General features: G+C 68.8%; 224 protein-coding genes, 1 tRNA gene and 3 pseudogenes. 115 read left to right on the top strand and 113 right to left on the bottom strand.

What is annotated here, in order from left to right:
* Positions 1–254: 254 nt before the first annotated feature.
* The gene (locus CPCC7001_RS04070; RefSeq protein ID WP_006911213.1) at positions 255–833 is read left to right on the top strand and encodes a non-canonical purine NTP pyrophosphatase; all 579 of its coding nucleotides are present in this window, start codon (positions 255–257) and stop codon (positions 831–833) included.
* A gap of 34 nt (positions 834–867) precedes the next feature.
* Here the strand turns inward: CPCC7001_RS04070 and CPCC7001_RS04065 are convergent, their stop codons facing one another.
* Complete coding sequence (locus CPCC7001_RS04065) at positions 868–1,671, bottom strand: microcompartment protein (protein ID WP_050757061.1); 804 nt, start codon at positions 1,669–1,671, stop codon at positions 868–870.
* A gap of 275 nt (positions 1,672–1,946) precedes the next feature.
* Between CPCC7001_RS04065 and CPCC7001_RS04060 the strand changes: the two genes are divergently transcribed.
* The gene (locus CPCC7001_RS04060; RefSeq protein WP_006911615.1) at positions 1,947–2,402 is read left to right on the top strand and encodes a hypothetical protein; all 456 of its coding nucleotides are present in this window, start codon (positions 1,947–1,949) and stop codon (positions 2,400–2,402) included.
* Between the two features lie 5 nt (positions 2,403–2,407).
* Here the strand turns inward: CPCC7001_RS04060 and CPCC7001_RS04055 are convergent, their stop codons facing one another.
* The 3 genes from CPCC7001_RS04055 to psaM form a co-directional block, all read right to left on the bottom strand.
* On the bottom strand, positions 2,408–3,397 hold the full coding sequence (locus tag CPCC7001_RS04055) for a protochlorophyllide reductase (protein WP_006909966.1): 990 nt from the start codon (positions 3,395–3,397) through the stop codon (positions 2,408–2,410).
* A 42-nt stretch (positions 3,398–3,439) separates the two neighbouring features.
* The gene (locus CPCC7001_RS04050) at positions 3,440–3,844 is read right to left on the bottom strand and encodes a hypothetical protein (RefSeq protein ID WP_006910441.1); all 405 of its coding nucleotides are present in this window, start codon (positions 3,842–3,844) and stop codon (positions 3,440–3,442) included.
* Positions 3,845–4,196: 352 nt separating this feature from the next.
* On the bottom strand, positions 4,197–4,301 hold the full coding sequence (psaM, locus tag CPCC7001_RS04045) for a photosystem I reaction center subunit XII (RefSeq protein WP_043368591.1): 105 nt from the start codon (positions 4,299–4,301) through the stop codon (positions 4,197–4,199).
* A 130-nt stretch (positions 4,302–4,431) separates the two neighbouring features.
* Between psaM and CPCC7001_RS04040 the strand changes: the two genes are divergently transcribed.
* Together CPCC7001_RS04040 and CPCC7001_RS13950 are read left to right on the top strand one after the other, a co-directional pair.
* Positions 4,432–4,899, top strand: a complete 468-nt coding sequence (locus CPCC7001_RS04040) for a CRR6 family NdhI maturation factor (RefSeq protein WP_006910187.1) — start codon at positions 4,432–4,434, stop codon at positions 4,897–4,899.
* Positions 4,886–5,773, top strand: coding sequence for a hypothetical protein (locus CPCC7001_RS13950; protein WP_083782571.1), 888 nt, complete (start codon positions 4,886–4,888; stop codon positions 5,771–5,773). The genes CPCC7001_RS04040 and CPCC7001_RS13950 overlap by 14 nt, the downstream gene beginning before the upstream one ends.
* Here the strand turns inward: CPCC7001_RS13950 and CPCC7001_RS04030 are convergent.
* A complete protein-coding gene (locus CPCC7001_RS04030) occupies positions 5,686–6,945 on the bottom strand; it encodes a site-2 protease family protein (RefSeq protein ID WP_006910412.1) in 1,260 nt (419 codons plus the stop codon). The genes CPCC7001_RS13950 and CPCC7001_RS04030 overlap by 88 nt on opposite strands.
* Before the next feature lie 78 nt (positions 6,946–7,023).
* On the opposite strand from CPCC7001_RS04030, the gene CPCC7001_RS04025 reads away from it, so the two are divergent.
* Positions 7,024–7,698, top strand: a complete 675-nt coding sequence (locus CPCC7001_RS04025) for a phosphoribosylanthranilate isomerase (RefSeq protein ID WP_050757059.1) — start codon at positions 7,024–7,026, stop codon at positions 7,696–7,698.
* 48 nt (positions 7,699–7,746) lie between these two features.
* Entirely contained in the window at positions 7,747–8,304 is a 558-nt protein-coding gene (locus tag CPCC7001_RS04020; RefSeq protein ID WP_006911076.1) for a hypothetical protein, read from the top strand.
* Between the two features lie 9 nt (positions 8,305–8,313).
* Here CPCC7001_RS04020 and folE read toward each other — a convergent pair whose 3' ends face one another.
* From folE to CPCC7001_RS03990, 6 genes are all read right to left on the bottom strand, one after another.
* Positions 8,314–9,057 carry a GTP cyclohydrolase I gene (folE, locus tag CPCC7001_RS04015; protein ID WP_006909464.1) on the bottom strand — a complete coding sequence of 248 codons (744 nt, stop codon included), beginning with the start codon at positions 9,055–9,057 and terminating at the stop codon, positions 8,314–8,316.
* Between the two features lie 8 nt (positions 9,058–9,065).
* Positions 9,066–9,776, bottom strand: coding sequence for an SDR family oxidoreductase (locus CPCC7001_RS04010; protein WP_006911539.1), 711 nt, complete (start codon positions 9,774–9,776; stop codon positions 9,066–9,068).
* 84 nt (positions 9,777–9,860) lie between these two features.
* Positions 9,861–10,850, bottom strand: a complete 990-nt coding sequence (locus CPCC7001_RS04005; protein WP_006911177.1) for an acetyl-CoA carboxylase carboxyltransferase subunit alpha — start codon at positions 10,848–10,850, stop codon at positions 9,861–9,863.
* Positions 10,851–10,902: 52 nt separating this feature from the next.
* Positions 10,903–11,952: a long-chain acyl-[acyl-carrier-protein] reductase gene (locus CPCC7001_RS04000; RefSeq protein ID WP_006910260.1), complete on the bottom strand. Its 1,050-nt coding sequence runs from the start codon at positions 11,950–11,952 to the stop codon at positions 10,903–10,905.
* 60 nt (positions 11,953–12,012) lie between these two features.
* Positions 12,013–12,762: an aldehyde oxygenase (deformylating) gene (locus CPCC7001_RS03995; RefSeq protein WP_006911732.1), complete on the bottom strand. Its 750-nt coding sequence runs from the start codon at positions 12,760–12,762 to the stop codon at positions 12,013–12,015.
* A 62-nt stretch (positions 12,763–12,824) separates the two neighbouring features.
* Positions 12,825–13,712, bottom strand: coding sequence for a creatininase family protein (locus CPCC7001_RS03990; RefSeq protein WP_006909546.1), 888 nt, complete (start codon positions 13,710–13,712; stop codon positions 12,825–12,827).
* A gap of 93 nt (positions 13,713–13,805) precedes the next feature.
* Between CPCC7001_RS03990 and CPCC7001_RS03985 the strand changes: the two genes are divergently transcribed.
* From CPCC7001_RS03985 to pgeF, 3 genes are read left to right on the top strand one after another with little or no spacing between them, the layout of a single operon-like run.
* On the top strand, positions 13,806–15,050 hold the full coding sequence (locus CPCC7001_RS03985) for a S1 RNA-binding domain-containing protein (RefSeq protein WP_043369496.1): 1,245 nt from the start codon (positions 13,806–13,808) through the stop codon (positions 15,048–15,050).
* Positions 15,047–15,976 (top strand): Tab2/Atab2 family RNA-binding protein, encoded by a 930-nt coding sequence (locus CPCC7001_RS03980; RefSeq protein ID WP_083782570.1) that lies wholly within the window; start codon positions 15,047–15,049, stop codon positions 15,974–15,976. Before CPCC7001_RS03985 ends, CPCC7001_RS03980 begins: the two co-directional genes overlap by 4 nt.
* Positions 15,969–16,778, top strand: coding sequence for a peptidoglycan editing factor PgeF (gene pgeF, locus CPCC7001_RS03975; protein WP_006910771.1), 810 nt, complete (start codon positions 15,969–15,971; stop codon positions 16,776–16,778). The genes CPCC7001_RS03980 and pgeF overlap by 8 nt, the downstream gene beginning before the upstream one ends.
* Positions 16,779–16,797: 19 nt before the next feature.
* Here pgeF and CPCC7001_RS03970 read toward each other — a convergent pair whose 3' ends face one another.
* On the bottom strand, positions 16,798–18,462 hold the full coding sequence (locus CPCC7001_RS03970; RefSeq protein ID WP_006910762.1) for an FAD-binding domain-containing protein: 1,665 nt from the start codon (positions 18,460–18,462) through the stop codon (positions 16,798–16,800).
* Between the two features lie 69 nt (positions 18,463–18,531).
* On the opposite strand from CPCC7001_RS03970, the gene CPCC7001_RS03965 reads away from it, so the two are divergent.
* Positions 18,532–18,894, top strand: a complete 363-nt coding sequence (locus CPCC7001_RS03965) for an AbrB family transcriptional regulator (RefSeq protein ID WP_043369494.1) — start codon at positions 18,532–18,534, stop codon at positions 18,892–18,894.
* On the opposite strand, the gene CPCC7001_RS03960 is transcribed toward CPCC7001_RS03965, so the two are convergent.
* Positions 18,833–20,569: an NAD(P)/FAD-dependent oxidoreductase gene (locus CPCC7001_RS03960; protein WP_006911330.1), complete on the bottom strand. Its 1,737-nt coding sequence runs from the start codon at positions 20,567–20,569 to the stop codon at positions 18,833–18,835. The two genes, CPCC7001_RS03965 and CPCC7001_RS03960, sit on opposite strands and share 62 nt — an antisense overlap.
* Positions 20,570–20,705: 136 nt before the next feature.
* On the opposite strand from CPCC7001_RS03960, the gene CPCC7001_RS15475 reads away from it, so the two are divergent.
* The 3 genes from CPCC7001_RS15475 to CPCC7001_RS03950 are packed head-to-tail and all read left to right on the top strand — an operon-like array spanning position 20,706 to position 22,602.
* Positions 20,706–20,846 (top strand): hypothetical protein, encoded by a 141-nt coding sequence (locus tag CPCC7001_RS15475; protein ID WP_006909737.1) that lies wholly within the window; start codon positions 20,706–20,708, stop codon positions 20,844–20,846.
* A 60-nt stretch (positions 20,847–20,906) separates the two neighbouring features.
* Entirely contained in the window at positions 20,907–21,662 is a 756-nt protein-coding gene (locus CPCC7001_RS03955) for an MBL fold metallo-hydrolase (protein ID WP_006909164.1), read from the top strand.
* Between the two features lie 19 nt (positions 21,663–21,681).
* Entirely contained in the window at positions 21,682–22,602 is a 921-nt protein-coding gene (locus CPCC7001_RS03950; RefSeq protein WP_006909693.1) for a mechanosensitive ion channel family protein, read from the top strand.
* 21 nt (positions 22,603–22,623) lie between these two features.
* Here CPCC7001_RS03950 and ppsA read toward each other — a convergent pair whose 3' ends face one another.
* Entirely contained in the window at positions 22,624–25,110 is a 2,487-nt protein-coding gene (gene ppsA / locus CPCC7001_RS03945) for a phosphoenolpyruvate synthase (protein WP_006909150.1), read from the bottom strand.
* A 134-nt stretch (positions 25,111–25,244) separates the two neighbouring features.
* On the opposite strand from ppsA, the gene CPCC7001_RS03940 reads away from it, so the two are divergent.
* Positions 25,245–25,727 carry a hypothetical protein gene (locus CPCC7001_RS03940; RefSeq protein ID WP_006910849.1) on the top strand — a complete coding sequence of 161 codons (483 nt, stop codon included), beginning with the start codon at positions 25,245–25,247 and terminating at the stop codon, positions 25,725–25,727.
* Positions 25,728–25,758: 31 nt separating this feature from the next.
* Here CPCC7001_RS03940 and CPCC7001_RS03935 read toward each other — a convergent pair whose 3' ends face one another.
* The 5 genes from CPCC7001_RS03935 to hemH form a co-directional block, all read right to left on the bottom strand.
* Entirely contained in the window at positions 25,759–25,995 is a 237-nt protein-coding gene (locus CPCC7001_RS03935) for a GIVxVP protein (RefSeq protein WP_006909653.1), read from the bottom strand.
* Positions 25,992–26,378, bottom strand: coding sequence for a hypothetical protein (locus tag CPCC7001_RS03930; RefSeq protein ID WP_006909575.1), 387 nt, complete (start codon positions 26,376–26,378; stop codon positions 25,992–25,994). Before CPCC7001_RS03930 ends, CPCC7001_RS03935 begins: the two co-directional genes overlap by 4 nt.
* Positions 26,379–26,404: 26 nt before the next feature.
* Positions 26,405–28,198, bottom strand: a complete 1,794-nt coding sequence (ilvB, locus tag CPCC7001_RS03925; RefSeq protein WP_043369490.1) for a biosynthetic-type acetolactate synthase large subunit — start codon at positions 28,196–28,198, stop codon at positions 26,405–26,407.
* 176 nt (positions 28,199–28,374) lie between these two features.
* A complete protein-coding gene (locus CPCC7001_RS03920) occupies positions 28,375–28,932 on the bottom strand; it encodes a M23 family metallopeptidase (protein ID WP_006909241.1) in 558 nt (185 codons plus the stop codon).
* Between the two features lie 16 nt (positions 28,933–28,948).
* On the bottom strand, positions 28,949–30,124 hold the full coding sequence (hemH, locus tag CPCC7001_RS03915; RefSeq protein WP_043369489.1) for a ferrochelatase: 1,176 nt from the start codon (positions 30,122–30,124) through the stop codon (positions 28,949–28,951).
* Positions 30,125–30,229: 105 nt separating this feature from the next.
* Here hemH and CPCC7001_RS03910 point away from each other — a divergent pair, with 105 nt between their 5' ends.
* Complete coding sequence (locus CPCC7001_RS03910; protein ID WP_369699357.1) at positions 30,230–31,459, top strand: site-specific integrase; 1,230 nt, start codon at positions 30,230–30,232, stop codon at positions 31,457–31,459.
* 18 nt (positions 31,460–31,477) lie between these two features.
* Positions 31,478–32,143 (top strand): cob(I)yrinic acid a,c-diamide adenosyltransferase, encoded by a 666-nt coding sequence (gene cobO / locus CPCC7001_RS03905; protein WP_006911114.1) that lies wholly within the window; start codon positions 31,478–31,480, stop codon positions 32,141–32,143.
* A gap of 37 nt (positions 32,144–32,180) precedes the next feature.
* On the opposite strand, the gene CPCC7001_RS03900 is transcribed toward cobO, so the two are convergent.
* On the bottom strand, positions 32,181–32,372 hold the full coding sequence (locus CPCC7001_RS03900; protein ID WP_006910143.1) for a hypothetical protein: 192 nt from the start codon (positions 32,370–32,372) through the stop codon (positions 32,181–32,183).
* A gap of 125 nt (positions 32,373–32,497) precedes the next feature.
* On the opposite strand from CPCC7001_RS03900, the gene pyrH reads away from it, so the two are divergent.
* From pyrH to CPCC7001_RS03885, 3 genes are read left to right on the top strand one after another with little or no spacing between them, the layout of a single operon-like run.
* Positions 32,498–33,208: a UMP kinase gene (pyrH, locus tag CPCC7001_RS03895; RefSeq protein WP_043369487.1), complete on the top strand. Its 711-nt coding sequence runs from the start codon at positions 32,498–32,500 to the stop codon at positions 33,206–33,208.
* A 54-nt stretch (positions 33,209–33,262) separates the two neighbouring features.
* Positions 33,263–33,802, top strand: coding sequence for a ribosome recycling factor (gene frr / locus CPCC7001_RS03890; RefSeq protein ID WP_006909093.1), 540 nt, complete (start codon positions 33,263–33,265; stop codon positions 33,800–33,802).
* 10 nt (positions 33,803–33,812) lie between these two features.
* Positions 33,813–34,970, top strand: coding sequence for an NAD(P)/FAD-dependent oxidoreductase (locus tag CPCC7001_RS03885; protein WP_006909087.1), 1,158 nt, complete (start codon positions 33,813–33,815; stop codon positions 34,968–34,970).
* 12 nt (positions 34,971–34,982) lie between these two features.
* Here the strand turns inward: CPCC7001_RS03885 and CPCC7001_RS03880 are convergent, their stop codons facing one another.
* From CPCC7001_RS03880 to CPCC7001_RS03860, 5 genes are all read right to left on the bottom strand, one after another.
* Entirely contained in the window at positions 34,983–35,360 is a 378-nt protein-coding gene (locus CPCC7001_RS03880) for a Crp/Fnr family transcriptional regulator (RefSeq protein ID WP_006911382.1), read from the bottom strand.
* A 9-nt stretch (positions 35,361–35,369) separates the two neighbouring features.
* Positions 35,370–36,545 (bottom strand): transaldolase, encoded by a 1,176-nt coding sequence (locus CPCC7001_RS03875; protein ID WP_006911526.1) that lies wholly within the window; start codon positions 36,543–36,545, stop codon positions 35,370–35,372.
* A gap of 98 nt (positions 36,546–36,643) precedes the next feature.
* Complete coding sequence (locus CPCC7001_RS03870; protein WP_006909609.1) at positions 36,644–38,497, bottom strand: penicillin-binding protein 2; 1,854 nt, start codon at positions 38,495–38,497, stop codon at positions 36,644–36,646.
* Positions 38,498–38,622: 125 nt separating this feature from the next.
* Positions 38,623–39,096 (bottom strand): hypothetical protein, encoded by a 474-nt coding sequence (locus CPCC7001_RS03865; RefSeq protein ID WP_006910430.1) that lies wholly within the window; start codon positions 39,094–39,096, stop codon positions 38,623–38,625.
* Between the two features lie 62 nt (positions 39,097–39,158).
* Positions 39,159–40,547 carry a CPBP family intramembrane glutamic endopeptidase gene (locus CPCC7001_RS03860; protein WP_006911493.1) on the bottom strand — a complete coding sequence of 463 codons (1,389 nt, stop codon included), beginning with the start codon at positions 40,545–40,547 and terminating at the stop codon, positions 39,159–39,161.
* Positions 40,548–40,657: 110 nt separating this feature from the next.
* On the opposite strand from CPCC7001_RS03860, the gene CPCC7001_RS03855 reads away from it, so the two are divergent.
* Both CPCC7001_RS03855 and CPCC7001_RS03850 read left to right on the top strand, forming a co-directional pair.
* Positions 40,658–42,031: a histidine phosphatase family protein gene (locus CPCC7001_RS03855; RefSeq protein ID WP_043368587.1), complete on the top strand. Its 1,374-nt coding sequence runs from the start codon at positions 40,658–40,660 to the stop codon at positions 42,029–42,031.
* Between the two features lie 11 nt (positions 42,032–42,042).
* Entirely contained in the window at positions 42,043–43,350 is a 1,308-nt protein-coding gene (locus CPCC7001_RS03850; RefSeq protein ID WP_006910406.1) for a hypothetical protein, read from the top strand.
* On the opposite strand, the gene lepB (CPCC7001_RS03845) is transcribed toward CPCC7001_RS03850, so the two are convergent.
* The gene (gene lepB, locus CPCC7001_RS03845; protein ID WP_369699341.1) at positions 43,283–44,035 is read right to left on the bottom strand and encodes a signal peptidase I; all 753 of its coding nucleotides are present in this window, start codon (positions 44,033–44,035) and stop codon (positions 43,283–43,285) included. The genes CPCC7001_RS03850 and lepB (CPCC7001_RS03845) overlap by 68 nt on opposite strands.
* A 73-nt stretch (positions 44,036–44,108) precedes the next feature.
* Here lepB (CPCC7001_RS03845) and CPCC7001_RS03840 point away from each other — a divergent pair, with 73 nt between their 5' ends.
* Positions 44,109–45,647 (top strand): hypothetical protein, encoded by a 1,539-nt coding sequence (locus tag CPCC7001_RS03840; protein ID WP_050757057.1) that lies wholly within the window; start codon positions 44,109–44,111, stop codon positions 45,645–45,647.
* Here CPCC7001_RS03840 and CPCC7001_RS03835 read toward each other — a convergent pair.
* Both CPCC7001_RS03835 and CPCC7001_RS03830 read right to left on the bottom strand, forming a co-directional pair.
* Positions 45,610–45,966, bottom strand: coding sequence for an arsenate reductase family protein (locus CPCC7001_RS03835; protein ID WP_006911543.1), 357 nt, complete (start codon positions 45,964–45,966; stop codon positions 45,610–45,612). The two genes, CPCC7001_RS03840 and CPCC7001_RS03835, sit on opposite strands and share 38 nt — an antisense overlap.
* A 33-nt stretch (positions 45,967–45,999) precedes the next feature.
* Entirely contained in the window at positions 46,000–46,359 is a 360-nt protein-coding gene (locus tag CPCC7001_RS03830; RefSeq protein WP_006910244.1) for a 2Fe-2S iron-sulfur cluster-binding protein, read from the bottom strand.
* 84 nt (positions 46,360–46,443) lie between these two features.
* Between CPCC7001_RS03830 and CPCC7001_RS03825 the strand changes: the two genes are divergently transcribed.
* Positions 46,444–47,106, top strand: coding sequence for a class I SAM-dependent methyltransferase (locus CPCC7001_RS03825; protein WP_006909703.1), 663 nt, complete (start codon positions 46,444–46,446; stop codon positions 47,104–47,106).
* Here the strand turns inward: CPCC7001_RS03825 and CPCC7001_RS03820 are convergent.
* Positions 47,103–47,645 (bottom strand): inorganic diphosphatase, encoded by a 543-nt coding sequence (locus CPCC7001_RS03820; RefSeq protein ID WP_043368586.1) that lies wholly within the window; start codon positions 47,643–47,645, stop codon positions 47,103–47,105. The genes CPCC7001_RS03825 and CPCC7001_RS03820 overlap by 4 nt on opposite strands.
* 427 nt (positions 47,646–48,072) lie before the next feature.
* The gene (locus tag CPCC7001_RS03815) at positions 48,073–48,498 is read right to left on the bottom strand and encodes a resolvase (RefSeq protein ID WP_156796668.1); all 426 of its coding nucleotides are present in this window, start codon (positions 48,496–48,498) and stop codon (positions 48,073–48,075) included.
* Between the two features lie 247 nt (positions 48,499–48,745).
* Here CPCC7001_RS03815 and CPCC7001_RS03810 point away from each other — a divergent pair, with 247 nt between their 5' ends.
* The 4 genes from CPCC7001_RS03810 to CPCC7001_RS03795 all read left to right on the top strand — a co-directional run bounded on the left by CPCC7001_RS03810 (position 48,746) and on the right by CPCC7001_RS03795 (position 53,583).
* Positions 48,746–50,593, top strand: coding sequence for a proline--tRNA ligase (locus tag CPCC7001_RS03810; RefSeq protein ID WP_006911525.1), 1,848 nt, complete (start codon positions 48,746–48,748; stop codon positions 50,591–50,593).
* Positions 50,594–50,617: 24 nt separating this feature from the next.
* Positions 50,618–51,049 carry a photosystem II protein Psb27 gene (gene psb27 / locus CPCC7001_RS03805; protein WP_006910282.1) on the top strand — a complete coding sequence of 144 codons (432 nt, stop codon included), beginning with the start codon at positions 50,618–50,620 and terminating at the stop codon, positions 51,047–51,049.
* 89 nt (positions 51,050–51,138) lie between these two features.
* Positions 51,139–52,458, top strand: a complete 1,320-nt coding sequence (locus CPCC7001_RS03800; protein WP_006910655.1) for an adenylosuccinate synthase — start codon at positions 51,139–51,141, stop codon at positions 52,456–52,458.
* 105 nt (positions 52,459–52,563) lie between these two features.
* Positions 52,564–53,583 carry an adenosine kinase gene (locus tag CPCC7001_RS03795; protein WP_006909541.1) on the top strand — a complete coding sequence of 340 codons (1,020 nt, stop codon included), beginning with the start codon at positions 52,564–52,566 and terminating at the stop codon, positions 53,581–53,583.
* Here the strand turns inward: CPCC7001_RS03795 and cutA are convergent.
* Both cutA and CPCC7001_RS03785 read right to left on the bottom strand, forming a co-directional pair.
* On the bottom strand, positions 53,580–53,966 hold the full coding sequence (cutA, locus tag CPCC7001_RS03790; protein ID WP_006910213.1) for a divalent-cation tolerance protein CutA: 387 nt from the start codon (positions 53,964–53,966) through the stop codon (positions 53,580–53,582). The genes CPCC7001_RS03795 and cutA overlap by 4 nt on opposite strands.
* Positions 53,967–53,979: 13 nt before the next feature.
* A complete protein-coding gene (locus CPCC7001_RS03785; protein ID WP_006911337.1) occupies positions 53,980–54,846 on the bottom strand; it encodes a precorrin-6A/cobalt-precorrin-6A reductase in 867 nt (288 codons plus the stop codon).
* Between the two features lie 32 nt (positions 54,847–54,878).
* Here CPCC7001_RS03785 and CPCC7001_RS03780 point away from each other — a divergent pair, with 32 nt between their 5' ends.
* Positions 54,879–55,373, top strand: coding sequence for a single-stranded DNA-binding protein (locus CPCC7001_RS03780; protein ID WP_006911063.1), 495 nt, complete (start codon positions 54,879–54,881; stop codon positions 55,371–55,373).
* 7 nt (positions 55,374–55,380) lie between these two features.
* Here the strand turns inward: CPCC7001_RS03780 and CPCC7001_RS03775 are convergent, their stop codons facing one another.
* Positions 55,381–55,638: a hypothetical protein gene (locus tag CPCC7001_RS03775; RefSeq protein ID WP_006911668.1), complete on the bottom strand. Its 258-nt coding sequence runs from the start codon at positions 55,636–55,638 to the stop codon at positions 55,381–55,383.
* Between the two features lie 34 nt (positions 55,639–55,672).
* Between CPCC7001_RS03775 and CPCC7001_RS03770 the strand changes: the two genes are divergently transcribed.
* The 3 genes from CPCC7001_RS03770 (at position 55,673) to CPCC7001_RS03760 (ending at position 58,429) form a co-directional block, all read left to right on the top strand.
* Positions 55,673–56,215 carry a DUF2854 domain-containing protein gene (locus CPCC7001_RS03770; RefSeq protein WP_006909287.1) on the top strand — a complete coding sequence of 181 codons (543 nt, stop codon included), beginning with the start codon at positions 55,673–55,675 and terminating at the stop codon, positions 56,213–56,215.
* Between the two features lie 132 nt (positions 56,216–56,347).
* Positions 56,348–57,244, top strand: coding sequence for an acetylglutamate kinase (gene argB, locus CPCC7001_RS03765; RefSeq protein WP_006910351.1), 897 nt, complete (start codon positions 56,348–56,350; stop codon positions 57,242–57,244).
* An 18-nt stretch (positions 57,245–57,262) separates the two neighbouring features.
* The gene (locus CPCC7001_RS03760) at positions 57,263–58,429 is read left to right on the top strand and encodes a DUF3153 domain-containing protein (RefSeq protein WP_006910163.1); all 1,167 of its coding nucleotides are present in this window, start codon (positions 57,263–57,265) and stop codon (positions 58,427–58,429) included.
* Here the strand turns inward: CPCC7001_RS03760 and priA are convergent.
* A complete protein-coding gene (gene priA / locus CPCC7001_RS03755) occupies positions 58,426–60,669 on the bottom strand; it encodes a primosomal protein N' (RefSeq protein ID WP_006909618.1) in 2,244 nt (747 codons plus the stop codon). The two genes, CPCC7001_RS03760 and priA, sit on opposite strands and share 4 nt — an antisense overlap.
* 593 nt (positions 60,670–61,262) lie before the next feature.
* Between priA and rpoD the strand changes: the two genes are divergently transcribed.
* The 4 genes from rpoD to CPCC7001_RS03735 all read left to right on the top strand — a co-directional run bounded on the left by rpoD (position 61,263) and on the right by CPCC7001_RS03735 (position 66,154).
* Positions 61,263–62,687 (top strand): RNA polymerase sigma factor RpoD, encoded by a 1,425-nt coding sequence (gene rpoD, locus CPCC7001_RS03750; RefSeq protein ID WP_043368583.1) that lies wholly within the window; start codon positions 61,263–61,265, stop codon positions 62,685–62,687.
* A gap of 28 nt (positions 62,688–62,715) precedes the next feature.
* Positions 62,716–63,111, top strand: a complete 396-nt coding sequence (locus CPCC7001_RS03745; protein ID WP_006910735.1) for a DUF1824 family protein — start codon at positions 62,716–62,718, stop codon at positions 63,109–63,111.
* Between the two features lie 84 nt (positions 63,112–63,195).
* Complete coding sequence (gene hemC, locus CPCC7001_RS03740) at positions 63,196–64,161, top strand: hydroxymethylbilane synthase (RefSeq protein ID WP_006910240.1); 966 nt, start codon at positions 63,196–63,198, stop codon at positions 64,159–64,161.
* Complete coding sequence (locus CPCC7001_RS03735) at positions 64,136–66,154, top strand: chloride channel protein (protein ID WP_006909482.1); 2,019 nt, start codon at positions 64,136–64,138, stop codon at positions 66,152–66,154. The genes hemC and CPCC7001_RS03735 overlap by 26 nt, the downstream gene beginning before the upstream one ends.
* Before the next feature lies 1 nt (position 66,155).
* Here the strand turns inward: CPCC7001_RS03735 and CPCC7001_RS03730 are convergent, their stop codons facing one another.
* From CPCC7001_RS03730 to CPCC7001_RS03720, 3 genes are all read right to left on the bottom strand, one after another.
* Positions 66,156–66,449 (bottom strand): hypothetical protein, encoded by a 294-nt coding sequence (locus CPCC7001_RS03730; protein ID WP_006911544.1) that lies wholly within the window; start codon positions 66,447–66,449, stop codon positions 66,156–66,158.
* A 110-nt stretch (positions 66,450–66,559) separates the two neighbouring features.
* Entirely contained in the window at positions 66,560–67,228 is a 669-nt protein-coding gene (locus CPCC7001_RS03725; protein WP_156796667.1) for a L,D-transpeptidase, read from the bottom strand.
* Positions 67,229–67,273: 45 nt separating this feature from the next.
* Positions 67,274–67,861 carry an inorganic diphosphatase gene (locus CPCC7001_RS03720; RefSeq protein WP_043368581.1) on the bottom strand — a complete coding sequence of 196 codons (588 nt, stop codon included), beginning with the start codon at positions 67,859–67,861 and terminating at the stop codon, positions 67,274–67,276.
* 237 nt (positions 67,862–68,098) lie between these two features.
* On the opposite strand from CPCC7001_RS03720, the gene CPCC7001_RS03715 reads away from it, so the two are divergent.
* The gene (locus tag CPCC7001_RS03715) at positions 68,099–68,650 is read left to right on the top strand and encodes a hypothetical protein (RefSeq protein WP_006909203.1); all 552 of its coding nucleotides are present in this window, start codon (positions 68,099–68,101) and stop codon (positions 68,648–68,650) included.
* 33 nt (positions 68,651–68,683) lie between these two features.
* Here the strand turns inward: CPCC7001_RS03715 and CPCC7001_RS03710 are convergent, their stop codons facing one another.
* The 3 genes from CPCC7001_RS03710 to CPCC7001_RS03700 all read right to left on the bottom strand — a co-directional run bounded on the left by CPCC7001_RS03710 (position 68,684) and on the right by CPCC7001_RS03700 (position 73,234).
* Positions 68,684–70,240 (bottom strand): carboxypeptidase M32, encoded by a 1,557-nt coding sequence (locus CPCC7001_RS03710; RefSeq protein ID WP_006910641.1) that lies wholly within the window; start codon positions 70,238–70,240, stop codon positions 68,684–68,686.
* 30 nt (positions 70,241–70,270) lie between these two features.
* Positions 70,271–72,712, bottom strand: coding sequence for a plasma-membrane proton-efflux P-type ATPase (locus CPCC7001_RS03705; RefSeq protein ID WP_006909905.1), 2,442 nt, complete (start codon positions 72,710–72,712; stop codon positions 70,271–70,273).
* Positions 72,713–72,826: 114 nt separating this feature from the next.
* Positions 72,827–73,234, bottom strand: coding sequence for an OsmC family protein (locus CPCC7001_RS03700; RefSeq protein ID WP_006910568.1), 408 nt, complete (start codon positions 73,232–73,234; stop codon positions 72,827–72,829).
* A gap of 44 nt (positions 73,235–73,278) precedes the next feature.
* Between CPCC7001_RS03700 and CPCC7001_RS03695 the strand changes: the two genes are divergently transcribed.
* Positions 73,279–73,731, top strand: a complete 453-nt coding sequence (locus CPCC7001_RS03695; RefSeq protein WP_006911408.1) for a DUF2721 domain-containing protein — start codon at positions 73,279–73,281, stop codon at positions 73,729–73,731.
* Between the two features lies 1 nt (position 73,732).
* Here the strand turns inward: CPCC7001_RS03695 and CPCC7001_RS03690 are convergent, their stop codons facing one another.
* The 7 genes from CPCC7001_RS03690 to CPCC7001_RS14345 all read right to left on the bottom strand — a co-directional run bounded on the left by CPCC7001_RS03690 (position 73,733) and on the right by CPCC7001_RS14345 (position 79,571).
* Entirely contained in the window at positions 73,733–75,298 is a 1,566-nt protein-coding gene (locus tag CPCC7001_RS03690) for an NAD(P)/FAD-dependent oxidoreductase (protein WP_006909672.1), read from the bottom strand.
* 37 nt (positions 75,299–75,335) lie between these two features.
* Positions 75,336–75,824 (bottom strand): thiol-disulfide oxidoreductase DCC family protein, encoded by a 489-nt coding sequence (locus CPCC7001_RS03685; RefSeq protein WP_006910874.1) that lies wholly within the window; start codon positions 75,822–75,824, stop codon positions 75,336–75,338.
* Between the two features lie 13 nt (positions 75,825–75,837).
* A complete protein-coding gene (locus tag CPCC7001_RS03680) occupies positions 75,838–76,077 on the bottom strand; it encodes a hypothetical protein (protein WP_006909879.1) in 240 nt (79 codons plus the stop codon).
* 97 nt (positions 76,078–76,174) lie between these two features.
* Positions 76,175–76,468, bottom strand: coding sequence for a hypothetical protein (locus CPCC7001_RS15990; RefSeq protein WP_369699340.1), 294 nt, complete (start codon positions 76,466–76,468; stop codon positions 76,175–76,177).
* Between the two features lie 650 nt (positions 76,469–77,118).
* Positions 77,119–78,477, bottom strand: coding sequence for a reductive dehalogenase domain-containing protein (locus CPCC7001_RS14355; protein ID WP_006910682.1), 1,359 nt, complete (start codon positions 78,475–78,477; stop codon positions 77,119–77,121).
* Positions 78,474–79,121 carry a TetR/AcrR family transcriptional regulator gene (locus CPCC7001_RS14350; protein WP_071778261.1) on the bottom strand — a complete coding sequence of 216 codons (648 nt, stop codon included), beginning with the start codon at positions 79,119–79,121 and terminating at the stop codon, positions 78,474–78,476. The genes CPCC7001_RS14355 and CPCC7001_RS14350 overlap by 4 nt, the downstream gene beginning before the upstream one ends.
* A 186-nt stretch (positions 79,122–79,307) precedes the next feature.
* Positions 79,308–79,571, bottom strand: coding sequence for a DUF1651 domain-containing protein (locus CPCC7001_RS14345; protein WP_006909196.1), 264 nt, complete (start codon positions 79,569–79,571; stop codon positions 79,308–79,310).
* Positions 79,572–80,066: 495 nt separating this feature from the next.
* On the opposite strand from CPCC7001_RS14345, the gene CPCC7001_RS03660 reads away from it, so the two are divergent.
* From CPCC7001_RS03660 to CPCC7001_RS03650, 3 genes are all read left to right on the top strand, one after another.
* Positions 80,067–80,525 (top strand): secondary thiamine-phosphate synthase enzyme YjbQ, encoded by a 459-nt coding sequence (locus tag CPCC7001_RS03660; protein WP_006911482.1) that lies wholly within the window; start codon positions 80,067–80,069, stop codon positions 80,523–80,525.
* A gap of 88 nt (positions 80,526–80,613) precedes the next feature.
* Positions 80,614–81,018 carry a hypothetical protein gene (locus CPCC7001_RS13945; RefSeq protein ID WP_156796665.1) on the top strand — a complete coding sequence of 135 codons (405 nt, stop codon included), beginning with the start codon at positions 80,614–80,616 and terminating at the stop codon, positions 81,016–81,018.
* A gap of 41 nt (positions 81,019–81,059) precedes the next feature.
* Entirely contained in the window at positions 81,060–81,347 is a 288-nt protein-coding gene (locus CPCC7001_RS03650; RefSeq protein ID WP_006909574.1) for a 4a-hydroxytetrahydrobiopterin dehydratase, read from the top strand.
* Here CPCC7001_RS03650 and CPCC7001_RS03645 read toward each other — a convergent pair.
* Positions 81,344–82,183, bottom strand: a complete 840-nt coding sequence (locus CPCC7001_RS03645) for a hypothetical protein (protein WP_043368577.1) — start codon at positions 82,181–82,183, stop codon at positions 81,344–81,346. The genes CPCC7001_RS03650 and CPCC7001_RS03645 overlap by 4 nt on opposite strands.
* Before the next feature lie 87 nt (positions 82,184–82,270).
* Here CPCC7001_RS03645 and CPCC7001_RS03640 point away from each other — a divergent pair, with 87 nt between their 5' ends.
* Together CPCC7001_RS03640 and CPCC7001_RS03635 are read left to right on the top strand one after the other, a co-directional pair.
* Entirely contained in the window at positions 82,271–83,152 is an 882-nt protein-coding gene (locus CPCC7001_RS03640; RefSeq protein WP_006911031.1) for an NAD-dependent epimerase/dehydratase family protein, read from the top strand.
* 56 nt (positions 83,153–83,208) lie between these two features.
* Complete coding sequence (locus CPCC7001_RS03635) at positions 83,209–83,982, top strand: Coq4 family protein (RefSeq protein WP_043368575.1); 774 nt, start codon at positions 83,209–83,211, stop codon at positions 83,980–83,982.
* Between the two features lie 31 nt (positions 83,983–84,013).
* On the opposite strand, the gene clpB is transcribed toward CPCC7001_RS03635, so the two are convergent.
* Positions 84,014–86,665, bottom strand: coding sequence for an ATP-dependent chaperone ClpB (gene clpB / locus CPCC7001_RS03630; protein ID WP_006910499.1), 2,652 nt, complete (start codon positions 86,663–86,665; stop codon positions 84,014–84,016).
* 212 nt (positions 86,666–86,877) lie between these two features.
* On the opposite strand from clpB, the gene CPCC7001_RS03625 reads away from it, so the two are divergent.
* Positions 86,878–87,588 (top strand): hypothetical protein, encoded by a 711-nt coding sequence (locus CPCC7001_RS03625; RefSeq protein ID WP_156796664.1) that lies wholly within the window; start codon positions 86,878–86,880, stop codon positions 87,586–87,588.
* Here CPCC7001_RS03625 and CPCC7001_RS03620 read toward each other — a convergent pair.
* Complete coding sequence (locus tag CPCC7001_RS03620; protein ID WP_043368572.1) at positions 87,570–87,845, bottom strand: hypothetical protein; 276 nt, start codon at positions 87,843–87,845, stop codon at positions 87,570–87,572. The two genes, CPCC7001_RS03625 and CPCC7001_RS03620, sit on opposite strands and share 19 nt — an antisense overlap.
* Before the next feature lie 105 nt (positions 87,846–87,950).
* Between CPCC7001_RS03620 and CPCC7001_RS03615 the strand changes: the two genes are divergently transcribed.
* Positions 87,951–88,166 (top strand): hypothetical protein, encoded by a 216-nt coding sequence (locus CPCC7001_RS03615; RefSeq protein WP_006910965.1) that lies wholly within the window; start codon positions 87,951–87,953, stop codon positions 88,164–88,166.
* A gap of 49 nt (positions 88,167–88,215) precedes the next feature.
* Here the strand turns inward: CPCC7001_RS03615 and CPCC7001_RS03610 are convergent, their stop codons facing one another.
* From CPCC7001_RS03610 to CPCC7001_RS03560, 11 genes are all read right to left on the bottom strand, one after another.
* Positions 88,216–89,178 carry a bluetail domain-containing putative surface protein gene (locus tag CPCC7001_RS03610; RefSeq protein WP_006910789.1) on the bottom strand — a complete coding sequence of 321 codons (963 nt, stop codon included), beginning with the start codon at positions 89,176–89,178 and terminating at the stop codon, positions 88,216–88,218.
* Positions 89,179–89,450: 272 nt separating this feature from the next.
* On the bottom strand, positions 89,451–89,792 hold the full coding sequence (locus tag CPCC7001_RS03605) for a c-type cytochrome (protein ID WP_006910690.1): 342 nt from the start codon (positions 89,790–89,792) through the stop codon (positions 89,451–89,453).
* A 117-nt stretch (positions 89,793–89,909) separates the two neighbouring features.
* Positions 89,910–90,299, bottom strand: coding sequence for a plastocyanin/azurin family copper-binding protein (locus CPCC7001_RS03600; RefSeq protein ID WP_006909435.1), 390 nt, complete (start codon positions 90,297–90,299; stop codon positions 89,910–89,912).
* On the bottom strand, positions 90,296–91,381 hold the full coding sequence (locus tag CPCC7001_RS03595) for an NAD(P)-dependent oxidoreductase (RefSeq protein ID WP_006911179.1): 1,086 nt from the start codon (positions 91,379–91,381) through the stop codon (positions 90,296–90,298). Before CPCC7001_RS03595 ends, CPCC7001_RS03600 begins: the two co-directional genes overlap by 4 nt.
* Entirely contained in the window at positions 91,378–92,436 is a 1,059-nt protein-coding gene (gene hemE, locus CPCC7001_RS03590; protein ID WP_006910120.1) for a uroporphyrinogen decarboxylase, read from the bottom strand. Before hemE ends, CPCC7001_RS03595 begins: the two co-directional genes overlap by 4 nt.
* Positions 92,437–92,533: 97 nt before the next feature.
* Entirely contained in the window at positions 92,534–94,846 is a 2,313-nt protein-coding gene (glgB, locus tag CPCC7001_RS03585) for a 1,4-alpha-glucan branching protein GlgB (RefSeq protein ID WP_006910877.1), read from the bottom strand.
* Between the two features lie 69 nt (positions 94,847–94,915).
* Complete coding sequence (locus tag CPCC7001_RS03580; protein ID WP_006910109.1) at positions 94,916–95,824, bottom strand: DUF3887 domain-containing protein; 909 nt, start codon at positions 95,822–95,824, stop codon at positions 94,916–94,918.
* 23 nt (positions 95,825–95,847) lie between these two features.
* The gene (locus CPCC7001_RS03575) at positions 95,848–97,506 is read right to left on the bottom strand and encodes a CocE/NonD family hydrolase (RefSeq protein ID WP_071778260.1); all 1,659 of its coding nucleotides are present in this window, start codon (positions 97,504–97,506) and stop codon (positions 95,848–95,850) included.
* Positions 97,507–97,896, bottom strand: coding sequence for a hypothetical protein (locus tag CPCC7001_RS03570; RefSeq protein WP_225867163.1), 390 nt, complete (start codon positions 97,894–97,896; stop codon positions 97,507–97,509).
* An 82-nt stretch (positions 97,897–97,978) separates the two neighbouring features.
* A complete protein-coding gene (locus tag CPCC7001_RS03565; protein WP_043368570.1) occupies positions 97,979–98,383 on the bottom strand; it encodes a DUF4332 domain-containing protein in 405 nt (134 codons plus the stop codon).
* Between the two features lie 12 nt (positions 98,384–98,395).
* Positions 98,396–98,875, bottom strand: coding sequence for a DUF2518 family protein (locus tag CPCC7001_RS03560; RefSeq protein WP_006911568.1), 480 nt, complete (start codon positions 98,873–98,875; stop codon positions 98,396–98,398).
* A 66-nt stretch (positions 98,876–98,941) separates the two neighbouring features.
* On the opposite strand from CPCC7001_RS03560, the gene CPCC7001_RS03555 reads away from it, so the two are divergent.
* Genes CPCC7001_RS03555 through CPCC7001_RS14340 form a run of 6 tightly spaced genes read left to right on the top strand, consistent with a single transcriptional unit; the run spans position 98,942 to position 108,543 of the window.
* A complete protein-coding gene (locus tag CPCC7001_RS03555) occupies positions 98,942–103,267 on the top strand; it encodes a translocation/assembly module TamB domain-containing protein (RefSeq protein WP_083782568.1) in 4,326 nt (1,441 codons plus the stop codon).
* Positions 103,268–103,299: 32 nt separating this feature from the next.
* Complete coding sequence (locus tag CPCC7001_RS03550) at positions 103,300–104,229, top strand: ROK family protein (RefSeq protein ID WP_050757178.1); 930 nt, start codon at positions 103,300–103,302, stop codon at positions 104,227–104,229.
* A gap of 7 nt (positions 104,230–104,236) precedes the next feature.
* Complete coding sequence (locus CPCC7001_RS03545; protein ID WP_006910223.1) at positions 104,237–105,601, top strand: glutamate-5-semialdehyde dehydrogenase; 1,365 nt, start codon at positions 104,237–104,239, stop codon at positions 105,599–105,601.
* Positions 105,598–106,005 carry a dihydroneopterin aldolase gene (locus CPCC7001_RS03540; protein ID WP_006911232.1) on the top strand — a complete coding sequence of 136 codons (408 nt, stop codon included), beginning with the start codon at positions 105,598–105,600 and terminating at the stop codon, positions 106,003–106,005. Before CPCC7001_RS03545 ends, CPCC7001_RS03540 begins: the two co-directional genes overlap by 4 nt.
* Positions 105,998–106,999: a polysaccharide pyruvyl transferase family protein gene (locus CPCC7001_RS03535; RefSeq protein ID WP_083782567.1), complete on the top strand. Its 1,002-nt coding sequence runs from the start codon at positions 105,998–106,000 to the stop codon at positions 106,997–106,999. Before CPCC7001_RS03540 ends, CPCC7001_RS03535 begins: the two co-directional genes overlap by 8 nt.
* A gap of 56 nt (positions 107,000–107,055) precedes the next feature.
* Positions 107,056–108,543 carry a glycosyltransferase family 39 protein gene (locus tag CPCC7001_RS14340; protein WP_071778259.1) on the top strand — a complete coding sequence of 496 codons (1,488 nt, stop codon included), beginning with the start codon at positions 107,056–107,058 and terminating at the stop codon, positions 108,541–108,543.
* Here CPCC7001_RS14340 and CPCC7001_RS14985 read toward each other — a convergent pair.
* The 8 genes from CPCC7001_RS14985 to thrS form a co-directional block, all read right to left on the bottom strand.
* A complete protein-coding gene (locus tag CPCC7001_RS14985; RefSeq protein WP_006909053.1) occupies positions 108,428–109,447 on the bottom strand; it encodes a hypothetical protein in 1,020 nt (339 codons plus the stop codon). The genes CPCC7001_RS14340 and CPCC7001_RS14985 overlap by 116 nt on opposite strands.
* Positions 109,444–110,052 carry a DOMON-like domain-containing protein gene (locus tag CPCC7001_RS13940; RefSeq protein WP_050757056.1) on the bottom strand — a complete coding sequence of 203 codons (609 nt, stop codon included), beginning with the start codon at positions 110,050–110,052 and terminating at the stop codon, positions 109,444–109,446. The genes CPCC7001_RS14985 and CPCC7001_RS13940 overlap by 4 nt, the downstream gene beginning before the upstream one ends.
* On the bottom strand, positions 110,052–111,167 hold the full coding sequence (locus tag CPCC7001_RS03515) for a phosphotransferase enzyme family protein (RefSeq protein WP_006910619.1): 1,116 nt from the start codon (positions 111,165–111,167) through the stop codon (positions 110,052–110,054). Before CPCC7001_RS03515 ends, CPCC7001_RS13940 begins: the two co-directional genes overlap by 1 nt.
* 47 nt (positions 111,168–111,214) lie before the next feature.
* Positions 111,215–113,335 carry a M3 family metallopeptidase gene (locus CPCC7001_RS03510; RefSeq protein ID WP_006909151.1) on the bottom strand — a complete coding sequence of 707 codons (2,121 nt, stop codon included), beginning with the start codon at positions 113,333–113,335 and terminating at the stop codon, positions 111,215–111,217.
* A 51-nt stretch (positions 113,336–113,386) separates the two neighbouring features.
* Positions 113,387–115,000, bottom strand: a complete 1,614-nt coding sequence (locus tag CPCC7001_RS03505) for an NAD(P)H-quinone oxidoreductase subunit 4 (protein WP_006911081.1) — start codon at positions 114,998–115,000, stop codon at positions 113,387–113,389.
* Between the two features lie 77 nt (positions 115,001–115,077).
* Positions 115,078–116,052, bottom strand: a complete 975-nt coding sequence (thrB, locus tag CPCC7001_RS03500; protein ID WP_043368567.1) for a homoserine kinase — start codon at positions 116,050–116,052, stop codon at positions 115,078–115,080.
* A gap of 28 nt (positions 116,053–116,080) precedes the next feature.
* Positions 116,081–117,079 (bottom strand): glucokinase, encoded by a 999-nt coding sequence (gene glk, locus CPCC7001_RS03495; protein WP_006911548.1) that lies wholly within the window; start codon positions 117,077–117,079, stop codon positions 116,081–116,083.
* Positions 117,080–117,081: 2 nt separating this feature from the next.
* Complete coding sequence (gene thrS, locus CPCC7001_RS03490) at positions 117,082–118,809, bottom strand: threonine--tRNA ligase (protein ID WP_006910773.1); 1,728 nt, start codon at positions 118,807–118,809, stop codon at positions 117,082–117,084.
* A gap of 187 nt (positions 118,810–118,996) precedes the next feature.
* Between thrS and CPCC7001_RS03485 the strand changes: the two genes are divergently transcribed.
* Positions 118,997–119,392 (top strand): DUF2605 family protein, encoded by a 396-nt coding sequence (locus CPCC7001_RS03485; RefSeq protein ID WP_050757054.1) that lies wholly within the window; start codon positions 118,997–118,999, stop codon positions 119,390–119,392.
* Positions 119,392–119,823, top strand: coding sequence for a TM2 domain-containing protein (locus tag CPCC7001_RS03480; RefSeq protein ID WP_006909286.1), 432 nt, complete (start codon positions 119,392–119,394; stop codon positions 119,821–119,823). The genes CPCC7001_RS03485 and CPCC7001_RS03480 overlap by 1 nt, the downstream gene beginning before the upstream one ends.
* On the opposite strand, the gene CPCC7001_RS03475 is transcribed toward CPCC7001_RS03480, so the two are convergent.
* The 5 genes from CPCC7001_RS03475 to CPCC7001_RS03455 all read right to left on the bottom strand — a co-directional run bounded on the left by CPCC7001_RS03475 (position 119,820) and on the right by CPCC7001_RS03455 (position 123,931).
* On the bottom strand, positions 119,820–120,425 hold the full coding sequence (locus CPCC7001_RS03475) for a glycoside hydrolase family 104 protein (RefSeq protein WP_006911688.1): 606 nt from the start codon (positions 120,423–120,425) through the stop codon (positions 119,820–119,822). The genes CPCC7001_RS03480 and CPCC7001_RS03475 overlap by 4 nt on opposite strands.
* Positions 120,426–120,954: 529 nt before the next feature.
* Positions 120,955–121,992, bottom strand: a complete 1,038-nt coding sequence (gene trpS, locus CPCC7001_RS03470) for a tryptophan--tRNA ligase (RefSeq protein ID WP_043368566.1) — start codon at positions 121,990–121,992, stop codon at positions 120,955–120,957.
* Between the two features lie 5 nt (positions 121,993–121,997).
* Positions 121,998–122,516: a hypothetical protein gene (locus CPCC7001_RS15470; protein ID WP_071778340.1), complete on the bottom strand. Its 519-nt coding sequence runs from the start codon at positions 122,514–122,516 to the stop codon at positions 121,998–122,000.
* A gap of 16 nt (positions 122,517–122,532) precedes the next feature.
* Entirely contained in the window at positions 122,533–123,045 is a 513-nt protein-coding gene (locus CPCC7001_RS03460; protein ID WP_006911314.1) for a hypothetical protein, read from the bottom strand.
* Entirely contained in the window at positions 123,038–123,931 is an 894-nt protein-coding gene (locus CPCC7001_RS03455) for a cation diffusion facilitator family transporter (protein ID WP_006911624.1), read from the bottom strand. The genes CPCC7001_RS03460 and CPCC7001_RS03455 overlap by 8 nt, the downstream gene beginning before the upstream one ends.
* Before the next feature lie 218 nt (positions 123,932–124,149).
* Between CPCC7001_RS03455 and CPCC7001_RS03450 the strand changes: the two genes are divergently transcribed.
* The 6 genes from CPCC7001_RS03450 (at position 124,150) to CPCC7001_RS03425 (ending at position 130,780) form a co-directional block, all read left to right on the top strand.
* Positions 124,150–125,535, top strand: a complete 1,386-nt coding sequence (locus tag CPCC7001_RS03450) for a YcjF family protein (protein ID WP_006911196.1) — start codon at positions 124,150–124,152, stop codon at positions 125,533–125,535.
* A gap of 163 nt (positions 125,536–125,698) precedes the next feature.
* The gene (psbA, locus tag CPCC7001_RS03445; RefSeq protein ID WP_006911636.1) at positions 125,699–126,775 is read left to right on the top strand and encodes a photosystem II q(b) protein; all 1,077 of its coding nucleotides are present in this window, start codon (positions 125,699–125,701) and stop codon (positions 126,773–126,775) included.
* Between the two features lie 231 nt (positions 126,776–127,006).
* Complete coding sequence (locus tag CPCC7001_RS03440) at positions 127,007–127,945, top strand: metal ABC transporter substrate-binding protein (protein WP_050757052.1); 939 nt, start codon at positions 127,007–127,009, stop codon at positions 127,943–127,945.
* 17 nt (positions 127,946–127,962) lie between these two features.
* A complete protein-coding gene (locus CPCC7001_RS03435; RefSeq protein ID WP_006909974.1) occupies positions 127,963–128,736 on the top strand; it encodes a metal ABC transporter ATP-binding protein in 774 nt (257 codons plus the stop codon).
* The gene (locus CPCC7001_RS03430) at positions 128,733–129,593 is read left to right on the top strand and encodes a metal ABC transporter permease (protein ID WP_006910589.1); all 861 of its coding nucleotides are present in this window, start codon (positions 128,733–128,735) and stop codon (positions 129,591–129,593) included. Before CPCC7001_RS03435 ends, CPCC7001_RS03430 begins: the two co-directional genes overlap by 4 nt.
* Positions 129,590–130,780, top strand: a complete 1,191-nt coding sequence (locus CPCC7001_RS03425) for a DUF4336 domain-containing protein (protein ID WP_006911212.1) — start codon at positions 129,590–129,592, stop codon at positions 130,778–130,780. The genes CPCC7001_RS03430 and CPCC7001_RS03425 overlap by 4 nt, the downstream gene beginning before the upstream one ends.
* Positions 130,781–130,851: 71 nt before the next feature.
* Here CPCC7001_RS03425 and CPCC7001_RS03420 read toward each other — a convergent pair whose 3' ends face one another.
* Complete coding sequence (locus CPCC7001_RS03420) at positions 130,852–131,214, bottom strand: DUF760 domain-containing protein (protein ID WP_006909889.1); 363 nt, start codon at positions 131,212–131,214, stop codon at positions 130,852–130,854.
* Between the two features lie 30 nt (positions 131,215–131,244).
* Entirely contained in the window at positions 131,245–131,841 is a 597-nt protein-coding gene (gene lepB / locus CPCC7001_RS03415) for a signal peptidase I (RefSeq protein WP_006909140.1), read from the bottom strand.
* Between the two features lie 41 nt (positions 131,842–131,882).
* Between lepB (CPCC7001_RS03415) and menD the strand changes: the two genes are divergently transcribed.
* From menD to murF, 6 genes are all read left to right on the top strand, one after another.
* Positions 131,883–133,640: a 2-succinyl-5-enolpyruvyl-6-hydroxy-3-cyclohexene-1-carboxylic-acid synthase gene (menD, locus tag CPCC7001_RS03410; RefSeq protein WP_006910894.1), complete on the top strand. Its 1,758-nt coding sequence runs from the start codon at positions 131,883–131,885 to the stop codon at positions 133,638–133,640.
* Entirely contained in the window at positions 133,637–134,482 is an 846-nt protein-coding gene (gene menB, locus CPCC7001_RS03405; protein ID WP_006910374.1) for a 1,4-dihydroxy-2-naphthoyl-CoA synthase, read from the top strand. Before menD ends, menB begins: the two co-directional genes overlap by 4 nt.
* Before the next feature lie 73 nt (positions 134,483–134,555).
* The gene (locus tag CPCC7001_RS03400; protein ID WP_225867162.1) at positions 134,556–135,095 is read left to right on the top strand and encodes a L,D-transpeptidase; all 540 of its coding nucleotides are present in this window, start codon (positions 134,556–134,558) and stop codon (positions 135,093–135,095) included.
* A gap of 43 nt (positions 135,096–135,138) precedes the next feature.
* Entirely contained in the window at positions 135,139–136,611 is a 1,473-nt protein-coding gene (glgA, locus tag CPCC7001_RS03395) for a glycogen synthase GlgA (RefSeq protein WP_006911286.1), read from the top strand.
* 31 nt (positions 136,612–136,642) lie between these two features.
* Positions 136,643–137,419: a hypothetical protein gene (locus CPCC7001_RS03390; RefSeq protein ID WP_050757051.1), complete on the top strand. Its 777-nt coding sequence runs from the start codon at positions 136,643–136,645 to the stop codon at positions 137,417–137,419.
* Positions 137,367–138,776: a UDP-N-acetylmuramoyl-tripeptide--D-alanyl-D-alanine ligase gene (murF, locus tag CPCC7001_RS03385; RefSeq protein WP_043368565.1), complete on the top strand. Its 1,410-nt coding sequence runs from the start codon at positions 137,367–137,369 to the stop codon at positions 138,774–138,776. The genes CPCC7001_RS03390 and murF overlap by 53 nt, the downstream gene beginning before the upstream one ends.
* Before the next feature lie 48 nt (positions 138,777–138,824).
* Here murF and glmU read toward each other — a convergent pair whose 3' ends face one another.
* From glmU to CPCC7001_RS03360, 5 genes are read right to left on the bottom strand one after another with little or no spacing between them, the layout of a single operon-like run.
* A complete protein-coding gene (gene glmU, locus CPCC7001_RS03380) occupies positions 138,825–140,180 on the bottom strand; it encodes a bifunctional UDP-N-acetylglucosamine diphosphorylase/glucosamine-1-phosphate N-acetyltransferase GlmU (RefSeq protein WP_006911554.1) in 1,356 nt (451 codons plus the stop codon).
* A gap of 26 nt (positions 140,181–140,206) precedes the next feature.
* Positions 140,207–141,136: a tRNA (5-methylaminomethyl-2-thiouridine)(34)-methyltransferase MnmD gene (locus CPCC7001_RS03375; protein WP_006911359.1), complete on the bottom strand. Its 930-nt coding sequence runs from the start codon at positions 141,134–141,136 to the stop codon at positions 140,207–140,209.
* Entirely contained in the window at positions 141,111–142,436 is a 1,326-nt protein-coding gene (gene aroA / locus CPCC7001_RS03370; protein WP_006911787.1) for a 3-phosphoshikimate 1-carboxyvinyltransferase, read from the bottom strand. Before aroA ends, CPCC7001_RS03375 begins: the two co-directional genes overlap by 26 nt.
* Positions 142,437–142,479: 43 nt before the next feature.
* Positions 142,480–142,914 carry an Rrf2 family transcriptional regulator gene (locus tag CPCC7001_RS03365; protein ID WP_006909956.1) on the bottom strand — a complete coding sequence of 145 codons (435 nt, stop codon included), beginning with the start codon at positions 142,912–142,914 and terminating at the stop codon, positions 142,480–142,482.
* A 23-nt stretch (positions 142,915–142,937) separates the two neighbouring features.
* Positions 142,938–144,524 carry a UbiD family decarboxylase gene (locus CPCC7001_RS03360; protein ID WP_006909720.1) on the bottom strand — a complete coding sequence of 529 codons (1,587 nt, stop codon included), beginning with the start codon at positions 144,522–144,524 and terminating at the stop codon, positions 142,938–142,940.
* Positions 144,525–144,727: 203 nt separating this feature from the next.
* Between CPCC7001_RS03360 and CPCC7001_RS03355 the strand changes: the two genes are divergently transcribed.
* From CPCC7001_RS03355 to sds, 5 genes are all read left to right on the top strand, one after another.
* Positions 144,728–145,483, top strand: coding sequence for a 2-phosphosulfolactate phosphatase family protein (locus CPCC7001_RS03355; RefSeq protein WP_043368564.1), 756 nt, complete (start codon positions 144,728–144,730; stop codon positions 145,481–145,483).
* 71 nt (positions 145,484–145,554) lie between these two features.
* A complete protein-coding gene (locus CPCC7001_RS03350; protein ID WP_006911267.1) occupies positions 145,555–146,373 on the top strand; it encodes a carbon-nitrogen hydrolase family protein in 819 nt (272 codons plus the stop codon).
* A gap of 34 nt (positions 146,374–146,407) precedes the next feature.
* Entirely contained in the window at positions 146,408–147,484 is a 1,077-nt protein-coding gene (locus CPCC7001_RS03345; RefSeq protein ID WP_006910563.1) for an N-acetylmuramoyl-L-alanine amidase, read from the top strand.
* Entirely contained in the window at positions 147,484–148,308 is an 825-nt protein-coding gene (gene murI, locus CPCC7001_RS03340; protein WP_006910826.1) for a glutamate racemase, read from the top strand. Before CPCC7001_RS03345 ends, murI begins: the two co-directional genes overlap by 1 nt.
* Before the next feature lie 23 nt (positions 148,309–148,331).
* Positions 148,332–149,303, top strand: a complete 972-nt coding sequence (gene sds, locus CPCC7001_RS03335; protein ID WP_006909717.1) for a solanesyl diphosphate synthase — start codon at positions 148,332–148,334, stop codon at positions 149,301–149,303.
* Between the two features lie 20 nt (positions 149,304–149,323).
* Here the strand turns inward: sds and CPCC7001_RS03330 are convergent, their stop codons facing one another.
* Together CPCC7001_RS03330 and CPCC7001_RS03325 are read right to left on the bottom strand one after the other, a co-directional pair.
* A complete protein-coding gene (locus CPCC7001_RS03330; protein WP_006910977.1) occupies positions 149,324–149,965 on the bottom strand; it encodes an HAD family phosphatase in 642 nt (213 codons plus the stop codon).
* An 85-nt stretch (positions 149,966–150,050) separates the two neighbouring features.
* Positions 150,051–150,452, bottom strand: coding sequence for a hypothetical protein (locus tag CPCC7001_RS03325; RefSeq protein ID WP_225867161.1), 402 nt, complete (start codon positions 150,450–150,452; stop codon positions 150,051–150,053).
* A gap of 101 nt (positions 150,453–150,553) precedes the next feature.
* Here CPCC7001_RS03325 and acs point away from each other — a divergent pair, with 101 nt between their 5' ends.
* Positions 150,554–152,521, top strand: a complete 1,968-nt coding sequence (acs, locus tag CPCC7001_RS03320; RefSeq protein WP_006909127.1) for an acetate--CoA ligase — start codon at positions 150,554–150,556, stop codon at positions 152,519–152,521.
* Between the two features lie 5 nt (positions 152,522–152,526).
* On the top strand, positions 152,527–153,153 hold the full coding sequence (locus CPCC7001_RS03315) for a hypothetical protein (protein ID WP_006910913.1): 627 nt from the start codon (positions 152,527–152,529) through the stop codon (positions 153,151–153,153).
* Positions 153,154–153,168: 15 nt separating this feature from the next.
* On the opposite strand, the gene CPCC7001_RS03310 is transcribed toward CPCC7001_RS03315, so the two are convergent.
* Together CPCC7001_RS03310 and CPCC7001_RS03305 are read right to left on the bottom strand one after the other, a co-directional pair.
* Complete coding sequence (locus CPCC7001_RS03310) at positions 153,169–153,912, bottom strand: DUF1350 family protein (protein WP_006910519.1); 744 nt, start codon at positions 153,910–153,912, stop codon at positions 153,169–153,171.
* Between the two features lie 31 nt (positions 153,913–153,943).
* Complete coding sequence (locus CPCC7001_RS03305) at positions 153,944–154,402, bottom strand: peroxiredoxin (protein WP_006909988.1); 459 nt, start codon at positions 154,400–154,402, stop codon at positions 153,944–153,946.
* 92 nt (positions 154,403–154,494) lie between these two features.
* Here CPCC7001_RS03305 and CPCC7001_RS03300 point away from each other — a divergent pair, with 92 nt between their 5' ends.
* Positions 154,495–155,373, top strand: coding sequence for a 3'-5' exonuclease (locus tag CPCC7001_RS03300; protein WP_006909062.1), 879 nt, complete (start codon positions 154,495–154,497; stop codon positions 155,371–155,373).
* A gap of 43 nt (positions 155,374–155,416) precedes the next feature.
* Entirely contained in the window at positions 155,417–155,857 is a 441-nt protein-coding gene (locus CPCC7001_RS15985) for a hypothetical protein (protein ID WP_006909839.1), read from the top strand.
* A 52-nt stretch (positions 155,858–155,909) separates the two neighbouring features.
* Here the strand turns inward: CPCC7001_RS15985 and CPCC7001_RS03290 are convergent.
* From CPCC7001_RS03290 to CPCC7001_RS03275, 4 genes are all read right to left on the bottom strand, one after another.
* A tRNA-Pro gene (locus tag CPCC7001_RS03290) sits at positions 155,910–155,983 on the bottom strand.
* A gap of 15 nt (positions 155,984–155,998) precedes the next feature.
* Positions 155,999–156,346 (bottom strand): hypothetical protein, encoded by a 348-nt coding sequence (locus CPCC7001_RS03285; RefSeq protein ID WP_006909377.1) that lies wholly within the window; start codon positions 156,344–156,346, stop codon positions 155,999–156,001.
* A complete protein-coding gene (locus tag CPCC7001_RS03280) occupies positions 156,343–156,540 on the bottom strand; it encodes a hypothetical protein (protein WP_006909432.1) in 198 nt (65 codons plus the stop codon). The genes CPCC7001_RS03285 and CPCC7001_RS03280 overlap by 4 nt, the downstream gene beginning before the upstream one ends.
* A gap of 34 nt (positions 156,541–156,574) precedes the next feature.
* On the bottom strand, positions 156,575–156,871 hold the full coding sequence (locus CPCC7001_RS03275) for a hypothetical protein (protein ID WP_006911803.1): 297 nt from the start codon (positions 156,869–156,871) through the stop codon (positions 156,575–156,577).
* 213 nt (positions 156,872–157,084) lie between these two features.
* Between CPCC7001_RS03275 and CPCC7001_RS03270 the strand changes: the two genes are divergently transcribed.
* Complete coding sequence (locus tag CPCC7001_RS03270; RefSeq protein ID WP_156796662.1) at positions 157,085–158,791, top strand: potassium/proton antiporter; 1,707 nt, start codon at positions 157,085–157,087, stop codon at positions 158,789–158,791.
* Here CPCC7001_RS03270 and msrA read toward each other — a convergent pair.
* From msrA to CPCC7001_RS03255, 3 genes are all read right to left on the bottom strand, one after another.
* On the bottom strand, positions 158,781–159,485 hold the full coding sequence (gene msrA / locus CPCC7001_RS03265; protein WP_006911559.1) for a peptide-methionine (S)-S-oxide reductase MsrA: 705 nt from the start codon (positions 159,483–159,485) through the stop codon (positions 158,781–158,783). The two genes, CPCC7001_RS03270 and msrA, sit on opposite strands and share 11 nt — an antisense overlap.
* A gap of 84 nt (positions 159,486–159,569) precedes the next feature.
* Positions 159,570–159,857 (bottom strand): hypothetical protein, encoded by a 288-nt coding sequence (locus CPCC7001_RS03260; protein ID WP_006910694.1) that lies wholly within the window; start codon positions 159,855–159,857, stop codon positions 159,570–159,572.
* Positions 159,858–160,038: 181 nt separating this feature from the next.
* On the bottom strand, positions 160,039–161,814 hold the full coding sequence (locus CPCC7001_RS03255; RefSeq protein WP_006909205.1) for an ABC transporter ATP-binding protein: 1,776 nt from the start codon (positions 161,812–161,814) through the stop codon (positions 160,039–160,041).
* 100 nt (positions 161,815–161,914) lie between these two features.
* On the opposite strand from CPCC7001_RS03255, the gene CPCC7001_RS03250 reads away from it, so the two are divergent.
* The 9 genes from CPCC7001_RS03250 to CPCC7001_RS03210 all read left to right on the top strand — a co-directional run bounded on the left by CPCC7001_RS03250 (position 161,915) and on the right by CPCC7001_RS03210 (position 172,820).
* The gene (locus CPCC7001_RS03250; RefSeq protein WP_006910304.1) at positions 161,915–162,256 is read left to right on the top strand and encodes a DUF3288 family protein; all 342 of its coding nucleotides are present in this window, start codon (positions 161,915–161,917) and stop codon (positions 162,254–162,256) included.
* Positions 162,257–162,506: 250 nt separating this feature from the next.
* Positions 162,507–163,544, top strand: a complete 1,038-nt coding sequence (gene trpD / locus CPCC7001_RS03245) for an anthranilate phosphoribosyltransferase (RefSeq protein WP_083782562.1) — start codon at positions 162,507–162,509, stop codon at positions 163,542–163,544.
* Positions 163,545–163,696: 152 nt separating this feature from the next.
* Positions 163,697–164,806: a glutamine-hydrolyzing carbamoyl-phosphate synthase small subunit gene (gene carA, locus CPCC7001_RS03240; protein WP_006910048.1), complete on the top strand. Its 1,110-nt coding sequence runs from the start codon at positions 163,697–163,699 to the stop codon at positions 164,804–164,806.
* Positions 164,807–164,846: 40 nt separating this feature from the next.
* Positions 164,847–165,260 carry an STAS domain-containing protein gene (locus tag CPCC7001_RS03235; RefSeq protein WP_083782664.1) on the top strand — a complete coding sequence of 138 codons (414 nt, stop codon included), beginning with the start codon at positions 164,847–164,849 and terminating at the stop codon, positions 165,258–165,260.
* A 25-nt stretch (positions 165,261–165,285) separates the two neighbouring features.
* Complete coding sequence (locus CPCC7001_RS03230) at positions 165,286–165,672, top strand: ribonuclease III domain-containing protein (protein ID WP_043369440.1); 387 nt, start codon at positions 165,286–165,288, stop codon at positions 165,670–165,672.
* Positions 165,673–165,684: 12 nt separating this feature from the next.
* On the top strand, positions 165,685–167,418 hold the full coding sequence (gene rlmB, locus CPCC7001_RS13935; protein ID WP_083782560.1) for a 23S rRNA (guanosine(2251)-2'-O)-methyltransferase RlmB: 1,734 nt from the start codon (positions 165,685–165,687) through the stop codon (positions 167,416–167,418).
* A 60-nt stretch (positions 167,419–167,478) separates the two neighbouring features.
* Positions 167,479–167,718, top strand: a complete 240-nt coding sequence (locus tag CPCC7001_RS03220) for a DUF1816 domain-containing protein (RefSeq protein WP_006911065.1) — start codon at positions 167,479–167,481, stop codon at positions 167,716–167,718.
* Between the two features lie 30 nt (positions 167,719–167,748).
* Positions 167,749–169,209, top strand: a complete 1,461-nt coding sequence (gene gatA, locus CPCC7001_RS03215) for an Asp-tRNA(Asn)/Glu-tRNA(Gln) amidotransferase subunit GatA (protein WP_043368561.1) — start codon at positions 167,749–167,751, stop codon at positions 169,207–169,209.
* Positions 169,210–169,277: 68 nt separating this feature from the next.
* On the top strand, positions 169,278–172,820 hold the full coding sequence (locus CPCC7001_RS03210; RefSeq protein WP_006909657.1) for a DNA polymerase III subunit alpha: 3,543 nt from the start codon (positions 169,278–169,280) through the stop codon (positions 172,818–172,820).
* Between the two features lie 55 nt (positions 172,821–172,875).
* Here the strand turns inward: CPCC7001_RS03210 and CPCC7001_RS03205 are convergent, their stop codons facing one another.
* The 3 genes from CPCC7001_RS03205 to ruvA form a co-directional block, all read right to left on the bottom strand.
* Positions 172,876–173,280, bottom strand: a complete 405-nt coding sequence (locus CPCC7001_RS03205; RefSeq protein WP_006911002.1) for a PAM68 family protein — start codon at positions 173,278–173,280, stop codon at positions 172,876–172,878.
* 9 nt (positions 173,281–173,289) lie between these two features.
* The gene (gene rpsO, locus CPCC7001_RS03200) at positions 173,290–173,559 is read right to left on the bottom strand and encodes a 30S ribosomal protein S15 (protein ID WP_006911391.1); all 270 of its coding nucleotides are present in this window, start codon (positions 173,557–173,559) and stop codon (positions 173,290–173,292) included.
* Between the two features lie 158 nt (positions 173,560–173,717).
* Entirely contained in the window at positions 173,718–174,362 is a 645-nt protein-coding gene (gene ruvA, locus CPCC7001_RS03195) for a Holliday junction branch migration protein RuvA (RefSeq protein WP_006910500.1), read from the bottom strand.
* A gap of 85 nt (positions 174,363–174,447) precedes the next feature.
* Here ruvA and CPCC7001_RS03190 point away from each other — a divergent pair, with 85 nt between their 5' ends.
* Positions 174,448–174,873, top strand: a complete 426-nt coding sequence (locus tag CPCC7001_RS03190; RefSeq protein ID WP_156796836.1) for a hypothetical protein — start codon at positions 174,448–174,450, stop codon at positions 174,871–174,873.
* Here CPCC7001_RS03190 and CPCC7001_RS03185 read toward each other — a convergent pair.
* Positions 174,845–175,783, bottom strand: a complete 939-nt coding sequence (locus CPCC7001_RS03185) for a DMT family transporter (protein WP_006909485.1) — start codon at positions 175,781–175,783, stop codon at positions 174,845–174,847. The two genes, CPCC7001_RS03190 and CPCC7001_RS03185, sit on opposite strands and share 29 nt — an antisense overlap.
* Positions 175,784–175,813: 30 nt before the next feature.
* Here CPCC7001_RS03185 and dnaG point away from each other — a divergent pair, with 30 nt between their 5' ends.
* From dnaG to CPCC7001_RS14975, 7 genes are all read left to right on the top strand, one after another.
* Positions 175,814–177,934 (top strand): DNA primase, encoded by a 2,121-nt coding sequence (gene dnaG, locus CPCC7001_RS03180; protein WP_006910338.1) that lies wholly within the window; start codon positions 175,814–175,816, stop codon positions 177,932–177,934.
* 150 nt (positions 177,935–178,084) lie between these two features.
* The gene (locus tag CPCC7001_RS03175) at positions 178,085–178,756 is read left to right on the top strand and encodes a hypothetical protein (protein ID WP_050757177.1); all 672 of its coding nucleotides are present in this window, start codon (positions 178,085–178,087) and stop codon (positions 178,754–178,756) included.
* A gap of 204 nt (positions 178,757–178,960) precedes the next feature.
* Positions 178,961–180,553 carry a mechanosensitive ion channel gene (locus tag CPCC7001_RS03170; protein WP_225867160.1) on the top strand — a complete coding sequence of 531 codons (1,593 nt, stop codon included), beginning with the start codon at positions 178,961–178,963 and terminating at the stop codon, positions 180,551–180,553.
* A 75-nt stretch (positions 180,554–180,628) separates the two neighbouring features.
* Positions 180,629–180,880, top strand: coding sequence for a hypothetical protein (locus CPCC7001_RS03165; RefSeq protein WP_006909299.1), 252 nt, complete (start codon positions 180,629–180,631; stop codon positions 180,878–180,880).
* A gap of 197 nt (positions 180,881–181,077) precedes the next feature.
* Complete coding sequence (locus CPCC7001_RS03160; protein WP_006909874.1) at positions 181,078–181,431, top strand: hypothetical protein; 354 nt, start codon at positions 181,078–181,080, stop codon at positions 181,429–181,431.
* 797 nt (positions 181,432–182,228) lie between these two features.
* The gene (locus CPCC7001_RS03155) at positions 182,229–183,560 is read left to right on the top strand and encodes a 4Fe-4S binding protein (protein WP_006910256.1); all 1,332 of its coding nucleotides are present in this window, start codon (positions 182,229–182,231) and stop codon (positions 183,558–183,560) included.
* A gap of 81 nt (positions 183,561–183,641) precedes the next feature.
* Positions 183,642–183,797, top strand: coding sequence for a hypothetical protein (locus tag CPCC7001_RS14975; RefSeq protein ID WP_006909670.1), 156 nt, complete (start codon positions 183,642–183,644; stop codon positions 183,795–183,797).
* 62 nt (positions 183,798–183,859) lie between these two features.
* Here CPCC7001_RS14975 and CPCC7001_RS03150 read toward each other — a convergent pair whose 3' ends face one another.
* Both CPCC7001_RS03150 and CPCC7001_RS15730 read right to left on the bottom strand, forming a co-directional pair.
* A complete protein-coding gene (locus CPCC7001_RS03150) occupies positions 183,860–185,173 on the bottom strand; it encodes a Y-family DNA polymerase (RefSeq protein WP_006909382.1) in 1,314 nt (437 codons plus the stop codon).
* A 38-nt stretch (positions 185,174–185,211) separates the two neighbouring features.
* Positions 185,212–185,610 carry a LexA family transcriptional regulator gene (locus CPCC7001_RS15730; protein WP_006910285.1) on the bottom strand — a complete coding sequence of 133 codons (399 nt, stop codon included), beginning with the start codon at positions 185,608–185,610 and terminating at the stop codon, positions 185,212–185,214.
* An 89-nt stretch (positions 185,611–185,699) separates the two neighbouring features.
* Between CPCC7001_RS15730 and CPCC7001_RS03140 the strand changes: the two genes are divergently transcribed.
* Genes CPCC7001_RS03140 through CPCC7001_RS03130 form a run of 3 tightly spaced genes read left to right on the top strand, consistent with a single transcriptional unit; the run spans position 185,700 to position 189,006 of the window.
* A complete protein-coding gene (locus CPCC7001_RS03140; RefSeq protein WP_050757048.1) occupies positions 185,700–186,344 on the top strand; it encodes a succinate dehydrogenase in 645 nt (214 codons plus the stop codon).
* Positions 186,341–188,257 carry a fumarate reductase/succinate dehydrogenase flavoprotein subunit gene (locus CPCC7001_RS03135; protein WP_043368557.1) on the top strand — a complete coding sequence of 639 codons (1,917 nt, stop codon included), beginning with the start codon at positions 186,341–186,343 and terminating at the stop codon, positions 188,255–188,257. The genes CPCC7001_RS03140 and CPCC7001_RS03135 overlap by 4 nt, the downstream gene beginning before the upstream one ends.
* Positions 188,254–189,006, top strand: coding sequence for a succinate dehydrogenase/fumarate reductase iron-sulfur subunit (locus CPCC7001_RS03130; protein WP_006910363.1), 753 nt, complete (start codon positions 188,254–188,256; stop codon positions 189,004–189,006). The genes CPCC7001_RS03135 and CPCC7001_RS03130 overlap by 4 nt, the downstream gene beginning before the upstream one ends.
* On the opposite strand, the gene CPCC7001_RS03125 is transcribed toward CPCC7001_RS03130, so the two are convergent.
* From CPCC7001_RS03125 to CPCC7001_RS03100, 6 genes are all read right to left on the bottom strand, one after another.
* Entirely contained in the window at positions 188,966–189,316 is a 351-nt protein-coding gene (locus CPCC7001_RS03125; RefSeq protein ID WP_043368556.1) for a hypothetical protein, read from the bottom strand. The two genes, CPCC7001_RS03130 and CPCC7001_RS03125, sit on opposite strands and share 41 nt — an antisense overlap.
* 136 nt (positions 189,317–189,452) lie before the next feature.
* A complete protein-coding gene (locus CPCC7001_RS03120) occupies positions 189,453–189,758 on the bottom strand; it encodes a DUF805 domain-containing protein (protein WP_006909841.1) in 306 nt (101 codons plus the stop codon).
* Between the two features lie 95 nt (positions 189,759–189,853).
* Positions 189,854–190,855, bottom strand: a complete 1,002-nt coding sequence (gap, locus tag CPCC7001_RS03115) for a type I glyceraldehyde-3-phosphate dehydrogenase (protein ID WP_006911516.1) — start codon at positions 190,853–190,855, stop codon at positions 189,854–189,856.
* Between the two features lie 38 nt (positions 190,856–190,893).
* A complete protein-coding gene (locus CPCC7001_RS03110; RefSeq protein ID WP_006910769.1) occupies positions 190,894–191,202 on the bottom strand; it encodes a hypothetical protein in 309 nt (102 codons plus the stop codon).
* Between the two features lie 58 nt (positions 191,203–191,260).
* Positions 191,261–191,686: a hypothetical protein gene (locus CPCC7001_RS03105; protein WP_006909990.1), complete on the bottom strand. Its 426-nt coding sequence runs from the start codon at positions 191,684–191,686 to the stop codon at positions 191,261–191,263.
* Between the two features lie 28 nt (positions 191,687–191,714).
* A complete protein-coding gene (locus tag CPCC7001_RS03100) occupies positions 191,715–192,239 on the bottom strand; it encodes a pentapeptide repeat-containing protein (protein ID WP_006910751.1) in 525 nt (174 codons plus the stop codon).
* A gap of 132 nt (positions 192,240–192,371) precedes the next feature.
* On the opposite strand from CPCC7001_RS03100, the gene CPCC7001_RS14330 reads away from it, so the two are divergent.
* The 5 genes from CPCC7001_RS14330 to CPCC7001_RS03080 all read left to right on the top strand — a co-directional run bounded on the left by CPCC7001_RS14330 (position 192,372) and on the right by CPCC7001_RS03080 (position 198,660).
* Positions 192,372–192,503 (top strand): YraN family protein, encoded by a 132-nt coding sequence (locus CPCC7001_RS14330; RefSeq protein ID WP_006909080.1) that lies wholly within the window; start codon positions 192,372–192,374, stop codon positions 192,501–192,503.
* A 21-nt stretch (positions 192,504–192,524) separates the two neighbouring features.
* Positions 192,525–194,408 (top strand): recombinase family protein, encoded by a 1,884-nt coding sequence (locus CPCC7001_RS03095; RefSeq protein WP_006911044.1) that lies wholly within the window; start codon positions 192,525–192,527, stop codon positions 194,406–194,408.
* A 596-nt stretch (positions 194,409–195,004) separates the two neighbouring features.
* A complete protein-coding gene (locus CPCC7001_RS14745; protein WP_006909479.1) occupies positions 195,005–197,422 on the top strand; it encodes an AAA family ATPase in 2,418 nt (805 codons plus the stop codon).
* A 222-nt stretch (positions 197,423–197,644) separates the two neighbouring features.
* Positions 197,645–197,827: a hypothetical protein gene (locus tag CPCC7001_RS03085; protein WP_006910779.1), complete on the top strand. Its 183-nt coding sequence runs from the start codon at positions 197,645–197,647 to the stop codon at positions 197,825–197,827.
* 119 nt (positions 197,828–197,946) lie between these two features.
* Positions 197,947–198,660, top strand: coding sequence for a hypothetical protein (locus tag CPCC7001_RS03080; RefSeq protein WP_156796659.1), 714 nt, complete (start codon positions 197,947–197,949; stop codon positions 198,658–198,660).
* Between the two features lie 42 nt (positions 198,661–198,702).
* On the opposite strand, the gene CPCC7001_RS14325 is transcribed toward CPCC7001_RS03080, so the two are convergent.
* The 3 genes from CPCC7001_RS14325 to CPCC7001_RS03065 form a co-directional block, all read right to left on the bottom strand.
* Entirely contained in the window at positions 198,703–199,314 is a 612-nt protein-coding gene (locus tag CPCC7001_RS14325; protein WP_043368549.1) for a GIY-YIG nuclease family protein, read from the bottom strand.
* Between the two features lie 334 nt (positions 199,315–199,648).
* Positions 199,649–200,233, bottom strand: a complete 585-nt coding sequence (locus CPCC7001_RS14320) for a site-specific integrase (protein ID WP_071778255.1) — start codon at positions 200,231–200,233, stop codon at positions 199,649–199,651.
* Positions 200,234–200,381: 148 nt separating this feature from the next.
* Complete coding sequence (locus CPCC7001_RS03065) at positions 200,382–201,119, bottom strand: hypothetical protein (protein ID WP_043368548.1); 738 nt, start codon at positions 201,117–201,119, stop codon at positions 200,382–200,384.
* A 370-nt stretch (positions 201,120–201,489) separates the two neighbouring features.
* Between CPCC7001_RS03065 and CPCC7001_RS13930 the strand changes: the two genes are divergently transcribed.
* The 7 genes and pseudogenes from CPCC7001_RS13930 (at position 201,490) to CPCC7001_RS14305 (ending at position 208,604) form a co-directional block, all read left to right on the top strand.
* On the top strand, positions 201,490–202,974 hold the full coding sequence (locus CPCC7001_RS13930; protein ID WP_156796658.1) for a hypothetical protein: 1,485 nt from the start codon (positions 201,490–201,492) through the stop codon (positions 202,972–202,974).
* A 488-nt stretch (positions 202,975–203,462) separates the two neighbouring features.
* Positions 203,463–204,743, top strand: coding sequence for a GIY-YIG nuclease family protein (locus tag CPCC7001_RS14740; protein WP_083782559.1), 1,281 nt, complete (start codon positions 203,463–203,465; stop codon positions 204,741–204,743).
* A gap of 372 nt (positions 204,744–205,115) precedes the next feature.
* Positions 205,116–205,295 (top strand): annotated as a pseudogene (locus tag CPCC7001_RS15725) (integrase core domain-containing protein); the annotation flags it as partial.
* Positions 205,296–205,370: 75 nt separating this feature from the next.
* A pseudogene (locus CPCC7001_RS15720) lies at positions 205,371–205,517 on the top strand (transposase); the annotation flags it as partial.
* A gap of 872 nt (positions 205,518–206,389) precedes the next feature.
* Positions 206,390–207,235 (top strand): endonuclease/exonuclease/phosphatase family protein, encoded by an 846-nt coding sequence (locus tag CPCC7001_RS14965; protein WP_071778254.1) that lies wholly within the window; start codon positions 206,390–206,392, stop codon positions 207,233–207,235.
* On the top strand, positions 207,216–207,788 hold the full coding sequence (locus CPCC7001_RS14960; RefSeq protein WP_225867159.1) for a hypothetical protein: 573 nt from the start codon (positions 207,216–207,218) through the stop codon (positions 207,786–207,788). The genes CPCC7001_RS14965 and CPCC7001_RS14960 overlap by 20 nt, the downstream gene beginning before the upstream one ends.
* 99 nt (positions 207,789–207,887) lie before the next feature.
* Positions 207,888–208,604, top strand: coding sequence for an HNH endonuclease (locus CPCC7001_RS14305; protein WP_071778253.1), 717 nt, complete (start codon positions 207,888–207,890; stop codon positions 208,602–208,604).
* A gap of 194 nt (positions 208,605–208,798) precedes the next feature.
* Here the strand turns inward: CPCC7001_RS14305 and CPCC7001_RS15980 are convergent, their stop codons facing one another.
* The 3 genes from CPCC7001_RS15980 to CPCC7001_RS03045 form a co-directional block, all read right to left on the bottom strand.
* The gene (locus CPCC7001_RS15980) at positions 208,799–208,924 is read right to left on the bottom strand and encodes an excalibur calcium-binding domain-containing protein (protein WP_156796835.1); all 126 of its coding nucleotides are present in this window, start codon (positions 208,922–208,924) and stop codon (positions 208,799–208,801) included.
* A gap of 238 nt (positions 208,925–209,162) precedes the next feature.
* Positions 209,163–209,549 (bottom strand): hypothetical protein, encoded by a 387-nt coding sequence (locus CPCC7001_RS03050; RefSeq protein WP_006911631.1) that lies wholly within the window; start codon positions 209,547–209,549, stop codon positions 209,163–209,165.
* Positions 209,546–209,794: a hypothetical protein gene (locus tag CPCC7001_RS03045; RefSeq protein WP_006909238.1), complete on the bottom strand. Its 249-nt coding sequence runs from the start codon at positions 209,792–209,794 to the stop codon at positions 209,546–209,548. Before CPCC7001_RS03045 ends, CPCC7001_RS03050 begins: the two co-directional genes overlap by 4 nt.
* 216 nt (positions 209,795–210,010) lie before the next feature.
* Between CPCC7001_RS03045 and CPCC7001_RS15975 the strand changes: the two are divergent.
* Positions 210,011–210,142, top strand: a pseudogene (locus CPCC7001_RS15975) (hypothetical protein); the annotation flags it as partial.
* On the opposite strand, the gene CPCC7001_RS15970 reads toward CPCC7001_RS15975, so the two are convergent.
* Complete coding sequence (locus CPCC7001_RS15970) at positions 210,097–210,693, bottom strand: type I restriction endonuclease (RefSeq protein WP_043368546.1); 597 nt, start codon at positions 210,691–210,693, stop codon at positions 210,097–210,099. The pseudogene CPCC7001_RS15975 and the gene CPCC7001_RS15970 overlap by 46 nt on opposite strands.
* A gap of 293 nt (positions 210,694–210,986) precedes the next feature.
* Here CPCC7001_RS15970 and CPCC7001_RS14735 point away from each other — a divergent pair, with 293 nt between their 5' ends.
* Positions 210,987–212,084: a GIY-YIG nuclease family protein gene (locus CPCC7001_RS14735; RefSeq protein WP_083782557.1), complete on the top strand. Its 1,098-nt coding sequence runs from the start codon at positions 210,987–210,989 to the stop codon at positions 212,082–212,084.
* A gap of 867 nt (positions 212,085–212,951) precedes the next feature.
* Here the strand turns inward: CPCC7001_RS14735 and CPCC7001_RS03025 are convergent.
* Positions 212,952–213,143: a hypothetical protein gene (locus tag CPCC7001_RS03025; protein ID WP_006910678.1), complete on the bottom strand. Its 192-nt coding sequence runs from the start codon at positions 213,141–213,143 to the stop codon at positions 212,952–212,954.
* Positions 213,144–213,561: 418 nt separating this feature from the next.
* Between CPCC7001_RS03025 and CPCC7001_RS03020 the strand changes: the two genes are divergently transcribed.
* A complete protein-coding gene (locus CPCC7001_RS03020) occupies positions 213,562–213,810 on the top strand; it encodes a hypothetical protein (RefSeq protein ID WP_006911403.1) in 249 nt (82 codons plus the stop codon).
* 4 nt (positions 213,811–213,814) lie between these two features.
* Here CPCC7001_RS03020 and CPCC7001_RS03015 read toward each other — a convergent pair whose 3' ends face one another.
* On the bottom strand, positions 213,815–214,072 hold the full coding sequence (locus tag CPCC7001_RS03015; protein WP_006910032.1) for a hypothetical protein: 258 nt from the start codon (positions 214,070–214,072) through the stop codon (positions 213,815–213,817).
* A gap of 138 nt (positions 214,073–214,210) precedes the next feature.
* Between CPCC7001_RS03015 and rsmA the strand changes: the two genes are divergently transcribed.
* From rsmA to secF, 6 genes are all read left to right on the top strand, one after another.
* On the top strand, positions 214,211–215,053 hold the full coding sequence (gene rsmA / locus CPCC7001_RS03010; protein WP_043368540.1) for a 16S rRNA (adenine(1518)-N(6)/adenine(1519)-N(6))-dimethyltransferase RsmA: 843 nt from the start codon (positions 214,211–214,213) through the stop codon (positions 215,051–215,053).
* Positions 215,046–215,993 (top strand): 4-(cytidine 5'-diphospho)-2-C-methyl-D-erythritol kinase, encoded by a 948-nt coding sequence (ispE, locus tag CPCC7001_RS03005; RefSeq protein ID WP_006909842.1) that lies wholly within the window; start codon positions 215,046–215,048, stop codon positions 215,991–215,993. Before rsmA ends, ispE begins: the two co-directional genes overlap by 8 nt.
* Positions 215,994–216,076: 83 nt before the next feature.
* Complete coding sequence (locus tag CPCC7001_RS03000) at positions 216,077–216,355, top strand: DUF3082 domain-containing protein (RefSeq protein WP_050757175.1); 279 nt, start codon at positions 216,077–216,079, stop codon at positions 216,353–216,355.
* Between the two features lie 181 nt (positions 216,356–216,536).
* Positions 216,537–217,520, top strand: coding sequence for a pyruvate dehydrogenase complex E1 component subunit beta (locus tag CPCC7001_RS02995; RefSeq protein ID WP_006909331.1), 984 nt, complete (start codon positions 216,537–216,539; stop codon positions 217,518–217,520).
* Between the two features lies 1 nt (position 217,521).
* Positions 217,522–219,027: a protein translocase subunit SecD gene (gene secD / locus CPCC7001_RS02990; RefSeq protein WP_006910547.1), complete on the top strand. Its 1,506-nt coding sequence runs from the start codon at positions 217,522–217,524 to the stop codon at positions 219,025–219,027.
* Between the two features lie 15 nt (positions 219,028–219,042).
* Positions 219,043–220,005, top strand: a complete 963-nt coding sequence (gene secF, locus CPCC7001_RS02985; RefSeq protein ID WP_006911017.1) for a protein translocase subunit SecF — start codon at positions 219,043–219,045, stop codon at positions 220,003–220,005.
* The last annotated feature ends 7 nt before the right edge of the window (positions 220,006–220,012 follow it).

Raw genomic sequence — 220,012 nt, 5'->3', positions numbered from 1 at the left:
GCTTGGCGGCCCAGTCGGCGCAGCCGGTCTGCGGCCGCTGACATGGAAGGCCCCGGCGCCTACCCGTTGGCGATTCTCCCTAGCGTGAAAGCGGATCGGCTTCGCCTGGACTTGCCGCTGAGCTTGCAGCTTCGTGCTTTCAGCTTCGTGCCTGACCAGGGGTGGAATGTTCAACGCCGCCGATCCCTCCTTCGGGGGCCGCCCACCCGTGGGTCCCTCCTCTGGGGGACAATGCCGGCACCCGAGTCGAGCCCTTGCCCACCCTGGTGATCGCCAGTGGCAATCCCCACAAGGTGCGGGAGATCGGGTCGATGCTCCAGCCGCTGGAGCTGGAGGTGTGCGCCCAGCCGCGTGACCTCGACGTGGAGGAAACCGGCGCCACCTACATCGAGAACGCCAGGCTCAAGGCGAGCGCGGCGGCGGTCCGCACCGGCCACTGGGCCCTGGCCGACGATTCCGGCATCGAGGTGGATGCCCTGGGAGGCGCTCCGGGCATCTTTTCCGCCCGCTACGCCCCCACGGATCCCGAGCGGGTGGCCAGGCTCCTGGCCGAGCTCGGCGACACGCCCTACCGCAGCGGCAGCTTCATGTCCGCAATGGCCCTGGCGGATCCCACCGGTGCCGTGCGGCTGGAGGCCGAAGGGGTCTGCCGCGGCGTGGTGCTGGACGCCCCCCAGGGGCAGGGCGCCGGCTACGACCCGATCTTCTACGTACGGGAGGCAGCCTGCACCTACGCCCAGATGAGCGAGCATCAGCGTCTCCGGCTCGGCAGCCGCGGCAAGGCCGCCCGCCAGATGGCCCCAGGTCTGAAGGCCCTGCTCGACCTCTCCTGAGGCTGCAACGGGACCGCAGGGGCCCGGACGCCCCTCAGCCTCGGGCCGTGGCGTTGATGTGGTGGATGGCGCGCATGGCGGCGGCGGCGGCCTCCTCCACATCCCCTTCGCGGCCCGCCAGGGTGAGTCGGCCGAAGGCCCCCACCGCCTTCACGTCCACCACCGTGATGTTGGAGGCCTTCTCGGCCTCGTTGGCAGCGATCAGCACGTAGCCGGCGGGCTCCGTTTCCAGGATGAACATGCTCATCCCGGCCTGGATCATCGAGCCCCGCCGGTTCTGACGGTTGATGAGCACGGCATGGTCGGGGGTGATCGCCCGGATGATCTCCGTCCAGCTCACATCGCAGCGGCTGCGTTGCTCGACGGTGTTGCCGATCGCCTCGAGCACCACATCGCCCGAGTGGAGCACATTGCTCTGGTCGCGGTGGTAGAGCGCCAGGGAGCCGAAGGCCCGCTCCACGATCATCTGGCCCAGCCGCACGGTGCTGGCCTTCAGGGCGATGTCGGTGACGCGGTGCACCGCCATGCCGGGTGACACCTCCAGCCACAGGCATGCATCGCCCGGGATCGGCAGGAAGCCCTGGCTCACGGTGCCCATGTAGGCGGCGAGCTGGGGTTGCAGCGAGTCGAGGAACACGTAGGTGCGCAGCTCGATCGACTGCACCTGGCTGTTCTGCCGTGCCAGCCGGCTGCCCTCGCTGTCGGTGGTGATCACGCAGCTGGCGCCCGAGCTCTCCGGGCTCACCACGGTGCCGGTGATCAACCGCCCTCCTCCGAGGAGACCGCCGCGTCGTTGCCGTGGGGCCCGATCGTCAGGGGTGAGCGGGCTGGAGGGCATGGGGTGGGCCGGATCTCCTCCGAACGGTGCTGAGTCGTGGACCCCGGGGGCCGGGGCCGTGATCCGGGGCGGGTCGTGAAGCGCTGGTGTGGGGACGCCGCTGTGGTGCCGACCTGGACCGGAGGACCTGCAGGCCGTGGAGCCGCGGCCGCAGGGCCCTGCTTGGAAACAAGGGGGAGCGACCGGTGGCAGCGACTTTACCTGCCGCCACAGGCGCCCCGCCCTTGCCCCGGGGCTGGGAGCCGATACCTTCCGACCATCCTGACCGGAGCGCCATGGCCGCCAAGCGCAGCACAGCCCACGCCGCCGCCACCCAGGCCGACCCCATGCACGACCAGAGCGGCCAGGTGCCGATGTCCGACTGGCTCGCGGCCGCCTCGGCCCAGGGCATCAAGCCTGAACAGGCCCTGGCGATCATCGGCCTGGGGCTGATGCAGAAGATGGCCGGGTCCAGCGAGGACCTGCCCTGGGTGTGGAACGAGGTGGAGGATGGCGGCAGCGCCGATCTCTCGGCCCTGCGCCAGCGCCTGGAACTGGTGAACCTGGCGCTGCAGACGGGGGCCCCACTGAGCACGGCGGAGGTGACGGTGCTGCTCGGTGCCCGGCCCGGTGCCCCGGTGGTGGAGCGGGGCGGGCTGAGGGCCCGGCGCCTCAGCCGCAACGTCTGGAAGCTGACCAAGGCCGACAGCAGCAGCTCCACCTTCAACGACGGCTTCCGGCGCCGCCTCTGAGGGGCTTAGCCCAGTGACTCGGGGGTGAGCTCCACCAGTTTCAGCGAGTACTCCCAGACCTTGCGGGCCGTGTCGGGGTTGCTGGCCTTGTCGGAGAGTTCCTGGCTGAACTGGCGCCCGCCCTGCTTCTGGCGGTTGCCCCAGCTCCAGTGCACACCCGAGACGGCGAACTCAGGGTCGGCCACCACCTGGGCCACCCGCTCGCCTGCCAGGGCCTGGCTCACATAGCCCCCGGTGACATTCTTCTGGAACCAGGGAAAGATCTTCTGGAAGAGCCGGGGTGTGTTGCGGAACAGCGGCGTGTCCGCCACGCAGCCCGGGTAGAGGGAGGTGAACACGATTCCGGTGGACCCATGCAGGCGCCGGTGCAGCTCCTGGGTGGTGATCATGTTGCACAGCTTGCTGTCCTTGTAGGCCTTGCCGGGCTTGAAGGCCTTGCCGCTGGCCATGGCGATGGGCGCCTTGAAGCCGGCGGCGAAGCCGGAGAGGTCGCCCAGGTCGGCGGGGGCTGGAATCGGGATCTTGCCCCCCAGCTCCTTGGAGTTGGCCGTGACCGTGCCGAGGATCACCACCCGCCGGGACGGGTGGGTGGAGTGCTCCAGATCCGGCAGCAGCAGCTGGATCAGCAGGAAATGGCCCAGGTGGTTGGTGGCCATCGAGAGCTCGTACCCCTGGGGGGAGCGTTCCGGCTGCTTCAGCCGCGGCTTGTACACCGCGGCATTGATCACCAGGGCATCGAGGGGGCGCCCGAGGGAGGACACCAGGGTCTCCACGCCCGCGCGCACGCTGTCCAGATCGCCCAGGTCAATCCGCAGGTGGTGCAGCTGGGCGGAGGGGATGCCCAGGGATTCAGCCGCCGCCGCTGCCCGCACAGGGTCCCGGTTGGCGGTCACCACGGTCCAGCCCCGGTCCACCAGGGCCTTGGTCGCATGCAGACCCACTCCTGAGGTGGTGCCGGTGATCAGGACCGTTCCGGGGGTCGGGTCGGCGGCCATGGAGAAGGGCTGGGGGAACTGGGGCCCAACCTACGGAGGGGCTCAGGGTTTCCCGGGCTGAGACGGATCCTGCTCAACAGACGGAAACGGGGCCTGGCTCCAGACGACCCGCAGGCGATCCGGCGCGATCCACTGGTTCTGCTCGCGGATCAGGCGCTGCTCGCCCTCGACGGCGAAGAGCTGGTCGAACCGCTCCCTGGCCTTGGCGAGCTTCGCCTGCTCGATCTGGAGCACCGCCGAGAGCTCGCCCTGGCGTTCCATCCGCTCCTGGTAGGCCACGGCCAGGCGCACCAGGCTCACCGCGGCCACGATCGCCAGACCGGTCTTGATCGTGAGGCCCACCACGCTGCAGATCAGCTCACGGCGCTCCAGGGAGAGACTGGCCGCCGCCGACAGGCTCACGGTGGACGCCGTCGCCGTCCGGGTGCTGCCGGGCCAGGGGGGCACTGATGCCTGAGCCGCGGCAGGGGCTGGCGTTGCGGAGCCTGCCGCTGCTGGGGATGGCGCCGTTGCCCTGGTGGCTGCGGTGCGCGGGTGGGGGGAGAACCGCTTCACCGGGGTGCTGGTGCTCGTGGAGGCTGTCAAAGGCTTGGAGGCTGTCAGGGGCGACGCAGCACCCAGGGGCGTGGCAGCAGCCGTGGGCGTGGCAGCAGGCCTGGCCTTGCGTGGAGGGGGAAGGGGCCGGGGCGCAGGAGCCAACGTGGGAGCCTTGGACGACGGACTGCTTCTAGCGGGTCCGGGGGGCCATGCCAAGGGTCGGCACTGGCCCCGGGGGCGACCCGCGCGGCAGCAGCGAACCTCAGGCCTTGTAGAGGCTGAAGCAGAGGCGCACGGCCAGCACCCCGGCGTGGGCCGCCACCACGAGCGCGATCAGAATCTCGGCCTGGTTGAGAACGGAGACCATGGAGGCACACGACAGAACATGACGGCACCATTCTTCGCTGTGGTCCCGCTACGGTCCAGCCCCGACCTTCCTGCTGTCACAGCTCTTGACGCCCAACCCGCCCCTGGCCCCAGCCCCTGCTCCGGGGCCCGTGCAGGTCGGTCCTGCCGCCATCGCGGCCCTGGACCTCTCGCCCCTGGCGGCCTGGGCGGCCCTGTCGCCTGAGCAGCTGCTGCAGCACGGTGGCAGCCTCGATCTCAGCTTTGAGTGGCCCCGCCAGCCCGACGATCCGCGGGAGCTCTCCGAAATTCCCGAAGTGCGGCTCTGGTGCCTGCGGGCCGACGCGGCGATGCCCTGGCTGCCCCTGTTGATCGAGCGCAGCAGCGGTCAGCTCACCCGCCATGTGGCCATGCTGCTGCCCCACGGCTTCAGCCGCGGCGAGGGCATCCGCTTCGCGCCCGAGGCCCTGGAGCTGTGGATCACCCACCGCCTGTTTCTTCTCGATGCCTGGAGCCGCAGCCGCGGACTCCAGTGCCGGCAGGGGCTGGTGCAGATGGCTGCGGTTCTTGGGCTGGAAGTGGATCCGGCCTTCTGGCAACCGCTCGATGCAGACACCTAGGGCCGGCTCCATCCCTTCCGCTCCTTCGGGTGCTTGCGGTCCGTCCGGCCGTTGGCTGCCCACCACCTGCCTGGGAGGTCGCTGGCAGATGGGGCTGGATGCCTGGTTGCTGGAGCAACCCCGCCCCGCCTTTCGTCTCTACCGCTGGCAGCGTCCCACCCTCTCCCTCGGTCAGCACCAGCGGCGCTGTCCCAGCCACTGGAGTGCCCTGGCCGCCGACGGCAGCCTCGACCTGGTGCGTCGCCCCAGCGGCGGGCGCGCCGTGCTGCACGGCGGCGACATCACCTATGCCCTGGTGTGGCCCGAGCCGCCGCGGCGGCGGGTGGAGGCCTACGCGGCGGCCAGTGCCTGGCTGCAGCTGGCCTTCCGGCGTCTCGGTCTGCCGCTGGCCTTCGGCGCCGGTCCGGCCCGCGGCGACCTGGGTTCGCCCAATTGCTTCGCCCTGGGCACCGCCGCCGATCTCGTCCATGCCGATGGTTCGAAGCGGGTGGGCAGCGCCCAGCTCTGGCGCGGAGGGCGGTTGCTGCAGCACGGGGCGATCCAGCTGGCGCCCTGTCCCCAGCTCTGGTCACGGCTGTTCGGCACTCCACCACCGCGGCTGCCTGCGCTCCCTTGTCAGGGCGATGCCCTGGAGCGGCTCTTGCTGGAGGCTGCCCAGGAGGCCCTTCCCTTTCCCCTGGAGCTGGAGCGCCCCGAGCCGTTGCGGGCCGCCGAGCTGGCGGCGGTGGCGCAGCGCCACCTGCACTGCTCAACCGTGCCGGCGGCGGCCTCAGGCCAGTCGCATCCTCAGCGACCCGGATCCGCAGCCGACGCCGTCTCGCCGGACGCCACCATGCTGCGCACCACCTGGGGCAGCGCCAGCCCCAGCGGGTAGATGTTCTGGCGCCGTGCCGCCTCCAGCAGAGGGGCGGGCAGCTTGAGCCCGAGTTTCTGGAGCACGGCCTCGCCAAGGTCCGGTCGTTCCAGGGTGCCGCTCGGCAGGCCGGCAGGGCTCAGCACCAGCAGCCGGCTGGTCTGGTCGGTCTCCAGCAGTTGAACCGCCTGCCACAGCGGGGCGGATTCGGGGATCGAGGGCAGGCTGGAGAGGGGTTGGAGGTGGTCGGCCACACGGTCGCTGTCCCAGCGCTGCACCGGGATCTCCTGCAGGGCGGCATCGTCGATCACGCCCCGCCAGCGGCCCCGTTCGCACACCAGCAACCAGTCGGCCGCCCCCACGGGGCTGGGTTCCCCCAGCCGCATGCGGCTCACGTCCCTGAGGGTCTGGTCGGCCTCCAGCACCCGGAAACGGCGGCGGGAGGCCTCCTTCACCTGAACGGTGTTGAGAGCGTTCTGGAGCAGCAGCAACTGCTGCTGGTTGCGCACGGCTCCAAGACCGAACCAGCCCAGCAGGATCAGCCAGGCCCCCCCCACGCCCCCGCCGCGAAGCAGCAGCACGGTGCCCAGCCCCATGGCCAGGTAGGACAGGAAGCGGCCGCAGCCATTGGCCACTTCGATGCCCCGGCGGCGGCTGCCGCTGGCCTGCCACACCAGTGCCTTCACGATCAGGCCCCCATCCAGGGGCAGGCCCGGCAGGAGGTTGAACAGGGCGAGCACCATGTTGAGGGTGCCGAGCTCGGCCACCATCGCCCCCAGCCATGGGGCCAGGTGGCTGGCCGCATGGGTGCTGGCCAGCAGGGAGATGCCCAGCCCAAGACTCACCGCCGGCCCGGCGGCGGCCACCAGCAGGGCCCCGATGGCGGTGCTGCATTCCCGCTCCACGCTCGCCACACCGCCGAGCAGGAACAGGGTGATGCTGCGCACCTTCACGCCCTGGCTGATGGCCACCAGCGAATGGCCCAGCTCGTGCAGCAGCACCGACACGAACAGCAGCACCGCCGTTCCCAGGCCGAGGGCCCAGATGCCGGCCTCGCCGATCGCCCCGCCCTTCAGGGCACTGGAGTAGTGCTGCTGGAACGCTGCGGTGGCCACCAGGAGGATGACGAACCAGCTGGGATGGATCCGCAGTGGGATGCCGCGGATCTTCATCAGCTGCCAACCCTCACCCACGGCGAAACATCCCGGTGCCGGTGCGGGCCCGGCCGTTCATGGGCCAATCCTAGAAAGGGCCAGGTTTGTCCGCTCCCGATGGGGTCGCCCTCCTCCGTGCCCGGCCCCTTCTGCCCCCGGATCAAGATCTGCGGGCTGCGGGATCCGGCCCAGGCGGCCGCCGTGGCGCGGCTGGGGGTGGACGCGATCGGGGTGATCGGGGTGCAGGGTTCGCCGCGGTTTGTGTCGCCCGCCCAGCGTGCCGCCATCTTCGCCGCGGTGGAGGCGGCCGCACCCGCCTGCGACGGCGTGCTGGTGGTGGCCGATCCCAGCGACGCCCAGCTCGAGGAGCTCCATCCGCAGCGCGGCCACCGCATCCTGCAGCTGCACGGCCAGGAATCACCCGCGCGGTGCAGCACCCTGCGCCGGGCCCTCGGCTGCCGCATCTGGAAGGCCCTGCGCATCCGCTCCAGGGCGGATCTGGAGCAGGCCGAGGCCTACCGCAGCCACGTGGATGCCCTGCTGCTGGATGCCTTCGTGGCGGACCAGCTGGGGGGCACGGGCCATCGGATTCCCCTGGACTGGCTTGTGGGCTGGCGATCGCCCCTGCCCTGGTGGCTGGCCGGCGGCATCAACCCCGAGCGGGTCAGGGGCGTTCTCGAGCAGCTCGCTCCCACGGGAGTGGATGCCTCCAGCGGCGTGGAGCGCGGGCCGGCCGACAAGGACCTCACGCGGGTGGCCGCCCTGGTGGCCGCTGTGCGAACCAGCGTTTGAGCCCATCCCGATCCCGCGCGAGGATCCCATCACCTCAGGCTTCCCTCCATGGCCCGCCGCCATCTCCGCTTCAGCGCTCCGGGCCGCCATGCGCTGGCCACGGCCCTGCTGGCCGCTGCGCTGGCTGCTGCTGCGCCGAGCAGGGCTCAGGACCTGGTGGGCTGCCAGCTGATCGAGGGTCAGCTCTCCTGCGTGCCCGGGGTTTCCGCCGATCCCCAGAGCCAGATCAAGGCGCTGCGGCAGCAGATCGCCGGCACGGAAGCGCTGGAAGGGGCCGTGGAGCAGGGCATCGAGGGCCTTGAGTCCCTCGTCCTCAGGGGCGAAGCCGCCGAGGGGCAACTGCTCATGGCGGCAGTGTCTTCCGAAGCGGCCGCCGATGGACTGGCTGGCGTGCCCGATCAGGCCTTTCACTGGTACCGGCTCTCGCCCGGCAGCAGCCAGTGGCTGCTGATTCCGGATGCCTCCGGACCCCGCTACCAGCTGCAGGCCTCCGATGTGGGAGCCCTGGTGATGGTGATGGTGAGCCTGCCGGGCGAGGGAACCGTTGGAACGGTCACGGGCAGCCGGCGCCAGGCCAGCCCCATGGTGGGGCCGGTGAAGCCCTGAGGGGGGAGGTCAGGTGGAGAGCAGGGCTTCCTGCTGCTTCACCAGCTCGAAGAACTCGGCCTTGAGGCTGGGGTCATGGCGGAAATCACCCCGCACGATGGAGTTCACCATGCTGGTCTGGGGTTCTTTCACGCCCCGCCACTTCATGCAGTAGTGCTGCGCTTTGACAAGAATAGCCAGTCCCTGAGGCTTGCAGAGACGCTCGATTTCATCGGCGAGGATCATTACGGCCTCCTCCTGGATGTGGGGCCTTGAGAACACCCAGTCGGCAACGCGGGAGAACTTGGAAAGGCCGATCACCTGGTCGCCGGGCTTGATGCCGATCCAGCAATTGCCGAGGATGGGTACCAGGTGGTGGGAGCAGGCGGAGCGCACCGAGATGGGACCCACGGTATAGATCTCGTCGAGCTTCTTCACGTTGGGGAAGCTGGCGATCTTCGGCTGCTCGTGATAGCGACCCTTGAACACCTCGTGGAGGTACATCCGAGCCACCCGTTCGGCGGTCTCTTCGGTGTTGTGATCGTTGTCGATGTCGATCACCAGGCTGCGCAGCAGCTCGCGCACCTTGCCGGCCACCTCGATCTCGAGCTGGTCGAGCTCTCCATCGAGGAGGTGATCGGCGATGTTGTCGTTGGCGAAAAAGGACACACCCGCCTTCTCCAGGCGATCACGAATCCTCAGGGATACGGGCAGTGGCGTGGCGGCAGGTGCCGAACCCTTGGCACTGAAACTGGAGGGCAGGGTTGAAGTCATAGGGATGGTCAGAGCGCGCCGGCGGCCGGCATGAGGGTCAGATCTTCCACCACCTGGGTGGCGGGCTGTTGGGCCAGGTACAGCAGGGCGTCGGCGGCCCGCTCAGGGTCAAGCATGGCATGCCGATCAAAGGAACTGTGGACGGTTTCGCTGTCCCAGAGTGGTGTATTCACCGCACCCAGGGTGAGTGTGCTGACGCGAATGCCATGGCTCCGCTCTTCAGCGGCCAGACAACGGCTGAGCGAGACCAGCCCCGCTTTGCTCACGCAGTAGGCCCCCCAGTCCGGAAAGGCCTGGTGGGCCGCATGGCTGCTCACGTTGATGATGTGGCCGCCGCCCCGGGCCCGAAGCCCCGGAATGAGGCAGCGGCACACCTGGAACACCGCGGTGAGGTTGAGCTGGATCAGTCGTTGCCACTGCTCGAGCGGCATTGTCTTCAGTTCACCGGTGTAGGCCATCCCCGCGTTGTTGATCACCACATCGGGCTCGAGGCCGCGCGAGCAGAGTTCGGTGATCCCCTCCTCCAGGCCATGGGCCTGGGCCAGGTCGAGGGCCGTGCACTCCACGCGACCGCCATGGGCGTTCAGCCCATGGGCCAGGCTGGTGAGGGCATCGGCGGACCGGGCGACGAGGAGCAGATCGAAACCCGCCGCGGCGAGGCGGTGGGCCGCTGCCGCCCCGATTCCTCGGGAGGCGCCGGTGATCAGAGCGGTGGCCAAACGGAGCCTGGAACGGGAACGGCAAGGGCGGGATGCAAAACCGAAGGGCCGGCCGGAAGGCAGGCCTTGATCCCGTCACGAACCTTAAGAGCTCAACGAAGGTTCTGGGGTGCCGGGCTCCAGCACCTTGCCGAGCTGCCGGAATTTCGCATAGCGCTGCGCCTGGAGCTCCGATTCGTTCAGCGCCCCCAGGGTGGTCAAATGGTGGTGCAAGGCACCTTTGAGGGTTTCGGCGGCCTGGAGCGGCGCCCAGTGGTTGCCACCCGAGGGCTCCGGCAGCACCTGGTCCACGATGCCCAGCTGCAGCAGATCCGGGCCGGTGATCTTGAGCGCCTCGGCCGCCACCGGCGCCTTGGTGGCATCCCGCCACAGGATGGAGGCGCAGGCCTCGGGGGAGGCCACGGTGTACACGCTGTGCTCGAACATCAGCAGCCTGTCGGCCACGCCGATCCCGAGGGCGCCGCCGGACCCCCCTTCCCCGATCACCGTGGCGATGATCGGCACCCGCAGCCGGAACATCTCCCGCAGATTGACCGCGATGGCCTCGCCCTGGCCCTGCTCCTCGGCCAGAACACCGGCATAGGCCCCGGGCGTGTCGATGAAGGAGAGAATCGGCAGCCGGAAGCGATCGGCGTGGTCCATCAGCCGCATCGCCTTGCGGTAGCCCCCGGGCGAGGCCATCCCGAAGTTCCGGGCCACGTTCTCCTTGGTGTCACGCCCCTTCTGGTGACCCAACAGCATCATGCTGATGCCGTTCAGCCGGCCCACGCCACCCACCAGGGCCTGGTCGTCGGAGCCGCGGCGGTCGCCGTGCAGTTCGATGAAGCTGTCGGTGATCAGCTGGATGTAATCCAGCGTGCTGGGCCTCTGGGGGTGGCGGGCCACCTGGATCTTCTGGGCGGCGCTGAGGTTGTCGAAGATCTCCTTGCGGCGGCGGGTGGCCAGGGTTTCCAGCTGCAGCAGCTGCTGGCTCACGTCCACCTCGGAATCGCGGGCCAGCTGGCGGATCTGTTCGATCTGGTCCTCCAGCTCGACCAGAGGTTTCTCGAACTCCAGGAGAGCGCGGCGGGCCATGGGGTGGCGATGCGTCGGGGACAGGGAAACCTGAGGGGCTCAGGCGTGAGGCTCAGGCAGCGGCAAGGGCTGGGGAGACGGCGCCGGCATGCTGCAGACCCAGGGCCTCAAAGCCATGGCGCAGGGAAGCCTCGCCGATCCGGTCCATCGCCGCGAGGGTGATGTTGTTGCGGCCCCAGCTGAAGTTGGTGTGCAGGTCTTCGAAATCCAGCAGCATGGCCTCGGCGAAGCAGGCGAACATCTGACGCTGGGGCACGGCCATCTCGGCCACTTCCATCATCTGCCAGCCGATGTCCTGCCAGAACTCCACGATGCCGCCCTTGAGCACGTGGACCCCCTCGGCGGCTGCCTTGGCGTCCAGGTTCTTCGGATAGCCGCCATCAATCATCAGGCAGGGCCTTTTGAGGCTGGCCGTGTCGATCTGAAGGCTCTGGGGCAGGCTGGCCACCCACACCACCACATCGGCTTCGGGGAGAGCCGCCTCCAGGTCCAGGATCCTGCCCTCCCCCAGGCTCTCCTGCAGGTCCACCAGGGGTTGAGGCCGCCGCGCCACGAGCAGCAGCTCACCGACCCCGCGGCGCTGCAGCCAGCGGCAGACCGCGCTGCCGATGTCGCCGGAGGCACCCACCACAGCCACCTTGGCGCTGGCCAGGTCGATGCCCAGCGAAGAGGCGTTGCGCTCGACCTGCTGGCAGATCACCCAGGCGGTGTGGGTGTTGCCGGTGGTGAACCGCTCCCAGTTCAGCTGCACGGCGCTCACCCGCTCCTCCCGCAGCAGGTTCATGTCCTCGAAGATGATCGAGGTGAAACCGCCCAGGGCGGTGATGTCGATGCCCGAGCGCTGGGCCAGCTCCATGGCCTTGAGCACCTTGCGCTTGGCCGTCTTGAAACGGCGCAACATCTCCGGCACGAACACCGAATCGATGTAGGCCCCCTCTATGGTCTTGCCGGTGCGGCTGGTGACCGTCACCTTCTCCACCAACTGGGGAGGGGCAGCGCACCACATGTCGAGGTCACCGTCGGCGTACTCGTCGAAGCCGAGGGACCGGGCCTTGGCCCGGGCCTCCTCAAAACTGGTCGAGTGACCGATCAGGCCGAACATGCGGGATGCAAGAGGATGTCGCGGACGCTACATCCTCCCACGCTCGCCTGGGGCGGCCCGTCAGCCCACCAGAGCCGCCGCCGCCAGCTTGGCGATTTCACGGCCCGTGAAGCCGATGTCCATCAGGGCCTCCTGGTAGGAGCTGAGGAAATCGGCCATCAGATCCTCCTTGTCCATCTGCAGAACGGCGGCGTCGCCGGCCACCTGCTCGAGCATCTTGCGCACCAGCGGCAGGTTCTCCCGGTTGGCCTGCTCGAGCTCCTCGCGCACGTCGGCCAGATTGGCCTTCAGCCACTCCTGGCCGTAGTTGAGGTGGGTGTATTCGTCCTTCACCACGCCCTCGGTGATCCGCCGGGCGAAGGGGTCGGCCACGGGGATATAGATGTGGTACGCCGAGATGGCGAAGGCCTCGATCAGGATGGCCTGGATCAGCAGGCAGGTGGTCACCTTGCCTTCGGCCAGGGCCCTCTGGAAGTTGCCGTGCAGCGGGGCGAAGAACTCCTTGGCGAACGGCATGTCCGCCGTCACCCCGAGATTGTTGGCGCAGGCCGTGAACCCCTTCATGTGCTTCAGCTCCATGCGGGCCAGCTTCGCCAGCTCGTCGGCCTGGTCGGGAATCAGGGTGCCGAGGGCGATGTAGTTGTCGTGGGCTTCCTGCTCGCCCTCGATCACGATCGCGTTGATGCGGCTGTAGGCGTCCTTGTAGGTGTCGCTGGAGAAGTCGGGCAGTCCATCGCCCCGCTCTGCTGCGGTGTCGGCGGGCTTGGTGGCGGGCTGTACGGCGACAGCAGGGTGAGCAACAGACGCCATAGGACTTCGGAACGTGAACCAGTGGGCAGACTGTAACCACCTCTGACCGAGGCGGGCCCGGCTCAGGCCTCGGATGCGGTGTCAGAACGGTGCTGCGTGAACCGGTGCTGCCTCAAGCGCTGCTGCGTGGAGAGGCCGGTGGGCGGCCAGGTGCTGGTCAGCAGGCTGTCGCAGCGCCGCACCCAGCCGTCCACCAGCCGCTCGAACAACCTGGCCCCCAGCTCGGCGCTCGCCGCCGTGCTGTCGCCGATCACGCCGCTGCGGCTGAGGTCGGAGCTGAGCCAGGCACAGGGGGCGGCGCCCTCCAGGCTCCAGCCCTCAGGTGGGGCTGGCCCGGCCAGTCCGTCGCATGGCCGCTCCGGCAGCACCATCTCCGCAGCCAGGTGCAGCATCAGGCTCGTCTCCGCCAGGGCGGCATGAAGACCGTGCGCCCGTTCGGATGCCGGCAGCAGGTCCGCTACGCCTTCGGGCCCGCTCCACAGAAAGCAGGGCAGCACCGCCATCTGGGGAGCCGAGGCCCGCAGCTGGCGGGCGGCGGCCTGGAGCAGGCCGATCTGCCCGCCGTGGGCATTGAGCAGCAGCAGCCGGCTGAAGCCCGCCCCGGCCAGCTGGCTTCCCACCGCCATCACCAGGTCGATCACCTGAGCGGCGCTGAGGCTGAGGGTGCCGCAGAACCCCTGGTGCTCCGGCGAGAAGCCGAGGCTCTGCAACGGCAGCCGCCAGATGGGCCGCTCCTGCGGCAGGCGCTCCAGCACCGCGTTCACGACCCGGTCGGCGAAGAGGGCATCGGTGCCCAGCGGCAGCTGGGGGCCGTGCTGCTCCAGGGCACCCCAGGGCCAGATCACGGTGCTGCCGGGCTGTTCGGCGGCGGCCTGCACCTGGGGCCAGGGCAGGGCCATCAGGTCCCGGTGGGGCCCGGGAAAGGGCCGGCTCAAGGGCTGGGGCGGCATGGCGGAGCGATCACCGCCGCGGGGCGGTGCTGGGGTGGGTCGGTCAATGAAGAATCCGATCCCTACAGTGTGGTGCTGTCAGCAGCACTGCAGATGGCCGGATCCGGCAATCAACCGCCAGCCCCGTCCACCCGGCCCAACCCGCCAGGAACGCCGCGTCCTCCGGCCGGCCCGCCCCAGCGCAAGCCACCCCAGGTGCTGATGATCAAGAAGGACGAGCCGGAGGCCCCCCCTGCTGCGGCGGAGTCCGAGACCTCCGCCGCAGCACCGGACGCTCCCAGGCCTCCTGCCGCCCCCAGGTCCCAGCAGCCCCGCAGCGACGCCGAGCTCTTCGACATGGGGGCCATGGAGGGCCTCACCATGGCTGATCTGCTCGGGCCCGATGGCGGCCAGGGGGTTCGCAAGCGTCCTGCTTCCCCCCCCAGCCAGGGGGTGAGCCGCAGCGTGGACGATTTCGATTTCGATGAGCAGGCCTTCCTGGCCGCCCTCGATGAACAGGATTTTGTGGGCAGCACCGGGGGGGTGGTCACCGGCGAGGTGATCGGCCTGGAGAGCGACGGGGTGTACGTGGACATCGGCGGCAAGGCCCCGGGCTTCATGCCCAAGAAGGAAGCCGGCCTCGGCGTGATCACCAACCTCAAGGAGCGCTTCCCCAAGGGCACCCAGGTGGAGGTGCTGGTCACCCGGGAGCAGAACGCCGACGGCATGGTGACCGTGAGTGCCCGGGCCCTCGCCCTGCGCCAGAGCTGGGAGAAGGTGCGTGTCCTCGAGAAGGAGGGGAAGGTGGTGCAGGTGAAGGTGAACGGCTTCAACCGGGGCGGCGTCACCTGCGACCTGGAGGGCCTGCGGGGCTTCATCCCCCGCTCCCAGCTGCAGGAGGGTGAGAACCATGAGGCCCTGGTGGGCAAGACCCTCGGCGTCACCTTTCTGGAGGTGAACCCCGAGACCCGCAAGCTCGTGCTCTCCGAGAAACGCGCCGCCACGGCAGCCCGTTTTGCGGAACTGGAGGTGGGGCAGCTGGTGGAGGGCGTGGTGGCCTCGATCAAGCCCTACGGCTTTTTCGTGGATCTCGGCGGCATCAGTGGCCTGCTCCACCACAGCTGCGTCACCGGCGCCGAGCTGCGGGATCTGCGGGAGGCCTTCAGCCAGGGGGAACGCCTGTCTGCCCTGATCACCGATCTCGACCCCGGCCGGGGCCGCATCGCCCTCAACACGGCCCTGCTCGAAGGCCAGCCCGGTGAACTGCTGGTGGAGAAGGAGCGGGTGATGGCCGAGGCCGCCGACCGGGCCAACCGGGCCCGGTCGGTGCTGCGGCAGCAGGAGCAGAACGCCGGATGACGGATGTGCGTGAGGGGGGGCGCGCCGCGGTGACCGGCGCGATTCAGGGCGTGGGTCCCGACTGGGAACTCGATTTCTACTCCAGGCCGATCCTTGATTCCGACGGCAAGAAGCGCTGGGAGCTGTTGATCTGCTCCACCCCGGGGGTGGGCGAGGAGGGCCGTCCCATCGCCGAGAGCTTTCGCTGGGTGCGGGCCTGCCCCGCCTCGAGTGTGAATTCCATCTGGCTGCGGGAGTCGTTGCAGCTGGCTCAGGAGCAGGCGGCCGCAGCCGGCTTCGCACCGCCTCGGCGGCTGCGCTGCTGGCGCGCCTCCATGCGCACGATGGTGCAGCGGGCCGCCGAGGGTCTGGGTCTGGAGCTCATTCCCAGCCGCCGCACCTACGCCCTGGTGAGCTGGCTGCAGCAGCGCGAACGGGAGGTGTATCCCCAGGAGGATGGCTTCATGGCCGGCCCCCTGGCTCCGCCGCCCCAGGCGATCCGGCCGGTGCCGGTGCCGCTGCCCGAGGCCGCCCGCGGCGACAGCTGGGCCTGGGCCAGCCTTCCCGTGGCCGCTCTGGCCGGTGCGAAGGAGTGGGACACCGGATTCGCCGGGCTCGTTCCCCTGCCGGAGGACGCTGATCCTGAGGCTGCCGTGCCCGGTCTGCGCCTGTTCAGCGCCAGCCGTGCCCTGGCTCTGGCCGGCTGGTTGGCGGGCCTGGAGCCGGTGCGCCTGGAGATGGTGGACCGCCAGCTGGTGCTGGAGGCGGGCCTCGAGGATCGCTGGTTGCTGGCCACCCTGCCCGAGCCGGAAGCCGACGCGGCCCGCCAGGCCTTTGCCGAGGCGCGGCTTCGGGCCGGCGGCCTGCAGTTCATCGCCGTGCAGGCCCGCGAGAGCGATCAGCGGTTCGAGGGGTTCTGGATGCTGCGGGATCTCCCCGATGGCTGAGGGGGTTGCGGCACCGTTCGATCGCCCCGACGCCGGCTTCAACAGTCTCCCCGGTTGGACCTGGGTGGGTTGCTACGGGGGCTACTACCTGCAGTGCGAGCTGCTCGACGGCTTCGAACATGGCTTCTTCACCCGCCAGTGGCAGGGCCGGCCGCCGGGGGTGCTGGCGGGCTATGTGAGTGCCGGCGTCAGCGTGCACCGGGCCCGGCAGGTGCACGGAGCCCTCGTGCTGCCGGCCAGCGAGGCCGCCGCTGAACCCTGGCCCGAGGCTGACGGCCTCGCCAGTGAAACCGGCGCCCAGAGCCTGTGGGTGTGCGGGGCGGACTGCACACCGGTGCTGTTGGCCGATGTGGGGTCAGGGCGAGTGGCGGCGTGCCATGCGGGCTGGCGCGGCGTGGCCGGCCGGATCGTGCCGGCGGCCCTGGAGCTGCTGCTGCAGGCCGGCAGCAGCCTCGAGGATCTGCGCGTTGCCCTCGGCCCGGCCATCGCCGGCCAGCGCTACCAGGTGCTGCGGGAGGTGAGCCAGCAGGTGGCCCTCAGCCTCGATCCCGGTCTCAGCGACCCCGAGGAGGCCCTGGATCTGCTGCGCGGCGGCGGGGGGCTGCTGCAGGACCCCGAGCCAGGACGCGATCGGATGGACATCCGGGCGGCCACCAGCGCCCAGCTGCAGCGCCTCGGGCTCGCCCCCGACCAGATCGCCGTGTGTCCGCTCTGCACGGCCGACGAGCCGGAGCTGTTCCACTCCTGGCGCCGCGACCAGGTGAAGGCCGTGCAGTGGAGCGGCATCGTGTCCCAGGCCTGAGAGGCCGAGCCGCCTGGCTTCAGTCCGGGCCGAACAGGCTGAGCTGCCGAGCGGCGCTGTTGTGATGGCTGCGGCTGCGGCCGGTGCCGGATGTGGACGGGTTCGGCCGGCCCATCACGAACCAGCTCTCCAGGGCTCGCCGTTCCGCCGCATCCAGGCTGGCGAGGTCGAGAGGTCCGGGCAGCAGGGTGTGGTCATGGCTGCTGCCCTGGCACCAGGCCGTTTCGGCAACGCTGAACCGCTCCGCTCCGAAGGGTGTGAGGTCGTCCGGCATCGGGCTGAAGCTGCCGCGGGTCCACCCCTGGCGGCGCGCTTCCAGGCTCCGGAGCCGATCTCGCCGGGCCGTTTCGTAGTCGAGCATCGGCGGCGGGTAGGCCGCCATGGCCGGAGGCAGGCCCAGCTGGTCGTTGGTGAGTTCCGCCAGTTCGGGCAGCCAGCGGCGGATGAACACCCCATGGGGGTCGCAGCGGTTCACTGCCACCTGGCCGGGGTGGTAGATCCGCGTCCATGCCCCAGTGCCTCCGGCCGTCACGCCCGCCTGCATCGCCCACTGGTAGTGATCAATCGGGCAGTCCCCGTCCAGCAGGTGGCGCATGTAGTGGAGCGCGCCATAGCGCCAGTCGATGCCGCAGAGGTTGGTGAGGAAGCTGGCGTGGATGGCACGGCTGCGGAAGTTGAGGTCGCGCCAGCCCCCGGTGGCCAGCAGGCAGCGGGACACCGCATCCACGATCGGAAAACCGGTGCGCCCCTCCTGCCAGCGCAGGTACATCTCCTCCTGGGTGTCCCTGAGAACGGCATCGTCGCGATGGCAGCGCCAGAGCGGTTCCAGCTCCAGCTGGGGCAGGTAGCGAAAGCGCTGGGCCATGCCCGCACCCCAGCGCAGGCGGCTCACCAGCTGGCGCCAGCTGCGCTGCCGTCCGGCGTCCCCGCGGCGCAGTGGAGCGATCGCGCGCAGGCACTGGCGATGGCTGAGCACACCGAACTTGAGATAGGGACTGATGCCCGAACTGGCCCGGGCCGCCGGATAGCTCAGCTGCCAGTAGTAGCGGGACGACACCTCCTGCCGGCAGAAGGCCTGCAGGCGCTGCAGGGCCGCCGCGCTGCCACCCGGAGGGCGGGGCTTGCCGTCGTCCACCATCCCGAGCGCCTCCAGGCTGGGCACGGCGGCCGCGGTGGACTCCCCCGCCGCCGGCGGCGGCGTGAGCAGGCGACCTGGTGCCGGCAGCGGTTCGGCCGCCATCACCCCATGCCAGAACCTGCGGTAGGCGGGATAGGGCACCAGCTCCTCCAGCCCGCCCGGCGGTTCGATCCAGCGCAGGGGCACCCCGGCCTGCTGCAGCTGTCCTTGCACCCGGGCATCCCGCACCCGGCCGACGATGCGCTCGCTGTCCACGTGCGCCAGCACGGCATCGGCGCGGTAGGCCTTCACCACCGAGAGCAGGCAGGCCGCCGGTTCACCCCAGCGCACCAGCAGCCTCGACGCCAGCTGTTTCAGCTCGTGGTCCAGAGCCGCGAGATTGTCGAGCAGGACCCCGACCCGGGCCACACCGGTTTCCGGGTGCTGCAACAGTGCCGGATCCAGGATGAACAGCGGCAGAACCGCACCTTCTGATGCGGCCTGATGCAGCGCAGGATGATCTCCTAGGCGAAGATCGCGTCTGAACCAGACAACCTGCAGCCTCATGATTCAGTAGCCGACCTTGCGAAAGGTGCAGGCGAAAGGCAATAATGTGAGCAGTGCACGCAAATGATGATGCTGACCGGAACCGATCTTCTCAATAAAGTCAAGGAGCTTGGCGACGTTGGCAAATCGGATCTTGTCAGGGCCTGTGGCTATGTTTCCACGAAGAAAGACGGCTCGGAACGGCTGAATTTCACGGCGTTCTATGAGGCCCTGCTCAGCGCCAAAGGTGTGGATTTCGGCAGCTCCCCCGCCAGCGCCAAAGGGGGTCGCAAGCTCAGCTATTCCACCAAGGTGCAGTTCAACGGCAACCTGATGGTGGGCCGGGCCTACACCGCCCAGCTCGGGCTGGAGCCCGGCGATGAGTTCGAGATCAAGCTCGGCCGCAAGCAGATCCGTCTGGTTCCCCTCGGTTCGGAGGACGAGGAGGACTGAGCCGATCCGCCTGCTGGGCCAGCGCCACCTGTTCCGCCAGCTTGATGCCGTCGATCGCCGCCGAGAGGATGCCACCGGCATAGCCGGCTCCTTCCCCACCCGGATAGAGCCCCGGCGTGTTGACGCTCTCCAGGCTGGTGGGGTGCCGCGGCATCCGCAGGGGTGAGGAGGTGCGGGTCTCGACGCCGGTGAGCAGGGCCTCCGGCATGGCGAAGCCCGGAATCCGGCGGGCGAACGCGGGCAGAGCCTCCCGGATGGCCTCCACCACAGCAGGGGGCAGGCATGTCCCCAGGTCCGCCCAGCGCACACCCGGCTGGTAAGAGGGCCGCACGCCGTCGCTGGGGAGGGGCAGGTCCGCGACCGGCTTCCCCGCCAGAAAGTCCCCCACCCGCTGGGCCGGGGCCTGGAAGTCGCCACCACCGGCGGCGAAGGCCCGGGCTTCCCAGTGGCGCTGGAAGGCCACCCCGGCCAGGGGGTCATCCGGCCCCCGGCCGAAGGGCTTCACATCGTCCAGACCCACCGGCACCACCAGGGCGCTGTTGGCGTTGCGCTCGTTGCGGGAGTGCTGGCTCATGCCGTTGGTCACCACGGCCCCAGGCTCGGAGGTGGCGCCCACCACCAGCCCACCGGGGCACATGCAGAAGCTGTACACGCTGCGACCCTCCAGGGCGGGCGCCTTGCAGTGGTGCACCAGCTTGTACTCGGCCGGCCCCAGGCGCGGGTGCCCGGCGGCCTCCCCCCAGCGGGCCCGGTCGATCAGGGGCTGGGGGTGCTCGATCCGCAGGCCCACGGCGAAGGGTTTGGCCTCCAGGGCCACCCCCGCCCGCTGCACCATGGCGAAGGTGTCACGGGCGCTGTGGCCCACGGCCAGCACCACCTGCTGCACGGCGATGCGGCGCCCGTCGGCCAGCACCACCGTCTCCACCCGCCGGTCGTCGGGTCGGCAGATCAACGCATCCACCCGGCTCTCGAACCACACCGCGCCGCCGAGCTCCTCGATGCGGCGGCGCAGCCCGCGCACCACCGTGGCCAGCTTGAAGGTGCCGATGTGGGGGCGATGCAGGGTGAGGATGTCGGGACTGGCCCCGGCCGCCACCAGTTCCTCCAGCACCTTGCGCACGTAGCGCTTCGGCTCACTCACCTGGCTGTAGAGCTTGCCGTCGGAGAAGGTGCCGGCACCGCCCTCGCCGAACTGGGCGTTGGATTCGGGGTTGAAGGGGAGCTGCCCCTTCCAGAACCCGAAGGTGTCGGCGGTGCGGCGCTTCACGGGCTGACCGCGCTCCAGCAGCAGCGGCCGCAGCCCCATCTGGGCCAGCAGCAGGGCGGCGAAGTAGCCGCACGGCCCCGCTCCCACCACCACCACCCGCTGCGCGATCTCGGCTGTCGGCGCCGGCGGCACCACGAAGCGGTAGGTGGTGTCCGGACTGGGCCGCAGATGCGGATCGCCGCTGAAGCGCCGCAGCAGCCGCTGCTCCTCCCCCGGCGAGAGCTCCAGCACCAGATCGAGGCTGTAGACCAGGCGGATCGGCTGGCCTCGGCGGGCATCGACGCTGCGCTTCACCAGCTGGTGCCGCTGCAGCTGCTGGGGGGCGATGCGCAACCGCCGGCAGATGGCCGCGGCCAGATCCGCCTCGCTGTGGTCCAGCGGCAGCTTCAGTTCACTCAGCCGCAGCACGTGAGGTCCGGTCCGGTGCCTCCGTTGTAGATCGCGGCGGTTCCGTTGCAATCGTGTCGCCGGCTCCCCGGTGTCGCCATGGTGGGAGGGCAGGAGTCCTCCTCAGCACTCCCGATCCGTCGCCCGCCACGTCTTCATGGGACTCGCCCACTGCCCCCTCTGCGTCGCCCTTGCGGTGCTGTCGGTGCTGCGCTGCGGGGCCCATGCCGTGCAGCTGTGGCAACTGGGCGCCATGGTGGCTCCTCCCGCGCGGCCGCTGCGGCTGCAACCGCTCTAGGGTCTTGGCGGGCGGGGCCCCAGCCGGCTGCCCGTCCGGTTCTCTGCGTTTGCCCTTCCCATGCCGCTCGGGTTGCAGGCCACCTATTACGGAGCGAACGGCTGGCTGCTGCAGTTCGACCAGCTGAGCGTGCTGGTGGATCCGTGGCTCACCGGCGCCCTGGAGTTTCCCCCGGGCCCCTGGTTCTTCCGGGGCCAGCTGCCCCGCCCCTGGCCCGTTCCGGAAGGGCTCGACCTGCTGCTGCTCACCCAGGGCCTGGCCGACCACTGCCATCCCCCCAGTCTGGAGCTGCTGGATCGCGATCTGCCGGTGGTGGCCTCGCCGACGGCTGCCCGCCGCGTCCGTCAGCTGGGATTCCAGCACGTCACCGCCCTGGCACCAGGCGAGAGCCACAGCCTGGGCGATCTCGGGATCCGGGCCACCGCCGGCGCGCCCGTGCCCCAGGTGGAGAACGGCTACCGCCTCGACCACCCGGCGGGCAGCCTCTACCTCGAGCCCCATGGCTTTCTCGACCCCAGCCTCCCCGCCGAGCCGCTGGATGCGGTGATCACCCCCGTGGTGGATCTGGGCCTGCCCCTGGCCGGTCCGTTCGTGCGGGGCCGTCAGGTGCTGCCGTCGCTGCTGGAGCGCTTCCGGCCCTCCACCGTGCTGGCCAGCACCGCCGGCGGGGATGTGCGCTTCGAGGGGCTGCTCACCCGGGCCCTGTGGCAGCAGGGAAGTGCCGAGGAGGCAGCGCTCCTGTCGGCCGGGGTTGGTCCCCATCGCCTCATCGATCCGGTTCCCGGCGAGCCCTACCAGCTCGCCGGGGCCGGCTGACATCCAGCGAACCCATCCCATGGCCGCTTCCCCTTCCCCCGCCACGGCCCCCGCCTGGACCAGTGATCCGCTGGTGGCCAAGTTCATGGCGGCGGGTCTTGTGCTGCTCGCGGTCACCCTGCTGATCCGGATCAGCCAGGCTTCTCTCACCCGCTATCTGCGCGACAACGACACGCGCTACTACGCCCGCAAGCTGGTGGCCCTGAGCGGCTATTTCCTGGCCCTGGTGGGCATCACGGTGATCTTCAAGGACCGCCTCGGCGGTCTCACCGTGGCGATCGGGGTGGCGGGTGCGGGCATCGCCTTCGCCCTGCAGGAGGTGATCGGCAGCGTGGCGGGGTGGATCGCGATCTCCTTCGGCGGGTTCTACACCCCGGGGGATCGGGTTCAGCTCGGCGGGATCAAGGGCGACGTGATCGACATCGGCATTCTGCGAACCACCTTGATGGAGCTCGGGGAATGGGTGAATTCGGACCTCTACAGCGGCCGCATCGTGCGGATCGCCAACAGCTTCGTGTTCAAGGAGCCGGTGTTCAACTACTCAGGCGATTTCCCCTTTCTCTGGGATGAGCTGCGTATTCCCGTGCAGTACGGCGGTGACCATCGCCTGGCCCGCCGCATCCTCGAGGACATCGGCGCCGAAATCGCCTCCGAGCAGTTCACGGACACGGTGCGTTCGGCCTGGCGCCAGATGCTGCAGAAGTACCTGCTGGAGAATGCCGGGGTGGAACCCCAGGTGACCCTGGTGCTCACCGACAACTGGATGGAGTTCACCCTCCGCTACGTGGTGGACGTCAAGACCCGCCGCTCCACGAAAGACCACCTCTACCAACGGATCCTGGAGGCCTTCGAGGCGGCGGGCGACAGGGTGCAGATCGCCTCCGCCACGGTCCACCTGGTGCAGGCGCCGCCCCTGCAGGTGCGCCTGGATCGCCCCTGAGCCGCTGCAGCCGGGGCGCCGTCAGCCCTGCTGCTCCTGCTGCTGCAGCTCCGCCTCGATGGCGGCCACCGAGAGGCGCGTCTGCAGCACGGCATCGGGATTGAGGCTGATCGAGTCGATGCCCTCGGCCACGAGGAAAGCGGCGAAGTCGGGGTGGTCACTGGGGGCCTGGCCGCAGATGCCGATCTTGCGGCCGCAGCGGCGGGCGGTGCGGATCGCCATCTGGATCATGGTCTTCACCGCCGCCTGGCGCTCATCGAAGAGGTCGGCCACCAGGGCCGAATCGCGATCCAGCCCGAGCGTCAGCTGGGTGAGGTCGTTGGAGCCGATCGAGAAGCCATCGAAGCGCTCTGCGAAGGCCTCGGCGGCGATCACGTTGCTGGGCAGCTCGCACATCACATACACCTCCAGCCCGTTGCGGCCCCGTTCGAGCCCGTGGCGGGCCATTTCCGCCAGCACCCGCTCCCCTTCCTCCGGGGTGCGGCAGAACGGCACCATCGGAATCACGTTGTCCAGGCCCATCCGCTCGCGCACCCGCCGCAGCGCCTGGCACTCGAGCCCGAAGGCCTCGCGGAAGGCCGGGGCGTAGTAGCGGGAGGCCCCACGCCAGCCCAGCATCGGGTTCTCCTCACTGGGCTCGAACACCCCTCCCCCCAGCAGGCGGGCGTACTCGTTGCTCTTGAAATCGGAGAAGCGCAGGATCACTGGCCGTGGGTGGAACGCGGCCGCGATCCGGCCCATGCCCTGGGCCAGCAGGTCCACGTAGTAGTCGGTGGGCTGCGCGTAGCTGGCGGTGAGCTCGGCGATCGCCTGCCGCTCGGCCGCCTCCGCCACCTCCTCCGGCTGCAGCAGGGCCAGGGGGTGCACCTTGATGTGGTTGGCGATGATGAACTCCAGCCGGGCCAGCCCCACGCCGTCGCAGGGGATGGCGGCGAGCTTGAAGGCCTCCTCCGGGTTGCCCACGTTCATCAGGATCCTGGTGCGGGTGGCCGGGAGGTCGCCCAGGTCCTGCTCCTCCACCGTGAACGGCAGCGCGCCGCGGTACACCTTGCCCTCATCCCCCTCGCAGCAGCTGGCCGTGATCAGCTCGCCATCGGGGATCCGCTGGGTGGCGTCGCCCGTGCCCACGATCGCCGTGATCCCCATCTCGCGGGCGATGATCGCGGCGTGGCAGGTGCGGCCGCCCTGGTTGGTGATCACCCCGCTGGCCCGTTTGAGGATCGGCTCCCAGTCGGGGTCGGTGCGCTCGGTCACCAGCAGGTCCCCCTGGCGGAAGCGGTTGATCTCACCGGGATCACGGATCAGCCGGGCCGGGCCGCTGCTCACCGAGGCACCGATGGCCCGGCCGCGGCTGAGCAGTTCCGCGCTGTGGGGAGCCAGGGACCAGCGCCGCAGCACCGTGCCGCTGCGCCGGGACTCCACCGTTTCGGGCCGGGCCTGGAGGATGAACAGCTCGCCGGTGCTGCCGTCCTTGGCCCACTCGATGTCCATCGGTGTGGGGGTTCCCCGCCGCTGGCTGTAGTGCCGCTCGATGGCGCAGGCCCAGCGGGCCAGCTGCAGGGCCTCGGCGTCGCTGATGGCGAACCGCCGCCGCTCCTCCTCCGGCACGGGCAGGATGCGGGTGCTGGCCTGGCCCGGTTCATGGACCCAGCCGGCGGCTCCGCCATCGGCCGGGGCCGGGGCGTCGGCGTAGACCATCCGGATCGCCTTGCTGCCGCAGCGCCGCTGCACGATCGGCGCGAAACCCTGCTCCAGGGTGGGTTTGAAGATCAGGTATTCGTCGGGATTCACCGCCCCCTGCACCACCGTCTCCCCGAGCCCGTAGGCGGCGGTGAGCAGCACGGCGTCGCGGAAGCCGGTCTCGGTGTCGATGCTGAACATCACCCCCGAGGCGGCCAGATCGGAGCGCACCATCCGCTGCACCCCGATCGAGAGGGCCACCTCGAAGTGATCGAAGCCGTTGATCTGGCGGTAGGAGATGGCCCGATCGGTGAACAGGGAGGCGTAGCAGCGGCGGCAGGCGGCCAGCAGCGCCCGCTCGCCCCGCACGTTGAGGTAGGTCTCCTGCTGGCCGGCGAACGAGGCATCCGGCAGGTCTTCGGCGGTGGCGCTGGAGCGCACGGCCACCGCGATCGGATCGGGGGAGGCACCCGCCGGCGCCGCTGGGCTGAGCTCGCGGTAGCTGGCCAGCAGGGCCTCTTCGAGATCGGGCGGTAGGGGGGCCGCCAGCAGCAGGGACCGGGCTGCGGCCCCGGCCGACTTCAGCGCGGCCAGGTCGCTCGCATCCAGGCCGTCGAGGATCCCGTGCAGCGGCGCCTCGAGGGCGTTGGCGGCCAGGAAATGGCGGTAGGCGCTGGCGGTGGCCGCAAACCCGCCCGGCACCTGCACCCCGGCGGCGGCCAGGGCCTGGATCATCTCACCGAGGGAGGCGTTCTTGCCGCCCACCTGGGGCAGGGCCTGCAGATCCACCGCCGCCAGGGGCAGCACCAATGCGTCAGGGAAAGCCATGGCCAGGGGGCGCTTCCCTGAATCTGCACCCGATGGACACTCTGCGCTCCGACTGTGAATGGCCCGAAAGACTGGGTGTGCCCGTTTCCGGGTGCCACAGTGGTCCCAATCCAACCGCCCCACCCACGGTTTTCGTGTTCCGCTCCCTTCAGGCCTGCCTCACCGCCAAGGCTCGGGTCTCCGTTGTCGTCACCACCACTGCCGTTTCAGCCCTCGCCACGACACTGGCTGTGGGCCTCGGCGCCACCCCTGGCGCGGGGTTGCCTGCCCGCGCCCAGGCGGCCGCTGCCGCCAAGCCGGCCTCCATGGAGCTGATGAACGACATGGCCCTGGCCGCGGCCGTGAACGTGTGCGAGATGGTCGTGGAATCGAAGGTGCCCATGGAGAAGGCGGTGCTCTCCAATGCCAAGGCGATCACCTACGTGGTGACGAACCGCTATGGGGGCCAGGTGGCCAATGCCGGCAAGCTGCAGCCCGAGCAGATCGCCAACGGCACCATCATCCAGGTGGTGGGACGGGTGCGCCAGGGCTGCTACAACCGCCTTGGTGCCACTGACAAGAAGTTCATCGACGAGGTGCTGAGCGAGTACTCCAAAGCTGTCGGGGGCAACAAGTGAGGCCTTGGGGGCCGCCTGCTAGCAGGCGGCCTCAGCCCTGATCCTGCTGGTTGGGTCCTGTTTGCTCTTGATCTGCCAGCTCGGGATCTGATTCCGGCAGCCATTGCGCCAGCAGGCCCGCCGCCATCAGGGCGCTGCCGAGACCCAAGGCCAGGGACCGGTTCTCTTCGGCAGCCCCCTGGCCCCACACTGCAGCCGCCAGAAACGCGGCTCCCAGCAGGAGCGTCGGCACCAGAACGATGCCCTTGGCGGTGCGGTTCAAGCTCATCCGAACGGCGCGCAGCTGCTCATGTGGCCTGAGGCGGGAGTCGCCAATCCCGCCGCCACCAGGCCCTGGCCCAGATCCAGCCCGTCAATCCCGGCCCGCTCCCGCGGCAGTCGGGTGACGCTGGCCATCAGGATGCCGGCCTCACTGCCGAAGGGGCGCAGGTTCACCTTGCTGCGGCGCGGCAGCTCCTGGCGCAGCCAGGCCACGGCCTCCGGGCGCTGCTCCGGCGCGATCTGGATGCAGGCCAGCCCCACCGTGTAGCTGCGGTTTCCGTCACCGATCTGCAGCTGCCCGTTGCCCCGCACGTGCAGCAGCTCGGCGGCCGCGGCGGCACCGGCCTGGCTGAACAGGGCGGTGGCAGCCAGGGCCAGCGCCAGGATCACCCCCAGACCTTTGCGAAGCAGGGGATTCAGAGCTTGGCGCCGCAGCTGGGGCAGAAGCGGTGGTCGCTGGCCGTGCTGGAGCCGCAGCTGTTGCATTGCCGGGTGGTGTCGATCGCGAGTTCGGGGTGGGTGGGCAGGCCCACCATCTGGGCATTGCTGGCGCCCGGAGGCACCATCGGGTAGCAGTTCTCGTTGCGGCGCACCTTCACATCGATGAAGGCGGGCCCGGGGTGGGCCAGGGCTTCGGCCAGTTGCTCCCGCAGCCGCGACCGCTCGGTGATCAGCACGCCCCGCACGCCGAAGGCCTCGGCGAGGGCTTCGAAATCGGGCATGCCGCCGGTCATCTCGGAGGCGGAATAGCGCTCGTCGTAGAAGCTCTCCTGCCACTGGCGCACCATGCCCTGCCAGCCGTTGTTCAGCACCACCACCTTCACCGGCAGCGCGTACTGGGCCAGGGTGCCGAGCTCCTGGATGTTCATCAGGATCGAGGCATCGCCCGCCACACAGATCACCTGCTCGTCGGGGAAGGCCGTCTGCACCCCCATCGCCGCCGGCAGGCCGAAGCCCATGGTGCCCAGCCCGGCGCTGCTCACCCAGTGGCGCGGAGCGTTGTGCAGGTACTGGGCGGCCCACATCTGGTGCTGGCCCACATCGGTGGTGTAGTAGGCCTTCGGGGCCAGCTCCTGCAGGGCGATCACCACCTCCTGGGGCGCGATCTCTCCTTCCGGGGTGGGGGTGACGAGCGGATAGTGCCGCTTCCAGCTGGCGATGCGCTCCAGCCAGGGGGCGGTCCGGCCCTGCTGGATGGCGCTGTCCTGGTTGGCGGCCATGCTCTGGGCGGCAGTGAGCAGGGCGTCGAGGGCCAGGCGCACATCGCTCACCACGGCCACCTCGGGGATCCGCGTCTTGCCCACCTCGGCGGCATCGATGTCGATGTGCACCACCTGGGCCCGGGGCGCGAAACCGTCGAGCCGGCCGGTGACGCGGTCGTCGAAGCGGGCACCGGCGGCGATCAGCAGATCACACTCGGTGACGGCGAAATTGGCGTACGCCGTGCCGTGCATGCCCAGCATGCCCACCGCGAGGGGGTGGGTTTCATCGAAGGCCCCCTTGCCCATCAAGGTGGTGGTGACCGGAATCTGGAACAGCTCGGCCAGCTGCCGCACCTGCTCGTGGGCGCCGCTGCTGATCGCACCGCCGCCCACGTAGAGCAGCGGACGGCGGGCGTCGCGGATCAGCTCCAGGGCCGCCTGGATGCGTTCAGCCTCGGGCTCGGGGGGCAGGCGGAAACCGGCGGGGATGGCGCTGCCGGGCTCCACCGGCACGTAGTCGAACTCCTCGATGCCCACGTCCTTCGGCACATCGATCAGCACCGGGCCCGGGCGGCCCGTGGCGGCGATCACGAAGGCTTCGGCCACGATGCGACCGATGTCGCGGGGATCGCGCACCACCCAGGAGTGCTTCACGATCGGCAGGGTGATGCCGAAGATGTCCGTTTCCTGGAAGGCATCAGTGCCGATCGCCGCCCGGGGCACCTGGCCCGTGATCACCACCATGGGCACCGAATCCATGTGGGCGGTGGCGATGCCCGTCACCAGGTTGGTGGCCCCGGGCCCCGAGGTGCCGAAGCACACGCCCACCCGGCCCGTGGCGCGGGCGTAGGCGTCAGCCGCGTGGCTGCCGCCCTGCTCATGCCGCACCAGGATGTGCTTGAGCCAGCCCCGGCTCTCCGCCTTGTGCAGCTCGTCGTAGATCGGCAGGATCGCCCCACCGGGGTAGCCGAAGATGTGGGTCACGCCGTGGCGGTGCAAGGCGTCCATCAGGGCGTAGCCGCCGGACACCCGCCGTGGCGCCTCACGTGGCGTCTCGCGTGGCGCCTCAGCAGAACCGCACGACTCGCTGGCGGCCTCTCCGGCCGGGGCCGTCGGTGCGGTCTCGACCGCAGAGGTGAGGGGCGTAAGCGTCACGGCTCCAGCAGGCCTGGCACGCGGGCCATCTATCGAACACCAGCAACCCTAGGTCTTGGTACCGCATTTGGGGCTTGCCTGGCCCGTGCCATCGCCCGCAGCACCTTGGCCGGATCGATCCAGCGGCCATCGTGGCGCAGGCCCCAATGCAGATGGGGGCCGGTGGTGCTGCCGCTCAGTCCCACGTGGGCGATCACCTGGCCGGTGCGCACCGGCTGGCCCAATCGCAGCTGCACGGATCCGCTGCGGTACACCCCGCCCTGGCCGATCCCCGAGAGGTGGCAGTAGATGTGCTCGTAGGCGCCCGAGCGGATCACCAGGCCCACGCCGCAACCGCCGTCGTTGATGACCTCCTGCACGACGCCGGCCCACCAGTTGCGCACCGGTGAGCCGAGTGGGGCGGCGATGTCCAGGCCGTAGTGGGGGCGCACGTCGCCCCGGAGGGGATGCACGCGCATGCCGAAGGCACTGGTGTAGCCGGCGAAGCTGGCCACCGGGAAGGCACCGAACCGCCAGCTGCTGGCCCGTGCCGGCAGGGCCGGGGCCAGAGCGCTCGCCAGGGCCAGACCGAGGGCCACCAGCCGCACGGACCGCCGCAGCGGTTCAGAGCAGTCCCAGCGCATGCAACGGGCCCTTTCCACTCAGCAGCTCCAGCAGGAAGGCCGAGAAGCCCACCATGGCGAGGCGGCCGTTCCACACCTCGGAGCTGTTGTTCCAGCCCCAGGCCCACTTGTCCTGGGGATAGAGCTTCACCTTGGTGGGCAGGGACGCCGCCTGGTCCAGGTTCACCTCCGGGCCTTCCAGCGCGTGCTGTACGAGGTTGGCCAGGCCGGAGATGAAGGAGGGGCTGGTGTCCAGGGCCGGCACGCGACGGAAGTTCGTGATGCCCGCCTCCGTGGCGATCTCCCGGTATTCGATGTCGATCTCTTCAAGGGTTTCGATGTGTTCGCTCACGAAGCTGATCGGCACCACCACCAGATCCTTCACCCCCTCCTCCCCCAGGGCATGGAGCGCTTCGTCGGTGTAGGGCCGCAGCCACTCCACCGGCCCCACCCGACTCTGATAGGCGAGGGTGAAGGGATTGGCGTGGCCGAGGTCGGCCTCGAGCTTCTGCATGATCAGTCCGGCGCAGGCCTCGATCTCCTTCTGGTAGGGGTCGCCCGCCTCCTCCACATAGCTCTTGGGCACGCCGTGGGCGCTGAAGAACACGTGGGCCTGGCTGGGATCCGGACAGGCCCGGATCTCCCTGGCGATCAGCTCGGCCATCGCCGCGATGTAGCCCGGATCGTCGTAGTAACTGCGGATGCAGCGGATCGGCAGGCGCCGGAAGGCCGGATCGGCCTGCCGCAGACGCTGCAGCTCCCGGAAGCTGGAGCCGCTGGTGCTGATCGAGAAGTGGGGATAGAGGGGAAGCACCACCACCTCGTCCACCTCATCCGCCTTGATGTCCGCCACGGCGGACTCGGTGAAGGGATGCCAGTAGCGCATCGCCACGTAGCTGGTGGCTTCGATGCCCCGCTGCCGCAGGGTGCTCTGCAGTTCCCGGGCCTGCTGTTCGGTGATGCGGCGCAAGGGGGACCCCCCTCCGATGGAGCGGTAGGCCTCCTGGGACTTGCCGGCCCTGAGGCTGCTGATCAGCCAGGCCAGCGGCTTCTGCAGGGCGGGATTGGGCAGCCGGATGATCTCCGGATCGGAGAAGAGGTTGTAGAGGAACGGGCCGACATCCTGGATCCGCTCGGGGCCCCCGAGGTTCAGCAGCAGCACGCCAACCTTGGCCATGCTCTCGGATCCCTTCACCGTCATGGGCGTGAGCGTAACGCTGCAGGCCTGGGGCTAGCGGTGCCCGGTGGGCATCGATAGGGTCTGGCCATCCGAACGCCGGCCATTTCCACGTCTGCCACCGCCGCTGCCACGGCAGCTGTCGACGGGCTGATCCGCCAGCACAACGCGCGGCTGTCCCTGGCCGGCCTGGGCCTGCGGCTCGAGCGCCGCGGCGGCCGCATCGGCCTGCGCGGGCCCCTGCCCTGTCGCAGCGGCAGCGGCAGGCGGCGGGTGCAGCGGCTCTCCCTGGGCCTGCCGGCCACGGTCGAGGCGGTGGCCGAGGCCCTCGCCAGGCTGCGGGAGGTGCAGCGCCAGCTCGAGCTCGACACCTTTGCCTGGGCGCTCTGGAGCGCCTCCTCCCCGGATGCTCCCCCCGGCACGTCCGGGGAGGAGGCGCCCCTGGCCGGTGGTCTGGAGGCCGCGGTGTCGGCCTTCGAGCAGGCCTTCTTCAGCGATCCACGCCGCCGCCGCAACCCGGCCGGCAGCCGCACCACCTGGACGGCCGCCTACAGGCCCTACCTGCGCCGCCTCACTGACCTGGGGGGCGGGCAGAACCGCCCGCTGGATCCGGCCCTGCTGCTCCAGACCCTGGAGAGCTATGCCCCGGGCAGCCGCAGCCGCCAGCAATGCGGCACGGCCCTGGCGGCGCTGGCGCGGCAGGTGGGGCTGGAGCTGCCTTCCGACTGGACCGAGAGGGCCGCCGGCTACGGCCTGCATGTGGCCCGCTTCCGCCAGCTGCCGAGCGACCACCAGATCCTGGAGCTGGTGGACCAGGTGCCCAACCCCGGCTGGCGGTTGGTGTATGGCCTGATCGCCTGCTACGGCCTCCGCAACCACGAGGCCTTCTTCAGTGATCTCTCGCCCCTGGCGCCCGGTGGTGACCGGGTGATCAGGGTGCTGCCCACCAGCAAGACCGGTGAGCACCAGGTGTGGCCGTTCCAGCCCCACTGGGTGGAGCGTTTCGGCCTGGAGCGGCTCGGAGCCGATCCCGCGGCCCTGCCCCCGGTGTGCACCGACCTGCGCCGCACCACCCTGCAGCAGGTGGGGCGCCGGGTGGCGGAGCAGTTCCGTCGCTACGACCTGCCGATCACCCCCTATGACCTGCGCCATGCCTGGGCGGTGCGCACGATCCACATCGGCCTGCCCGACACGGTGGCGGCGCGGATGATGGGCCACTCGGTGGCGATCCACACCCGCACCTACCACCACTGGATCACCCGCCGCGACCAGCAGCAGGCGGTGGACGCGGCCCTGGCCCGTCAGGGGGGCCTGGCCGGTCAGGATGCAGCCTGAGTCCCCTGGCCGGCGCGTATGAGCGACACCACCCTCGATCAGATCGCCCAGGAGCTGGGGCCCGGGGGTGACCTCGCTCCGGAGCGCGATCAGGAGGCCTACCGGCGCCGCATGGCCCGCCGCAAGGAGGTGCAGCAGCAGCGGGTGGGGGAACGCAGCCTGGAGAAGGGGCTGGTGCTGGTGTTCACCGGCAACGGCAAGGGCAAGACCACCGCGGCCCTGGGGCTGGTGCTGCGCACCCTCGGCCATGGCGGCCAGGTGGCGGTGGTGCAGTTCATCAAGGGGGGCTGGCATCCCGGCGAGGCCAGGGCGCTGGAGGTGTTCGGCGAAGCGCTCCACTGGCATGCTCTCGGCGAGGGTTTCACCTGGGAAACCCAGGACCGGGAGCGCGATCGGGCCCTGGTGCAGCTGGCCTGGGAGCGCTCCTGCGCCTACCTCGCGGATGCCAGCCGTCAGCTCGTGGTGCTCGACGAGGTGAATGTGGCCCTCAAGCTGGGCTATCTGGAGCTCGAGCAGGTGCTGGAGGGGCTGAGTCTGCGGCCGCCCCTCACCCACGTGGCCCTCACCGGCCGCGGCGCTCCCGCAGGCCTGCTGGAGCGGGCGGACCTGGTGACCGAGATGACCCTGGTGCGTCACCCGTTCCGGGAGCAGGGGGTGAAGGCCCAGGCCGGGATCGAGTACTGAACCGGCAGGTGGCCTCGGCAGCTGGGGCCGGCGGGGTTCAGCCCAGGTCGTGCTGCAGCTGGGCCAGCCCACTGACCAGCACCGAGAGGCCACTGATCAGCAGGGCGTGATGCACGGCGGGTTCCCGCCAGATGGTGGTGTCCGTGCTGGCCCGCTCCAGGGCGGAGAGGGTGAGGCGGGCCATCACCCCGCAGCTCCTCACCGTGGATGGCGTGGGATCGGCGGCCATGGGCAGGGGCCTCGGCGGTGGAGTTGGAAGCAGTGAAGCGCCCCCGGCCGGCCGCGACAAGCCAGCTGACCACGGCGGGATTCCAGTCCTGGCCATTGCTACGGTGCGGCAAATCCGTGGTGCCGATGGGTTATCAGCGCGTGCTCCTCAAGCTCAGCGGCGAGGCGCTGATGGGAGAGCAGGGCTACGGCATCGATCCGGCGATCGTGCAGGCGATCGCGGCCGATGTGGCGGCCTGCGTGGCCGACGGCACCCAGCTGGCGATCGTGGTGGGCGGCGGCAACATCTTCCGCGGCCTCAAGGGCAGTGCCGCCGGCATGGACCGGGCCACCGCCGACTACGTGGGCATGCTGGCCACCGTGATGAACGCCATCACGCTGCAGGACGGGCTCGAGCGGGCCGGAGTGCCCACCCGTGTGCAGAGCGCCATCTCCATGCAGGAGGTGGCGGAGCCCTACATCCGGCGCAAGGCCATCCGCCACATGGAGAAGGGGCGGGTGGTGATCTTCGCCGCCGGCACCGGCAATCCCTTCTTCACCACCGACACCACCGCCGCCCTGCGGGCCGCCGAGATCGGTGCCGATGTGGTGTTCAAGGCCACCAAGGTGGACGGGGTCTACGACAAGGACCCGGCCAAGCATGCCGACGCCCGGCGCTACGAGAGCCTCTCCTTCCTGGAGGTGCTGAGCGGTGAGCTGGAGGTGATGGACGCGGCGGCCATCGCCCTCTGCAAGGACAACGCCATCCCGATCGTGGTGTTTGATCTGTTCGGGGCCGGCAACATCGGCCGGGCCGTGGCGGGCGAACCGATCGGCACCCGCATCCACCCCTCCTGAGGGGCCACACCCCCGCTCCCTCAGACTTCCCGCATCAGCCCTCAAGCCATCGCCATGGATCTCGAAGCCAGCATGCGCAAATCGGTGGACGCCGCCCTGCGCAACTTCAACACCATCCGGACCGGCCGGGCCAACCCCTCCCTGCTCGACAAGATCTCGGTGGAGTACTACGGCGCCGAAACGCCCCTCAAGTCGCTCGCCAGCCTCTCCACCCCCGATTCCCAGACCATCCAGATCCAGCCCTTCGACACCGGCGCCATGGGGCTGATCGAGAAGGCCATCGCCATGAGCGACCTGGGCCTCACCTGCAACAACGACGGCCGGGTGATCCGCATCAACATCCCCCCCCTCACCGAGGACCGGCGCAAGGAGCTCTGCAAGATCGCCGCCAAGTATGCGGAGGAGGGCAAGGTGGCCCTGCGCAACAACCGCCGCGACGGCATCGACCGCATCAAGAAGCAGGAGAAGGACGGCGAGCTCTCCGAGGACCAGAGCCGCGACGAGCAGGACAAGGTGCAGAAGCTCACCGACAAGTTCATCGAGGAACTGGAGAAGCACCTGAAGGAGAAGGAAGCCGAGATCCTCAAGGTGTGAGCGGATCAGCGTGAGCACCCTGGCGGGCTGCAGGCCCGAGGTGGTGGTGATCGGCTCCGGTGCCGCCGGTGCCGCCGCCGCGTATCACCTCGCCCGGCTGGGTCACGAGGTGCTGGTGCTGGAACGGGCCACCTTTCCCCGGACCAAGCCCTGCGGCGGCGGCATGGCCGCTTCGGTGCAGCGCTGGTTTCCCTTCGACCTGCGTCCGGCGGTGGACACGGTGATCGAGCGGGTGCGCTTCACCTGGGCCCTGGAGGACCCGGTGCTGGCGGAACTGCCTGGCGAGGCACCCTTCTGGATCGTGCGGCGCTCCCGGCTCGATGCCTTCCTGATCGAGCAGGCCCGCTGCGTCGGCGCCCGACTGGCCTGCGGCATGGTGGTGGAAGGGCTGGAGCCCTCAGCCACCGGCTGGCTCCTGGCGGTGCGGGAACCCGGCGGTGTGGAGGTCAGCCTCGAGACGCGGGGGGTGGTGCTGGCCGATGGCTCCGGCTCGAGCCTGGCGGCACCGCTGGGCCTGGGTCCGCGCCAGCCCCGCTTCGCCGCCACCGTCTCGGTGGAGCTGGAGGGGCCGGTGCAGGATCCCGCCGCGGCCCGGTTCGACTTCGGCCTGGTGCGCCATGGCTTCTGCTGGGCCTTTCCCCGGAAGGGCGGCTACAGCATCGGTCTGGGCAGTTTCGTGGGCCGCGAAGGCCTGGTGGATGACGACGCCGTGCTCGCCCAGCTGCTGCCCACCCTGGGGTTCGCCCCCGAGGCCGGGGTGCGCACCCGGGGGCGGTTGCGGCTCTGGGATGGCCATCACCCCCTGCATGGGCCGGGCCTGCTGGTGGCCGGGGACGCGGCCTCGTTGTGCGACCCCTTTCTGGCCGAGGGTTTGCGGCCGGCGCTGCTGAGCGGTTGCGAGGCCGCAGCGGCGTTGGATCGCTGGCTCGCCGGCGACCCCGAGGCCCTGGCGGCCTACTCCACCCGGATGCGCCAGGTGTGGGGTGACTCGATGGCGTGGGGTCGCCGGATCGCCCAAGTGTTCTACCGGCTGCCGCGGGTGGGCTACCAGCTCGGCATCAAGCGCCCCACGGCCCCGCGCCGGATCGCCCAGATCCTCTCCGGTGAGATGGGCTATGGCGACATCGCCCAGCGGGTGATCAAGCGGCTGCTGCTGCAACGCAGCTGAGGCGGCCCGGGTTCAGATGCGGGTGCAGTCCTTCAGCTGGCGCAGCCGCTTGTCGATCGACCCCAGCAGTTCGATCGCGAACATCGGTGATTCCTGCACGGCGAACAGGAATTTCTCGCGGTTCATCACCAGCAGTTTGCAGGGGGTGAGGGCACGGGCGTTGCCGTAGCGGCGGTGCTCGCTGGTCACCAGGGCTCCGGCTCCGAACACATCGCCGGCGTTGATCTGTTCGTGGCCCTGCTCACCGTTCCAGGTGAGCTCCACCCGTCCCTCCAGCAGGCCGAACATGCAGTCGCCGGGTTCGCCGGAGCCGAAGATCAGCGTGCCGGGCTCAACGCTGATCACCTCGCCGGTGCTGGCGAGGGCGCGCATCGTGTGGAGGGCGTTCACGGCGTCTGATCAGCGGCTGGCTGCCAGGGCCAGGGCGGCGCCGAGGCCGCCGCGCACGTCTTCCGGCGCCAGACGTCCGTCGTTGTCGGTGTCAAGGGCATCGAACACCGCATCGCTGCCCAGCCATTCCTCGCGGGTGATGCAGCCATCGCCGTCGAGGTCGTTGAGCAGGAAGATCTCGTGCACGGCATGGCCGAAGGCGGCACCGCCCTCCAGCTCGGCCAGTCGGTGGGCCAGCTGGGCCTCCAGGGTTTCGATCGCCTTGCAGAAGCCCCGGATGCCCTCGTCCAGCTTCTCGGTGGCCATGGGGTCCTCCGCCAGCATCGCCCGGAACCGGGCCTCGTCGAGGTGGATCCTGGGCTGGGAGGGGGCCGGATCGAAGGGGTTGAGCTTGCGCTCGAGGGCTCCCTGGGTGCTGCGCAGCTGGGCCAGCAGGGCCGGGGAGATGGTGAGCAGATCGCAGCCCGCCAGCTCGATGATCTCGTCGGTGTTGCGGAAGCTCGCTCCCATCACCTCGGTCTTGTAGCCGTAGGTCTTGAAGTAGTTGAAGATCTCGGTCACGGAGATCACGCCGGGGTCCTCGGGGCCGGGATAGCCGTCGCGGCCGCTGCTCTTCTTGTACCAGTCGAGGATGCGCCCCACGAAGGGGGAGATCAGGGTCACCCCCGCCTCGGCGCAGGCCACGGCCTGGGCGAAGGAGAACAGGAGGGTGAGGTTGCAGTGGATGCCTTCCTTCTCCAGGATCTCGGCGGCACGGATGCCCTCCCAGGTGGAGGCCACCTTGATCAGCACCCGCTCCTTGCCGATGCCGGCCTGGTCATAGAGCTCGATCAGCCGGCGGGCCTTGGCGATCGTGCCCTCGGTGTCGTAGCTGAGCCGCGCGTCCACCTCGGTGGACACCCGCCCGGGCACGATCTTGAGGATCTCCTTGCCGAAGGTCACGCAGATCTCGTCGAGGGCCTCGCGCACCACCGCATCGGCTCCGGCATCGGCGCCGATCGCCTCACGCGATTCCCGCAGGGAGCGGTCGATCAGCTCCTGGTAGGCGGGAATCTGGGCGGCCGCCAGGATCAGGGAGGGGTTGGTGGTGGCATCCCGGGGGGTGAACTGCTGGATCGCCTCGATATCGCCGGTGTCGGCCACCACCACGGTCATGGCGGAGAGTTGGTCGAGCAGGTTGGCCATGGCCAGCGTGGATCCCGGAATGACCGCACGCTAGCCAGATCAGCCGCTCTGCCCTGTTCGGGCTTGGGCGCATGGCTGAATGGCCACAGAGGGCCGGTTCAGTCCTGCACCGGGCTGGCGGATGCCTTCGCGGTGGTGTTGGTCACCGCCGACGGATCGGAGGGGGGCAGCTTCTCGAGCACCACCAGGGCATCGATGATCTTGCGCGCCACCGGGGCTGCCACCGTGGAGCCGTAGGTGTTGCCGCCCTTGGGTTCATCCACCACCACGAGCACCACGTAGCGCGGATCGTCGATGGGCAGATGGCCCACGAAGCTGGTGATCAGGGCGCCGGGGATGTACACCCCCCGTTCGGCTTTCTGGGCCGTGCCCGTCTTGCCGCCGATGCGGTAGCCGGGAATGTGGATGCCGAGACTCTTGCTGTTGGCCACCACGCTCTCCATCCAGCCCATCACGATCCTGGTGACCTTGGGATCGAGCACCTGCAGCCCGCCACCGCCGGGGGTGGGGGCCAGCGCATCGCCGGAGCGCAGGCCCCGGGTGATGTGGGGGCTCACCAGACGGCCGCCGTTGGCCAGCATGGCGTGGAGCTGAAGCAGCTTGAGGGGGGTGAGCGAGAACCCCTGGCCAAAGGCGGCCACCGCCGGCTCGATCGGATGGCTCACGAAGGTCTTGCGGTCCTTGAGCTCGCCCGCCACGGCGCCGGGGAGGTCGGTGTCCGGACGCTCGTCGATGCCGATCGTGCTCAGCCAGGTCCAGAAGCGTTCCCGCTTCACCTGGCTCATGGCCTTCACCATGGCCACATTGCTGGAGGCCTCCAGCACCGTGGGGAAGTCGATCAGGCCGTTGCCCTGGCGGTTGTGGTTGAAGATCGGCCAGCCGCCGATGGTGAGGGAGCCGTTGTCGAACACCTTGCCGTCGGGCTGGATCGCCTTCTCCTGGAGCGCGATGGCCAGGTTGATCGGCTTGAAGGTGGAGCCGGGCTCGTAGAGGTCCTGCACGGACCATTCCCGGAACAGGCCGGGCTTGAAGCTCCAGAACCGGTTGGGGTCGTAGGTGGGCACCGAGGCGAGGGCGAGCATCTCGCCGTTGCGCACGTCCATCACCAGGGCGGCCCCCCGCTTGGCCTTCCAGGTCTTCACCTGGTCGGCCAGGGCCCGCTGGGCCACCTGCTGCAGGCGGGCGTCGAGGGTCAGCTGCAGCCGCAGGTCGTCGCCGTAGAGGGATCCGGCGGCGATGCCCTCCGGCAGGGGGGTGCCATCGGCGCCCCGGCGCATCTGAAGGGTGGTTTCGTGGCGTTTGAGGTCGCTGTCGCGGCTCTGTTCCAGCCCGGCCTGCGGCACCCGCTCCAGGTTGAGGAAGCCCACCACATTGGCGAACAGGCTCCCCTGGGGATACACCCGCTGGGGGTAGGGCTCCAGATCCAGACCGCTGATGTTGAGCTGCCGCAGACGTTTGGCGGTTTCAGGGTCGATGTCCGTCTGCAGCTTCACCCCGCTGCGACGGCCGCCCATGGTGGCCAGGAGCGCCTCCTTGGGCTGGGCGAGCACGGCGGCGAGGCGTTCGGCCACTTCCTCGGGGCGGCGCACCTTCTGGGGATCGTCCCCCGGGAAGTTGAAGTAACGCGGGTGGGCCCAGAGCGTGAAGCGTTCCTCATCGAGCGCCACCAGCCGGCCGTTGCGGTCCACGATCGTGCGGCGCTTGCCGATCGGTGCCACCGACTGGGTCTGGATGGCCCGGGCCCGGCTCTGGAGGTTGTGGCTGTCGATCACCTGCAGCCACGCCAGCCGGGCCCCCAGGCCGAGCAGGCCGGCGCTCAGCAGGCCGTAGACCAGCAGTAGGCGTTGGGTGGGCAACGGCTGCATCGCCACCACCCGGCCCGTGCGCACCGGCCGCCCCGGCCGGGTGGCGGTGGGGCGGCGGGGTCTGTGGGGAGCGGCGGGCTGGGCCATCGAGGCGACAGATCGAGGCGACAGGGCGTGGAGGAAGGGCGAGGGGGGAGCGGGAAGATCCCGTCCGCTGGATGCCGGCTGGAGGCGATCAGGTGGCGGCGGGCACGCGATCGGCCCTGGCGGGGTCAGTAGCCGGCAGGCACGTTCTTCACGCTGAGCTGCCGGAGCAGGGGCGGCAGGGCGGGGGCCTGCGCGGCCTTCGGGGTCGGCAGGTGGATCAACTGGTGACTGCTGGTGGGAACGAGCCGTCCGGGCTTGCCCATGGTGGCCAGGTGGTGCTGTTCCAGCAGGGCTGCCGACTCCTGCATCCGGTGCTCGAGCACCTGGGCCGATTCCAGTTTTTCGAAGCTCCTGCCCCAGTGGTTCTGCCAGTGGAGCGTGAGGGCGCTGAGGCCGAGCATGCACACGCCCAGACCCACGAGGGTGCCATCCGCCACCCGGTGCAGGCCGGCCAGCCAGGGGGCCTGGCGCGCCACGGTCTGGGCTGAGAGGGAGCCGTGGATGAGGGTCAGGGGAGCGGAACCGTTGGCCCGGTGCTGGCCGAGCCCGTCAGGGCGCCGCTGGGACGGGGCCTGCCAAGGCGAGAAGGAGGCGACCACGGGTGCAGCGGAACACTGCGCAAGTGAACCATCCCGCCGTCTCCGCAGCAAGGCTGGCCGCTTCAGCCGGCCAGCAGCAGCAGGTTGGTGAAGGTGAAGCCGTTCCAGAGGGCATGCACCAGGGTGCAGCTTCCCAGCCGTCCCCCCTGGAGTCGCAGCCAGCCCAGGCCCAGGCCCAGCACCAGCAGCGGTGCCAGCTCGTTGAGGCTGAGGTGGGCGGCCGCGAACACCACGGCACTCACCACCACCGCTGCGGTGCCGCCCCAGCGCTGCCCCAGCACCGGCAACAGCACGCCGCGGAAGAGGGTTTCCTCGAACAGGGGCGCCAGCACCACGGCGGTGAGCGCGAAGCAGAGGAGCGCCCAGGGCTGGTCGGTGGTGAGCACCAGTTCCAGCAGCGGGTTGCTGCCGCCCTGATCGCCGACCAGCTGGCTGGTGAGCCAGCCCACCAGGGCCACGGCAGGCAGCAGCATCAGCACCTGCTGGAGGGCCAGCCGCAGACTGGTGGCCAGGGGAGCCCAGCGCCACTGCAGCCATCCGGCGGCGGGGGCCGCGCCGGGACTGCTGCGCAGCTGGCCCCAGAGAATCGCCAGGGGGGCGGCCATCAGGGCCAGATAGAGCAGCAGCACCTGCAGACCCTGCTGCAGGGCGGGCTCCTGGCCCAGCGGCCGCAGCAGGGTCTGCACCGCCGGAGCCAGCAGCAGGGGCACACTCAGTTCCCCCAGCAGCACGAAGCCCCCGGCGATCAGCAGGGTCACATCCACCAGATCGAGAGGGGGACCCTGCAGCGGCGGGGCAGCGGGTGCCAGCCCCCGCACCCGGATCCAGGCCTGCCGCACCAGCAGCCCCAGACCGACCAGCAGCAGCCCTCCCGGCAGCCAGCTCACCGCGAGCAGTCGCCACAGGGCCTGGCGGGCCTCCGGCCCCGGAGCACAGGCGCCGGGGCTCCCGCTCAGGCGTTCACAGACGAGGCGCTCATTGAGGGGGCTCAGCAACCAGGGCTGCTCCAGGGTCTGGCGCAGCTCCGGCGCCAGGGGCTCCCCCCGTTCCAGGGCCGCCACCAGCGCCCGTTGCTCCGGGGGCACCTGCTGCTCGAGGCGTCGCCAGAGCTGGCTTGCCTCCTTGGCCTCACCGGCACGGCTCTGCAGCAGGGCCAGCTGCAGCAGTTCATCGGGCTGGCCGGGTCCGGGGGTTTCCTCCAGCTGATCGGCCAGGGTTTCCCGCAGGGTCTTCAGGGGGTCGGGCCCCGTGAGCAGCTCCCGCAGGCTGGGCGGCACCGCGGGAGCGGCGAGGGCGGTGAGCTCCAGCTGCCGCCGGTCCAGCGCTCCCACCACCGTCGGCTCATCCAGGCTCTGCAGCAGGCCGTTGAGCCACAGCAGGGCGCTGAGCGAGAGGCTCAGCAGGGCCAGCAGGGTCTTCCAGGCGGGAGGTCGAGGGCCACGTGCGTTCAACCGGATCGCTCCAGTGGGAGTGGGCCGATTCTGTGCGGCCAGGCCCCGGCCCCGGGGCCGGGGCCTGGCAGGGGTGCTCCCATACGATGGCGCCAGCAGCCCGGAAGCCGGTGGCCCTTCGGATCGTGTTGGTGCGCCACGGGCTGAGCAGCTTCAACGTGGAGCGCCGGATCCAGGGGCGTGACGACCTCTCCAGCCTCACCCCGGAGGGCGAGCAGCAGGCCCGGGCGGCCGGCGAGGCCCTGGCCCCCATCCGCTTTGCGGCGGCCTACACCTCCCCGCTGCGGCGGGCCAGAGATACCACGGCCCACCTGCTCTCCGCCCAGGGCCAGGACCTCAGTGCCGAGCCCGTCGACGATCTGGTGGAGATCGATCTGGCCCCCTGGAGTGGCCTGCTGCGCCAGGACCTGCGTCAGCGCTTTCCGGATGAGGAGCGTCAGTGGCGCGAGGCGCCCCACGCCCTCACGCTGCAGCGGCCGGATGGCAGCACCTATCAGCCCCTGCCCGAGCTGATGGAGCAGGCAGGTCGTTTTCAGGCGCTGCTGCTGGAGCGCCATGGCTCGGCGCTGGCCCAGCCGACCGGCGCCGAGCCCGCCCCAGTCGAGCCCACCCACGTCACGGTGCTGGTGGTGGCCCACAACGCCATCCTGCGCTGTCTGGTGCTGCGCCTCCTCGGCCTCGAGGCCACCGAGTTCCGGCGGCTGCGCATCGACAACGGATCGATCTCGGTGCTCAACCTCAGCCGCGCCGCCGGAGGGTCCATCGGCGTGCAGGTGGAGTCGCTGAACGGCACGGCCCACCTCGGCGAGCCCCTGCCCGCCAAGGGCCCCAGCCCGCGGCTGCTGCTGGTGCGCCACGGTGAAACGGACTGGAACCGGCAGGGCCGCTTCCAGGGCCAGATCGACATCCCGCTCAACGCCAACGGCCGGGCCCAGGCGGAGGCGGCCGGATCCTTCCTGGCCCCGGTGAGCATCCAGCGGGCCTACAGCAGCGTCATGGCGCGTCCCCGCCAGACCGCCGAAGCGATCCTGGCCCTTCACCCCGGCGTGCCCCTCACCACCACCCTGGGGCTGGTGGAGATCGGCCATGGGCTCTGGGAAGGGCGGCTGGAGCAGGAGATCGAGGCCGGCTGGCCGGATCTGCTGGCCGACTGGAAGCGGGCGCCCCAGACGGTGCAGATGCCCGAAGGGGAAACGCTGCAGCAGGTGTGGGATCGCTCGGTGAGCACCTGGGGCACCATCGTGCGCAGCCTCGCCCCCGAGGAGACGGCCATGGTCGTGGCCCACGATGCCGTCAACAAGACCATCCTCTGCGCCCTTCTGGGGCTTCGGCCCGCTGACATCTGGGCGATCAAGCAGGGGAACGGCGGGGTCACGGTGATCGATTACCCCTTCGGCACCGACGGCATCCCGGTGGTCACGGCCCTCAACCTCACCCCGCACCTGGGCGGTGTGCTGGATCGCACCGCAGCCGGGGCGTTGTAGGGCCACCACCCATGGCACCGTTCTGGTTGCAACGCGTCCAGCTGCTGCAGGGGCCAGGGTCGCTTCCCGATCCTCAGGATGCTCTGATCGCTGCCGATGGCGTGCTCGAGGCGATCGGCCCGGAGGCGGCTGAACGCGGAGCCGCCCTCGCCCTTCGCCCCATCCCAGCCTCGGGCTGGATTCTGGCTCCGGTGCTGGTGGACGCCCATTCGGTGCTCGAGGACCCCTGGACCGGCCGGGCCGAAACCCTCTCCAGCCTGGCGCAGGCCGCAGCGGCGGGTGGGTACGGCACGGTGGCCCTGCTTCCCTGGGCCCGGCCCTGGCGGGACCGGCCCGAGCGGCTCGGCCTGCAGTGGCCCGACCCCCTCCAGCTTCTGCTCTGGGGCAGCTTCAGCCGCGACGGCGCCGACGGCGATCTGGCTCCCCACGCCGACCAGGTGGCGGCCGGAGCCATCGGTCTGGCCTGTGGTGCCGAGTGCCCGCCGCTGCCGCTGCTGGAGCGGGGCCTGCTGCTGGCCGAGGCCGGCAACAGGCCCGTGCTGGTGGCGCCGCGTCAGGCGGCCCTCACCAGCGGTGGCTTCGTGCGTGAGGGGGTGGAGGCCCTCCGTGCCGGCTGGCCCCCCGACCCCCTCGCCAGCGAGGTGCTGCCGCTCACGGCTCTGCTGAGCCTGGCGTGCCGTTCCGGCGGGGACAGCCTGATCCTGATGAACCTGTCCACCGCCGCCGGAGTGGAGGCCCTCAACCGCTCGCCCCAGTGCCCACCCGTCACCGTGAGCTGGTGGCACCTGGTGGCCGACAGCTCCAGCCTGACGCCCACCGAGGAGGGCTGGCGGGTGGAGCCGTCCCTCGGCACACCCGAGGATCGGCAGGCGCTGCAGGACGCCCTCGCAGGTGGGCTGATCCAGGCCGTGGCGGTGCATCACCAGCCGGTGGACGCCGAGGAGCGCCTGCTTCCCCTCGATCAGCGCCGCCCGGGCGTGGCCGGACACGGGGCCTCCCATGGGCTGGTGCTCCCTGCCCTCTGGCGGGAACTGGTGCAGCGTCGCGGCTGGACGCCGCAGGCGCTGTGGCAGGTGCTCAGCTGGGGTCCCTCGGCGCTGCTGCGGCAGCCGCCCGAGCAGCTGCGCGCGGGAAGCCGTCGCTGGCTCCTGTTCGATCCTGAGGCCAGCAGCGGCGGCCCCTCGGCGTCCCTGGCCGCGAACCTGCCGCTGCACGCGCTGCCGCCCCAGGGACGGGTGCGGGCCACCGGGCTCACCGCGGCGGCGTGCTGGCAGCTGGATCCGTCGTCTGCCCAGGAACCAGGCTCCCCGCCTGCTTGAAGGGGTAGAACCGCCAGAAAGCCCGGCCGATGATCTCGCTGGTGGGCAGGAAGGCCCCGCCCGGCCAGAAGCGGCCATCCCAGCTGTTGGCGCGGTTGTCGCCCAGGGTGAGCACGTGGCCGGGGGGCACGATCGCCTTCAGCGTGCGGCAGGGGCCCATGCCCTGGGCGTCGACCGGGCAGTAGTTCTGCACGTAGGGCTCGCTGAGCCGGCGGCCATCGATGAACACCTCGCCGCGGGGGTTCACGCTCACCTCCTCGCCGGGCAGGGCCACCACCCGCTTGATGTAGGCATCGCAGGCGGGGTTGCTGAGCCCGGGCAGAGAGCCCAGGAACGGCACGTTCACCAGCAGGCAGCGCAGGGGGTTGCGGTCGCTGTCGCTGGCCAGCACCGGATCGAAGCTGTGGGGCGAGTGGAACACCACGATCTCCCCCCGCTGCGGCGGCCGCCCCCGGTAGGTGAGCTTCTCCACCAGCAGGCGGTCCTGCAGCTGCAGCCCCGGCAGCATCGATCCGGAGGGGATGTAGCGCGCCTCCACCACGAACTGGCGGATTCCCAGCGCCACGGCCAGGGTGAGCACCACGCTGCGCCAGAACAGCCAGGGGTTGTCGGGCTGGGTGGTGGGCGTCGTGCTGGCCTGGTCCGCTGGAGCTTCGCTGCCGATGGGTCCGTTCTGCTCGCTCAAGTCCTGATGTCTCCGCCGCGGCACGACAGCTGGTTCCGGGCAGATTAGGCACGCCCGACCCTCCGCCCTGCCGATGGCCCGACCGCGCTGGCAGCGCCCCCTTCCGCGATCCACCGGCCTCGGCGCTCTCGCCTGGGACCGCTTCGTGGCCATCTGGGCCACCGTCAACCTGGTGTGGGTGGCGTTCGATCTCACCTACGTGCCCCTGCGCACGTTCTGGCTGCAGCGCAACCTCTATCCGATCCCCTCGGCACCGCTGGCGGTGCCCCTCACCTTCATCCCGGACATCACCCCCTGGGTGGATCCGATCAAGGGGATCGAGCCCCACCGGGAAACCGACACCTTCCTGCAGCAGTTCGAGGAGCTGGAGCGGGTGATGGCCAATCCGGCCGCCGATCCGGCCTTGCAGAAGCGGCTGCTGGAGCGCCAGGCCGAGCTGATGGCCCAGATGATCGACAGCAACCCGTTCCTGGCCTCGGACCGGGCCGGCACGCTGGAGAAGATCAAGAACCGCCTGCGCCAGCGGGCCGATCGGGATTCGGCCAAGGACTCGGCCCGGCGGCTGCTGAGTCCGGAGTGGCTGGAGCGGCAGTCCTGGCAGGGGGAGCTGCGCTTCTGGCAGGAACAGGTGCTGCCGCTGGTGGAGACCAACTACTGGCGTTCGATCGACGAGAACGGCCGGCCCACCGACCATTTCTGGCGCATCGATCTGCTGCTCTTCCAGAGCGTGTTCCTGCTGGACATCCTGCAGCGCTTGATCCGCATCAAGCGGAGACTGCCGGCCCTGCGCTGGCATGAGGTGCTGTTGCGGCGCTGGACGGATCTGCCCCTGCTGCTGCCCTTCTGGCGCTGGTTGCGGATCGTGCCCGTGGCCGAGCGTCTGCAGACCTCAGGCCTTGCCAATCTGGAACCCCTGCGGGCCGTGGTGAGCCGCGGCGTGGTGGCCTTGCTGGCCGTGGAACTGTTCGAGGTGCTCGCCCTGCAGCTGCTCGACGGGGTTCAGGGTCTGATCCGCTCGCGGCAGTGGCCGCAGCGGATCCGAGCCCTGCGCAGCCACCAGAGCGTGACCAGCAGCAGCGAGGAGCGGGAACTGGCCGAACTGGTGCGGATCTGGGCCCCGCTGCTGCTGGCCGAGGTGGCCCCCCGCCTGGCCCCGGAACTGCAGGGCGTTCTGGGGTACACCCTGCGCCAGAGCCTCGACCGCACGGTGGTGCCACCACCGCTGCGCCAGCTGAAGCCGCTGCTGCAGGTGGAGAGTGGCCTCAGCCGTCAGCTGGCGGCGGGCATGGTGGACAGCCTGCTGGAGCTCTCCCGCAGCGCCGGCCAGCGGCTGGCCCAGCGGGACGACGCCCAGCTCGATCTGCTGCAGCGGTTCGTGGACCGCTTCTGGGATGAGCTGGCCCTGGCCCTGGAGCGTGGGCCTGCGCTCGAGCGCTCCCAGGACCTCCTCTGCGCTCTGCTGGAGCAGCTCAAGGGCACCTACCTGAGCCAGATCAGCCGGGCCGGCATCGAAACCCTGCTGCGGGAGCTCGATGCCCTCACCGTGGCGGCGGCGCCGAAGGGAAGCACCAGCGTCACCCCGGAAGCAGAGCCTCCCACTCCTCAGGCCTGAAGCCGGTGAGGGTGCGGCCGTCGCCCCTGATCAGGAACGGTCGCTTGATCAGCTTGCCGTCGGCGGCCAGGGCCTCCAGGGCCTGCTGGTCGTCCATGGCCTTCTCGGCGGCAGCTCCGAGGCTCCGGTAGCTCTGGCCGCTGGTGTTGAACAGGCGCTGGCGACCGAGCTGGCCCAGCGCCTGTTCCAGTTCAGCCCTGCTGGGGGGGTGGTGGGTGATGTCGATCACCGTGGGGTCGAGCCCCCGCTCGGCCAGCCAGGCCAAGGCCTTGCGGCAGGTGCTGCACTTGGCGTAGCTGTAGACCGTGAGCCCGGCCATGGTGCGCTCGGCGTGGGCGTCAGAGCCGGCCCATCAGCGGCCCACGAGGGCCTTGAGGGCACCCACCAGGCTGTTGCTCCCCTTGCCCACGGCGTCGGCCGGGCGGGTGCGCACGGTCACGTCCCCATTGACGCTGGTGCGGCAGCTGAGCCGGTAGCTGGCGGGGCGGTCGGCCAGGTAGACCTCCTCGACATCGCTGCGGGGGGAGAGGTTCTGCATCCCCTCGAGCACCTCCATCACGCAGGTGCCGCACTGGCCGAGACCGCCGCAGTTGTTGACGTTGTTGAAGCCCTTGTAGGGATTGATCCCGGCGTCCAGGGCCGCCTTGCGGAGGTTCGCCCCCTCGATGCAACCGACCTGCTGGCCTTCCTGTTCGAATCGGATGGTGGGCACGGCCGATCAAGGGGTGAAACGCGCCCGCAAACTTAAGGCCCCCGGGGGCCCGCTGCCTAGCATCGACGCAGTTGTTGCGAGTTCTTGGCTGTTCCGCAGGAATACGACCTTGTTGTGCAGCAGTTGATCCCGGGCTACGCCAGTCTCGCCCGGCTGGCTGTGGCCCTCCTGGCCGCCTCGCCCCGCGCCGGCCGCGATGGAGCCCAGGTGCTGGTGGCCGGCTGCGGCACCGGAGCCGAGCTCGTGGAGGCCAGGGCCCAGCGTCCGGACTGGCGGATCACCGCCATCGATCCCTCCGCCGACATGCTGGCCGAGGCGCAGCAGCGGCTGGGGGAGGCCGGCATCGTCTGGCGTCAGGCCCGGGTGGAGGATCTGCAGGCCGATGCCTGCTTCGCCGGTGCCCTCTCGGTGCTGGTGCTGCAGGCGTTGCCGGATGACGGCACCAAGCTGGCCTTCCTCACGGCCCTGGCCCGCAGCCTGGAACCCGGTGGGCAGCTGGTGCTGGTGGATCTGATGGCACCGGAGCGCTCGCCCCTGCAGACCCAGGTGGAGGCGGCCTGGCTCGGCTTCCAGAAGGCCAGCGGCCTGCCGGCGGAGGATGAGGAGCTCTCGGCCCTCATCCAGGGTCTGCATCCGATCGGTATGGCGCGGCTCACGGCCCTGGTGAATGCCGCCGGCTTCACCGACCCCGCCAGGGTGTTCCAGGCTCTCGGCTACGAGGGTTTCCTGCTGCAGCGGGCCGCCTAGGGCTCAGGGTCCGCCGGGGCATGCCCGCCGCCCTCCGCCGCGTCGATGCAGTGCTCCAGCAGGGCAGGCACGGCATCGTGGTCGAGCCAGCCCTGGATCTGGGTCACCCGCCCCTCCATGTTCTTGTAGGTGCGGAAGAACTCCGCCACTTCCTCGAGGGTGTTCGGGGCGATCTGGCGGATCGAGCGGATCTGCTGGTGGCGGAATCCCGCCTCCGGCACGCAGAGCAACTTGCCGTCGTGGGCACCGGAATCCACCATGTCCAGGATGCCGATCGGCCTGGCGCGGATCAGACAGCCGGCGAAGGTGGGCTCCTCCATGATCACCATGGCATCCAGGGGAGCGCCGTCATCGGCCAGGGTGTTGGGTACGAATCCGTAGTCGAAGGGGTAGCGCACGGAGGAGTGCAGCACCCGATCGAGGGCCATCACGCCGGCAGTGGCGTTGTATTCGTACTTGTTACGGCTGCCGGCCGGGATCTCCACCACCAGGTTCACCAGCCCGGGCGCTGGGGATGCCGGCAGTTGGCTGAGATCCATAGAAGAGAGCGGGACCCGGCGGAGCCGGACGACCTGCCACCACGGTGGCCAGGGGAACGATGGCTGTCAGCAGGCCGATCAGGCTGCCGAGCAGGAAGGCGAGGGGCTGAAGGCCCGGACTGTGGGGGTCCTCATTCGAATCCGACGCCAGCGCTTTGGGGGAATGGGGTTCGGGGAGGGAGCCTCGCGTGGACTGGGTGCCGTCAGCAGGGCGTTGGGGCAGGGCGGATGGGGTCATGGAGGTGGTCAACGCCGCCTGGCCGTGCCCGTGTGCTTGCACGGGGCCGGGGCCGGGCGGCGGTGGAAGACCGAAACCTGGGCGATCGAATGGATTGGCTCAATCCTGGCACCCTGTAGGCCGGAATGACACCCCGGGCTCAGCGCACGCAACGCGACCCGGGCTCAACGCGCGGAGCGTGACCGGGGTTCAGGCGGCAGGCCGCGACTGGGGGTCGAAGCGGGCGGCCAGTTCGGTGGGGCCGGGGGGCTTGGCAGCGGGGCTTTGCAGCTGGTCGAGCTGGCTGAGCTGGCCGCGGATGATGCGCAGTTCCTCGAGGATGGCGCCCAGCAGCTGCTGCGTGGCGGTGGAAGGGGAGTTCAGCACCTCCACCGTGACTTCCTTGATGCGCAGCACATCCCGGGCGAAGCGGGCCACTTCATGGGGGTGGAAGAGCAGGGGGTCCTTCTGGTCGCTGCGGTACTCGGGGTTGAGCCGCCTTGGGTTGAAGGGGGGATTGAGGTTGCGGGGATCGGTGTTGGTGTAGCGGTACACCGAGGCCCGCGAGCGGTTCAGGGCCTTCTGCACCTCGTCGATGCTGATCAGGGCCTCGGCGCCCTCGACTGGCGGGGGCATGGCTCCGGTGCTTCCTCCCAGTCCCCTGGTCTCCGTCTTGAAGACGCCATCACTGGGGCTGGTGATCATGGGACTCGGATGAGACGCTTTGGATCAAGGGTTGAAGTTAGCAGAGCTGCCCGGCCTCCGCGGTGGTGGCCGCTACTTCACCCTCGGGCCAGCGGCCGCGCGGGCCGGCGAGCCGGCTGATCCGAGCCGGTGAGCGGTGCAGCGGTGGTAGTTTCCGCCCTCCCTGTCGCTCTCTGCCATGCGCGTCTCCCGCCTGATGCTGGTGACGCTGCGGGATGATCCCGCCGAGGCTGAAATCCCCTCCCACAAGCTGCTGCTCAGGGCGGGCTACATGCGACGGATCGGCAGCGGCATCTATGCCTACCTGCCCCTGCTCTGGCGGGTGCTCCGCAAGGTGTCCGCCATCGTGCGGGAGGAGCTCGACGCCATCGGGGCCCTCGAAACCCTGCTGCCCCAGATGCAGCCCGCCGAGCTCTGGCAGCGCAGCGGGCGCTGGAGCGGCTACACCGATGGCGAGGGGATCATGTTCCACCTCGAGGACCGTCAGGGACGCGCCATGGGGCTCGGCCCCACCCACGAGGAGGTGGTCACGGCCCTGGCCGCCGATCTGCTGCGCTCCTACCGGCAGCTGCCGGTGACCCTCTATCAGATCCAGACCAAATTCCGCGACGAGATCCGACCGCGTTTCGGGCTGATGCGGGGCCGCGAATTCATCATGAAGGACGCCTACTCCTTCCATGCCGACGAGGCCTCGCTGCGCCGGACCTATGCCGCCATGGACCGGGCCTATGCGCGCATCTTCCGCCGCTGCGGTCTGCGGGCCCTGGCCGTGGAGGCCGACAGCGGTGCCATCGGTGGCTCGGCGAGCCAGGAATTCATGGTCACGGCCGACGCCGGCGAGGACCTGGTGCTCAGCAGTGCGGACGGTCGTTATGCCGCCAATCAGGAGCGGGCCGTTTCCCTGGCCCCCGAGCCCGTTCCCCTGCCCGGTGGCCTCCGCGCCGAGGGGGCTGGCGAACTGTTCTCCACCCCGGCACAGGGCACGATCGACAGCCTCACGGCCGCCCATGGACTCGATCCCAGCCAGGTGGTGAAGGTGCTGCTGCTGCTGGCGCGCTTCGAGGACGGCAGCATCCAGCCCCTGCTCGTGAGCCTGCGGGGCGATCAGCTGCTCAACGACGTGAAGCTGGCCAATGCCGTCAGCCAGCGCTGCGGCGAGCACCACGGCACCCTGCTCGACATCACCCCCCTCAGCGAGGAGGCACTCGCCAGGGAGGGTCTCGCCCCGCTGCCCTTCGGTTTCCTCGGCCCCGACCTCGCCGATGGGCACCTCGAGGGCGCCCGGCAGTGGATTCCCCGGTTCCTGCGGCTGGTGGATCACACCGCCGCAGCGCTGCCCGCCTTCGTGTGCGGCGCCAACCAGGGGGATCAGCACCGGCGCGGCGCCGCCTGGGGTGTGCTCTGCCCCCTGCCCGAGCCGCTCGACCTGCGGGCCGCCCAGCCCGGTGATCGCTGCGTGCACGATCCGGACCAGTGTCTGCAGTCCAGCCGGGGCATCGAGGTGGGCCACATCTTCCAGCTCGGCCGCAAGTACTCCTCGGCGATGGAGGCCAGCTTCACCAATGAGGCCGGCGAGGAGGAGCCCCTGTGGATGGGCTGCTACGGCATCGGTGTGTCACGGCTCGCCCAGGCGGCGGTGGAGCAGCACCACGACGATCAGGGCATCCGTTGGCCCACGCCGATCGCGCCGTTCGAGGTGATCGTGGTGGTGGCGAATGGCGCCGATGCCACCCAGGCGGCCCTCGGCGAGCAGATCTACGCCACGCTGCAGCAGGCGGGGGTGGACACCCTGCTGGATGACCGGAGCGAGAGGGCCGGCGTGAAATTCAAGGACGCCGATCTGATCGGGATTCCCTGGCGGGTGGTGGTGGGTCGCGGTGCCCCTGACGGCCAGGTGGAACTGGTGCGCCGGGCCGATGGGGTCCGCGTCGATCTTGCCGCCGAGGCCCTGCTGGAGCGGCTGCTCCCCGCCCTGGCCCGGGAGCGGCGCGGACTGGCGGACGCCCCTGTGGATGGCGATCCGTAGGATCGACCCATCCGCTTCTCCTTGATGGCCGCTGTGATCCTCAACCCGGTCCGCCGCCTGCTGGGGAACTGGAGCCGCGCCCTTCTCGCCGCCTGCCTGGCCGCCTGCCTGCTGCTGACGGCCTGCAGCAGCACCCAGAGCCTCACCGGCAACTACGTGGATGACACGGTGGCCGTGGCCGATGCCCTGATCGCCACCGTGAGCCTCTCCGCGGACGATCCCGGCCGGGCCGAGGCCGAAACCGAGGCCCGCGGCCTGATCAACGACTACATGGCCCGCTACCGGCCCCGCACGGCGGTCCACGGCCTGGCCTCCTTCACCACGATGCAGACCGCCCTCAATTCTCTGGCCGGTCACTACGCCAACTACCCCAACCGTCCTGTGCCCGAGGCGCTGCGGGATCGGGTCACCAAGGAGCTGCAGAAGGCCGAGCGCGGCGTGGTGCGGGGGGCCTGAGCCCAGCCTGGAGCCGGCGCCGGTTTTGACGAACGGGACCTCGATCTGAGAGTCTCTCCAGTTGTGCTCTGAAGCGGCTGCGAGCCGCTGTGTCCTTGGCCAACGTCGTCGTCATCGGTGCGCAGTGGGGTGACGAGGGCAAGGGCAAGATCACCGATCTGCTGAGCCGCTCCGCCGATGTGGTCGTGCGCTACCAGGGTGGCGTCAATGCCGGCCACACGATCGTGGTGGATGACAAGGTGCTGAAGCTGCACCTCATCCCCTCCGGCATTCTCTATCCCGACACCGTCTGCCTGATCGGCTCCGGCACCGTGGTCGACCCCCGGGTCATGCTCGAGGAGCTCGACATGCTGGCCGAGTTCGGCATCGACATCTCGGGCCTGCGGCTGGCCTCCACCGCCCACGTGACGATGCCTTACCACCGCCTGCTGGACCAGGCGATGGAGCAGCGGCGCGGCGACCGCCGGATCGGCACCACGGGCCGGGGCATCGGACCCACCTATGCCGACAAGTCGGAGCGGAACGGCATCCGCATCATCGACATCCTCGACGAGGCCCGTCTGCGCGACCGGCTGGCCGGTCCCCTGGCCGAGAAGAACGAGATCCTCGAGAAGCTCTACGGGATCGCGCCCCTGGACTTCGAGGCCGTGGTACAGGAGTACGTCGGATACGGCCAGCGGCTGGCTCCCCACGTGGTGGACTGCACCCGCACCATCCACGAGGCGGCCCGGGCCCGCCAGAACATCCTGTTCGAGGGGGCCCAGGGCACCCTGCTGGACCTCGACCACGGCACCTACCCCTACGTCACCTCCTCCAACCCCGTGAGCGGCGGCGCCTGCATCGGCGCCGGGGTGGGCCCCACCCTGATCGACCGTGTGATCGGCGTGGCCAAGGCCTACACCACCCGGGTGGGGGAGGGGCCGTTCCCCACCGAGCTGGACGGCAGTCTCAACGACCATCTCTGCGACCGCGGCGGCGAGTACGGCACCACCACGGGCCGGCGCCGCCGCTGCGGCTGGTTCGACGGGGTGATCGGCCGCTATGCCGTGGAGGTGAACGGCCTGGACTGCCTGGCCATCACCAAGCTCGATGTGCTGGATGAACTCGACGCCATCAAGGTGTGCGTGGCCTACGAGCTCGACGGTGAGCGCATCGAGCATTTCCCAAGCAGCGCCGAGGTGTTCGCCCGCTGCCGTCCGGTGTTCGAGACCCTGCCGGGCTGGCAGACCTCCACGGCCGACTGCCGCAGCCTCGAGGATCTCCCCGCCACCGCCATGAGCTACCTGCGCTTCCTCGCCGAGCTGATGGAGGTGCCGATCGCCATCGTGTCGCTGGGCGCCGATCGGGATCAGACGATCGTGGTCGAGGATCCGATCCACGGGCCCAAGCGGGCCCTGCTCAGCGTCTGACGCTGGCCACAACCGAGCCACAGCGCCGCTTCAACAGCGCCGCATCAGCACCGTTGCTTCAGCACCGCCGCTCCTGCACCCAAGTCCTGCGCCCCGCCATTCCCCATGACCACCCAGAGCCTCGAGAAGAGCCTCGATGTCGTCGGCATCGGCAACGCCATCGTCGATGTGCTCGTGCAGGCCGATGACGCCTTCCTCGCCCAGCACGACCTCACCAAGGGCACCATGGCCCTGGTGGATGAGGCCCGGGCGGAGCGGCTTTACGCCAGCGTGGGAGCGGGTCTGGAGACCTCCGGCGGATCCGCCGCCAACACCCTGGCCGGCATTGCCCAGCTGGGCGGCAGGGCCGGCTTCATCGGCCGGGTGCGCGACGACCAGCTTGGAGGCATCTTTGCCCATGACATCCGCGCCGTGGGCGCCCGCTTCGAGACGCCGGCGGCGACGGAGGGACCCTCCACCGCCCGCTGCCTGATCCTGGTGACCCCGGATGCCCAGCGCACCATGTGCACCTATCTGGGCGCCTCCGTCGGGCTCGACCCGGCCGATCTCGACCTCTCGATGGTGGCCGAGTCCCGGCTGCTCTACCTGGAGGGCTACCTCTGGGACAGCGACGCCGCCAAACAGGCCTTCATCGCCGCCGCGGAGGTGGCGCGCTCCCATGGCGGTCAGGTGGCCCTGAGCCTCTCCGACGCCTTCTGCGTGGAGCGCCACCGCGCCAGCTTCCAGGAGCTGGTCGACGGCCATGTCGACGTGCTCTTCGCCAACGAGATGGAGATCATGGCCCTCTACGAGACCGACAGCTTCGAGGCGGCCCTCGAGCAGGTGCGGGGCCGCTGCCGGATCGCGGCCCTCACCCGCAGTGCCCTGGGCTCGGTGGTGCTCGAGGGTTCGAGCACCCACCGCATCGAGCCTTTCAAGCTGGGGTCCCTGGTGGACACCACCGGTGCGGGCGATCTCTACGCCGCCGGCTTTCTGCATGGCCTGGCCCAGGGCTGGGATGCCGTCCGCTGTGGCCAGCTGGGATCCCTCTGCGCCGGCCAGGTGGTCACCCAGCTGGGACCACGGCCGATGGTTGACCTCAAGGCCCTGATGCAGGCCCACTGCAGCCCTGATCCGGCGGCCTAAGCGGTTTCGGCTGGGGCTGCCGCCTGCTCCGCCACTCCACAGCAGCCGGCCAGCCATGCCCCGTAGTCCTCGCTGGGGTGGGCGGGCCAGGTGATCCATTCCGGCGTGGTGTAGCTGTGGCGCTCCCGCACCAGGCGCCAGAGGGCATCCAGCCGGGTCGGGTGGCACTTGATCAGCAGCTGCACCTCGTGGCTGCGCTCCAGCACCCCCTGCCAGCGGTAGAGCGAACGGCACGGGGTGAGGGCCACGCAGGCCGCCAGTCCCGCCTCCAGCACCGCCGTGGCCAGGGCTTCGGCCAGCACCTCGTTGGCTTCGGTGGTGAGCGCCAGCACCAGCCCGCTGCCGTGGTGGAAGGGGTGGTGCTGCGGATCGGGAGGCACCATCGGGTCTGGGGGTTCAGATGCCGCCCATGCTGCTCCCGGAGCCGCCATCGGGCGCCCAGCGGGCCAGATGCCGCACCAGCTCGGAGCTGCTCAGCTGGGGCACGTCGACGCGGGGTTCGGGGCGTTGCAGCAGCAGCAGGCGGCACCCCTGGCGGGCGGCGATCCGGTGCCAGCGGCGCTCCGGCTCGCCGCCGGACTGACGCGCCAGGATCCGATCGATCCCCCAGCGCCTCACCAGCGCCGCCTCGATCGCCCCTGTGCCAGTGGGTCTCAGGCAGGCCACCCGCTGGGGCGGCAACCCCGCCGCCATGGCCTGCTGCAGGCTGAAGGCGGTGGGCAACAGCCGTGCGTGGTGCAGGGCTCCGGGCGTGCGTGCCACGGCCACGCCGAGCTGGCGCGCTCCGATCGCCAGCAGCAGGCGGCTGTCCCGCAGGTCCAGGCCGGCCAGGGCTTCCAGGTGGGGCAGCAGGGTGGTGGAGGCCTCCTCCATCCGGCAGGACGGCCTGCGGAGCCGCAGCAGCGGCAGGCGGCTTGCGGCGCATCCCTGGGCGAGGGTGGCGTGGATCCGCTCGGCGAAGGGGTGGGTGGCGTCAATCACTGCGGCGAAGGGATCGTCCCCGGTGGCCGCCTCCGCCAGGGCGTCCTTGAGGGCTGCCGGCCCTGCCAGCGGCCCTGCGCAGATCTCGACGGGCCTGAGTGGCCCGTAGGGCTTCGCGGCCACAGGGTCCACCACGCTGATCCGCAGGCGCCAGCCCTGGGCCAGCAGCTGCTGCGCCAGCCCAGGCCCCTCCCCCGTTCCCGCGAACAGCCACAGCCTCTGGCCCTGGCCAAGGGCGGGCGGCCCGGGGAGCACGAACTGGTGCTGGTTACCCCCTTGCATCAGGATGGGGCCATTCCGCTGGTCGTTGGCGAGTGAACCACTGTCTGCTGGAAGTTGATGTGCTCGAGGCCCCCCAGGTTCGCTACACCCAGGACAACCAGACGCCCGTGGCGGAGATGGCCGTGCAGCTGGAGGGACTGCGTCCCGATGACCCGCCCGGGCAGCTGAAGGTGGTGGGCTGGGGCAACCTGGCGCAGGACCTGCAGAACCGGGTGCAGGTGGGTCAGCGCCTGATGATCGAAGGCCGGCTGCGGATGAACACCGTCACCCGGCCCGACGGCCTCAAGGAGAAGCGGGCCGAGTTCACGCTCTCCCGTCTGCACCCCCTGCAGGCTGGCCAGGGCCCTGCCGCAGGTGGGTCCGGAATGGCCGCCCAGCCAGCGGCTGCGGCCGCGCCGCGGGAGCAGCCGATCCGTGCCTCGGCCGCGCCTGCACCCCCGCCGGCCCCGGCTCAGGAGCCACCCACCTGGAACGCCTCCCCCCTGGTGCCCGACCTGCCCGAAGGCGACGACGAGATCCCCTTCTGAGGGCCGGTCACCTGGCGGATGTCTCCACCTCCGCCACCCGGTCGAGCAGCTCGCCCAGCTCCCGCTCCAGGGCGGCCAGGTCGAGCCGCCAGGCCGGCCAGGCGCCGGCATCGATCTGGCGCAGCAGCCAGAGCCTGTCAGCCTGGAGCTGGCTGATCAGTTCAGCGGTGGTGGGTTGGCCGGCGGCGGGCTGGGGCGCGGGGGCCGCGGCAGCAGCGGCTGGCTCGGCGGGGCCGGGCTGGGCGGAATCGGGCTGGCTGGTCATCTCAACCGCTCGCGGCATACAGGAAGATGGCGTCATGCAAGCACTTCTCTCTCCCGGCAGCCTGGTCACGGTGGCGGGAGCCGCCCTCTCGGTGATCGGCTGGATCGGTTACGCCACCGGCAATCCCAACCTGAGCCTGCCCACCATCTTCTACGGAATCCCGATTCTGCTGGGGGGGCTGGCCCTCAAATCGTCGGAATTGCCACCACCGGAGCGGATCACGCCAGCGGCGCGGTTCCGGGATCTGCGGGAGCGGCCCGAAAGCGAACCCCTGCGCAAGCTGCTCAAGGATGTGATGCGCTGGCGCTACGGGCAGAAGGCCCACCTGGAGAGTTCCCTCGAGGTGCTGAAGCTGTGGGATGACGACGCCCCTCCCCAGCTGGTGGCGGTGGAGGAGCTGGAGGAACAGGGCCACTACGGCCTGAAGCTCAGCTTCGAGACCGGCGCCGTTCCCTTCGAGCGCTGGCAGGCCCAGGAGGAGCGCCTCGGCCGCTTCTTCGGCCAGGGTCTGGCCTGCGCCCTGGAACCGCTTGACCCTGGCCGCTTCGATCTGCGCCTCTGGTTGCAGCCCTCCTGAGGCGAGGCTGCTTCCGCCCCAGCGGCCTCGCCTCGGTTCTCCGTCTCAGCTGTCAGTCACAGCGCTCAGTTCTCAGCTCTTCGCGGTCTGCTCCAGGGCCGCCCCCGTGATCCAACCGCCCATCGCTCCGCCGTGAGTTCCGACGTCGCCATCAGCCAGACCGATGCCCTGCGGGTCTCGGTGCTCAGTGAGGCCCTCCCCTACATCCAGCGCTTCAGCGGCCGCAGGGTGGTGGTGAAGTACGGCGGCGCCGCGATGGCCCGGGCCGATCTGCGCGACGCGGTCTACCGCGATCTGGTGCTGCTCACGTCGGTGGGGGTGCGCCCGGTGATCGTGCACGGCGGTGGCCCGGAGATCAACGAGTGGCTCGGCCGCCTCAACATCCAGCCGGAGTTCCGGGGCGGTCTGCGGGTCACCACCCCCGAGACCATGGACGTGGTGGAGATGGTGCTGGTGGGCCGCGTCAACAAGCACATCGTCAACGGTCTCAACAAGCTCGGCGGCCGCGCCGTGGGCCTCTGCGGCAGCGATGGCTCCCTGGTGACGGCCCGTCCCTACGGCGAGGGCCGCAACGGGCTGGTGGGGGAGGTGGCGGCGGTGAATCCCGCCGTGCTGTTCCCCCTCCTGGTGGCGGGCTACATCCCGGTGATCTCCAGCGTGGCCGCCGACCACGAGGGCCAGGCCCACAACATCAACGCCGACACGGTGGCCGGCGAGCTGGCGGCGGCCCTGCAGGCCGAGAAGCTGATCCTGCTCACCGACACCCCCGGAATCCTGCGCGACCGCCACGATCCCTCCACCCTGGTGCGCCAGCTCACGCTCGCCGGTGCCAGGGAGCTGATCGCCACCGGCGTGGTGGAGGGAGGCATGACGCCCAAGACCGAATGCTGCATCCGGGCCCTGGCCCAGGGCGTGGGAGCGGCCCACATCGTGGACGGGCGCATCCCCCATGCCCTGCTGCTGGAGGTGTTCACCGACGCGGGCATCGGCACCATGGTGGTGGGCAGTCCCCATCTGCTGGAGCCCTGAGCCGGCGGCGCTGTCCCGATGTCCGACATTCCTCAGCCCGACGTTTCACAGCCCGAGGGTCCCCCGTCCGGCGAACTGCCGGCCGCCGATCCCTTCCGTGAGGCTCGTCAGCGGCTGGAGCGGGGGGATTACGGCCGCGTGCTGCGCAGCCTGGAGCCCCTGGTGGCCACCTACCCCCCGGCCACGGCCGACGGGGCCCAGCTGCAGCTGCTGATGGCCACCGCCTGGATGGGCCAGGGCAACAGCGTGCGGGCCATGGCCTGCTGCCGCCAGGTGAAGCGCTGCAGCGACGCGACCCTCAGGGCCCAGGCCCGGGATCTGCTGGCGGTGCTCGAGGCCCCGGCTCTGGAGCGGCCCCGCCACTGGTCGCTCACCCTGCCGGATCTCGGCGAGGCCGAGCCCGTGGCCGGACGGTTGCAGCAGCTCGCCAGTCAGCGGCGACGCCAGCGGCAACCTCCCCCGCCTCCCGCTCCCCCGGTGGGACCCACCCGGCCTCCGCTCGGCTTTGCCGCCCTCGCCCTTGCCCTGCTCCTGCTCACCGTCCTCCTGGGGGGCTGCGGCAGCGTGCACGCCGAAATCCAGTTCCAGTCCCCCGGCCGCTTGCAGCTGGGGCAACGGCTGGAGCGGGATCCCGCCACGGCCCCCACTCCCTGGGAGCAGGCCCTGCTGGCGTCCCTGCGGCGGGCGGGTCTGCGGCCCACCGGCCCCGAGCGCCCCGGGGTGGACCATCTGGTGAGCCCCGTCCTGCCGGCCTCTGCCGCCCTGGAGCAGCTGGGGGAGACCATCTCCGAGGCCGGTCGTCTGGCCGGCCTGGAGCTGCCGCCCCCCCGGCTGGGGTGGCAGGAACGCAACTGGCTGGTGGGCGTGCGTCAGCACCTGGAGGTTGGTGTTGACCTCCGCACTGCCGATCCCCTGCCCGGCGCTGCCTTCAGCCTCGATCTTTCCCCCCTCGGGCCTGGCGCCGTGCGGCTGGCCACCCCGGAGGCGACCGTTCCGCTCGAGTCCGGCGCTGGCGTGCGCTGGCCCCTGCGGCTCGGAGCCGACAACCGGCTGGAGGTGCGCTGCTGGCGCTGGAGTCCCCTCGGGCTGGGCGCCTTCGCCATCGGCATCGCCCTGCTGGTGGTGCTGCTGGTGGCCAGGCTGCGGCAGCAGCTCGGCTTCGGGCTGCCCCAGCTGCCCGCCTAGAGGCTGAGGGGATCGGGGTCGATGGCGAGGCCCACCCCGCTGGGCAGGCTCCGGCGCAGCTCGGCCTCCGAGGGCAGGGGCAGGGGTCCGCCTGCCGGGCCGTGCAGCAGCAGTTGCCAGCGGCTGCGCCCCGCCACCCGCGCCACCGGTGCCGGTGCCGGCCCGATCAGACACCAGCCGTTCCGCTCCAGTGCCGGCCGCAGCTGTTCGGCCACGCTGGCGGCCGCCGTGGCCGTGCTGCCGGGGCTGGTCCCGCTGAAACGCAGCAGGCAGGCCCGGCTGAACGGCACCAGACCACCGCTGCGGCGCAGGGCGATCTCGTCTTCCAGGAAGCGGTCGTAGCGGCCGTCCACCAGATGCCGGATCACCGGGTGCTCGGGGCAGTAGGTCTGCACCAGCACCTCCCCGGGACGTTCGCCCCGCCCGGCCCGACCGGCGAGCTGCAGCAGCAGCTGCAGGCACTGCTCGGCGGAGCGCAGGTCGGGCCGGTGCAGCAGCCCATCGGCCGCCAGCACGGCGGCCAGGGTCACCTGGGGCAGATCCATCCCCTTGGCCAGCATCTGGGTGCCCACGAGCACGTCGGCCTCGCCGGCGGCGAACCGCGCCAGCAGCCGGCGATGGCCGTCGCGGCCGCGGGTGGTGTCCCGGTCGAAGCGCAGCACCCGCAGACCCTCCAGTTCGGCGGCCAGCTGCTCCATCACCCGCTGGGTGCCGGCTCCGAAGGGTTTGAAGGCCGTGGAGCCGCAGTGCCCGCAGCGGGCCTCCACCGCCGTCCGGTGGTCACACCAGTGGCAGCGCAGCCATTCCTGTCCCCCTGCCGAGCGGTGCACGGTGAGCGCCACATCGCAGTGGGGACAAAGCACCGCCTCTCCGCAGCTGCGGCAGCTCAGGAACGTGCGGTAGCCGCGCCGGGGCACGAGCACCACGGCCTGCTCGCCGCGCTCTCTCACGCCCTGCAGCCGATCCAGCAGTGGGCGGCTGAGCAGGCGCCTGTGGCCCTCGGCCAGTTCCTGCCGCATGTCCACCAGCCGCACGGGTGGGAGCGGCCGCCCCCCGATCCGCTCGGAGAGGCTCAACAGCCGCGTGGTTCCACCCGTCTGGCCCTGGCAGGCCAGCCAGGTTTCCAGCGCCGGCGTGGCACTGCCCAGCACCAGCCAGGCCCCGGTCTGCTCCGCCCGCAGCCGGGCCACCTCACGGGCGTGGTAGCAGGGCATGGGACTCTCCTGCTTGTAGGAGCCGTCGTGCTCCTCATCCAGCACGATCAGCCCCGGATGGGGCAGGGGCAGGAACACCGCCGAGCGGGTGCCGACGGCCACCAGCGGATCGCCCCCGAGGCAGCGCCGCCAGGCCGCGATCCGCTCCGCCTCGCCCAACCCGCTGTGGTACTCCACCACGGCAGCGCCGAAGCGGCGGCGGCAGCGGTCGAGCAACTGGGGGATCAGGCCGATCTCCGGGGTCAGCAGCAGGGTGCTGCGGCCCTGCCCCAGGCAGTGGGCTGCCGCCTGCAGATACACCTCGGTCTTGCCGGATCCGGTCACCCCCCAGAGCAGGAAGGCCTGGCCCGGGGCGGCGGCGGTGATGGCCTCGAGGGCCTGCCCCTGGGGCACGGTGAGCGGCTGGGGAGGATCCAGGGCGCCGGCCATCGCCGCGTGCAGGTCCCCGGCCTCCAGCGTCAGACGCTCCACCAGCCCCCGCTGCTCCAACCCCAGCAGCACGGCCCGGCTGAAGCCCGCCGGCCCGCACAGCCGGCGCAGGGGCACCGAAGCAGGGGCCCCCGCCAGATGGTCGAGCAGCTGGCGCTGGCGAGCGGTGAGCCGCTCATCCGCCGCCGGTGTGCGTCCCAGCCGTACGGCCTGGATCCGGGCCGTTCCCGGGCCCCCCTGCCGGCGCTGGCCGAGCCATCCGGGCGGCAGGGCGCTCTTGAGGGTCTTGAAGCGGCTGGTGTGGCACTGCTCCGCCACCCGGGCGATCAGGGTGTGCCACTGGGGATCCACGGCCGCGGGCTGGAGCACCTGCTCCACCGGCTGGAGTTGTTTCCCTTCCAGCGCGGCTGGGAGCTCCTCGAGCCTGTCCACCACCAGACCGCTGTGGCGGCGGCCCTGCAGGCGCACCTGAACCAGGTCACCGATCTGAACGGGGAGTGCCGCGGGGTTCCCGTAGGTGAACACCTGTCCCTCGCGTCCGGCCTCCAGCCAGATCTGGAGCCACTGCCCCACCAACTTGCATTCGGCACCGGCCATTCATAGGATGGACGTGTTGGGCAGCTCATCGGCTGCCGTCGGAACCAAGCAGAGTTCCGTCCAGCGGGAAGACACGAAGAGAGCCGGGAAGTTTTCCTTCCGCCGAGCCCTCCTGTCTGCGACCACCCCTGACAGCCCTGCATCCGGCTTCGGCCACACACCCACCAATCCAAGCCGACCGAACCCAGCTTCGGTCGGCCCAAACGCCGGATTCAGCTCCGGAACCCTCCCCCATTGCCCTCATCCCTTCCAGGGACGTCCAGCCCTTGCGCGTACATCTCAAGGTTTTGTTGCCTCAGGTTTCATTTCTTCGCGGATGAACCCGGCTCCTACCCCAGCGAGTCGTTCCGCAGCCGGACTGTCCCAGCCGTCAGGAACCGGGCCCCAGGGCCCCTCCCCATGAGCGTTCAGCGACCCGCGGCTCCGTGCTGTCGCGTCCATGGCTTCCCCGGCCAGGCCGGTCGCCCTTCCGAACGCCCGTCGTTCCCGCCTGCCGAACCAGCCCGTTGCCGATCCTGCCCTTCACCGATCTGAACGGCGCCGCACTGCCCCTCTCGCAGTCTTCCCCATCCCGCCCCACACCCCTTCCCTCGATGAGCACCGCACTCCCCAAGGCCAAGCCCGCTGCCCAGATCCTGATGGTGGCCACGGCTACGGGTGAAGCGGTGAACGTCAGCCCCGCCGCCGCCGACCAGATCGCCACCGACACCCCAGCCGCCACCAAGGGAAAGGCCGCCGGCAAGGCCACCAAGCCCGCCGCCAAGACCGGAGCTGCCGCCAAGGCCAAGGCTGCTGCCAAAACCTCCACCCCCAAGACCTCCGCCAAGGCCACTGCCGCCAAGTCCTCCGCTGGGAAGGCCTCTGCTGGAAAGGTCTCTGCTGCGAATGCGTCCGCCGCCGATCTCGATGCCGCGGCGGATGAACTGCTGGCCGCCGCCGGCACCGCGGGCGCCAAGGCCGATGCCAGTGCCAAGGCCGCCAAGGCTCCCAAGGCCGCCGGGGATCAGAAGCCCGCCGGAGACGAGAAGGCCGCCAAGGCCCTGGCCAGCATCAAGGTGGGGCCCAAGGGGGTCTACACGGAAGACTCGATCCGGGTGTACCTGCAGGAGATCGGCCGCATCCGGCTGCTGCGCCCCGATGAGGAGATCGAGCTGGCCCGCAAGATCGCCGATCTCCTCCAGCTGGAGGAGCTGGCGGCCCAGTTCGAGGCGGACCATGGCCACTATCCCGACAACAAGGAGTGGGCGGCCCTCGTGGACATGCCCCTGATCAAGTTCCGGCGGCGGCTGATGCTGGGCCGCCGGGCCAAGGAAAAGATGGTGCAGTCGAACCTGCGGCTGGTGGTGTCGATCGCCAAGAAGTACATGAACCGGGGCCTGAGCTTCCAGGACCTGATCCAGGAAGGCTCCCTCGGTCTGATCCGCGCCGCCGAGAAGTTCGACCACGAGAAGGGCTACAAGTTCTCCACCTACGCCACCTGGTGGATCCGTCAGGCGATCACCCGGGCCATCGCCGACCAGAGCCGCACCATCCGCCTGCCGGTCCACCTCTACGAAACGATCTCTCGCATCAAGAAAACCACCAAGACCCTCTCGCAGGAGTTCGGCCGCAAGCCCACCGAGGAGGAGATCGCCGAATCGATGGAGATGACCATCGAGAAGCTGCGCTTCATCGCCAAGAGCGCCCAGCTGCCCATCTCTCTGGAGACCCCGATCGGAAAGGAGGAGGATTCCCGTCTGGGTGACTTCATCGAAGCCGACATCGAGAACCCCGAGCAGGACGTGGCCAAGAACCTCCTGCGCGAAGACCTCGAGGGCGTGCTCGCCACCCTGAGCCCCCGCGAGCGTGATGTGCTCCGCCTGCGCTACGGCCTCGATGACGGACGCATGAAGACCCTCGAGGAGATCGGCCAGATCTTCGACGTGACCCGCGAGCGGATCCGGCAGATCGAGGCCAAGGCCCTGCGCAAGCTCCGCCATCCCAACCGGAACGGCGTGCTCAAGGAATACATCAAGTGAGCATGACCAAGTGAGCACGACGTGAGCGATGGCCGTTTCCCTGCAGAGCCTGCGTGGTCTGCGCACGGCGCCCCTCCTCGAGCCTGAGGAGCTGAGCGGCCTGCGCGGTGAGCTGATCACCCGCATGGGTGACTGCGAGTGGTTCACGGTGGGGGTGATGGCTCCCACCGCCCGCCGGGCTGTCGCCACCTTGCGAGCCCTGGAGCAAGCGTGCGGCTGGGAGGCCCTGGAGCCCGATCCTGCCCAGGAGGATCTCGACAGCCGTGACGGCCCGGTGTTTCTGAAGGCCAACCAGAGCACCGGCCGCTTCCGGCTGCGCCTGGAGAGCGGCCTGGGGGAGGGCGTGCTGATCACCGGCCACAGCGCCACCGCCCCCGAGGCGGAGGACACCTGGGGCCCTCTGCCACTGCAGTGTTTCGGCTGATCCGGCCGGCTGCTGGGGGTGAGGGCCGGTCCTTAGGCTGGGCGGCTGTGACACGGCAGTCTGTCTGCCGACCGAAGGATCTCGATGGCCGGCTCCACCCTGCGCATTGCCTCCCGCCGCAGCCAGCTCGCCATGGTGCAGACCCACTGGGTGCGCGATGAGCTGGCCAAGGCCCACGACGATCTGACGATCACGATCGAGGCCATGGCCACCCAGGGCGACAAGATCCTGGATGTGGCCCTCGCCAAGATCGGCGACAAGGGCCTCTTCACCAAGGAGCTGGAGGCCCAGATGCTGGTGGACCGGGCCGACATCGCCGTGCACAGCCTCAAGGACCTTCCCACCAACCTGCCCGAGGGGCTGATGCTGGGCTGCATCACCGAGCGGGAGGATCCGGCCGACGCCCTGGTGGTGCATGCCAAGCACCGGGACAAGACCCTTGCCACCCTGCCGGAGGGTTCAGTGGTGGGCACCAGCTCCCTGCGCCGGCTGGCCCAGCTCCGTCACCACTTTCCGCACCTCACCTTCAAGGACGTGCGCGGCAACGTGATCACGCGCCTGGAGAAGCTCGATTCCGGCGAGTTCGACTGCCTGATCCTGGCGGCAGCCGGCCTGGGCCGGCTGGGCCTCGGCGACCGCATACACGAGCTGATCGATCCCTCCATTTCCCTGCACGCCGTGGGCCAGGGAGCCCTGGGCATCGAATGCCGCGAGGGCGACGAGCCCGTGCTGGAGCAGATCAAGGTGCTGGAGCACCTGCCCACGGCCCGCCGCTGCCTGGCCGAGCGGGCCTTTCTGCGGGAGCTGGAGGGCGGCTGTCAGGTGCCGATCGGTGTGAACACCCGCTTCGACGGAGCCGGGGAGAGCGGCGAGCTCGTCCTCACCGGCATGGTGGCCAGCCTGGATGGTCAGCGTCTGATTCGGGATGAGGCCCGCGGCCCCCAGGACGATCCGGAAGCCATCGGCATCGCCCTGGCCCGCAGCCTCCGGAACCAGGGCGCCGGCGAGATCCTGGAGGAGATCTTTGCCAGCGTCCGCCCCGAGGCCTGAACCCCAGCAGCTCCAGCCCCCTGGCGAGCCCGAGCCAGGCGGGCCGGCCACCCGCCTTCCCTTCCAGTGGAGCCTGCTGGCCTGGGCGGCCCTGGTGGGGGCCCTCACGGGCATGGCCGTGGTGCTCTTCCACGAACTGCTGGGGCTGATCAACAACGGGCTGTTCGGCCCCCTGATCGAGATCCTGCTCGGCATCGGCCGTGGACCGGTGGCCGAGCCGGTGCAGGAACTCACGCCCCTGGCGACCGACAGCGCCACTCCGCTGGAGGCCCTGCTCCGCATCGGCCTGGGCGGCCTCGGTTTCCTGCCGCCCCCCCCGGCGGTGCCGGAGCCACCGCCGCTGCCGGCCTCCCAGCTGCCGGACTGGATCAGCCTCTGGCCCGTGGTGGTGGTGCCCACCCTGGGCGGTCTGGCGGTGGGGCTGCTGCGACGGTTCGGGGGCGATCTGGGCCCGGGCCTGCCCAGCCTGATGGCCATGGCGGAGGGCACGGAAGCGCCTGCCCCGCGGTTGCCCCTGCTGCGCCTGCTGGGGGCGGCCCTGAGCCTGGGCAGCGGTGCCTCGCTCGGGCCTGAGGGGCCCAGTGTGGAGAGTGGCGGCAACCTGGGCCTCTGGGTGGCGCTGCGCGGAGGATTGCCGCCCCAGCGGCAGAAAGCGCTGGTGGCGGCCGGGGTGGCCGCGGGTTTGGCGGCGGGATTCAAGGCGCCGATCGCCGGGGTGTTCTTCGCCTTCGAGGGCAGTTTCAGTGCTATTCAGGGACGCCCCAGCCTCCGTGCCGTGCTGGTGGCCGCCGTGGCGTCTGCACTGGTCACCCAGCTGGTGCTGGGGGATGCGCCGATCCTGCGGCTGCCTGCCTACGAGGTGCGCTCCCCCCTGGAACTGCCCCTGTACCTGGGGCTGGGGGTGCTGGCCAGCCTGATGTCCTGGCTGCTGGTGCGCCTGCTGGCCCTCGGCCGTGATCAGCGGCTGCAGCGCTGGCTGGCCCGCCTTCCTGCGGCACTTCCCACGGCCCTCGGCGGCGCCGCCGTGGGGGTGATGGCGCTGGGCTTTCCCCAGGTGCTGGGCGTGGGCTACGACACGGTGGAAGCCCTGCTCGGCAGCGATGGGGGCATTCCCCTGCTCACGCTGCTGCTGCTGCTCGGCGTCAAGCTGCTGGCCACCACGGTGAGCAACGCCACCGGGTTCGTGGGGGGAGGCTTCGCCCCTGCCCTGGTGCTGGGGGCCGTGCTGGGCAACGGTTACGGCCAGTTGCTGGGGGATGCGGGCCTGCAGCTGCCGGTGGCGGAACCTCCCGCCTACGCCATGGTCGGCATGGCAGCGGTGCTGGCCGGAAGCGCCCGCGCCCCGCTCACCGCCCTGCTGCTGCTGTTCGAACTCACCCGGGATATCCGCATCGTGCTGCCGCTGATGGCGGCCGCCGGCCTCAGCGCCCTGCTGGTGGAGCGCTGGCAGGGCCTGCATGACCCCGGTCTGCTGGGGCCCGATGTGGCCGAGGAGCAGCGCCGCCGCCAGCTGGCGGCGGTGTCGGTGCTGGATGCCATCGAGCCGGAGGCTCCCCTGGTGCTGCCGGCGGAGACCCCGGTGGTGGAAGCCCTGGCCGAACTGGTGGCCGCGCATGGCCACTGTCTGGTGGTGGCCGACGGCCCCTGGGTGATCGGCCTGGCCACCCTCGCCGACCTGCAGCGGCTGATCCGATCAGGCAACGAGATCCCAGCCGGCGCCGCTCTGGCTGACGCTCCGGCTGTTTTGCTCCGTGCCTGTGTGCGCGGCGATCTGCTGTGGCTGCCGGAACAGGCGACTCTCGCCCAGTTGGAGGATCAGCTCAGCCCATCGGGCTGTCGCCAGCTGCCCGTGTTCGCCGCCCAGCACATCCGAGCCGGCGTTCTGCCCCACGGCCTGCCCAACCCGGGGTTGGCCGTGAGCAGCCTGCGGGGTCTGGCCAGCCGGGATGGCCTGGCCCGGGCCCTGGCCCGCTCGGCCCTGGCCCAGCGATAGGTCAGCCCGCCGCTCCGTTCTCCGGGCGGTGGCCAGGGTCGCGGCCGGCCATGCCGAAGTGATGCAGGCTGAGATGGCTGGCCACCGGGTCCGCGTCGGCCAGGCGGGCCACGATCCGGTCGAGGTCGAGGGCGGAGAGTTCACCCTCCTCCGACCACTTCAGCGTGGTGCTGAGCGATTGCGACCCCCATTGACCCCCAGGGGTGCCACCGCCCGAAGAGCGCTCCTGCTGCGCATCCGCTCCAACCGTTCCGGCAGCTCCCTGGCGTGGCTGGGGGTGCGGAGCAGGAAACATTGCGATCGAAATGCAGCCGGAAACTTACGGGATCAGGCCGGTTGATGTCACGGTTCCAGAACCGATCTCCAGGAAGTCTTCGGATCCTGCCGCTTCAGGGCCTGACGGACTCAGCGCTTGACGATCACGGGGGTGCCGATGTCCACCTTGTCGAACAGCTCACGCACATGGGGGGTGAGCATGCGCACGCAGCCGTTGGACACCGCGGCCCGCGAGGTGACGGTCCAGGCCCAGGCCGTGGGCGTGCCGTGGATGCCGTACTGGTTGGTACCGCTGTGCTTGAAGCCGATCCAGCGGTCTCCCAATGGACCCTGGGGCCCCACCGTGCTGTTGATCTTGCCGCTGCGGGTGCTCTGGTAGCGGGGATTCAGCACCTTGTTCTCCACCCTGAAGGTGCCCACAGGCGTGGGGGTGCTGGGGTCGCCGATGGCCACGGGCCAACGTCTCACCACCAGCCCGTTCTCCCGCAGGCTGATCTCCCGTCGCCCCAGTTCCAGCACGATCTCCCGCCGGATGGCGGCAGGAGCCGGCTGAACTTCTGCCGGTTGCGTGGCCGGTTCCCCAGGCAGTGGAGCAGGCCGTGGAGACGACAGGGGTGCAGGCTCGGCAAGGGGCGCGGGCGGGGTGGTTGCAGCGCTGGTGGCAGGGTTTGTGGCGGCCAGAGCGGAGGGGAGGGAACACACCAGGGCAGCGAGCCCCACGCCCAGGGCAAAGCCCCCTGTCCGGAGACGGTGCCTGGGGGCGGGGTTCAGCGGGCGCTGGATCAGACGCTGGGCCATCAGCCCTGGAATCAGCCGCGACATTGGGGAGACCAGCCTCGGGAATCAGTTGACCAGTTTGGCGTCGATCTCGGCCAGGTAGCGCGCTTCGCAGGCCTTGACGATCGCCACGGCCTCGGCCGCGTCGAAAAAGCCGTTCACCCTGCAGGTGCCGGGCTTCTTGAGGTCCTTGTAGTGCTCCCAGTAGTACTGCGTTTCTTTGAGCCAGTGGTCTCCCAGCTGGGTGTAGCTGGTGATGTGGTCCATCCGCTTGTCGTCGGCGAGCACGGCGATCACCTTGTCGTCCACCTCGCCGCCATCGTCGAACTTCATGATGCCGATGATGCGAGCCTCCACCAGGGATCCTGGAACCAGCGGCTCGGTCACGCCCACGATCTCGATGTCCAGGGGGTCGCCGTCCTCATCCCAGGTGCGGGGGATGCAGCCGTAGGCGAAGGGGTAAGCGAGGGAGGAGTAGCCGACCCGATCCAGCTTGAGATGACCCGTTTCGGTGATCAGTTCGTATTTGTTGATCGTCATGGAGTTCAGCTCCACGATCGTGTTGAGCCTGAGCTCGGCTTCATCGGCGAAGGCCGGCAGCACGTGCAACAGGTTGAGCATCGTGCGGCTCGGGGCGTGGTCGATGTTCGCCATGAAACAGAGTGTGACAGCGCCAGGCATCTTAGGGACTGCCTCGCCAGCTTCCCCCGGCACGATGTGGGAGGGACTGGCCATGCCCGCATTGCGCCTGGCCTGGAGAGGCGGCACCGGGGGCGGGCTGCCTGGGAGCAACCGCCGAGCAGCAGGGGGCCGATGCAATCGCAGGTCCCCGTCAACTCACCCGATCGCAGGAGGTGAGTAGGGTTTTGAAAGAGGAAGGGTCGCACCGCCATGGGCATCCCCACTGACGGCATCATCAACCCAGGTTTGGCCCGCCGGCTTGGTGACTTCCTCGACGACAGCGGCGTCGTGACGTATTACCTCGATCTCAGTGGGGGTGGGCGTGAACTGGTTGGTGGGCGGTTCCGAAAGACCAGTGGCATGTCGAAGCGTGAGCGGCGCTTCATCACGGGGTTCATGGACCGCCTCGATCAGCTGACCGGCCTGTCCTTTGTTCGCACAGATTCGAAGGAAACCGCGCTTGTCGATATCTATTCCTTGCGGCGTTATGAAAACAGGCGAGTTATTGGCTCGACATTCTTTACTCCTAATGGCTACGATGTGACCTGGCTGGATCGGAAGAAAGGAAAGGTGGCCAAGAAGGAGGGAGCCACGATCAAGCACGAAATCCTGCATGTCCTTGGCCTGGATCATCCTTACGGAAGTGGGTTCAATCCTGACTACACAACGAAGGACACCATCATGTCCTACAACCATCGCAGACGTTATTTCGATGCAACCCGTTCAGATTACGCTGCCGTCGCAGAACTCTGGGGTGCATGAGTCCTGCCCAGGCAAAGACCGAGGCCGCCTGATTCAGCCCAGCAGCCGCTCCAGCTTGCCGCTGAGATAGCGGAGGAAAGGATCCGGGCTGAGTGGTTGGCCGCTCACCTGCTGCACCAGCTCCTCGCCCTCCACACTGCGCCCAAGCGGCCACACCCTCTCCGCCAGCCAGTGGCGCAGCCGCCCTTCCTCACCCTCGGCCACGCAGGTCTCCAGGGCACCGGGTCCGCCCAGGTCACTCTCCAGCCGCTCAGCCAGCTGGGCACTGATCAGATGGCCCAGGGCGTAGGAGGGGAAGTAGCCGAACAGGCCCTCTGCCCAGTGGATGTCCTGCAGGCATCCCTCGGCGTGGTTGGCAGGCGTGAGACCGAGCAGCTCCTGCATGCGCCGGTTCCATTCCCCTGGCAGCTCCTCCACCGGCATGTCCTGCTCGAGCAGGGCCAGCTCCAGCTCGTAGCGCAGCACGATGTGGAGGCAGTAGCTCAGCTCGTCGGCCTCCACCCGGATCAGGCCGGGTCGAACGGGATTGAGGGCACGCCAGAAGCCGTGACCGTCGCCCCAGGGATCAGCGCCCAGTCCGTGCACCAGGCGAGGATGCCAGCGCCGGGCAAAGGCCTCGCCTCTGGCGATCCGGCATTCCCAGAACAGCGACTGGGATTCATGCACCCCCATCGAGGTGGCTTCCCCGAGGGGCCACGGGAAATAGTGATCGTCGCTGCGGGGCAGGCCCTGCTCGTAGAGGGAATGCCCCCACTCGTGGGCCGTGGCCAGCAGGGCCGAGAGCGGCTGCCCTGGCACCACCCGCGTGGTGATGCGGAAGTCGGCCGGTCCCAGGGTGCAGGAAAAGGGGTGGGCCGATCGGGAGCGCTGGCAGCGTTGCGCGTCATAGCCCCAGCTCTGCAGCAGCGCGGCGCAGAGCTGCTCCTGCAGGGCCTCGGGCAGCTCGACCGGCTTGTCAGGGCTGCAGCCGCTGGGGTTCCGGCCGATCGCCTCGGTGGCCCGGTCCAGCAGGGGCGGCAGCTGTTGGCGCAGCGGGGTGAACAGGGCCTCCAGCCGGGCTTTGCTGATGCCGGGCTCGAAGGGCTGGGCCAGCACCTCCCAGCTGCTGCGCGCCACAGGCTCGGCCGCCGCCAGCTGGGCGGCCTGGCTGCGGCGCAGGCTGATCAGCTCCTGCAGGGCCGGGGCGAAGCGGCTGAAGTCGCTGCGGGACCGCGCCTCCTGCCAGACCGCATTCCCCCGCGACTGGGCCTGGGCCAGGGCGGGCACCAGGGCGGGATCCAGGCGTCGCTGCCGCTCCAGCTCCAGCCGCAGCAACGCCAGGTTGCGCTGAAGCGGGGCCGATGGGGGGCCATGCCGCCCGGCAGCCACCTCCGCTTCCGCCGCCTGCAGCAACTCGGCGTAGTGCGGATCGCTCTGGCGGCGATGGATCTGGGTGGCGAGCAGCCCGAGCTGTTCGCCCCGCCACTCCGCTCCAGCGGCGGGCATCACCGTGTTCTGGTCGTAGTAGAGGGTGCTGCTGATCGAGCCGAGCAGCCGCGTCTCGTGGAGATGGTCGCGCAGCTGCCTGAGGGCTGGGCCCGATGTGCTCATGGTGCCGGGGGTGCTGCCGCCAGCATGGCCTCAGCCCGGCCGGAGCCGGCGGTGCGGCACCAGACGGCGCAGCAGGGTGGGGCGCCGGCCGAAGAGGTCGTAGGCCAGCAGCTTCACCCGATCCTCCACCAGGAACCAGAGCAGCGAGTAGCCCCACACCAGCAGGGCCCAGCCCCAGCCGATCGGTGCCATCAGGATCCCGTACACCGCCAGGAGCGTGGCCACCAGCTGGGTGCCCACCACGGCCAGCAGCAGCGGCAGGGCCGGTCGCACCGACCAGAAGGGCCCCACGGTGCGGGCCGCAAACACCGTGAGATGGCCCGCCACCGACAGCTTCAGATAGAGAAGGGTCTGGATGAACGGCCGGGCCTGGTTGAATCCCACCTCCGCCAGGTAGAGGAGGCCGAAGGTGGCGACCACGCCGGCCAGACCCAGCATCGTGGCGACCCCCAGCACCACCGGCATCTGCCAGCGCACCGGTCGGGGTGACCAGCGGGTGCGGTCGTAGGCGATCGAGAGGATGGCGCCGTCGTTGAGCAACGCCAGCAGCACGATCATCAGCGCCGAGAGCGGATAGAAGTCGAACACCAGGATCGATACGGTCATGAACACCAGCACCCGGATCGTTTCGGCGATCCGGTACACGGCGTAGTGGTGCATCCGCTGGAAGATGCGCCGACTTTCCCGGATCGCCGCCACCACCACCCCAAGTCCGGGGCTGAGCAGCACGATGTCGGCGGCACTGCGGGCCGCATCGCTCGCCCCGGACACGGCGATGCCGGCGTCGGCGCGCTTCAGGGCGGGCGCATCATTCACGCCGTCGCCGGTCATCCCCACCAGATGACCGCGGCGCTGCAGCAGCTCCACGATCCGGTACTTGTGCTCCGGAAACACCTGGGCGAAACCGTCGCTCCCCTCGATCCGTTCGCCGGGATCGAACAGGGGGGATGCCTGGGGTGTGCCGGGAGCCGTCTCCAGGTCCTCCGCCGGCAGGATGGTGCTGCCCAGGCCCAGCTGGTGCGCCATCTCCCGGGCGATCGCCACCTGGTCCCCGGTGATGAGCTTGGTGGTGATGCCCAGTTGCCCCAGCTCCTCCAGGGTGGTGCGGCTGTCCTGGCGGGGTGGATCAAAGAGGGGCAGCACGCCGAGCACCCGCCAGGGGCCGTCGTCTTCGGCGGCGGCAACGGCCAGGGAGCGAAAGCCGCGGCAGGCAAAGGCCTCCACCGCCTGATTCACGGCAGGATGCACCGCTGTCGCCTCATCGGCCAGGGCCAGGATCACCTGGGGAGCCCCCTTGCTCACCCGCAGCCGCCGGCCGGCGGCGTCCACCGCCGTGGCCTCGGTGCGCTTGGACACCGGATCGAAGGGACTGAACCCCTCGATCCGCATCCCGGCCAGGGCGGAGCCGGCCTCGGGGGCCTCCAGCACGGCGGCATCGATCGGATCGCCGTCTTCGGCCCGGGAGGCGAGTGCGGCGCAGCGCAGCAGCTGCTCCGGCGTGGCTGGCGGCACGCAGAAGGGCGAGCCGAGGCTGAGGCGGTTCTGGGTGAGCGTGCCCGTCTTGTCGGAGCAGAGGATGTCGATCCCCGCCAGCTCCTCGATGGCGGCGAGCCGGGTGACCACGGCCCGGCGCCGGGCCAGCCGTTCAGCTCCCACGGCCAGGGTCACCGACAGCACCGTGGGCATGGCCACGGGGATCGAGGCCACGCAGAGCACCAGGGCGAAGCGCAGCGTCTCCACCATCCCGTGCCCCCGGAACAGGGCCACCACCAGGATCAGGGTGATCAGCAGCAGTGCCACCAGGATCAGGTAGTCGCCGATCTTGAGCACCGCCTGCTGGAAATGGCTGGGCGGCGGTTCAGCCTCCGCCAGCCGGGCGGTGCGGGCGAAGCTGGTGGCCGGCCCGGTGGCGTGCACCAGGGCATCGGCTTCCCCGCGGCGCAGGATCGAGCCGGAGAGCACGGCGCCCCCCCGCTCCCGTTCCACCGGCAGGGATTCACCGGTGAGGGGTGACTGGTCGACCTCGACCGGCCCCCCGTCCAGCAGGCGGGCGTCGGCCGGCACGATGTCGCCGATCCGCAGCCGGATCACATCGCCGGGCACCAGCTCCCGGGCCGGCACCAGCCTCCAGAGTCCGTCCCGCAGCACCCGCGCCTCCCGGGCCAGCTGGGCCTCGAGCGCCGCGATCTCGTTGCCGGCCTTGAACTCCTCCCAGAAGCCCACCCCGGCATTGGCGGCCAGCAGCAGCAGGATCAGCCCCAGGTCGCTCCAGTCGCGCACCAGGGCGGAGAGCAGGGCGGCCAGCTCGATCATCCAGGCGATGGGCCCCCAGAGATGGCCCAGCAACAGCCGCCAGGGCGACACCGCGTGGCGAGGCAGCTCGTTGGGGCCCCCATCCTGGAGGCGCCGCAAGGCTTCGGCACTGGCCAGGCCCCCGGCCGATGCCTTCAGCTGCCGGAGCAGCTCGGGCACGGGCAGCGTCGCGAGGTCCGTCCCCGAGCCGGGCAACGGATCAGCCGGCGGTGTCCGGCCAGGGCGTCGGGCCGTGCGCATGGAGAGGAACGGGCGCTCCCTCCCAGCATCGCCTCAGCCGCTGTGCCAGTGCAGCGTCATCGGTATCGCTCCCTGCAGGCTGGCCTTCACCGGGCAGGTCTCGGCCGCGCGGCGCAGCGTCGCCTGCTGGCGCTCCTCCAGGTGGGCCGGCAGCGCGATCCACACCTCCAGACCGGCGATGCGGCGCGGCCCCTCCGGGCTCATGGTCTTCACCACCCGCGCCGTCGCCCCCTCCAGGGTCCAGCCGTGGCGCTCGGCCACGATCCCCATCACGGTGAGCAGACAGGTGGCCAGCGAGGTGCCGATCAGGTCGGTGGGGGAGAAGCACGACCCCTGGCCCTGGTTGTCCACGGGCGCATCGGTCTCGATCCGGCTGCCGGATGGACCGTGCTCGGCGCCGCAGCGCAGGCCGCCGCTGTACTGGCAGGTGATGGTGGTCATGGGTACAGATCGGATTAGCGTCGTCGTCCCACTGTGGTGACCGGATGCACGCTGTTCTGGCGGTGACCGCCGCTCCGGTGGAAGGCCTGGCCCGGGCGATCCAGCTGTCGGTGGCCCCGGTGTTCCTGCTGGCCGGCATCGGTGGCTTGCTGGTGGTGCTCACCAACCGCCTGGCCCGCATCGTGGACCGCTCGCGCCGCCTGCAGGAGCAGCTCGCCGAGGCCGCCATCTCCCAGGCCCGGCTGGCGCGGCAGGAGCTGCAGCTGCAGAAGCGCCGCATGGGGCTGGTGCTCAAGGCCATCGAGCTCTGCACCGTCACCGTGCTGCTGGTGGCCCTGGTGGTGGTCGTCGTGTTCATGAGCGCCGTGGCTGCCATCGATCTGGCCCTGGTGGTGGTGCCCCTGTTCACCGCCGCCATGCTCTGCCTGATGGTGGCGGTGCTGCTGTTCATGCGGGAGGTGCAGCTGGCGGCCGCCCAGCTGCGCCGCCGCTTCTGACTCAGGCAGCCAGCTCCAGTTCCTCCAGCAGTCGCCGCTGTTGCCGTGCCGTCACGAAGCGGTGCGCCGCCGCGGCACCGCTCACCGCCACCGGCGGCACGCCGATGCCGGGGAAGACCCCTGCACCGCAGAGCACCAGCTCGTCGAGCGGGGTTCCGCCCCCGGGGAAGGGCCCCTGATCGGCCGGCCAGGCGGGGCCGTAACTGCCCTGGTGAACCCGCAGGTAGTGCCGATGGGTGAGCGGCGTGCCCTGGAGCTCCAGCACCCGCTGGGCCTGCCAGCCGGGCAGCAGGCGCTCCATCACCCCGTGGAACAGCGCGCAGCGCTCGGCCTTGAGGGCCCGGTACGCCGGGCTGCCGCGCTCCAGTGGCTCCCACAGCTCCCAGGGCTCGTTGGCGGGGGTGTAGCCGTGGAGCACGTGGTGGCCGGCTGGCGCCAGGCCCGGATCCAGCAGCGAGGGCATCGACAGCACCGCCATGTTGCGCTCGGCGTCGATGCCCCGCTGCCAGTCGCCCACCCACACGTGATGGATCGGCAGTTCGGCCATGGCGGGGCTGGCCCGCAGGGCCAGGTGCCAGTGCAGGAAGCTCCGGCACGCTGGCGTCTGGCTCTGGCGGCGGCGCCAACGGGCCGGTACGGACCCTTCCGGCAGGAGGGAGAGGAGATCCCAGGGGCTCGTGTTGGCGATCACCCCGCGGCGGGCCCGGATGATCTCGCCGCCGCGAAGCCTCACGCCCACGGCCCGCTGACCCTCCACCAGGATCTGGGCCACCGGGGCGCGGGTGCGCACGCTGCCGCCGTGGCGCTCAACGCCCCGCACCAGGGCATTCACCACGGCGGGACTGCCACCGATGGGGTAGTCGAGGCAGGCCTCGGGTTCGAACCACTCCCCGAACAGTGTCGCCATGGCGGCGGCGCTGGTGCGCTCCATGGGCAGCCCCGAGATCAGGAAGCAGAGCAGGTCCACCCAGTGGAGCAGGAAGGGATTGCGCAGATGGCGGCGCGCCATGGGACCGAAGGCACCGCCCAGGGCCGCCAGCCGTCCGGCCTGTCCCAGCAGGCCCAGGCCGCTGCCTGCCGCCAGGGTGCTCGCCATCCCCAGGCCAGGACGCAGGGCCAGCAACGGCAGCTGGCGGGCGGCCTGGCAGTAGGGCTGGAGCCAGCGCATGAAGGCGGCCCACTCCTCGGCTGCCCCCAACCCCCGCAGCTCACGCACCACAGCCAGAAACGGATCCAGCCCCACCCCCACCCGCAGATCGCCCTCCGGCAGGAGCAGCCCCCACTCGTGATAAGTGGCCACCGGAACGCTCTCGCCCACGGCGCGCAGCACCTGGGCCAGCGGGTTGCTGCTGGGCCAGCGCCCCAGCCCCGACCACAGGGAAGGTCCCGACTCGAACCGGTACCCCTCCCGCTCGAAGCCATGGGCGGCGCCACCGGCGCTGGTGTGAGCTTCCAGCACCAGCACGCCGAGGCCGTGGCGTGCGGCGATGGCGGCGGCGCAGAGGCCCCCGAGGCCACTGCCCACCACGAGCAGGTCGGGATCGGTGGCGGGGTCTGCGCGGCTCATCCCGTCGCCCCCACCGCCTCAGGCCTGGGGCGGGGCTTCACGGCGACGACGGAGCAGGCTCGCTTGGGGCGGACTCGCTTGTCGCGCCGGCCCCAACCGCTGACGGCCGGTCTAGACCGCAGCGCTCCTGGCAGAGGCTGTCGAGATCCGGCCTGCCCGTGAGGCGCAGCCGCCAGCCCGCCCAGACGCGGTAGGCCAGATCCGCCAGGGGTCTCAGCAGGGGCCAGCGGCTTGGGGCATACAGCCAGCCCAGCCCGATCAGCCCATAGGCGCGGCGGAACACCTCCACATCGCGGAGCACCGTGCCATCGGCCGTGATCGCGTGGATCCTGCCCATCGCCTCGCGGTAGGTCACGCCGGCATGGGCCGCGGGGTCGTAGCCGGGAGCGTCGATGTCCACGAAGGCGAGACGTGGGCTGTCTCCATGGCGCCGTTGGTCGCGACGGCGCAGAACGTCCACTTCCCGCAGGCAGAGCGGACAGGCTCCGTCGTAGAGGATCTCCAGGGCAGGGGCGGGGCTGGTCATGGGCTGCTGCTCCTCACAGGCGACGGCAGTACTTGCCGCCCACGTTCATCCAGCCGGAAGGACAGGGCCTGCCGTGGGTGGGACGCACCTCGTAGCGCATGAGCCCAAGGGTGCTGCAGCGGCCGTTGAGAAGGTCCACGTAGCCCAGGGGACAGATCCAGCCGAGCTTCTTCACCTCGCGCTGGGCCTGGGCCGGTGCACTCAGCAGCAGCACGGCAGGCAGGCAAGCGAGAACCGGGAGCAGCAGGCGCATCCTGGGTGGCGGTGTGTCACTGAACTCTAAGAAAAAAGGGCATCAACGACGTCATCGTGTGCCAGACCTGTGCCAGATGAGCAAGGTGATCAAAGCCTCAGCTTCCCACTTTCCTGTCCAGCCAGAGCGTGAGCACATACACGCCGATGAACATCGGCAGGTAGGCGATCCACATGTTGGGTAAGTTCAGCTCTGCATTGTTGATCAGAACCAGCCCGGAATAGCTGATCACTCCATAGATCAAGGCTCTGCGCAACGGTCCTGCAAGTTTGTTCAAGAGAGAGGCCTCCATGCAGCCCTGACAGGCTATCGGCCCGGCAGTGATCCCTTCTGTGGCGCCGGGTTGTTGTTTCGGATTGCTTCTCACCAAGTGATCACCGCGATGGATCACGCGACGGTTCTCCGCCCCTGCCCCGCGGGTTCAGCGCTTCCCGAAGGAGGTCTGATCAAGCAGCACCTCTACCCAGTCGCCCGCGGGGAGGTCGCTCCCGCCGATCCGGCTGACCCGATGCCCTCGGCGGCGGCCCAGCTTGGAGCGGTGACGCGGGCCACCTCTGATGGGAAGCTGCCGTTGCGCTGGAGGTGGCTGCCCGTGCCATGCATGGCTCCCTCGAGAGCTGCCGGCCACCATCCCCGCTCTTCACGATGTGCTGGAAGCAGGCCCGGGTGCTGGAAGCAGGCCCGGCTGCGATGCGCTCCGGGCTTGTCGCGCGCACCCCAGCGCTCAGGTGCCCCCCACCTGGGCCCGCTGCGTTTCAACTTCGCCAAGAGCGGCCTGAGCTCAATCTCGTTGGGTGGGTGGCTGGCCTGAGGCCCGTTGGACGCACGGCCCTGCAGTCTGTCTGCAATCTGTTGGGATGCTGTCTGTGAGGAACGTGAAGGGCTCGATCGCGCTGGCGGCCGACCAGCCCGCCGATCTGCCCCGCTTCTACGGCGCTGTGCTCGAGGTGGAACCCCAACCGAGGCAGCCGGGCCGGCTTGCGCTGTGCCTGCAACGCCAGGCCGATGGCACAGGCGCTGTCGCCGTGCTGAGTGGCTGGATCACGGCAGCCCTGGAGCTGGGGGCCTCGACCCGGGCTTTGTTGTTCTCTGCACCCAGGTGGGGCCCCATTCCGACAGAGCTGCCGACTCGCTGCCCGTAACAGCATGGCGGCGAGCAAGCAGGGTCTTTGTGAGCTCCAGACCTTTTCCGGGCTCACTCCAGGGGCACACCTCAATACAGATTCCGCAGCCACGTGTTTCGGCAAAATAGGGTGCGCACTTGTCAAAGTTGACATACCACTTCTTCTGGCCTCTCACAGTCTGCTTTTCAGAGAAAATAGCGTGAGGCGGGCAATTGGTTTCGCAGATCCGGCAATTACGGCAAAGGTCGTCAACACCCAGGTCGCGCGGCTGATCGATCGCAAGGGGCAAATCGGTCAGCACCGTGGCTAAGCGCACATTGGAGCCGAATTCAGCAGTGATCAAGGATCCATGCTTGCCGAGCTGGCCAAGACCAGCGTCAATGGCAATGGGAACATGAAGCACTTCAGTGCTGGAGCCTGGGGCTAGATTGGTCGACGCCTGAGCTGGGTGGCCCAGGGATCGAATGAAGTTCGCAAGCTTGATCGCGACTCGATTGACCTGCCTGTAGGCATCCATGATCTCCCGATTGGAGCGCTGGCTCGGTGTGTGCAGCATCTCTTCTCGATTCATAGGCCATGCCACTGAGATCGCATACTGGAAATCGGGCGATGAGTCCCGGTAGCAAAAACTTGCATCCATCTTGGTGATGCCCACCAGGCTCGCGCCGAAGCGCCTCGCCGCCTCTTTGACAAGGAGGGCGGCATCTGACGGCTCTGGAGGGGCGGTGTTTCTGCGCGCCACAATTCCAACGCGACCTCCGTCCTGCCAAAAGATTTGTGCAATCTGTTGGTGAATTGAGGTGGGCTCCATAACCTGGAAATACCAGTCCAGCTTTCCCCAGGCGCGTTTGTAGGAGTCACCGAAAAATACATGGTCAGGCTGGCGGGCAGCCTCCTCGCCCAAGCCATTGATCACATTGCCTGAAAGTGGCGTCTTCCGGTATGCAAATGGATAATCCGCTGCTGGGTAATCGACTTTCATGTGGCGAGCACGTCTTCGAAGTAGCCCGGCATTTGGAGTCAGATCAGCCGGTTGAAATGACAGGTGAGGGAAAACCTGACTTTGTGGTGGACCGGGCATGTCTTCCAGCCAGATTGTCTCGCCTTTGTCGATCTTCCGCTGCTGCAGCAAGCGAAGGAGCGGGAATACTGAGTGGGTGGCGATCGCGACAGCAATGGTGAAAGACTTGCTCTTGATATGAACCATCAGAAGCTTGCTGTAGTCGTTCAACCGATCGCCAAGCGACGCTGGAGACGCGAATTTGTGAATGCTCATGGCTTTCGTGCAGGAATAAAAGTGCGATCGAGAAGGTTCGGGCTTCCTGCATGCCCGTGCAACAAGATGCGCACACAGGATCGGCTTTTTTCTTCGGGATTTTCAAATGGTTGGCTGGTCAAGCCAAGAAGTGCGCGCACGAATCCAAAACCCTCCAAAAGCCCGAGAAGCTGTTCAGCAAGATCACTGGCACTGTGCTCTGACTTCAGATAGCCAAGATCAACGCCTTTCTGGATCAGGCGTGATAGATCATCTTGTGTTCGGCCATAGGCACAGGAGTAAAAATCTCTGGCGAGATCGTGGTGTGAACGCGCCTCTTCAAACATCAACTGTGAGAATCTGATGATCTCAGGCTGATTGAGAAATCTCAGAAGCTTCGAACCAAAACTGATCAGGACTTCAACGAATTCTTCCTCTGTCTCAACATCAGTTGGAACACCCTGCTCAAAGCATTCAACCTCAGCTTCCACGACTGCTCGAAGAACCCCATTGAGCCCCTCGAAGTGCCGGTACAGCGTCGCCTTGGAAACCGAGGCAGCCTGGGCAAGGTCATCAGTCGAGACCCTGGCGAAACCCTGACTGAAAAAGAGCTCTTTGGCCGCCAGGAGGATTCGAGAACGGGGAGGGGTTGCGGCGCGGACCATCGAACAAAGCAACCGAAGGACGACTTGGGTCCGGCATCAACCAGGCCAAACAGTACTGTACCGTATTCGTCGTCGCAGTATGGCTCGCTTTCGACACGCCGGCTGGCATGGCTGCTTCGGCTGGTGTTGGTGGTCGCTTGCTTCGGGCGGGTATCGAGGCAGGGCTGTGCTTCTTGCAGCAGCTCCTCAGCCAGGGCTCGCTGCTGAGTGCGAGTCAAACTCCCGGTACGCTTCTGCCCGTCGGAGCTCAGTTCCTTGCTGGCTGCCACTGCGGCGGAAAACCTTCCAGCCGGCCTGCAGCTTTTGGGTCCAGAGCTTGATCGCTTCCTCGCGGGTGAGCTCCTTGCGGCGCTTGAGCAGCGGCGGCTCTCCGGCAGGCATCAACTCCCCCAGCGTCACCTCCAGCGACTGGCTCCAGCGGTCGTAGCGGAGCGGCTTGAAGTGGAGCACCCTCAGGCCGTCGCTGATCCGGCCCTCCCGGGGCGAAAGCGATCGCTGGAGCGGTTGTTGGTGTCACGTCAGCTCGATCACCGACACAGGACGCACTTGGTCCTCGGCTGCCGCTCACAACAATCTCCGGTCGACTCCGCTTCGTATCGACAACTGCAGCGGCTCAGAGAGCTGCTCGACTGAACAACCTGGTGAGACATGCATCCTGGTCGTGGTCCCACAACCGCTGCACGAGCTGCTCTGCCAGGCTGGGGGTCTCTTGGCTGAAGCGCTCCAGGTCCTTCACGACGAGAACGCTGCCAAGGGGCCCTGCTTGCGGTGGCCGCCGTAAACGCCGACAGGCCGCGCTGGACCAGCGGGTCTCGCTTCGGCGTCAGGTCGTGACGTTCGCAGAACCCCAGGCAGGCATCGCCTTGGCGGTCGAGCCCAGAGCGGCCATTGCCGGCCTGCTGGAGGGTCGAGACTCGGAGGTAGCTGAACGCCACCTGGCCGACGATGCGTCAGACGATCTGTGAACTTGCACTCGACACCCCCGGCGAGGGCTTCACCAACATCACCGCCGCCATTCAGGAGCTGGTCACCGAAAGCGGCTTGGACACTGGGATCTGCCTGTTGTGTGTGAAACACACCAGCTGCTCGCTCACCGTGAACGAGAACGCCGATCCGCGGGTGCTGCAGGACCTCACCACCTTCATGCGGGCGCTCGTGCCCCAGCACGGCGTGAGCCCCCTGGGGGGTGAGGGCAGCTGGCACCCCTACCGCCACAACGACGAGGGCCCCGACGACATGCCCTCCCACATCCGTACCGCCCTGACCAGCACCAGCCTCACGCTGTCCTTCCAGAGCGGCCGGCTGGTGCTGGGCACGTGGCAGGCCATCTATCTCTGGGAGCACCGCCAGGCCGGGCAGCGGCGCCGTCTGAGCCTGCATCTGATCGGTGAAGCTGACGGTTGATCCAAAACCGCCTGCCGATCGATCGTCAGCAGGGTGCTGGCATTTCCGCCAGCCAGGTCTAGCTTGCGTCCACCTGCCGGCTGTGCTGATGGTCCGCCTGTCCCGTCCGATCCTCGCTGCCTGCCTGGCCACCGTGTGCGGTGCGGGCCTGGCCGCTCTGCCCCTGCGTGCCCAGGAGAGCGAGCCGCCCGCCGTTGCCCCGATGGCCGAGGAGGCGCCCATGGCCGAGGAGACGCCGATGGCGGAAGAAGCGCCCATGGCCAAGGAGGAGGAACCCCGCACCGGCTCCGAGACCTTCAACTCCTTCATCTCCGAAGTGGATGCCTGCAATCGGGCCCAGAAGCTTCGCCCGGAGGGCTCGGTGGTCACCCGCATGCACTACTGGCGCGAGGGCGAGCCGGACGAGCGCAGCGTCTCCTGCAAGATCTACTGGAGTGAGAAGGAGGACGCCAAGCCGACCCGTCGACCGATCCTGTTCGGCCCCAGCGCCTGAAGCCTGCGCCAGCATGGCTGCAGACCTCCGCGCTGGCTGCCATGGCTGCCGTTCCCCTCACCAGCGAACAGATCGCCGCCCTGTCCACCACCCTGCCGGAGTGGCAGCTCGTGGACGGAAAACTCCGCCGCGAACTGCGCTTCACCGACTTCGTGACCGCCTTCGGGTTCATGACCCAGGTGGCGCTCGTGGCTGAAGCGATGGGACACCACCCGGAGTGGAGCAACGTGTGGAACCGGGTGGAGGTGACCCTCACCACCCATGACACCGGCGGACTCTCCGACCTGGATCTGGAGCTGGCGCGGCGGATCGATGCCCTCGCCTCCTAGGCGGCAGGCCGGTAGCGGCGCCGCTCCCAGGCTTCCAGTTGGCCAGCGGCGTTGAACCGCAGGGTGATCCGCGTGAACAGGTGCGGTTCGAGCAGAGCCCCCACCTCCAGCGTGAACGCCGCCTCGGGCAACCACTCGGGCAGGCAGGCGACCAGGCCATCGGCGAACCCGGCCGCGAGCCCGGCCGCGTTGAACCCGGCCGGCTCGAAGGTTTCGCAGGCCTCGGCAGGCTCGTCGTGCTCCGGCCAGCGGCCCGGCTGCAGCCGCTCCCGTTCCCCGACCCAGCCGCTCAGCGGCTCCAGAAACTCCTGGGGATGGTCCACGGCGGGGCGCGGCGGGTCCTGGGGCCCCAGGCTGCACCGAAACGGAGTGACCGCCAGCTGATCCAGCCGCCAGGGACGAGCGCCCTGCGGCGCACCAGGCTGGGGCAGCCACAACGCCACCAGCATGGTGCGGGAGCGCCCCTGAAACAGGTTGATCTCATGGCCGAAGCGGGATCCGGCCGCCCCACCGGCGGCGGGAGGCTCCGGCACCTGGAGGCTCGACTGCCCTCCGGCGCCGGGGAACTGCCAGCAACTGCCGCCCTGGTTGTAGGTGTGGGCCGCCAGGGGGATGCGCCGTTCCCCGCCTGGAGCGAAGCGCAGACCCACGCCGTGCCAGCTGCCGCTGCTGGGGCTGTCGAACTGGATCGTGTAGGTGCTGTGGGGCAGCTCCAGCTCAGGGTTCTTCAGATCCAGCGCGCCCTCGTCGTTGCGGCCGTACCAACGGGTGGGCCCCTGCCAGCGGCCCTCGAAGTTCTCCCGGTTGAGCTGCCACTGCCGCTCGGCTCCCGTCATCTGCTCGCCTCACTGGCTGGAATCATCGGCTCAATGCATCGAGCCGATGCCTTGGCTTCTTAGGGTCGGGGTGCCGGCTCGAGCACCTTGCGCATCACCATCATCGGTTGCGGCTGGCTCGGCCAGGCCCTGGCCCGCCACTGGTATGGCCGCCATGACCTGGTGCTCACCACCACCCGTCCGGAACGGCTGCCGGAGCTGGAGGCGCTGGGGGGTCGGGCCCAGCTGCTGTGCGGAGACGATCAGCCTGCCATGGCCCGGGCCCTGGCCGCAGCGGATGCGGTGGTGCTGACCCTGGCCCCCAGGGGCGATCGGCAGGTGGACGCGGAGGCCTACGCCGCCACCTATCTCCATACCGGCCGAAGCCTGCATGCGCTGCTGCCGGCACTGCCCCAGCTGCGCCAGATCGTCTACACGAGCAGTTGCGGGGTGTATGGCGATGCCGCCGGCGGCTGGATCGATGAGGCCACCCCTCCCGAGCCGAGGGATGCCCATGCCGCTGTGCTGCTGCAGGCTGAGCAGCTGCTTCAGGCAGCGGCCGGGCAGCTGGCGGTAGCGGTGTTGCGGCTGGGGGCACTGCATGGCCCAGGTCGGGAGCTGGGACCTCGCCTGGCCCGCCTGGCCGGCAGCCAGCGGTCCGGTGATGGCGGCACCTGGAGCAACTGGATCCATCGGGACGATGCCGTGGCGGCGATCGACCGCGTGGTGGATCGGGGCTTCAGCGGGGTGCTGAATGTGGTGGACGGCCAGCCGGTCACCCTGCGGCAGCTGGTGGATGGGGTCTGCGCGGCCCGGGGCCTGGAGCCGGTGACCTGGGAAGCCGACGATCCGGCCTCCGCCGGTTCCACCTCCAGCTCCCCTGCTGCCGGGACCGGCCTGCCCAACCGCCGCATCCGCAATCAGCGCCTGCTGGACCTGGGCGTGACGCCCGCCAGCCCCGGAGTGCTGGAGCAGCTTTCAGCAGGCTGACGCGGTGACAGCCTTCCCGGGGTTCTGTGCCTACTTTGATGGTTTACAGCCATCGGATGGGGTTCCGTTACCTCGATCGGGTTGCCAGCCCTGAGGCGATCCAGGAGTTTCTCGATCTGGCCGATCTGGCCTTGGGGGCCGGCAAGTCGGCCCACAACGTCTTCGCACTTTCGCACCGGTTGCGGGACACCCGCCCCATGCAACTTTGCCGCACGCGCCTGGAGCGCGATCCGGCCAGCTGGTCCTGGGTGCAGGAGCGACGGTCCTGCGGCCCCTACGACCTCGAGGCCCTGCGGGCGATGCCGAAGGGCAGCCTCGGCCACACCTACGGCACGGTGATGGCAACTCTGGGCTACGACATTAATTTCTTCCCCAAGCCCGCGTTTTTCAACAACCTCGATACCGACGCCGACTACATCAACTACCGGGTGTTTGCCACCCACGACATCCACCACATCCTCACTGGCTTCAGTCTCGACAACTTCGGCGAACTCGGGGTGATCAGCCTCAGCGTGGCCCAGTATTCCCACCCCGGCCTGGCCTTCACCGATCTGATCGGACTCCTGATGTCGTGGTTCCACACCGATACCCCGATCGGGGATCTCGAGAGCGAGCGGGAGCAGGCCCGCACCACGGCCTACGTGTTCCGCATGATCAGCCAGGGCCTGGAGATGGGTCTGGCGGCTCAGCCCCTCTTCCCGGTGAGCTGGGAGCTGCGGATGGAACAGAACCTCGAGGAGCTCCGAACCGAGCTGGGGATCGTTCCGATCCGCGAAGGCATCTCCAGCTGGCATAGCGACGGGGCCCTGGCGGCGGCGCTGGCCGCCTGACCAAGAACCCCGCAGCCCAGCTTGGCGCGGCTCAGACGAGCACCGGCAGCTGGGCGGGATCGCTCTGCTGGAAGCGGAGGCGCCGCTGGGGGCCTTCGCTGCCGTTGCTCGCCTCCACCACATCCACCGTGATGGTGTGGCCCGGGGTGAATTCGCCGGCCAGGATGGCCTTGGCGATCGGGGTCTCCAGCTCCCGCTGGATGGCCCGCTTCAGCGGCCGGGCGCCGTACACCGGGTCGTAGCCCACTCCGGCCAGCCAGTCGAGGGCATCGGCGTTGAGGGCCAGGCCCAGCTTCCGGTCGTCCAGACGCCGCTCCAGGCGCTTCACCTGCAGCTCCACGATCTCGCGCAGTTCCTCCTGCTTGAGGCTGTGGAAGATGATCGTTTCATCCAGGCGGTTGAGGAATTCGGGGCGGAAGTGGGCCCGCAGGGCGTCGTTCACCCGCTTCTCCATCTCGCCGTGGCGGGCGGGATCGCCGGCCAGATCGAGGATCGAACTGCTGCCGATGTTGCTGGTGAGGATCAGCACGGTGTTGGTGAAGTCTACCGTGCGGCCCTGGCCATCGGTGACGCGACCGTCATCGAGGATCTGCAGCATCACGTTGAAGACATCGGGGTGGGCCTTCTCCACCTCGTCGAACAGGATCACCGCATAGGGGCGGCGCCGCACCGCCTCGGTGAGCTGGCCGCCCTCCTCGTAGCCCACGTAGCCCGGAGGGGCTCCGATCAGGCGGCTGACGGCGTGCTTCTCCATGTACTCGCTCATGTCGATGCGCACCATCGCCTCGTCGCTGTCGAACAGCTGGGCGGCGAGGGCCTTGGAGAGCTCCGTCTTGCCCACGCCCGTGGGGCCGAGGAACAGGAAGCTGGCGATCGGCCGGTTGGGATCGCTGAGGCCGGCCCGGGAGCGCTGGATGGCATCGGCCACAGCAGTGACGGCCTGTTCCTGGCCGATCACCCGGGTGTGGAGCTCCTCCTCCAGGTGGAGCAGCTTCTCCATCTCGCTCTGCACCAGCCTGCTCACCGGAATGCCGGTCCACTTGGCGATCACCTCGGCGATGTCGTCCTCGGTGACCTCCTCCCGCAGCAGACTCTTCTCGCCACTGCCGTTGCCCTCACTGAGTTCGGCCTCCTTGGCGGCCAGCCGCTTGTGCAGCTCCGCCAGGGTGCCGTACTCCAGCTCGGCGGCCTTGTTGAGGTCGTACTGACGCTTGGCCTGCTCCACCTGCAGCTGCACCTGCTCGATCTCCTCCTTGAGGGCGCTGAGGGCATCGATCGAGCCCTTCTCCGCCTGCCACTGGGCATTGAGGGTGCTCTGCTGCTCCCGCAGCTCCGCCAGTTCCCGCTCCAGCCGCTCCAGCCGGTCCTTGCTGGCGGAATCGGATTCGCGGCCGAGGGAGAGCTTCTCCATCTCCAGCTGGAGGATGCGGCGATCGAGTTCGTCGATCTCCTCGGGCTTGGAGGTGATCTCCATCTTGAGGCGGGCTGCCGATTCGTCCACCAGATCGATGGCCTTGTCGGGCAGGAAGCGGTCGGCGATGTAGCGGCTGGAGAGCACGGCGGCCGCCACCAGGGCGTTGTCGGCGATGCGCACGCCGTGGTGCACCTCGTAGCGCTCCTTGAGGCCCCGCAGGATCGAGATTGTGTCCTCCACCGTGGGCTGGTCCACGAACACCTGCTGGAAGCGTCGCTCCAGGGCCGGGTCCTTCTCGATGTGCTGGCGGTGCTCATCGAGGGTGGTGGCGCCGATGCAGCGCAGCTCGCCGCGGGCCAGCATCGGCTTGAGCAGGTTGCTGGCATCCATGGCGCCACCGGTGGCGCCGGCGCCCACCACCGTGTGGATCTCGTCGATGAAGAGCACGATCTGCCCTTCGCTGGAGGTCACTTCCTTGAGCACGGCCTTGAGCCGCTCCTCGAATTCACCGCGGTACTTGGCTCCGGCGATCAGGGCGCCCATGTCAAGGGCGATCAGCTGGCGGTTCTGCAGGGCCTGGGGCACGTCGCCATTGACGATCCGCTGGGCCAGCCCCTCCACGATCGCCGTCTTGCCCACGCCGGGTTCACCGATCAGCACGGGGTTGTTCTTGGTGCGGCGGCTGAGGATCTGGATTGTGCGGCGGATCTCCTCGTCGCGGCCGATCACCGGATCGAGCTTGCCGTCGCGGGCGGCGGCGGTGAGGTCGCGCCCGTACTTCTCGAGCGATTCGTAGGTGCCTTCCGGGTTCTGATCGGTCACGGTCTGGCTGCCCCGCACGGCCTGAACGGCCTCCTTCAGTTTGTCGGCGTTGGTGCCGGCCTGGGAGAGCAGCTGCTTGCCGCAGCGATCATCGATCGCCAGGGCCAGCAGCAGATGCTCCACGGCGATGTAGCTGTCGCCGTAGCTCTGCTTGAGCTGGTCCGCCTGGTCCAGCACGGAATTCAGCCCCTTGCCCAGGTACACGTTGTCCGGGGGAGCGCTGAGGCTCGGCTGCCCGGCCATGAAGGCGTCCACCTTCTGGCTCAGGCCGCCCACATCCACGCCGGCCTTCTCAAGGATGCGGCCGGCCAGTCCCTGCTGGGCCAGCAGCGCAGCGAACAGGTGCTCGCTCTCCATCTGCTGCTGGCGCTTCTGCACGGCCAGCTGCTGGGCGGCCACCACGGCGCCCCAGGCTTTTTCGGTGAACAGTTCGGCGGTGGGATGCATAGGACGACCTCCCGGATTCAGGTGCTTTGTGATCAACCTATGGAGCCCGAACGGGGCTGGAACCCGTGCCAGCCGTACCGATGAGTACGGGGCTCCTCCCCCAGGGTGGGAAGGCCGAAGCGATCAGTGCGGATCCCCGTTGCAGCTCTTCAGGAAGCACCCCAGCCGGCCTGCTCTGGCCAGACTTGGCAGGCATCTCCGCTCCACCTCCCATGCGCCGCCAGGCCCTATTGCTGAGCTGTCTTGTGGCCACCCTGCCCTTGCTGAGCACGAGCGCCGAGGCCCGGGGCTTCGGCGGCGGCTTCCGGGGCGGTGGTGGTCGAGGGGTCGACCGCGGGTTTGATGGCCGCGGCGGCGGCTACCGCTTTTCCGGCGGTGGCGATGACGCCTGGCGCGGTGGCTACCGGGGTGAGCATCCGCTCTACGGGCCCGGCGTGCGCCCCGGGGTGGATGGCAACCGCGACAGCTTCAACCGCGTGACCATCAACAACAACTTCTACAACCGCGATCTGCACGGCTGGAATGACGCCTGGCGCGGTGGGGGCTACTGGAACCACCGTCCCTGGAACCACGGCTGGTACGGGGGCTGGGGTGGCTGGGGCTGGTGGGGTTCCAGCGCAGCGGCGTGGGGAGTGGCGGGTCTGGCCACCGGTGCCGCCATCGGTTCGTTGGTGAACGCCGCTGCCGACCAGCAATCCACGGTGATCGTGGTGCCCAACACCAGCATTCAGCTCAACTACGGCTCGGTGGAGAGCGTGGGCACGGCCGGGGTGAGCTTCAACTACAGCCTCGGCGGCGAGGGGCAGCTCACCGGTGCCGCCAACTGCCAGCAGGGCCTGCTCGATGGACAGGTGCCGGCCACGGTGGACCAGGCCCAGCTGCTCAACGCCGTGTGCCAGGTGGCTTACGGCAGCGGCAGCTGAATCACGCCCGCCTCGGGGCCGCACAGCTTCAGGGGGCAGCCATCCGGCCCGTAGACCGCGTCGTGGGGGGAGAGGCAGCCTCGGCTGTTCTTCTGGCTCACCTGATCAGGGGGCAGGCGCTTGGGCTGCAGGTCGCGCTGGCTGGCCGGCACCACCATCGGGCAGCCGCCGGTGATCACCGTCTGGGCGGCGGCGGAGATGCCCGCCAGCCAGAACGCCACCAGGGCTGGGATGGCAATGGCGGAGAAGCGGCTCACTCGGGCAGACCCAGCGACACCCCACTGTGGCCTACCTTCTGGCCCATCGCCTGCGCCAGCGTCGCGATCGTCTCGCCGAGGCCACTTCACCCTGTCCATCCCGCCATGACCGCGCCCTACCCCCGGAGCCTGATCGTTGAGCTGGCCACCGCGTCGCAGGAGTTCGATGCCACCGCCCGTGACCTGGAGCGCAACTGCTGGATGGCGGTGCATCGCCATGTGCACGGTGTGCTGCCGAGTGAATACGACATCCGGGAGGTGCCGGAGGATCTCTATCTGGCCGTGCTGCAACAGCGCCGCCAGGATGCCCCCACGACGTAGCCCTGGCCACGGCCGGGGAACACCGCGTCCAGATCAGATCCCATGGAGATCAGATCACATTGAGATTGGTGAGGGCGTTGCTGCCAAAGTAGCCAGTGATTTCCACCAGGAAGTCCCGCTTCAGTTGAAAGCCCGCTTTCAGGTCGTTGAGGATCAGGAAGGTGCGTTCACTCTCGGGGCCCCCGCTGCCAACCGTGAACGTTCCCCAGGCTTTCTTCTTCAGTTTGTTGGGCTTGAACTTCTTCTTCAGCGCTCTGGCATTCAGGGAAGACAGGGAGCCAAAGTCTTTCCCGAACGGGCGTGGGCCCTTGAAGCCATAATCAATGCGATCGTTGACGGTATCGAAGTCAGTGATATGGTCAAGCTTTCTGAGGTAGGTCGATCGTGTGGCCTTTTTTCCAAGTCTGTAGGTGTCAGCTCCCGGGCCGCCGGCATAGGTGTTGATGGACTTTTTCAGTTTGATCAGGTTGTCGCCGTCGTCACCGAAGACGGGGTTGGCGCCATGGAAGAGGCGCAGTTCCCATCCTTGAGCCAGGTTGCCGCTATCCGCGCCGGCATCGTCATTGATGTACAGGCGCCAGGTGCCGTTCGGATTGACTCCTCTGAAGGTCTTGAAATCCGCTGCATAGGGACCAGCCGGGGCAGGGGCCGGAAACGCGTCTGCAGTCGCCCCGTAATCGGAGGGCTTGTAGGAACCGCTGAGAATCTGGGCGCTGTCGGGGAGGGCGTCGGGGAAATTGTCATCAAAGGCGAGATTGACGGCGGTGACGTCTAAGTTGGTGCCGGCGTCAGACATCACCAGCGATCGGGTGGTTCCATCGGGTGCCACCAACAGCACGTCGACATCGTCTGGATAGGTATGGCTCAGGCCTTTGAGGGTCACGCCCACCCTGGTGACGCCACCCTGGAGCCCTCCCACTCCGATCAGGCTTGGGTAGGGGGAGCCGGTTCCGGAAGTTCCGACACCGGGAATCGCAACGGGGTTGAGATTGGAAAAGCTCGCAACGGCCATTCTCAACCATGCATAGGTTTCTTGATCCTCGTGCAGTCATGGGCTGTTCACCGTCTGCGAAAATCAATGTTCACAGGGCTGCGATCTCCATCAGCACCTCTGTTCACCAGCGCCTCTGTTCACCAGCAGCGCCCGTTGCCCAGAGCCTTCCGTTCCGCCATGAAAAAACCCCGGCGTGATGCCGGGGTTGAGTGCTGGATGCAGAAAGGTAAGCCTGCTGCCAGCGTCGCTTCAGTGGAGGGGGGGGGTGCCGAAGCGACGAGGCAATCCGATCAGGCCCAGCCCTTGGAGGCCATGTCCTCCACGTAGGCGGCCACGTCGGCGATGTCGCCTTCGCTGAGCTTGCCGCCGAAGGCTGGCATGGCGTTCTTGCCGTTGGTCACCTGGTAGGCGATGGCGGCCTCATGGTCGCTGCTGTAGTTGGCCAGGTAGGCCTCCAGGGCATCCTGCTTGAGGGTGCGCTCGGCATTCACCACGTTGCCACCGCCCATGTGGCAGGCGGCGCAGTTGGCTGAGAACAGCTGGCCCCCATGGGCCACATCGGCCGCATAGCTGGGAGCGGCACCCAGCACCAACGCCAGGCAGAGAGCGATCAGGGAAAAAAGACGGCGCATGGAAAGGCGCTTCAGGCACGGGCTACCGCAAAAACTTAGGGGCCGCCGCCGCTGATGTGCCGGGCGACGCGGTGCTTCGCAACATTCTTGACATGGCTCAGCCTGCGTTGACATGGCTCAGCCCGCCGCTCCCGGCTCCTCCACGATCAGCAGCCCCTCCATCCCCGCGAAGCGATGGGGCTCGCACCAGAACGGGAAGCGCCCCACCGCCTCGAAGCGCTGTTGCCAGCGGGTGCCCTCCTCGAACACCAGGCTCTCGTGGCTCCACTCCGGATGGCCGGCCACGATCAGGTTGTGGGGACCCAGCCCCTGCACCTCGAAGGTCACCACATCGCCGGGCTCGATCCTCAGGCTGCTGGGCTCGAAGGCCAGCAGGCCTTCCGCCGTGCCCAGCCGCACCCGGTGGCCGGCGGCGGCGGCAGGGCCCGCGCCCGCCGCCAGCAGCAGCGCCAACAGCAGCACAGCTGGCAGCACAGCCCCGCACAGCCAACCCAGGGTGCGGCTCATGGCCGCGGTGGGGCAGGCAGCCGCCCCCGCCGCGGCAGTCCCGCATCGGCGAACACCGCTTCCAGCGTCGGGGCGTGGCTCCTGGCCCCGAAACGCTCGGGTGGGCTCACCGGCTCGTGCACGAAGTGGCGCTGGCGGATGGAGAAGCGGTCCCAGGCGTTCACCTCGATGCGCAGCAGCCGGATCAGCCCCTCCACCAGCCAGCCACGCAGGTCGAGGCCGAACGGCGGCCACCACACCCCGCGCCAGCGGCAGAGGCTGCGCACCGTGCCGTTCACGCTCACCGGCGGCTGACCCAGCACCAGGCGCCGCAGGGCTCCCTGCCCCGGCTCGGGGTTGGGCTGGTGCGGGGCCGTGGCCAGCACGAGGCACACCCGGGCGATGTCGGCGGCGTGGATGAAGTGGAAGGAGGCATCGGCCCGCAGCCAGCGGGCCAGCCACAGCCAGCGGGCCGCTTCCGCCAGGCCTGCGGTGAGGTAGCTGGTGGGGAAGGGGCCGCCGCCATCGACCCGGCCGCCGAACACCAGGGTGGGAAACACGGCCACGATGCGCCCAGCCAGGGGGTGCTGCTCCAGCTGCTGCAGGCACTGGGCCTTCGTCTGGATGTATTCGGTGCCGACCTGGCTGGCCTCGGGCAGCAGCCGCAACCGGCGATCCAGCACCGAGGCGGTGGAGAAGTAGATCACCTGTTCGATCCGCTGGTGATCGACGAGGGCCAGCAGCGTCTTCACCGCGTCCACGTTCACGCGCTGGGCCCGTTCCGGATCGCCCCAGGCCGTGGCGGTGTGGATCACCCGGGTGGCCGTGGCGATGGCGGCGTTCACGGCGCTCACCTCGGGGCTGCCCAGCTGCCGCAGATCGGCCACCAGCAGGGTGATGCGGGGATCCTCCGCCGGCACGGCCCTGAGCTTGGACGGATCGCGGAGCAACAGCAGCAGCTCCGCATCCGTTTCCCGGAGCAGCAGGGCGCTGATGTACTGGCCCACGCAGCCACTGGCGCCGGTGATCAGGATCCGCTGCGGCCGGTCCGAGCCCTGGGGCCTGGCCGAAGCCTGGGGCCGCGCTGCCGGGGCCTCGCTCAAACGGCGGCTCCGAGCAGCTCGCTCACGGCCTTGCCGGTTTCGAAGAACACGCGGGCGTTGTCTTCCGGTGTGCCGGGCAGGATCCCGTGACCGAGATTGAGGATGTGGCGGCGGCTGCGGGCCTTGCGCACCGTATCCAGAATCCGCTCACGGATCGCCTCCGGGCTGCCGAACAGCAGCCCGGGGTCCACGTTGCCCTGCACCCCCACATGCTGGGGCAGGCGGGCACAGCCATCGGCCATGTCCACGGTCCAGTCCAGCGACACGATGTCCACGCCGGTGCGCCCCATCCGCTCGAGCACACCGGCGCTGCCGGAGATGTAGAGGATCAGCGGCGTATCGGGATGGGTGGCCTTCACCTGATCGATCACCCGCTTCTGGTACGGCGCCGCGAACACGTCGTAGTCGATCGGGCTGAGCTGGCCGGCCCAGGAATCGAACAGCTGCACCACCTGGGCACCGGAATCGATCTGGTAGCGCACGTAGGTGGCGATCGAATCGGCCAGGTGGCCCAGCAGCTGGTGCAGCAGCGCCGGCTCCTGGAAGGCCATCGCCTTGATCACGGCGTAGGTCTTGGAGCTCTTCCCTTCCACGGCATAGGCCGCCAGGGTCCAGGGGGCACCCACGAAGCCGAGCACGGCGGCGGCGTTGCCCACATCGGCGCGCAGCCGGCCCAGCACCTCGCCCACGAAGGGGAGGGCCTCGGCCGGATTCAGGGGTCGCAGGGCATCCACCTGGGCCCGGGTGCGAATCGCGGGTTCGATGATCGGCCCCTTGCTCTCGATGATGTCGAAGTCGATGCCCATCCCCGGCAGGGGAGTGAGGATGTCGGAGAAGAGGATCACGCCGTCGGGCTGGAACGCCCGGAACGGCTGCATCGAGATCTCGTAGGAGAGATCGGGGTTTTCCGAGCGCTCGCGGAAGCCGGGATGGCGATCGCGCAGGTCGCGGTACACCTTCATGTACCGGCCGGCCTGGCGCATCATCCACACGGGTGGCCGCTCCACCTGCTCACCTCGGGCGGCGCGCAGCAGCAGGGGGGCGGTTTCGGCCATGGAGCGAGGAGGGAGAAGCGATCCGGCAACCTAGCCGAAGGGCTCTGGAGCCTCCCGGGCCGTTGGGCCCCGAGCGTGACAATTCGACAACGCGCGATCAGGCCGCCGCCAGAGCAGCCGCAGCGGCAAAGTCTCCGGCTTCCAGGCTGCGTTTCTCATCCCGCTGGAACACGAGCACCGAAAGCGGGGGCAGACACAGGTCGAGCGAGTGCTCATACCCGTGCACGGCCCAGCTGTCGGTGAACTTGCCGCCCAGATTGCCCAGGTTGCTGCCGCCGTAGCGCTCGGCGTCGGTGTTGAACACTTCGCTGTAGAACCCCTCCACCGGAACGCCCACCCGGTAGTGGGAGTGACTCTGGGGCGTGAAGTTCGCCACCACCACCAGCCAGCGGCCGGTGGCGCTCTCGCGTCGCATGAAGCTGATCACCGAATGGCGGTTGTCGCTGCAGTCGATCCACTGGAAGCCGTACTCGTTGAAGTCGTCGCCCCAGAGCGCCGGCTCCGCTTTGTAGAACACGTTGAGGTCATCCACCAGGCGCTGGATGCCCAGGTGTGGCTCGTAATTGAGCAGATCCCACTGCAGATCTCCCCACACGTTCCATTCGGCCCGCTGACCGAATTCCATCCCCATGAAGATCGTCTTCTTGCCGGGGTGGGTCCACATGTAGGCCAGCAGGGCGCGCACGTTGGCGAACTTCTGCCAGTCGTCGCCAGGCATCTTGTGCAGCAGGTTGCTCTTGCCGTGCACCACCTCATCGTGGCTGAGGGCCAGCATGAAATTCTCGGTGTAGGCATACCAGATCGAGAACGTCACATTGTTCTGGTGGAACTGGCGGAACCAGGGATCCAGCTCGAAGTAGTCGAGCATGTCGTGCATCCAGCCCATGTTCCACTTCAGGTTGAAGCCCAGACCACCGATGTTCGTGGGCTGGGTCACCATCGGCCAGGTGGTGGATTCCTCGGCGATCGAGAGGGCTCCGGGGAAGTGCTGGAACAGCACATGGTTGGCCTGCTGGAGGAAGAGAACCGCCTCGGTGTTTTCCCGGCCGCCGTGTTCATTCGGCAGCCATTCACCATCGGGCCGGAGGTAGTCGCGGTAGAGCATGGAGGCCACCGCATCCACCCGGATGCCGTCGATGTGGAATTCCTCGAACCAGTACACCAGGTTCGCCACCAGGAAATTCCGCACCTCGTTGCGGCTGTAGTTGAAGATCAGGGTGCCCCATTCCTTGTGCTCACCGATGCGGGGATCGGCGTGCTCATAGAGATGGGCTCCGTCGAAGAAGGCCAGGCCGTGGGCATCCTTGGGGAAGTGGCCCGGCACCCAGTCAAGGATCACGCCGATGCCCTCGGCGTGGCAGCGGTCCACGAAGGCGCGGAATTCCTCCGGGGTGCCGAAGCGGCTGGTGGGGGCGTACCAGCCCGTGACCTGATACCCCCAGGATCCATCGAAGGGATGCTCGGAGATCGGCATCAGTTCGATGTGGGTGAAGCCCCGCGCCTTCACGTAGGGGATCACCTTGTCGGCCAGCTCCGGGTAGGTGAGCAGGCGGGCACCGGGCTTGAGGTCTGCGGGCTGGATCGGGGGCCTGGCGCTGCCATCGGCCTCGATGTAGGGCTGGTCGGCACTGGCGTGCATCCAGCTGCCCAGGTGCATCTCGTACACCGCCACCGGCTGGTCGAGCGGGTTGCGGCTGTCCCGCTCCTCCATCCAGGCGGCATCGCTCCAGGCGAAGCCCCCGAGGGGGTGCACGATCGAGGCGTTGGCGGGGCGCACCTCGTGGCGGAAGCCGTAGGGGTCGGCCTTCTGGTAACAGTGCCCCGCCTGGTTGCGGATCTCGTACTTGTAGATCTCGCCGGCCCCCAGCCCCGGGATGAACAGTTCCCAGATGCCGCCCAGCCGCGACTGCATCGGATGGTGACGGCCATCCCAGCTGTTGAACGGTCCGAGCACCGCCACGCTGCGGGCGTTGGGCGCCCACAGGCAGAACATCACCCCGGCCACCCCGTTGCGTTCCACCAGGTGGGCGCCCATGCGGCGCCAGATGTGGTGGTGGTTGCCCTCGGCGAACAGATGGCGATCGAGTTCGCCCATCCACTCCTCGCGGAAGGACCAGGGATCGTGGGTCTCATGGGTGATGCCGCCCCGCTGCACCCGCACCCGGTAGTCGCAGCCGGGGTCGTGGTCCAGCTCCGCCTCGAACACCCAGGGATGGTTGGGCGTGGTGGTGGGCAGCACCTGCTGACCCCGCAGCAGCAGCACCTCGTCGGCTTCCGGCATCCACACCCGCACCAGCCAGCGGCCGGACTCGATCGGCTGGGGGCCGAGCACGGCGAAGGGATGGTCGTGGCGGCACTCCGCCAGGCGCGAACCATCCTCCACCAACCACTCCAGCGAGGGGACCGGCATCGAGACGCAGCGAACGCGCCGCGAGCTTAGGCGGCCCGTCCAGGCGGGTTGGCCGGCAATCCGCCCGTGTCAGCGGGCCGGTGCAGAGGCCGGCTGGGGGGGATTGGGGTCCTTGGGAAAATCGACCCCGGTGATCTCGTTGTTGGTGTTCAGGATCACGAACAGGTTGTCGGTCACCCGGTTGAACTCGGTGTTCACGAGCACCAGCTGGCTGTCCTCGCTGCGGCTGGCCTCGATCACCCGCACCACCTTCACGAAATTGCCGGTGCTCCGCTGCAGCTGCTGCCACTTGGCCTGGAGTGTGGCCGGCGTGAGTTCCTCCTGCAGGGGCAGGGCCAGATAGCTGCGGGCGCTGATGAAGTGGCCCCGGCTCAGCTCGCGCACGAAATCCGCCGCCACGCGGCTCGACTGGGCGTCGGTGAGATCGAAGTGGTAACCGGTGAGGCGGCCCTGGGGATCCAGCACCATGAACAGGTCCCGCACGCCGTCGCTGGTTCTCAGGCTCGCTTCCACCGTGGTGGAGGACAGACCGCCCCGCACGCTGAGCAACGTCCAGCCGAGCAGGTCCGGCTGGGTGCGCATGGTGTCGGCCACCATCGCCGGGCTGCTGATGGCCTGCAGTTCCGGGGAGAACTGGGCGAAGCGCAGGTTGGGATCCTTGGTCTGCACGGCCTTGAGGATGCGCTCGGCCGCCGCCCGGGCCTCGTCCACGCTGAGGGGACCGGCCGCGGCCGCTGCAGGCTTCAGCGCCGACGTGCCCGTAACACCGGGGCTGGCGGTGGCCGGTGCGGCCTGCACGGCCCTGCCGATCAGCCCACCGGCCGGGGCGCCCAGCACCAGGGCCAGGGCCAGCACCTGGCTGCCGGTGCGGCGAATGGCGGTGCGACGAATGGCGGTGCGGTGGACGGCGGTGCGGTGAATGGCGGCGCGGCAGATGGAGAGCCAGCCCGGTTGGCCTGGCCGCAGGGAGGACCGCATCAGCTGCAGGGGGATCGGTGGGCTCAGTTTGCCCCAGCTTCCACCCAGGGGAAGGGTTCGAGGTGCAGTTGGGCCGAGGCGGTGGACATCCACACGGTGATGATCCGGTGCCCTGCGGTGACCGGGCCCGGGGGCAGCTCCCCGTTCCCGGGATTCACCGCCACCTGGGGCCAGGCCGCTCCGGCCAGGGAGAGGCGCAGCCGCTCGCCCGGCTCGAGCCTCACGCTCAGGGGCTGGAGTCGGATCCGGTGCTCAGCGGGTTCCAGGCAGCGCTCCCCGCGGCAGCGCAGCACGCCGGTGCAGAGCTGGCGCACCTCCGTTCCATTCGCCGCCACGGCCGAGAGCGCCACGCACAGATCGAAACCGGGCTGGTCGGCTCGCAGCACCAGATCGAGCCTCGGCCGCCCCTCCACCAGGCAGGCCTGCTGCAGCGGCTCAGCGGTGAAGCAGGCCACATCCCGGCGTTGATCCAGATCGGCCCGGTCACACAGCCCCGCATCCAGGCCGAGATGGCCGCCACGGCCCGGCACCGGCCGCCAGGGGTCATGCACCAGGGCCACCCAGGGCTGCGCCATCCCCTCCACCGAGGCGGCCAGGCGTCCGCCGCAGCTGGTCGCACAGCCCCCAGGGCTCACCCCGAGCCGCCATGGCGGCTCGGGAGCGGCGCGAGGAGAAGTGGCCAGGGCCTGAGCCGCCTCCCCGGCGGCCCGCCAGGCCCCGCTGCGGCCGTCCTGCAGCGCAATGGCCACGGCCGGATCGTCGCGGAGCCCGGCCGCGTCGCCCTGCCCCTGCAGATGGCGCCGGAAGAAGGCCAGCAGGAGGGTGTCGATACCTCCGTGCCAGTCGAGGTGGCTCCAGGCCCCGATTCGCAGCAGGGGATGGCCGCCATGGCGCCGCGCCCGCTGCCAGAGATCGAGCACCCCCTCGAGGTGGGGATCGTGCCAGCCGCCGATCAGCAGCATCGGCCGGCGCCAGAGCGCCTCGGGCACCGGATGCCGCCGCCAGTCGGCCCTGTCGGCGGCATCCCGCCCCAGCCAGGCCCGGGCCATCCCTGCGGCATCGAAGCGGCCGAGGAGCTCCATGCCGTTCTCCAGAAAGGACTGGCTGGCCAGGCTGCGGCGGATCTCGCTCCATCCGGCCGCATCGCCCCGCCGCCGGCAGCCCTCGGCCGCCAGCTGCAGGCCCCAGGCCAGCCCCAGGGCCCACCAGTGGGCACCGCCGCTGCTGGCCCAGTGCAGCCGCTCATCCAGGCCGGCCATCGCCGGTGCCAGGCAGTCCGGCAGGGGGCCGTCAGGCTCCAGCAGCAGCTGGGTGAGCCCCTGGTAGGAGAAGCCGTAGCAGCCCACCCGACCATTGCTGCGGGGCAGCGTCCTGACCCACTGCAGGGTGTCGGTTCCGTCGCGGGCTTCCTGGGCGAAGCCGCCGAACTCCCCTTCGGAGTCGCCGCGCCCTCGCACGTCCTGCATCACCACGAGGAACTCGTGGGCGGCGTACCAGCTGGGGTGGGCGTAGGTGACGGTGGAGGCGATGGCCCGGCCGTAGGGCTGCCGCATCAGCAGCACCGGCCAGGGCCCCTGGCCCGGCGGGCTCCAGATGCGGCTCACGAGCCTCACGCCGTCGCGGCAGGTGAGCCAGGCGTCGTGGTGGGGGGGCGGTCCACCCGGGAGCGGCCCTGGCCCCATTCAGCGCACGTCGGGACAGTGCAACCCCACCACGTAGGTGGTGAGCACCTCGGCATCGCCCGGGGTGAGTCCTTCCTGCTGGGCGATCTGACGGGTGGCCTTGCGGCTCGTGTAGGACACGCCCTCGGCATTCATCTGCCGCAGCTGAGCGCAGATCTGCTTGGCCTTGCCGGGGTTGCGCTTGACGCTGTCGAGTATCTGGGACTGGCTCCAGGCCGGCGGCGCGGTGAAGGCCAGGGGGGCGATGCCAACGGAAACCAGGGCCAGCAGCGCCGCCGCCACGGGGAAGCGGTGCAGGCCGGGGCGCCTCGGCCTGTGCCGGGCGCCGGGCGACGGAACGCTCAGCTGCCGGGGGCGGTTGCGGGTCCGGTGGTGGTGGCAGGAGACCATCGTCTGCCCTCATCTGACTCCGATCTAGGAGTGGGGCGCGGATTGTTCCGGTTGTGAGGGTCAGTTTCTGTCCCGGCGGCCCCTAGCCGCGGGCCCGCCGGATCCAGCCCTGGAGCGTGCCCAGGCTGATCAGGGGCGCCGCCATGCCGGTGAGGCGGCGCTGCAGCCGTCCCATCTGCACCAGCAGCCGCTGCGGGTCGGCCTCGGCCAGGGCCCGCCGGTCCGGCACCCCGGCGTGGAGCAGCAGGGCGGCGTCGGCGGGTTCAAGCCCCACCTCCACGATCAGCCGGGCCTGGCCCCGCAGCCGCACCATCCGGGCTTCGCTGGCTCCCCCGGAGCGCCCGAGCTGCCGCAGCGTGGCATCGTCCATCGCGGCCAGGGAAGGCCAGCTGGCAATGCCGGCGGCCTCCAGCTGCCGGCGTTCCCGTGAGAAGTGGGGGGGAAGGGTCCAGGTAGGGCTGTCCCCGGAGCGGGTATTGGCGTTCAGGGTCGTTCCGGCTCAGGGTTGTCCGCTGGGGGTCACCACCACACTGCCGTCGCGCAGGTCACGGTGGGCCTCGGCCAGCACCTTCGGGGCGCTCAGCCCGGGCCCCAGGGGCTCCACCCGCCGCAGGCGCACGGTCACCAGGCCCTCGGAGGTGTTGCGGCCGCTGCCCCGCAGGTTGCGGGCCACCTGTTCCACCGTGGCCGCCTCGGCACCGGCGGGGAAATCCGCCGCCGCTGCGGCGATCACGAGATCGCCGCCGTTGTCGAACACCACCGGCACGCTCATGGCGCCTTCGACGCTGACCCGGGGCCGGTAACTCACGGCGAAGGCCAGGCACGACAGCGCCAGCAGGGCCGTGAAGCTGGTGATGCCCACCAGCCGGAAGCGGATCCCCCAGCGCAGCAGGAAGCCGGCGATCGTGGCGATGGCCAGAAGCCCGCTGGCGGCGCCCAGCCACTCCCCTGCGCTGAAGAGAATCGGGTCGGTGGGCATGGGCTGGGGAGGGCTGGGCAACGCCGTTATATTGCGCCCGACCAACGCAAGGGCAGCCCCGGGGGCATGGCGGAGTTGCCTGAGCACACCCCCGGACCAGGCCATGGGGAGGGGTTGCCAGACCAGCGGATTCCGCCGGAACCCCCCGCCCCGTCCCGCCGGCGACGGCAGAGGCCGGGAGGCCCCCGGCGCCCCAGCGGCCTGCCCGTCGCTCTTCTGGCCGGGCTGGGCGTGACGGCTCTTGCCATCGGTTCCTCCGACCATGTGGCCCGGTCGGTCTATGGCCATGTCCGGCCCCGCCTGGAGCAGCAGATCGGCAAGGCCCTCGGCCATCCCCTCCAGCTGGGCGACTACCGCGGCTTCGGCTGGGCGGGCCTGAGGCTCGGCCCCACCCGGGTGCTGCCCGGCAGGGCGGACGGTTCCAGCCTGCGGGCCTCCCGGCTCTCGGTGAGCCTGGATCCGGTCTCGAGCCTGCGGCGCCGGCTGCCGGTGCTGCAGCTCACCCTGGCGGGCCTGGAGGTGGACCTGCGCCGCAACGCCCAGGGCCAGTACTGGGTGTTCGGCGCGGGAGATCCCGACGTCCCGCCGCCGAGGCTGGATCTGCGCCTGCGCATGCAGCAGCCGGCACGGGTGACGATCCGCCCGGCGCCCGAGGCCTCCCGTCAGCTGCGCCTGGCGGTGCAGGCCGGCGCCGAGCTTCAGGTGCACGAGGAGGCGATTCAGGTGCGGGGTTCCCTGCAGCCGCTGGACGGGCGCGGGGTGGCCGGCGATGGCAGGGTGCGTCTGGTGGCGAAGGGCAACTGGGGCCAGCAGCGGCTCCAGGCCGAGGTGCTGAGCCAGGGTTTTCCCCTGCAGCTGCCGGCGCGGCTGCTGGGTCTTCCCGGAGCCCTCCAGGGCAGCGGCGATGGCCGCGTCCGTCTGGGCTGGCGGGATGGGCGGCCCGACTGCCAGGGTGAGCTGCGCCTGCGGCAGGTGGAGTGGCAGGCCCCCGGATCGAATCCGCCCGTCGGTGTGCAGAATCCCCGGCTGCGCTGCCGTGGCGAGAGCCTCTCTCTGGTTCCCACCGACTGGCGTTGGGGGGACCTGTCGGGCCGGGTGGGTCTGCAGGCCCGCTGGAACCGCCAGCAGCTGGCTGTCGACACCCTGGAGATCCGCCGCCGCGGCTCCTGGCTGAAGGCCAGCGGTGAGGTGGGGCGGCAGCTGAAGCTGCGCGGCGACTGGCGGCTGCAGCCCGCGGACCTGCCCCTGCCGCCAGACACGCCTCTGGATCTGATCGGCGCCGCGGTGACCGGACGGCTCCGGGTCGAAGGGCCATGGCCCACCCCGCTGGTGGAAACCGATCTGCGCCAGCCCGGCAATCCCGTGCTGGGCAGCTGGACCGGGCGGCTTCGCTGGCAGGACCAGCGGCTGCGCCTGGACCGGTTCCGCAGCGATCACCTCACGGCCAGCGGATCCCTGCCCCTGCGGCTCCAGCCCGGCCAGGAGCCCCGGCTGGGTCCGCTCGATCTGCGCCTGACCCTGCGCGATTACCCCCTCCCCAAGCTCGGTGCCCTGGTTGGCACCAGCCTGGAGGGGGTGCTTCAGGCCAGCGGCACCATCCGCGGACCGCTCACCGGTCTCACCCCCGACTTCGATCTGAGGGTCAGCGCTCCGGGGGCGGGACCGCTTCGGGTGTCGGAAACCTGGGTGGGCAACTGGTTCGGGGATCCTGCCGGCGGCGGGCGGCTGGCCATGGAGGCCAGCGGCACGGCGGAGACCGCCGCCCTGGAGGCGAGTCTCGATCGACGCTGGGTTCCCCGCACGGTGGTGCTGCGGCGCGGCAGCGGGGAGCTGGCGCTGCGCGGCACGCCCCGTCTCTACCGCTGGACCGCCGACAGCTTTCCCCTCGACGGCCTGCTGCTCACCCTGGGGCCCCGCAGTCAACGCCAGCCCCTGCAGGGCAACCTCAGCGGTGGCGGGGAGCTGGAACTGCAGCCCCTGGCGTTCCGGGGAGAGGCCCGCCTGGAGCGGCCCGTGCTGCTGGGGGTCTGGGCACGCAGCACCACGATCGAGGGCAGCTACACCGAGCGGCGCTACCGGGCCCGCCTCGAGGTGGAGCCGCTCAGCTCCGGCGAGATCGCCATCGACTGGCGCGGGCGCTGGAAGGGACCCTTCCGGGCCACGATCACCGGCCGCAACCTGCGGGATCCGCTGGTGCGCCAGCTGCTGGAGGCCTGGCCGCGCTGGCAGGGCGAAGGGCCGATCACCCAGGGCTCCGCCATGGATCTGGGCACCCTGCTGATCGACACCCTCGGCGGCAGCCTGGACGACCAGCTGGCCGCCCTCGACCGGGCCCGCGCCGCCCTGCGGGGGGCACGGCAGGATCCCCTCAGCGGCCTCAGCACGGCCGAGCGGCTGGAGAGGCTCGCTGCCCGCTTCAACCTGGACGCCACCCTGGAGGGCCCCCGGCTGGTGGACACCCGGGCCGACCTGCGTGTCGACGGCCATCTGTGGCTGCCCGGCCAGGACGTGGACCTGGCCCTCACCGGAGAGCCGGTGCGGCTGCAGCTGCGCGGCCCGTTCCGCCTCGGGTCCGGGGAGCTGTCCTTTTCCGGTCTGCCCCTGGCGCTGCTGGCCCTGTTGACCCCCGTGCCGGCCGGCCTGCGGGGCAATCTGGGCGCGAGCGGCACCTACCGGCTGGGCGGACCGGAGCCGGAGCTCGCGATCGCCATGACCCTCGACGGGGCCGCCGTGGGCGAGACCTCCCTGGCGCTGGAGCGCGGTGCCGTGGCGGTGGCTGACGACATGCTCACGCTGGATCTGGCCGTGCGGGCCGAGGGGGCGTCCAGCAACATCGAGCTGGCGGGCACCGTGCCCCTCAATCCCGCCACCGAGGGCATGGAGCTGCGCCTGGCCAGCCGGGATGACGGCCTGCGCTTCCTCACCGAGCTGGCGGGGCCCGAGGTGGCGTGGAAGCAGGGCGCGGGCGATCTGCAGCTGCTGGTGCGGGGCAGCCTCAACCGGCCGATCGCCAACGGGTTCCTGCGCTTCCGCGACACCACGATGGTCCTGGCGGGCCAGACCGTGGAGGACCTGCAGGCCACCATGCTGTTCGACTTCGAGCAGCTCTTCCTCCAGGAATTCACGGCCCGGGTGGGCCAGGGCGGCAGCGTCAGCGGCAGCGGCAGCCTCGGTCTGCTCAAGCCGGCGTTCACCGAGGCCGAGGAGCCCTCCCGGCTTCAGATCGTCCTCAAGGATGTGCCGTTCGCCCTGCCCCGGGTGAAGGCGGAGGTGGCCGGCACCCTGGTGGTGTCGGGCAGCCTGGCCGAACTCGACCTCAGCGGCGCTCTGGCTGTGGCCCGGGGTTCGATCAACGTGCAGCCCGCCGAGGTGGGCTCCACCGGCGAGGACAGCGTGCCCAAGCTGGCGCTTGAGGGCTGGCGGTTCGAGAGGCCCCTGGTGCTCTACGGCCCCGGGGTGGAGAGCCAGGCCAGCGCCAGCCTGCGGGACCTGCTGCCCAGGTTCAGCGTGGTGGGCTTCGACAACCTGCGCCTCACGCTCGGCCCGGATCTCACGGTGGGGGTGCCCAACCTGGCCAGCTTCGCCTCCGAAGGGCTGCTCACGATCAATGGCCGCCTCGACCCCACGCTGGAGGCCCGTGGGGTGGTGCGGCTCAGGCGCGGCCGCCTCACCCTGTTCACCACCACCTTCAGCCTCGATCCCGACGCCCCGAACGTGGCGGTGTTCACCCCTTCGGCCGGCCTGATCCCCTATGTGGACATCGCCCTGCAGACCCGGGTGTCCGACAGCCTGCGGGTGGGGGCCCTGGGCGCCAGCGGCTCCTATGCGCCATCGGTGGCGGAGATCGAGGCCCAGGGCGGGGCCAACAGCCTCGACCAGCTCAACCTGGTGCGGGTCTACCTCTCGGTGAGCGGCCCGGCCGACCGGCTCGCCGACACCATTTCCCTGCGCAGCAGTCCCCCCCTGCCGGAGGATCGCCTGCTGGCCCTGATCGGCGGCAACTCCCTGGCGGGTCTCACCGGGGCCGGAGCCGGAGCGGCCCTGGCCACGGTGGTGGGCCAGTCGCTGCTCTCGCCCCTGCTCGGCACCCTCAGTGATGCCTTCAATCAGCGTCTCAGCTTCGCCCTCTATCCGGCCTACGTGAACCAGTCGGTGGGGAGCGGATCGGAGCGTCGCTCGGAGCGGGTGCCACCCCAGCTCGTGCTCGGTGCCGAGATCGGCCTGGACATCACGGAGCGCTTCAATGCCTCGGTGCTCGCGGCTCCGAACCGCTCCGATGTGCCTCCGCAGCTGAACCTCAACTTCAAGGCCTCCGAACTGATCAACCTGCAGGGATCGGTGGACACCGAGGGGGTGTGGCAGACCCAGCTGCAGGTGTTCTTCCGCTTCTGACGATGGATCCCGAGAGCAAGGGCGGGCAGGGGATGGACCCGGGAGCAGCGGAGAGCCGCCCAGGCCCCCAGGCCATCGGCGTGGATCTGGGCGGCAGTGCCATCAAGGTCGGCCGCTTCGACGCAGTGGGCACCCTGCTGGCCCAGGCGGTGCATCCCACTCCCCAGCCGGCCGTGCCCGGGGCGGTGACGATGGCGATCGCCGAGGCGGTGGAGGCGATCGACCCGGAGCGTCGGGCCGACCGGGTGGGAATCGGCCACCCCGGCCCCAGCGACCGGGCCTGCCGCCGTGCCCGCATTGCCATCAACCTGCCGGGCTGGCGGGATGTGCCCCTGGCGGACTGGCTCGAGCCGCTGCTGGAGCGGCGCGTCACCCTGGCCAACGACGCCGACTGTGCGCTGATCGGCGAGCTCTGGCAGGGTGCCGCCCGGGGCAGCGCGGATGTGCTGCTCCTCACCCTCGGCACGGGCGTGGGTGGAGCGGTGCTGCTGGGAGGCGAGCTGTTCACCGGCCATGGCGGGGCTGCGGCCGAGCCCGGCCTGATCGGGATCCAGCCCGATGGCCCCGCCTGCAACAGCGGCAACCGGGGCTCTCTGGAGAGCTATTGCAGCATCGGCGGTCTGGGCCGGCTCAGCGGCCTGGATCCCGAGGAGCTCTGCCGCCGCGCCGATGGCGGCGATGGCGAGGCCCTGGCGGTGTGGCGGGCCTACGGGCGGTTGCTAGGCACCGGCCTGAGTTCGCTGCTCTACGTGCTCACCCCGGAGCTGGTGCTGCTGGGAGGGGGACTCAGCGGCGCCAGCCACCACTTCCTGCCGGCCGTCTGGGAGCAGGTGGAGCAGCGGGTGCTGGAGGTGAGCCGCGAGGGTCTGCGGATCGAGCGCTGCGCCCTCGGCAACGGGGCCGGCCGGCTGGGGGCCGCCCGGCTGGCCTTCCAACGGCTCCAGTCCGTCCGCTTGGGATGATGGGGGCATGACCGTCACCGCCACACCGCCGCCCGGATCCGGCCCGCCGGGCACCGCCGCTCCGGCGGCTGCCGTTCCCGATCCGAGCCCCGAGCTGCTGCAGCGGGCCGCCACCGTGCGCCGTTGCGCCATGGCCCTGGGCCAGTGCGGCGATGGGGCCCGCCAGCAGGCCGTGCTGGCGATGGCCGAGGCGCTGGAGCAGGCCCGCCCCTCGATCCTGGCCGCCAACCAGGCCGATCTGGAGGCTGCCGCCGGCAATGGCCTGGCGCCTGCCCTGGTGGCGCGGCTCAAGCTCGATGCCGCCAAGCTCGATGGGGCGATCGCCGGCGTGCGCCAGGTGGCTGGTCTGCCAGACCCGGTGGGACGGCGCCAGCTCCATACGGAACTGGATCAGGGACTGGTGCTGGAGCGGCTCAGCGTGCCCCTCGGGGTGGTGGGGGTGATCTTCGAGGCCCGGCCCGATGCGGTGATGCAGATCGCCTCCCTGGCCATCCGCTCCGGCAATGGCGCCATCTTGAAGGGCGGCCGGGAGGCCAGCCGCAGCTGCGGGGCCATCCTCGCCGCCCTGCAGACGGGGCTGGGCCGCAGCGCCGTGGCGCCGGAGGCCCTCACCCTGCTCACCAGCCGGGAGGAGAGCCTGGCCTTGCTGAAGCTGGATGGCCTGGTGGACCTGATCATCCCCCGGGGCTCCAATGCCCTCGTGCGCTTCATCCAGGACAACACCCGCATCCCGGTGCTGGGCCACGCCGATGGGGTGTGCCACCTCTATGTCGATGCCGCCGCCGATCCGGAGCAGGCCCTGCGGGTGGCCCTCGATGCCAAGACCCAGTACCCGGCGGCCTGCAACGCCATCGAAACCCTGCTGGTGCATCGGGCCATCGCTCCGGCCTTTCTCTCCCTGGCCATCCCCGCCTTCGCCCGGGCCGGGGTGGAGCTGCGCGGCGATGGGGCCAGTCAGGCCCTGGGGGTGCCGGTGGCGGCCACGGAGGTCGACTGGGGCACGGAGTATTCCGATCTGATCCTGGCGGTGAAGGTGGTGGAGGATCTGGAGACTGCCCTGGAGCACATCGGCCGCTACGGATCCAGGCACACCGACGCGATCTGCACCACCGATGCAGCCACGGCCGATCGCTTCCTCGCGGCGGTGGACAGCGCCGGGGTGTTCCTCAACTGCAGCACCCGCTTCGCCGACGGTTTCCGCTACGGCTTCGGGGCCGAGGTGGGCATCAGCACCCAGACCCTGCCGCCGCGGGGGCCGGTGGGCCTGGAAGGCCTGGTGACCTACCGCTATCGCCTGCGGGGCGAAGGCCACATCGCCGCCGACTACGCCCAGGGGGAACGCCGCTTCACCCACCGTTCCCTGCCCCTGTGAGCGGCGATCAGGTGGTGGTGCGGGGCCTGCGCCTGTGGGCCCATGTGGGGGTGCTGGAGCAGGAGCGGCGGCTGGGCCAGCGGTTCGAACTCGACGTGGTGCTCGGGGCCGACCTGGCCGAGGCCGCCCGGGCCGATTCCCTTGCCGCCAGCCTCGACTACAGCCGCCTGATCGCCGATCTGCTGCAGTTGGCACCGCGTCTGGAGTGCCTCACCCTCGAACACTTCAGCGAGCGCATCCTTGCCCGGGTGGAGGCCCTGTACGGGCCCGTGCCGGTGTGGCTCGAACTGCGCAAGTGCGCCGCTCCGGTGCCGGGCTTCTCGGGCCTGGTGGCCGTGCGCCGCAGCCGCCACTGGCCCGCCGGGCCGCCGCCGCTGCTCGGCCTCGAGGGTGCCCATGGCTGATCGCGCTCACTCGTCCTCCGGCCTGGCCCGGTTGGTGCCCGCCGGCCTTCGGGGATGGCGCCAGCCCCCTCCCACTGCCCCGGTGGCGCTGGTGTGGTGGGGCAGCTGGCCCAGGGGCGCCACCCTTGGCGATCTGCTGGCGGTGGAGAACCTCTCGGCCGCGCTGCGCACGGCCGGGGTGCCCCACAGCGTGCTCTCCCACCCCAGCCACGCGCTGCCGAGCCATCTGGCGATCCGCCGGCCCTGGCGGCTGGCCAGCCAGCTGCACACGCTGGTGTTCGTCTGCGGGCCGCTGGTGCTGACCAAGCGGGTGCGACGGCTGCTCGCTGCCTGCGGCCATGCCCGCAAGCTCGCCGCCGGGGTGTCGCTGCTGGAGCGCCAACGACCTTTCAATGTCCTGCTCGATGGGGTGGTGGCGCGCGACGGCACCGAGTCCGCCACCTTTGATCTGGCCATTGCCCGCTGCCAGCCGCCCTTGGAGCGGCCCCGGCCCGCCAGCCCGGCCCAGGCACGCATCGGCCTCTGCCTGAGGGGGCCTCAGAAGGACTACGGCCCGGCGCGGGACCGCTCGGCGGCAGTGGAGGGCCTGTTCAGGCAGGTGCTGGCCGATCACCCCGGCCCCGTGCTGCCGATCGACACGGTGCTTTCGGCCCGCAATTCCGCGGCTGACATCGAAGCGGCCTTCGACGGGGTGGATCTGGTGATCACCACCCGGCTGCATGGCTCGCTGCTCGCCCTGGCGGCCGGTGTGCCCGTGATCGCCGTGGATCAGATCGCCGGGGGCGGCAAGCTCACCGAGGTGCTCAGCCGCACCGGCTGGCCCCACCTCTTCCCCGCTGAGGCCTGCAGCCCGGATCAACTGGCCGCCTTGATGCGCGGTTGTCTGGAGGATTGCCCCCTGGAGGCGATCGCCGCCAGTCAGGCGCGGATGCTCCTGCTGTCCCGCCAGGCGCTCCAGGCCTCTGTGGCCCTGGTTCAGGAAAAGGCCGGCTGAGGGCTGTGTGGGAGTGGCTGATGGCTCGGGATGGTGAGGCGAGACTGGGACCCCGGTTGAGCCCCTGGCGTCCCAGGACCGGCTGGGGCCTCCTGGTGCTGATGGTGGCGGCGGCGGCACTCCGCTTTCACGACCCCGGGCACCAGTGGCTCTCCCACGACGAGGTGTACACCGCGCTGCGCACCGCCGGCTTCCCTCCTCTGGAGCCGCCAGCCCAGCTCACGGCCGGTGAGCTGCAGCAGTTCCTGCGACTCTCCGCCGACCATGGCTGGAGTGCGACCCTGCGGGAACTGGCGCGCCATCCCGAGCACCCGCCGCTCTACTTCCTGCTGGCCCGGCTGGTGCGGGAAGGATTCGGCGAGGCCATGGTCTCGGTGCGTCTGCTCTCGGCCCTGTTCAGTGTGCTGCTCGTGCCGGCGGTGTACTGGCTCGGATGGGAAGTATCGGGATCCCTTGGCCTTGCTGCCCTGGCGGCCGGCATGGCCGTCGTGTCGCCGCTGCAGCTTCTCTATGCCCAGGAGGCCCGGCCCTACAGCCTTCTGGTGCTGCTTACGGCCCTGGCCTGTGCGGGCCTGCTGCGCCTCAGACGGGGCCCGGGCCCGCTGCCGTTCTGGAGCTATGTGCTCACCCTCGTGGCGGGCCTGTACACCAGCCTGATCTTCGTGCTGGTTCCCCTCAGCCATGGCCTCCATGGTCTGCTGCCGGGCCAGCCCGCCGGCCACCGGCGCCGCTGGGGCGCCGCCATGGCGATCGCCCTGGTGGCATTCCTGCCCTGGCTGTGGATTCTGGGGGTGCGGCTGGAGGCGTTTCTGCGCCACACCGCCTGGCTGCGGGTGGTGCCGCCGGCCCCGCCGGATGCCTGGCTGCGGGGGCTGCACTGGAGCGCCCCCTTCGTGGATCTGGGTGGGCAGCCGCCGCCGTGGTGGCCCGCTGCGGCACTCACGGTGGTGCTGGCCCTGGCGGGGGCTGGCGCTCTGGTCTTGGCGCGGCGAACGACGTCGCCGGGATGGTCGCTGCTGGTGTTGCTGCTGTTGCTCAATCTGCTGGTGCTGGAGGCCGGCGACCTGGCCACCGGCGGCAGACACGCCCAGATGACCCGCTACCTGCTGCCGGGCCTGCTGGGCGCCCAGATGCTGGTGGCTGGCGCTCTCTGGGGCCTGGTGAGCGTCAGGGGGAGCCGCCCGGCCGGGGTGCTGCTGCTGGTGGCCGCGCTGCTGGCAGGTGCCCTGTCGTGCCGCTCCATCCTCGCGGCCGACACCTGGTGGCATCAGTACCGCCTGTACAGGCCCACGCGCGTGCAGGCGGCCCTGTGGGCTCACCCCGGCAGCCAGCTGCGGCTGGTGCGCTCGCCCACCAGCCTCGGCGAGGCCATCGCCCTGGCCCAGCGCCTGGATCCGGACACGCCCCTCTGCTTCGTTGCGGCCCCGCTCAGCTCCGGGGCTCCTGGTCCTCCTGCAGCGGCCGTGGTGCAGGCGTCCGATCTGGGGCAGGTGGTCCTGCCAGCAGACGGCGCAGGTAGCTCCGCCAGTTGCGCAGGGCCTTGAGGGGCAGCTCCGCCAGCTTCAGCCGCAGCAGCACCAGGGCTGCCACCAGACCATCGGCCTGTCCGCGGGCATGGCGCCCCATCAGAGCTTTGAACCGTCCGTGGTAGTGCACGCACAGCAACCGCACCCGCCGGCCGTCGTGCCGCCGGAAGCCATAGGCGCGGCCCTGCTCGAAGACGAGCCGCTTCCAGGGGCGCACCAGCAGCGGCAGCGGATTCACCGCCTCGAAGCCCCGCACGTGTTCGATGCAGCTGTCGTAGATCGCCGGCTCCTCCCCCAGCCGCTCCCGGATCAGCACCGGCCGGGCCGTGGTCATGGCCCAGGCGTGCCAGAGCGACATGTCCGAGATCCAGTGGCGGCCGAGCCGCTTCTGGTTGCGTTGCTTCAGCTCCTCCAGGCGGTGTTCGCTGGCGTAGGTGGCGCTCACCAGGGCGCAGAACTCCTCGAGGGCCTCGCGCCGCTGGATGAAGGTGCAGTGGGGCAGCGCCCGCTGCCCGTCCCAGTGGTTCAGGGCCACGGCGTAGGCGGCACACCGCTGCGCCTCCTCGGCTGCATCGCAGAACAGCAGCACGTCGGAATCGAGGGCCAGCACCCGCTCGAACCCCTCCAGCTCCATCACGGCCAGCACCACGAACCAGCGCTCGATGCAGAAGCGCTCCCACAACAGGCTCTGGGACGGGCTGTAGTGGCGGTAGCAGCGCAGGAACTGGGTGTGGGCGGCGGAGCGGGGCAGCTGGTCGATGGCCACGAAGCGGTCCACGGCGAAGGCGGCATTGCTGGCGTCGCCCGCCAGCACCACGGGCACATGGGGATTGCAGCGCCGGGCCTGCTCCAGGCACACCGCCAGGTAGGGACTGGCCGAGCGGTGCACCACCACGATTCCGAACTCCGGCGCTCCGCTCACAACGGCTGGTCCAGCACCCACTGGTTCCGGTCATGGAAGTCCGCGGCCCCGCGGGGATGGCGCAGCGCCCAGTAGCTGAGGCTGCCGTGGCGGTCTTCCAGCACGGCACTCACCTGCCAGTCGAGGCACGCCACAGCCTTCCAGCCGCGCGGCAGCGCACAGCGCAGATTCAGCTCCAGGCCCTCGGGGCTGCTGGTGCACCGGAACGGCAGGCTGCGGTAGTCGGGAGCGGGCCGCAGCCCCTGCCGGTAGCCGTCGAGGGCGTACACAGTCCAGGCGCCGTGGGGGGCGAGGTTGAACTCCAGGTAGTGCGGCTGGCCGGCGGGGCCCACGAAACACTCCAGGCAGGTGTGCTGCCAGAGCCCGTCGCGGCGCAGGCCCTCGGCGCCGGCGGTGGGGGCGTCCGGCAGGAGTTCGGGGATGGCCAGGCTGGCCACACCGTTGCCGGCACCGTCCCCGGGGTCCCGGTCGCGCACCAGCAGCGCCAGCTCCAGCACCGGAGCGCCCTCCCCCGGCATGGCCGCCGCCAGCGTGAGCTGGCCGTCGATGGTCACGGCCGGTCCGCCGGCCTCGAAGGGCACCAGCCGGAAGGTCTGGCGCGCCATCAGCGCAGCTCCTCGATCAGGGCGTTCAGGGCGGTGTCCTGGGCCTCGATGCTTTCGGTGAGGCGGAACTGCACCAGGGCCCGTTCGAGGTTGTGACGCGGATGGCTCACCTTGAAGTAGCGGTTGCCGGCCAGATGATCGGTGAAGAAGCGCAGGCCCAGCTCGAAACTGATCAACCGGGCCGCCACGGGGAGGTGGTCGAAATCGGCGGCGGTGAGGAAACTGCGGGCCTGCTCCAGATAGCCCCCCAGAATGGCGCGGCAGCGATCGAGATCGAACACCACCGCCTCCAGATCGCGGCTCTCCTCTCCCGCCGGGTTGCAGCCGGAGCGCAGGCAGTCCCCGATGTCGTAGTGCACCAGCCCGGGCTTCACCGTGTCGAGATCCACCAGGGCCACGGCGCGACCGGTGGCGGTGTCGAGCATCACGTTGTTGACCTTCGGATCGCCGTGGATCGGCCGCAGCTGCAGCACCCCTGCGGCCTTGGCCTGCTCCAGCACCCCGGCCAGGGCCCGCCTCTGGTTCACGAAGGCGATGCAATGGTGCTCATCGGCGTCGAAGCGGTGCTGGGGCGTCCGCCCCGTCAGGCCGGCGTGCACCTGATCGAAGCTGGCCAGGTAGCCCGGCGTGATGTGGAAGCCCTCCAGGGTGTCGGCCAGCTGCCGGCAGGGCAGATCGTGGATCAGCCGGTGGAAGGTGCCCAGGCCCCGGCCCAGTTCGGCCGCATGGTCGAGGTGGAGCACCGTGTCGTGGGTGTTGGCCTGGTCCACATGGCTGAGCATCCGCCACACCCCCGACGGATGCCGGAGCTGGAAGGCCGTGGCGTCGCGCAGCGGAATCGCCTCGGGCAGTTCCCAGCGTCTCTCCGGCGTGGCCGTCAGGGGGGCCCGGCCGGCCACATGGCGGTTGAGGGCCACGATGTTGGCCATCACCTGCTCTGGGTGGCGAAACACGCGGGTGTTGAGGCGCTGCAGCACGAAACGCTGTCCGCTCTCCGTCTCCACCCTGAAGGTGTCGTTGACGTTGCCGTTGCCCAGGGGTGTGACGGCGCTCACCGCTGCCGGCAGGGCAAAGCGGTCGGCGATGCCGCGCAGGTCGCTCAGCGTGCACTCCATCGCCCCATCCTGCCCAAGGGGCTGACCTGGCCCGGCAGCCCCTCGGTTCAGCCGCTGGAGGCCGCCAGGCCCGAATGACGGATGAGGGCTTCGCTGCTGGGCTGGCGGCCGCGAAAGGCCTCGAACACCTCGGCCGGGGAGCGGCTGCCCCCCAGGCTGAGAACCGTGTCGCGGAAGCGGCGGCCCGTGGCCACGATCGCCTCCTCCTGCTCCAGACCCACTTCCTCGAAGGCGCTGAAGGCGTCGGCGCTGAGCACCTCCGCCCACTTGTAGGAGTAGTAGCCCGCGGCATAGCCGCCGGCAAAGATGTGGCTGAAGGCACAGAGGAAGGCATCCTCGGGAATCGGCTCCAGCACCGTGGTGCTGCGGGCGATGGCACGACGCAGCTGCTCCGGGCTCTGGCCCCCATCCGGCGTCCACTGGCTGTGGAGGCGCAGGTCGGTGAGGGCGAAGTGCACCTGGCGCAGGGTGGCGGTGCCCCCCATGAAGGTGCGGGCGGCCAGGAGCTTCTCGTATTCCCGTTCCGGCAGGGGCTCGCCGCTTCGCCAGTGGCGCGCCATTCCCATCAGCGTGGCCCGGTCGTAGCACCAGTTCTCCATGAACTGGCTGGGCAGCTCCACCGCATCCCACTCCACGTTGTTGATGCCGGCGGCCTGGGCCCGCTCCACGGTGGTGAGCATGTGCTGGAGTCCGTGGCCGAACTCGTGGAACAGGGTCTCCACCTCCTCGAAGGTCATCAGGCTGGGGGTGTCCCCCACGGGCGGGCTCTGGTTGCAGATCAGGTAGGCCACCGGCAGCACGGTCTCGCCGGATGGGGTGCTCGAGCGGCCCAGGCATTCGTCCATCCAGGCGCCGCCGCGCTTGCTGCCCGGCCGGCTGTAGGGATCGAGGTAGAAGCCGGCCAGGGGGGTGCCGTTGCCGGCATCCAGCACCCGGAAGTAGCGCACATCGGGATGCCAGAGGGGCGCCTCCCCTTCGGTGCTCACGATGCGGATGTCGAACAGGCGCTGGCAGAGGCCGAACAGGCCCTGCAGCACCTGCTCGAGTGGGAACCAGGGACGCAGGGCCTCGGCATCGAGGTCGAACGATTCCCGGCGCAGCACCTCGGCCCAGTAGCTCACGTCCCAGGGTCTGAGGGCGTCGGCTTCGGGGGCGCCATGGCGCCGGGCACAGGCTCTGAGGGCCTCCAGCTCCGCCTCGGCCACCGGGAACGCCGCCGCCCGCAGTTCTTCAAGCAGCTGCTCCACGTCCGCCACGGATCCGGCCATCTTCGTGGCCAGGCTCACCTCGGCCCAGTTGGCGTAGCCCAGGCGGCGCGCCTGGTCCCGCTTGAGGGTGAGGATCCGCTCGATCAGCGGGCCGTTGTCGAGCTCACCGCTGGAGGCTCGGCTCACATGGGCGCGGTAGACGGTTTCGCGCAGGTCCCGCCGCTGGCTGTACTTCAGGAACGGCACCACCCGTGGCATGTCCAGCCCCAGGCGCCAGCCCTCCTCCCCGGCTTCCCGCGCGGCCTGGGCCAGCAGCTCGCGCAGGCTGTCCGGCAGCCCGGCCAGCTCCTCCTCGCGGGTGAGGGTGAGGCTCCAGCCGTTGGTGGCATCGAGCACGTGGTTGCCGAAGGTGCTCGCCAGGCTGGCCAGCTCGGCGGTGGCGGCGTTGAAGGCATCCTGCTCGGCCCCCTCCAGCCCCACGCCGCGCAGCTGCATGTCGAGGCGCTCCGCTTCCAGGATGCGCAGCTGGGTGGGATCGAGGTGCGCAGGATCACCGGGCTGGCTGGCGGCGTGCTGCTGGGCCAGCGTCTCCAGGGCCCGGTACACCACCCGGCTCTGGCCGGCGCGACTGCCGAAGGCCACCACGGCCGGCTGCTGCTGCTGGTAGGCCTCCCGCAACTCGGGGCTGTTGCACACGCCGTGCAGGTGGCTCACTACCCCCCAGCTCCAGCGCAGCCGCTCGCCGAGGCGCTGGAGCGGATCCATCACGCTCTCCCAGTGCAGCGCGGCCTCAGGCTGGGCCGGCTGCTGCTCGAGCCGGTGTTCCAGCGCCGTGAGCTCCGCGTCGAGCTCCTCCAGCAACCGGGGCATGGCCGCGTTGATCTGCTCCGGGGTGATGGCTTCGAAGGCCGGCAGACCCTGGCCGGCGAGCAGGGGCTGAACTGCGGTGGCGTTGCCCATCTCCAGGGGTCATCTCACGCCATTTCAGCGGATGCCGCCCGCCGGCGTGGTTCAGCCGATGGGGGGCAATCCGTCCAGGGCGATGCTGCTGACACTGGCCAGCTGGCTGGCGAGAGCGTTGGTGCTGGCTTCGTAGAAGTCGATGGCGACCCGCGGCCAGAAGCCGATCACCAGGGTGGGCACCAGCAGGGTGAGGCCGATCAGCAGCTCCCGGGGCTTCATGTCGCCCACCACCGCGAGGGCGGGAATCCTCGGCCCGAAGAACACCCGCCGGCAGAGGCTCAGCAGGTACACCGGCGTGAGCACCAGGCCGATGGCGGCGAGCACGATCGTGATCACGCGGAAGCCGGTGGTGAAGCCGTCGTTGGCGGTGATGCCGAGGAACACGGTGATCTCGCTCACGAAGCCGCTCATGCCGGGCAGGGCGAGGGAGGCCAGGGAACTGGCGAGGAAGAAGGCGAACGTGATCGGCAGCGCCTTGGCCAATCCACCCATGTTGGGAATGGAGAGTGTCTTGGTGCGCTCGTAGAACACGCCGGTGACGAAGAACATGGCGGCGGCGATCAGGCCGTGGCTGATCATCTGCAGCATCGCCCCGCTCATGCCCAGGGCATCGATCGCACCGATGCCCAGCAGCACGAAGCCCATGTGGCTCACCGAGCTGCAGGCGATGCGCCGCTTCACGTTGTCCTGGGCGAAGGCGTTGAGGGCGCCGTACACGATGTTGACGATGCCCAGCACGATCAGGGCCGGTGCCAGGGTGAGGTGGGCCTCCGGCAGCATCTGCACGTTGAAGCGCATCAGGGCATAGCCCCCCATCTTCAGCAGCACCCCCGCCAGCAGCATCGAAACGGGCGCGTTGGCTTCGCCGTGGGCATCGGGCAGCCAGGTATGGAGCGGGAACATCGGCAGCTTCACGCCGAAACCGATCAGGAAGCCGGCGTAGCAGAGCAGGCCGAACACTCCTCCGGGGCTGCGGGCTGCCAGGTCGGAGAGGTTGAAGCTGAAGCTGTCGCCGGAGAAGGCCAGGGCCAGGCCACTCACCAGGATCAGCAGGGACGCGGTGGCCGTGTAGAGGATGAACTTGGTGGCGGCGTACTGGCGCTGCTGCCCTCCCCAGATGGCGATCAGCAGGTAGACGGGCACCAGCTCCAGCTCCCAGGCCAGGAAGAAGAGGAGGAAATCCTGGGAGAGGAACACCAGGCCCTGGGCCGAGGCCTGCACCAGCATCAGGGCGAAGTAGAGCCGGGTCTTGCGGTTGATGTTCCAGCTGGCCGCCACCGAGAGCAGGGTCACCAGGCCGGAGAGCACCACCAGCGGGGCCGAGAGTCCGTCCGCTCCCAGGGACCATTCCAGGCCGAGGGCCGGCACCCAGCTGACCCGCTCCACCAGTTGCAGGCCACTGCTGCCGCCGTCGAACCGCTGGCTGAAGCACACGAGCATCAGCCCCAGATCCACCAGGAGCGTTCCCAGCGCCAGGGTGCGGGGCCAGCGGGGATCGCTGCCATCCCCGGGCAGCAGGGGCATCAGCAGAGCCATGGCCGCCGGCAGCAGCACGATCAGGCTGAGCCAGGGGAAGGCGGCGGCTTGGAGGGGGAGGGCCCCGAAGGACAGCCCGAAGGACAGCGGGAAGGACGCGACCAGCTGAGCCAGGTTGGCGTCCATCCCGAATCAAATCATGGTGTGGTGCAACTTATCAGTCTCGCGATGGCGGCTGGGTAGATGTACTCAGGCGCCGCCGCTCATCCGGCGCCGCCCGCGGCCGGCACCCGATCGGGCAGGGGCTGCCAGTGGGTGCCCTCCTGCTGCACCTGGAGCACCTCGGCGCGCGATTCCACACCAGCGTGGTACCAGGCCCGCACCATCGCCCGGCGCACCTCCTCCGCCACGTCACCGGCCGGACACAGGGCCAGCAGGCTGGGGCCGGCGCCACTGATCACGCACCCCCAGGCCCCGGCCTCCAGGGCGGCCTCCCGCACCTGGCGGCCTCCGGCGATCAGCCCCCAGCGGTAGGGCTCGTGCAGCCGGTCGTGCATGCCGTCAGTGATCAGATCGCCGTTGCCCGTGCGCAGCCCCTGCAGCAGCAGGGTCAGGGCTCCGAGGTTGGTCACGGCGTCGCCCACCGGGATGGCCTTGGGCATGGCACGCCGGGCCTCGCTGGTGGTGAGCCGGATGGCCGGGATCGCCACCACAGCCACCACCTCGGGGGCCCACTCGCAGCGCACCACCCGCCAGCGGTGCGAGGCCGCCTTGGCGGTCATGCACAGACCGCCCACGAGTGACGGCACCACGTTGTCGGGATGGCCCTCGATGTCGATCGCCAGCTCCAGCAGTTTCTCCTTGCTCAGCGGCTCCCCCACCAGGGCGTTCGCCCCCATCAGCCCGGCCACGATCGCCGTGGCGCTGCTGCCCAGACCCCGGGCCGGCGGTACCGCCAGCCGCACCCGCGCCTCCAGCCCCACCGGTTCCTCCTGGGCCTCCTTCCACACCCGCTGAGCGGAGCGGTACACGAGGTTGTCCGGCCCGCCGCGCAGGTGGGAACCCTCGGGACCTTCGATGATGAGGTCGAAGCGGGAACTGCCGCCCTCGATGCAGCGCATCTCGAATACGTTGTCGAGCGCGAGGGCCGCCCCGAGGCAGTCGAAGCCGGGTCCCAGGTTCGCGGTGGTGGCAGGCACGTGCACCACAACCCCTTGGCCGATGCGGGGGCGCACCATCGGTATGACTCCGGCTCGCCCCAGTGTCTCAGCTCACCAGCATCCGGGCGCGGCAGGCGGCGCTGAACTGACCGATGGCCGGATCGATCACCGCCGTGATCGGAATGGCGTCCAGCAGGCGCGCGAGCCTGCCCTTGGCGAGGAAGGCCTGGCGGAAACCGCTGCCCTTCAGCGGCTCCAGCAACTTGCCGGCGGTGCCGCCCGCCAGCCAGATCCCTCCCCTGGCCAGAGCTGCCAGGGCCAGGTCTCCGCAGACGCTGCCGTAGGCCCCGAGCCAGAGCGCCAGGGCCTCGCTGGCGATGGGATCGCCCTCCGCGGCGGCGGCGGCAGTGGCCGCAGGCAGATCGTCGCCGGCCTGGCGGAGGGGATGGCAGCCTTCGGGGTCGTGCTCCTGGAGCAGCCAGCGGGCCACATGGCCCAGGCCCGTTCCGCTCACCACCCGCTCGATCGAGAGGCGCTCCACCCCCAGATCCCGCTGCAGCCATTGCTTGAGCGCCCATTCCTGCTCCGAGCGGGGCGCGAATTCGGCATGGGCCGCCTCGCTGGCCACGGCGGTGAGCCCCTGCGGGCCCGGCAGCCCGAAGGCCACCCCCAGGCCGGTGCCGGCGCCGAGCACCAGCAGGGGTTCGCCGTCCTGGGCGCTGCCTGCATGGATGCAGGCCTGCTGCTGCGGCTGCAGGTGGGGCAGGCCGTAGATCAGCACGGCAAAGTCGTTCACCAGATCCACCCGGCCGATGCCGGTGTGTTGGCTGAGGTTCGATTCCGACAGTTCCCAGGGCAGGTTGGTGAGGCGCGCCCGCTCACCCTCCACGGGCCCGGCCACGGCGAAGCAGGCGGCGGCAGGAGGAGACGCGCCACCCAGGAAGTCCTGCACCATCGGGGCCAGATCGGGCCAGTCGGCCGAGACGTAGCGCTCGCTGCGCTGCAGCTCCAGCTGGTCGCCATGGCTGGCGTAGAGCGCCAGCAGGGTCTTGGTGCCACCGATGTCGCCCGCCAGCAGGCTGAGGGGCTGCGCGTCTGCGTGCATCCTCAGGCTTCGGCGACGGCCGTGAGGGCCAGCCCCGCCGCCCGGTCCTGGTTGGCCCGCAGGGCGGCCTCCAGCAGGGTCGAGGCGGCCACACAGCCCAGATCGCCATCCCGACGGCTGCGCAGGCTCACGCTCCCCGTCTCGGCCTCCTTGGCGCCGATCACCCCGAGCACGGGGATCTTCATCTGCTCGCCGTTGCGGATCAGCTTGCCGAGGCGATCCCCCGAATGGTCGACGCTGGCGCGCACGCCGGCGCCCTTGAGCTGACCCAGCAGTTCCTCGGCGTAGGGACGCACCTCGTCGGTGACGGGCAACAGGCGGATCTGCTCGGGGGCCAGCCAGAAGGGGAAATCGCCGGCGTAGTTCTCGGTCATGATCCCGAAGAACCGTTCCAGCGAGCCGAAGATGGCGCGGTGAATCATGATCGGCCGCTGCCGGGAGCCATCGGCGGCCACGTAGTGGAGGTCGAAGCGCTCGGGCAGGTTGAAATCCAGCTGGATCGTGGAGCACTGCCACATCCGGCCGATCGCATCCTCGATCTTGAGGTCGATCTTCGGCCCGTAGAAGGCACCGCCGCCCTCGTCCACCTTGTAGGCCCAGCCCTTGCGATCCAGAGCCTCGATCAGGCCCTGGGTGGCGAGCTGCCACACGGCGTCCTCACCGATCGACTTCTCCGGCCGGGTGGAGAGGTTGATCTCGTAGCTGCGGAAATCGAACCGGGAAAGGATTCTCTCCGTGAGATCGAGAATCGCCAGGATCTCGTCGCTGATCTGCTCGGGCAGACAGAACACGTGGGCGTCGTCCTGGGTGAAGCCCCGCACCCGCATCAGGCCGTGCATCACCCCGGGCCGCTCGTAGCGGTACACGGTGCCCAGCTCGGCCCAGCGGATCGGCAGCTCCCGGTAACTCCGCAGCGTGCTGGCGTACGTGAGCACGTGGAACGGGCAGTTCATCGGCTTGAGCTGGTATTCCCGCTCATCCACCTGCATCGGTCCGAACATGCTCTCGCTGTAGAAGTCGAGGTGTCCGGAGGTCTTCCAGAGGCCGATGTCGGCCACGTGGGGGGTGTAGAGCAGCTCGTAGCCGGCCGCGAAGTGCGCCTCCCTCCAGAAGTTCTCGATCTCCAGCCGCATGCGCGCACCCCGCGGGTGCCAGAACACCAGGCCCGCGCCGGCCTCGTCCTCGATCGAGAACAGGTCCAGGTCGGTGCCGAGGCGGCGGTGGTCGCGGCGCCTGGCCTCCTCCTGGCGGCGCTTGTATTCCGCCAGCTGTTCGGGGGTTTCCCAGGCGGTGCCGTAGATGCGCTGGAGCTGGGCGTTGTTCTCGTCACCGCGCCAGTAGGCGCCCGCCACGCTCTCCAGATCGAAGGCCCGGGGGTTGAGTTCACCGGTGTTGGCCACATGGGGGCCGGCGCAGAGGTCCCACCACTCCTCACCCAGGGTGTAGAGGGTGATGGGCTCGGTGATTCCCGCCAGGATCTCGAGCTTGTAGGGCTCGTTCTGGGCCTGGATTCGCGCCTCGGCCTCGGCGCGGCTCACCTCGAGGCGCTCGAGCGGCAGCTTCCGGTTGATGATCCGGATCATCTCCTTCTTGATGGCCTTGAGGTCGGCCTCGCTGAAGGGGTCGGGACTGTCGAAGTCGTAGTAGAAGCCCGTCTCGGTCCAGGGCCCGATCGTGACCTGGGCCTTCGGAAACAGCTTCTGCACCGCCATGGCCATCACATGGCTCATGGAATGGCGGATCCGCAGCAGCGCCTCGCTCTCGCTGGTCCTGGGCAGGGTGAGCGCCGGCGTCGCCTCGGCCCCGGTGCCGGTCCCGCTCGCATCCTGATGGGGGCGGGATGCGGGCGCGGAAGCGGGCACGATGCGTCAGGGAGTGGTGAAGACTGATCCTACGCAGCCCTTCTAGGCTGATTTCATGAGCCCCTCCTCCTCGCCCCAGGAGCCCGCCGCCGATCTGCTCGACCACCTGCTGGGGTCGTTGCTGGCCGATTTCCGCGTGTGGTTCAGCCGCGGTGAGCTGCTGCTCGAACTGTGCCCCGACGAGGTGATGGCACCGCAGGAACGGCGTGCCCTGCGCCAGCGGCTCGCGGAAGCCAACAGCCAGCTGGCAGCGGCCTCCAGCCTCCGCCAGGCCGCTCCGGTGCCGATGGCCCTGGGCATGGACTCGCTGGCACCCTGGCACCAGCTGGTGATGCAGCTGTGGTCCCTCTCGGCCCGGCTGCGCAGCAGCGGTGTGGACCTGCCGCCGATGGTCTGGCCCGACCCCCCTGCCATGCCCGGCGGCCTGCTGCCCCCCGAGCCCCACGGCTGATGGTGCTGTCGCAGCGGCGTCATCTCGCCCTGGCCTACCTGGTGTGGGCCCTGGGGCTGGTGGGCGTGTGCGGCCTGCAGCGCTTCTATGCCCGCAAGCCCCTGAGCGGCACGCTTTACCTGTTCACCTTCGGGCTCTGTTTCCTCGGCCAGCTCGTGGACCTCTGGCTGCTGCCTGAACTGGTGGAGCAGGCCAACACCGTGCCGCTGCTGCGCCGAGGCCGAGGGGTGTCCACCGAGCGCCAGCTGCTGCAACTGGCCCGGATGCGGGGGGAACGGGGATTCACCCTGAACGATGCGGTGCTCAGCCTGGAGGACCATGACGCCCTGGAGAGCGAGGAGCTGCGAAGCGTGATCGAACGGCTGCTCCATGCCCACCTGCTCGATGTGGGAAACGATGAACGGGGCCGGGTGATCTACCGGGAGCCCTAGGCCGCGCGGTTCTGCTGTCGGGCCCGGGCCAGTGCCCCCTGGTAGAAGCGGGTGAGCTCCTGGCGGCTCTTCACGGGCTGTCCGTAGTAGCTGCCCCCATGCTGCGCCGGCAGGGAGGCCCATTCGGGTGCCAGGCGGGCCATCACCTCAGCGTCGAGCCCCTTCCGGTCGAACAGGTGCAGGGCTCGCCGGCGCTGAACGAGGTAGAGGGCTGCCTGGTCCTGGTTGTGGGGTTCGAAGCTGCGCAGGCCCATGCGCCGTGAGACTTCCCTCCAGGTGCCAGGAAGGAACTGGTAGGCCCCTGCGGCCGCGCTGGTGTAGCGGCGCCGCACGGTGATCTCGGGATGGCGATCCAGGCGGGAGAACAGCTGGCCGCCGTAGAGCACGCGGTAGCCCTCGGGGCGTCCACCCTTCCAGGTGCCCTCCGCGTAGCGGATCGTGTCCAGCAGGGCCCGGCGTTGCGGCGTGATCGTGAACGGCCCCTGGGCCTTCCGCGCGGCCACGCGGGTGGCGGCCGGGAGGCGGCTGGCGGCCGCGTCGAGGCGGGCGGGACCTCCGGGCAGTTCGGCCGAGGCCGCCAGGGTGGTGGGGAGTGCCGCCACCAGGCAGGCCGCGATCGCCAGGGGACGGCGGGCCGGGTGCTGGAGAAAGGAGGGCTTCAGTCAGGGATCAAGCGAGTCGCCACACGTTGCTGATCCGTGGGTGACGGCAGCTACTCCCTGGCCTGGGGAGTTGACAAAGGCATCGGCGCATGCATCCAGACCTTGGACAAGCCGTGAGACTGGTCTCCTGAAGCCCGCGAGGGCTGCCGGCACAGGCTTGGTGGTTCAGGATCGCGGCCTTGGCGAAGAGGGCGTCAAGGGGGCGTAGGGGCCCGGAAGGATCAGCGCGGCTGATCGATCCTGTCGAAAGTGTTAAGCCGCCAGCGGCATAATTTGCCCCCCTGGCCGCAGATATACCTACCCACTCAACCCTCACGAGAACCGGCAAGTCTGGCCAGGGTGGCCCGGACGGTCTTGCAACTGTCCCCCATGCGACCCCCTCCAGTGCCGGCGCAGCGAACTCCGCCGCGGGGTTTCCCTTCGCTCCGCGGCAGTCCCGGAGGCTCTGCCTGAAGGGGCCCGCTCGCCCTCAGGCCAGGGGCCTGGGTGGCAGGAAGCCCAGGGCGTCGTGGACGCGTTCCAGCGTCGCCTCAGCCACGCTCTCCGCCCGCTGGCGACCCTCCGCCAGCACCTGTTCCAGGGCCCCGGGGTCCCCCCGCCAGTTCCGGTAGCGCTCCTGCACCGGGGCCAGGGCCTCCACCAACACCTCGGTGAGCAGGGGCTTGAAGCGTCCCCACCCCATCTCGGCGCACTCGGTGGCGGCAGCCTGGCGGCCCTTGCCGCTCAGGAGGGCATAGAGGCCGAGCAGGTTGTCGGCCTCGGGCCGCTCCGGGTTGCCGAATTCCAGGCCCAGGGTGGGATCGGTCTTGGCCCGCTTGATCTTCTTGCTGATCAGTTCCGGCGGGTCCAGGAGCGTGATGCGGGAGCCCTCGTTGGGATCGCTCTTGCTCATCTTGCTGCGCCCGTCGCTGAGGCTCATCACCCGGGCCCCCTCCGTGAGAATCATCGGCTCGGGCACCTTGAGCACCGGCAGGGGTTCCCCGTCGGGTCCGGGGCTGCCGAAGCGGGCGTTGATCCTCTGCTGGGCGATGTCCCGGGCCAGTTCGAGGTGCTGCTTCTGGTCTTCCCCCACGGGCACCAGATCGGCGTCGTAGAGCAGGATGTCGGCGGCCATCAGCACCGGGTAGTCGAGCAGGCCCGCCGACACCTGATCGCCCTGCTTCAGCGCCTTTTCCTTGAACTGGATCATCCGTTCCAGCCAGTTGAGCGGCGTCACGCAGTTCAGCAGCCAGCACAGGGCGCTGTGGGCGGCCACGTGGCTCTGCACGAACACGGTGGACCGGGCCGGGTCGATGCCGCACGCCAGGTAGAGGGCCGCCGTGGTGAGGGTGGCCTCGGCCAGCTGGGCTGGATCGTGGGGCACGGTGATGGCATGCAGATCCACCACACAGAAGAAGGTGTCGTGACTGTCCTGCAGGTCAACCCAGTTGCGGATGGCACCGAGCCAGTTGCCCAGGTGCAGGGCGCCCGTGGGCTGCACCCCTGAGAGGACCCGCGGCCGTGCCATCGGCGTCAGACCTCCTGGGTTGTGGTGGGTTCATCCTCTGCCGGCTCGCTGGCTTCAGCTGTCAGGACGTTGGCGTCAGCCCTGGCGGCTTGCTCCGGCTCCACCGCCGTGACCTCCTCCCCTTCGGCGGAGGCAGTGGGGACCTCCGTCGCCGCAGGTGCCGGCTTGGGCCGGCTGGGGCGGGCGAAGGGGTCGATGCGGGGTGCCCGCTCGGAACGACCCCCGCGCGTGTCGGATCCCCGGCCCTCGGGGCCTCCCCGGCGGCCCCCACGGCCGCTGTCGCGGGGGGCCTGGCTGCGGGCCTCGTTGACCAGTTCATCGAGCTTTCCCTCCTCGAGCAGCTGGGCCACCGTGCGCAGGCAGAAGCCCAGCACCGCCACGGTGGAACGCAGCCGGAAGGCCTCCTGCACCGCCCGGGCTGCCCGCATCTCGTTGTCGCTCAACCGGATCCGGAATCCGCCGGGCTCACGGTTGCCGCCGGGTCTGCCGCCCTGGGGCGAGGGAGTGCTCGTCTCGTCAGCCATGGCGGCCATCTGGGAGTCAGGCGCAAGTGTGCCGCATCGACTGACGGGACGGCCGCAGCCACAGCAAGCGGTGCGACTCGCGGCTGGCGGACCGGGGGAGGAGCAGGAGAGGCAGGGAGCGCGGCCCGCCCTGCTCCAGCTGACGCCGGTAGCGGCTGATCAGGGCCAGGTAGTGGTTCAGGGTCCACCCCCCGCCACCAGCCTCCTGCCGCTGCCAGTAGGTGCGCTGGGCCTGCTGGCAGGCCTGCTGCCCGAACTCCTCCCAGCAGTGCAGCTGCGCCACCCAGGGATCCTCGCCCTGGCTGAGCCGCTCGCGGTAGCGCACCAGCTCCGGTGCCTCGGCGCTGGTGTCCGGCGGCACGTGGCGGCAGAGGCTGGCCACGGGCACGGCGCGCAGCCGCAGCCAGCAGCGTTCGTGCACCACCACCGGCAGCTCCCCGCTCCAGCCCGCACACTGCTCGAGCACCGCCTCCCAGGCGCGCAGCTGCTGCCACTGGCTGGGGGTGAAGCGCAGGGCAGGGTCAGCCATGGGCCCCATGGAACGTGATCCGATCACTGGCGTATTCCCGCGGTTCCAGGTGGATGTTGCAGCGCAGGGGCCCGAAGCGAGCCTCCAGGTGCTCCTCCACCAGTTCGGTGATGCGGTGAGCCGTGGGCAGGTCGTCGGCATCGACCACCAGGTGCATGTCCACGAACACCAGCTGACCCAGCACACCGCGGCTGCCGATGTCGTGGGCGTTCAGCACGCCCGGAACGGCCAGCACGGCGGCGTGGATGGCCTCCGGCGGGATGGCGATCCGATCCTCCAGCTCCGGCAGGAGTTGCTGAATCACCCGCCAGCACTGGAGCACCAGCAGCAGCAGCACAGGCAGGGCCAGCAGCAGATCCAGCCGGCCCCAGCCCCGGGTCGCGGCCATCACCAGGCCCAGGAGCACGAGCCCGGAGGCCCCGCTCCAGAGGCCCAGGCCCCGGCTGCGCAGCTGCAGCACCGGGCTGGCCAGCTGAGCGGCCCGCCGGAGGCTCCACCGCCACAACCCCAGCTGGGCCAGCAGCACCAGAGCCAGCACGGCCCAGCCGGCCGGCCCCGGCCGCAACACCGGCAGCCCGGCGGCCCCGGCCCCCTGCCAGCGGGCCAGGGCCGCCTGCAGGATCTCGACCCCCACGAACAGCGGCAGGACGCAACCGGCCAGGGCGCCGAGCGCCAGCAGCTTCTGGTGGCCGTAGGGATGGTCGCGATCCGGCCGGGCCGCTCCGATGCCGTGATGCAGCAGAGCCACCAGGGCGGCGCCACCTTCCCCCAGTCCCAGCAACCCATCGGCCATCAGAGAGAGCGAGCCGCCCAGCAGACCCAGGGCTCCCTTGACGGCGCCGATCACCAGGCCGAGTCCCAGGATCCGGGTCAGGGCCCGGCTCACCTCCGTCGCCCGCTGCGGCGGTGCAGAAAAGTAATGGAACTGTGGCCCTTGGCTCGCCACCGGAATGGCCTGCGACTGCTGTCACGCTATTGAGCCCCGGGGAGGCGTGCCGCCGCCAGGTGAGCTAAAGAGACTCAGCTCTTCCAGCAGCGTTGACGCCGCCACTGCCGTCCGGGCCAGATTCGCCGCCGCCTGCCGCGCCTGGGGCGTCTGGGGCGATGCTCCCAGCACCGGTCCTGCGCCTGCTGGCCGGGGGGCCTTCGCGCTGGTGGCCCCTCGGCCTGGCTCTGGTGGGCGGCGGTGTGGTGGTGGATGGACTCGGCCACCTCATCCACCTTCCCCTCACCACGGTTGGAACCGGTGCTCTTGCCCTGGGGGCCCTGTGGTGGTTCCGCCGCGGCCCTGCCGGCCCGATCCCGCCCGGGCGGGAGGATGTGGCCGGCTGGCTGCAGCGCCTGGAGAGCCTCCAGGAGCAGTTTCTCTGCCTCGAGACCCCGAACGCCGTTCCTGCTGCGGGTGCGGGGTCCGAAGGGGGCCGGGCTCTGGAGCGGACCCGGGCCCTGGAGGCCCAGCGCCGGCTGCTGGAGCGTCCCGGGCTCACCATCGGGGTGGCCGGGACGTCCACGGTCGCCGAGGAACGGCGGCCGCTGCTGGCCGATGCCCTGCGGGGATCGGTGCCGATCACGTTGCACTGGTCCCATCCCCTGGCCAGCTGGAGCCCCGACTGGGCCTGGTCCGAACCGTTCCGGATGGCGGAAGCCCTCCTCTACTGGCTGCGTACGCCGCTCTCCGCGGCAGACCTCCGCTGGCTCGAGGCCCTGCCCGAAGGCCTGCCGGCCTGGCTGCTGGTGGAGCACGACGCCGGCCAGGACCCCGAGGTCCTGCGCCAGGAACTCACCGCCCAGCTGGCCCTGCGCCGCGACCACCAGCTGCTGCTCTGGCAGCCTGCCGCCTTGCCGCTGGAGGCCGTGCTGGCCCCCCTGGCCCGCCAGCTCAGCCGGGAGGCGGCCCCGCTGCGTCGCCAGCGCCAGCTGCGCGGGCTGCGCCACCTTCACGACCGCTGGCAGGCCGAGCTTGAGACCCTGCGGCGCCAGCGGTTTCAGCTCCTGCAGCAGCGCACCCAGTGGCTGGTGGCCGCGGGTGTGGTGGCCGCCCCGCTGCCGAGCCTCGATGTGGTGGTGCTGGCCGTGGCCAATGGCCTGATGCTCCAGGAGATGGCGCGCCTCTGGCACTGCCCCTGGTCGGCTCCCCAGCTGCGGGCCGCCGCCACCGAGCTGGCCAAGGCCTCGCTGGCCCTGGGGGTGGTGGAGTGGAGCAGCCAGATGCTGTGCTCCTTGATCCGGCTGCACGGCGCCACCTGGCTGGTGGGCAGCGCGGTTCAGGCCCTCAGCGCCGCCTATCTCACCCGGGTGGTGGGCCGGGCCATGGCCGACGTGCTCGCCCTGTCGGCAGGGGTGCCGGAGCCCGATCTGGAGCGGATCAAGCGGGAGGCACCGCTGCTGGTGGCGCGAGCTGCCGAGGCGGAGAAGCTGGACTGGAACAGCTTTCTGCAGCAGGGCCGCCAGTGGTGGAGCGACCAGCGTCCCGCCGTAGCCGGCGGCTGAGCTCAGGACGTGACGAAATCGTTACGTGCAAAGTGAAGTTTCCCTAAGCAATCCCACGTTTGTTGTGAATCGGGCCCCAAGTGGGCTGGTTTGCGTAGCGTTTTCTGGAGCTCCTCCCTTCAGGAGCCCGTTCTCTTCCTGATCCGTCCCGGATCCTGATTTCATGACCACTGCTGTTCGCGGCAGCCGCGCGGAAAGCTGGGAAAGCTTCTGCCAGTGGATCACCTCCACCAACAACCGCATTTATGTGGGTTGGTTCGGTGTGCTGATGATCCCCTGCCTTCTGGCTGCCACCATCTGCTTCATCGTGGCGTTCATCGCCGCTCCCCCCGTCGACATCGACGGCATCCGTGAGCCCGTGGCGGGTTCCTTCCTCTACGGCAACAACATCATCTCCGGTGCTGTTGTGCCCTCCAGCAACGCCATCGGCCTGCACTTCTATCCCATCTGGGAAGCCGCCAGCCTCGACGAGTGGCTGTACAACGGTGGCCCCTACCAGCTGGTTGTCTTCCACTTCCTGATCGGCATCTCTGCCTACATGGGCCGCCAGTGGGAGCTGAGCTACCGGCTGGGCATGCGCCCCTGGATCTGCGTGGCCTACAGCGCCCCGCTCTCGGCTGCCTTCGCCGTGTTCCTGGTGTATCCCTTCGGTCAGGGTTCCTTCTCTGACGGCATGCCCCTCGGCATCAGCGGCACCTTCAACTTCATGCTGGTGTTCCAGGCTGAGCACAACATCCTGATGCACCCCTTCCACATGCTGGGTGTGGCCGGTGTGTTCGGCGGCAGCCTGTTCTCCGCCATGCACGGCTCGCTGGTGACCTCCTCGCTGCTGCGGGAGACCACCGAGAGCGAGAGCCAGAACTACGGCTACAAGTTCGGCCAGGAGGAAGAGACCTACAACATCGTGGCTGCCCACGGTTACTTCGGTCGCCTGATCTTCCAGTACGCCAGCTTCAACAACAGCCGGAGCCTGCACTTCTTCCTGGCGGCCTGGCCGGTGGTGGGGATCTGGTTCACCAGCCTGGGCATCAGCACCATGGCCTTCAACCTGAACGGGTTCAACTTCAACCAGTCGATCCTGGATGCGCAGGGCAAGGTGGTTCCCACCTGGGCTGACGTGATCAACCGCGCCAACCTGGGCATGGAAGTGATGCACGAGCGCAACGCTCACAACTTCCCGCTCGACCTGGCGGCCGTGGAGAGCACCCCTGTGGCGCTCTCGGCTCCCGCGATCGGCTGAGGCCGCTCTCGCGCCCTTCCCCCGGGACTTCCCCGGACGGCCCCCGCTGCGGCGGGGGCTTTTTGCTGCCCGAACGACGGGCGGGCAGTCTTTGTTTCAGCCCCTGTCGGTGGCGGAGGGCTCTCCGGGGTGGAGGCCAACGTTCTGTAGCGTTTCCCACAACCTGAGAGGACGTGCGGCTTGCCTGCCCCCTGTTCCGTTGCCCGCGCCAGCCGCTTCCGGCTGCGGGGCATGGTTCGTGGCTGTGCCGCCGCCCTTGTGGGCCTGCTGGCCGTGTCCTGCACCCGGAGTCCGTCCGGCCTCACCCCCGCCGGCGACGATGGCCGGCCCGTGGTGCTCACCACCTTCACGGTGCTGGCCGATCTGGCACGGGAGGTGGCGGGAGACCGGTTGCGGGTGGAGTCCATCACCAAGCAGGGGGCGGAGATCCACGGCTATCAGCCCACCCCCAGTGACATTGAGCGGGCCAGCCGGGCCGATCTGATCCTGGAGAACGGCCTGGGCCTGGAGCTCTGGGCCCGCAAGTTCACCGCCGCCGCCGGGAACGTGCCCACCGTGACGCTCACTGAAGGCCTCACCCCCCTGCCGATCGAGGAGGATGCCTACACCGGCAAGCCCAATCCTCACGCCTGGATGTCTCCCCAGCGGGCCATGCACTACGTGGACCAGGCCGCCGCGGCCTTCTCCCAGCTCGATCCCAAGGGGGCTCCCGTGTTCCGGGCCAATGCCGAGGCCTACAAGAGCCGCCTGCGTCAGCTGGATCAGGAGCTGCGCACCACCCTGGCCACCATTCCGCCGGCCCAGCGGGTGCTGGTGAGTTGTGAAGGGGCCTTCACCTATCTCGCCCGCGACTACGGCCTCAAGGAGGCCTACCTCTGGCCGGTCAATGCCGAGAGCGAGGTGACTCCCCAGCGGATGACCCGCCTGATCGCCACGATCAAGGAGCGGCAGGTGCCGACGATCTTCTGCGAGAGCACCGTGAGTGACGAGGCCCAGCGGGAAGTGGCCCGCGCCACCGGGGCCCGTTTCGGCGGCACGTTCTACGTGGATTCGCTCTCGGGCCCCGACGGTCCGGCCTCCACCCTGCTGGACCTGCAGCGGTACAACGTGGGCTTGATTCTGAAGGGACTCAACGCCACCCCAGCTCCGGCAGCGGGAGGCCAGCCGTGAGCCAGGCCAGACCCCCCATGGGCCCAACGGCTCTGAGGATTGAAGCCGACCAGCTTTGTGTGGATTACAACGGCCTCCTGGCGCTCCACGACGCCAGCCTCCGCCTGGAGCCAGGTTGCATCTGCGGGCTGGTGGGGATGAACGGGGCGGGCAAGACCACCCTGTTCAAGACCCTGATGGGCTTCCTGCGCCCCTCCCGGGGCTACATCCGCATCAACGGCGTGTCGGTGCGGGAAGCCCAGCGGCAGCAGGCGGTGGCCTACGTGCCCCAGAACGAGAGCGTGGATTGCTCGTTCCCCGTCAGCGTGTGGGACGTGGTGATGATGGGTCGCTACGGCTCCATGAACCTGCTGCGGATCCCTGGTGCCTCCGACCGGGCCGCCGTGCGGCATGCGCTGGAGCGGGTGGATCTGCTGGAGCTGCGCCACCGCCCCATCGGTGCCCTCTCCGGCGGCCAGCGCAAGCGGGCGTTCCTGGCCCGGGCGATCGCCCAGGGGGCCTCGGTGCTGCTGCTGGATGAGCCCTTCAACGGCGTGGACGTGCGCACCGAGCGGCTGATGGCGGAGCTCTTTTTCCAGTTCCGCGACGAGGGCCGCTCGATCCTGATTTCCACCCATGATCTGAGCCACGTGCGCGACTTCTGCGACCGGGTGGTGCTGATCAACAAGACGGTGCTCGCCTACGGCGAGACCTCGGAGGTGTTCACGCCGGAGAACCTGGCGCTCACCTTCGGGGGCCTGCCGCCCAATCTGATCACCGGGCCCGCTCCCCTGCCCGACAACGAACGATGAGCCTGCTGCTCACCACCCCATCGCTGCTCACCTGGCTGCTGGAGCCCATCAGCCAGGGCTTCATGGTGCGGGCCCTGCTGGTCAGTGCTCTGGTGGGTGGGGTGTGTGGCCTGCTCTCCTGCTACATGACCCTCAAGGGCTGGGCCCTGATGGGGGATGCGGTGTCCCACGCGGTGATGCCCGGCGTGGTGCTGGCCTACGCCCTGGGTCTGCCGTTCGCGGTGGGGGCCTTTGTGTTCGGGGTGGGTTCGGTGGCCCTGATCGGCTTCGTGAAACAGAAATCCCGAGTGAAGGAGGACACGGTGATCGGGCTGGTGTTCACGGGCTTCTTCGCCCTGGGGCTGGTGCTGGTGTCGAAGATCCGCAGCAACATCGACCTCACCCATATCCTGTTCGGCAACGTGCTCGGCATCTCCGCCGGAGACATCCTGCAGACGCTGGTGATCTCCAGCCTGGTGCTGCTGGTGCTGCTGGTGCTGCGGCGCGACCTGATGCTCTTCTGCTTCGATCCCACCCACGCCCGATCGATCGGCATCAACACCGGCCTGCTGCACTACCTGCTGCTGTCGGTGCTCTCCCTGGCGGCCGTGGCCGGCCTCCAGACCGTCGGCATCATCCTCGTGGTGGCGATGCTGGTCACACCCGGCGCCACCGCCTACCTGCTCACCGACCGGTTCGATCGCATGACCCTCCTGGCCGTGGCCAGCAGCGTGGTGTCCAGTGTGATTGGGGTGTATGTGAGCTACTGGAGCGACAGCTCCACCGCCGGCTGCATCGTCTTGGTGCAGACCCTGCTGTTCCTTCTGGCCTTCGTCTTTGCGCCCCGTTACGGGATCCTCCACCACCACCGCCCGTGAGTGCTCCGGCCGCCGAGCAACGCTGGCCCTGGTGGCCGCTGCTGCCCCTGTATCCCTATGGCCGCAGGCGCACCCTGGTGCGGGAACTGATCCCCGGCCAGGTGTGGAGCTTCGAGCAACTGCAGGGACTGCTCTATGTGGCCGTGCCGATCCGGATGACGGTGGTGCGTCTGCAGGAGGGTCTGCTGCTCTACGCGCCGCTGCCGCCCACGCGCGAGCTGCGCCGCCAGCTGGAACGCCTGGAGCAGCGCCATGGCCCGGTGTGCACCATCGTGCTGCCCACCAGTTCGGGGCTGGAGCACAAGCTGCCTCTGCCGGCCCTGGCCAGGGCCTTCCCCAAGGCCGAGGTGTGGGTGAGCCCGCGCCAGTGGAGTTTCCCGATGCGGATGCCCCTGGCCTGGCTGGGAGTGCCCCCCAGCCGCACCCGCACGCTGTTCGAACAGGGCCTGCCCCACACCGATCAGCTCCACTGGGAGCCCCTCGGGCCCTTGAACCTGGGGTTGGGCACCTTCATGGAAGTGGCCTGCCTCCACAGGGCCAGTGGCACGTTGCTGGTCACCGATGCCCTGGTGGCGATCGGGGCGGAGCCCCCTCCCCTGTTCGATGCCGACCCCACCCCACTGCTGTTCCATGCCCGTGACCGCGGCGATGAACCCCTCGTGGACACGCCGGAGCGGCGCCGGCGCGGCTGGCAACGGCTGGTGCTCTTCGCCTCCTACCTGAGGCCGGCGCAGCTGCAGGTGCCGGCTCTGCGGGAACAACTGGGCCAGGCGATGGCCCCCGGCCTGCGGCGGCCCCGCAGTTACTTCGGCCTCTACCCCTTCCGCTGGTCGCCTTGCTGGCAGGAGGAGTTCCAGGCCCTCGTACCGGCCGGACCTCTGAGAATGCAGGTGGCCCCATTGCTGGAGCGGCTGGTGTTTCCCCGTTGCCGTGATGCCCTGCTGGCCTGGCTGCGGCGCCTGGCCGCGCTGGAGCGGATCCGCCAGCTGGTTCCCGCCCACTACGAGGCTCCGGTGGTCTGTGATGCACTGGCCCTCAAGGCCCTGGCCGAGGAGCTGGAAGGCCGGCCGTGGGCTCCTGATGGCGGCAGCTGGCGCTTCCTGGCCGAGCTCGACCGCCGACTGTTGGCCTGGGGTGTGGTTCCGGAAACCCCTCCGATGCGTCCGGCTGCCGGACACGAGCCCTGACCCATCACGCCTGACCCATCAACCCTGACCCGGCACGTGGCCGGGATGCAAGCAGTTCAGCCTGGGCCGGCTCAGAGCTGGAGTTCGCCGGGATCGGCGTCATCGCCGGAATCCTCGGCCCCATCCCGACCGAGCAGGCTGGTCTCCAGCTCCATGCGCTGCTCCATCTGCCGCAGGAAATAGCCCGTCATCATCGCGGAGGCGAGCAGGCCGGCCAGATTCTCGCGATTGGTCTGGATCTTCACCTCGAAGTGCTCGGCCGGAAGCATGCCGAGCAGACCCTGCACGTTGTGGCGAATGATGTCCTGGATGTCGCCGCTGGCCGAGCGGGCCACCCGCTGCAACACATCCGGAGATTGTTCCTGCAGATATTGGATCAGCGAATTGCCGCTGATGGCCTCGTTGTCTGTCGTCAGGAACTCCGGGTTGAACATTTCCGGTGTGCTCCGCGTCACCAGCAAACCTTAACCCAGCTGTCGCGGTGGCACCGGTTCGGTTGCCGTGGGGGAGAACCGAATGGCTCCGAAGCGTCGCAGCGGCCAGTAGCGCCAGACGGCGCTGCCGATCAGCTGCTCCTCCGGCAGTGGGCCCCAGAGGTGGGAATCGAGACTGGCATTGCGGTTGTCCCCCAGCACCAGCAGGTGGCCCGCTGGCACGGTCACGGGTGCCAGCGCATAGGCCATCGGCTCGGCTGCCCAGTCGTCCGCCACGGCGGAGCCGTTGCGCCACAGCCGCCCCTGACGCACCTCCACCTGATCACCAGCGACGGCCACCACCCGTTTGATCAGGGCGGCATCGGCCCGGTAACCCGCCGCCTGCAACACCGGCGGCGGGTGGAACACCACCACCGTGCCCACTGGCAGAGGGCGGTGCAGACGGGTGCGCACCTTTTCCACCAGCACCCGATCCTGCAGCTGCAGGGTGGGGAGCATGGAACCGGAAGGAATCCAGCGGGGTTCCAGCACCGCCCAGCGCAGCAGCAGGGCCACCGCCACCCAGGCCAGCACCGGCAGCAGCTGGCGCCGCAGGCCCTGCAGCGGCGAGGGGCTCGGGGAGGACAAGGCGACAGGGAGGATGGACGCCCCATCCTGCAGGTCCTGGGTTGGATCTGGCCCGCCGCAATCTCGAAGCTGCCCTGCTGCTGCTCCAGGCCCTGGTGCGGCAGGGGCTGGGGCTCGTGGTGCTCTGCCCCGGCAGCCGCTCCGCTCCGCTGGCCGTTGCGGCCGCTCTGGTGGAGGGGGAACAGCTGCAGCTGCACACCGCCGTGGACGAGCGTTCGGCGGCCTTCTTCGCCCTGGGCTGGTCGCGCGCGGCGGGACGGGCCGCCGCCGTGATCACCACCTCAGGCACGGCGGTGGCCAACCTGCTTCCCGCCGTGGTGGAGGCGGATTTCGGCACCATCCCCCTGCTGCTGATCACGGCGGACCGCCCCCGGCGCCTCCAGGGCTGTGGCGCCAACCAGACCGTGAATCAGCAGGACTTCCTGGCCTCCAACGTGCGGGATCTGCTCCGCGGTGATGGGGACGGCCTGGCGCTGATGGCTCCCCAGGCCCTGGAGCAGCTGGCGGCCCGGGCCATGGCCGCCACGACCCAGCAGCCCCCCGGCCCGGTGCACGTGAACCTGCCCATCGAGGAGCCGCTCCATGCCGATGCCGCCACGCTCCGGGGCCTCAAGCTCTCTGACGTCACGGTCGAGGCCCCGTCCAATCCGGCGGCGGCTGCCAGCTCCGCGCTGCCGGGCATCGGCCTGGGGGGACTGGATCCTGATGCCCCTGGCCTGGTGGTGGCCGGGCCATGGCGCGGCCTTCCGCAGGGGTGGCCTGCCTTCTGTGAGGCCCTGCGGCTCTGGCAGCAACGCACCGGCTGGCCGGTGCTCGCCGATGGACTCAGTGGGTTGCGGGGGGAAGCCGGGCTTGTCCTGGTGGGCTGTGCGGATCTGTGCCAGCAGCCTGCCGCCGCTGGGTTGCTGGCCCCGCAGGTGCTGCGGCTCGGTCCTCTGTCGGCCAGCCGCCGGCTGCAGGAGCTGCTGCGCGGCTGCGCCGGTCGCCAGCTGCTGATCAGCGAAGCCGAGCCCCGCTGCCTCGATGCCCTGGCCATGGACTGCCCCCAGTGGCCCGGGGGACTGGCCCGCTGGTGGCAGCAGCTGCCGACGGCGGCGCGGGAAGGAAGCCCCGCTGCGGCCAGCCTGGCCCTGGCCGACCGTTGGTGCCGTCTCGAAACCACGGTGCAGGCACACCTGGGCGAGGCCCTGGCACCGCCAGCCTGGGGGGAGCCGGCCATTGCCCGCCAGCTCAGTCTTCTGCTGCCCGCCGGCCTGCCCCTGGTGATCGCCAACAGTTCACCCGTGCGGGACTGGGACAGCTTCACCCCCGCGTCTGCCCCGGCCCGGCCGGTGTTCTCCTTCCGCGGCGCCTCCGGCATCGACGGCACCCTGTCGCTGGCCTGCGGCGTGGCGGAGGCCTGGGGCGAGGCGGTGCTGCTGAGCGGCGATCTGGCGCTCCTGCATGACAGCAACGGCTGGCTCTGGCATCGGCGCCTGCGGGGGCGGCTCACCGTGGTGCTGATCGACAACGGCGGCGGCGGCATCTTCGAGCAGCTGGCGATCCGCCCGGATGGCGAGACAACGCTGGACTTCGAGCGCCTGTTTGCCATGCCCCAGGCCGTGGATCCCCTGCGGCTGGCGGCCGCCCATGGCGTGCCGGCCCGGAGCGTGGCCATCGCGGCGGAGCTGCCGGCGGCCCTGGCCTGGGCGCGCGCGCAGCCGATGGCGTTGATGCGGTTGGCCACCGACCGCCGCAGGGACGCGGCCTGGCGTCACGATCTGCGCAGAATGGCCACCGCCCTGGCGCCGCGTTCATGACCGCCGACCCTGTCCACTGGCGCGAGGCCGGCAACTACGAGGACATCCGCTTCGAGCTCTGCGAGGAGGGGATCGCCCGCATCACAATCAACCGGCCCCACAAGCGCAACGCCTTCCGGCCCCGCACCGTGCAGGAGCTGTGTGACGCCTTCGCCCGGGTCCGGGACAATCCCCGGGTGGGGGTGGTGCTGTTCACCGGTGCCGGTCCGGCGGCCGATGGTGGCTGGGCCTTCTGCGCCGGTGGGGATCAGAGCGTGCGGGGGGACGGGGGCTATGTGGGTGACGATGGCCTGCCCCGGCTCAACGTGCTCGACCTGCAGCGGCTGATCCGCAGCCTGCCCAAGGTGGTGATCGCCCTGGTGGCGGGCTACGCCATCGGCGGCGGCCAGGTGCTGCACCTGCTCTGCGACCTCTCGATCGCGGCGGAGAACGCCCGCTTCGGCCAGACCGGCCCGCGGGTGGGCAGCTTCGACGGCGGCTTCGGCGCGGGTTACCTGGCCCGCGTGGTGGGGCAGCGCAAGGCGCGGGAGATCTGGTTCCTGTGCCGGCAGTACGACGCCCACGAGGCGCTGGCCATGGGCCTGGTCAACGCCGTGGTGCCGCTCGAGGCCCTGCAGGAGGAGGGTGTGCGCTGGGCCCGGGAGGTGCTGCAGCACAGCCCTACCGCGATCCGCTGCCTGAAGGCGGCGTTCAATGCCGAGACCGATGGCCTGGCGGGAATCCAGGAGCTGGCGGGCCAGGCCACCCACCTCTTCTACCGCACGGCCGAGGGGCAGGAGGGGCGCGATGCCTTCCTGGCCAAGCGCCAGCCCGACTTCTCCGACGCCCCCTGGTTACCTTGAGCCTCTGCAAGGCCCGGACCACCCTTCGATTCCAGTGGCGCCCTCTCCGTTCCCGAGCCCCGAGGTCCGCTCCGTGCTCCGGTCGCTCCCGGGGTTGGTGCTGGCCCTCAGCCTCCAGGCCCTGCCGTTGGGGGGCGCGGGGGCCCTGGCCCAGACCGCAGGCCCTGCAGTGCCCGGATCCCGGGAGGTGGTGCTGGACCGCCGTCAGCGCCACGTGCGCGTGCTGGAGGGCGGCCGTGAGCTGCGCCGCTTTCCCGTGGCCGTGGGGCGGCCCGGCTGGGAGACCCCGGTGGGACGCTTCGCCGTGATCGAGCTGGTGCGGGATCCGGTGTGGGAGCATCCGGCCACGGGGCAGAAGGTGCCGCCGGGTCCCAGCAACCCGCTCGGCAGCCGCTGGATCGGCTTCCACCGCGATTGCCGCGGCCGGCGGGGCTTCAACGGCCGCAACTATCTGGTCGTGGAGGGCTGCGTCAGCGCCGGCTTCCACGGCACGCCGAACCGGGAGAGTGTGGGTCAGGCCGTGTCCCACGGGTGCGTCCGCCTCTTCGATGAGCACGCCCGGGAACTGTTCGAGCTGGTGCGGATCGGCACCCCGGTCACCGTTCTGCCGTAGCAGACACCGCCTTTACAGTTGCGCCCACCTCGGGCCGGACAGCATGCGGGTTTTGTTTGCAGCCGCGGAGTGCGCCCCCCTGATCAAGGTGGGAGGCATGGGTGACGTGGTGGGATCCCTGCCCCCCGCTCTGGCCCAGCTCGGCCACGACGTGCGCATCATGATGCCCGGCTACGGCCGGCTCTGGTCACGGCTGCCCATTCCCTCCGAACCAGTGTGGCGCGGCCACACCATGGGCAACGACTTCGCCGTGTTCGAGACACGTCATCCCACCAACGGGCTGCCCCTCTTCCTGGTGGGTCATCCGGTGTTCGATGCCGAGCGCATCTACGGCGGCGACGACGAGGACTGGCGCTTCACCTTCTTCGCCTCCGCCACGGCGGAGTTCTGCTGGCATCACTGGAAGCCGCAGGTGCTGCACTGCCACGACTGGCACACCGGCATGCTGCCGGTGTGGATGCACCAGGACCCCGAGATCAGCACGGTGTTCACCATCCACAACCTCAAGTACCAGGGGCCCTGGCGCTGGAAGCTCGACCGGATGACCTGGTGCCCCTGGTACATGCAGGGCGATCACACCATGGCGGCGGCCCTGCTCTACGCCGACCGGGTGAATGCCGTGTCGCCCACCTACGCGATGGAGATCCGCACCCCCCAGTACGGCGAACAGCTGGATGGGCTGCTGAATTACATCAGCGGCAAGCTGCGGGGCATCCTGAACGGCATCGACACCGAGGACTGGAACCCCGCCACCGATTCCACCCTGCCGGCCTGCTTCGACGCCGGCGATCTGGCGCCGCGGGCCCGCAACAAGCAGGCCCTGCAGGAACGCTTCGGGCTCACGGTGAGCCCCCGCACCTACCTGATGGGTCTGGTGAGCCGGCTCGTGGACCAGAAGGGAGTGGACCTGCTCCTGCAGGTGGCCGATCGGGTGCTGGCCTACACCGACAGCCAGATCGTGGTGCTGGGCACCGGGGACCGGGCCTTCGAATCCGGGCTCTGGCAGATGGCGGCCCGCCATCCTGGCCGCTTCGCCGTGTTCCTCACCTACGACGACGCCCTCTCCCGCCTGATCTACGGCGGCAGCGACGCCTTCCTGATGCCGAGCCGATTCGAGCCCTGCGGGATCAGCCAGATGCTGGCGATGCGCTACGGCTCCGTGCCGGTGGTGCGGCGCGTGGGCGGCCTGGTGGACACCGTGCCGCCCAACGACCCCCTGGCCGGCACCGGCACGGGTTATGGCTTCGATCGGTTCGAGCCGATCGACTTCTACACCGCGATCGTGCGCTCCTGGGAGGCCTACCGCCACCAGGCCAGCTGGGAGGAGCTGCAGCGGCGCGGCATGGCCGTGGATTTCAGCTGGGCGCGCTCGGCTCTTGCCTATGACGCCATGTACCGCGACGTGTGCGGCGTGAAGGAGCCCACGCCGGCGGCCGATGAGGTGGAGCGCTTCTCCCAGGGTCAGGATGCCGATCCGAGCCGCAAGGGGCTGGCGGGCCTGCTGCGGCGCCGCTGAGTTGCCACAGTGTCGCCACTGAGTTGCCACGGTGTCGCATCTGCCCGCCCCCTATGTGAGTCCCTGGAAGCTGCTGGGGCGGGACCTGCGGGCCGCTGCGGCCAGCACCAGGCTGCGGCTGTGGGAGCTGTGGCGCCGCAATCGCCAGGGGGATCTGCCCCGGCCCTCCTTCTGGCCGCCGCCGCTGGCAGGTCTGTTCTGGCCGCTGGTCCTGGCCCTGGGGCTTGGTCTGGTTCTCGGCCTGGGTGTCTTGGGCGTGCGGTCCTTCGACGGTCAGCGGACCCAGCCTCGGCCCGAGCCGGTGCCGCTGGAGGTCCCTGCCGCCTTGGATCCTGCCGACGCCACGGCGGTGGAGGCCGAACCATCCGAGGGGGCTCCGAAGGCATCGGAGCTGCCCCCTCCATCCCCAGCGGCAGCGCCACGGCCATCCCCAGTGGCAACGCCAACGCCTGGAACCGGCCCAGAGCCTGATCCTGCCCTGACAGACCTGCGGCAGGCGTTCCAGGACGGCGAAGGGGGAACCCTGATCCGGGCCGTCCATCCCATCGCCGCCGCCGCCCGGCTGCGGTTGGTGCTCGACCGGCCGTTCCTGAGCCTCGATGCCCGCCGCCGGCAGCACCTGGCCGATGGCTGGCTGGAGCAGGGCCGACGGCTCGGCTACACAAGCCTCATGCTGGAGAGCGAGGGCCACCATCCCCTCGGCCGGAGTGCCCGGGTGGGTTCAGGCATGATCCTGCTCGCGCCGCTTCCCGCCGATGCCGCTCCGCTTTCACCAGCTGCCGGAGATCCTGGGAACGCCGCTGCTTGATCCGGCCTCACCCTCGCAGGACCCGGTTGCGGCCGTCAGCACCGACAGCCGGCGCCTGAGCGCGGGCGGGGTGTTCCTGGCTCTGGTGGGCGAGCGCTTCGACGGCCATGACTTTCTCGAGCAGGCGATCCAGGCCGGCAGCGCGGCTGTGGTGCTCCAGGGCGACCACCTGCCGCCGGCGAGCCTCCAGAGCCTGATGGCCCTGGCTGGTGAGCGCGGCTGCGGCCTGTGGGCCGTGCCCGACACGGTGCTGGCCTACCAGCAGCTGGCGGCGGGCTGGCGCCGCGGTTTTGCCGGGCCCGTGGTGGCGGTGACGGGGTCCGCCGGCAAGACCACGACCCGGGAGCTGATCCGAGCCGTGCTGGCGCCGCTCGGTTCGGTGGTGGCCTCCAGGGGCAACGAGAACAACGATCTGGGGGTGCCGCTCACGCTGCTGCGCCTCACCGACGCCGACCGGGCCGCCGTGGTGGAGATGGGGATGCGGGGGCTCGGGGAGATCGAGCGGTTGAGCCGCTGTGCCCAGCCGGACGTGGCGGTGATCACCAACATCGGCACGGCCCACATCGGCCGCCTGGGCAGTCGCGAGGCGATCGCCCAGGCCAAGTGCGAGATCACCACCTCCCTCCAACCCCAGGGGGTGGTGGTGATCCCCGCCGGCGACCCCCTGCTCGATGCTGCCCTGGCCGCGGTGTGGCAGGGGGCCGTGCTGCGGATCGCCCTGGCGGGTGATCCCGGCGAGGCCGAGGCGGACTGGGTGGGCCAGGAGGATCCCGCCGCCGGCAGCGTGGTGGTGGACGGCGTGGCGGTGCCGCTGCCGCTGGAGGGCCGTCACCACGCCCGCAACCTGATGCTGGCCCTGGCCGTGGCCCGGCACCTTGGCGTCGGGCCCGAGCGGCTGCAGCAGCTGCACGTGGCCCTGCCGGGCGGCCGCAGCCGCCGCCTTGCGGTGGGTGGGATTCGCCTGCTCGATGAGACGTACAACGCTTCCCCCGAGGCGGTTCTGGCCTCCCTGGAGCTGCTGGCGACCCAGGCCGGCGGCCGCCGCTACGCCGTGCTCGGCACCATGCTCGAACTCGGGGACAAGAGCCTGGCGTTGCACCGCCGGGTGGCCCGCCGGGCGATCGAGCTGGATCTCGATGGGCTGCTGATCGTGGATGGCGGCGCCGAGGGCGAGGCGATGGCAGCCGAGGCTGCCGGGATGTCCCGGCTGGCACTGGTACCCAGCCCCGAGGCGGCGGCCGCGGTGCTGCAGCCGTGGCTTGCTCCCGGCGACACCGTGCTGCTCAAAGCCAGCCGGAGTGTGGCGCTCGAACGCCTCATTCCCCTGCTCCAGCAGGCGATGGCCGACCCGGCCTGAACAGCCACGGCCTCGGCTACGGCGATCGGATCGGAGGCCCTGAAGCGCTCAACCGCTCTGGGGGCCACTCCAGTTCTCCTTCACCAGCTGCCGGGCCCGGCCCAGGGCCAGGGCGCCGGAGGGCACGTTGCGGGTGAGGGTGGAGCCTGCCCCCACGGTCACGTTCTCTCCCAGGCTGATCGGGGCCACCAGCACCGAGTTCGCACCGGTCTTGCTGCCGGCACCGATCACCGTGCGGTGTTTGCGCACGCCGTCGTAGTTGGCGGTGATCGTGCCCGCCCCCACGTTCACCCGCTCGCCGAGGTCGGCATCGCCGATGTAGCTGAGGTGGTTCACCTTCACCCCCGCACCCAGGCTGCTGTTCTTCACTTCCACGAAGTTGCCCACATGGCAGTGCTCGGCGAGCGTCGAGCCGGGCCGCACCTGGGCGAAGGGGCCGAGGGAGCAGCCCGCCCCCACCACGGCCTGGCGCACCACGCTGTACAGCGCCTGGACCCCCTCCTCCAGCCGGGAGTCCTCGATCAGGCAGCCGGGGCCGATGCGGCAGCCGGCGCCGATGCTGGTGGCACCGCGGAAATGGCACTGGGGCTCCACCAGCACATCACGGCCGAAGCGGGTGCCCTCGCTCAGGGTGCAACTGGCCGGATCCACGAAGGTCACCCCTTCGGCCATCCAGTGGCGCCGCAGCCGCTCCTGCAGGGCCGCTTCGCACTGGGCCAGCTGCAGCCGGTCGTTGATGCCGCTGATCTCGGCGGCATCGGCGACCTCCTGGTGCATGGCGGGCTCCAGCATCCCCACCGTGTCGGTGAGGTAGAGCTCGCCCTGGTCGTTGTCGGTGGTGAGGGAGGGCAGCACCGCCGCCAGCTGCGGCCAGTTGAAGCAGTAGATCCCGGCATTGATCAGGGGATTGCGCCGCTGCTCCTCGGTGCAGTCGCGATGTTCCACGATGGCGCTCACGCGACCGTCGTCAGCGGCGAAGACCCGGCCGTAGCCGCTGGGGTCATCGAGCCGGGCCGTGAGCAGCGTCACCGCCGCCCGGGTGCGCTGGTGCTGCTCGAGCAGGGCCTCCAGGGTGGCGGGCCGCAGCAGGGGCACATCGCCGTTGAGCACCAGCAGATCCCCCTCGAAGCCTTCCAGGGGCGCGAGCAGCTGCTGCACGGCATGGCCGGTGCCGTGCTGGGGCTGCTGGAGCACGAATTCCAGGCCGGGCTGCCCCGCCAGGGACGCCTCCACCCGCTCGGCCTGGTGGCCCACGATCAGCAGCTGACGCTGGGGCGCCAGATGGCGGCAGCTGGCCAGCACCCGCTCCACCAGGGTGGAGCCGGCCAGCGGTTGCAGCACCTTCGGCAGCTCACTCTTCATCCGCGTGCCCTTCCCGGCGGCCAACACGGCAACGGCGAGCATGGCGAGGAGCAGCGGCTGGGCGGAATCTACGTGGCCCGCCCGGGTCGACCCGGTCCCCGCTCCGGCAGCCCCCAGCGCCGGCGCCAGGCACTGGTGCTCCCCCGCGCTCCGCTGGCCTGGGCCCGCTGGCGAGCGGCCAGGATCTGCTCCGCCGTCGCCGTGCCGGTGGGATCCCGATAGGGCTCGGCGGCTCTGGTGCCGAGGTGGTCCCGTTCCATGGCAGAGAGCGAACGCAGCGCCGGGGAGGGCAGCAGCGGCGAGGGACTGGCGGCCGTGCCCCCGCTCCAGGTGGCAGCACCGTCATCGGCCACGCGGATGGCGGCCAGCGCCAGACCAGCGGCCTGGAGGCTGCTCCGCACCGCCGCTGCGGAGCAGTAGGTCAGCAGCCGTCCACGGGGGGCCAGCAGCCCGGCCAGACGCTGCAGGAACTCCTGGCTCCACAGTTGCGGGCAGCGCCGGGGCGAGAACGCATCCAGCAGGATGAGGTCCCAGCAGCCATGCCCCGCCACCTCGAGCGTGGGGAGCTGCTGGCGGGCATCGCCCCAGAGCAGCCGGCCCTGCCCGAATCCGGCCGACCATTGGCCTGTCTCCAGAATCTGCCGCAGCAGGCCCAGGGTGGAGGGCTGCCACTGGGCCTGGAATCCCGGTTGCTCCAGCGCCAGGGCCAGGGGCCGCCGATCCAGTTCCAGCCCCAGCCACTGCAGGGTGAGCCCGCGGCCGCTGGCCGCCTCGATCAGGGCCGCGCTGTTGTAGCCCAGCCCCACCCCCACATCCAGCACCCGCAGTTCGCCGCCGGGAGCGAGGCGCTGGAGTTCCGCAGGCCGCACGTAGGTGAGCCGGGCTTCCCGCAGCGCTCCCTCGGCGCTGTGGAAGCCCTCGCCGAAGGCCTCGCTGAAGAGGCTGAAGCTGCCATCGGCTCCGACCCTGGGCCTAAGCGGAGAGGCGCTGGAGGTCATCCCAGAAGCCGGGGTAGGACACCGCCGCGGCCTGATGGCGGTGCAGCAGGCTGTCGCCCCGGGCGATGCGGGCGGCCACGGCCAGGCTCATGGCCACCCGGTGGTCGGTTTCGCTGTCGAGCTCCGCGCCACGCAGCGCCCCGGCCCCCTCCACGGCCATGCCGTCCTCGTACTCCTCGATCCGGGCCCCCATGGCCCCGAGCTGGCGTGCCATCACCGCCAGCCGATCGGTCTCCTTCACCCGCAGTTCCGCCGCATCGTGGATGCGGCTGGTGCCCTCGGCGCAGCAGGCCGCCACGGCCAGCACCGGGATCTCATCCACCAGGCGGGGGATCAGCTCGCCGCCGATGCTGAAGGCCTGCAGCGGGCCATGCTGCACCCGCAGGTCGCCCACGGGCTCTCCGGCCACATCACGGCGATTCAGCACCGTGAGCCTGGCCCCCATCTGCTCCAGCACCTCCAGGATGCCTGTGCGGCTGGGGTTGAGGCCCACGTTCTCCACGGTGAGATCGGCCCCCGGCGTGATCGCTCCGGCCACCAGCCAGAAGGCGGCGGAGCTGATGTCCCCGGGCACCACCACGCTCTGGCCCTGAAGCGGGGCACCCGGTTGCACCGTCACGCAGGTGTTGCCCGGGCCGTCCACCACCAGGGAGGCACCGAAGGCCCGCAGCATGCGCTCACTGTGGTCGCGGCTCTGGGACGGCTCGATCACGGTGGTGGGCCCCTCGGCCGTGAGGGCTGCCAGCAGCAGGGCGCTCTTCACCTGGGCGGAGGCCACCGGGGTCCGCACGGTGGTGCCCCGCAGCGCCTGGCCCAGCACCGCCAGGGGGGCGAAGTTGCCGTCCTTGCGGCCATGAACCACAGCGCCCATGCGGGCCAGCGGCGCCCCCACCCGCCGCATCGGCCGTCCCCGCAGGGAGGCATCGCCACTCAGCACGAAATGGCGCCCGGCCCTGCCCGCCAGCAGGCCGAGCATCAGCCGCATGGTGGTGCCGGAGTTGCCGCAGTCGAGCACGTCACCCGGCTCCTGCAGCCCATCGAGGCCCACGCCCTGCACCCGCACCACCGCGCCCGCGGCGATGGGGGACACCTCCACCCCCATGGCCCGCAGGCAGGCGGCGGTGCTGAGGGGGTCTTCGGCGGGCAGCAACCCCTCGATCCGGGTTTCACCGCAGGCGATCGCGCCGAACAGCAGCGCCCGGTGGGAGATCGACTTGTCGCCAGGTACCTGTACCCGGCCCCGCAGGCTGCCGCCGGCCGGCAGGGGGAGCGGGGCGCTGCTGCTGCTGGGCTGGGCCACGGCGGAGGCTCTGCGGTGCGGGGATCCTATGGAGCGCTCCGCCCTACCCCAGCAGCAGGCCGGCATCGCCGTCGCGGCAGGCCTCGGCGCTGCGCAGATCGAACAGCAGCTCCTCGAGACTCAGCTCCTCCAGGGCCCGGCCCACCGCCCGCTCCAATCGAGCCTCGAGGGCCTGGGTCACCTGCTCGGCCGCGGAGGCCGCCAGCCCCGGATTCCGTTGGTGCTTTGGAGCCTGCAGGGCGGCGATCACCGTGGCCAGGCGGATCTCGGCCGCCGGGCGCGCCAGGCGGTAGCCGCCCAGCCGACCGCGGCGGGCCACCACCACCCCGGCGCGGCGCAGGCGCAGCAGGAGCTGCTCCAGCATGGGCTCCGGTAGCTGCTGGGCCGCCGCGAGCTCAGGGCCACTGCGCCAGCGTTCGGGAACGGTGGCCAGCTCCAGCAGGGCCCTGATCCCATCCGTGGTGCTCTTGGCCAGCATGGCGGGCAGGAGAGGCGGGCGGCTCAGGCCTGGGCCGCACAGCGCGTCAGACGTTCGAGCACGTGCTCCAGGGTGTAGCCGAAAAGAGCGGGATCCGGTGCTTCCAGTCCCACGTCAGCGAGCCCCAGCTCCTCCCAGCGGGCGTCCAGGCGGGCCTCCAGCTCCGCCGGCCGGCTGAGGGGGTCGCCCCAGGGATGGCGCCGCTCGGGGCCCACCTTGGTGGTGGCGTCGATGGCCAGACGGCCGCCCAGCCCGAGCCGCTCGCTGGCGAAGTCGAGGCTGTCGAAGGGGGTGTCGGCCAGCACGAACAGGTCGCGCTGGGGATCCACCAGGGCGCTGATCGCCCAGATCACCTGGCGCGGATCGCGGATGTTGATGCTGCGGTCCACCACCACCACGAACTTCGTATAGGTGAACTGGGGCAGGGCGCTCCAGAAGGCCATCGCCGCGCGCTTGGCCTGACCCGGGTAGGCCTTGTCGATGGCGATCACCGCCAGCTTGTAGCTGAGCCCTTCCATCGGCAGGAAGAAATCCACGATCTCCGGGATCTGGTGGCGCAGGATCGGGGTGTAGATGCGGTTGAGGGCGATCGCGAGCATGGCGTCCTCCTTGGGGGGCCGGCCGCTGAAGGTGGTGAAGTAGATGGGCTCACGGCGCTGGGTGACGCACTGGATGCGCACCAGCGGCGAGGGCTCCACGCCGCCGTAGAAGCCCATGTGGTCGCCGAAGGGCCCGTCGGCCAGCTCCTCGCCCGGGGTGATCGTGCCCTCCAGCACCACTTCGCTGTGGCTGGGCACTTCCAGGTCCACCGTGCGGCACTTGGCCAGCCGCACCCCCTCGCCGGCGTAGATGCCCGCGAACAGCCATTCGCTCAGCTGCACCGGGATCGGCGTGGCGGCTGCCATCACCAGCAGGGGATGCACGCCGATGGCGATGGCGATCTCGAGCGTCTTGCCCAGGGCCGCTGCCTTGCGCAGATGGCGGGCGCCGCCGCGCACGCTCAGCCAGTGCACCGTCATGGTGTTCACCGACTGCTGCTGCAGCCGGTACACCCCCACGTTGGGGGTGCCGGTCTCCGGGTCCTTGGTGATGACCAGCCCCAGGGTGATGATCCGGCCCCCATCCCCAGGCCAGGGGCGGAGCAGCGGCAGGGCATCGAGGTTCACGCGCTCCCCCTTGAACACCTGCTGATGGCAGGGGGGCGTGAGGTCGAGATCGGGCCGGGCCCTGAGCACATCCAGCAGCACCGAACCGAAGCGCACTGCCTCCCTGGCTCCCTTGGGCGGCCGGGGTTGCTGAAGCAGCGCCAGCCGCTCCCCCAGGGCCTCCAGCTGCGCCGGCTCCTCCATGCCCATGCTCCACAGCACCCGCTCCTGGGTGCCGAGCAGGTTGATCGCCACCGGCATGGTGCTGCCGATCACGTTCTCGAACAGCAGGGCCGGACCGCCGCAGCTGAGCACCCGGTCGGCGATCGCCGCCAGCTCCAGGTCGGGGTCCACCGATGCCTGGATCCGCCGCAGCTGGCCCCGGCTCTCCAGCAGCTCCAGGAAGCCGCGCAGATCGCGGCGGAGGCGACGGCGGGTCACGGGAACGGCCTCGGTGGCGGTCATGGACGCGGGGCAGGGAGCGGGGAGGAGGCGGGGCTGGTGCCGTGGCGAGGTCTGCGGCCCCTGGGCCGGAGCCGGATCCCCCGGTTGAAGCGCACTGTGCCGCAGCCAGGCGGTCCGCTGCGTTGCGGCCACGGGTTCCAGCGGCTGCGATCCGGCCAGAGCAGGGAGATTCCTACTGTGAGGCCCAACCTTCGGCGTCCGTCGTGCAGATCTCCTACTTCCACACCTCCGAGTGCGTGCCTCCCGTGGGGCCCGTGGCGGAGGGTGGGCCGGACGCTGCCGTCGTGATCGATGTGCTGCGGGCCACCACCACCATCGCCTGGGCGCTGCAGAACGGGGCGGAGGCGATCGAGGCCTTCGCCGACCTGGCCGCGCTGAATGCCGCCGCCGCCGCCTGGCCCCCCGAGCGCACCCTGCGGGCCGGCGAGCGGGGCGGCCAGCGTGTGGAGGGCTACGACCTGGGCAACTCCCCCCTGGCGGTGACCCCCGAGCTGGTGCAGGGCAAGCGCATCTTCATGAGCACCACCAACGGCACCCGATCGCTCCAGGCCGTGCGTCCGGTGCCCCTTCTGCTCACGGCCTGCCTGCCGAACCGCACGGCCGTGGCGCGGCGCCTGGTGGAGTCCGGCGTGGAGCGGGTGTGGATCGTGGGCAGCGGCTGGGAAGGCGACTACTCCCTCGAAGACAGCCTGGCGGCCGGTGCCGTGGCGTCGGCCGCCACGGAGCTCGCGGTGGCTCCCCACCAGGGCGTGACCTTCGGCAACGACGAGATGCTCGCGGCCCTGGCCCTCTGGCAGCAGTGGCACACCGACACCGAGACCTGCCTCCGCGCCGCCAGCCACGGCCAGCGGCTCAGCGGCCTCGGCAACCATGACGGCGACTTCGCCTGCTGCAGCGCCGTGGACAGCCTCGGCATCGTGCCGATCCAGGACACGCCGGGAGTGTTGCGGGCCAGTTGAGCCCCCTGCCGGTCTGGAGGGATCGCCCTTGGCAGCACCCCTACAGTGCGGCGGTTCGTTTTTGTCACCAGGTGAGCAGTTTTCTGGCGGCAGCGGTGCAGCTCACCAGCACGCCGGATCCGGATGCCAATTTCGCCGCCGCCGAGGAGCAGATCGAGCTGGCGTCCCGCCGCGGCGCCGAGCTGGTGGGACTGCCCGAGAACTTCGCTTTCATGGGGGAGGACGAGCTGCGTCTGGAGCTGGCCCCTGCCCTGGCGAAACGCTGCAGCACGTTCCTGGTGACGATGGCGCGCCGCTACCAGGTGACGCTGCTCGGCGGCGGCTTTCCGGTGCCCTCGGGCGAGGGGCAGACCCTCAACCGGGCCGAGCTGGTGAGCACCGAGGGACAGCTGCTGGCCCGCTACGACAAGATCCACCTCTTCGATGTGGACCTCCCCGACGGCAACACCTACCGGGAGTCGGCCACGGTGCGGCCCGGTGAGGTGCTGCCGCCGGTGGTGGAGGTGCCCGGCCTGGGCCGCATCGGACTGTCCATCTGTTACGACGTCCGCTTCCCTGAGCTCTACCGCCACCTGGCCGCCGCCGGTGCCGATGTGCTCATGGTGCCTGCGGCCTTCACCGCCTTCACCGGCAAGGACCACTGGCAGGTGCTGCTGCAGGCCCGGGCGATCGAGAACACGGCCTATGTGGTGGCCCCGGCCCAGACGGGCCATCACTACGGGCGCCGCCAGAGCCACGGCCATGCCCTCGTGATCGATCCCTGGGGCACGGTGCTGGCTGATGCCGGCGATGCCCCGGGGCTGGCGGTCGCCCCGATCGACCCCCGCCATGGCGAACGGGTGCGGGCCCAGATGCCGAGCCTGCAGCACCGCCGGCCGGCCCTGTTCTGAGCCCCGTTCCAAGCCAACGTCACCCCGGCCGCCCATGACCCGCAGGCATCCCTGGAACGTGATACGCGGCCTGCTGGTGCTGGCCCTGCTGCTGGCCGACCTGCCGGCCTGGGCCTCGAGCCTGGCGGCCTGGCGCCTCACCCGAGAGGGGGCGCTGGAGCTGCGCACCAGCCCCAACGTGCGGCCGGAGGCGTTCTTCGAGGACGGCTCCCGGCTTCAGGGACCGCGGGTTTGGGTCGATCTCCCCGGCGCACCCTCCCGCACCCGCTCCATCCGGGGCAGCGGCGAGGTGCGGGAGGTGCGGATCGGCAAGCCCACGCCTACCACCACTCGCATCGTGGTGGAGTTCAGGCCCGGCACCGACCTCGATCCCGCCGACCTGCGCCTGGTGGGCACCTCCCCCGACCGCTGGAAGCTGGAGTTCAAGGGGCTGAAGCGGGTGGTGGTGTTGGGCCTCGGGGAGGGGGACCTCGACGGCACGGCGGTGGTCTCCGTCCCCCCTGCCAGCTTCCCCACCGCCAGCACCCCGCTCTCGGCCGACGGCCTGCCTGTGGTGCCGCGGGGACGGTTCAGGGTGGTGATCGACCCAGGCCACGGAGGGCCTGACCCCGGCGCCGTGGGCATCCGCGGCCTGCGCGAGACCGACGTGGTGCTGGATGTGTCGCTGCAGGTGGCGCGGCTGCTGCAGGCCCGCGGCGTCAATGTGGTGATGACCCGCACGTCCGAGGTGGACGTGGACCTGCCACCCCGGGTGGCCCTGGCCAACCGCGTCGGCGCCGACGTGTTCGTGAGCGTGCACGCCAACGCCCTGAGCATGGCCCGCCCCGATGTGAACGGAATCGAAACCTTCTACTTCTCCAGTGGCTTGTCCCGCCGCCTGGCCGGCTCCCTCCAGGGCCAGATGCTGGCGGTGTCGCCGGGCTCGCCCAATCGGGGCGTGAAACAGGGCCGCTTCTTCGTGATCCGCCGCACGGTGATGCCCTCCGCCCTGGTGGAGATGGGCTTCGTCACCGGCGCCCTCGACGCGCCGCGGCTGGCCGATCCCGCCCATCGCCGCCGCCTCGCCCTGGCCCTGGCCACTGGCATCCTCCAGTACCTGGGGGGGCGTTGATGACCCTGCTTCTGGGCCTGTTCGACAGCGGTCTGGGCGGGCTCACCGTGCTGCGCAAGGTGAACCAGCTCTATCCCCACTCCCCCTGCCTCTACCTGGGCGACACGGCCCGCGTTCCCTACGGCACCCGCAGCCCCGATGAGATCCGCGCCATCGCGGCGGAGGTGGTGCGATGGCTCCGCTGGCAGGGGGTGGGTGTGCTGCTGATGGCCTGCAACACCTCCAACGCGCTGGCCCTGGACGTGGCGGTGGCCGAAGCGGGCGTGCCCGTGCTCGGTCTGATCGACAGCGTGGCCAGCGTGATCAGCAGCGACCGGGTGGGCGTGCTGGCCACGCCCGCCACGGCCCGGAGCGGCGCCTACCGCCGGGCGATCCATGCCAGCCGACCGGACGCCCTGGTGATCGAGGTGGGTTGCCCGGAGTTCGTGCCCCTGATCGAGGCGGGACACCGCTTCTCCCCTGAACTGCGCCGGGCGGCCCTGGCGTACATCGCCCCGCTGCTGGCAGCGGCGGTGGACACGGTGGTGCTCGGCTGCACCCACTACCCCCTGCTGCGCCCCCTGCTCACCGAACTGCTGCCCGCAGGCGTGGTGCTGGTGGATCCGGCCGAAGCCGCCGCCGAGCGGCTGGGCCCCCTGCTCGGCAGCCTCGGCGAAGCGCCGGAGGTGGAGCGTCAGGGGGAGTCGGTCGTGCCGGCCGTGCAGCGCTCCCGGCTCTGCGTCACCGGCTGTCCGGACAGCTTCGCCACCGGGGCCGAGGACTGGCTGGGCCACCGCCCCAGCGTCGAGCGCGTCGAGCTGCGGTCCACCGCTGGAGCCTTCTAGGATCAAGCCACGACGGAGGTGTTGTGGCAACGGTTGCAGAGCTGCTCCATCCGGTCGAGGCGGATCTCGATACCCTCCTGGCCGATCTGCGCAGCCTGATCGGAGCGGGCCACCCCATCCTTCAGGCCGCCGCCGAGCACCTCTTTGCAGCCGGTGGCAAGCGGCTGCGCCCCGGCATCGTGCTGCTGCTCTCCCGCGCCGTGGCCCCGGACGGGGAACTCACCCCGCGGCACCGGCGCCTGGCGGAGATCACGGAGATGATCCACACCGCCTCGCTGGTGCACGACGACGTGGTGGACGAGGCCGCCACCCGGCGCGGCGTCGACACGGTGCACAGCCGCTTCAACCACCGGGTGGCCGTGCTCGCCGGCGACTTCCTTTTCGCCCAGGCCAGCTGGCACCTGGCCAACCTCGACGACCTCGATGTGGTCAAGCTGCTCAGCCGCGTGATCATGGATCTGGCCGACGGCGAGGTGAAGCAGGGGCTGTTCCGCTACGACACCACCCAGAGCTTCGAGACCTACCTCGAGAAGAGCTACTGCAAGACGGCCTCGTTGATCGCCAACAGCGCCCGGGCCGCCGGCGTGCTCTCGGGTCTGCCGGCGCCACGGCTCGATGACCTCTATCGCTTCGGCCGCCAGCTGGGCCTGGCCTTCCAGGTGGTGGATGACATCCTCGACTTCACCGGCAGCGACCAGCAGCTCGGCAAACCCGCCGCCAGCGACCTGGCCTCCGGCTACCTCACCGCCCCTGCGCTCTACGCCCTGCAGGAGCGCCCGGCCCTGGCCGGCCTGATCGAGCGGGAATTCTCCGAGGAGGGCGACCTCGAGCAGGCCCTCGAGCTGGTGCGCGGCTGCGATGCCATCCCCCGCTCGCGGGCGCTGGCCGAACAGTTCACCCGGGAAGCCGCCGAAGCCCTGGAGTGGCTGCAGCCCTCCGAGCCCCGCAGTGCGCTGCGGGCCCTGCCGGATTTCGTGCTCAGCCGCCTCTACTGACGCGACGCACTGGCCACTCCTCAGGGGAGCGGCACCGCATGGAGCGACGCCAGCCACTCCACCCCTGGCGGGTAGAGGCTCCGCTCGGCGTCGGCAGGGGCCAGCACCCACACCCGGCAGCCGGCCGCCACCGCGGCATGGCTGCCCGCGATCGAATCCTCGAAGGCCCAGGCGTGCTCGGGAGCCACCCCCAGGCGCCTGAGGGCCAGCAGAAAGATGCCGGGGTCAGGCTTGCCCCGCTGCAGCTCGGGGTCGTCGCCCATCACCCGCACCGTGATCGCCTCCAGCCAGGGGTGGGGGGCGCACTTCACCGCCACCGCCGCCGCCGCACTGCTGGTGGCGAGGGCCATGGGGATCCGGAGCCGCTGGCAGCGCTGCAGCAGCTCGGGGGCGCCGGCGATCGGGGCGGCCCCGGGCAGCAGCCGGTTGGCGATCGGCTCCCGCACTGCCAGCAGCTCCTCCAGGCTCACCCGCCCCGGCAGCAGGGCCTGCACGCTGCGGGCGCAGTCCAGGCGCCGGCGGCCCCGCAGGCTCTGGAGCTGGGCGTCGGTGAGCTCCGCGCCGAACCGGCGCGCCGCCTCCCGCCAGGCCTGCCCCTGCAGGGGCTCGGTGTCCAGCAGGAGACCATCCAGATCGAATAGACAGGCCAGAGGCAGAGACATGCCGCGATCCTCTCAGTCCGAAGGTCTCGCCGGCACGGAATCACCTGGCTGCACGGCCCGTGGTGCAGCCCGGCCCTCCCTGGGGTCATTCCGTCCGCGGCCATTCCACGCTGAAGCGCTCCGGCCGTCCGCAGGCTTCGGGGTGGAGCCAGGTCCAGCGGGTCCAGAGCTGCAGGTACAGCGAGGTGCCGGCCGGACCTGCCCCGAAGCCGCTGCCCACCCGGTCCCCCCACACCACCGGCTGCGGTGAACCCGGTGGCCTGCGTTGCAGCCAGGCCCTGCGCTGCGAGGTGTGCAGGATCGGGCGGCCGTCGTAGCGGAAGCAGGGTTGGAGCGAACCCACGGCAGTGGGGGCGATCCGGAACCACACCCTCTTGCTGCGGTGCAGGTACCAGAACCACCAGCGGCGGCCCGGCATGGGGCGGTTATGGGCGGTGGAGAAGGCCTCCCCCGGGACCCGCCCAGGAGGCTGGTGCGAGGGGGCCATCAGGGAGTCCGAAGGGAGCCCGGGATGGTTTCAGCCTGAGCGGTGAGCGGTCTCGGGGAAGGGTCTCCGATCACAATGGAGCGGTCGCCGACCGACCCACGATGCCTGACGCCACGATCGAATCCGTGCTTCAGGAGGAGCGCGTGTTCGCACCGCCGGCGGACCTGGCGGCCTCGGCCCGCATCGGCAGCATGGAGGCCTACCGTGCACTGGCGGAGGCGGCAGCGGCCGACCCCGATGGGTTCTGGGGTGCGCAGGCCCGTGAACACCTGCACTGGTTCACGCCCTTTCACACCGTGCTCGACTGGAGCAACCCGCCCTTTGCGCGCTGGTTCGAGGGGGGCACCACCAACCTCAGCGTCAACTGCCTCGATCGCCACCTCGACGGCCCCCGCGCCGACAAGACGGCCCTGATCTGGGAAGGGGAGCCGGGCGACACGCGCCACTTCACCTACCGCGAGCTGCACGCGGCGGTGTGCCGTGCCGCCAACGCCCTCAAGGCCCTCGGCATCGGCAAGGGTGATCTGGTGGCGCTCTACATGCCGATGGTGCCGGAGGCCGCCATTGCCATGCTGGCCTGCGCCCGCATCGGTGCCCCCCACTCGGTGGTGTTCGGCGGTTTCTCGGCCGAGGCGCTGCGCGACCGCCTGATCGACGGCGAAGCGAAGCTCGTGATCACTGCCGACGGCGGCTTCCGCAAGGACAAGGCCGTGTCGCTCAAGCCGGCGGTGGATGCGGCCCTGGCCGGCGGCTCCGCCCCCAGCGTGGAGCACGTGCTGGTGGTGCGGCGCACCGAGCAGGACTGCACCATGGCGGACGGCCGTGACCGCTGGTGGCACGAGCTCGTGGACGGCCAGAGCGCCGAGTGCCCGGCCGAACCGATGCAGAGCGAGGACCGCCTCTTCGTGCTCTACACCTCCGGCTCCACCGGCAAGCCCAAGGGGGTGGTGCACACCACCGCCGGCTACAACCTCTGGGCCCACCTCACCTTCCAGTGGATCTTCGACATCCGCGAGGACGACGTGCACTGGTGCACCGCCGATGTGGGCTGGATCACCGGCCACAGCTACATCGTGTACGGACCGCTCTCGAACGGTGCCACCACCGTGATGTACGAGGGGGCCCCCCGGCCATCCAAGCCGGGGGCCTTCTGGGAGGTGATCCAGAAGCACCGGGTGAGCATCTTCTACACGGCGCCCACGGCGATTCGCGCCTTCATGAAGAGCGGGCGGGAGGTTCCCGACCGGTACGACATGTCCACTCTGCGGATCCTCGGCACCGTGGGGGAGCCGATCAACCCGGAGGCCTGGATGTGGTACCGGGATGTGATCGGCGCTGACCGCTGCCCGGTGGTGGACACCTGGTGGCAGACCGAGACCGGCGGCGTGATGATCAGTCCCCTGCCCGGGGCCACCCCCACCAAGCCGGGCTCCTGCACCCTGCCGCTGCCGGGCATCGCCGCCGACATCGTGGATCTGGAGGGCCGCTCCCAGCCTGCCGACGCCGGTGGCTACCTGGCGGTGCGCCGCCCCTGGCCCGGCATGATGCGCACGGTCCATGGCGATCCCGAGCGGTTCCGCCGCAGCTACTGGGAGCACATCCGCCCGGCCGATGGCAGCTGGCTCTACTTCGCCGGCGACGGTGCCCGCCGCGATGCCGACGGCTATTTCTGGGTAATGGGCCGGGTGGATGACGTGATCAACGTGTCCGGCCACCGGCTCGGCACCATGGAGATCGAATCCGCCCTGGTGAGCCATCCCGCCGTGGCGGAGGCCGCTGTGGTGGGCCGGCCCGATGACCTCAAGGGCGAGGGGATCGTGGCCTTCGTGACCCTGGAGGGGGGGCGTGACGGGGACGACAGCCTGGCCGCTGAGCTGCGCCGCCATGTGGGCCAGGAGATCGGCCCGATCGCCCGGCCCGATCTGATTCACTTCAGCGATGCCCTGCCCAAGACGCGCAGCGGCAAGATCATGCGCCGGATCCTTCGCTCCCTGGCGGCGGGCCAGGAGGTGAGCGGCGACACCTCCACCCTGGAGGACCGCTCCGTGCTCGATCAGCTGCGGGTGTGACGCCCATGGGCCGCAAGGTGCGCCGCCTGCAGGCCTCGCTGCTGACCAGCTTCTTCCGGGGGCTGCTGATCGTGGTGCCCGCCTACCTCAGCTTTCTGCTGGTGGTGAAGGCCATGAAGGCCGTCTCCGGCCTGGTGCAGCCGGTGGCGGTGTTGGTGCCGGATTCCCTGCCGGTGGAGAAGGTGCTCTCGCTGCTGTTGCTGGCAGGGGTCTGCCTGCTGGTGGGTTTCCTGGTGGCCACGCCGGCGGGGCATGCGCTGCACCAGCGGCTGGAACGCCGCCTGTATGACCGCATTCCGGGCTATTCGCTGTTCCGCAGCCTGTTCCAGCAGATGCTGGGCTACAGCGAGGAGAACGTGTGGAAGCCGGCCTTCTTCGAGAGCGATGAGGGCCTGCTGCCTGCGTTCGTGATCGAGGAGTTCGAGGATGGCCGCTTCACGGTGTTCGTGCCTTCCATTCCGACGCCCTTTGCCGGAGCGGTGTACGTAGTGGATGCCAGCCGCGTGCACCTGCTCGATGTGCCCTTCACCGAGGCGATGCAGAGCGTGGCGCGCTGGGGGTCCGGCAGCGAAGCCATGGTGAAGGCCTTCGAGCAACGCCACGGACCGCTGCAGCCCAAGTCCCTGGAGTGACAGCAGGCCTGCCGATCAATCCGCCTGCCTCGATCCCCAGACGCTGATCTGCTCCGCCAGCCGCTCCATGCGCCGCTGCCGCCCCGGGTCGTCGGCCCATTCGCCCAGCAGCTGCTTGCGCAGGGCGCCGCTGGCCGGGGTGAGGTGATCACCCGGCAGCTCCAGCAGCGTTGAGGCGTCCTCCGCCCGGCCCTGCAGCACGCCGATCAGCCGGCCGCTCTGGTCGATGCCGTCACGGCTGAACCGCACCAGCAGGTTGCGGGGCTGGAGGTAGCTGCCGGCGATCTGCTCCAGCGTCTGCTCCGGCGAGGGGCTGAATTCGCTGCGGAAACGCAGCTGCTGGCCGATCTCCGCCAGGAAGGGAATGGAGCGCTCCGCCGAGAAGTTGTTGAAGCTGAGGGCGGCGAGGCCATCACAGCGGCGACCGCCATCGGGGGCGAGCAGATGCAGCTTGCAGCCGAGGCTGTGGCCCAGGCGCAGCAGGTGCTGCCGAGGCGCACCCACCGGCACGGGCTCGAGTTCCCGCAGCTGCCGGAACTGGCGCCAGGCTGTGTTGGCCTGGGCCTGGTGATCGAAACCCGGCACGTAGCTCCAGGCATGCACCCGCCAGCCGCGGCCGGCCAGGGCCTCCAGGAAGCGCCGATAGCTGAGCTGGGGCGTGGCGGCCAGGTAGCTGCCGCCGATGAATTCGATCAGCCCGCGGGGGGTCTCCACCGGCTCAAGGGTCCAGATCTCGCCCCGCTGACGCCAGCCGGTCATCGCCACCCCGTCATGGCCACCCCGTCAGCCCTCAAGCGGCCTGGAGCGCCCGCAGGGCGTCGAGCGCCTCCCGGCGGTGGGCGGCGCCATCGAGCAGGTTGTTGAACACGTGGCGGATCACCCCCTCCCCGTCGATCACGTAGGTGACCCGTCCTGGCAGCAGCCCCAGCACGCTGGGCACACCGAAGGCCTTGCGCAGGGCATTGCCCCGATCCACCAGCAGGGGAAAGGGCAGGTTGTGACGCTGGGCGAAGCGCTGGTGGCTGGCGGCATCGTCACCGCTCACGCCCCATACCTCGGCGCCGAGAGCCTGGAGATCCGAAAAGCTGTCGCGGAAGGCGCAGGCCTCCATGGTGCAGCCCGGGGTGTCGTCCTTCGGGTAGAAGAAGAGCACCAGCGCTCGGCCGCCCAGCTGGTCACTGCGGCGTTCGGTGCCGCTCTGGTCGGCCAGAGCGATCAGGGGGGCGCGGTCGCCCACGGCAAGACCCATGCGGTTGGCAGGTGATTGTGCGAACCCTAGGCAGCGGCACCAGCCTGCCGGTTGCCGCAGCTGGGACGATGGGGTCAGCCTCCCTTCCGTCGATGAGCGGCTCCCCTGCGCAACCCAGCGGCTCCTGGCAGCAGCAGGATCTGCTGAGCGGCCTGATGCTCTCCACCCCGGCAGCGGATGCGCCCACCGTCGCTGCGGCCGAGACCACAGACCCCTCCGCTCCCCCCGTGCCCGTGGTCTCCCCGACCCCCGCACCCGCAGGCCCGGAACCCCTGCCGCAGACGCTGCTCATCCTCGACACCGAGACCACCGGTCTCGATCCGGAGCAGGACCACTGCCTGGAAGTGGGCGCGATCCTGTTTCACGTGCCCAGCCGCGCCGTGCTGAGCCAGATCTCCTTTCTGCTGCCGGTGCGGGAGAACCCGGCCGAGGCCATCAACGGCATCGCCGCCGCCACCACGCGCCTGCCCCAGCCCTGGCGCCAGGGACTGAGCTGTTTCGAGGCGATGGCCGCTGACGCCGACGCGGTGCTGGCCCACAACGCGGCCTTCGATCGCCAGTGGTTCGGCCGCGGGGAGCTGCCCGCCCTCGGGGCGCCCTGGATCTGCTCGATGGAGGACATCCGCTGGCCGGCGGAACGGGGACTGCGGCCCAACCCCTCCGTGCGCGATCTGGCCCTGGCCTATGGCGTGCCCGTCTGGGCGGCCCATCGGGCCCTCACCGACTGCATCTACCTGGCGCAGGTGTTGCAGCGCTGCGAGGAGCTGGAGGCCTTGTTGGTGGTCGCCCGCGAACCGCGCCGACTGTTCCGGGCCCAGCTCTCCTACGCCGAGCGGCACAAGGCCAAGCAGGCCGGCTTCCGCTGGAACGATCCGGTGCCCGGGGCCTGGAGCCGGCGGCTGAGCGCCAGGGAGGTTTCGGCCCTTCCCTTTCCCGTGGTGCCCGTGGAGCCATCCCAACGGGCGGCCTGAGGGCCTGGGCCACGGATTTCCTTCCAGTGGATGAAGGCCTCCGGTGGATTCCCCTCGCCACGCGGCAACGTCATCAGCCTGGGAGCATCCGGGCCGTGATGCCATCGCCAGCACCGTTCATTCCAACCGCCACCCCGAGCCCCGCTCGCCGCGGCGACAACTCGGCCGCTGGCAGGTGAGCCGCAGCTGGGCCCGGCTGATCCGGGAGGCCGAGGCGCTCTGGCGGGTGGATGTGCGCGCCCTGAGGCGCATCGCGGCCCAGGAACTGGGACAGCTCCACCGCGAGGTTCCCGCGACCCTGCGGCACCAGGTGAACCGCTGGCTGGAGGGCTTCCGGGTCAGCACCCGACTGATCACGTCCGCCCTGCCCGTCGGGTTCACGGCGGAGGGGGCTGAACGGGAGGGCGGCGGCCCGTGCACTGGGTCGGCAACGGTGATCGAGCCAACCGGCACTGAGCCGGCTGATCGACAGCATGAACCCTGAACCCGCGCCCCTGGAGGAGTCTGGGGATCAGGGAACCGTCAGGCCGGTGAAATCGGAGCGGCGGGATTTGAACCCACGACCCCCACTACCCCAAAGTGGTGCGCTACCAAGCTGCGCTACGCCCCGGCGGAACAGAAGCTATCACAACGCTTTGCGGCGTCTGAGCCGGCGCAGCAGCCGGGCCGCCAGCCGCTCCCGCGCCATCCCCGCATAGCCGCATAGGCGCAGCCTGCGGGCCAGCAGGCGCAGCTCCGCCAGGGACATGCTGGCCAGCCGCAGTTCCGGCAGACGCTGCCAGGCCACGGCCGCCGGTGCCAGCAGCTGACGCTGCTGACGGCCCTGGAGCCCGAGCATCAGACCACCGGCCATCCACTCGGGCACGAGCACGAACAGCACGGCCAGAAGCCCGTAGAGCTCCACCAGTCCCGTGGGCAGGGGGTGGAGCTGGCGCTCGCTCGGTTCCTGGGGTGCCTGCGGAGGATCGGTCACGTCACGGTCAGCGCTCGGGTGGTGGCCGGCGATGGGAACGGCCGGCCGTCGAGGCGGACGGAGGGAGCGTCCTTCCACTGCATCGGCAGCTCCTGCCGGGGGTGGAGCTTCACGGTCCAGAACACCAGGGCGAAACACAGGCCCACGGTGGCCAGCAGAGCCACGATCACCACGCGGTCGGGCAGGGGAGTCATGGACGTGGCTGAGGACGTCGGCACCCAGTGTGGGTCACACCCGCTCGGTGCGGGTGCACTGGATCCGGCTGGGCAGCTGCTCGAGGGTGAGGATGTCGCCCTTGAGGATCAGGCTGCGGCCCTGGTTGCGGTAGCGGATCCCCGGAAGCTGGGAGGGTTCCCGGAAATAGGTGCTGCGGTAGCCGCCGCTGATCAGCGAGGCCTGGGAGTCGTTGCGCTCCAGCAGCACCCGGCCGCGGTTGGGGCAGAGGAAGCTCTCGGTGGTGTCGTAGTTCTCCCACCAGGGCGACGCCTGGGCCATCAGCGCCAGAACCAGCAGCAGCGGAGACATGGGGCAGGAGGCGGGGCGAGAGACGGGAGCTGTGGCCGGACGCGCGGCGAAGTGTGGGCGCCACGCCAGGACACGCTAGGAACCGCAGGGATCGCCGCGGATGCCGCAGGTATACCGCGATCGGGATCTCCGGATCCAGAACGGACGCCGCAGGGCCATGGCCCCGCAGCGTCTCCCTGCGGCATTCTCTGGACCATCCCCGCCAGCGAGCAGGTGTCGATACAGGCCTCGGTGCTGCTGGGCGGGGTGTTGCTGCTGCTGGGCATCGCCTCCAGCAAATTCTCGGCGCGGCTGGGGGTGCCCGTGCTGGTGCTGTTCCTCGGGCTGGGCATGGTGGCCGGCTCCGAAGGACTGGGCGGCATTCCCTTCGAGGATTACCCGCTGGCGAACAACGTGGGCAGCGTGGCCCTCGCCCTGATCCTGTTCGACGGCGGACTGCGCACCTCGCCGGCCTCGGCGCGCCGGGTCTGGCGGCCGGCGCTGGCGCTCTCCACCCTGGGTGTGCTGCTCACCTCCCTGATCACGGGGCTGGCAGCGGCCTGGGTGCTGGGGATGCCCATCCTGCAGGGGCTGCTGCTGGGCAGCATCGTGGGTTCCACCGATGCGGCAGCGGTGTTCTCCATGCTCCGCACCAGTGGACTGAAGCTGCCCGAGAAGCTCACCGCCACGCTCGAGGTGGAGAGCGGCTCGAACGATCCGATGGCGATCTTCCTCACCATCGGCCTGATCGGCGTGATCAGCGGCGAGGCGGATTCGGCCCAGGCCCTGCTGCTGCTGTTTCTGGCCCAGTTCGGCGTGGGCAGCCTGTGCGGGGCCGCCGTGGGCGTGCTGGCGGCCCGAGCCGTCAACCGCATCAACCTCGACTACCCCGGCCTCTATCCGCTGCTGGCGCTCGGCTTCGGACTGGTGGCCTTCGGTCTGGCGTCCGTGCTGGGGGGCAGCGGCTTTCTGGCGGTGTATCTGGCCGGAATGGTGATCGGCAGCAGCTCGCTGGTGTTCCGGCCGGGCATCCTCGCCTTTCACGATGCCATCGCCTGGTTGGGGCAGATCGTGCTGTTCGTGATGCTCGGTCTGCTGAGCTTCCCCAGCCGGCTGCTCAGCGTGGCCTGGGCCGGACTGCTGATCGCCCTGGTGCTCATCCTGGTGGCCCGGCCCCTGTCCGTGGCCGTGGCGGCGCTGCCCTTCCGCTACCGGCGCCGGGAACTGGTGTTTCTCTCCTGGGTGGGCCTCAAGGGGGCGGTGCCGATCACCCTGGCCACCTTCCCCTTGATGGCGGGCATCCCCCAGAGCCAGCTGATCTTCAACGCCGTGTTCTTCGTGGTGCTCCTTTCGGCGATCACCCAGGGCTGGTCCCTGCCGCTCGTGGCCCGTGCCCTGGGTATCGGCCGTCCGGCCGACCCCACCCCGGCCCTCACCGTGGAGATCAACGCGCTGCGCCAGGTCGATGGCGAGATCGTGGACTACACGGTGAAACCCACGGCACTGGTGGCCCGCAGGTCTCTGCGCCAGCTGGTCCTTCCCGATGGGGTGCTGGTGACCCTGATCCTGCGGGGGAAGCAGGTGGTGATGCCCCGTGGCGGCACGGTGCTGCTGCCCGGCGATCACGTGTTCATGGCCATGCGCACCAGCCTTCAGCCCCTGATCGATCGCCTGTTCGATCCGGATCCGTCACCCGCGCTCGAGGCTGCTGCAGTTCCCTCCCTGCCAGACGATCTGCAACTGGCCTTCAGAGCCTCCACCACGGTGGAGCAGCTGCACCGGTTCCTCGGGTTGCCGATGGATCCGCCGCTGCCGAAGGTGATGGCCGAATCCAGCCTGGGCTCACTGCTCGCGGCCGCCCAACCGCCCGGTGCCGTGGTGCTGGGAGGCCTCACCATCGAGGCCGGTGCGGATCGGGAGTTGGTGCGGGTCAGACGCTGATCGGTGCGTTGTCTCCCCGCAGCACGCAGTGGGGGATGGACCAGTCGTACTGCTGCCAGACGGACGCCGGCAGTTTGTAGTCACAGCCGGGGAAGTCGCTGAGCTCCACGCCGGTGGGCTGGGCCGAGCAGTAGGGACGGCTGCCGGGCTTGGCCAGGTACTGCTGGTGGTACGTCTCGGCCGACCAGAAGCGAACGCCGCGGCGGATCTCGGTGGTGATCGAGCCGTGGCCGGCCGCGCTCAGCAGGCCCTGGTAGGCCTCCCGGCTGGTCTCGGCCAGCACCCGATCCTGGTCGCTGCTCACGTAGATGGCGGAGCGGTACTGCGATCCCCTGTCGTTGCCCTGCCGGTCGCCCTGGGTGGGGTCATGGCATTCCCAGAAGAGCTTGAGCAGATCGGCGAAACCGACGCTCTGGCGGTCCCACACCACCCGCACCACCTCGGCATGGCCCGTGCGGCCTGAGCACACCTGCTGGTAGCTGGGATCCTCCAGCGCGCCGCCGGCGTAACCCACGGCCGTGCTCACCACCCCCGGCAGGCGCCAGAACCCCTTCTCGGCCCCCCAGAAACAGCCGCAGCCGAACAGCACGTCGGACTGGGCGGCGGTGACGGGGGCATCGATGGGGGTTCCCAGCACAGCGTGGAGCCGCTCTCCCGACGCTGTCGCCGGCTTCTGGAACAGTCCGAACACCACAGTCACGCATCAGCCTTCACCCTAGGCAGCATGCCCCTGGCTTCTGGCGCCGGGAATCCCGACCGATCCGCCCGATCAGGGCTGTCAGAGCGGTGGCGTGCCGGTGTTCGGTTCCAGGGCGATGTGGTTGAGCAGCGTGGTGGTGAACGCGAACAGCAGGAAGGGCAGGGACAGCACCAGGATCAGACCCACGCCCACCAGGGCCACGATCGGCTTGCTGGCCCCCATCAACGCCAGGCCCGCGGCGAGGCTGGCGAAGATCACCAGCATCCAGATCAGGATCTGCCCGTAGATGTCTCCGAACGTGAGGGTGCAGCGCAGGTTGTAGGCCTGGGTCGAGACCCTGGGCTCCACGGTGGTGGCGGACGACATGGAAGGCTGCGGGGGAGGGGCCGGCGGCGGGCGCGATGATGGTCAGCTGCCGCTACCACTCAAGCCAGCGGCAGCTCCCCTGGCTCTGTTGCTCAACAACTGTTGAGACACGGTGGTGGACTCACGCCGATGCACAAGGCGCGCCGGGCACCAGCCGCCGCCCGCTCAGCCCGCCGTCCGCTCAGCCCGCCGCCCGCAGTTGTTCGGTGGCCTGCTCCCTGGCCCAGAGCCGCCGGTAGGTGCCTGGCATCGCCAGCAGCGTCTCGTGGTCGCCTTCCTGCACCAGACGCCCGGCCTCAAGCACCAGGATCCGATCGCAGGCGGCGGCCGCCGAGAGCTGGTGACTGATCATCAGGATGGTGCGGCCCGGCCTGGATCCTTCCTGCTGCTGGCCCTGGCTGCGGATGGTGCGCAGGATCTGGGCCGCGGTGGTGTTGTCCACGCTGGCCAGGGCGTCGTCGAGCACCAGCAGCGGGGCCTCCACCAGGAGGGCCCGGCCGAGGGCGGTGCGCTGCCGCTGGCCTCCGCTGAGGGTGATGCCGCGCTCCCCCACCAGGGTGCGGTAACCGTCCGGAAAGCCCTTGACGTCCGCTTCCAGCCGGGCCTCCCGCGCCGCCGTCTCGACGGCCTGCATGGGCGCATCCGGCTCGCCGTAGCGCAGGTTGTCGGCAAGGGTGGCCGTGAACAGGTAGCCCTCCTGGGGAACGAGCGCCACCTGGCCGCGAAGGTCCTCCAGGCTCAGCCGGGTGATGTCCACCCCGTCGAGCCAGAGCTCGTTCGGTGCCACGTCCACCATGCGGCCGATGGCCCGGGCCAGGGTGGTCTTGCCACAGCCCACCGGACCCACCACGGCCACCAGTTCACCGGGCTCGAGCCTGAAGCTCACATCCACCAGCGCGGGACGCGGAGCCTCCGGGTAGCGCACCGTCAGGCCCCGGGCCTCGAGGGCGCCCCTGCCCCGCTGCCGCAGAGGCTGGGGCTGGGCCGGGGAGGTGATCAGCGGCTGGCGCCGCAGCAGCTCCTCGATCCGCTCCAGGCTCACCTGGCCCGTCTGGAAGGTGTTGAGGGTGAAGCCGAGCAAGGCGGTGGGAAACACCAGCCGTTCCACGAACAGGATCAGGGCCACCAGATCGCCGATGGTGAGCCGGCCGCTCTCCAGCTGGCCGCTGCCCAGGGCCAGCAGCAGCAGCAGGCTGATCGAGGAGATGCCCTCCAGCAGCGGGAAGAGGGTGCTGCGGGTGCGAGCCAGTCCGAGGGCGGCATCGCGGTAGCGGCGGTTGCGCCCGGCGAAGGCCTCCTGCTCGGTGGCCTCCTGGCCGTAGATCTTGATGGCGCTGATGCCGGAGAGATCCTCCTGGATCAGGTCGCTGAGGCCCGCCAGCGCCTCCTGCTGGCGCCGCTGCTGCCGCATCATGCGGCCGCCGAACAGCCGCACCGTGATCAGCATCAGTGGGTAGAGCCCCACGGCCGCCAGGCTGAGCCAGGGATCGATCGACAGCATCGCCGGCAGGGTGAGGCTGTAGGCCAGGGCCGTGTTGGTGAGGCTGAGCACGGCGAAGCCCAGCAGCCGCCGCACGTTCTCCACGTCGCTGGTGGCGCGGCTGATCACCTCGCCGCTGCCGGCGGTCTGCACCCAGCCGGGTTCCTGCAGCAGCAGGTGATCGAAGATGGTCTGCTTGAGGTCGGCCTCCACCTGGCGACCCACGCCGAACACCAGCAGCCGCGACAGCAGCCGCACGGCACCCATCGCGGTGGCCAGGCCCATGATCAGGGCCGCCTGCAGCAGCACATCCCGCAGGGAGAAGCCGTCCTGGAGGTCGTCGATCACCCGCCGCACCAGCAGGGGGATGCTGACGCTCAGCAGGTTCACCACCACCAGCGCCGCGACGCCCAACAGCACCGTGCGCCGGTGGGGTCGCAGATAGCGTCGGATCAGATCGAGCCGGAAGGCGGCCACGCGGCCATCACGAACGTGGGCCCAACCTAGAGATTACGGCGGGCCGAACCGCCCCCATCCCACTGGCCCCTTCCGCACCCCTTCGCCGCCATCGTGCTCCATGCCCCCGTCTGCCCCATCCCAGCCCGGCGCCGATGGTGCGCCCCTCCAGAGCCATCCGCTCCAGGCCCAGGACCGGGCGGTGGTGGATCGGCTGCTGGCCGCCGACCCACCGACGGACGCCGATCTGGTGGATGCCGCGCGCCTGCTGATGCGTTACGAAGGATTTCCCGGCGCCCACGACATCCAGGACGATCTGGCCAAGACCCTGCGGTTCTGGCAGCTCGATCGCGACGCCCTCCACGCCCGCACCCGTGCCATCTGGGCTCAGGGCTACAGGCCCGCTCCCGCAGCCTCGGAAGCCGTGGGCTCAGGGTTCGACACCGCCTCCCAGGAGGGTTGAGCAAGCAGCTTGAACCGTCATGGCACGCCCATCGCCGTTGTCTTCTTAACGACGCAGCGCCCCGGTTCGGGTGATAGTGGAAGGGTCCCCATCACCCGGCCCGGCGTGCCTTGCACCCGGGCTTTTTTCTTGCCCGATTCTTGTCCCCATCCTTGCCCCTCCGGTGGTAACGGGGCCAGTGGCGGCAGTGTCTCCAGAGCAGAATGCCTGCCGCTGCTGCTTGCCTGCGCCGATGGCTTCCTCCACGCCGATGGCTCCCGCTCTGACCTGGCCGGCCCTGCTGGAGACCCTGCTGCAGGGGCGTGACCTGTCGGCGGCGGAGGCGGACGCGCTGATGCGGGGCTGGCTGGCGGAGGAGATTCCCCCGGTGCTCACCGGTGCCCTGCTGGCGGCCCTGCGGGCCAAGGGGGTGGGGGCCGAGGAGCTGGCCGCCATGGCGGCCGTGCTGCGTCAGGCCTGCGCCCTGGAGGCGACGGCCCTGCCCCCCATCGAGCTGGTGGACACCTGCGGCACCGGGGGTGACGGCGCCGACAGCTTCAACATCTCCACGGCGGTGGCCTTCGTGGCCGCAGCCTGCGGCGTGGCGGTGGCCAAGCACGGCAACCGCAGCGCCAGCGGCCGGGTCGGCTCCGCTGACGTGCTCGAGGCCCTGGGCGTTCATCTGCAGGCCCCCCAGGAGCAGGTGCTGGCGGCGCTGCCGGCAGCGGGGGTGACCTTTCTGTTCGCCCCGGGGTGGCATCCGGCGCTGGTGGGCCTGGCACCGCTGCGGCGCAGTCTGGGCGTGCGCACGGTGTTCAACCTGCTGGGCCCTCTGGTGAATCCGCTGCGGCCCGCCGCCCAGGTGCTGGGCGTGGCGCGGCCCGAGCTGCTGGACCCCATGGCCGGAGCCCTGGCCCGCCTCGGGTTGCGCCGTGCCGTGGTGGTGCATGGGGCCGGCGGCCTGGATGAGGCCTCCCTGGCTGGGGTGAACGCGCTGCGGCTGGTGGAGAACGGCCAGGTACGCCCGGACAGCCTGGACCCCGCCAGCCTCGGCATGGCGCCCGCTCCCGTGAGCGCACTGGCCGGAGGGGATCTGGCCACCAACCAGGCCATTCTCGAGGCGGTGCTGCAGGGCCGGGGCACCCAGCCGCAGCAGGATGTGGTGGCGCTCAACGCGGCCCTGGTGCTGTGGGCGGCCGGCGTGGTGGACAGTCCGGCCGAGGGTTGCGAGCCGGCCCGCCAGGCGATGGCGGATGGGACGGCCTGGGAGCGGCTGCTGGCCTTGAGGGAAGCCCTGGCACCGGCCTGAGGACGGCGGCGGTGTCCGCTCGGTGATCGTTCACACCGGCAGCCGCGTCGCCACGGGGGATGATCGACGCACGGCCTGCCGCGCGCCGGCACGCTCCGTCAGCTCCGTCTCCCTTCGTCAACGTGACTGCGTCCTCTCCAGCCGCTCTCCTGGTGCTCGCCGACGGCACCCTGCTGCGCGGTGAAGCCTTCGGTGCCATCGGCACGGCCATCGGCGAGGTGGTGTTCAACACGGGCATGACCGGTTATCAGGAGGTGATGACCGACCCGAGCTACTCCGGGCAGCTGGTCACCTTCACCTACCCCGAACTGGGCAACACGGGGGTGAACGCCGCCGACCAGGAGGCCGACCATCCCCACGTGCGGGGGGTGATCGCGCGCCAGCTGGCCCCTGTGGCCAGCAGCTGGCGGGCCGAGTCCGATCTCAGTGCATGGCTGCAGAGCCATGGCGTGGTGGGCATCCGCGGTGTGGACACCCGCGCCCTGGTACGCCACCTGCGGGAGGGCGGCGCCATCAACGGGGCGATCAGCAGCGACGGCACCAGCCCGCAGGAGCTGCTGAACCAGGTGGTGGCGGCCCCCTCGATGCAGGGGCTCGACCTGGCGTCCACCGTCACCACCCCTGAGCCCTACACCTGGGACCAGCCCTGCGTGGCCGCCTTCGACACCCGCATGCAGGTGAACCCCGAGCGTCCCTACCGGGTGGTGGCGATCGACTTCGGCATCAAGCGGGCCATCCTGGATCGCCTCGTGGCCCATGGCTGCGTGGTCACGGTGCTGCCGGCCACCGCCAGCCTCGAGCAGGTGCTGAGCCACGATCCCGAAGGGGTGTTCCTCTCCAACGGCCCCGGCGACCCGGCCGCGGTCACCACCGGCGTGGAGCTGGCGCGCGGGTTGCTGCAGCAACCGAACCTGCCCGTGTTCGGGATCTGCATGGGACACCAGATCCTGGCCCTCGCCCTCGGGGGACGGAGCTTCAAGCTGGGCTACGGCCACCGCGGCCTCAACCATCCCTGCGGCAGCCCTGGCCAGGTGGAGATCACCAGCCAGAACCACGGTTTCGCCATCGAGGCCGACTCCCTTCCAGCCGATCGGGTGGAGATCACCCACCTCAACCTCAACGACCGCACGGTGGCGGCCCTGGCGCTGCGCGACCAGCCCGTGTTCGGCATCCAATACCACCCGGAGGCCAGCCCCGGGCCTCACGACGCCGACCACCACTTCGCCCGTTTTGCGACGCTGATGGCCGAGCGCCGCGGCTGACCGGCCCCAGAAAGCCGCCTCAGTGGGCGCCTTTCTGCAGATGCCGGCCATCTCTCTACACTCCCCGCAGAACAGCCAAGGGGGCGGAGCCATCAACGACCTGCAGCGTCTGACGGTGTCACTGCGCGGCGGCTTCGAGCAGCAGGCCCGCTGCCAGCTCTTTCGGTTCACCGGGCAGCTGGATGCCTACTCCGACAAGCAGTTCGGAACCTTCATCGCCGAGCACCGCAGCCCCGGCCAGCCCCTGGTGGTGGATCTCAGCCACATCGACTTCATCGATTCCTCCGGCCTCGGTGCCCTGGTGCAGCTCGCCAAGCAGTGCAACGCCGACAAGCAGACCTTTCTGGTGGTGGGCAATGCCCGGGTGGTGCAGACCGTGAAATTGGTGCGGCTGGAGGACTACCTCCATCTCCAGCCCGATCTGGCCACCGCGCTTGACAGCCTCGCCGCCTGAGCCCGGCCGTGCGACAGCCGCCTGGCTGAGGGGGCTCCAGCCCCGGCGCCCCGCCGGTGAGCTGGGCGTGCTGCAGCTGGCCTGGCTGGGGGATGCGGTATGGGAGCTGCATCAACGGTTGAATCGCTGTCGTGAAGCCGCCCGGGCCCTGGATCTGCACCGTCAGGTGGTGGCCTCAGTGCGGGCCGACGCCCAGGCCCGCCAGCTCGAGCGCCTGGATCCCTGGCTCCAGAGCAGTGAGCGGGAGCTGGTGCGGCGGGCCCGCAACAGGGCTGGCAGGGGGCCGAGGGGAGGGGATCCGGCGGCCTACGCCAGGGCCACGGGCTTCGAGGCGTTGCTCGGCTGGTTGTTCCTCCACGATCCTGAGCGGCTGGTCGAGCTGCTAGATCACTTGGAGGACAACAATCCATAAGACCTGGCGACCATGAGCCCGCGATTCGAACGCCGTCCGGACAAACGGACGGGGACAGGGGGCCGTGGGGCCGCACGGCCAGGCCGTGACAATGCCTGGCAGGGGAAACGCGACCGCAGCCGCGAGGTGCGCCGCCCCGGCACCGGTCCGGACGCTGAGGGCGGCGCGGCGCGGCGGGGATCAGCCGGCGGTGGCTGGGAACGGGCCCGCCCGGCAACCCCCCGCAGCCAGGGGGAGCGGGGATCCTTCGTACGGCGCTCGCCCAGCCGCGCCAGCGGTGGAGGCCGGGACGGGCGCAGCCGTGATGGCGGCAGCCGTGAGTGGGGGGCGGGACCTGCCCGCCGGGATGCGCCCGCCAGGGGGCCGGCCCGGCGCTACGACGCTGCCCGTGGCGGCGGCACGGACCGCAGCGATGTCCCCGCTCGCCGCTACGGCAGCTCCGCGGCACCGATCCGTGAGGCCCGGGAGCCCGCCAACCAGCGCTCCATCGAGCCCGAGGCGGACCAGCACGGCCAGGACCAACCCGCCGACCTGATCTGGGGCCGCCATTCCGCCCAGGCGGCCCTGGAGAGCGGCCGACCGATCCACCGGATCTGGTGCACGGCCGAAATGCGCTTCAGCCCCCGCTTCCTGCAGCTGCTCCGTGAGGCCAAGAGTTCCGGCGTGCTGGTGGAGGAGGTCACCTGGGCGCGGCTGGGGCAGCTCACCGGCGGCGCCGTGCACCAGGGCATCGTGCTGCAGACCGCGGCCGCCGAGACGCTCGATCTGCCCAGCCTGATCGAGGGGTGCCGGGGCATCGGGGAGCCGCCGCTGCTGATGGCCCTCGATGGCATCACCGATCCCCACAACCTCGGTGCGATCGCCCGCAGTGCCGAGGCCCTCGGCGCCCATGGCCTGGTCCTCCCCCAGCGCCGGAGCGCCGGACTCACCGGCTCGGTGGCCAAGGTGGCTGCCGGAGCCCTGGAACACCTGCCGGTGGCCCGGGTGGTGAACCTCAACCGCGCGCTCGACAGCCTCAAGCAGGAGGGGTACCGCGTGATCGGGCTGGCCTCGGAGGGCAGCGTGAGCCTCGAGCAGGCCGATCTGGAGGGTCCTCTGGTGATCGTCACCGGCTCCGAGGCCGACGGGCTCGCCATGCTCACCCGCAAGCACTGCGACCAGTTGGTGAGCATTCCGCTGCGGGGTGCCACCCCCAGTCTCAATGCCTCGGTGGCCACGGCCCTGCTGCTCTACGAGGTGGCCCGCCGCGGCTGGATGAAGGGGCTGAAGGGAGGCCAGCCTGCACCCCGGCTGCAGCGGCCCCGCATGCCCGTGGCCGCCGCCAGCGAACCTGGGCCCGTGCCATCCCAGGCCGCTCAGGCCGGAGCTGATCGCCCCGAACCCGCTCAACCGGAAGCGGTTGACGCAGAGCCGCTGCACCACGGGGCCGCCCAGCCTGAAGGCCACCAGCTCGCCGGCCTTGACGCCAGCGTTCAGGCCTCCGGTCACGCCGAGCGGGCGGTCGCCTCGGCCACGGAGGCACCACCTGCCGCGGCACCACCTGCCGCGGCACCACCTGCCGCGGCAGCACCGGCAACGGAAGCTCCGGCTGGTGAAGCGGCGATCCCTGAAACGCCCCTGCCCGAGCCCGTTTCCGACGCCCCAGCCGGTCAGGTCCCTGACGCTGAACCCGCCCCGGCGCCCGAGGATCCATGGGGCGCCACCCGGGCTGCCGCGCTGAGCTTCGCCCGTGACGTGCAGTTGTGATCCCGGGCCCTGGCAGGGGCCGGTCACCCTGCACAATGGCCCTTGCCTGACCCCGCATCCATGAACCCCTTGCTCTGGCCTGTGCGCAGCTGCGCCAACGGTCTGGGTCTGGCCTGGTGGGCCCGGGTGCGCACGCAGTCGCCCGATGTCACCTACTGGTTCGGTCCCTTCGTGCGCCGCCGCACCCTCGAAGCCGAGCTGCCGGCCTTCGTCGAGGACCTGCGCGCCGAAGCCCCGGCTTCCCTTGAGGTGGAGCTGCTGCGCACCCGCCGCGGCGAGCCCCTCACCGAGCTGGGCTGATAGCGTCCAGAGCTGCTGGTGAACGGTTGGATGGGCATCGCCGAATGGCGTGAGCAGCTGGAGCGCGGCGAGGTGTCCGCCCGCGAGCTCACCGACCACCACCTGGCGCGGATCGACGCGGTGGACGGCAGTGTGAAGGCCTTCCTCACCGTCACGGCCGAGCGGGCCCGGGCCGACGCCGATCGGATCGATGCGGCCCGGGCGGCCGGTGAGCCCTTGTCGCCGCTGGCCGGCATTCCGCTCGCCATCAAGGACAACCTCTGCACCGCGGGGATCGCCACCACCTGCTCCAGCCGCATGCTGGAGAGCTTCGTGCCGCCCTACGAGTCCACCGTCACGGAGCGGCTGTGGCAGGCCGGCGCCGTGCTGCTCGGCAAGACCAATCTCGATGAGTTCGCCATGGGCAGCTCCACCGAGACCTCCGCCTTCGGGCCCAGCCACAACCCCTGGGACCCGGAGCGGGTGCCCGGCGGCAGCTCCGGGGGCAGTGCCGCAGCCGTGGCGGCCGGTGAATGCGTGGCCGCCCTCGGCTCCGACACGGGTGGCTCCATCCGTCAGCCGGCGGCCTTCTGCGGGGTGGTGGGTCTCAAGCCCACCTACGGCCGGGTGAGCCGCTACGGGCTGGTGGCCTTCGCCAGCTCTCTCGACCAGGTGGGCCCCTTCACGCGCAGCGTTGCGGACGCTGCCGAACTGCTGCAGGTGATCGCCGGGCCCGATCCGCGGGATTCCACCTGCCTGCGGTTGCCCGTGCCGGACTACCGCACCGCCCTGCGTCAGCCCGTGGCGGGCCTGCGGGTGGGCGTGGTGCGCGAGTGCCTCGAGGCGGAGGGTCTCCAGGCCGAGGTGAAGGCCTCCGTGCTGGCCGCTGCCAGCCAGCTCGAAGCCCTGGGCTGCGAGCTGGTGGACGTGAGCTGCCCGCGCTTCAACGACGGCATCGCCACCTACTACGTGATTGCGCCCTCGGAGGCGTCCGCCAACCTGGCCCGCTACGACGGGGTGAAGTACGGCCACCGCGCCGAGGGGGTGGAGAATCTGGCCGAGATGACGGCCCGAAGCCGTGCCGAAGGCTTCGGCGACGAGGTGCAGCGCCGCATCCTGATCGGCACCTATGCCCTCTCGGCGGGCTATGTGGACGCCTACTACAAGAAGGCCCAGCAGGTGCGCACCCTGATCCGCCGCGACTTCGACCGGGCCTTCGAGCAGGTGGACGTGCTGCTGACACCCACCTCGCCCACCACCGCCTTCGCCTTCGGGGCCCACACCGATGACCCGCTGGCCATGTACCTGGCCGACCTGCTCACCATTCCGGCGAACATGGCGGGGGTGCCGGCCATCAGTGTGCCCTGCGGCTTCGATCAGCGCGGCCTGCCGATCGGCGTGCAGTTCATCACCAACGTGCTGGAGGAGGGCAGGCTGCTGCAGGTGGCCCACCACTACGAGCTGGCGGCGCGGGTGATGGAGCGGCGGCCGGAGGCGGCGCTCGCCGTCTGAACCGTCGCCGCGGCGGCACCACATCTGGTGGAGGCGATCTACGCTGGCCGCTACAGGCGCCGCCCTCCTTGGCTTTCGTACCCCTCCACAACCACAGCGACTACAGCCTCCTGGACGGGGCCAGCCAGCTGCCGGCCATGGTGGAGCGGGCGGTGGAGCTGGGCATGCCCGCCCTGGCCCTCACCGACCACGGGGTGATGTATGGCGCCATCGAGCTGCTGAAACTCTGCTCGAAGGCCGGCATCAAGCCGATCATCGGCAACGAGATGTATGTGATCAACGGCGCGCTGGATGATCCCAATCCCCCCAAGAAGGAGCGCCGCTACCACCTGGTGGTGCTGGCCAAGAATGCGGTGGGTTACCGCAACCTGGTGAAGCTCACCAGCATCAGCCACCTGCGGGGCATGCGCGGTCGCGGCATCTTCGCCCGCGCCTGCATCGACAAGCAGCTGCTGCGCCAGCACAGCGAGGGGCTGATCGTGGCCACCGCCTGCCTCGGGGGTGAGATTCCCCAGGCGATCCTGCGCGGCCGCCCTGACGTGGCCCGGCAGGTGGCGGCCTGGTACCAGGAGGTGTTCGGCGACGACTTCTACCTGGAGATCCAGGATCACGGCGGCCTGGAGGATCGCATTGTCAACACCGAGATCGCCCGCATCGGTCAGGAGCTGGGCATCGAACTGATTGCCACCAACGACGCCCACTATCTGAGCGTGGGGGATGTGGAGGCCCACGACGCTCTGTTGTGTGTGCTCACCGGCAAGCTGATCAGCGATGAGAAGCGCCTGCGGTACACGGGCACCGAGTACATCAAGAGCGAGGCCGAGATGCTCGCTCTGTTTGCGGACCATCTCGAGCCGGATGTGATCCGTCGCGCGGTGGCCAACACGGCCCAGGTGGCCGAGAAGGTGGAGGACTACGACATCCTCGGCCGCTACCAGATGCCGCGCTTCCCCATTCCGGAGGGGCACACGGCCGTGAGCTACCTCAGTGCCGTGGCCGAGCAGGGCCTGCGGGATCGGCTGGAGCTGGCAGCGGAGGCGCCCTTCGAGCCTGCCTACGGCGAGCGGCTGCGCTTCGAGCTTGAAGTGATGGAGCAGATGGGGTTTCCCACCTACTTCCTGGTGGTGTGGGACTACATCCGCTTCGCCCGCGAGAACCGCATACCGGTCGGGCCTGGCCGGGGTTCCGCGGCAGGTTCCCTGGTGGCCTATGCCCTGGGCATCACCAACATCGATCCGGTGGTGCATGGCCTGCTGTTCGAGCGCTTCCTCAACCCCGAGCGCAAGTCGATGCCTGACATCGACACCGATTTCTGCATCGAACGGCGCGGGGAGGTGATCGATTACGTGACCCGGCGCTACGGCGAGGACAAGGTGGCCCAGATCATCACCTTCAACCGCATGACCTCGAAGGCGGTGCTCAAGGATGTGGCCCGGGTGCTCGACATCCCCTACGGCGATGCCGACCGTCTCGCCAAGCTCATCCCCGTGGTGCGGGGCAAGCCCGCCAAGCTCAAGGAGATGATCGGGCCGGAGTCGCCCGCTGCGGAGTTCCGCGAGAAATACGAAAAGGATCCCGATGTGCGCCGCTGGGTAGACATGGCCATGCGGATCGAGGGCACCAACAAAACCTTCGGCGTTCATGCCGCCGGTGTGGTGATCGCGGCCGACCCCCTTGATGAGCTCGTGCCGCTTCAGCGCAACAACGACGGCCAGGTGATCACCCAGTACTTCATGGAGGACGTGGAGTCGATGGGCCTTTTGAAGATGGATTTCCTGGGCCTCAAGAACCTCACCATGATCGATAAAACCCTCGATCTGGTGCAGCAGAGCACCGGTGAAACCGTCGACCCGGACAAACTTCCCCTCGACGATGCGGCCACGTACGGACTGCTGGCCCGGGGGGATCTGGAAGGCATCTTCCAGCTGGAATCCAGCGGCATGCGGCAGATCGTGCGGGATCTCAAGCCGTCATGCCTGGAGGACATTTCCTCGATTCTGGCCCTCTACCGTCCGGGGCCATTGGATGCGGGGCTGATCCCCAAGTTCATCAACCGCAAGCATGGCCGTGAGGCGATTGATTTCGCCCACGACAAACTCCAGCCGATCCTGAATGAAACCTACGGGATCATGGTGTACCAGGAGCAGATCATGAAGATCGCCCAGGATCTGGCGGGCTACTCCCTGGGCGAAGCCGATCTGCTGCGGCGGGCCATGGGCAAGAAGAAAAAGAGCGAGATGGAAAAGCACCAGACCATCTTCGTGGAGGGAGCCACCCGGCGGGGGGTGGACACGAAGGTGGCCGAGGCCCTGTTCGAGCAGATGGTGCTGTTCGCCGAATACTGTTTCAACAAGAGCCACTCCACGGCCTATGGCGCCGTGACCTTCCAGACCGCCTACCTCAAGGCCCACTACCCCGTGGCCTACATGGCGGCGCTGCTCACGGTGAATGCCGGAGCGTCGGACAAGGTGCAGCGCTACATCGCCAACTGCAATGCCATGGGTATCGAAGTGATGCCTCCCGATGTGAACGCATCGGGCATTGATTTCACCCCCGTCGGCGATCGCATCCTCTTCGGGCTCTCCGCCGTGCGCAATCTCGGCGACGGGGCCATCCGCCAGCTGATCGAGGTGCGCCAGGAGGATGGACCGTTCCGCTCCCTGGCGGATCTCTGCGATCGCATCCCCGGCCAGCAGCTGAACCGCCGGGCCCTCGAGGCCCTGATCCATTCCGGAGCCCTCGATGCCCTCGAGCCCAGCGGCAACCGCGCTCAGCTGATGGCCGACTTGGATCTGATCCTGGACTGGGCCAGCTCCCGCGCCCGCGACCGCGCCAGCGGCCAGGGCAACCTGTTCGACCTGATGGCCTCGAGTTCGGCCGCGGAGCCGGCCAGCGCTGGCGGTGCCGGCGGCGGCGATCTGAGCACGGCCCCCAAGGCGGCCCCGGTGAACGACTATCCCCCCACCGAGAAACTGCGGCTGGAGAAGGAGCTGGTGGGGTTCTACCTCTCGGATCACCCCCTCAAGCAGCTGGGGCGTCCGGTGCGGCTGCTGTCGCCGGTGGCCCTCGCCACCCTGGAGGAACAGCCGGACAAGGCCAAGGTGAGCGCCGTGGCGATGGTGCCGGAACTGCGCCAGGTGACCACGCGCAAGGGCGATCGCATGGCGGTGCTGCAGCTGGAGGATCTCACCGGCAGCTGCGAGGCGGTGGTCTTTCCCCGCGCCTACGCCCGCCTGGCCGACCACCTGATGGTGGATGCCCGCCTGCTGGTGTGGGGCTCCGTGGATCGCCGGGACGACCGGGTGCAGCTGATCGTGGATGACTGCCGCTCCATCGACGATCTGCAGCTGCTGATGGTGGAGCTGGAGGCGGAACAGGCCGCCGACATCGCCATTCAGCATCGCCTGCGGGAATGCCTGCAGCGCCATCGTCCTCCCCTGGATGACGTGGGGTTGCGGGTGCCTGTGGTGGCGCTGGTGCAGCAACGGCAGGAGACCCGCTTCGTGCGGCTCGGTCCGCAGTTCTGCGTGGCCGATGCCGCAGCGGCCCTCGACACCCTGGCAGCGGCGGATTTCCGTGCCCGGATCAGTGCCCCGCTGATGGCGGCCTGAGTGGCTGCTGGTCAGCAGGCCCGAACAGCGGCAGCGGCAGCAGCAGAGGCCGGGATCAGCGTCCGGAGCGCCTGGCTCGGAGCGACTCCCGCAGCCTGGAGATGTTGAGGCCCAGCTGCTCACCGCCCATCAGGCTGCCGGGCCTCTCTTCCCAGCTGGCGGAGAGCACGCCGTAGCTCAACCCCACCAGGCCGAGGAGAAAGCAGGCGCCGGACGCGGCCAGGGTGACACCCGGTGAGATGTCGGCGATCTGCCGGCTCACCAGGACGTAGCTGGCCACGAACACCCCCATGCCCATCAGGGTGGGGATGCCTGTGGCCACGGCGACACGGCGGGCCATGCGGTTGGCCACAGCGTCAGGAATGCCCTGCTGGCTGGGCTTGCCTGCAGCCCGGGAGCCGGCCGGGCGCGGAGCCCTGGGGGTCTTGGAGGAACGGGGAGCGAGACCCTTGCCGGGCATGGCGGCACCTCAGCCGCGGATGCCGAGCTTGGCGATCAGGGCGCTGTAGCGGTCCTGGCTGATGCTCTTGAGGTAGCCCAGCAGGCGCTTGCGGCGGCCAATCATCTTCAGCAGCCCCTGGCGGGAGGAAAAGTCGTGCTTGTTCTGCTGCAGATGGCCCGTGAGCTGGGTGATGCGCTCACTCAACATCGCCACCTGCACCTCGACGGAACCGGTGTCGGTGCCATGGGTCTGGTGGCTGTTGATCAGTTCCTGCTTCTTGTCGGTGGTGAGCGGCATGGAGATGGAAGGTGGCGGAGCCTGGGCCTGCGGCCTGGGGTGGCAGGCATGGCGTCGTGGCGGGGAATCGCACCCCGGTGCTGACAGCCTTGCCCCGGCTTCTGCGGTGCAAACCGACACTTTACCGCTCAGAGTCCCCCTGCCAGGGCTTTCGCCACTCATGCGGCCGGCCGGGACAGCCAGCGCAGGCAGTCGCGGATCCAGTCCTCGGTGGAGGCCTCCGCCGTGAGGCCCTGGGAGGCCACGGCGCGCAGGGCCCGGTGGATCTCCAGGTCGGCGAAGCCGAGGGACACCAGCGTGCCGCAGATGTCATCGCGGCTGCCGTCGGCCAGACCCGGAAGCTGCTCGGGATCAGCCTCGGCCGCAGTCTCCACCGCGCCCAGGTAGCGCTCCTGCAGCCGCACCCGCAGTTCCACCGCCAGCCGTTCCGCCGTGCGCTTGCCCACCCCCGGGGCCTGGCAGAGCCGCCGCAGATCCGGCTGGACGATGGCCTGCACCAGCTCCTCCATCTCGAGGGCACCCAGCAGCCCCATGGCCATCTGGGGACCCACGCCGCTGACCGCCACCAGGTCGCGGAACAGGTCCCGCTCCTGCCGCGCCGTGAAGCCGTAGAGGGTCCAGGCGTCCTCTCGGATGCTCTGGTGGATGTGCAGCGCGAGCGGTGAGCCCGGCGGGGGCAGCCGCCGCCAGTCCCGTTGGCTCACCTGCACCTCGTAGCCCACGCCGCGGCAGAGGAGCAGGAGCCCGCAGCGCTTGTCGTGCTGCCAGGGATCGGCGATGTCGCCTTGCAGCCAGCCGATCATTGGAGGCAGTGAAACCGAAACCATGCTGCCCGCCCTGCGGACCCTTGCCCAGTCTTGGGCTCAGCGCCTTGCCAACGCCTGCCGGATGTGGCTGCCCCGGCGTCTGCCGGCGCTGGGACTGGCGCTGGCGCTGCTGCTCCCCATCGGGGGGTGTGGCGGGGCCGCCCAGCCGCCCCGCAGCGTGCTGCTCGAAGCCCTCACGCTCCAGATCCAGCTCACCCAGGGCGCCATCGCCCAGGCCCTGCGCCTGCAGCCCGAGGGCGTGCCCGAGGTGAGCCGGGTGCGGGTGACCCGTCAGGACACGGTGCGGATCGGTGAGGCGAAGGGGCTGCACCTCACCGGCAGCTTCGACTGGCGCCTGCCCGACGATCCGATCCGGGTGGACACCCCCTTCGAGCTGTACCTGCAGCGGGGCGAGCGGGGCGAGAGCTGGCGGCTGGCCCGGCCCAGCGGTGCCCTCGACGGCGACACCCAGCTCTGGATCACCGACCCGTTGCCCCTCGTGCGCTGAGGCTGATCAGGGTGGCCAGCAGCACCAGCAGCGCGCCGAGAATGGTCCAGCCGTCGAGGCCCTCGGCGAACAGCAGCCAGCCCCAAAGCCCGGCGAACAGCACCTGCACGTAGCTGAGCGCCGTGGCCCGGGCGGCCGGCAGGGCGGTGAGGCCGCGCGTGAGGCTGACCTGCCCGAGCTGGGTGAACACCCCCACCCCAGCGAGCCACACCACGTCGGTGGGGGTGGGCAGCACCGGATTCAGCACCACCAGCGGCAGGCTCAGGGGCACGGCCACCAGTGGGAAGTAGAACACGATCACCAGCGGGTGCTCCGTGCGGCCGAGGCTGCGCACGCTCACGTAGGCCAGGGCGGTGGCCAGGGCCCCCGCCACGGCGATCAGCACCGGCAGCGGCTGCAGGGGCGTTGCGCCGTCGAACAGCGGAGCCGGCTGGGCCACCAGCAGCACACCGGCCCAGCCCACGGCCATGGCCAGCAGCACGCGCCGGCCGATGGGCTCACCGAGCGCCAGCCAGGCCAGCAGGGCCGTGAAGGTGGGGTAGAGGTACTGGAGCACCGTGGCGGATGCCAGCGGCAGGGCCATCAGCGCCGCATACACGCAGAACAGGGCCAGGGTGCCGATGACGCCGCGCCACAGCAGCAGAGCGCGCCGCTGGCCCCAGGGATCCACGCCGGCCCGGCGCAGCAGCCCCCAGCTCAGCACCACGCTCACCAGGGCCCTGGCCAGCACCACCTCGGCGGCGGGGATGCGGCCCTCCAGCTGCTTCACACACACCCCCATGACGCTGAAGGCCAGGGCGCTTGCCACCATCTGGAGTGTGGGAGCCAGGGGGGTGCCCCGCGTCATCCGGGCCGACCCCGCCGATGGCGGCCATGGTGGCAGCCAGGGCAGCGGCACGGTGCTGGCCATGGCGGGCAGAATCGGAGTCCAACCGGGGCCATGCCCTTGAGCCTGCCGCGCCTCCACCCCCGCACGATCGAGGCCGTGAAGGAGCGCGCCGACATCGTGGATGTGGTGGGCGAGCACGTGGTGCTCAAGAAGAAGGGGCGGGAATTCGTCGGCATCTGCCCCTTCCACGACGACACGTCGCCGTCGATGACGGTGTCACCGGCCAAGCAGTTCTATTACTGCTTCTCCTGCGGCGCTGGCGGCAACGCCATCAAGTTCCTGATGGAGCTGCAGCGCCAGAGCTTCAGCGATGTGGTGCTGGAGCTGGCGCGCAAGTACCAGCTGCCGATCGAGACCCTCGACGGCCCCCAGCAGGAGCGCCTGCGCCGGCAGCTCTCGCGCCGCGATCAGCTGCACCGGGTGCTGAGCCTGGCCTCGGGCTGGTTCCGCAGCCAGCTGCGCGCCCCCGAGGGTGCGGGGGCCCTGGCCTACCTGCGCGAGCAGCGCAAGCTCGGGGAGGGCACCATCGAGGCCTTCGAGCTCGGCTTCGCACCGGACCGGTGGGACGGCCTCCTGAATCACCTGGGACAGGTGGAGGGCATCGGGCCGGAGTGGCTGGTGGAGGCGGGCCTGGCGGTGCCGCGCAAGGGGCAGGGCGGCGAGGGGAGCCAGGGCTATTACGACCGCTTTCGCGGCCGCGTCATGGTGCCGATCAAGGACCGTCAGGGGCGGGTGATCGGCTTCGGTGGCCGCAGCCTGGACGGCGGCGAGCCCAAATACCTCAACTCGCCGGAAACCGAGGTGTTCGAGAAGGGGAAGCACCTCTTCGGGCTCGACCGGGCCGCCAGCGCCATCCGCCGCGATGACCGGGCCGTGGTGGTGGAGGGCTACTTCGATGTGATCGCCCTGCATGCCGCCGGCATCACCAACGCGGTGGCGTCCCTCGGCACGGCCCTGAGCAGCCAGCAGATCACCCAGCTGTGCCGCTGCTGTGAGAGCCGGCGGCTGATCCTCAACTTCGACAGCGACGGCGCCGGCGTTCGGGCCGCCCAGCGGGCGATCGGTGAGGTGGAGCAGCAGGCCCTGCAGGGGCAGCTCGAGCTGCGGGTGCTGCATCTCCCCGCCGGCAAGGACCCCGACGAGTTCCTGCAGCAGCACGGAGCCGGCGACTACCGCGCCCTGCTGGATCAGGCACCCCAGTGGCTCGACTGGCAGATCGAGCAGGTGCTGGCCGGCAAGGACCTGGCCCGCTCCGACCAGTTCCAGCAGGCGGTGAGCGGCCTGGTGGCCCTGCTCGGCAAGCTGCCCCAGAGCGCCGTGCGCAGTCACTACCTGCAGCAGGTGGCCGAGCGGCTCAGCGGCGGTCAGGCGCGGCTGGCGATCCAGCTGGAGGACGACCTGCGCCAGCAGGTGAAGGGGCAGCGCTGGCACGGCCGCTCCCAGAAGTGGGAACAGCCCGGCGAGGCGGGGCTGCGGGAACGGGCCGAGGCCGAGGTGCTGCGGCTCTATCTCCACTGCGGCACCTACCGCGCTCCGATCCGGGCGGAGCTGCGCCGGCATGACCTGGAGGACTTCGCCCTCGCCCATCACCGCCAGCTCTGGGCCGCCATCAGCGCCCTGGAGGAGGACAACCTCGGGGCCGGTCGGCTGGAGGCGGTGAACCGCGGCCTCGACCCCGGCCATGACCTGGCCGACCTCGACCTGCCGCGCCTGCTCAGCGATCAGCTGCTGGTGGAGGAGAGCACGCTGCTCACCAGGCTCACGCCCCTGATCGAGCCGAGCGAGCTGCAGCAGCTGCATCTGGGCCAGCCGCTGCTGCAGCTGCGCGGAGCCCTCGCCTCCCTGGAGCGGCAGCGCAGCCTCAAACGCTGCCGCCATCTGCTGGACGCCTGGAGCAGTCAGCGGCTGGAAACCCTGGAGCGCTGCATCGCCCGCCTGCTGGAGGGTGAACGCCAGGAGGCGGCAAGCCACGACGGACTGGTGCCCGTGAGTGACATGGAGAGCCGCATCGACGGCCTGTTCGCCGAGCTCAACAGCGATGCGCTGCGCTTTCAGGAGCTTTACTACAACGAGCGCCGCTACCTCGAGGAGCTGGATGCCCGCCGCCGGGCCGGTTTCGCCGAGCTGGTGCCCGCGATGGCCCGACCGCCGGAGCTCGATGTGGCCGGCTGACGGCACCGCTGCCGCGGGGCCCCATCGGGTCTATGACGGTGGCAGCTGGTTCGTTCCGCAGGTCGGGCTCCATCGAGGGCATGTCCAGTGGAACGGCATGACCTGGTGATGTTCGTGCGACGCCTTCCCCTGACCCCGCCGTCGTCCGGGATGCCCACCGGCCTGAGGAGCATCGCGGCCCTCACCGTTCTGGCGACCCTGGCGCTCGCACCGAAGGCGGCGGGCGCCACCCCCAATGGCACCTGGCTCTCCAAGCCCCAGATCTGGTTCTACAACTCCAGGCAGGCCGTGCCCCAGCTGATGGCCCAGATCCGGGCCAACCGCTACCGGGTGGTCTTCCTCGACTACCGCAACGTCGATGACGCCGTACAGAAACAGGTGGCGAAGGAGGCGCGAGCCCAGGGGCTGATTCCCGTGGTGTGGGTGCAATCCCCCCAGTACCGCGCGATGAGCGTGACCGACCTCATCCATGAGGCCCGCCATGCCGATGGCATCCAGGTGGATGACCACTTCTTCGCCAACTACAGCCTGGCGGCCTTCTACCGGTTGCGTCAGCTCTACACCAAGCCGATCTTCTGCAGCATCCAGCCCTTCCAGGCGGCTCTCGTGCCCCGGGGAGGCTGCAATCAACTCGATGTGCAGTGCTACACATCCCAGACCTTCAGCCAATGTCTGAAGCTGGCGGATCGGCTGGGCGCGGTGGTGAGTCTCTCCACCGCCAACACCCTGGGGCAGCGCAGCAGCCTCGGCGCGCGGCAGTTCAACACCTTCCTCTGGCCGGATGTGCAGCCCAGGGCCGCCGCATTCCAGACCCAGCGCTGATCTCCCAGCCCCGAGCCCCAGCCTTGAGCCAAGCGCTGAGCTCCAGAGCAGAGGCCGCAGTGCAGATGACGCGGCGCGTGTTTCTTTCTAACTCCTTCATGGTCTCCACCTGCCCTGGTGGTCAGGTTGAAAGCGAGTCCCGACGAGGTGTCGATGGTTGTTGCCAACCTTCCTGTTCAGCCGCCGCCACTGGCCGCAATGCCCGTGGACGTGCTTTCCCCCACGCTGATGCCGCTGGTGGTCAACCTGCTGGGGGCGCTGGCCATCCTGCTGGTGGGCTGGCTGGTGGCCGGGCTTGCGGCCAGAAGCGTCCGCAGCCTGCTGCGCCGCACCCAGCTGGATGAGCGCGTCGCCCATGCCATCCGGGACCCGGAACGTCCGGGTCAGCGCAACCTGCGGCTCGATCGGCTGCTGGCTGCACTGGTGTTCTGGGTGGTGCTGGTGCTGGCGCTGGTGGCAGCCCTCAACGCCCTCAACCTCACCACCGTTTCGGAACCGCTCAACGACTTCCTCTCCCAGATTTTCTCCTTCCTGCCGCAGCTGGGGGCAGCGGGTCTGCTGGCTGCCCTGGGCTGGATGGTGGCCAGCCTGGCGCGGGCGGTGCTGCTGCAGACCGCCCAGCAGCTTCAGCTGGATGAGCGCCTGTTCTCTCCCGAGGAGGAGGACGACTCCGATCCGACCGCGCCGGGACTGCTGTCGAGTCAGACCCTCGCCAACCTCCTGTACTGGCTGATCCTTCTGTTCTTCCTGCCGCTGGTTCTCAACGCGCTGAATCTCGGCAACCAGCTTCTGCCGCTGCTCAACCTGCTCAACACCTTCATGGCCGCGGTGCCGCTGCTCGCCAAGGCGGCCACCATCGCGGTGGTGGGATGGCTGCTGGCCCGCACCGTCCGCACCCTGGTGCGCAACCTGCTCGGGTCCACCGGCGTGGATCAGCTGGGCGAAGGCATGGGGCTCGATCCACAGCAGCCCGGCCAGTCGCTCTCAGGCCTGGCCGGCACCGTGAGCTATGTGCTCGTGCTGATCCCCACGGCGATCGCCGCCCTGGAGGCCCTGGCCATGCCGGCCATCGCCGGCCCGGCCATCGCCATGCTCAGCACGGTGCTCGGCGCCCTCCCCCAGGTGTTCACGGCAGCGGCCATCCTGGCCCTGGCCGTAGTGCTGGGGCAGTTCCTCGAGCAGCTCGCGGTGCGGCTGTTCACCGGATTCGGCTTCGATCACTGGGTGCAGCAGCTGGGTCTGGTGGAGGACGGGGAGGCGCAGGCTTCCGCGCAGGCATCCGACCAGGTTTCCGAGCAGATTTCCGAGCGGGGCGACGAGCAGGCCGGCCCTGAGATCGAGGTCCCGGCCCCGCGGCGGCCCTCCGAGGTGGTGGGCGTCGCCGTGCTGGGCGCAGTGGTGCTGTTCGGCGCCGTGGCAGCCGCCAATGTGCTCAACCTTCCCGCCATCACCGAGATCGTGAGTGGGCTGCTGCTGGTGTTCGGCCGGATCCTCGCCGGTGTGATCGTGTTCGCCTTCGGCCTCGCGATCGCCAACCTGGCGGCCCGCCTGATCGTGAGCTCCCAGACGGTGCAGGCCGGCCTGCTGGCCCAGGCCGCCCGGGTGGCCATCCTGGGCTTCAGCGGTGCCATGGCCCTGCAGCAGATCGGGGTTGCTCCTTCCATCGTCACCCTGGCCTTCGGGCTGGTGCTGGGCTCGATCGCCGTGGCGGCCGCCGTCGCCTTCGGGGTGGGGGGCCGCGACGTGGCGGCCGAGCAGTTGCGTGCCTGGAGGGATGCCCTGCGCCAGCAGACCTAGGCGCCCTGGCCATCGGCCCAGCCTCGGTAGCCTGAAATCGCCATCTGTCGTCCCGCCCCTTCAACGCAACGCTCTATGGCTTTCTTCGAGGTGCTCTGGCATGGCGATGGCATCGGCGATGGCGGTGACCTCGACGAGGCCCTCACCGCCTATGCCCTGGTGAAGCCGGATGACGGCAACTGGAGCGAGGCCTGCGCCGCCCCCGGCGCCGAGCCCTGCATCCGCCGCTACGCCTCCTTCGAGGCCTACCTCGACAACGCCGACGAGCTGGAGACGATCCCGGTGAGCGCCAGCATGATCGAGGCCGCCCTGGCCGCCCTGCCCTGACCGCCAGCTCTGGGCCGCGATCAGTGCCCTGGAGGAGCACAACCTCGGCGCCGGCCGGCTGGAGGCGAGGAACAGGCAGGCCGGCAGCGGGCCGCTCTTCACGCTGCCGGCTGATCCCGCCTTCTCCACCCCTCTGGTCCTGGCCCTCGCGCTGGCCGCGCCTGCGGCAGTGGGTCCAGTCACCTCAGTACCTGGCGATGCGCATCAGCGATCTGGTGCACAAGGCGCGCCATGGCCATGGTGACGGCATCCAGGTGGATGATCATTGCTTAGTCAACTACAGCCTGGCCGATTTCCATGGGCTCCGTCAGATCGATACCAAGCCCATCTTGTGCAGGATTCAACCCTTCCAGGTTGGCTTGATTCCGAAGCGAGGTTGCAATCAGCTGGAGGTGCAGTGCTACACCCCACAGACATCCCAAGGCTGCGTCAAGCTCGCTGGCCGACTCGGTGCTGTGGTGAGCCTCTCGACCAACAACACCCTTGGCCATCAGCCCTCACTGGGCGGGCGCCGCTTCAACAGCGCTCCCTGGCGGGATCAGGGGATCTGACCCGATCGGGATGGCCGACTCGGCCCAGGAGCCGGCACGGCGGGGGCGGCGCGGTGACACCGCGGTGGGCACTGGGGCAGTGACCCGTAGGGGCTTCACAGGAGCTCGACCGTGGCTCGGCAGTGCCGCCTTCGTGGATCCTCCCGAGCGGTTCTGTGAGGCGCCCTCGGCGGCTGCCTCGAGCCCTGTGCGTTCCCACCTCCAGTTCGGGTCCATCCCAGAACCGACACGGTGAACTGAACGGCCGGCACCTGCTGCCCGCACCTGGGCAGCGTTCCTGGTCGTTTCGGGATCACCGCAGACCCCGTTCGGAATCCTCTCAGGATCATCGAAGCGTGAGGCCTGTGATGCGCTGGATGCCCAGCATGCGGTAGGCCCGTGTTCCTCATGACCAGAGAGAAGTGCCCTGGATCACAACTGATTCCTTGCCGGGGCCATCACTGTCAGTGCCATTCGGCGGGACCCATGGTCAAGACAGTAGTGGTGGACACATGAATCCTTGTGCAGCTGGTGATTGTTGCTCAATAAGCAGATCTGATTGCGGGAAGTGTTCCCAAGATGGGTCATGGGACTACTGTGAGGAGACTTAATTGCCTGGATTTTACTGTCCGGGCCTATGCGGGCTGACCTTTGCGGCCCCCTTTGCTGTCCCACCTTTGCGGTCCGACACAGTCTTTCCGGAAACACAGTCTTCCCAAAACGTAGTCAGTCACACACTTTTCTCATCAGGTCCAGCCAGCGCAAGCATTCCTTTCGCCTGGTTGGTCTGAGGTCACGCGCACTTTGTTGGTTTCGTCATGGCTTATGTGCTCGCTGAACGGGTCGCCCGCAGGGTTCGCCTCGGCCTGGCGACCTTCTGGGCTGTCATTCTCGTCAGCCTGCTGTATGACCCGTTCACCCCGGTCCTGACGACTCCGGACGGGCTTCTCACCCGCCTCGAGGGCAGCGGCGGCAACCGGGTGATGGTTCAGGGCCAGATCGTGGAGTCGTTGCAGTACCCCCTTGGGGCTCCACTCTTCTGGGGACTGCTCCTGCCCTTGCTGGTGGCCGTGGTGTTCCTGTTCGGCCATGAACTGTGGCGAAGGATCTGTCCGTTGTCGTTCTTCTCCCAGTTGGGTCGGATCGGGCGGCGCAGGGTCTCCTGGCTTCCATTGCCCGCGCCCCAGAAGGTTGCACGGAACAGCTTTCTGGAGCGCCATCACACCTATCTGCAGCTTGTCACGTTGTATGTGGCACTGTGCTGCCGGATCCTGTTCGTGAACTCGGAGCGCACAGCACTGTTTCTGTTTTTCCTGTTCTTCATCACGGCTGCCGTCATTGTCGGCTTTGTCTATGACGGCAAATCCTGGTGTCAATATTTCTGCCCTGTTTCCCCTGTGGAGGAGTTCTACAGCGGTCCCCGAGGCCTCCTCTCCAACCCTGCTCATCTCAAGGCCACTCCCCGGATCAGGGCCACGCAGTCCATGTGTCGCAGCGAGGAGGGAGATCCGGGTCTGGAGGCAAGCACTTGCGTGGGCTGCGCCTCCACGTGCATCGATATCGATTCTGAAAAGCACTACTGGCGGAATCTGATGACCCGCAGCAAGGGTGTTTTGTATTATGGCTATGCTGGCCTGGTGATCTCCTATTTCTTTTTCTATTTATTTTATGCGGGCAACTGGTGGTATTACTTGTCTGGAATCTGGGCCCATGAGCCCGGCCAGCTTGATCACTTGCTGTCTCCCGGGTTCTACATGATGGGGAGTGCCCTGCCGATTCCGAAACTGCTGGCGGTGCCACTCACCCTGGGAGTCGGTGTTGTCGCGGCCTGTCTGCTGGGCTTCACTCTGGAACGTGTGATCCATGCCAATCTCCTGCGCAGAGGCTCCACGCTGACTCGGGAGACCGTGCGTCATCGCATGCTCTCCGTGACGACCTTTCTGATCTTCAACTTCTACTTTATTTTTTCCGGCCACAACGTTCTGCATCTTCTCCCCGTGCCCCTGCCTACCTACGCAGCGGTGGCCCTGGGCTGTCTGAGTTCCGTTTGGCTCATGCGCACGTGGCCGCGCTCGGAGGAGCTGTACCGCGAGGAGGCCAGCCGCCATCAGATCGCTCTGCGCGAGATGGCGCGCTCGCCGCAGCCCTGAACGGAGCGCCCTGACACGGCGCCCCGGCGCCCTGCCCCACAGGCTGGCTAGCCACATTCACCCACCTGCAGTTCGTCCCGCATGGCGTTCTTCCAGGTGATCTGGCACCGCGACGGCATCGGTGATGGGGGTGACCTCAAGGAAGCCCTCGCCGTCCCTGCCCTCGTGACACCGGACGCCGGCGACTGGACCGGGGCCTGCGCCAGCCCCGCGCCGAGCGGCTGGTGCTACTGGTGAGCCCCCGCCAGCGCACCCTGCAGCTGCTCCAGCACTCCTGAGGCCGGTGCCGGCGTGGCCGATCAGCGGGCCAGCACCCGGGGAATCGCCGCGAGCCGGGTGGTGGCGGCATGGGAGAGCCGCTGCCGCCGCATCGCCCACACCGGTTGCAGACCGCAGGCGGCCCAGCGCACGGTGCCGCTGCCGTAGCGGCGGTTCAGATGGTCCAGCACCGCCATCAGGGCGGCCCGGCGCTGCTGCTGTTCCGGTGGCAGGGGCTGCAGCAGATGGTGTTGCAGCAGCTCCTCCCCCTGCAGCTGCAGCAGCAGCACGCCGGCCTTCTGCAGGGGATGGCAGGGGCGGAACAGCGTCTCCGCCAGCGGCAGGGCCGCCGCCAGCAGCACGGCGGTGTCGTTGCTGGGCACCGCCAGGGTCACGGTGGCGCTGTTGCTGTAGAAGCTGGTGCCGTTGAACGGGTTGCTGCGCACGAACACGCTCAGGGCACCGGCCCTCTGCCGCTGGCGGCGCAGCTTCTCGGCGGCCCGCACCGTGTAGGTGGCCACCGCCTGGCGCAGCTCGGCGGCGCTGCGCACCGGCTGGCTGAAACTGCGGCTCACGCAGGTCTCCTGTTTCGGGGGCGGCACCAGGGTGAGCGGCAGACAGCGGTGGCCGCGCAACTCCTGCTGCAGCCGCAGGCCCACCACGCCGCACTTCTGACGCAGTTCGCCGCTGGGCATGTCGCGCAGGGCGCGGGCATCGGCGACACCCCGCAACCGGCACCAGCGGGCCAGGCGCCGGCCGATGCCCCACACGTCCTCGATCGGCACCTGCTGCAGCCAGGCCGTGGGGTCGGCCTGGGCCTCCAGGTCGAACACGTGGTGGTGGGCGGGCTGCGCCTTGGCCAGGCGGTTGGCCAGCTTGGCCCGCACCTTGGTGGAGGCGAGGCCCACGGCCACGGGCAGCCCCAGCTCGCGGTGCACCGTCTGGCGCACCTGCAGGCCCCAGCCGCTGAGGTCCTCGCCCTGCCGGCGGCTCAGCAGGCCGAAGGCCTCATCGATCGAATAGATCTCCAGCTCCTCCACCCAGCGCTCCAGCGTGGCCATCAGCCGCTGGCTCATGTCGGCGTAGAGGGCGTAATTGGAGCTGCGCACCTCCACCCCCAGCCGCTCCAGCTGGCGCTGCACCTGGAAGTAGGGCGTGCCCATGGCGATGCCGAGCCGCCGGGCCTCGGCACTGCGCGACACGATGCAGCCGTCGTTGTTGGAGAGCACCACCAGGGGCCGGCCCAGCAGCGATGGATCCATCACGGCCTCGCAGGAGGCATAGAAGTTGTTGCCGTCGATCAGGGCGATGGCCTGCTGGCGGGCGTTCAGGGGGCTGGCGTCATCGAGGCTCACCGGTGGCGGTTCAGCAGGGGTGGTTCAGCAGGGTCGGTTCAGCAGTGGTGGATCACGTGGGTGGCCACGCCCCAGAGCTGCACGGCGGGGTCGGGGGGCAACGGCAGGGCGGGATAGGCGGGATGGGCCGCCTCCAGCCACAGCCGCGTTCCGCGGCCGGCCAGACGCTTCACCGTGAAGCCCTCCTCCAGAAGGGCCACCACCACCAGGCCCGGGCGGGGCTCCAGCCGCCGGTCCACGATCAGCAGGTCGCCGTGGTGGATGCCGGCATCGCGCATCGACTCGCCGGCCACCCGCAGCAGCAGGCAGCCGCGGGGATCGGGCAGCAGCAGCCGCTGCAGATCGATGGCGACCGGACCGATGGCCGCCGGACCGATGGCTGCCGGACCGGTGGCCTCAGACGGGCTGCCGGGGTCGCCGCTGGAGAAGTGGTTCACGCGGCGGACATCGCTGGCAGGCAATGTAATACAGGTGTACCAAACGAGGAGCGGGCCTTGGAGGACGGCAGGGCCGGATCCTGAATACGATGCAGCCATCCAGACAGCGCGCGGTGATCGGGGCGGAGAAGGGCAGGGTCTGGACAGCCGCCGCCGGCTTGCTGCTGGTGCTGTTTCTCGTGGTGCACCTGGGCGGCGTCGCTCTGGCCGTGACGGCACCGGTGCGGTTCGAGGCCTATGCGGCGCGGCTGCATCAGGCGGTGTGGCTGCCGGCCGTGGAGCTGGGACTGCTGGGGCTGGCCGTGGCGCATCTGGCCCTGGGGCTGGCGAAGCGCCTGGCCAACCGTCGTGCCGGCAACACCGCCGCCCTGGTGAGCCGCCGCGGCCAGCCCCTCGCCGCCCTGGCCGCCCGCAGCCAGGCCGCCGGTGGGGTGCTGCTGCTGGTGTTCCTCGGGGTGCACCTGGTGCAGCTGCGCTGGCCCCGCCCCCAGGCCGGAGCGGAGCTGGCCACCCTGCAGGCGGTGCTGGCGCAGCCGGCATCCCTGGCCCTCTACGGGGCCGCCGCCCTGGCCGTGGCCCTGCACCTCTGGCATGGCACCGAAGCGGCCCACCGCAGCCTGGGGCTGCTGGATCCGGCCAACGGCGCCCTGATCCGCACCACCGGCCGCAGTCTGGCCCTGGTGCTCGGGGTGGGGTTTGCGGCCGTGACCCTGGTGCTGGGAGTGGGGCCGTGAGCGGTTGTCCCGATCCCCGCGTGCCCGGAGGCCCGTTGGCCGATCGCTGGCGCCGCCACCGGGAGGCGATGCCCCTGATCAGCCCGCAGCGCAAGGCCCAGCTGCGGCTGCTGGTCGTGGGCACGGGGCTGGCCGGGGCTTCGGCGGCGGCCACCCTGGCCGAGCAGGGCTACCGGGTGCGGGTGCTCTGTTTCCACGACAGCCCCCGGCGGGCCCACTCCGTGGCGGCCCAGGGAGGCATCAATGCGGCCAGGCCGGGGGCGATCGATGGCGACAGCGTCAGCCGCCTGTTCGCCGACACCCTGCGCGGCGGCGATTTCCGGGCCCGCGAAGCGGGCTGCCACCGCCTGGCGGAGATCAGCAGCGGCATCATCGACCAGTGCGTGGCCCAGGGCGTGCCCTTCGCCCGTGAGTACGGCGGCACCCTCGCCACCCGGAGCTTCGGCGGCACCCTGGTGAGCCGCACCTTCTACGCCCGCGGCCAGACGGGCCAGCAGCTGCTGTACGGCGCCTACCAGGCCCTGATGCGCCAGGTGGAAGCCGGCCGGGTGGAGCTGCTGAGCCGGCGGGATGTGCTGGAGATCATCACGGTGGACGGTGTGGCCCGCGGCGTGGTGTGCCGCGATCTGCTCAGCGGCGCGCTTGAGGTGCACACCGCCCAGGCGGTGCTGCTGGCCACCGGTGGCTACAGCAATGTGTACTTCCTCTCCACCAATGCGCTGAAATCCAACGCCAGCGCCATCTGGCGGGCCCATCTGCAGGGCGCCCTGTTCGCCAACCCCTGCTTCACCCAGATCCATCCCACCTGCATTCCCAGCGGTGACGCCTACCAGAGCAAGCTCACGCTGATGAGTGAGAGCCTGCGCAACGACGGGCGGGTGTGGCTGCCGCTGCGGCCTGGTGACGACCGGGATCCGGCCCGGATTCCCGAGCAGGAGCGGGACTATTTCCTGGAACGCCTGTATCCCAGCTACGGCAACATGGTGCCGCGCGACCTGGCCTCCCGCCGGGCCCGGGAGCTCTGCGAGGCAGGCCATGGCGTGGGGCCCGGCGGTCGCTCGGTGTACCTCGATCTGCGCGATGCGATCGCCAGCGCGGGGCGGGATGTGATCGAAGCCCGCTACGGCAATCTGCTGGAGATGTACGAGCGGATCAGCGGGGCCGATCCCTACACCACGCCCCTGCGGATCTATCCGGCCCCCCACTACACGATGGGCGGCCTGTGGGTGGACTACCAGCTGATGAGCTCGATCCCCGGACTGTTCGTGCTCGGTGAGGCCAACTTCTCCGAGCATGGGGCCAACCGGCTCGGGGCCAGTGCGCTGATGCAGGGCCTGGCGGACGGATACTTCATCGCACCGCTCACGGTGACCGCCTGGCTGGCCGGTCATGGGACCCCCAGCGTGGACGAGGCCCACCCGGCCTGCCGGGAGGCCCTGAGCAGGACCGCCGCCAGGATCGACGCCCTGCTGCAGCGGCCGGGTCCCCGGCCGGTGGATGCCTTCCACCGGGAGCTGGGCGCGGTGATGATCCGGCACTGCGGCATCAGCCGCGACGCAAAAGGGCTGCGGAGCGGCCTCGGGGAGGTGGAACAGCTGGAGCAGCGCTTCCTGACGGAGGTGCGGGTGCCGGGCCACAGCGAAGGACCCAACCCCGAACTGGAGAAGGCGTTGCGGCTGAGCGATTTCTTCGGCCTGGCCCGCCTGATGCTCCGCGATGCCCTGGTGCGGGAGGAATCCTGCGGCGCCCACTTCCGCGAGGAGCACCAGACCCCGGAGGGCGAAGCCCTCCGGGATGACGCCAACTTCGCCCACATCGCCGCCTGGGAGCACCGGCCCGGAGCGGAGCCCCTGCGCCATGCCGAGCCCCTGGCATTCACGCTGCTGCAGCCGTCCACCCGCAACTACCGATGAGCAGTCGAACGCTGAGCCTGAAGCTGCGCATCTGGCGCCAGGACGGTCCAGGCCAGCCCGGGGACTTCCGCGAGTACCAGCTGGAGGCGGTGTCAGCTGATCTCTCGCTGCTGGAGGCGCTCGATCAGCTCAACGAACGGCTGATCGAAGCAGGGGAGCGACCCGTGAATTTCGAGCACGACTGCCGGGAGGGCATCTGCGGCAGCTGCGGCTTCCTGGTGAACGGCCAGGCCCATGGTCCCCGCCAGGCCACGAGCGTGTGCCAGCTCTATCTGCGCCAGTTCCAGAGCGGGGCCACCCTCACGCTGGAGCCCTGGCGGGCCTCGGCCTTCCCGCCCGTGCAGGATCTGGTGGTGGACCGCTCCGCCCTGGACCGGCTGATCGCCGCGGGGGGCTACTGCTCGGTGAACACCGGCCAGGCCGTCGACGGCAACGCCATGCTCGTGGGAGCCGAGCAGGCCCGTTCGGCGTTCGACACCGCCACCTGCATCGGCTGCGGTGCCTGCGTGGCGAGCTGCCGCAACGCCTCCGCCAGCCTGTTCGTGGCCGCCAAGCTGGCCCACCTGGGCCAGCTGCCCCAGGGGCAACCCGAGCGGGCTCGGCGGGCCCGGGCCCTGCAGCAGCGGATGGAGGAGGAGGGATTCGGCAGCTGCAGCAGCAACCTGGAGTGCGAGGCGGTGTGCCCCAAGCAGATCTCCGCCGACTGGATCAGCTGGATGTACCGCGAGGGGCGGCGAACCGCTGGATGAAGGTCGGCAGGGCCATGGGGCCGCAACGCCGCTGCCAGCCACCGGCCATCGGGTAGTGCCGCCAGCAGGAGAGGCGAAAGCCGTTGCGATGGCCGCAGAGCAGATACCGGAAGCCAGCCGCGCGGCAGGCGGCGTTGGCGGCGGCCGCAGGCAGCAGGGGCAGGGGTGAGAACACCTCCAGCAGCTCCGGCATCGTGGTGGCGCGCTGCCCGCTGCTCCTCAGCGGAGCTCCCAGCAGATCGGCGATCCGCTGGGGGAAGCCACCGGATTCCAGCCACCAGTGCCGCTGCTCGCCGCAGCGGGGATCCACCAGGGAGATCAGGGCGGCGGAAGAGGCTGGAGGGGATGGGGGAGCGGATGGGCGAGCAGCTCGGCGAGAGGCGGCGGCAGGTTGGGGCGTGGGCACGGTGGAGAAGGCAACTCTCCTGGTGAGTGCCCACCCCGTCTCAGGCCGGAACGGAGGGCTGGCAGAACAAGACGATCAGCCAGATCGCTCCGATGATCGGAATCAGACCGATGAACAGCCAGGGCCAGGGCTTGCCGATGTCCCGCAGCCGCCTCACGCAGAGGGGGATGCCGGGCACGAGGCTGGCCACGGCGTACACGTAATAGAGCTTCTCGGAGATCAGCTGGAGGACCACCCCGAGGATCACGTTCGCCAGCACGAACCACCAGTAGTCGCCGCGTTTGGAGCGCCCGCCGTAGTCGAACGAGCGGCTCCAGGCCGCGGTGAAGGCTTCGATCAGAGGCATGGTGCGGAGATGGCGTCGCTGCTGTCTAGGGCGAGCCGTGCCATCCCGCCAGCGGTTGTGACAAGCGGTTGTGAGAAAGCGGGGCGGGATCGCCCTCAGGCCACCGTGGCCATGTGGCGCATCAGGTCGAGGCACTTGCAGCTGTAGCCCCACTCGTTGTCGTACCAGGCCACCACTTTCACGAAGGTGTCGGTGAGGGCGATGCCCGCGCCGGCATCGAACACCGAGGTGCAGCTTTCGCCCAGAAAGTCGGTGGACACCACGGCATCCTCCGTGTAGCCGAGGATCCCCGCCATGGGGCCCTCGCTGGCCGCCTTCATCGCCGCTTTGATCTGGTCGTAGCTGGCCGGGTTGGCCAGGTTCACGGTGAGGTCCACCACCGACACATCCGGGGTGGGCACCCGGAAGGCCATGCCGGTGAGCTTGCCGTTGAGCTCGGGGATCACCCGGCCCACGGCCTTGGCGGCGCCGGTGGAGCTGGGGATGATGTTCTGGGCGGCGCCACGGCCACCGCGCCAGTCCTTCACCGAGGGACCGTCCACGGTCTTCTGGGTGGCGGTGGTGGCGTGCACGGTGGTCATCAGTCCGTTCACGATGCCGAAGTTGTCGTGCAGCACCTTGGCGATCGGGGCCAGGCAGTTGGTGGTGCAGCTGGCATTGGACACGATGGCCTGACCGGCGTAGGTGCCGTGGTTCACCCCCATCACGAAGATCGGCGTGGCGTCCTTGGAGGGGGCGCTCATCACCACCCGTCTGGCGCCGGCAGCGATGTGGGCGCGGGCCGTCTCCTCGGTGAGGAAGAAGCCGGTGCTCTCCAGCACATAGTCCACCCCGAGCTCCCCCCAGGCGAGGTTGGCCGGGTCGCGCTCGGCGGTGATCCGGATCGGTTGGCCGTTCACCACCAGCTGGCCGCCGTCCACCGCCACCTCGCCCCGGAAGCGGCCGTGGGTGGAGTCGTAGCGAAGCATGTAGGCCAGGTACTCCACGCCGATCAGGTCGTTGATCCCCACCACCTCCACATCAGCGAGGCTGAGGGCGCGGCGGAAGGCCAGGCGACCGATACGGCCGAACCCGTTGATGCCGATGCGGATGGTCATGGTCTGGAGCGGGAGGCGGAATGGGGGCTGGATTCAGCCTACGGAGTGCCTTCGCCGCCGCTGAAGACCGACGACGGGCAGAGGCTGGCGCGGCCATCGGCGAAGGCCATCCCCACCCGCAGGTTGCGGCGGGCCACCGCGTCATCGGCGCGCTCCAGCAGCAGGGGGGTGAGCGTCTCGCTGTAACGGCGACGCTGCTCCGCGCTGATCAGGCCGTCGCGCTCCAGAACGCAGAGGGTGCGCATGGCGCCGTTGCCCTTGCCGAACAGGAGCATGAACGCCTCCTTCTCGCTCAGCGGCGCGCTCTGGCCCGGACCGGGCGCCAGGCCCAGAACCACCACCAGCACGATCAGGGGAATCCTGAACCGCTCAGGCCGGACGTGCCGGCAAGGATCGGACTCGGACTCAGAGTTCCTCGTCGTCCTCCAGGAGGAGCTGCTGAAAGGCGGTGTAGAGATCGCCATGCTCCTTGGCCAGATGGGGATTGGCCCTGCCCAGGCCCTGGCGGCGGGCAGGGGGCGCTGACGGGCTGACGGCCATGCCCGCCGCTGCATCGCCCTGGGCCGGAGATGGTTCGGGGATCGAGGCGCTCTGCCGCCGCTCGGCTTCGAGGGCACGCAGGCGATCCAGCAGGTGGGGAGGCACGGTGCCATCCGGGCTGGCCTGCATCAGCTCCCGGAACAGGGCTTCCGGATCGGTTTCGGTCTCCACCTTGTGGCGGGGCCGATCCGCCCGGGCCGGAGGCGGCGGAGCCTCGGGCTTGGGCAGGGGCTTGGGCAGGGTGCGACCCAGTTGCTGGAGACGCTCCAGGCTGCGGGCATCGAAGCTCATGGGGACGGGCGCCTGAATCGGGCCGGGCTCAGCTGCAACCCAGTGTGTCGCGGGTCTGGCGGCCGGTGACGGGGTTGGTGCCGCGGGCCACGGCGCAGAGCGCCTTGAGGGCATCCCCCCGCAGCGGCACGTTGGTGAAATCGGCTCCGTCGATGATCACATCGCTGAATTTGGTGTTGAAGGCGAAGGCGTCCTCCAGCACCGCATTGGTGAGGTCGGTGCCGTTGAAGACGGCAGAATCCAGGGTGGTTTCCCGCAGGTTGGTGTTGCTCAGGTCCGCATCCTGCAGCTTGGCGCCGAACAGGCTGGCGCCCTGCAGATCCGAGCCGGAGAGGTCGGCGTCGCGCAGGTTGGTGAGGTTGAAGGTGCCGCCCCGCAGGTCCTGGCCGTGGTAGTCGGCGCCGATCAGCACCTGCTTGGCGACGTCCACGGCCGCCAGGGCTGGCAGGGGCAGCCACCAGCCCAGGGGGAGCGCCAGCGCCAGTGCAACCAGAAATGCCAGCGCCCGTGCCCAGGGCCGGCTGGCCGTTGCCTCGTTGCTGCTGGGAACCATCGCGGCGCGATCACGGAGCTTCCATCCTCGCCCGCCCCACCGCCTCCCTCGTCCCGCTGGCCCCGCTGGCCGCTGGCCGCTGGCTCCCTGCCGTGGCAAGGCTGAGGCTCTAGGGGCTGGGAGAAGGGGCTGGTGGCATCGTCATCCAACCGGCTGAGGGGCAACTGGGCCGAGCAGCGGGCCCTGCGCCTGCTGCGCAGCCACGGGTGGAGGCTGCTGGATCGCCAGTGGCGCTGCCGCTGGGGCGAGCTGGACGTACCTTAGCCCCAAGGACAACACCTGGCCATGCCTGTCGCCACCCGCCGCTGCTTCTCTTATGCGCGGGTCAGTTCAGGCCACCAGGCGCAACTTGGCGAAGGTCTGCAGCGTCAGCTCGCTCAGGCGGAGGCCTGGGCCGCTGCCCATGATCTTGTCCTTGACGACACCCTCGATCTGATCGACCCAGGCCGTAGCGCCAGCAAGGGGCATCACATCCGCGAAGGTGCTGCCCTGCATCGCTTCCTCGCCGCCGCCAAGGCCGGCACCCTCGGCAGCTCGCCGGTCCTGCTGATTGAGGACTTCACCCGCCTCTCACGCCTCGAGCCACTCGATGCCCTCGATCAGATCGTCTCCCCCCTGGTCCGCAGCGGCGTGGAGATCGTCACCCTTGAAGACGGCGCCAGCTATACCCTCGACCGCCTCAACCGTGACCCTGCCTGCTTGCTGATCCTGGTCGTCAAGGCGCAGAGTGCCGCCGAGTACGCCCGCCGTCTGAGCAGCTACATCACCCAGCGTCGTGCCGCCAATCGCGCCGACATCCTCGACGGCAAACCAGTCTGCACAGGCTGGGCGCCGTCATGGATCGAATGGAATGCCGAAGGGCAGCGGTGGCAGTTCACCCCCTACGCCAGCACCGTGCGCCGCCTGGTTGAGTTGAGCTGGGAGCACGGCACCACCGTCGTCTGCCGCACGCTCAACGCTGAAGGGCACCGCTCACCCGATGGTCTGCCGTGGTCGCAGATGCCGATACGCGCCATCCTCCGCAACCCCGCCCTGCATGGCGCCAGACGCACCGCTGCCCCTGGTCACGCCGCTGCGGTGAAGGCCTGGCGGGCGGAATGCTCCCGCCTGATCAAGCAGCACGGGTCTGATGTGACGTTGCCGCCGAAGCCGAAGCGCACCTATGCCCTCTGCCCTGACACCTTCCCCGCCATCCTCACCGCCGATGAGCACGAGGCCTTGCTGGCAGTCATCAAGGCACGGGCCGTCAGCCCGCAGGAGAAGGGCCGTCGTGATCGGACGCACTACATCGGCCAGCAGCTCACCACCTGCCTCTGTGGCGCTCCGGTCGGGGCACGCAGCGTCAAGCCAAGAAAGCACAGCGGGCTGCCCGGTGATCAGCGGTACATCTACCTCGTCTGCCGTGGGCGGGAGCGGAAGCAGACCGATTGCCAGGCGCCGCCGATCCGCGTCGAGCCGATCCACGCCGCTCTGCTCACCCGCCTGCAGGGTGATGCCTTGGCGCAGCTGCAAGAGAGTGGCGGTGATGGTCCGCTGGCGGCGCTGCTCGTGCGCCAGGGCCATCTCATCCATGAACTGACGCAGGCCGAAAGCCGCCACAACAATGCCGCCGCCGCCCTACGTGATCGGGCCATGGCCGGCGCTGCGGTGATCGAGGTGTACGAGCAGGCCGTCACTGAAGCCGCCGCAGTGGTGGCGGCCACCAGGGAGGCGCTGGCAGGCGTGGCGGCAGAGATCCGCGCCATACAGAACCAGCCCTCAGCCGGTGCCGCCGCCGAGCAGGTGCAGGCCCTGCTGCAGACTTTCGCCAGGGGTGAGGACACCCCAGACCAGCGCCGGGCGATCAACAGCCTGTTGCGCCGCCTGCAGGTGCGCATCTACCTCGACACCGAAGCCCAGCGGCTCGGCCTGGCCGTTGGTGATGCCGAACCTCGCTGGCAGCCGCTGGCCCCTGGCCTGGCGCAGAAGGCGCTGGAGCAAGGCCGGGTAGGCACGGGGTACCTCACGGCGACGATCACCCCGGAGGATCTGCAGCGGGCAGCAGAGCAGGCGGAGGGCAGCGGCCTCGAGAGCGTTCAGGTGCCTGCGGAGTTCTTCGGCCAGCTCGACCAGGACATTCCCGCTGAAGGCAACAAAGGCGAAGCAGACTTCGAGCTGCAACAAGGCTGATAGGGCTGGGCCCACAGCAAGCGAGCTTATTAAGGCCCACAGCAGTTGTGCTTGCCAAGGCCTTCTGCAGGCTTGAGCCTATCAGTATTTAGAGTAAGTAAGCCTATTAGGGCTTAAAACTAATGAGCCTAATAAGGTATAGAGCAAGTGGCCTGATAGGCGTGGCAGAAGTAGATCGGGAGCCGACAGATTGGTGCACCTGGGGGTATGCTTCCAACTGAACTCCGCACGCCCTCTCCATGCCGTCACCCCCGTCCGCCGACCTCTGGCGGAAGTCCGAATCCGTCGCCGTTCGGATGCACCCTGTTCTAGTCAGTCGTCTCGATCAGATCGCCACCTCGCGCAGCATGAGCCGCGCTGAGCTGATCCGTCAGGTCATGCGCGAGCACGCCGAGCAGCACGCCCCCCAGGCCGCGCCCCTGCCCGTGCTCCTCACGGAGGGCTGCTGATTGTGTTCGGCAGCACTGCAGATCCTGACCGCTGACCCACCGCAGCCATGAAAGAAGGGGCTGAACCAGCAGCCCGATCGTTCACAGACAAAAAGGGGGGGGCAGACGCAATCACCCCACCCCATTACCCAAAATCACCCCTTCATTATGACATACGCCACCCCCAACCACGCTAATGGGCGCGTTGAATCCAGCAGTCAGCAAGGCGTGGCGCCCAAGCAGCCTGGTGTTTTTGACCCGCCCCTGGCAGCGGAGTTCATTGATGCCATCGGCAAGAACGGCTGCACCCGCACCCGTGGCTTTCGCCCCAAAGGTCAGAGCCGCGGTCGTGCTGTCAAGGATGATCTGTTCCTGCCTGATGGGTCGGTCAATGCTGCCACCATCCAGCGATGGCAGGACGAACGTTTTGGCGTGTACTTCGTCGTCAACAACGGCGGTGACACAAAGGCCAGCATTACTGAGATCGTTGCCTACTTCGCTGAGTTCGATGATGGCACCAAGACAGAGCAATTCCAGCGGCTTAACTCCTCGCCGTTGCTCACGCCCAGTTATGTGATTGACAACGGCGGCAAGTCGTTGCATGTGTACTGGGTGCTGGATGAGCCGATTCTTTGTCGTGCCAGAGAGGATTGCCCGAACAAAGCGCAATGGACAGCAGAACAGGAGCGGATTGCTGCTGTTCTTGGCAGTGATCCATCCATCAAAGATCCATCCCGAGTGATGCGACTGCCCGGCGCCTGGTACGTCAAGGCGGATGGATCATTCGGCGGTCAGGCCAAGGTCGTCGCAGGCACCGGAAAACGGGTGATGCGTGATGAGTTCCTCGACTGCCTCCCAGAACCCGAGTCCCCCGTTAGTCCCCCGCCACGGCAGTTGCAGGCTTCTCCTGCCCCAATCTCTGCTGACCTGCCACCCAGGCCGCTGGAGGAGGTGCGAGCAGCCCTTAATTACATCCCCCCGCGCATTCCCGGGAGCGGGACCTACCAGGATGATAGGCCAGCTGCGATCGGCTACATCCATGCCGTGATCGAGGCCGGTGGCACAAAGGAGCTAGCAATGGCCGATCTTCGCGTCCACAACCCTGAATGGACAGACAATGATCAGGTCATCCGCAGCAGTGATCTGAGCTCATTCACTTCAGGCAGCTTCTGGCATGCGGTGAAGGTTAATGGCGGGGATGCGAGTCGCAGTGACCTGTGCTCGAACGGCAAACAACTTGCTTCCCGCATAGCCACTAACGGCAAGGTCATGGTTTCCCCGGCCCAGGGGAAGGCAGGAAGCCAGAAGCCCCCCGAGGAGGTGCTCATTATCCTGCGCGACCGGGCTCGAAAGCTTATTCAGCAGCCGATGCCCCCTCATGAGCGTTCAGTAATTCTGCGATCCCTCGCACAGAATCACGGGGCACACATCACCCCAGCAGAAATCAGTCAGCTTCTATCTGTTGCCAGACAAGATCTGCGCGGCAGGCCGCAAGGCGTCGCCCTGGGCCAGAAGATCTGCATACAGCGCCGGAAATGGCTGTGTGAGGGCCTCTTGCCGGCCGGCCGACCCACACTCATGGTGTCGGTGCCCAAGGTCGGAAAAACCACCCTTCTCTGCGCTCTAGTCAGTGCCTGGCACTACGGCTGTGGTGAGTTTCTCGGGATGAAGCTTCATGGCAACTGCCCGCCGGTTCTGCTGCTCGGTCCCGACATGACTCCAGAAGACTGGGCTGATCTGCTTGTCCCACTCGGCCTGGCTCGTTACACGAAAGAGGATGAAGACGACGATAACCGCGAACTCGAATTACTCCCCCCCATCCAGTACCTCTGGCATTCCGAGTCCGGCATCACCCTCAACGAGGAGGGTTATGAGGAGGTCGAGGAGCAGCTTCGGGAGAATCAGGGTTCCCTGCTCATTGCCGACTCGTACACGGCTCTTACGGCCTCTCTGGGACTCGATGAATGGAAGGCTGAGGTCGCAGGCCCACTGCTGGATTTGGCCTGCCTATGCAGCCTCTACGACGCCACTCCAATCGTGATCCATCACGCTGGTAAGTCCCGTGCTGGTGAACGCGCCAGCAGCGCCTCGAGGGGGGCCAACGCATTGCCAGCTGCCGTGTCGCAGGTCGTGAGCCTGCGCTGGCTTGATGAAGCCGGACCAGGAAGCATCAGGCGGGATTCACGTGTGGTGCTCTCGACGGAAGGGCGCGCTGGCAAGCCCGTCGAGCTAGTGGTCGAACAGCAGGAAGACCGCCAGTGGGTCCTTCACGGAGAGGGCGCTCAGTTCGAGGCCGAGAAGGCCCGCCAGCGCCAGATCGAGAAGATCAACAAAAACGAACGTCAGCGCGCCGTCTACGAACTCGTGAGGGGCCGATGGGACCAGGGTCTCCGCACTGGGGTCAGCGATATCCTCAATGAGCTTGGAGACCTTTTTGAGGGAGGCGACCAGCAAAAGATGGCCCGACGCACGCTCGAGCAACTTGACCTCACCCACGGGCTCATTGAGCAGAAGAAGGAGGTGGTGGTCGGCCGTGGCCTGGTTGCTTTATACCAGGTCAAGGAATGCGGCACTAACAGGGGGTAGGACGCCCTCCCGCGCGGGGGTACAGAGGAGGTGTCCTTACCGTCCTTACCCACCCTCCCTAATAGCCCAGGGTCGGTGGAAATAAGTCCTTACTGCGCTCAAGATCCCAGTGATGGAACGGTTCAGGACGGTAAGGACACCTTTCCCGTACCCCCGCGCGGGGGAGTATCCGCCCCCACCTTCTCCCTTGGGTGGAAGGACACTCTGCGTGTACCCCCACGCGTGCAAGCCCTGGCCCAGCCAGAGCCCGACGACGATCCTGAATACGAATCGCCAGACCGTGAAGCCGATACCCGCCGCGAGCAGCGGATCAGCCGTAACCCTGCGGCTGCCATGGAGGCCGGCGCCTACCGCATCTGGGAACGGCAGCACCAGGGGCGCGAAGAGCCCGACCCTTTCGCCTGATAGCCAAGCTGCTACTTCGGACGCACGCACGCCTTACCTCATTGTTGGCGAATACCCTCACTGCCCCCAACACCTGCCACATGAGCTTCACGGGCCCTTGTGGATCGCGAACCCTTGAGGTGATCATCGACTCCTGCCGACACCGCCTGACCTGCACCACACTTGCACTCATGCGGCAGAATGTGTCTATGGCGGATACAAGGGTGAAAGGTAGTTCTGCTTTGAAGCGCGTTCGCGGAACGACGCGCACACTCCAATCTGACAAGGATGAATACGGTCTGAGCGTCAAAACCATGGACCGCATGCAAAGCGTCTGGGCGCTTCGCATGCGGGGCTACAGCTTCCGCGCTATTGCTGAGCAACTTGGCATCTCGCAAGCCACAGCCTGGCGGGACTGCCAGGCGGCACCCGATGGCGTGCCGCTGATGGATGACACGTCCATTGCTCGCTCGCAGCTACTCAACGGCCATCGCATCCTGCTGAACCACTTGCTCTCCGAAGTCGAAGAGCAGCGCCAGAATGGTCAGCGCATCGTGCAGCGCGGAGCCGACGGAAGCGAGAGCGTGACCATCAAGCCCATGGACGCCAAGCTGATCGGTGAGGCGGGCCGCTGCCTGGATCGTGCTGCGCGGTTGCTGGGATTGCTAGATGGGCCGATTGAAGGTGGTGGGAGCACTCAACAGACCACGATTGTTCTCAGTAGCCCTTCTGATGGCCCAGCATTTGAGTCTCGGTGGAGCGAGGCTCAAGCCATCGCGGATGGGGCGGTCAAAGCAATGCCAGAGAATTCGGGAGAGAAGTCTCAATTGGATAATGCTAGTGGAATGGACTAGGCTCGAAATGGCTCGATGACTCCTGAAATGAAACAGATTCGGTCACTCGTCAATGGGGTCATAAGTGTCGTTGTAGATGTCCCTTAGTAGGCGGCCTCCTACATTCCAGTACGGGCCAGGATTTACATAATTACTGGAGCCAAACAAGTCGCCTGTTAGACGACTGATTGCCAACTCCTCCCCGTTGTACGCAACACGCTTTGGACCACAGACAGTGGCACTTATCGATGGGTCACGATCCCAGGTCAGAACCGCTCCATTGGCGAGGCCCATCTCATGGAAGTTCAGGGGTGGGCGACGTTTGCGTGTGAACCTTTCCGCCGCCGCTTTGTCTGTTGGGTCAGCCTGAAGCTCGGCTGAGACACTGGGCGTTACGTCTTCCAAAGCAAGAAGCTTCAGCACAGCAACTACTCGCTCTGGCATGAGCTCAAAGAACTCCCGATTAGGATTCACCCGATGGTCGCCAAATGCAAAGTGGAGTGCCGCCTCTACATCCTGACCCTCACTGACAGTGCAAGCGTACTCGCACTCAAAAGGGAATGGAATGCTTGTGCCATTCAAACTTGCCATCCTTTCCTCCACGGTCGTGTTGGTCTTGCCAATCTTCACAAGGCCAGGCATTGCAGGATTGCTAAGGACGTAGACGATGTTCATTGAAAAGAGACCAGATACTCGAAGGCAGCATCAAGCGGCTGCACCCTAGCAAAAATCATCACTTGGCCAAAACCTGCCAATGTGGCTGTCGCAACTTGCATGTGCGGTGCGCCTGACTCCCTCTGGGTATCTCGTCGGAAGAGCTAGTCGCCCATAAGCAGGTGGCCATGCCATCCAAGCAGGAATCCCACGGGACCATCAGCCCAGGCCCCCACAGAGGGGGCCTCAGCTGATTCACTTCTCCACCTCGTCGGCTACCATCACCGGCTTTCTGCGTCCCTCTCAGAGCGCACCTGGGGGCTTTGCGGGGCTTCACCGCCCCTCAGTGGCCCATTCAGCCGGCGATGGCCGCAAACAGAGCTTCCTCGTCTCTGGATGTGACGTCGATGTAGCGGCTGAGCTGATCCAGGCTCTTGTGGCCCGTGAAACGGCGGATCGTCTCCAGTGCAGCCCCGTTCTGCGCTGCAGTCGTGGCGAACGACCGACGGAAGGTGTGCAGGCTGCAGCCTGAGGGCACGTCGATTCGAGCGATGGTCTGACGCAGGGCGAGGTCCGCGGCTGCACGGCTCAGGTGCTCCGAAGGTCCGAACCGAGATGCGAACAGGTGATCTCCTGTTCGGCACTCGCGCCCCCATCGCCTGATCCATTCAGATCGGAAGCTGTGAAGCTCTGCAGCCAGCTGAGGGCTGATCCGTGGTTCGCGTGTGGTGCGGGTCTTCGTGGTGCTGGCAACGAACACCAGGCGGTCGGAATGGATGGCGCCCCAGGTCAGCTTCAACGTTTCACTCACCCTCGATCCCGTGTACCTCATCACGGCCCACAGGCAGCGGTGATCTGGTGATGGTGCAGCGGCAAGGAGCTGGTCAAGTTGTCCGGGGCTGAGCGTGGTGGCCTGCCCGGCGCCATTGGTCTTCGGCATCGCTGGATGGTCGTTTCTCAAGGAACGTCAAGTGGGCTGTACTGATGGGCCTTCTTCCTACCCGTAGGCAGCTCTGCAAAACGTCAAGTCAGCATCAACTAAGAAGCCCCCATCAGCAAAGGGGTGACAGGGGCAGAAGATGGCGCGATCAGTGGTCAGGATCAATCTCCCGCAGCAGACATTGCGCACCCCATGTCATCGCCAGGTTGACGTAGGCGGCGGTGAAGTCGTCCGGGTCTTCGATGGTCTGACCATCCAGCGCTTCAAGCGCACTGGTGCAGCCCAACTGGTCGCAGTAGTCGTCAAATAGAGCCCGGATGCTTTGCTCTTGCAGCTCCCATCGCCTGAGTAGCGTCCCTGTGTAGCACTCCGCCACGTTCACCCAGTCCGAGATGTCGAAGTCCTGCAGCGCTTCTGGGCAATCGTCGAACCGCTCAATGATGTCGTCGATGGCATCATTCTGGCTGCGCTTGTCCCATTCGGACTGAACCCAAGGGCTGCCGGCTGCTTGTAGCTGCGCCCGGAGAGTCACTGGCTGCCACAACAGATCAGCGCCGTCACCTTCAAGGGTCTGCAAACACCATCCGTCTGGTGCATGGTCGTTCAGCCAGTCGATCATGTCTGAGACTGTCTCGCCGGCTGTCTCCGCCATGTTGTCGGGCAGATCCTCGACAGTCGGAGATGAGAAGCAGGCCAGCGCTTGGGCAGCATGGATCAGGGCGTCTGGTGCGTGAGTGGCCAGACCAAGGCGGTCAATCTCTCCCAGCAGCGCATCCGCCAGATCGGAGGAGCGGAGCGTGCCAGTGCTCACACTGCCGCAGTCAATCAAATCGTCAACGTCGATCATCGACCCCGCGATAGGCGGCGCCGTGCTAAGTGTTGTCATGGGTTGATGGGCGCGCGAGGGATGTAGGAGTCATTCGCGCGCCCTGAAGCCCACCTACAGCCACGCGGGCCTAGATGGGCAGTTGCCAGATACGGAGGCTTTAATGCGGTTGGCAATGCTTTATCTGTCCATGCATTCTACCGCAGAATGCCTTCTCTCTGTGAACAGGGGGTACAGTAGCAAATCCACGAATAGGGGGAGGAGTCTCCTCCTGACGCATAAGGAATAATTGCCGTAACATACATCTACACGCTCACCCCAGGCGCAACCCACACCCAAATCCAACAGGGGGGGCAGAGGTTTGATTCTGGAGTCACTACGATTCTCAGCCCCTATAGAATTGAGCCAGGAATTCAAGTCTGGCCCGCGCATGTCTTCCGCGATCGAAGTAGAGAGGCCTGAAAGGCTCCAGGCATTGATGCCGAACCCATTACAGCAAGTGATGCTGGACGCACCTCTGAATGATGTGCTGGTAGTTGCGACGGCGAAGGCAACGGGGAAGACATTCGGCATTGTGCTGCTGGTTCTACGGGATGCACAGATCCTGAAAGAGAACTATCACTGCCTTATTACCCGCAGTACGTTTCAGGCCCTGCAGGAGCTGCAGACTCTGCTTTATCGCTACCTAACCCAGGCTTACCCAGGGACGACGTGGAACGCTGGAGAAAACACCTTCCGAATTGGTGGCAGGAGCGCACCCTTTGGCACGGTCGAGCTGGCCTACACCAGCGCCTCACCCCTGGAGCAGATCCGTGCATTGAATCGCCTGCAGGGACGCTCGAAGATCTGCGCGATCCATGACGAAGCCGGCACACAGCCAACACCAGACTTCTACGACCAGTTGCAGGGGGTGCTGCGCGGCCCGGCGGGTGTCCCCACCCGCGTGATCTTCCTCGCCAACCCAGGCGGTCCCGGCCACCACTGGTTAAAGGAACGATTCGCTGCACCAGCAGGGCTACCGGAGCCGATGAAGCCCAGGCGTTTCTGGAGCGAGGAGTACGAGAAGCACTGCATCTTCCTTACTGCCAACGCCTCGATCAACCCGCACGTGGATTGGCAGCAGTACAAGCGAAACGTGGAGATCGTGTCCGGTGGCGATCCGGCCATGCTGGCGGCGCTGCTTGAAGGCAGGTGGGACACGGATCTGGGCGGAGCTTTCTTCGCCAGCTGCTGGAGCCCGAACCGTTGTCGTCACGCGATCAACCCTGGCGAAATCTATCTGCGCGGGCACAGACCTAGACCGTTTGTCGTGATGGATCACGGCTACGCCGCTCCCACAGTCGCTTACCTCGTTGTCCCCAATCCGCCCGGTATCGACGCGCCGAAGGGCACCCTGCTGCTCGCCGATGAGCTGTACCTGTGCTCATCAAATGTCAGTGGGAGGCGGGACTGGGCTAGGGGGTCGTGTCTTCCATCAAGCGAGCAAGCCGCAGCGATGATCGAGTGGTTGCAGCGCTGGGGGCTAGAGCGAGGTGACGTCAGGATCCTGGCGGATGATGCGATGTGGAACTCTAATGGTCACATCAGCGGCAGCATCGCTCAGGAATTCCGAGCGGCGGGAGTCACCCTGGCGAGAGCCCAGAAAATGAAGACGCCTGTGATGGCGGGGCTGCAGATGCTGCGCAATCGGATGCATGCCGCGAGACGGGACGAGACGCAACCCTGGCTTCTCTGGTCTCCTGTATGCGAGGGATTCGAGGCAACCGTACCGAGCATCCCGCGTCATCCTCGTGACCCGGAGACGATTGCTGATGGCGCAATCGATCATGCCCTCGATGCAGTTCGCTATGGCGTGTGCTGGTATGCAGGCAGTAATCGAAGCGAAAGCGCTACTACGAGCTTTCGTATCTATTAAGAACTCGCGTCAAGGCCGACTGATGGTTACAGGCCTTGGACAGTCAGCCTCCTAGTTGGTGAGGCTCCTCCAGAAGTACTGACCACCAGTCATACTATCCAGTGAGACGGTGGCTTTGAACTTGAGCAGATGGGGCACACTTGGTCAACTCAACAAGCCCACATTGAGCGGCAGACCGCCGCATCAGCCACAATCAATAAGCCCTGTTCAAAACAATTAGAATATCTAAGCTGGTGCCCGCCTCTAATGCTGATGATTGCATGCTGCTCTCATAGCTTTGTCCTAGTATCTTCATCTCGCTGGCTTCCTGCCCTCGCGAGGCAACTTCCACCGAAGTGCAGATTGCGGGATAAGCACATACACGAGCAAACCTCTCGGCATCTTGACAGGCCCGCTGACCATGGTGTCACACAGACTAAGTGCAACCATTATCTCCCTCAGTGCTCTATGTTGTAACAGGGTGCTTTCACGTATGTGGATGGCAAGCAATGACTGACCTCACGTCCAAGGATAAGGTGTCGCAGCTTAGAATGCTCAGGCTTGTGCTGTTTCCCACTAGAGACCCAGGTATTTATAGCAAGAATAAGAGACTGCTTGATATCATTAAGCGAACAGCAAGCATCAGCGATGCTCGCGCTCTTGCCCTTCTTGCAATTCTCCGCAGTCAAGAGCCTGAGTTTAATCATGCTACTAGCTTGCCTGATTCATCCATTGTCATCCAAGAAGAACTAGCTAGACATACACCAAATGCCCTGACTAGGCTAACGGCGCTAATCAGACGGAAGGAGGAAGAACTTATCCGTAAGGAGCAAAAGGCGGCTGAGCTCGGCGAGAAGCGGAGAGTTCGCGAACGGCAGACTCAAGAAGACAGGAGGCACTATCTTGTAGAGCAACTCGGCCTGCCAAAGAATACCTCCTATAAAGCAGCAAAAGAAATTGAGCGTAGCCGCGACATAGACCGTGGGAGGCGTAGGGAGAAGAGAGAGGAGCGGAGAAAGAAGGAAGAAGAGAGGAGGAAGAGTCTTAATTTCCTTGCTGCTCAAGAGGCCTTACACAAGTGGCGCAAGACTGCAAGGCTCTATGCAAAAGAGCTTGATGAGAACCCACGGGTTGTGTTAGCCCTCTTGGGCAAGCCCCAATCACTTGGTCTACAGGACCTGTTTAAGTACTTAGCCATATATTCCCTTACACGCCCCGCTTCCGAGTCGAGCAGTAAGCCTCCATTCGCTGAGACACGGGCAAGCCAGAGGCGCAGAGAAAAGTGGCAATTACGATTAGAAGTGCTGGAGCATATAATTGATAATCGAATACATGATTATCTAGAAGCAGCCAGAGCAAAGGATAGACTTACTCTAGACATCAAGGCCGATGGCCAGGCTGATGCCGCACTAGCTACTTCTCTTGCGGCTGCAGCTTGCCAGGCACTAGACGGGTGCAACGGGTATATCTATCTTAAAACCTGGGGACTGAGTGATGGGACACGATGGTACAAGATTGGCATCACGAATGACCCCCAACGGCGGGATTCAGAGCAGAATGTTCTGCCAGTGCCAGCCATCACGTTAAGGTTGATTAGGCTCCCTTCAATGGACCATGCTCGCGCTATAGAGCAAGCATTTCAATGCGTACTTGCTGATCTTAGGATCTGCAATGCAAGCAACCGAGAGCTGTTTTCATTAAGCGATCAGCAGCTAGCTGCCCTTGTTAATGCCATGGAGGGAATTAATGCGCGCCTAGACTACAATGAAGCCCTGTCAGCACCCCATTAAGTTTGCTGGAAGCGATAAGCAGAGAATGATGGCGATCATTCTTTCCAGGGTGCGGTAGACCGATAATGTGCAGCCGCGTGGGAGTGTTCCCCTTTCCTGGTGCATTCCTTCAGAGTGCTCCTGGGTAGTTAGATGTTGTGTCTCGCCACGTTGGTCAGCAGAGCAGCTCGCGGAGCCGCTGCTGAAGTGAACGACAACCGAGGGCCGAGTGATTCCTGTGCCGGTTATAAATCCCCAGGTACCGAGGCAGCCAGCGGTTGGGCTCCTCCGAGTTCCGGAATGTCATGCCCTAGGTTCTCTGTCACAGCAGGTCGTTCAGTGACAAGGGGGTGTGAGGCCGTTACGGGTTGACGTGCGATCCACCAACCCATGATCCGCATCATCCGCACCAGGCCCTACACGCCCAGGACCAACGGCAAGGCTGAGCGGTTCATCCTGACGCTGTGTCGGGAGTGGGCCTACGCCATGCCGTACCAGAACTCCGATGAACGGAACCGCTGGCTGCCCCGCTACTTGCCGATCTATAACCGGCTCAGAAAGCACTCGGCACTCGGCCCTGGGCTGGCGCTCACTTCAGCAATGGCTCGCCGAGCTGCTCGCCTGAACAGCTTGGTGAAACACAACATCTACGCACAGCGCAAGGCGATCGTGGAGCCGGTGAACGGGCAGATCAAGGAAGGGCGTGGCCTGCGGCGCTTTCTGTTGCGCGGCCTGGAGAAAGTGAACGGCGAGTGGCATCTGATCACTGCCACGCACAACCTCCTCAAGTTGTTCAGGCACAAGCGATTGAGGTGGACTGACTTTTCTGGACAGCCCCCATCGTTACACACTGAGGCAGGGCAGCGCCCCTAAAGGGGGCTCCCACCGATGAGCAAGCGCCGCACCCACAGCCCCGAGTTCAAGGCCAGGGTCGCCATGGAAGCGATAACCCTGGTTGATCTTGATGGAGGTACTGCCATGTAAGGCCGCACAGCTCTCTGGCAGGCAGAACCCCCAATGAGGTTTACACTGAAATCCAACCCTGTTCCCCCCGCCCAGGGCTAACGATGTCAGGGGCCAAAGCTGATCATTAAAAGGCACCCACCTCACTCTGCCACTCAGCAGCGACTCAGCACTGGCCACACAACAGCTGCAAAGGAACTGGCTCACGCGGGTGACGAACATGCGCGGCGGCTTCCGGGCATGGAAGTCTAAGGGCCTGACGCTGGAGCACTCCGCAGCCATTCCCAGGGGCTATGGCCCTGCGGCAGCGCTGAAGCTCGTGGCGGACTGCTTCCGCGGTGAAGCGGCTGCGGCTGCGCTCGATCAGGTCGGATCCCGGCCAGCAGCTCACCGGTTACCGCGATCAATCCAAGACGATCGACGGGACGGCAGGCCAAATCTTCAACACTTCGGCTTGCGAAACACCCTGGTCTGCCTGCATGCGCGACCAGGCCTTGTGTATCGGTTGGAACAGGTGGTTATCGGACCCGCGAACCACTCCTACACTGGGTTGATCATGCGCCTGATGCTTTACGCCACACTGCTTTGCCCGTGGTACCTGGGATCATCGTCGTGTGGTTATCGGAAGCGGCAGCCCCAGTTAGATTGGTTCACGAAACCGTCCAATGACTAGTTATCCCGCTTTCAAGGCTTGAACTCTTAACATGCACCAAACGGCAGAACCGAAGGGTCTTGTGAAGATCGTTTTTTGGAACGTCAACAAGTCTGACTTGACCGACCAGGTCTGCTCAATCGCAGCTGAAACCAATGCCGATGTGATTGTCCTGAATGAAAATGAGGTTGATTGCGAATATACCCTTTCGGCACTTCAGGATAGGATATCGACGGCATTCTACATGCCAAGTGCAACAAGGAAGATCAATCGGTTTCATTGCTTTTGCAGAAGTCCGAGCTTGGACTTCTCTGAAGTTCATTCTGGATTTCGAACTAGTGTTCGGAAGGCTTGGCTTTCGGAGCAATTTGCGCTGATGGCATTTGTGCATGGTGTAGACATGAGAAATTATGATCCTGAAACCCGGCAGTCATTTGCCCAGTCTCTAGCATCAGAGATACAGCTAGTCAAAGAGCAGCAAGAGACAAATAGAGTGATCCTGATAGGGGACTTCAACATGAATCCATATGACCGAGGCATGAACCTCGCTCCTGGACTCAATGCAATGATGACAATAAGATGCGTTGCATCAGGATCGCGTCGTCACCTTGGCCGTGACTATGACTTTTACTATAATCCAATGTGGAGTTTATTCGGGGACCGTACGCCTGGTCCGCCAGGAACCACATACGACACCAGTAATCAGGGGCCGTATGGATGGAACATGTTAGACCAAGTTATACTGAGCCATTCAGTTGTGCATTTATTTGAAAGCGTGGAGATCTTGTCAACAGCCGGCACTTACGCTCTACTCGACACATATGGTCGACCGAATTCTTGCCATTTCTCGGACCATCTGCCTATCCTGCTAACACTACGTGAACAAAGCAATGCCTAGCTATTGGCCAAGCGGTCTCGAACTGAGCGACACAGCCTCACCCATGAATATTCTATTGGATGCTTGTAATGAGTGGAAAACCAATAGCGAAGGCTTACTCGACTTGGTCATGCAGACAGGCCAGTCGAACTCCGGCAATGACATGATATTTGTTCATGTCAAACACATTCCTACCAACCGGACTGCATCTCTTCTTTCAATTGTCATGCGACCTGGCTTGCCATATCCCGCTCGTTTGCAACCATTTGAAGAGGACTTGCCGAATATCTTTAAAAAAGAGTACCCAAAACGAGACAGCAGATTTGGAATATCTGCGGCGAGTCAGGCCCTCAAAACATTAGAGAGTTTTGAGGTAAATCAGTGGGTAGCCGAAACACCCTCAGAATTTAGAAGCAAGTTGGCTGAAGCATTTAACCTCGGGTCTACAAAGAGTATTATCTTGAGCCTACTTGCAGTCGATGAATGTGCTGAAATGATTGAAAGATCAGAACAAAGTTCCCAGGAGACGGATACCCGCCACAAAGGCGACTATGAGGAAGACGTATCGGGATAACAACAAGATACAGCGGACGGGAGCAATGCTGGTTGTTCAATGTCATAGAGCATGACCGCCGCTGATCTTGAGCGTTAGACAGAACGAAATAAGAAAACCATGAGCAAACCTGACTGGACTCGTGACGAACTAGTCTTGGCGTTGGATCTGTACTTTCGAGAGCCTTCAGCCCGAGGAAGTAAGACGCATCCAGGCGTGTTGGAGTTGAGTAACGTCCTCAACTCACTCCCAATCCATGAAGTAGGCGAGCTTGGTGAGGATTTCAGGAATCCTAATGGAGTAGGAATGAAGTTAAGCAACTTCTTGCGTTTCGATCCAAGCTACAAAGGCGCAGGGCTTAAACGAGGATCCCACCTTGAAGAGGAGGTGTGGAGCACATTTTCGGCGGACCTCAAACGGCTTCAGGCAACCGCCAACGCGATTAGGAGAACAGTTGAGTCTGGTGAAGCCGCTAATAGTGGCCCTTACTACGGTGAGGAGACCGAAGCACCAGAAGGCAGAGTCCTGACACGGATCCATCAAGCTAGAGAGCGAAATGCGGCCTTGATCAAGAAGAAGAAGACAGATGTTCTTAGCAAGACTGGCAGGTTAGCCTGCGAAGTCTGCAGCTTCGACTTCCAACAGATGTATGGCGAACACGGACATGGGTTTGCTGAATGTCACCATACAAAGCCAATCAGCAAGCTCATGCCCGGTGAGAAGACGCGCATGAGTGATTTGGCCATCGTTTGTGCAAACTGTCACAGAATGCTTCATCGTGGACGTGATTGGCCCTCGGTTTCCGAGTTAAAGTCACTGCTTAAGAAGACTTTCTAACCGTGTCATCTACATGAGCCGCCGCCGTCATGATGCCATTCCCGCGGAGAACTCGTGAGCAATTGATCATTGCGGTCAGGTGATAGAACGCGCTATACGGTGACTCAATAGGTAATGACTCACGCCTACCTGTCAGCTTAACAACGTGGTGGACTACACATCTAGGCATGTTCCTGCCAACGTGTGACTTACTGTTAGTTCGGGCCACGGAATGATTCGCACGGCATGCCGTCATTATCTCGATCCAGCTTAGTGCTGCCTGCCCTAAAGAGCGCTATAGCCTCCTCACAGCTTTGGAACTGCTTGCAGGTATTTGCCATCGCTAGGCCGGCATCCAGGGCGATCACAGCTCAAATCAGGATGAGGGCCTCTGTGAACAGATTTGCCATGACAGACCAGCAGTTGGACCAAGTTTGGCAAAGGTGACACAAGTTAGGGTTATGCAGACTTCTTCAAATGTTAACGGCTGTCTTGCTAGCATGCCCTGCATGCCGTGCGCTACGGAGTGACGTGGTATCCGGCGGGCGGTGGAGGTGGCACCCGCACCAGCTTCAGGATCTACTGAGCCAGGTACTTCGCCGAGACATGATCAAGGGGAGGCTCCGGCCGAGCGATGGATTCGATTTTGGCCCTGCAAGCCGTTATGTAGCTCCTTCGGAATTCCGCCTGCGCGTCGGTTTCTTCTGCATAGCCACGCTCGCGCCTTGCCTCCATTTGCCCGAACTTCGACTGCAGGGAACCGATCTTGATGTCGGCGGCGACGACTGTCAGGGGGTCAGCGATGTGTCCGAGCATCTGGATCTGGCGCTCCATCACCGCTGCCTGATCCTCCATCAGCGCCGCCTGGCGCTCCATCGCCGCCGCCTGGCGCTCCAGCGCCAGAACCTTGCGTTCCTCCAGGGAAGCAGTCTCTAGAACTTCTTTGTAACGGCTGGTGCTGTTCATGGCTGCGAGGGGATAGCGATTACGGGAATCTTCTGCTCCTCAATGTTAACCTGAATCTCAAGCCTTTCGACCCTACTGACCAGCACCCAGAAGTCGCAGAACTCACAGGCAAAATCCCCATCCATGTAGATCTTCAGGGCAGCATCAGGCCGAACTTGCCAGGCACGCAGTCGAGCCTTCAGGAGGTCGGCAGGGATCTCAAAACCGTTGAGATCAGGCTGCGGCGTTGAGGGGGTGTCGGCCATGGCGGGGCAGCGGGTGGAGGGTGTGTAGTCATTCTGATGGCAGCGCTTCAGGGCTTCAGTGGGGCGTTAGCTGGGCCGGTGTAGTTCGGGGCGCAATCCCAGCGGGCCTCGGCCGTAAGGCCCATTCGGGCATGGAGGCGACGGGAAAGAGGTTTGAGTTGGCCCAGGCGCTGGTATTGCTCTTCTAGCTAGTAGGGGATCGTGGCCTTGAGGTCGATGGACAGCGGTGAGCAGTGGTGGCTGATCGACCCGGCGACCGGCTGGGCGCTGCGGTTCCGGTGGATCGCGAAGGGGAACTGGCACTACAGCCTGGAAGTGATCCGGGGCCGGGCGATGGGGGATGAGCCTGCGCTGCTGGCCTGGCGCCGGGAGCTGTCGGTCAGACAGGCGCGGGAGCTGTGGCGCTGCCACACCTCTTCCCACAGGTAGCCGGTGCGGTAGCCACGCTCAGCATCAAGGGGGTTGCCGGCGCCGCCGTCGTCGCCACGGTTGAAGGGAAGGAAGATGGTGCCTGGGCCGAGGAGCTTGGACGTCATCCGCACCTCACGGGTGCTCACGGCGAAATGCACCAGGGCACCAGTGGGGAAGGAGAGCAAGGGTTCTGGTCTCTGCCCTTTGGGCCTGTGGTTGCGATCGAAGCGGTACTGGTCAACCGCATTGTCGATCGACTGGCTGAAATGGGTTTTTAGGTTGGGCGTTGCCACCGCGATGCCGTTGAGAAACAGCACGAGGTAGATGCTGTGCTCGTTGTGGGTCAGGTAACGCATCTGCCTCACAACCCGCAGCCGATTGGCGTCGTAGCGGCTGAGGATCTTGGGGTTGAGGGCCAGGGCCGGCTTGAACTGGGCCAGCTGCAGCGGCTTCCTGGTGTCGAGAAGCTCGATGCCATGGCGGAGCACGTCCAGGGTGCAGCGCTGATCCAGCTGAGCTCGCAGGCGGTTCAGCAGGGTGGCTGTCGCGCTGGCGCCATGGTTCTTCTGCAGCGCCTCCCAGGCGTCGGGCTGCGATTCCTCGGCCCAGGCCAGCAGGTAGGCATGAAAGATGGCACGAGTGCCGGTTCCTAATTCCCCGCCCAGTCGATCCTGGTTTCCCAGAGTCTTCTTAAGATTTCTAAAAAAGCTTCCATGTGAGTGCCTATCAATGCCCAGTCTGGCTTGAAAGCGTTTTCCGATTAAAACGGAGCATCCGGGCAATGAGAGAAGATGATGAATACCTTGCGCGGAAGCTCGAAGAAGCAAAAAGCGATCTTAGATTCAATGTAAGTTACCGTAAAGAACAGAAGCGCCTAGCCCGCGATAAGCACAGCGAAGCCAGACGCGCCGCCCAACAGAATAAAAGAGAGGCCAACCGGATTGCCCGTGCCAACGAAAAGGAGGCCAAGCGTGTTGCTCGTGAGAAAGAGGAGGAGCGACGTGCCAATCTTTCTCCGGAAGAACGAGAAGTCGAAGACAGAAATGCAGCCATGCTACGAGCATTCAAGAGCAAGGAGGGGGCTCTAGCTCTAAGCGGCAGCATTCTCAATTGGACACAAGGCTATAGCCCTGCTTCAATTACATCTCGCTATCAGCAAGCATGTCGCCTAAGACCAAGTAAGCTGACCTTAGACGAGACAATTGAAGCTATAAATGTTGTTCACGAACTGATCTTTCTATTGAGCATCCCAAATTATGAATCTCTTGTCGAGGGAGTTGGGAATGACCTTGAACTATTGCACTATCGCATTGCATTCGCTTATAAGGTAAAAGAGTTAACTTACAAGAACGCGGAGAAGATGGGAGGGATACCTATTTATTCTGAAGACAAACGAATTCAGAAGAAGCTTGAGAAGCTCGAAGTAGTCTTGCTGGAACTCTCGCAACATCGTGATCGTCGGCGAGAGGCTATTCTTGCTGCTGAGGCTGCCGCCTCTGATGTCGAGGACAAGCTGCACAAGTCAGCCAAGTCTAATAATAGCTTGGCAGACCGACTGCTTAAGGGTATTAATTCTGCAAAAGTCGAAACTGCCTGCGGATTCGTCTACCTCAAGCAGTGGACCGTGCCTGGAGGTCCTCGCTGGCTAAAAGTGGGCGTCACCAACAATCCGGATCGCCGAGATGCAGAACAAAATGTCTTGCCAGTGCCCGCTGTCACTCTTCGTATGATGCGAGTACAAAACATGGAGCAGGCTCTTGCGATTGAAAGGAGGATCCACCGGGAATTGTCTGACAAGCGCATTGAGGGTGCTAATAACCGCGAGTTGTTTCAGCTTAGTGACTCCGATTTGGCTGCATTGATGCTGGCAATGGAGTAGGTATGGACAATCTCCTCGCAAGCTCAACTAGTAAGCCATCCTCCTTGCATTCTTAGCTCGCCCTTACAGGTGTTGTCTGTGCACCTGCTCGCCAGGGAGCCCACCTATCTGGACCACCGCCGCGAGTTTGCAGATCCCCGGTTGCAGGTGCCGTAGGTATGCGTCCAACCGGATGGCTTCGGTGGGGTTGGGCCAGCCGGGACTTTCGTGCTCAGCACGCGCACACCGCGTTGGCCGAGTCTGCTCAGGGCCTCGGCGATCTGAAGGTGGTCCACGCTTTCGGCAGCTGCGGCCTCACGGATTGCTGCCAGTTACTCTTGCAGCTCGACACGCTCGAGAGAGGGGAAGGGTGATGCCAGCAGGGTGGCGACTTGGGCCTGGATGGTGATGGTGCTGGGGTCTGCCAGCAGCTGGCCTCCTGGCGGTTTCAAGAGCGTTTGATTCCGGCGCACTGGACAAGCCCAGGTATCCCTCCGAAGCACTGGAAGCGCCGAGATGGGACCCCACACCAGCCAGACCGAGAATGTCGTGCCTGAGTGGCTCACCTGCTGAGAGCCTGGCGTGGATTTCCTGCTTGTGCCAGAGGTGCTCCTGCACGATCTCGGCCCGGCCGGCAGAATCGGTAGCGCGGAAGTGCTGCAGCTCATCCCAGGGGAGGTGCCGCTCCAGCTGCTCATGGATGTAGCAGTACTCGTCGGCGATTTCGACGCCGTGGCGGCAGAAGTGGTTGCACCAGATGTTGGCCTACTGCACCGTGAATGGCCGCCAGGCGTGGGCCTGGATGGCGTACACGGCGATGGCCCGGCCGTGCACATGCACGCTGCCGAGGTGGGGCCAGTACAGGCTCTCCAGCTCGCGGCAGCGGGCTTAGGCGCCGTCGTGGGCGACGAAGCCGGTGGCCACCCGCGTCAGCTCCAGGGCGGTGAGGGGGCAGCCGATCAGCCACGCCAGATCCTCGAGCCCCATGGAGGCCGATGGTGCTGGGTGCAACCGGGTGGTGGTGACGGGCCGGCGGAGCCGCGAGAGGCCGCGCTGGATGTAGACGAGGAACTCTGCCATGGGAGAGGCGAGCAAGGGACCCGAACGAGCAGCGCAGCTAGGGCAAGGGCCGCCGCTGCAACCGCTGCTGGATCGGGTAGTAGGCCGTCGGAGAAGCGGATGTGGTCGCTCTGGCGGGGGTACCGGATGGCACCACAGCACCAGGGCAAGTACCAGGGCGAGCAGTGCTGCGGGCAGCAGGAACGGCGCCAGGAACCACCACAGCGAGGGTGAAGGCCGGTGGCGGGGTGCTGCGGGGAAGGGACTGCACGCCACTGCAGAGCCTGGCTATAGGCCCGCCAGGGCTGTAGCTGGCGCCCCCGTAGCTGCGGTGTCTCATTGCTGCATCAGGCAATAGGCCCTCGGGGCAGCGGCGTGGTCGCCATCGACGGTTCGGCACTGACCCTGAACTGCCATTCGCTTAGGCAGGTGAGGGGAAGTGGATCTGGTGCTGGCCAAGCCGCCGCGGCTGCTGCTGGTGGAAGTGAAGGGGCGCGCCCGCGCCGGCCCGGACGGCTGGGGCCGTGGCGCCCTGGGAGCGGCGAAACGGATCCGGCTGGAGCGGGCCTGGGCCTGCTGGCTGGAGGAGCATCCCCAGTGGGCGAATTCCCCGGTGGAGCAGGTCTGTGCTCTGGTGCCCCTGCCCCCCTCCAGACGGCCGGTGCGCTGGATCCGTCTGGCGGGCTGAACCCTCAGGGTGCCGGGTCGTCGGCCGCCGCCGGTTCGTCGTACCAGACCGTGCAGCGGTAGCGAACGTTGTTCATGCCCACCTCCACCTCCTCACAGCGGTGGCGGGTTTCGGTTGCCCCGGCAGGCATCTGTTCCCGGGCGCGCTGCAGGGCGTTGTCCCGGTCCCACACCGACGACGAGGTGATGCTGCCGGCACTGGCGGCCGGCGCCGTGAGGGCCACGGCCAGCAGGGGGAGCACCAGCGGAAGAGAGCGGAACACGGCAGGGCCAGGCTCGACACGCCTGGGGCTGAAGGGATGACTCCGCTCTAGCGCCAGCTGCGCCCTGCGGCAGCCGTGATGGCTTCAACAGCTGCCGCCAGGCCCGGGGAGCAGGCTGGGGGGATCACGTCACCGGCCATGACCTTCGCCGCCCATCGCGCCCGCAAGCGCTTCGGCCAGCACTGGCTCACCGATGCTGCGGTGCTGGATCGGATCGTGGCCGCCGCGGCGCTGGCACCGGGCGAGCGGGTGCTGGAGATCGGCCCGGGGCGCGGCGCCCTCACCCAGAGGCTGCTGGCCAGTGACGCGGCGGCGGTGGCGGCGGTGGAGCTCGACCGCGACCTGGTGGCCGGTCTTCAGCAGCGCTTCGGCCGTGATGCCCGCTTCGAGCTGCACCAGGGCGATGCCCTCACCCTTGCCCTCCCACCGGCCGACAAGGTGGTGGCCAACATTCCGTACAACATCACCGGGCCACTGCTGGAGCGGTTGGTGGGCCGGCTCGACCATCCGGTGCAGCCGCCGTACCGGCGGCTGGTGCTGCTGCTGCAACGGGAGGTGGCTGAGCGGATCCGTTGCAGCCCCGGCAGCGCGTCCTACTCGGCCCTGAGTGTGCGGATGCAGCTGCTCGGGGAGTGCCGCAGTGTCTGCGCCGTGCCGCCGCGCTGCTTTCAACCGCCGCCGAAGGTGCAGTCGGAGGTGATCGTGATCGAACCCCATGGCCCCGCACGCCTGCCGGAGGCCGCCCTGGCCAGGACCACCGAGCAGTTGCTGCGGCGCAGCTTCGCGGCGCGGCGCAAGATGCTGCGCAACAGCCTTGTCGGGCTCGTGCCGGAACCGGAGCTCCAGGGCCTGGCCAGGGAGGCCGGCATCAACCTGCAGCAACGTCCGCAGGAGATCGAACCGGCGGCCTGGCTGCGACTGGCCGCCGGGTTGAATCGCAGCACCAACGCACGGCTCCCGTCATCTGAATCCCATGGCTGATCTCATCGTCTGGGCTCCCGCCAAGGTCAACCTCCACCTGGAGGTGCTGGGCCAGCGCCAGGACGGGTTTCACGAGCTGGCGATGCTGATGCAGAGCATCGATCTGGTGGATGCGCTGCGGCTCTCCCCCACGGCCGACGGCGCCCTCACCCTCAGCTGTGACGATCCCGGGCTGCCGGTGGATGGCGACAACCTGATCGTGAAAGCGGCCGCCCTGCTGCGCTCCCGGGCGGGATTGCCGGAACTGGGGGCCCGCATGCACCTGCAGAAGCGCATCCCCGTGGGGGCCGGCCTGGCCGGCGGCTCCAGCGATGGGGCCGCTGCCCTGGTGGGGCTGAACAGCCTCTGGGGGCTCGGACTGCCTGAAGCGGAGCTGCTCGAGCTGGCCGCCCGTCTCGGTTCCGACGTGCCCTTCTGCCTGGCGGGAGGCACCCAGCTCTGCTTCGGTCGCGGCGAACGGCTCGAGCCCCAGGACGCTGCCGGCGCTGCGGGGCTGGCCGTGCTGCTGCTCAAGCACCCCCAGGCCAGTGTCAGCACCCCCTGGGCCTACGGGCGCTGCCGGGAGCTGCGGCAGGCCAGCTACCTGCACAGCGAGGCTGACTTCGCCCAACGGCGCGATGCCCTCAGGCGCTCGCCCCTGCTGCTCGCCCTGCGGGAGGGGGTGCAGGCTCCCGGGACCTTTCCGCCCCTGCGCAACGACCTCCAAGCGGTGGTGGAGCCGGAAGTGGCCAGCGTTCAGGCGGGGTTGGCCCTGCTGCGCCGGCTGAAGCAGCCGCTGGCGGTGGCCATGAGTGGATCGGGCCCCACCGTGTTCGCCCTGTTCGAACACCTGGATCAGGCGCTGGAGGCGCAGGCCGGGCTGGCGGCCGCCATCGAGTCGGACGGTTTCGCCAGCTGGGCCTGCCGGCTGCGCGGCCGGGGTGTCAGCCTGGAGGGGTGAGCGACACCCTCCCCCCACCGACGCCCCCATCGACGTCCCAACCGGCGCCCGGATCTGACAGCCCGCCCGCGCGCAAGGGACCGCTGAGCTTCCTCTCGGGGGCCCTCACGGCGGGTCTGCTGAGCTGGTTGTGCCTGGGTCTGAGCCGCCGCATGGCGCTCTACTACGCCCTGCATCCACCCCATTACAGCTCGGCCATCGCCCAGAGCATCGCCACGGCCCTCAAGACCCTGATCGTGGGCATGGCCTTCCTGGCGACCTTCAGCTTCGGCTTCATCGCCCTGGGGCTCACGCTGGTGTTCGTGCGCAGCCTTTTTTCGGGATCCGCACCGACTCCGGCGAGCCCGGAGGACCCCACCTAGGGTCGGCCCATGACTCTCCACGACCTGGGACTCCTTGTCACCCTGCTCCTGCCCGGCATGCTGCTGTCGGTGCTGATCCTGAGCACCTTCGCGGCCGGAGGCTGAGCGCCACCACCCCGGTCAGGCGTTCCCGCCCAACCCGGCTGAGATAGGTTGGCGCCCACTCGGTGCTTGCCAACGCGTGGCCGAAACGCTGCTGTTCAACGCTCTCCGCGAAGCCATCGACGAGGAGATGGCCCGCGATCCCCACGTGTGCGTGATGGGGGAGGACGTGGGTCAGTACGGCGGCTCCTACAAGGTCACCAAGGACCTGTACGAGAAATACGGTGAGCTGCGGGTGCTGGACACCCCGATCGCCGAAAACAGCTTCACGGGGATGGCCGTGGGAGCGGCCATGACCGGCCTGCGGCCGATCGTGGAGGGCATGAACATGGGCTTCCTGCTGCTCGCGTTCAACCAGATCTCCAACAACATGGGGATGCTGCGTTACACCAGCGGTGGGAATTTCACCATCCCCGCCGTGGTGCGTGGCCCGGGGGGCGTGGGGCGTCAGCTGGGGGCGGAGCACAGCCAGCGCCTCGAGGCCTACTTCCACGCCGTGCCGGGCATCAAGATCGTGGCGGTCAGCACGCCCACCAACGCCAAGGGCCTGATGAAGGCGGCGATCCGGGACAACAACCCCGTGCTCTTCTTCGAGCACGTGCTGCTCTACAACCTCAGCGAGGACATTCCCGACGGCGACTACATCTGCGCCCTCGATCAGGCTGAAGTGGTGCGGGAAGGCCGCGATGTCACCATCCTCACCTACTCGCGCATGCGCCACCACTGCCTCAAGGCCGTGCAGCAGCTCGAGGCCGAAGGGGTGGATGTGGAGCTGATCGATCTGATCAGCCTCAAGCCGTTTGACATGGCCACCATCGCCGCCTCGATCCGCAAGACCCACCGGGTGATCGTGGTGGAGGAGTGCATGAAGACCGGTGGCATCGGCGCCGAGCTGCTGGCCCTGATCACCGAGCACTGCTTCGACGACCTTGACGCCAGGCCCGTGCGGCTGTCCTCCCAGGACATCCCCACGCCCTACAACGGTGCCCTCGAGAACCTGACGATCATCCAGCCCCATCAGATCGTCGAGGCGGCGCGGCAACTCAAGGCCGGGTCGCTCTGAGATGGCCAGGCAACAGGGCTGGTTCGCCCTCATCCTCGCCCTGGCCATCGCCGCCGGGGCTCTGCTGATGAGCTTTCCGCTCCAGCTCGGTCTCGACCTGCGCGGCGGCAGCCAGCTCACCCTGCAGGTGATGCCGGCCGGTGCCATCAAGCGCGTCGATCAGGAGCAGCTGGAGGCTGTGAAGGAGGTGCTGGAGCGGCGCATCAACGGTCTCGGTGTGGCCGAATCCACCCTGCAGACGGTGGGCACTGACCAGCTGGTGCTCCAACTCCCCGGTGAACAGGACCCCAGCCGTGCCGCCCGGGTGCTCGGATCGACGGCACTGCTGGAGTTCCGCGCCCAGCGGGCCGGTACCGAGCAGGAGATGCAGGGGCTGCTGCAGCTGAAGCGTCAGGCCGAGGCGGTGCTGGGCCTGGCCCGGGCGCGCCAGGCGGCCCTGGGGAACGGCGAAACACCGCCCGAGGTGGCGGAAGCCAGCTTCCCGGCCGAGCAGCTCGCGGCGGCCCTGCGCCAACTCGGGGTGGAGGTGCCCGATGGCGCCAGCGAGGCCGATCAGCTCGAGCTGCTGCTGGATACCGTGAACACCCGGATCGTGGAGCTCTACGAGCCTGCAGCCTTCACCGGCAAGGAGCTGGTCACGGCCGGCCGGCAGCAGCAGCAGTCCGGCAGCGGCTGGGAGGTGACCCTCAGCTTCACCCAGACCGGCGGCGAACAGTTCGCCCGGCTCACCAAGGAGATCGCCGGCAGCGGCCGCTTGCTCGGGATCGTGCTGGATGGGCGCTCCATCAGCGAGGCCAGCGTGGGTCCCGAGTTCCAGGCGGCAGGCATCACGGGCGGCTCGGCCAGCATCACAGGCAATTTCAGCGCCGAGGAGGCGCGCGACCTGGAAGTGCAACTGCGTGGTGGATCCCTGCCCCTGCCGGTGCGGGTGGTGGAGGTGCGCACCGTGGGGCCCTCCCTCGGCGCCGACAACATCCGCACCAGCCTGGTGGCGGCCCTCTCCGGGCTGGCCCTGGTGGCCGTGTTCATGGTGCTCGTGTACCGGCTGGCCGGAGTGGTGGCAGTTGTGGCGCTGAGCCTCTACGCCCTCTTCAACCTGGCTCTCTATGCCCTGATTCCGGTGACCCTCACCCTGCCGGGCATCGCCGGCTTCATCCTCTCGCTCGGCATGGCGGTGGATGCCAACGTGCTGATCTTCGAGCGCATCAAGGATGAGCTGCGCAGCGGCAACACCTTGATCCGCTCGATCGACACCGGCTTCAACCTTGCCTTCTCCTCCATCCTCGACGGGCAGCTCACCACCTTGATCAGCTGTGTGGCCCTGTTCGCCCTCGGCACCGGCTTCGTCAAGGGCTTCGCCGTGACCCTCGGCATCGGCGTGCTGCTCAGCCTGTTCAGCGCCCTCACCTGCACCCGCACCCTGCTGCGCCTGCTGATGAGCTATCCGGCCCTTCGCCAGCCCACCTACTTCCTGCCGCGGGTTCAGCTCCCGGCGGCGTCCTCCTGAACCGATCCCGCCCTGATGTCCCTTCCGAGTCGTCTGCTGGGTGTGCAGGTCAACCGCCGCCGCCGCACCCTCTGGGCCCTGTCGAGCGCCGCCCTGGTGCTCAGCCTGCTGGGCATCGCGATCAGCTGGCTGACCCCTTCGATCCGGGCGCCGCTGCGGCCCGGGCTCGATTTCACCGGAGGGACCCAGATCCAGTTGGCGCGCAGCTGCGGTAGCGGCTGTTCGGCCCTGACGGCTGCAGCAGTTGAGGATCGGCTGACGTCCATTCCCCTGCCGGCCGAGGAGGGGGCGGCCGCGCCCCCGAATCTGCGGGGGGCCGCCGTGCAGCTGCTGGATGGCGGCCAGCAGGTGGTGCTGCGGCTGCCCAGCCTCAGCGCTGAACAGGGCCAGGCGGTGGTGGAGGGTCTGGCCCCGGTGATCGGCCCCACCGATCCGGCCGGTCTGTCGGTGGAGACGATCGGCCCCACCCTCGGCAGCCGGCTGCTGCGCGCCAGCCTGATCTCCCTGGCAGTGAGTTTCGTGGGCATCTCGGCCTACATCACCATCCGCTACGACCGGCTCTTTGCCCTTCTGGCCCTGCTGTGCCTCGGCCATGACGTGCTGATCACCTGCGGGGTGTTCTCCTGGCTCGGCTTGCTGGGCGGGGTGGAGGTGAACAGCCTGTTTGCTGTGGCCCTGCTCACCATCGCCGGCTACTCGGTGAACGACACGGTGGTGATCTTCGATCGGATCCGGGAGAAGCGCGTCCAGCTCACGGAGCTGGCGCTGTCCGAGCAGGCGGATGCCGCCGTGGCGGCCACGCTCACCCGCTCCCTCTACACGAGCTTCACCACCCTGCTGCCGCTGCTGGCCCTGATCCTGTTCGGAGGCAGCACCCTCTTCTGGTTCGCGGTGGCCCTGAGCGTGGGGGTGGTGGTCGGTGCCTGGTCCAGCGTGGCCATCGCGCCCACCCTGCTGCCGGTGCTGGCGCGGTCGTGACCGGTCC

The organism is Cyanobium sp. PCC 7001, assembly GCF_000155635.1.
Lineage (GTDB): Bacteria > Cyanobacteriota > Cyanobacteriia > PCC-6307 > Cyanobiaceae > NIES-981.
The sequence above is the reverse complement of the archived record's forward strand: the minus strand, read 5'-3'. Positions and strand labels throughout refer to the sequence as shown.

Coding starts and splice junctions, on each gene's coding strand:
- CPCC7001_RS04065 (WP_050757061.1), bottom strand. CDS start 1,671: ATGCCCTCCAGCCCGCTCACCCCTGACGATCGGGCCCCACGGCAACGA.
- CPCC7001_RS04060 (WP_006911615.1), top strand. CDS start 1,947: ATGGCCGCCAAGCGCAGCACAGCCCACGCCGCCGCCACCCAGGCCGAC.
- CPCC7001_RS04055 (WP_006909966.1), bottom strand. CDS start 3,397: ATGGCCGCCGACCCGACCCCCGGAACGGTCCTGATCACCGGCACCACC.
- psaM (WP_043368591.1), bottom strand. CDS start 4,301: ATGGTCTCCGTTCTCAACCAGGCCGAGATTCTGATCGCGCTCGTGGTG.
- CPCC7001_RS13950 (WP_083782571.1), top strand. CDS start 4,886: ATGCAGACACCTAGGGCCGGCTCCATCCCTTCCGCTCCTTCGGGTGCT.
- CPCC7001_RS04025 (WP_050757059.1), top strand. CDS start 7,024: ATGGGGTCGCCCTCCTCCGTGCCCGGCCCCTTCTGCCCCCGGATCAAG.
- CPCC7001_RS04020 (WP_006911076.1), top strand. CDS start 7,747: ATGGCCCGCCGCCATCTCCGCTTCAGCGCTCCGGGCCGCCATGCGCTG.
- folE (WP_006909464.1), bottom strand. CDS start 9,057: ATGACTTCAACCCTGCCCTCCAGTTTCAGTGCCAAGGGTTCGGCACCT.
- CPCC7001_RS04005 (WP_006911177.1), bottom strand. CDS start 10,850: ATGGCCCGCCGCGCTCTCCTGGAGTTCGAGAAACCTCTGGTCGAGCTG.
- CPCC7001_RS04000 (WP_006910260.1), bottom strand. CDS start 11,952: ATGTTCGGCCTGATCGGTCACTCGACCAGTTTTGAGGAGGCCCGGGCC.
- CPCC7001_RS03995 (WP_006911732.1), bottom strand. CDS start 12,762: ATGGCGTCTGTTGCTCACCCTGCTGTCGCCGTACAGCCCGCCACCAAG.
- CPCC7001_RS03990 (WP_006909546.1), bottom strand. CDS start 13,712: ATGCCGCCCCAGCCCTTGAGCCGGCCCTTTCCCGGGCCCCACCGGGAC.
- CPCC7001_RS03985 (WP_043369496.1), top strand. CDS start 13,806: ATGGCCGGATCCGGCAATCAACCGCCAGCCCCGTCCACCCGGCCCAAC.
- CPCC7001_RS03980 (WP_083782570.1), top strand. CDS start 15,047: ATGACGGATGTGCGTGAGGGGGGGCGCGCCGCGGTGACCGGCGCGATT.
- pgeF (WP_006910771.1), top strand. CDS start 15,969: ATGGCTGAGGGGGTTGCGGCACCGTTCGATCGCCCCGACGCCGGCTTC.
- CPCC7001_RS03970 (WP_006910762.1), bottom strand. CDS start 18,462: ATGAGGCTGCAGGTTGTCTGGTTCAGACGCGATCTTCGCCTAGGAGAT.
- CPCC7001_RS03965 (WP_043369494.1), top strand. CDS start 18,532: ATGCTGACCGGAACCGATCTTCTCAATAAAGTCAAGGAGCTTGGCGAC.
- CPCC7001_RS15475 (WP_006909737.1), top strand. CDS start 20,706: ATGGGACTCGCCCACTGCCCCCTCTGCGTCGCCCTTGCGGTGCTGTCG.
- CPCC7001_RS03955 (WP_006909164.1), top strand. CDS start 20,907: ATGCCGCTCGGGTTGCAGGCCACCTATTACGGAGCGAACGGCTGGCTG.
- CPCC7001_RS03950 (WP_006909693.1), top strand. CDS start 21,682: ATGGCCGCTTCCCCTTCCCCCGCCACGGCCCCCGCCTGGACCAGTGAT.
- ppsA (WP_006909150.1), bottom strand. CDS start 25,110: ATGGCTTTCCCTGACGCATTGGTGCTGCCCCTGGCGGCGGTGGATCTG.
- CPCC7001_RS03935 (WP_006909653.1), bottom strand. CDS start 25,995: ATGAGCTTGAACCGCACCGCCAAGGGCATCGTTCTGGTGCCGACGCTC.
- ilvB (WP_043369490.1), bottom strand. CDS start 28,198: ATGGACGCCTTGCACCGCCACGGCGTGACCCACATCTTCGGCTACCCC.
- hemH (WP_043369489.1), bottom strand. CDS start 30,124: ATGGCCAAGGTTGGCGTGCTGCTGCTGAACCTCGGGGGCCCCGAGCGG.
- cobO (WP_006911114.1), top strand. CDS start 31,478: ATGAGCGACACCACCCTCGATCAGATCGCCCAGGAGCTGGGGCCCGGG.
- CPCC7001_RS03900 (WP_006910143.1), bottom strand. CDS start 32,372: ATGGCCGCCGATCCCACGCCATCCACGGTGAGGAGCTGCGGGGTGATG.
- pyrH (WP_043369487.1), top strand. CDS start 32,498: ATGGGTTATCAGCGCGTGCTCCTCAAGCTCAGCGGCGAGGCGCTGATG.
- frr (WP_006909093.1), top strand. CDS start 33,263: ATGGATCTCGAAGCCAGCATGCGCAAATCGGTGGACGCCGCCCTGCGC.
- CPCC7001_RS03875 (WP_006911526.1), bottom strand. CDS start 36,545: ATGGCCAACCTGCTCGACCAACTCTCCGCCATGACCGTGGTGGTGGCC.
- CPCC7001_RS03870 (WP_006909609.1), bottom strand. CDS start 38,497: ATGGCCCAGCCCGCCGCTCCCCACAGACCCCGCCGCCCCACCGCCACC.
- CPCC7001_RS03850 (WP_006910406.1), top strand. CDS start 42,043: ATGGCACCGTTCTGGTTGCAACGCGTCCAGCTGCTGCAGGGGCCAGGG.
- CPCC7001_RS03840 (WP_050757057.1), top strand. CDS start 44,109: ATGGCCCGACCGCGCTGGCAGCGCCCCCTTCCGCGATCCACCGGCCTC.
- CPCC7001_RS03835 (WP_006911543.1), bottom strand. CDS start 45,966: ATGGCCGGGCTCACGGTCTACAGCTACGCCAAGTGCAGCACCTGCCGC.
- CPCC7001_RS03820 (WP_043368586.1), bottom strand. CDS start 47,645: ATGGATCTCAGCCAACTGCCGGCATCCCCAGCGCCCGGGCTGGTGAAC.
- CPCC7001_RS03815 (WP_156796668.1), bottom strand. CDS start 48,498: ATGCCCCCGCCAGTCGAGGGCGCCGAGGCCCTGATCAGCATCGACGAG.
- CPCC7001_RS03810 (WP_006911525.1), top strand. CDS start 48,746: ATGCGCGTCTCCCGCCTGATGCTGGTGACGCTGCGGGATGATCCCGCC.
- psb27 (WP_006910282.1), top strand. CDS start 50,618: ATGGCCGCTGTGATCCTCAACCCGGTCCGCCGCCTGCTGGGGAACTGG.
- CPCC7001_RS03795 (WP_006909541.1), top strand. CDS start 52,564: ATGACCACCCAGAGCCTCGAGAAGAGCCTCGATGTCGTCGGCATCGGC.
- cutA (WP_006910213.1), bottom strand. CDS start 53,966: ATGGTGCCTCCCGATCCGCAGCACCACCCCTTCCACCACGGCAGCGGG.
- CPCC7001_RS03785 (WP_006911337.1), bottom strand. CDS start 54,846: ATGCAAGGGGGTAACCAGCACCAGTTCGTGCTCCCCGGGCCGCCCGCC.
- CPCC7001_RS03775 (WP_006911668.1), bottom strand. CDS start 55,638: ATGACCAGCCAGCCCGATTCCGCCCAGCCCGGCCCCGCCGAGCCAGCC.
- CPCC7001_RS03770 (WP_006909287.1), top strand. CDS start 55,673: ATGCAAGCACTTCTCTCTCCCGGCAGCCTGGTCACGGTGGCGGGAGCC.
- CPCC7001_RS03760 (WP_006910163.1), top strand. CDS start 57,263: ATGTCCGACATTCCTCAGCCCGACGTTTCACAGCCCGAGGGTCCCCCG.
- priA (WP_006909618.1), bottom strand. CDS start 60,669: ATGGCCGGTGCCGAATGCAAGTTGGTGGGGCAGTGGCTCCAGATCTGG.
- rpoD (WP_043368583.1), top strand. CDS start 61,263: ATGAGCACCGCACTCCCCAAGGCCAAGCCCGCTGCCCAGATCCTGATG.
- CPCC7001_RS03745 (WP_006910735.1), top strand. CDS start 62,716: ATGGCCGTTTCCCTGCAGAGCCTGCGTGGTCTGCGCACGGCGCCCCTC.
- hemC (WP_006910240.1), top strand. CDS start 63,196: ATGGCCGGCTCCACCCTGCGCATTGCCTCCCGCCGCAGCCAGCTCGCC.
- CPCC7001_RS03730 (WP_006911544.1), bottom strand. CDS start 66,449: ATGTTTCCTGCTCCGCACCCCCAGCCACGCCAGGGAGCTGCCGGAACG.
- CPCC7001_RS03725 (WP_156796667.1), bottom strand. CDS start 67,228: ATGGCCCAGCGTCTGATCCAGCGCCCGCTGAACCCCGCCCCCAGGCAC.
- CPCC7001_RS03720 (WP_043368581.1), bottom strand. CDS start 67,861: ATGGCGAACATCGACCACGCCCCGAGCCGCACGATGCTCAACCTGTTG.
- CPCC7001_RS03715 (WP_006909203.1), top strand. CDS start 68,099: ATGGGCATCCCCACTGACGGCATCATCAACCCAGGTTTGGCCCGCCGG.
- CPCC7001_RS03710 (WP_006910641.1), bottom strand. CDS start 70,240: ATGAGCACATCGGGCCCAGCCCTCAGGCAGCTGCGCGACCATCTCCAC.
- CPCC7001_RS03700 (WP_006910568.1), bottom strand. CDS start 73,234: ATGACCACCATCACCTGCCAGTACAGCGGCGGCCTGCGCTGCGGCGCC.
- CPCC7001_RS03695 (WP_006911408.1), top strand. CDS start 73,279: ATGCACGCTGTTCTGGCGGTGACCGCCGCTCCGGTGGAAGGCCTGGCC.
- CPCC7001_RS03690 (WP_006909672.1), bottom strand. CDS start 75,298: ATGAGCCGCGCAGACCCCGCCACCGATCCCGACCTGCTCGTGGTGGGC.
- CPCC7001_RS03685 (WP_006910874.1), bottom strand. CDS start 75,824: ATGACCAGCCCCGCCCCTGCCCTGGAGATCCTCTACGACGGAGCCTGT.
- CPCC7001_RS03680 (WP_006909879.1), bottom strand. CDS start 76,077: ATGCGCCTGCTGCTCCCGGTTCTCGCTTGCCTGCCTGCCGTGCTGCTG.
- CPCC7001_RS14355 (WP_006910682.1), bottom strand. CDS start 78,477: ATGAGCATTCACAAATTCGCGTCTCCAGCGTCGCTTGGCGATCGGTTG.
- CPCC7001_RS14350 (WP_071778261.1), bottom strand. CDS start 79,121: ATGGTCCGCGCCGCAACCCCTCCCCGTTCTCGAATCCTCCTGGCGGCC.
- CPCC7001_RS03660 (WP_006911482.1), top strand. CDS start 80,067: ATGCGTCAGACGATCTGTGAACTTGCACTCGACACCCCCGGCGAGGGC.
- CPCC7001_RS13945 (WP_156796665.1), top strand. CDS start 80,614: ATGGTCCGCCTGTCCCGTCCGATCCTCGCTGCCTGCCTGGCCACCGTG.
- CPCC7001_RS03650 (WP_006909574.1), top strand. CDS start 81,060: ATGGCTGCCGTTCCCCTCACCAGCGAACAGATCGCCGCCCTGTCCACC.
- CPCC7001_RS03645 (WP_043368577.1), bottom strand. CDS start 82,183: ATGACGGGAGCCGAGCGGCAGTGGCAGCTCAACCGGGAGAACTTCGAG.
- CPCC7001_RS03635 (WP_043368575.1), top strand. CDS start 83,209: ATGGGGTTCCGTTACCTCGATCGGGTTGCCAGCCCTGAGGCGATCCAG.
- clpB (WP_006910499.1), bottom strand. CDS start 86,665: ATGCATCCCACCGCCGAACTGTTCACCGAAAAAGCCTGGGGCGCCGTG.
- CPCC7001_RS03625 (WP_156796664.1), top strand. CDS start 86,878: ATGCGCCGCCAGGCCCTATTGCTGAGCTGTCTTGTGGCCACCCTGCCC.
- CPCC7001_RS03615 (WP_006910965.1), top strand. CDS start 87,951: ATGACCGCGCCCTACCCCCGGAGCCTGATCGTTGAGCTGGCCACCGCG.
- CPCC7001_RS03610 (WP_006910789.1), bottom strand. CDS start 89,178: ATGGCCGTTGCGAGCTTTTCCAATCTCAACCCCGTTGCGATTCCCGGT.
- CPCC7001_RS03605 (WP_006910690.1), bottom strand. CDS start 89,792: ATGCGCCGTCTTTTTTCCCTGATCGCTCTCTGCCTGGCGTTGGTGCTG.
- CPCC7001_RS03600 (WP_006909435.1), bottom strand. CDS start 90,299: ATGAGCCGCACCCTGGGTTGGCTGTGCGGGGCTGTGCTGCCAGCTGTG.
- hemE (WP_006910120.1), bottom strand. CDS start 92,436: ATGGCCGAAACCGCCCCCCTGCTGCTGCGCGCCGCCCGAGGTGAGCAG.
- glgB (WP_006910877.1), bottom strand. CDS start 94,846: ATGCCGGTCCCCTCGCTGGAGTGGTTGGTGGAGGATGGTTCGCGCCTG.
- CPCC7001_RS03580 (WP_006910109.1), bottom strand. CDS start 95,824: ATGCGGTCCTCCCTGCGGCCAGGCCAACCGGGCTGGCTCTCCATCTGC.
- CPCC7001_RS03575 (WP_071778260.1), bottom strand. CDS start 97,506: ATGGGGCCAGGGCCGCTCCCGGGTGGACCGCCCCCCCACCACGACGCC.
- CPCC7001_RS03570 (WP_225867163.1), bottom strand. CDS start 97,896: ATGGTCTCCTGCCACCACCACCGGACCCGCAACCGCCCCCGGCAGCTG.
- CPCC7001_RS03560 (WP_006911568.1), bottom strand. CDS start 98,875: ATGCCCACCGACCCGATTCTCTTCAGCGCAGGGGAGTGGCTGGGCGCC.
- CPCC7001_RS03555 (WP_083782568.1), top strand. CDS start 98,942: ATGGCGGAGTTGCCTGAGCACACCCCCGGACCAGGCCATGGGGAGGGG.
- CPCC7001_RS03550 (WP_050757178.1), top strand. CDS start 103,300: ATGGACCCGGGAGCAGCGGAGAGCCGCCCAGGCCCCCAGGCCATCGGC.
- CPCC7001_RS03545 (WP_006910223.1), top strand. CDS start 104,237: ATGACCGTCACCGCCACACCGCCGCCCGGATCCGGCCCGCCGGGCACC.
- CPCC7001_RS03535 (WP_083782567.1), top strand. CDS start 105,998: ATGGCTGATCGCGCTCACTCGTCCTCCGGCCTGGCCCGGTTGGTGCCC.
- CPCC7001_RS13940 (WP_050757056.1), bottom strand. CDS start 110,052: ATGGCGCGCCAGACCTTCCGGCTGGTGCCCTTCGAGGCCGGCGGACCG.
- CPCC7001_RS03515 (WP_006910619.1), bottom strand. CDS start 111,167: ATGGAGTGCACGCTGAGCGACCTGCGCGGCATCGCCGACCGCTTTGCC.
- CPCC7001_RS03510 (WP_006909151.1), bottom strand. CDS start 113,335: ATGGGCAACGCCACCGCAGTTCAGCCCCTGCTCGCCGGCCAGGGTCTG.
- CPCC7001_RS03505 (WP_006911081.1), bottom strand. CDS start 115,000: ATGGACGCCAACCTGGCTCAGCTGGTCGCGTCCTTCCCGCTGTCCTTC.
- thrB (WP_043368567.1), bottom strand. CDS start 116,052: ATGGTGCGCCCCCGCATCGGCCAAGGGGTTGTGGTGCACGTGCCTGCC.
- glk (WP_006911548.1), bottom strand. CDS start 117,079: ATGCACGCAGACGCGCAGCCCCTCAGCCTGCTGGCGGGCGACATCGGT.
- thrS (WP_006910773.1), bottom strand. CDS start 118,809: ATGAGCCATGTGATGGCCATGGCGGTGCAGAAGCTGTTTCCGAAGGCC.
- CPCC7001_RS03485 (WP_050757054.1), top strand. CDS start 118,997: ATGAGCCCCTCCTCCTCGCCCCAGGAGCCCGCCGCCGATCTGCTCGAC.
- CPCC7001_RS03480 (WP_006909286.1), top strand. CDS start 119,392: ATGGTGCTGTCGCAGCGGCGTCATCTCGCCCTGGCCTACCTGGTGTGG.
- trpS (WP_043368566.1), bottom strand. CDS start 121,992: ATGGCACGGCCGCGGGTCCTCTCAGGGGTGCAGCCCACGGGCGCCCTG.
- CPCC7001_RS15470 (WP_071778340.1), bottom strand. CDS start 122,516: ATGGCTGACGAGACGAGCACTCCCTCGCCCCAGGGCGGCAGACCCGGC.
- CPCC7001_RS03460 (WP_006911314.1), bottom strand. CDS start 123,045: ATGGCTGACCCTGCCCTGCGCTTCACCCCCAGCCAGTGGCAGCAGCTG.
- CPCC7001_RS03450 (WP_006911196.1), top strand. CDS start 124,150: ATGCTCCCAGCACCGGTCCTGCGCCTGCTGGCCGGGGGGCCTTCGCGC.
- psbA (WP_006911636.1), top strand. CDS start 125,699: ATGACCACTGCTGTTCGCGGCAGCCGCGCGGAAAGCTGGGAAAGCTTC.
- CPCC7001_RS03440 (WP_050757052.1), top strand. CDS start 127,007: ATGGTTCGTGGCTGTGCCGCCGCCCTTGTGGGCCTGCTGGCCGTGTCC.
- CPCC7001_RS03435 (WP_006909974.1), top strand. CDS start 127,963: ATGGGCCCAACGGCTCTGAGGATTGAAGCCGACCAGCTTTGTGTGGAT.
- CPCC7001_RS03430 (WP_006910589.1), top strand. CDS start 128,733: ATGAGCCTGCTGCTCACCACCCCATCGCTGCTCACCTGGCTGCTGGAG.
- CPCC7001_RS03420 (WP_006909889.1), bottom strand. CDS start 131,214: ATGTTCAACCCGGAGTTCCTGACGACAGACAACGAGGCCATCAGCGGC.
- menB (WP_006910374.1), top strand. CDS start 133,637: ATGACCGCCGACCCTGTCCACTGGCGCGAGGCCGGCAACTACGAGGAC.
- glgA (WP_006911286.1), top strand. CDS start 135,139: ATGCGGGTTTTGTTTGCAGCCGCGGAGTGCGCCCCCCTGATCAAGGTG.
- murF (WP_043368565.1), top strand. CDS start 137,367: ATGCCGCTCCGCTTTCACCAGCTGCCGGAGATCCTGGGAACGCCGCTG.
- glmU (WP_006911554.1), bottom strand. CDS start 140,180: ATGCTCGCCGTTGCCGTGTTGGCCGCCGGGAAGGGCACGCGGATGAAG.
- CPCC7001_RS03375 (WP_006911359.1), bottom strand. CDS start 141,136: ATGACCTCCAGCGCCTCTCCGCTTAGGCCCAGGGTCGGAGCCGATGGC.
- CPCC7001_RS03365 (WP_006909956.1), bottom strand. CDS start 142,914: ATGCTGGCCAAGAGCACCACGGATGGGATCAGGGCCCTGCTGGAGCTG.
- CPCC7001_RS03360 (WP_006909720.1), bottom strand. CDS start 144,524: ATGACCGCCACCGAGGCCGTTCCCGTGACCCGCCGTCGCCTCCGCCGC.
- CPCC7001_RS03345 (WP_006910563.1), top strand. CDS start 146,408: ATGACCCGCAGGCATCCCTGGAACGTGATACGCGGCCTGCTGGTGCTG.
- murI (WP_006910826.1), top strand. CDS start 147,484: ATGACCCTGCTTCTGGGCCTGTTCGACAGCGGTCTGGGCGGGCTCACC.
- CPCC7001_RS03330 (WP_006910977.1), bottom strand. CDS start 149,965: ATGTCTCTGCCTCTGGCCTGTCTATTCGATCTGGATGGTCTCCTGCTG.
- CPCC7001_RS03325 (WP_225867161.1), bottom strand. CDS start 150,452: ATGGCCCCCTCGCACCAGCCTCCTGGGCGGGTCCCGGGGGAGGCCTTC.
- acs (WP_006909127.1), top strand. CDS start 150,554: ATGCCTGACGCCACGATCGAATCCGTGCTTCAGGAGGAGCGCGTGTTC.
- CPCC7001_RS03315 (WP_006910913.1), top strand. CDS start 152,527: ATGGGCCGCAAGGTGCGCCGCCTGCAGGCCTCGCTGCTGACCAGCTTC.
- CPCC7001_RS03310 (WP_006910519.1), bottom strand. CDS start 153,912: ATGACCGGCTGGCGTCAGCGGGGCGAGATCTGGACCCTTGAGCCGGTG.
- CPCC7001_RS03305 (WP_006909988.1), bottom strand. CDS start 154,402: ATGGGTCTTGCCGTGGGCGACCGCGCCCCCCTGATCGCTCTGGCCGAC.
- CPCC7001_RS03300 (WP_006909062.1), top strand. CDS start 154,495: ATGAGCGGCTCCCCTGCGCAACCCAGCGGCTCCTGGCAGCAGCAGGAT.
- CPCC7001_RS03280 (WP_006909432.1), bottom strand. CDS start 156,540: ATGACTCCCCTGCCCGACCGCGTGGTGATCGTGGCTCTGCTGGCCACC.
- CPCC7001_RS03275 (WP_006911803.1), bottom strand. CDS start 156,871: ATGTCTCCGCTGCTGCTGGTTCTGGCGCTGATGGCCCAGGCGTCGCCC.
- CPCC7001_RS03260 (WP_006910694.1), bottom strand. CDS start 159,857: ATGTCGTCCGCCACCACCGTGGAGCCCAGGGTCTCGACCCAGGCCTAC.
- CPCC7001_RS03250 (WP_006910304.1), top strand. CDS start 161,915: ATGCCCCCGTCTGCCCCATCCCAGCCCGGCGCCGATGGTGCGCCCCTC.
- trpD (WP_083782562.1), top strand. CDS start 162,507: ATGGCTCCCGCTCTGACCTGGCCGGCCCTGCTGGAGACCCTGCTGCAG.
- CPCC7001_RS03235 (WP_083782664.1), top strand. CDS start 164,847: ATGCCGGCCATCTCTCTACACTCCCCGCAGAACAGCCAAGGGGGCGGA.
- rlmB (WP_083782560.1), top strand. CDS start 165,685: ATGAGCCCGCGATTCGAACGCCGTCCGGACAAACGGACGGGGACAGGG.
- CPCC7001_RS03220 (WP_006911065.1), top strand. CDS start 167,479: ATGAACCCCTTGCTCTGGCCTGTGCGCAGCTGCGCCAACGGTCTGGGT.
- gatA (WP_043368561.1), top strand. CDS start 167,749: ATGGGCATCGCCGAATGGCGTGAGCAGCTGGAGCGCGGCGAGGTGTCC.
- CPCC7001_RS03205 (WP_006911002.1), bottom strand. CDS start 173,280: ATGCCCGGCAAGGGTCTCGCTCCCCGTTCCTCCAAGACCCCCAGGGCT.
- rpsO (WP_006911391.1), bottom strand. CDS start 173,559: ATGCCGCTCACCACCGACAAGAAGCAGGAACTGATCAACAGCCACCAG.
- ruvA (WP_006910500.1), bottom strand. CDS start 174,362: ATGATCGGCTGGCTGCAAGGCGACATCGCCGATCCCTGGCAGCACGAC.
- CPCC7001_RS03190 (WP_156796836.1), top strand. CDS start 174,448: ATGTGGCTGCCCCGGCGTCTGCCGGCGCTGGGACTGGCGCTGGCGCTG.
- CPCC7001_RS03185 (WP_006909485.1), bottom strand. CDS start 175,783: ATGGCCAGCACCGTGCCGCTGCCCTGGCTGCCACCATGGCCGCCATCG.
- dnaG (WP_006910338.1), top strand. CDS start 175,814: ATGCCCTTGAGCCTGCCGCGCCTCCACCCCCGCACGATCGAGGCCGTG.
- CPCC7001_RS03175 (WP_050757177.1), top strand. CDS start 178,085: ATGCCCACCGGCCTGAGGAGCATCGCGGCCCTCACCGTTCTGGCGACC.
- CPCC7001_RS03165 (WP_006909299.1), top strand. CDS start 180,629: ATGGCTTTCTTCGAGGTGCTCTGGCATGGCGATGGCATCGGCGATGGC.
- CPCC7001_RS03160 (WP_006909874.1), top strand. CDS start 181,078: ATGCGCATCAGCGATCTGGTGCACAAGGCGCGCCATGGCCATGGTGAC.
- CPCC7001_RS03155 (WP_006910256.1), top strand. CDS start 182,229: ATGGCTTATGTGCTCGCTGAACGGGTCGCCCGCAGGGTTCGCCTCGGC.
- CPCC7001_RS14975 (WP_006909670.1), top strand. CDS start 183,642: ATGGCGTTCTTCCAGGTGATCTGGCACCGCGACGGCATCGGTGATGGG.
- CPCC7001_RS03140 (WP_050757048.1), top strand. CDS start 185,700: ATGCAGCCATCCAGACAGCGCGCGGTGATCGGGGCGGAGAAGGGCAGG.
- CPCC7001_RS03130 (WP_006910363.1), top strand. CDS start 188,254: ATGAGCAGTCGAACGCTGAGCCTGAAGCTGCGCATCTGGCGCCAGGAC.
- CPCC7001_RS03120 (WP_006909841.1), bottom strand. CDS start 189,758: ATGCCTCTGATCGAAGCCTTCACCGCGGCCTGGAGCCGCTCGTTCGAC.
- gap (WP_006911516.1), bottom strand. CDS start 190,855: ATGACCATCCGCATCGGCATCAACGGGTTCGGCCGTATCGGTCGCCTG.
- CPCC7001_RS03105 (WP_006909990.1), bottom strand. CDS start 191,686: ATGAGCTTCGATGCCCGCAGCCTGGAGCGTCTCCAGCAACTGGGTCGC.
- CPCC7001_RS03100 (WP_006910751.1), bottom strand. CDS start 192,239: ATGGTTCCCAGCAGCAACGAGGCAACGGCCAGCCGGCCCTGGGCACGG.
- CPCC7001_RS03095 (WP_006911044.1), top strand. CDS start 192,525: ATGCCTGTCGCCACCCGCCGCTGCTTCTCTTATGCGCGGGTCAGTTCA.
- CPCC7001_RS14745 (WP_006909479.1), top strand. CDS start 195,005: ATGACATACGCCACCCCCAACCACGCTAATGGGCGCGTTGAATCCAGC.
- CPCC7001_RS14325 (WP_043368549.1), bottom strand. CDS start 199,314: ATGAACATCGTCTACGTCCTTAGCAATCCTGCAATGCCTGGCCTTGTG.
- CPCC7001_RS14320 (WP_071778255.1), bottom strand. CDS start 200,233: ATGCCGAAGACCAATGGCGCCGGGCAGGCCACCACGCTCAGCCCCGGA.
- CPCC7001_RS03065 (WP_043368548.1), bottom strand. CDS start 201,119: ATGACAACACTTAGCACGGCGCCGCCTATCGCGGGGTCGATGATCGAC.
- CPCC7001_RS13930 (WP_156796658.1), top strand. CDS start 201,490: ATGTCTTCCGCGATCGAAGTAGAGAGGCCTGAAAGGCTCCAGGCATTG.
- CPCC7001_RS14740 (WP_083782559.1), top strand. CDS start 203,463: ATGACTGACCTCACGTCCAAGGATAAGGTGTCGCAGCTTAGAATGCTC.
- CPCC7001_RS14965 (WP_071778254.1), top strand. CDS start 206,390: ATGCACCAAACGGCAGAACCGAAGGGTCTTGTGAAGATCGTTTTTTGG.
- CPCC7001_RS14305 (WP_071778253.1), top strand. CDS start 207,888: ATGAGCAAACCTGACTGGACTCGTGACGAACTAGTCTTGGCGTTGGAT.
- CPCC7001_RS15980 (WP_156796835.1), bottom strand. CDS start 208,924: ATGGCAAATACCTGCAAGCAGTTCCAAAGCTGTGAGGAGGCTATAGCG.
- CPCC7001_RS03050 (WP_006911631.1), bottom strand. CDS start 209,549: ATGAACAGCACCAGCCGTTACAAAGAAGTTCTAGAGACTGCTTCCCTG.
- CPCC7001_RS03045 (WP_006909238.1), bottom strand. CDS start 209,794: ATGGCCGACACCCCCTCAACGCCGCAGCCTGATCTCAACGGTTTTGAG.
- CPCC7001_RS14735 (WP_083782557.1), top strand. CDS start 210,987: ATGAGAGAAGATGATGAATACCTTGCGCGGAAGCTCGAAGAAGCAAAA.
- CPCC7001_RS03025 (WP_006910678.1), bottom strand. CDS start 213,143: ATGGCAGAGTTCCTCGTCTACATCCAGCGCGGCCTCTCGCGGCTCCGC.
- rsmA (WP_043368540.1), top strand. CDS start 214,211: ATGACCTTCGCCGCCCATCGCGCCCGCAAGCGCTTCGGCCAGCACTGG.
- ispE (WP_006909842.1), top strand. CDS start 215,046: ATGGCTGATCTCATCGTCTGGGCTCCCGCCAAGGTCAACCTCCACCTG.
- secD (WP_006910547.1), top strand. CDS start 217,522: ATGGCCAGGCAACAGGGCTGGTTCGCCCTCATCCTCGCCCTGGCCATC.
- secF (WP_006911017.1), top strand. CDS start 219,043: ATGTCCCTTCCGAGTCGTCTGCTGGGTGTGCAGGTCAACCGCCGCCGC.